The organism is Lachnoanaerobaculum gingivalis, assembly GCF_003862475.1.
GTDB classification, from domain to species: Bacteria; Bacillota; Clostridia; order Lachnospirales; family Lachnospiraceae; genus Lachnoanaerobaculum; species Lachnoanaerobaculum gingivalis.
In genome coordinates, this window is the sequence record NZ_RRCO01000003.1 from 115,343 (window position 1) to 346,028 (window position 230,686).

At 36.0% G+C, this 230,686-nt stretch carries 190 protein-coding genes, 4 tRNA genes, 3 rRNA genes and 5 pseudogenes (2 of these 202 cut by a window edge); 19 read left to right on the forward strand and 183 right to left on the reverse strand.

Annotated features, from left to right (window positions below; genetic code table 11):
• A pseudogene (locus tag EHV10_RS07430) lies at window positions 1-737 on the forward strand (IS66 family transposase); it begins 626 nt to the left of the window's first position.
• Between the two features lie 91 nt (window positions 738-828).
• Here the strand turns inward: EHV10_RS07430 and EHV10_RS07440 are convergent.
• The 5 genes from EHV10_RS07440 to EHV10_RS07460 form a co-directional block, all read right to left on the reverse strand.
• Window positions 829-1,461 (reverse strand): radical SAM protein, encoded by a 633-nt coding sequence (locus tag EHV10_RS07440; RefSeq protein ID WP_128674101.1) that lies wholly within the window; start codon window positions 1,459-1,461, stop codon window positions 829-831.
• Window positions 1,461-2,435, reverse strand: coding sequence for a membrane receptor RagA (locus EHV10_RS07445; RefSeq protein ID WP_128674102.1), 975 nt, complete (start codon window positions 2,433-2,435; stop codon window positions 1,461-1,463). The genes EHV10_RS07440 and EHV10_RS07445 overlap by 1 nt, the downstream gene beginning before the upstream one ends.
• A 1-nt stretch (window position 2,436) precedes the next feature.
• Complete coding sequence (locus EHV10_RS07450) at window positions 2,437-3,339, reverse strand: ATP-grasp domain-containing protein (RefSeq protein WP_128674103.1); 903 nt, start codon at window positions 3,337-3,339, stop codon at window positions 2,437-2,439.
• Between the two features lie 94 nt (window positions 3,340-3,433).
• Complete coding sequence (locus EHV10_RS07455; RefSeq protein ID WP_128674104.1) at window positions 3,434-4,375, reverse strand: ADP-ribosylglycohydrolase family protein; 942 nt, start codon at window positions 4,373-4,375, stop codon at window positions 3,434-3,436.
• A gap of 51 nt (window positions 4,376-4,426) precedes the next feature.
• Entirely contained in the window at window positions 4,427-5,212 is a 786-nt protein-coding gene (locus EHV10_RS07460) for an ATP-grasp domain-containing protein (RefSeq protein WP_128674105.1), read from the reverse strand.
• Between the two features lie 163 nt (window positions 5,213-5,375).
• On the opposite strand from EHV10_RS07460, the pseudogene EHV10_RS07465 reads away from it, so the two are divergent.
• The 3 genes and pseudogenes from EHV10_RS07465 to EHV10_RS07475 form a co-directional block, all read left to right on the forward strand.
• Window positions 5,376-6,314: pseudogene (locus EHV10_RS07465) on the forward strand (transposase); the annotation flags it as partial.
• A 124-nt stretch (window positions 6,315-6,438) separates the two neighbouring features.
• Window positions 6,439-7,827, forward strand: coding sequence for an ISNCY family transposase (locus EHV10_RS07470; RefSeq protein ID WP_128674106.1), 1,389 nt, complete (start codon window positions 6,439-6,441; stop codon window positions 7,825-7,827).
• A gap of 65 nt (window positions 7,828-7,892) precedes the next feature.
• A pseudogene (locus tag EHV10_RS07475) lies at window positions 7,893-8,346 on the forward strand (ISNCY family transposase); the annotation flags it as partial.
• Between the two features lie 339 nt (window positions 8,347-8,685).
• Here EHV10_RS07475 and EHV10_RS07480 read toward each other — a convergent pair.
• The 14 genes from EHV10_RS07480 to EHV10_RS07550 all read right to left on the reverse strand — a co-directional run bounded on the left by EHV10_RS07480 (window position 8,686) and on the right by EHV10_RS07550 (window position 18,578).
• Window positions 8,686-9,324 (reverse strand): metal-dependent hydrolase, encoded by a 639-nt coding sequence (locus EHV10_RS07480; RefSeq protein WP_128674107.1) that lies wholly within the window; start codon window positions 9,322-9,324, stop codon window positions 8,686-8,688.
• Between the two features lie 15 nt (window positions 9,325-9,339).
• The gene (locus EHV10_RS07485; protein ID WP_128674108.1) at window positions 9,340-10,335 is read right to left on the reverse strand and encodes a hypothetical protein; all 996 of its coding nucleotides are present in this window, start codon (window positions 10,333-10,335) and stop codon (window positions 9,340-9,342) included.
• An 11-nt stretch (window positions 10,336-10,346) separates the two neighbouring features.
• The gene (locus tag EHV10_RS07490) at window positions 10,347-10,616 is read right to left on the reverse strand and encodes a TIGR04076 family protein (protein ID WP_128674109.1); all 270 of its coding nucleotides are present in this window, start codon (window positions 10,614-10,616) and stop codon (window positions 10,347-10,349) included.
• 18 nt (window positions 10,617-10,634) lie between these two features.
• Window positions 10,635-11,480, reverse strand: a complete 846-nt coding sequence (locus EHV10_RS07495; protein ID WP_128674110.1) for a Cof-type HAD-IIB family hydrolase — start codon at window positions 11,478-11,480, stop codon at window positions 10,635-10,637.
• A 10-nt stretch (window positions 11,481-11,490) separates the two neighbouring features.
• Window positions 11,491-12,348 carry a YitT family protein gene (locus EHV10_RS07500; RefSeq protein ID WP_128674111.1) on the reverse strand — a complete coding sequence of 286 codons (858 nt, stop codon included), beginning with the start codon at window positions 12,346-12,348 and terminating at the stop codon, window positions 11,491-11,493.
• A 19-nt stretch (window positions 12,349-12,367) separates the two neighbouring features.
• Window positions 12,368-12,982 (reverse strand): sugar O-acetyltransferase, encoded by a 615-nt coding sequence (locus EHV10_RS07505; RefSeq protein WP_128674112.1) that lies wholly within the window; start codon window positions 12,980-12,982, stop codon window positions 12,368-12,370.
• Between the two features lie 103 nt (window positions 12,983-13,085).
• A complete protein-coding gene (locus tag EHV10_RS07510) occupies window positions 13,086-14,963 on the reverse strand; it encodes a heavy metal translocating P-type ATPase (protein WP_128674113.1) in 1,878 nt (625 codons plus the stop codon).
• A 183-nt stretch (window positions 14,964-15,146) separates the two neighbouring features.
• Complete coding sequence (locus EHV10_RS07515; RefSeq protein ID WP_128674114.1) at window positions 15,147-15,422, reverse strand: metal-sensing transcriptional repressor; 276 nt, start codon at window positions 15,420-15,422, stop codon at window positions 15,147-15,149.
• Between the two features lie 345 nt (window positions 15,423-15,767).
• Window positions 15,768-15,914: a hypothetical protein gene (locus tag EHV10_RS07525; protein WP_243116103.1), complete on the reverse strand. Its 147-nt coding sequence runs from the start codon at window positions 15,912-15,914 to the stop codon at window positions 15,768-15,770.
• A gap of 190 nt (window positions 15,915-16,104) precedes the next feature.
• Window positions 16,105-16,188: transfer RNA gene (locus tag EHV10_RS07530), tRNA-Tyr, on the reverse strand.
• 60 nt (window positions 16,189-16,248) lie between these two features.
• Window positions 16,249-16,320: transfer RNA gene (locus tag EHV10_RS07535), tRNA-Arg, on the reverse strand.
• A gap of 77 nt (window positions 16,321-16,397) precedes the next feature.
• Window positions 16,398-16,670: a TIGR04076 family protein gene (locus tag EHV10_RS07540; RefSeq protein ID WP_007593883.1), complete on the reverse strand. Its 273-nt coding sequence runs from the start codon at window positions 16,668-16,670 to the stop codon at window positions 16,398-16,400.
• 6 nt (window positions 16,671-16,676) lie between these two features.
• Window positions 16,677-17,102: a hypothetical protein gene (locus tag EHV10_RS07545; RefSeq protein ID WP_128674115.1), complete on the reverse strand. Its 426-nt coding sequence runs from the start codon at window positions 17,100-17,102 to the stop codon at window positions 16,677-16,679.
• A gap of 306 nt (window positions 17,103-17,408) precedes the next feature.
• On the reverse strand, window positions 17,409-18,578 hold the full coding sequence (locus tag EHV10_RS07550) for an MFS transporter (protein WP_128674116.1): 1,170 nt from the start codon (window positions 18,576-18,578) through the stop codon (window positions 17,409-17,411).
• Between the two features lie 129 nt (window positions 18,579-18,707).
• Here EHV10_RS07550 and EHV10_RS07555 point away from each other — a divergent pair, with 129 nt between their 5' ends.
• Window positions 18,708-19,610, forward strand: coding sequence for a helix-turn-helix domain-containing protein (locus EHV10_RS07555; RefSeq protein WP_128674117.1), 903 nt, complete (start codon window positions 18,708-18,710; stop codon window positions 19,608-19,610).
• 36 nt (window positions 19,611-19,646) lie between these two features.
• Here the strand turns inward: EHV10_RS07555 and EHV10_RS07560 are convergent, their stop codons facing one another.
• Complete coding sequence (locus tag EHV10_RS07560; RefSeq protein WP_128674118.1) at window positions 19,647-20,867, reverse strand: sensor histidine kinase; 1,221 nt, start codon at window positions 20,865-20,867, stop codon at window positions 19,647-19,649.
• Window positions 20,864-21,568, reverse strand: coding sequence for a response regulator transcription factor (locus EHV10_RS07565; protein ID WP_128674119.1), 705 nt, complete (start codon window positions 21,566-21,568; stop codon window positions 20,864-20,866). Before EHV10_RS07565 ends, EHV10_RS07560 begins: the two co-directional genes overlap by 4 nt.
• 256 nt (window positions 21,569-21,824) lie before the next feature.
• Between EHV10_RS07565 and EHV10_RS07570 the strand changes: the two genes are divergently transcribed.
• Both EHV10_RS07570 and EHV10_RS07575 read left to right on the forward strand, forming a co-directional pair.
• Entirely contained in the window at window positions 21,825-22,553 is a 729-nt protein-coding gene (locus tag EHV10_RS07570) for an ABC transporter ATP-binding protein (RefSeq protein ID WP_128674120.1), read from the forward strand.
• The gene (locus EHV10_RS07575) at window positions 22,550-24,061 is read left to right on the forward strand and encodes an ABC transporter permease (protein ID WP_128674121.1); all 1,512 of its coding nucleotides are present in this window, start codon (window positions 22,550-22,552) and stop codon (window positions 24,059-24,061) included. The genes EHV10_RS07570 and EHV10_RS07575 overlap by 4 nt, the downstream gene beginning before the upstream one ends.
• Window positions 24,062-24,137: 76 nt before the next feature.
• Here EHV10_RS07575 and EHV10_RS07580 read toward each other — a convergent pair whose 3' ends face one another.
• From EHV10_RS07580 to EHV10_RS07650, 16 genes are all read right to left on the reverse strand, one after another.
• A complete protein-coding gene (locus EHV10_RS07580) occupies window positions 24,138-24,560 on the reverse strand; it encodes a hypothetical protein (protein WP_207667139.1) in 423 nt (140 codons plus the stop codon).
• Window positions 24,523-25,944, reverse strand: coding sequence for an AAA family ATPase (locus EHV10_RS07585; protein ID WP_128674122.1), 1,422 nt, complete (start codon window positions 25,942-25,944; stop codon window positions 24,523-24,525). The genes EHV10_RS07580 and EHV10_RS07585 overlap by 38 nt, the downstream gene beginning before the upstream one ends.
• Before the next feature lie 234 nt (window positions 25,945-26,178).
• Entirely contained in the window at window positions 26,179-29,376 is a 3,198-nt protein-coding gene (locus tag EHV10_RS07590; RefSeq protein ID WP_128674123.1) for a DEAD/DEAH box helicase family protein, read from the reverse strand.
• A 1-nt stretch (window position 29,377) separates the two neighbouring features.
• Window positions 29,378-31,201: a phospholipase D family protein gene (locus EHV10_RS07595; protein WP_128674124.1), complete on the reverse strand. Its 1,824-nt coding sequence runs from the start codon at window positions 31,199-31,201 to the stop codon at window positions 29,378-29,380.
• Window positions 31,195-32,397 carry a DUF6361 family protein gene (locus tag EHV10_RS07600; protein WP_128674125.1) on the reverse strand — a complete coding sequence of 401 codons (1,203 nt, stop codon included), beginning with the start codon at window positions 32,395-32,397 and terminating at the stop codon, window positions 31,195-31,197. Before EHV10_RS07600 ends, EHV10_RS07595 begins: the two co-directional genes overlap by 7 nt.
• Before the next feature lie 12 nt (window positions 32,398-32,409).
• Window positions 32,410-32,622, reverse strand: a complete 213-nt coding sequence (locus EHV10_RS07605; RefSeq protein WP_128674126.1) for a YdbC family protein — start codon at window positions 32,620-32,622, stop codon at window positions 32,410-32,412.
• Window positions 32,606-33,490 carry a hypothetical protein gene (locus tag EHV10_RS07610; RefSeq protein WP_128674127.1) on the reverse strand — a complete coding sequence of 295 codons (885 nt, stop codon included), beginning with the start codon at window positions 33,488-33,490 and terminating at the stop codon, window positions 32,606-32,608. Before EHV10_RS07610 ends, EHV10_RS07605 begins: the two co-directional genes overlap by 17 nt.
• A 147-nt stretch (window positions 33,491-33,637) precedes the next feature.
• Window positions 33,638-33,739, reverse strand: a complete 102-nt coding sequence (locus tag EHV10_RS15615; RefSeq protein WP_456298609.1) for a WCX domain-containing protein — start codon at window positions 33,737-33,739, stop codon at window positions 33,638-33,640.
• Window positions 33,740-33,818: 79 nt separating this feature from the next.
• Window positions 33,819-35,669, reverse strand: coding sequence for a DNA helicase RecQ (gene recQ / locus EHV10_RS07615; protein WP_128674128.1), 1,851 nt, complete (start codon window positions 35,667-35,669; stop codon window positions 33,819-33,821).
• A gap of 7 nt (window positions 35,670-35,676) precedes the next feature.
• Entirely contained in the window at window positions 35,677-39,051 is a 3,375-nt protein-coding gene (locus tag EHV10_RS07620) for a DUF7824 domain-containing protein (RefSeq protein ID WP_128674129.1), read from the reverse strand.
• 54 nt (window positions 39,052-39,105) lie between these two features.
• A complete protein-coding gene (locus EHV10_RS07625) occupies window positions 39,106-40,449 on the reverse strand; it encodes an SWIM zinc finger family protein (RefSeq protein WP_128674130.1) in 1,344 nt (447 codons plus the stop codon).
• 221 nt (window positions 40,450-40,670) lie between these two features.
• On the reverse strand, window positions 40,671-43,967 hold the full coding sequence (locus EHV10_RS07630) for an ATP-dependent DNA helicase (RefSeq protein WP_128674131.1): 3,297 nt from the start codon (window positions 43,965-43,967) through the stop codon (window positions 40,671-40,673).
• A 42-nt stretch (window positions 43,968-44,009) separates the two neighbouring features.
• Window positions 44,010-44,378 (reverse strand): hypothetical protein, encoded by a 369-nt coding sequence (locus EHV10_RS07635; protein ID WP_128674132.1) that lies wholly within the window; start codon window positions 44,376-44,378, stop codon window positions 44,010-44,012.
• Between the two features lie 12 nt (window positions 44,379-44,390).
• Complete coding sequence (locus tag EHV10_RS07640) at window positions 44,391-48,251, reverse strand: sacsin N-terminal ATP-binding-like domain-containing protein (RefSeq protein ID WP_128674133.1); 3,861 nt, start codon at window positions 48,249-48,251, stop codon at window positions 44,391-44,393.
• Between the two features lie 20 nt (window positions 48,252-48,271).
• Entirely contained in the window at window positions 48,272-51,847 is a 3,576-nt protein-coding gene (locus tag EHV10_RS07645; protein ID WP_128674134.1) for an SNF2-related protein, read from the reverse strand.
• A gap of 494 nt (window positions 51,848-52,341) precedes the next feature.
• Window positions 52,342-54,618, reverse strand: a complete 2,277-nt coding sequence (locus tag EHV10_RS07650) for a TOTE conflict system archaeo-eukaryotic primase domain-containing protein (RefSeq protein WP_408610086.1) — start codon at window positions 54,616-54,618, stop codon at window positions 52,342-52,344.
• Window positions 54,619-54,942: 324 nt separating this feature from the next.
• On the opposite strand from EHV10_RS07650, the gene EHV10_RS07655 reads away from it, so the two are divergent.
• Complete coding sequence (locus EHV10_RS07655; RefSeq protein ID WP_128674135.1) at window positions 54,943-56,520, forward strand: hypothetical protein; 1,578 nt, start codon at window positions 54,943-54,945, stop codon at window positions 56,518-56,520.
• Between the two features lie 60 nt (window positions 56,521-56,580).
• Here the strand turns inward: EHV10_RS07655 and EHV10_RS07660 are convergent, their stop codons facing one another.
• The 27 genes from EHV10_RS07660 to EHV10_RS07790 all read right to left on the reverse strand — a co-directional run bounded on the left by EHV10_RS07660 (window position 56,581) and on the right by EHV10_RS07790 (window position 85,546).
• Entirely contained in the window at window positions 56,581-58,761 is a 2,181-nt protein-coding gene (locus tag EHV10_RS07660) for an alpha-galactosidase (RefSeq protein ID WP_128674136.1), read from the reverse strand.
• Between the two features lie 46 nt (window positions 58,762-58,807).
• Window positions 58,808-60,070: a Gfo/Idh/MocA family protein gene (locus EHV10_RS07665; RefSeq protein WP_128674137.1), complete on the reverse strand. Its 1,263-nt coding sequence runs from the start codon at window positions 60,068-60,070 to the stop codon at window positions 58,808-58,810.
• A gap of 94 nt (window positions 60,071-60,164) precedes the next feature.
• Entirely contained in the window at window positions 60,165-61,472 is a 1,308-nt protein-coding gene (locus tag EHV10_RS07670) for an alpha-L-fucosidase (RefSeq protein WP_128674138.1), read from the reverse strand.
• A 13-nt stretch (window positions 61,473-61,485) separates the two neighbouring features.
• Entirely contained in the window at window positions 61,486-62,346 is an 861-nt protein-coding gene (locus tag EHV10_RS07675; RefSeq protein WP_207667141.1) for a carbohydrate ABC transporter permease, read from the reverse strand.
• A 9-nt stretch (window positions 62,347-62,355) separates the two neighbouring features.
• Window positions 62,356-63,285, reverse strand: coding sequence for a carbohydrate ABC transporter permease (locus EHV10_RS07680; protein ID WP_128674308.1), 930 nt, complete (start codon window positions 63,283-63,285; stop codon window positions 62,356-62,358).
• A 112-nt stretch (window positions 63,286-63,397) separates the two neighbouring features.
• A complete protein-coding gene (locus EHV10_RS07685) occupies window positions 63,398-64,708 on the reverse strand; it encodes an ABC transporter substrate-binding protein (RefSeq protein WP_128674139.1) in 1,311 nt (436 codons plus the stop codon).
• A 176-nt stretch (window positions 64,709-64,884) separates the two neighbouring features.
• Window positions 64,885-66,138: an extracellular solute-binding protein gene (locus EHV10_RS07690; RefSeq protein WP_128674140.1), complete on the reverse strand. Its 1,254-nt coding sequence runs from the start codon at window positions 66,136-66,138 to the stop codon at window positions 64,885-64,887.
• The gene (locus tag EHV10_RS07695; protein WP_128674141.1) at window positions 66,128-66,874 is read right to left on the reverse strand and encodes a response regulator transcription factor; all 747 of its coding nucleotides are present in this window, start codon (window positions 66,872-66,874) and stop codon (window positions 66,128-66,130) included. Before EHV10_RS07695 ends, EHV10_RS07690 begins: the two co-directional genes overlap by 11 nt.
• Window positions 66,849-68,639, reverse strand: a complete 1,791-nt coding sequence (locus tag EHV10_RS07700) for a sensor histidine kinase (protein ID WP_243116104.1) — start codon at window positions 68,637-68,639, stop codon at window positions 66,849-66,851. The genes EHV10_RS07695 and EHV10_RS07700 overlap by 26 nt, the downstream gene beginning before the upstream one ends.
• Before the next feature lie 260 nt (window positions 68,640-68,899).
• Window positions 68,900-70,843: a lysine--tRNA ligase gene (gene lysS, locus EHV10_RS07705; protein WP_128674143.1), complete on the reverse strand. Its 1,944-nt coding sequence runs from the start codon at window positions 70,841-70,843 to the stop codon at window positions 68,900-68,902.
• 9 nt (window positions 70,844-70,852) lie between these two features.
• A complete protein-coding gene (gene greA / locus EHV10_RS07710) occupies window positions 70,853-71,335 on the reverse strand; it encodes a transcription elongation factor GreA (RefSeq protein WP_007594083.1) in 483 nt (160 codons plus the stop codon).
• A 490-nt stretch (window positions 71,336-71,825) separates the two neighbouring features.
• Window positions 71,826-72,254: a flavodoxin gene (locus EHV10_RS07715; RefSeq protein WP_009662157.1), complete on the reverse strand. Its 429-nt coding sequence runs from the start codon at window positions 72,252-72,254 to the stop codon at window positions 71,826-71,828.
• Window positions 72,255-72,299: 45 nt separating this feature from the next.
• The gene (locus EHV10_RS07720; RefSeq protein ID WP_128674144.1) at window positions 72,300-72,881 is read right to left on the reverse strand and encodes a DUF3793 family protein; all 582 of its coding nucleotides are present in this window, start codon (window positions 72,879-72,881) and stop codon (window positions 72,300-72,302) included.
• A 98-nt stretch (window positions 72,882-72,979) separates the two neighbouring features.
• The gene (locus tag EHV10_RS07725) at window positions 72,980-73,630 is read right to left on the reverse strand and encodes an RluA family pseudouridine synthase (protein ID WP_128674145.1); all 651 of its coding nucleotides are present in this window, start codon (window positions 73,628-73,630) and stop codon (window positions 72,980-72,982) included.
• The gene (locus EHV10_RS07730) at window positions 73,620-73,943 is read right to left on the reverse strand and encodes a GIY-YIG nuclease family protein (protein WP_128674146.1); all 324 of its coding nucleotides are present in this window, start codon (window positions 73,941-73,943) and stop codon (window positions 73,620-73,622) included. Before EHV10_RS07730 ends, EHV10_RS07725 begins: the two co-directional genes overlap by 11 nt.
• Window positions 73,943-74,647 (reverse strand): serine O-acetyltransferase, encoded by a 705-nt coding sequence (gene cysE / locus EHV10_RS07735; protein ID WP_128674147.1) that lies wholly within the window; start codon window positions 74,645-74,647, stop codon window positions 73,943-73,945. The genes EHV10_RS07730 and cysE overlap by 1 nt, the downstream gene beginning before the upstream one ends.
• Window positions 74,648-74,680: 33 nt before the next feature.
• The gene (locus tag EHV10_RS07740) at window positions 74,681-75,478 is read right to left on the reverse strand and encodes an HAD hydrolase family protein (protein WP_128674148.1); all 798 of its coding nucleotides are present in this window, start codon (window positions 75,476-75,478) and stop codon (window positions 74,681-74,683) included.
• On the reverse strand, window positions 75,478-76,692 hold the full coding sequence (tig, locus tag EHV10_RS07745; RefSeq protein WP_128674149.1) for a trigger factor: 1,215 nt from the start codon (window positions 76,690-76,692) through the stop codon (window positions 75,478-75,480). The genes EHV10_RS07740 and tig overlap by 1 nt, the downstream gene beginning before the upstream one ends.
• 30 nt (window positions 76,693-76,722) lie before the next feature.
• Window positions 76,723-78,117 carry an aminopeptidase gene (locus EHV10_RS07750; RefSeq protein WP_128674150.1) on the reverse strand — a complete coding sequence of 465 codons (1,395 nt, stop codon included), beginning with the start codon at window positions 78,115-78,117 and terminating at the stop codon, window positions 76,723-76,725.
• 12 nt (window positions 78,118-78,129) lie between these two features.
• A complete protein-coding gene (locus EHV10_RS07755) occupies window positions 78,130-78,828 on the reverse strand; it encodes a S1 RNA-binding domain-containing protein (protein WP_009662151.1) in 699 nt (232 codons plus the stop codon).
• 213 nt (window positions 78,829-79,041) lie between these two features.
• Window positions 79,042-79,578 (reverse strand): rubrerythrin, encoded by a 537-nt coding sequence (rbr, locus tag EHV10_RS07760; protein WP_009219421.1) that lies wholly within the window; start codon window positions 79,576-79,578, stop codon window positions 79,042-79,044.
• Window positions 79,579-79,648: 70 nt separating this feature from the next.
• A complete protein-coding gene (locus tag EHV10_RS07765; protein WP_128674151.1) occupies window positions 79,649-80,065 on the reverse strand; it encodes a Fur family transcriptional regulator in 417 nt (138 codons plus the stop codon).
• Window positions 80,066-80,266: 201 nt separating this feature from the next.
• Window positions 80,267-80,339 (reverse strand) — tRNA-Gly (locus tag EHV10_RS07770).
• A gap of 59 nt (window positions 80,340-80,398) precedes the next feature.
• Window positions 80,399-83,286 (reverse strand): 23S ribosomal RNA (locus EHV10_RS07775).
• A 364-nt stretch (window positions 83,287-83,650) separates the two neighbouring features.
• Window positions 83,651-83,724, reverse strand: a tRNA-Ile gene (locus tag EHV10_RS07780).
• Window positions 83,725-83,830: 106 nt separating this feature from the next.
• Window positions 83,831-83,948 (reverse strand): 5S ribosomal RNA (rrf, locus tag EHV10_RS07785).
• Between the two features lie 66 nt (window positions 83,949-84,014).
• Window positions 84,015-85,546 (reverse strand): 16S ribosomal RNA (locus EHV10_RS07790).
• The 16S, 23S and 5S rRNA genes sit together here with 2 tRNA genes alongside, the layout of an rRNA operon.
• A 652-nt stretch (window positions 85,547-86,198) precedes the next feature.
• Here EHV10_RS07790 and EHV10_RS07795 point away from each other — a divergent pair.
• Window positions 86,199-87,482 carry a helix-turn-helix domain-containing protein gene (locus EHV10_RS07795; protein ID WP_128674152.1) on the forward strand — a complete coding sequence of 428 codons (1,284 nt, stop codon included), beginning with the start codon at window positions 86,199-86,201 and terminating at the stop codon, window positions 87,480-87,482.
• Between the two features lie 298 nt (window positions 87,483-87,780).
• On the opposite strand, the gene EHV10_RS07800 is transcribed toward EHV10_RS07795, so the two are convergent.
• The 30 genes and pseudogenes from EHV10_RS07800 to EHV10_RS07945 all read right to left on the reverse strand — a co-directional run bounded on the left by EHV10_RS07800 (window position 87,781) and on the right by EHV10_RS07945 (window position 121,770).
• Complete coding sequence (locus EHV10_RS07800; RefSeq protein ID WP_128674153.1) at window positions 87,781-89,334, reverse strand: ABC-F family ATP-binding cassette domain-containing protein; 1,554 nt, start codon at window positions 89,332-89,334, stop codon at window positions 87,781-87,783.
• A complete protein-coding gene (locus tag EHV10_RS07805; RefSeq protein ID WP_128674154.1) occupies window positions 89,334-89,519 on the reverse strand; it encodes a DUF951 domain-containing protein in 186 nt (61 codons plus the stop codon). The genes EHV10_RS07800 and EHV10_RS07805 overlap by 1 nt, the downstream gene beginning before the upstream one ends.
• The gene (locus EHV10_RS07810; RefSeq protein WP_128674155.1) at window positions 89,516-90,355 is read right to left on the reverse strand and encodes a pyridoxamine kinase; all 840 of its coding nucleotides are present in this window, start codon (window positions 90,353-90,355) and stop codon (window positions 89,516-89,518) included. Before EHV10_RS07810 ends, EHV10_RS07805 begins: the two co-directional genes overlap by 4 nt.
• Window positions 90,356-90,379: 24 nt before the next feature.
• A complete protein-coding gene (locus tag EHV10_RS07815; RefSeq protein WP_128674156.1) occupies window positions 90,380-90,742 on the reverse strand; it encodes a hypothetical protein in 363 nt (120 codons plus the stop codon).
• A gap of 4 nt (window positions 90,743-90,746) precedes the next feature.
• Window positions 90,747-91,196, reverse strand: coding sequence for a ribose 5-phosphate isomerase B (gene rpiB / locus EHV10_RS07820; RefSeq protein WP_009662137.1), 450 nt, complete (start codon window positions 91,194-91,196; stop codon window positions 90,747-90,749).
• Between the two features lie 13 nt (window positions 91,197-91,209).
• Window positions 91,210-92,052: a 16S rRNA (cytidine(1402)-2'-O)-methyltransferase gene (gene rsmI, locus EHV10_RS07825; RefSeq protein ID WP_128674157.1), complete on the reverse strand. Its 843-nt coding sequence runs from the start codon at window positions 92,050-92,052 to the stop codon at window positions 91,210-91,212.
• Window positions 92,042-92,788: a tRNA1(Val) (adenine(37)-N6)-methyltransferase gene (locus tag EHV10_RS07830; protein ID WP_128674158.1), complete on the reverse strand. Its 747-nt coding sequence runs from the start codon at window positions 92,786-92,788 to the stop codon at window positions 92,042-92,044. The genes rsmI and EHV10_RS07830 overlap by 11 nt, the downstream gene beginning before the upstream one ends.
• 4 nt (window positions 92,789-92,792) lie before the next feature.
• Entirely contained in the window at window positions 92,793-93,602 is an 810-nt protein-coding gene (locus EHV10_RS07835) for a PSP1 domain-containing protein (protein ID WP_128674159.1), read from the reverse strand.
• Between the two features lie 9 nt (window positions 93,603-93,611).
• Complete coding sequence (gene holB, locus EHV10_RS07840) at window positions 93,612-94,583, reverse strand: DNA polymerase III subunit delta' (protein ID WP_128674160.1); 972 nt, start codon at window positions 94,581-94,583, stop codon at window positions 93,612-93,614.
• Complete coding sequence (locus tag EHV10_RS07845; RefSeq protein ID WP_128674161.1) at window positions 94,576-95,169, reverse strand: nucleoside/nucleotide kinase family protein; 594 nt, start codon at window positions 95,167-95,169, stop codon at window positions 94,576-94,578. The genes holB and EHV10_RS07845 overlap by 8 nt, the downstream gene beginning before the upstream one ends.
• A 5-nt stretch (window positions 95,170-95,174) precedes the next feature.
• Window positions 95,175-96,551, reverse strand: a complete 1,377-nt coding sequence (locus tag EHV10_RS07850) for an aminotransferase class I/II-fold pyridoxal phosphate-dependent enzyme (RefSeq protein WP_128674162.1) — start codon at window positions 96,549-96,551, stop codon at window positions 95,175-95,177.
• The gene (locus tag EHV10_RS07855; RefSeq protein ID WP_128674163.1) at window positions 96,544-99,444 is read right to left on the reverse strand and encodes a glycoside hydrolase family 3 N-terminal domain-containing protein; all 2,901 of its coding nucleotides are present in this window, start codon (window positions 99,442-99,444) and stop codon (window positions 96,544-96,546) included. The genes EHV10_RS07850 and EHV10_RS07855 overlap by 8 nt, the downstream gene beginning before the upstream one ends.
• A 14-nt stretch (window positions 99,445-99,458) precedes the next feature.
• A complete protein-coding gene (locus EHV10_RS07860) occupies window positions 99,459-99,968 on the reverse strand; it encodes a GtrA domain-containing protein (RefSeq protein WP_128674164.1) in 510 nt (169 codons plus the stop codon).
• 2 nt (window positions 99,969-99,970) lie between these two features.
• A complete protein-coding gene (locus EHV10_RS07865; protein WP_128674165.1) occupies window positions 99,971-102,406 on the reverse strand; it encodes a beta-glucosidase in 2,436 nt (811 codons plus the stop codon).
• Window positions 102,407-102,595: 189 nt separating this feature from the next.
• Window positions 102,596-103,132 carry a ribosome hibernation-promoting factor, HPF/YfiA family gene (hpf, locus tag EHV10_RS07870; RefSeq protein ID WP_128674166.1) on the reverse strand — a complete coding sequence of 179 codons (537 nt, stop codon included), beginning with the start codon at window positions 103,130-103,132 and terminating at the stop codon, window positions 102,596-102,598.
• Window positions 103,133-103,571: 439 nt separating this feature from the next.
• Window positions 103,572-104,783, reverse strand: a complete 1,212-nt coding sequence (locus tag EHV10_RS07875) for a Wadjet anti-phage system protein JetD domain-containing protein (RefSeq protein WP_128674167.1) — start codon at window positions 104,781-104,783, stop codon at window positions 103,572-103,574.
• Window positions 104,784-105,156: 373 nt separating this feature from the next.
• Window positions 105,157-108,483 (reverse strand): ATP-binding protein, encoded by a 3,327-nt coding sequence (locus EHV10_RS07880; protein WP_128674168.1) that lies wholly within the window; start codon window positions 108,481-108,483, stop codon window positions 105,157-105,159.
• Window positions 108,480-109,055 carry a DUF4194 domain-containing protein gene (locus EHV10_RS07885; protein WP_128674169.1) on the reverse strand — a complete coding sequence of 192 codons (576 nt, stop codon included), beginning with the start codon at window positions 109,053-109,055 and terminating at the stop codon, window positions 108,480-108,482. Before EHV10_RS07885 ends, EHV10_RS07880 begins: the two co-directional genes overlap by 4 nt.
• A complete protein-coding gene (locus EHV10_RS07890) occupies window positions 109,055-110,461 on the reverse strand; it encodes a Wadjet anti-phage system protein JetA family protein (protein ID WP_128674170.1) in 1,407 nt (468 codons plus the stop codon). The genes EHV10_RS07885 and EHV10_RS07890 overlap by 1 nt, the downstream gene beginning before the upstream one ends.
• A 165-nt stretch (window positions 110,462-110,626) precedes the next feature.
• Entirely contained in the window at window positions 110,627-111,757 is a 1,131-nt protein-coding gene (locus EHV10_RS07895; RefSeq protein WP_128674171.1) for a CAP domain-containing protein, read from the reverse strand.
• Window positions 111,758-111,842: 85 nt separating this feature from the next.
• Window positions 111,843-113,276 carry a glycoside hydrolase family 32 protein gene (locus tag EHV10_RS07900; protein ID WP_128674172.1) on the reverse strand — a complete coding sequence of 478 codons (1,434 nt, stop codon included), beginning with the start codon at window positions 113,274-113,276 and terminating at the stop codon, window positions 111,843-111,845.
• Window positions 113,277-113,295: 19 nt separating this feature from the next.
• Entirely contained in the window at window positions 113,296-114,279 is a 984-nt protein-coding gene (locus EHV10_RS07905) for a LacI family DNA-binding transcriptional regulator (RefSeq protein WP_128674173.1), read from the reverse strand.
• Window positions 114,280-114,310: 31 nt separating this feature from the next.
• On the reverse strand, window positions 114,311-115,156 hold the full coding sequence (locus tag EHV10_RS07910) for a carbohydrate ABC transporter permease (protein WP_128674174.1): 846 nt from the start codon (window positions 115,154-115,156) through the stop codon (window positions 114,311-114,313).
• Window positions 115,157-115,164: 8 nt separating this feature from the next.
• Window positions 115,165-116,070, reverse strand: a complete 906-nt coding sequence (locus EHV10_RS07915; RefSeq protein WP_128674175.1) for a carbohydrate ABC transporter permease — start codon at window positions 116,068-116,070, stop codon at window positions 115,165-115,167.
• Between the two features lie 68 nt (window positions 116,071-116,138).
• Entirely contained in the window at window positions 116,139-117,464 is a 1,326-nt protein-coding gene (locus EHV10_RS07920) for an ABC transporter substrate-binding protein (RefSeq protein WP_128674176.1), read from the reverse strand.
• A gap of 324 nt (window positions 117,465-117,788) precedes the next feature.
• On the reverse strand, window positions 117,789-118,415 hold the full coding sequence (locus tag EHV10_RS07925) for a lactate utilization protein (protein ID WP_128674177.1): 627 nt from the start codon (window positions 118,413-118,415) through the stop codon (window positions 117,789-117,791).
• Window positions 118,416-118,466: 51 nt separating this feature from the next.
• Window positions 118,467-120,113, reverse strand: coding sequence for a SulP family inorganic anion transporter (locus tag EHV10_RS07930; protein WP_128674178.1), 1,647 nt, complete (start codon window positions 120,111-120,113; stop codon window positions 118,467-118,469).
• A gap of 122 nt (window positions 120,114-120,235) precedes the next feature.
• Window positions 120,236-120,515: pseudogene (locus EHV10_RS15395) on the reverse strand (hypothetical protein).
• A 19-nt stretch (window positions 120,516-120,534) separates the two neighbouring features.
• Complete coding sequence (locus EHV10_RS07940) at window positions 120,535-120,789, reverse strand: DUF4143 domain-containing protein (RefSeq protein WP_279221818.1); 255 nt, start codon at window positions 120,787-120,789, stop codon at window positions 120,535-120,537.
• Between the two features lie 147 nt (window positions 120,790-120,936).
• Window positions 120,937-121,770 carry a DUF364 domain-containing protein gene (locus EHV10_RS07945; protein ID WP_128674179.1) on the reverse strand — a complete coding sequence of 278 codons (834 nt, stop codon included), beginning with the start codon at window positions 121,768-121,770 and terminating at the stop codon, window positions 120,937-120,939.
• 198 nt (window positions 121,771-121,968) lie between these two features.
• Between EHV10_RS07945 and EHV10_RS07950 the strand changes: the two genes are divergently transcribed.
• On the forward strand, window positions 121,969-122,991 hold the full coding sequence (locus tag EHV10_RS07950) for a hypothetical protein (RefSeq protein ID WP_128674180.1): 1,023 nt from the start codon (window positions 121,969-121,971) through the stop codon (window positions 122,989-122,991).
• A 214-nt stretch (window positions 122,992-123,205) separates the two neighbouring features.
• On the opposite strand, the gene EHV10_RS07955 is transcribed toward EHV10_RS07950, so the two are convergent.
• Window positions 123,206-124,531, reverse strand: coding sequence for an IS1380 family transposase (locus EHV10_RS07955; RefSeq protein ID WP_128674181.1), 1,326 nt, complete (start codon window positions 124,529-124,531; stop codon window positions 123,206-123,208).
• A 601-nt stretch (window positions 124,532-125,132) separates the two neighbouring features.
• Between EHV10_RS07955 and EHV10_RS07960 the strand changes: the two genes are divergently transcribed.
• The 4 genes and pseudogenes from EHV10_RS07960 (at window position 125,133) to EHV10_RS07980 (ending at window position 128,376) form a co-directional block, all read left to right on the forward strand.
• On the forward strand, window positions 125,133-125,777 hold the full coding sequence (locus EHV10_RS07960) for a hypothetical protein (RefSeq protein WP_128674182.1): 645 nt from the start codon (window positions 125,133-125,135) through the stop codon (window positions 125,775-125,777).
• A 35-nt stretch (window positions 125,778-125,812) separates the two neighbouring features.
• Window positions 125,813-126,346: a 5-methylcytosine-specific restriction endonuclease subunit McrB gene (locus EHV10_RS07965; RefSeq protein ID WP_128674183.1), complete on the forward strand. Its 534-nt coding sequence runs from the start codon at window positions 125,813-125,815 to the stop codon at window positions 126,344-126,346.
• A gap of 221 nt (window positions 126,347-126,567) precedes the next feature.
• Window positions 126,568-127,794: pseudogene (locus EHV10_RS14970) on the forward strand (5-methylcytosine restriction system specificity protein McrC).
• 96 nt (window positions 127,795-127,890) lie between these two features.
• Window positions 127,891-128,376 (forward strand): hypothetical protein, encoded by a 486-nt coding sequence (locus tag EHV10_RS07980; protein WP_207667142.1) that lies wholly within the window; start codon window positions 127,891-127,893, stop codon window positions 128,374-128,376.
• Window positions 128,377-128,511: 135 nt separating this feature from the next.
• On the opposite strand, the gene EHV10_RS07985 is transcribed toward EHV10_RS07980, so the two are convergent.
• Entirely contained in the window at window positions 128,512-130,122 is a 1,611-nt protein-coding gene (locus EHV10_RS07985) for a hypothetical protein (RefSeq protein WP_128674186.1), read from the reverse strand.
• Between the two features lie 193 nt (window positions 130,123-130,315).
• On the opposite strand from EHV10_RS07985, the gene EHV10_RS07990 reads away from it, so the two are divergent.
• Both EHV10_RS07990 and EHV10_RS08000 read left to right on the forward strand, forming a co-directional pair.
• Window positions 130,316-131,641: an IS1380 family transposase gene (locus EHV10_RS07990; RefSeq protein WP_128674187.1), complete on the forward strand. Its 1,326-nt coding sequence runs from the start codon at window positions 130,316-130,318 to the stop codon at window positions 131,639-131,641.
• 411 nt (window positions 131,642-132,052) lie between these two features.
• Entirely contained in the window at window positions 132,053-133,300 is a 1,248-nt protein-coding gene (locus EHV10_RS08000) for an IS110 family RNA-guided transposase (RefSeq protein ID WP_128674189.1), read from the forward strand.
• A gap of 180 nt (window positions 133,301-133,480) precedes the next feature.
• Here the strand turns inward: EHV10_RS08000 and EHV10_RS08005 are convergent, their stop codons facing one another.
• The 8 genes from EHV10_RS08005 to EHV10_RS08035 form a co-directional block, all read right to left on the reverse strand.
• The gene (locus EHV10_RS08005; RefSeq protein WP_128674190.1) at window positions 133,481-133,966 is read right to left on the reverse strand and encodes a GNAT family N-acetyltransferase; all 486 of its coding nucleotides are present in this window, start codon (window positions 133,964-133,966) and stop codon (window positions 133,481-133,483) included.
• 24 nt (window positions 133,967-133,990) lie between these two features.
• Window positions 133,991-134,425: a hypothetical protein gene (locus EHV10_RS08010; protein WP_128674191.1), complete on the reverse strand. Its 435-nt coding sequence runs from the start codon at window positions 134,423-134,425 to the stop codon at window positions 133,991-133,993.
• A 108-nt stretch (window positions 134,426-134,533) separates the two neighbouring features.
• Window positions 134,534-135,919: an aldehyde dehydrogenase gene (locus EHV10_RS08015; protein ID WP_128674192.1), complete on the reverse strand. Its 1,386-nt coding sequence runs from the start codon at window positions 135,917-135,919 to the stop codon at window positions 134,534-134,536.
• A gap of 106 nt (window positions 135,920-136,025) precedes the next feature.
• Entirely contained in the window at window positions 136,026-136,775 is a 750-nt protein-coding gene (locus EHV10_RS08020) for a formylglycine-generating enzyme family protein (RefSeq protein ID WP_128674193.1), read from the reverse strand.
• A 189-nt stretch (window positions 136,776-136,964) separates the two neighbouring features.
• Window positions 136,965-137,498 carry a hypothetical protein gene (locus EHV10_RS08025; protein ID WP_128674194.1) on the reverse strand — a complete coding sequence of 178 codons (534 nt, stop codon included), beginning with the start codon at window positions 137,496-137,498 and terminating at the stop codon, window positions 136,965-136,967.
• Window positions 137,498-137,986 (reverse strand): HNH endonuclease, encoded by a 489-nt coding sequence (locus tag EHV10_RS14975; protein ID WP_243116106.1) that lies wholly within the window; start codon window positions 137,984-137,986, stop codon window positions 137,498-137,500. The genes EHV10_RS08025 and EHV10_RS14975 overlap by 1 nt, the downstream gene beginning before the upstream one ends.
• Before the next feature lie 59 nt (window positions 137,987-138,045).
• The gene (locus EHV10_RS14980; RefSeq protein ID WP_243116107.1) at window positions 138,046-139,056 is read right to left on the reverse strand and encodes a DEAD/DEAH box helicase; all 1,011 of its coding nucleotides are present in this window, start codon (window positions 139,054-139,056) and stop codon (window positions 138,046-138,048) included.
• Window positions 139,057-139,185: 129 nt separating this feature from the next.
• On the reverse strand, window positions 139,186-139,569 hold the full coding sequence (locus EHV10_RS08035; RefSeq protein ID WP_128674195.1) for a hypothetical protein: 384 nt from the start codon (window positions 139,567-139,569) through the stop codon (window positions 139,186-139,188).
• 290 nt (window positions 139,570-139,859) lie between these two features.
• Between EHV10_RS08035 and EHV10_RS08040 the strand changes: the two genes are divergently transcribed.
• The gene (locus tag EHV10_RS08040) at window positions 139,860-140,885 is read left to right on the forward strand and encodes a hypothetical protein (RefSeq protein ID WP_128674196.1); all 1,026 of its coding nucleotides are present in this window, start codon (window positions 139,860-139,862) and stop codon (window positions 140,883-140,885) included.
• A gap of 53 nt (window positions 140,886-140,938) precedes the next feature.
• Here EHV10_RS08040 and EHV10_RS08045 read toward each other — a convergent pair whose 3' ends face one another.
• The 22 genes from EHV10_RS08045 to EHV10_RS15620 all read right to left on the reverse strand — a co-directional run bounded on the left by EHV10_RS08045 (window position 140,939) and on the right by EHV10_RS15620 (window position 165,433).
• Window positions 140,939-141,118: a DUF6440 family protein gene (locus EHV10_RS08045; RefSeq protein ID WP_128674197.1), complete on the reverse strand. Its 180-nt coding sequence runs from the start codon at window positions 141,116-141,118 to the stop codon at window positions 140,939-140,941.
• A 109-nt stretch (window positions 141,119-141,227) separates the two neighbouring features.
• Window positions 141,228-142,604, reverse strand: coding sequence for an ABC transporter ATP-binding protein (locus EHV10_RS08050; protein WP_128674198.1), 1,377 nt, complete (start codon window positions 142,602-142,604; stop codon window positions 141,228-141,230).
• Window positions 142,592-143,284, reverse strand: a complete 693-nt coding sequence (locus EHV10_RS08055; RefSeq protein ID WP_128674199.1) for an energy-coupling factor transporter transmembrane component T — start codon at window positions 143,282-143,284, stop codon at window positions 142,592-142,594. Before EHV10_RS08055 ends, EHV10_RS08050 begins: the two co-directional genes overlap by 13 nt.
• On the reverse strand, window positions 143,284-143,865 hold the full coding sequence (locus tag EHV10_RS08060) for an MptD family putative ECF transporter S component (protein ID WP_128674200.1): 582 nt from the start codon (window positions 143,863-143,865) through the stop codon (window positions 143,284-143,286). The genes EHV10_RS08055 and EHV10_RS08060 overlap by 1 nt, the downstream gene beginning before the upstream one ends.
• Window positions 143,866-143,874: 9 nt before the next feature.
• A complete protein-coding gene (locus EHV10_RS08065; RefSeq protein ID WP_128674201.1) occupies window positions 143,875-145,596 on the reverse strand; it encodes an ABC transporter ATP-binding protein in 1,722 nt (573 codons plus the stop codon).
• Complete coding sequence (locus tag EHV10_RS08070; protein ID WP_128674202.1) at window positions 145,580-147,334, reverse strand: ABC transporter ATP-binding protein; 1,755 nt, start codon at window positions 147,332-147,334, stop codon at window positions 145,580-145,582. Before EHV10_RS08070 ends, EHV10_RS08065 begins: the two co-directional genes overlap by 17 nt.
• Window positions 147,321-147,929, reverse strand: a complete 609-nt coding sequence (locus tag EHV10_RS08075; RefSeq protein ID WP_128674203.1) for a TetR/AcrR family transcriptional regulator — start codon at window positions 147,927-147,929, stop codon at window positions 147,321-147,323. The genes EHV10_RS08070 and EHV10_RS08075 overlap by 14 nt, the downstream gene beginning before the upstream one ends.
• 161 nt (window positions 147,930-148,090) lie before the next feature.
• The gene (locus EHV10_RS08080) at window positions 148,091-149,533 is read right to left on the reverse strand and encodes an ATP-binding protein (RefSeq protein ID WP_128674204.1); all 1,443 of its coding nucleotides are present in this window, start codon (window positions 149,531-149,533) and stop codon (window positions 148,091-148,093) included.
• A gap of 253 nt (window positions 149,534-149,786) precedes the next feature.
• Window positions 149,787-151,541 carry an IS1182 family transposase gene (locus EHV10_RS08085; RefSeq protein WP_128674205.1) on the reverse strand — a complete coding sequence of 585 codons (1,755 nt, stop codon included), beginning with the start codon at window positions 151,539-151,541 and terminating at the stop codon, window positions 149,787-149,789.
• Between the two features lie 250 nt (window positions 151,542-151,791).
• Entirely contained in the window at window positions 151,792-152,406 is a 615-nt protein-coding gene (locus tag EHV10_RS08090; RefSeq protein ID WP_128674206.1) for a PepSY domain-containing protein, read from the reverse strand.
• Between the two features lie 465 nt (window positions 152,407-152,871).
• Complete coding sequence (locus EHV10_RS08100; protein WP_128674207.1) at window positions 152,872-153,390, reverse strand: hypothetical protein; 519 nt, start codon at window positions 153,388-153,390, stop codon at window positions 152,872-152,874.
• 145 nt (window positions 153,391-153,535) lie between these two features.
• On the reverse strand, window positions 153,536-154,756 hold the full coding sequence (locus tag EHV10_RS08105; protein WP_128674208.1) for a hypothetical protein: 1,221 nt from the start codon (window positions 154,754-154,756) through the stop codon (window positions 153,536-153,538).
• 237 nt (window positions 154,757-154,993) lie between these two features.
• Window positions 154,994-156,082 carry a Fic family protein gene (locus EHV10_RS08110; RefSeq protein ID WP_128674209.1) on the reverse strand — a complete coding sequence of 363 codons (1,089 nt, stop codon included), beginning with the start codon at window positions 156,080-156,082 and terminating at the stop codon, window positions 154,994-154,996.
• A 22-nt stretch (window positions 156,083-156,104) separates the two neighbouring features.
• Window positions 156,105-156,251, reverse strand: a complete 147-nt coding sequence (locus EHV10_RS14535) for a hypothetical protein (RefSeq protein ID WP_158609910.1) — start codon at window positions 156,249-156,251, stop codon at window positions 156,105-156,107.
• A gap of 46 nt (window positions 156,252-156,297) precedes the next feature.
• Window positions 156,298-156,579 (reverse strand): type IV toxin-antitoxin system AbiEi family antitoxin domain-containing protein, encoded by a 282-nt coding sequence (locus EHV10_RS14985; protein ID WP_243116108.1) that lies wholly within the window; start codon window positions 156,577-156,579, stop codon window positions 156,298-156,300.
• A gap of 72 nt (window positions 156,580-156,651) precedes the next feature.
• The gene (locus tag EHV10_RS14990) at window positions 156,652-156,897 is read right to left on the reverse strand and encodes a type IV toxin-antitoxin system AbiEi family antitoxin domain-containing protein (RefSeq protein ID WP_243116109.1); all 246 of its coding nucleotides are present in this window, start codon (window positions 156,895-156,897) and stop codon (window positions 156,652-156,654) included.
• A 67-nt stretch (window positions 156,898-156,964) separates the two neighbouring features.
• On the reverse strand, window positions 156,965-157,309 hold the full coding sequence (locus tag EHV10_RS08120; protein ID WP_128674210.1) for a hypothetical protein: 345 nt from the start codon (window positions 157,307-157,309) through the stop codon (window positions 156,965-156,967).
• Between the two features lie 440 nt (window positions 157,310-157,749).
• Window positions 157,750-160,773 carry a type I restriction endonuclease subunit R gene (locus EHV10_RS08125; RefSeq protein WP_128674211.1) on the reverse strand — a complete coding sequence of 1,008 codons (3,024 nt, stop codon included), beginning with the start codon at window positions 160,771-160,773 and terminating at the stop codon, window positions 157,750-157,752.
• 3 nt (window positions 160,774-160,776) lie between these two features.
• A complete protein-coding gene (locus EHV10_RS08130) occupies window positions 160,777-162,129 on the reverse strand; it encodes a restriction endonuclease subunit S (RefSeq protein WP_128674212.1) in 1,353 nt (450 codons plus the stop codon).
• Window positions 162,129-164,144, reverse strand: a complete 2,016-nt coding sequence (locus EHV10_RS08135; RefSeq protein ID WP_330508510.1) for a type I restriction-modification system subunit M — start codon at window positions 164,142-164,144, stop codon at window positions 162,129-162,131. The genes EHV10_RS08130 and EHV10_RS08135 overlap by 1 nt, the downstream gene beginning before the upstream one ends.
• Before the next feature lie 57 nt (window positions 164,145-164,201).
• A complete protein-coding gene (locus EHV10_RS08140; RefSeq protein ID WP_279221816.1) occupies window positions 164,202-164,411 on the reverse strand; it encodes a helix-turn-helix domain-containing protein in 210 nt (69 codons plus the stop codon).
• Window positions 164,412-165,280: 869 nt separating this feature from the next.
• Window positions 165,281-165,433 carry a hypothetical protein gene (locus tag EHV10_RS15620; RefSeq protein ID WP_330508511.1) on the reverse strand — a complete coding sequence of 51 codons (153 nt, stop codon included), beginning with the start codon at window positions 165,431-165,433 and terminating at the stop codon, window positions 165,281-165,283.
• Here EHV10_RS15620 and EHV10_RS15400 point away from each other — a divergent pair.
• Window positions 165,366-165,548 (forward strand): ssDNA-binding protein, encoded by a 183-nt coding sequence (locus EHV10_RS15400; RefSeq protein WP_334295163.1) that lies wholly within the window; start codon window positions 165,366-165,368, stop codon window positions 165,546-165,548. The genes EHV10_RS15620 and EHV10_RS15400 overlap by 68 nt on opposite strands.
• A gap of 49 nt (window positions 165,549-165,597) precedes the next feature.
• On the opposite strand, the gene EHV10_RS14545 is transcribed toward EHV10_RS15400, so the two are convergent.
• The 32 genes from EHV10_RS14545 to EHV10_RS08290 all read right to left on the reverse strand — a co-directional run bounded on the left by EHV10_RS14545 (window position 165,598) and on the right by EHV10_RS08290 (window position 198,510).
• Window positions 165,598-165,753 carry a hypothetical protein gene (locus EHV10_RS14545; RefSeq protein ID WP_158609911.1) on the reverse strand — a complete coding sequence of 52 codons (156 nt, stop codon included), beginning with the start codon at window positions 165,751-165,753 and terminating at the stop codon, window positions 165,598-165,600.
• Window positions 165,754-165,890: 137 nt separating this feature from the next.
• The gene (locus tag EHV10_RS15120) at window positions 165,891-166,022 is read right to left on the reverse strand and encodes a hypothetical protein (RefSeq protein ID WP_007594199.1); all 132 of its coding nucleotides are present in this window, start codon (window positions 166,020-166,022) and stop codon (window positions 165,891-165,893) included.
• Between the two features lie 217 nt (window positions 166,023-166,239).
• Window positions 166,240-166,602, reverse strand: a complete 363-nt coding sequence (locus tag EHV10_RS08150; RefSeq protein WP_128674214.1) for a hypothetical protein — start codon at window positions 166,600-166,602, stop codon at window positions 166,240-166,242.
• A gap of 190 nt (window positions 166,603-166,792) precedes the next feature.
• Complete coding sequence (locus EHV10_RS08155) at window positions 166,793-167,032, reverse strand: hypothetical protein (protein ID WP_128674215.1); 240 nt, start codon at window positions 167,030-167,032, stop codon at window positions 166,793-166,795.
• Window positions 167,033-167,203: 171 nt separating this feature from the next.
• Entirely contained in the window at window positions 167,204-167,947 is a 744-nt protein-coding gene (locus EHV10_RS08160) for a TatD family hydrolase (RefSeq protein ID WP_128674216.1), read from the reverse strand.
• Window positions 167,944-169,233, reverse strand: coding sequence for a Qat anti-phage system QueC-like protein QatC (qatC, locus tag EHV10_RS08165; protein WP_128674217.1), 1,290 nt, complete (start codon window positions 169,231-169,233; stop codon window positions 167,944-167,946). The genes EHV10_RS08160 and qatC overlap by 4 nt, the downstream gene beginning before the upstream one ends.
• Window positions 169,230-170,012 (reverse strand): hypothetical protein, encoded by a 783-nt coding sequence (locus tag EHV10_RS08170; RefSeq protein ID WP_128674218.1) that lies wholly within the window; start codon window positions 170,010-170,012, stop codon window positions 169,230-169,232. Before EHV10_RS08170 ends, qatC begins: the two co-directional genes overlap by 4 nt.
• Complete coding sequence (locus tag EHV10_RS08175) at window positions 170,013-171,818, reverse strand: KAP family P-loop NTPase fold protein (RefSeq protein ID WP_128674219.1); 1,806 nt, start codon at window positions 171,816-171,818, stop codon at window positions 170,013-170,015.
• Window positions 171,819-172,146: 328 nt separating this feature from the next.
• Entirely contained in the window at window positions 172,147-172,278 is a 132-nt protein-coding gene (locus EHV10_RS15125) for a hypothetical protein (protein WP_279221817.1), read from the reverse strand.
• A gap of 39 nt (window positions 172,279-172,317) precedes the next feature.
• A complete protein-coding gene (rlmD, locus tag EHV10_RS08180) occupies window positions 172,318-173,709 on the reverse strand; it encodes a 23S rRNA (uracil(1939)-C(5))-methyltransferase RlmD (RefSeq protein WP_128674220.1) in 1,392 nt (463 codons plus the stop codon).
• A 62-nt stretch (window positions 173,710-173,771) separates the two neighbouring features.
• Window positions 173,772-174,719, reverse strand: a complete 948-nt coding sequence (locus EHV10_RS08185) for a 3'-5' exoribonuclease YhaM family protein (RefSeq protein ID WP_128674221.1) — start codon at window positions 174,717-174,719, stop codon at window positions 173,772-173,774.
• 11 nt (window positions 174,720-174,730) lie between these two features.
• Complete coding sequence (locus EHV10_RS08190; RefSeq protein WP_128674222.1) at window positions 174,731-175,990, reverse strand: S1C family serine protease; 1,260 nt, start codon at window positions 175,988-175,990, stop codon at window positions 174,731-174,733.
• Window positions 175,991-176,131: 141 nt separating this feature from the next.
• Entirely contained in the window at window positions 176,132-177,235 is a 1,104-nt protein-coding gene (locus EHV10_RS08195) for an AI-2E family transporter (protein WP_128674223.1), read from the reverse strand.
• A gap of 4 nt (window positions 177,236-177,239) precedes the next feature.
• Window positions 177,240-178,235 carry a hypothetical protein gene (locus EHV10_RS08200; RefSeq protein ID WP_128674224.1) on the reverse strand — a complete coding sequence of 332 codons (996 nt, stop codon included), beginning with the start codon at window positions 178,233-178,235 and terminating at the stop codon, window positions 177,240-177,242.
• Between the two features lie 2 nt (window positions 178,236-178,237).
• Window positions 178,238-178,783 (reverse strand): ATP-binding cassette domain-containing protein, encoded by a 546-nt coding sequence (locus EHV10_RS08205; protein ID WP_128674225.1) that lies wholly within the window; start codon window positions 178,781-178,783, stop codon window positions 178,238-178,240.
• Window positions 178,783-179,535 carry an ABC transporter permease gene (locus EHV10_RS08210; protein WP_128674226.1) on the reverse strand — a complete coding sequence of 251 codons (753 nt, stop codon included), beginning with the start codon at window positions 179,533-179,535 and terminating at the stop codon, window positions 178,783-178,785. The genes EHV10_RS08205 and EHV10_RS08210 overlap by 1 nt, the downstream gene beginning before the upstream one ends.
• 3 nt (window positions 179,536-179,538) lie before the next feature.
• Window positions 179,539-180,585, reverse strand: coding sequence for an ABC transporter substrate-binding protein (locus EHV10_RS08215; protein ID WP_243116110.1), 1,047 nt, complete (start codon window positions 180,583-180,585; stop codon window positions 179,539-179,541).
• Window positions 180,586-180,707: 122 nt separating this feature from the next.
• Window positions 180,708-181,229 (reverse strand): YtxH domain-containing protein, encoded by a 522-nt coding sequence (locus tag EHV10_RS08220; RefSeq protein WP_128674228.1) that lies wholly within the window; start codon window positions 181,227-181,229, stop codon window positions 180,708-180,710.
• A 144-nt stretch (window positions 181,230-181,373) separates the two neighbouring features.
• Complete coding sequence (locus EHV10_RS08225) at window positions 181,374-182,564, reverse strand: TolC family protein (protein WP_128674229.1); 1,191 nt, start codon at window positions 182,562-182,564, stop codon at window positions 181,374-181,376.
• A gap of 12 nt (window positions 182,565-182,576) precedes the next feature.
• Window positions 182,577-183,737 carry a TolC family protein gene (locus EHV10_RS08230; RefSeq protein ID WP_207667143.1) on the reverse strand — a complete coding sequence of 387 codons (1,161 nt, stop codon included), beginning with the start codon at window positions 183,735-183,737 and terminating at the stop codon, window positions 182,577-182,579.
• A gap of 198 nt (window positions 183,738-183,935) precedes the next feature.
• Complete coding sequence (locus EHV10_RS08235; RefSeq protein ID WP_128674231.1) at window positions 183,936-186,977, reverse strand: efflux RND transporter permease subunit; 3,042 nt, start codon at window positions 186,975-186,977, stop codon at window positions 183,936-183,938.
• 8 nt (window positions 186,978-186,985) lie between these two features.
• Window positions 186,986-188,101, reverse strand: coding sequence for an efflux RND transporter periplasmic adaptor subunit (locus tag EHV10_RS08240; protein WP_128674232.1), 1,116 nt, complete (start codon window positions 188,099-188,101; stop codon window positions 186,986-186,988).
• 409 nt (window positions 188,102-188,510) lie between these two features.
• Entirely contained in the window at window positions 188,511-188,795 is a 285-nt protein-coding gene (locus EHV10_RS08245) for a PF20097 family protein (protein WP_009663831.1), read from the reverse strand.
• Window positions 188,796-188,891: 96 nt separating this feature from the next.
• Window positions 188,892-189,164 carry a PF20097 family protein gene (locus EHV10_RS08250; protein ID WP_009663837.1) on the reverse strand — a complete coding sequence of 91 codons (273 nt, stop codon included), beginning with the start codon at window positions 189,162-189,164 and terminating at the stop codon, window positions 188,892-188,894.
• 178 nt (window positions 189,165-189,342) lie between these two features.
• Window positions 189,343-190,491: a lactaldehyde reductase gene (gene fucO, locus EHV10_RS08255; RefSeq protein WP_128674233.1), complete on the reverse strand. Its 1,149-nt coding sequence runs from the start codon at window positions 190,489-190,491 to the stop codon at window positions 189,343-189,345.
• A gap of 39 nt (window positions 190,492-190,530) precedes the next feature.
• The gene (locus EHV10_RS08260; RefSeq protein WP_009755536.1) at window positions 190,531-190,962 is read right to left on the reverse strand and encodes an RbsD/FucU family protein; all 432 of its coding nucleotides are present in this window, start codon (window positions 190,960-190,962) and stop codon (window positions 190,531-190,533) included.
• A gap of 9 nt (window positions 190,963-190,971) precedes the next feature.
• Window positions 190,972-192,090 (reverse strand): ABC transporter substrate-binding protein, encoded by a 1,119-nt coding sequence (locus EHV10_RS08265; RefSeq protein WP_128674234.1) that lies wholly within the window; start codon window positions 192,088-192,090, stop codon window positions 190,972-190,974.
• 13 nt (window positions 192,091-192,103) lie between these two features.
• Window positions 192,104-193,078 carry an ABC transporter permease gene (locus EHV10_RS08270; protein ID WP_128674235.1) on the reverse strand — a complete coding sequence of 325 codons (975 nt, stop codon included), beginning with the start codon at window positions 193,076-193,078 and terminating at the stop codon, window positions 192,104-192,106.
• Window positions 193,078-194,577 carry a sugar ABC transporter ATP-binding protein gene (locus tag EHV10_RS08275; RefSeq protein ID WP_128674236.1) on the reverse strand — a complete coding sequence of 500 codons (1,500 nt, stop codon included), beginning with the start codon at window positions 194,575-194,577 and terminating at the stop codon, window positions 193,078-193,080. The genes EHV10_RS08270 and EHV10_RS08275 overlap by 1 nt, the downstream gene beginning before the upstream one ends.
• A gap of 12 nt (window positions 194,578-194,589) precedes the next feature.
• Window positions 194,590-195,249: an L-fuculose-phosphate aldolase gene (locus EHV10_RS08280; RefSeq protein ID WP_128674237.1), complete on the reverse strand. Its 660-nt coding sequence runs from the start codon at window positions 195,247-195,249 to the stop codon at window positions 194,590-194,592.
• Between the two features lie 54 nt (window positions 195,250-195,303).
• Window positions 195,304-197,085 carry an L-fucose isomerase gene (locus tag EHV10_RS08285; protein ID WP_128674238.1) on the reverse strand — a complete coding sequence of 594 codons (1,782 nt, stop codon included), beginning with the start codon at window positions 197,083-197,085 and terminating at the stop codon, window positions 195,304-195,306.
• Between the two features lie 12 nt (window positions 197,086-197,097).
• Window positions 197,098-198,510: a rhamnulokinase gene (locus tag EHV10_RS08290; protein ID WP_128674239.1), complete on the reverse strand. Its 1,413-nt coding sequence runs from the start codon at window positions 198,508-198,510 to the stop codon at window positions 197,098-197,100.
• A gap of 302 nt (window positions 198,511-198,812) precedes the next feature.
• On the opposite strand from EHV10_RS08290, the gene EHV10_RS08295 reads away from it, so the two are divergent.
• Window positions 198,813-199,568 carry a DeoR/GlpR family DNA-binding transcription regulator gene (locus tag EHV10_RS08295; protein ID WP_128674240.1) on the forward strand — a complete coding sequence of 252 codons (756 nt, stop codon included), beginning with the start codon at window positions 198,813-198,815 and terminating at the stop codon, window positions 199,566-199,568.
• A 55-nt stretch (window positions 199,569-199,623) separates the two neighbouring features.
• On the opposite strand, the gene EHV10_RS08300 is transcribed toward EHV10_RS08295, so the two are convergent.
• The 25 genes from EHV10_RS08300 to EHV10_RS08420 all read right to left on the reverse strand — a co-directional run.
• Window positions 199,624-201,540: an IdeS/Mac family cysteine endopeptidase gene (locus EHV10_RS08300; RefSeq protein WP_128674241.1), complete on the reverse strand. Its 1,917-nt coding sequence runs from the start codon at window positions 201,538-201,540 to the stop codon at window positions 199,624-199,626.
• Window positions 201,541-201,593: 53 nt separating this feature from the next.
• Complete coding sequence (locus EHV10_RS08305; protein WP_128674242.1) at window positions 201,594-203,246, reverse strand: glycosyl hydrolase family 18 protein; 1,653 nt, start codon at window positions 203,244-203,246, stop codon at window positions 201,594-201,596.
• Between the two features lie 164 nt (window positions 203,247-203,410).
• Window positions 203,411-203,815, reverse strand: a complete 405-nt coding sequence (locus EHV10_RS08310; RefSeq protein ID WP_128674243.1) for a YbgA family protein — start codon at window positions 203,813-203,815, stop codon at window positions 203,411-203,413.
• 744 nt (window positions 203,816-204,559) lie between these two features.
• Window positions 204,560-208,990 (reverse strand): S8 family serine peptidase, encoded by a 4,431-nt coding sequence (locus EHV10_RS08315; protein WP_128674244.1) that lies wholly within the window; start codon window positions 208,988-208,990, stop codon window positions 204,560-204,562.
• Window positions 208,991-208,997: 7 nt separating this feature from the next.
• Entirely contained in the window at window positions 208,998-210,422 is a 1,425-nt protein-coding gene (locus tag EHV10_RS08320; protein WP_128674245.1) for an S-layer homology domain-containing protein, read from the reverse strand.
• 276 nt (window positions 210,423-210,698) lie between these two features.
• Complete coding sequence (locus EHV10_RS08325) at window positions 210,699-211,208, reverse strand: QueT transporter family protein (protein WP_128674246.1); 510 nt, start codon at window positions 211,206-211,208, stop codon at window positions 210,699-210,701.
• A 119-nt stretch (window positions 211,209-211,327) separates the two neighbouring features.
• Window positions 211,328-212,497 (reverse strand): iron-containing alcohol dehydrogenase, encoded by a 1,170-nt coding sequence (locus tag EHV10_RS08330; RefSeq protein ID WP_128674247.1) that lies wholly within the window; start codon window positions 212,495-212,497, stop codon window positions 211,328-211,330.
• 67 nt (window positions 212,498-212,564) lie between these two features.
• Entirely contained in the window at window positions 212,565-214,823 is a 2,259-nt protein-coding gene (lon, locus tag EHV10_RS08335) for an endopeptidase La (RefSeq protein WP_128674248.1), read from the reverse strand.
• 161 nt (window positions 214,824-214,984) lie between these two features.
• Window positions 214,985-216,157, reverse strand: coding sequence for a MalY/PatB family protein (locus EHV10_RS08340; protein WP_128674249.1), 1,173 nt, complete (start codon window positions 216,155-216,157; stop codon window positions 214,985-214,987).
• Between the two features lie 12 nt (window positions 216,158-216,169).
• A complete protein-coding gene (locus EHV10_RS08345; protein WP_128674250.1) occupies window positions 216,170-217,309 on the reverse strand; it encodes a trans-sulfuration enzyme family protein in 1,140 nt (379 codons plus the stop codon).
• A gap of 114 nt (window positions 217,310-217,423) precedes the next feature.
• Window positions 217,424-217,966: an NUDIX domain-containing protein gene (locus tag EHV10_RS08350; protein WP_128674251.1), complete on the reverse strand. Its 543-nt coding sequence runs from the start codon at window positions 217,964-217,966 to the stop codon at window positions 217,424-217,426.
• Window positions 217,954-218,274, reverse strand: coding sequence for a hypothetical protein (locus EHV10_RS08355; protein ID WP_128674252.1), 321 nt, complete (start codon window positions 218,272-218,274; stop codon window positions 217,954-217,956). The genes EHV10_RS08350 and EHV10_RS08355 overlap by 13 nt, the downstream gene beginning before the upstream one ends.
• A complete protein-coding gene (locus EHV10_RS08360) occupies window positions 218,268-218,912 on the reverse strand; it encodes an HAD-IA family hydrolase (RefSeq protein WP_128674253.1) in 645 nt (214 codons plus the stop codon). Before EHV10_RS08360 ends, EHV10_RS08355 begins: the two co-directional genes overlap by 7 nt.
• Complete coding sequence (locus EHV10_RS08365; protein WP_128674254.1) at window positions 218,912-220,177, reverse strand: HlyC/CorC family transporter; 1,266 nt, start codon at window positions 220,175-220,177, stop codon at window positions 218,912-218,914. Before EHV10_RS08365 ends, EHV10_RS08360 begins: the two co-directional genes overlap by 1 nt.
• Window positions 220,178-220,196: 19 nt before the next feature.
• Complete coding sequence (gene lspA, locus EHV10_RS08370) at window positions 220,197-220,676, reverse strand: signal peptidase II (RefSeq protein WP_128674255.1); 480 nt, start codon at window positions 220,674-220,676, stop codon at window positions 220,197-220,199.
• An 8-nt stretch (window positions 220,677-220,684) separates the two neighbouring features.
• The gene (gene clpX / locus EHV10_RS08375; protein ID WP_128674256.1) at window positions 220,685-222,082 is read right to left on the reverse strand and encodes an ATP-dependent Clp protease ATP-binding subunit ClpX; all 1,398 of its coding nucleotides are present in this window, start codon (window positions 222,080-222,082) and stop codon (window positions 220,685-220,687) included.
• Window positions 222,083-222,237: 155 nt separating this feature from the next.
• Window positions 222,238-222,975 carry an amino acid ABC transporter ATP-binding protein gene (locus tag EHV10_RS08380; RefSeq protein WP_128674257.1) on the reverse strand — a complete coding sequence of 246 codons (738 nt, stop codon included), beginning with the start codon at window positions 222,973-222,975 and terminating at the stop codon, window positions 222,238-222,240.
• Window positions 222,965-223,657, reverse strand: a complete 693-nt coding sequence (locus tag EHV10_RS08385) for an amino acid ABC transporter permease (RefSeq protein WP_128674258.1) — start codon at window positions 223,655-223,657, stop codon at window positions 222,965-222,967. Before EHV10_RS08385 ends, EHV10_RS08380 begins: the two co-directional genes overlap by 11 nt.
• 1 nt (window position 223,658) lies before the next feature.
• Window positions 223,659-224,462 (reverse strand): basic amino acid ABC transporter substrate-binding protein, encoded by an 804-nt coding sequence (locus EHV10_RS08390; protein WP_128674259.1) that lies wholly within the window; start codon window positions 224,460-224,462, stop codon window positions 223,659-223,661.
• Between the two features lie 210 nt (window positions 224,463-224,672).
• Window positions 224,673-224,933 carry an HPr family phosphocarrier protein gene (locus EHV10_RS08395; protein WP_007594339.1) on the reverse strand — a complete coding sequence of 87 codons (261 nt, stop codon included), beginning with the start codon at window positions 224,931-224,933 and terminating at the stop codon, window positions 224,673-224,675.
• The gene (gene whiA, locus EHV10_RS08400; protein WP_128674260.1) at window positions 224,926-225,888 is read right to left on the reverse strand and encodes a DNA-binding protein WhiA; all 963 of its coding nucleotides are present in this window, start codon (window positions 225,886-225,888) and stop codon (window positions 224,926-224,928) included. Before whiA ends, EHV10_RS08395 begins: the two co-directional genes overlap by 8 nt.
• An 8-nt stretch (window positions 225,889-225,896) precedes the next feature.
• Window positions 225,897-226,772, reverse strand: a complete 876-nt coding sequence (rapZ, locus tag EHV10_RS08405; RefSeq protein ID WP_128674261.1) for an RNase adapter RapZ — start codon at window positions 226,770-226,772, stop codon at window positions 225,897-225,899.
• A gap of 1 nt (window position 226,773) precedes the next feature.
• Entirely contained in the window at window positions 226,774-227,655 is an 882-nt protein-coding gene (murB, locus tag EHV10_RS08410; RefSeq protein ID WP_128674262.1) for a UDP-N-acetylmuramate dehydrogenase, read from the reverse strand.
• A gap of 31 nt (window positions 227,656-227,686) precedes the next feature.
• The gene (gene hprK / locus EHV10_RS08415; RefSeq protein ID WP_128674263.1) at window positions 227,687-228,616 is read right to left on the reverse strand and encodes an HPr(Ser) kinase/phosphatase; all 930 of its coding nucleotides are present in this window, start codon (window positions 228,614-228,616) and stop codon (window positions 227,687-227,689) included.
• A gap of 35 nt (window positions 228,617-228,651) precedes the next feature.
• Window positions 228,652-230,686, reverse strand: partial view of an SNF2-related protein gene (locus EHV10_RS08420; RefSeq protein ID WP_128674264.1) — the 3' portion only. 1,391 nt of this gene lie beyond the right edge of the window; only the last 2,035 of its 3,426 coding nucleotides appear in the window; the start codon falls outside the window, past its right edge; the stop codon is at window positions 228,652-228,654.

Sequence of the window (230,686 nt, forward strand, 5' to 3'; positions counted from 1 at the left end):
AAAAGATCTTTGCAGACCTGCTGTCTTCTGCGGTTATGCATACAGACTGTACAAATGCTAGAGTAAACGGAGAAAGTGCATATGTATATGTATGTGCAACACCGGATGAACAGAATGTCCTTTACTTCGCCCGTGAGAAAAAGGGGTATGAAGGTGTAAAGGGAACTGTAACAGAGGATTTCCAAGGTATTTTGGTACACGACCACGAAATCACCTTTTATAAGTATGGCAATGCCCATCAGGAATGCCTCGCACATGTACAACGGTATCTGAAAGACAGCATGGAAAATGAGCCGTCTTTGACTTGGCACCGTAAGATGAGAGAACTAATCCGGGAAATGGTACATTACAGAAATGAGCATGCAGATGATGCACATTTAGATCCCAAAATTGTATCTGACTTTGAAGGAAAGTACCAAGAAATCCTTGAAAAAGCCAAGGAAGAGTACATACTTCATGAGCCAAGTCCTTATTATCGAGATGGATACAACCTGTATCTCCGGATGCAGAAATATAAAACGCAACATCTACTCTTCCTGCATGATATGAGGGTGCCAACTACAAACAATACAGCAGAACGCTGTTTAAGAGATTATAAGAGGAAGCAGACTTTTGCAATGACATTTAAAAGCTTTGAAAGCATCGAAGAATTATGTCAGAGCAAGGGTGTGCTGCTTGGAGTACGAAAAAATAATCCAAACCTTTACAACGCTGTCAAGGAAATCTTTAATAGATAATATGGAGCCTAACCGGTGTGTTAGACTCAATAAGTTTAATAGCTTAAGATGTAGAAGACAAGTTTACCCGTGTACAGTAACTACAATTTAATTACCGGTTTATAGCCTTTATGTATGAAAATACTTCAGGTTCTACTCCGATATTATCTCTTACCCACTGTATGGACTTTTCTATATCGTACTCGCTATTATATCCGACTATTCTTGGAATCCTTATGTGGATTTTATCACTTGATATTTTGTTTCGTAATTTAAGCAGATTTTTAATCATATTTTTATTGTCTTTCCCAGTATAATTTTTATAAATATCATTATTTATATCCTTTATATCAATGATCCATTCATCCATATCATACAATACCGGCTTTATATTATCCCAAGGAACATTAAGTGAAGTTTCTATTCTTTTTGCCCATCTTTTATCTGCCAAAGTACATACCTTATGAATATACTTTGACTGTAGCAGAGGCTCCCCACCACCAAAGGCAATGCCTCCTCCACTCATCAAATAATAAATATCATCCTTCCTTAAAATTTCTATCAGCTCCTGAGGGGTAAATGCTGCATGTTGAACTCCTACAAACGGTTTTTGGGGCTTATGACAGAAATCATTTATGCAATATTTACAGTGGAGAGGACAATCAAAAAATACTACCAAAGTAGATATTCCGTTTCCGTCTGTGCCCATCCTAAGTCTTGAAATAGATAAAATATCTCCAAACATTACTCTACCTCCTCAATACCAAGCCTTGGAATCCTTTGCTTTTCCTTTGGAATCTCTGATAACTTCATACTTAAATACTTTGCTTCTTCATCACATTTTTCACAGGTTCCGGCACAGGCACCCACATAGCTACACTCCTCAGAATTAAATTCTATATTGTTCATCTGTGCCAGTTTAAATCTGTATTCACGAAGTGTATTGCAAATTTTCTTTCCATCTATTCTGGCTACCTGTCTATATGTCATATCCTTTCTATAAATACCGTCACTAAATTGATTGGGGATATTTACCCTCCCCTCGATAAAATACATACTTGCTATATTTACATCTCCCGGCAAGTATCTGTTTTCTAACCTATCATTTTTATTTGGCTCTTTTCCCAATGGAATATATGACTTTGAAGTCAAATCAAAGTAAGATTCATTTCCCATCTCACTTATACCATCTATTACAATCGGGAAAATCTCCTCAAAGTAATTTTGGACATCTTCTAAAAGACCACCGAAATTCTTATATTCATTCTTTACATAATCCTGAATATCTATATAACAAACTGATTTTATGCCTGATAAATCTGAAAGCATCTCCTCATGAGCTTTCATTCTCCATTTTCCTTCAACGCTTAAGGGTGGACTTGCCCAAAGATGAATATTCATATGATGCTCTCTATTTTTAATAATATAATAAGGGTATAAACTTGCAGGATCACCGTCAGTCAAAAATAAGATATCATCTTCCGACCTTAACTTGTAATAAAGTTCATCTGCCACATCTTCTAAATCATTATATACTCTACTGCCAATCCCCATACTCATACCAAGACCAAATGACTTATGTGGACATATAAAGCATTCATATTCATCTGTAGCCTTTACACCTTCAAGGTAAACTACTAATACCAGATCCCTATACTTTTTTAGTATAGGATTCCTTGGATTCCATAATATACCGCTATCTGTTATTACTATTTTCATATTATTTCCCCTGATTTTGAAAAGTTCTGTAAAACTCATATGCATCTATTTGTTGCAGTCCTGATACCTGACCATCTCCCATTTCCATTATTATAAGGCTGCCATCAGTTTTCCTTGCCAAATCTATAGTCACAAAATTACTTTCTATCTTACTTGCTATTGATTCAATCCATATATATTCATCTTCCGATATATTTACTTCTTCATTCTCACTCCAGTAATTATCTGAAATCAATATTTCTCCCTTAAAAACAAACACCCTGTATTCTTTACAAATTGGCATACCACTGTCTTTATGATTCCCTATAGATTTAAGGCTTTCAAGCTTTCTAAGTACAACACCACCTTCAAAATTCTCTCCTTGACGATTAAGAAAATTATTGATTACCCTAAAAGTCTCTTCTCTATCACTAATATCTTTTATAAAGCAGGCATCATACCACTCATGTTTTCTACTTTTTACATAGTCTTTGACTATAAATGCCCCTTCAAGTCCTTCTGTAAGTTCCAAAGCATCTCCTATATCCCTTGACTCATTCCATACACTAAATGGTGTAAGTCCTTCAAAATCTCTATACCATCCCGGTAAAAGATGGTACTTTGCATACTCTTTCGGTGAGTTTATCAGCTGTATTCCCTTTTTCTGAAGCAAATTATAAAAAAGCTCATACATATGTGGTGACATCATCCAACCTCTGTATATAGTTAAGCCTTCAATATCTTCACCATATAGCGACAATTTCCCATTTTCTAAATCTTCATAACTAAATAATGCACAAGTATGGTCTAGACCTGCTGCCTGATATTCTTCAAGATACTCCTCATCTACACTCTTTTTGTTCAGTGGATGACTGCAAAAAATAAAGTTTAAATTTTTAGCTATTTCCAAATTTTCTTTCCTCATATATACTCCCTAAGCAATTCCTGTTTTTATTATCTTTAATATAAACAAAAAGCTGTACATTAAAAATGCCAGCTTTTTGTAAAAATATTAAATTTTAGCAATTTAGTAAACTGTCTATCCAATCTCTTTTCTGTAGCTTGACTTTCCATTTGTCAGGTATATTATCATAGCCGTAATAAAGTCCCGCAAGTCCACCTGTTATGGCTGCTACCGTATCTGTATCATCACCTAAGTTCACCGCCTTTAGAATAACTTCCTCATAAGAAGATGTATTTACAAGGCACCATATCGCAGCCTCCAGTGTGTACACAACATAGCCTGTACTTCTTATCTGATTTTCAGATATATCTTTAAATTTTGAAAGCGAAATAATTCTGTTATAATTGTCAAGCTCACTCTTAGTACTTTCTCTATAATACTTAAATGCATTATCTACTCCCTGCTGTAGTCGTTCTATTAATTCTCCGTCTTTATCTAAAATAGCTTTTACTAAAAAATAATATATACCACAGGCCGTCTTACTTCTTAAATGTGCATGTGTTAAAGCGGAACAATTATGTATAATATCTATCGCTTCATCATCCGACAATTTCATATCTTTTTGCTGTTCAAATATGTACAGACATACAGGTAGAATTCTCATAAGTGAGCCGTTACCGTTATCCCATTCCGTTTCACCTCCGGATTGTAACGGATCGGCTCCGGTACTATATTTCATAATAGCTCTTGAAGTGGCTATTCCTATATCAAAGACTTCATCAAATGGCGTATAATCTCCATTCATACACCAATCGTGGAATCTCTCCATGATATCCTTATAATCAATTTTACCCTTATCTCTGATACTTGCAAGGGTTGCAATTGCCATGCTGCTATCATCCGACCATGTACCCTCAGGCTGATTGTATGTTCCATACCCTCTCATATCTGTTACAGGATCATTCTTTCTATCTTCTCTTGAAGTAAACTCCACAGGTACTCCCATTGCATCTGCAACAATCAAACCATACATCCCTGATTTCCAAATATTATCCATTAATTTACCCTTACTCTCATTAACAAATATTTAATATATTACATATCCATCTTAAAATTGGTATTCATCCTTTACTCCTAAAAGCTGACTCCATCTTACAGAAATAAGCTTGGCATAGAAAATACTTGCCAAACCATAGCATCCCAGTGCATAGGCATCATTTATCTCTACCAACAATGTTCGCCCATCTTTTGTAACACATATGTCCAAACTGCAGGCCGCAGGTCTTTCCTCCCAACTGATAAATGCCTCCAGCATGGAATCCAAAACTTTAAAGTCATAATGATATCTATAGCTTTTTCTGCTTCTATCAAGTAATAGTCCATATGGTCTGACATCAACTATCTCGTCATAAATTATAAAACATCTACATTCTGCACATATATCCAAAGGCTCACTTACAAGTACCTCATAATCTTCTGAATGATTTCCGCAGCCTACAAGATCTGATATGCTGCTTATTATCTTTCCGGTAAAAACCTTACTCTTTATAGGCTTAACAAAATAACCTGCTGACCATTTTTCTTCACTTCTTGAAATACTGTTTATTGTATCCTTCCAAATTTTTCTTCCAAGAAATTTATTCATTACTTTAGGATAATCAGGTATACTTGGTTCAACACCGAATTTTGAGAATATACTGTTACATTGTTCTATATAATCCAGCACAATATCTTCTCTGTTTACTCTATCATAAATTTCATCAATTTTATGATATGGAATAATCTCAGCTCCCATCTCTCTAAAACCATACATTGCATTTGCAATATTTACACTGTGGGGAATTTCCATTTTCATTTCATTGTCAAATTTTGTCTTTAAATAAACTTTTCCCATAATCCCACCTTTTTATATTGTTTTCTATTTAGGCGTTTGCGAAACGCCAAAAGCCGTATAAATACGACACTTTTTTGTTACTGAATATAAAAATCTCCTCTAGATCTGTGATATAATGGAGTTGCACAAAACCATAAACCACATCCCTAAAGGAGACATTACTATGATATCACAAAAACAACTCTCTTTGGCAGATATTTTTGAAGATTGTAAAGATATTTTTGAATCTGACAAACCTCAGTTTCTTACTCTGCTCGAAAATCACATTGACCTTGATGAAATTATTCCGTTTTCTTTTTACAATCATTATTATGCAGCCACAGGTAGAAATCGAAAATATCCTTTGACTGCTATGCTTTGGGCTTTGATCATTCAACGCCTGTTTTCTATTCCTACAGATTCTCTTTTACTGGTCTTCCTTCATTATTCCAGACATCTTAGAGAATTCTGCGGCTTTACCAAAGTTCCTGATGCCTCTAAAATCACTCGTTTTAAGCAAGATTTTTTATTGGACTTACAATCTGTTTTTGATAAGCTTGTTGATATAACTGAACCGATATGTAGGGATATTGATAACAACCTTGCTTCTATGCTTTTGTTTGATACTTCAGGTATTGAAGCTTATGTAACCGAAAATAATCCTAAATATGCCAACCGCATTATCAGGCAGCTCAAATCCTATGCAAGATCTATGAATTTTGATAGTTCTTATGACCCTTATAAGGTGGCATACGCTTCTATGCCTACATCAGCTTCATCAAACCATGAGGTTAAACAGCAGTACATTAACGGGCATTTCTGCTACGCTTACAAGTTCGGTATTATTACCAATGGACTTGGAATTGTTCGTTCCATTGATTTCTACAACAAGGATTATCTTTCTTCCCATCCTGACATTGTAGTTGAAAAGAAAGCAAAGTCTCCAGATGAAGACAAATCACTTGCTGATTCCAAGGCTTTACTGCCTACCTTAAAGGACTTTAAAACAAGGCATCCAGACATTAAACCATCTATATTCCTTGGTGATGCAGCCTTTGATACCATTGAGATTTACAAATTACTTTTTGAAGATTTCAATTTCCAAAAAGCATTTATTCCTTTAATATAAGCCATAAATGATAAAGTCCTAGTATACCACAAATAAAAATGTCCCACTTATGGTAGAATAGTATTTTGTATATTCTAACACTAGGAGGGACTGACTTATCAGAAAGGTTATTTTATCAATGAATGAACAAAGAAAATATGAGGTTATTAAAGGGCTGGTAGATCACCCGGATACAGCTAATAAGGATAGAGCTGCTCTTATCCTAGGATGCACCAAGAGGCATATAAACCGTATGATACAAGGTTATATTAAAGATGGTAAGGCATTCTTTATCCATGGTAACAGAGGTAAGAAGCCTGCTACCACTATCCGTCCTGATGTCAGAAGTCAGGTTATTGATCTATACAGAACTAAATACTACGAGGCTAACTTTGAACACTATACGGAGCTTCTTAAAAAGCATGAGGGTATAAGCATCTCTTCTTCCTCTGTAATGAGTATTTTGGAGTCAGAGTACATTCTATCTCCAAAGGCTACAAAAGCTAAGCGTAGACGCATTAAGCAGGCTCTCAGAGCCAAGAAGCAAGCTGCAACATCAAAAAAGGAATTATCACAGATACAAGCTAACTTAGTAGCAGTTGAAGATGCTCACAGTCGTCGTCCAAGATGTGCTTATTTCGGCGAATTGCTTCAAATGGATGCTACACCTTATGAATGGGTGCCCGGACAGATATGGCATCTACATTTGGCCATTGATGATGCCTCAGGTGTTGTTACGGGTGCATGGTTTGATACTCAAGAGACTCTTAACGGCTACTACCATGTGTTTGAACAGATTCTTACTGATTATGGTATTCCCTATAAGTTTCTTACTGATAAACGAACTGTATTTACATACAAGAAAAAAGGTGCCTTATCTGACGACAAAGACACCTATACACAGTTCGCTTACGCCTGCAAGCAACTTGGTATACAACTTGAATCAAGCAGCGTACCACAGGCTAAAGGACGCATAGAACGATTGAATCAAACCTTACAGTCACGCCTGCCTATTGAGTTTAGACTCGCAGGCGTAACCGACATCAATAATGCCAATGAATTCCTTTACCACTACATAAAAGAATTCAATGAGAAGTTCTCACTTCCATGTAATGGTATCAAATCTGTCTTTGAAAAGCAACCGTCTAAAGAAAAAATAAATCTTACTTTGGCGGTTTTAACCGAGAGAACTGTTGATGCCGGACATGCGATTCAATTCGAGAAGAAATTTTATAAGATGGTAGATAATAAAGGAATGCAGACCCATTACCGAAAAGGTACCAAGGTTATGCTTATCAAAGCATTTGATAGGTCTTTGTTTGCGTGCGTAAATGACAAAGATATTTACGCTCTGGAAGAAATACCGCCCCATGAGTATAAATCTAAGGACTTGGATTCTGATTACAAACAACCCGAGCCTAGAAAACCTTATATTCCACCAATGAACCATCCTTGGAGATTAGGTGCCTTTTATAAATTCGTACACTCACAGCCACACAGAATTGAAGAAGACATAAAAAGTGCATGATAAAAGCCCCTTTTATGGGGCTTATAAATTAATTTTTTTGGGACATAATCATTTATGCTTGACATTTCCAAAAAGCATTTATTCCTTTAAAAGTTAATCTCTCAATGGATAATGTTAAATATACATTCAATGAAAATGGGATTCCCTGTTGCCCTCATGATTCTTCGCTTCCGATGAAACGTGAAGGAAGTAAATCCCATTTAAGGAGCAAACTGTCTACAATGAAGTTCGTTTGTCCAAAAATGAAATGGAAATACAACCGACAAGACAAGTCCAAACGGCGTGTCTGTCACTGTGACAATCCTTGTACAACTTCTTCCTGCGGTAGAATGATTTATGTTTATCCTGAAAAGAATCTCAGAGCTTATCCCGGAGTAGAACGAGGTTCTAAAGAGTGGGATGAAACATATAAGATCAGGGTAAATGTTGAAAAATCAATCAATCACTTTAAGGACAGTTTCTGCATTGCCAAACGGAAAACAACAAATGAAAAAACACTGCATTCCGATTTACTGCTAGCCGGTATCTCACAGTTATTAACTGTAGTTGTTGCTGATAAAATCAACCAACGACAACATATCAGAAGTTTAAAATCTTTAATTGCTTAGGACTTATCAACTTTATATAATCACTATGCTTATTAAAGTGCGCCCAAATCTTGCAGTTATCAACTTTTTAGCTTGAAATTTGTGATTTGCACAAATTTATCCTTGTATACAATAATGATTGCGAACGAGCTCAGCGAGTTTCGCAATTACCTATTGTTTTCTATTATATAAATACATAAGATAACCATCAATATACTTGTAGTATAAAAAATTCCCTGTAGTTTAAAACAGGGAATTAAAGAACTATATTTTATCTTTGTAATAAACCGCTTATATTGATCAGAATAAAAAGTACAGGCCTTGAAGTAAGTATTAATATCAATACCAGTAAATTAGATATGTGAAAAAGCAAATTATTTACTAACCCGTCTGATGAGCACATTCGTAATGCAAATCCCTTGCCTATAGGCCAAAAAAGCTTCTCACGCTTTCCATTGAGTGCATCAATAACCATATGTGAAATAAAACCTATACTAAAATACGGAGCCGCATCCGGGAAAATCATATATACAAAAAAGCTTAGCCCAAGTAATGCCACTATTGAATGCATAAATGATCTATGTGGCTGTTTCATTCCAAAAATACATATACACAAAAACGCTGATATTCCGGTAATAATACGTGCGATATTGCTGTCCGCCATCAGTCTGTCATATATACCGACGTGAAAAACAGTATCTGCAATTACTATTCCTGTAATAGTTCCGATGGCCAAACCTATAATGCGATCCACCTTATTGTAGGCACCGGATGTACCTACATCTATATCACTGATAATTCCTCCAAATCCTGCTAAAGCTGTTCCTGCCACAAGCATTGTTATGCTCTGTGGCCTGCAGAGTGCAAGCCCTGCTGCCATTCCTACAGAAAAATGTGTCTTTCCCAGCATCCTTTACCTTTCTTACTATCTCCTACCTGCTTCAAAAATTTGGTTTGCAAGTAACTCTATCTCACAGTTTTCATCTACAAGATTTTCTTTTTGCCAATCCAAAATATTACTTATAACTTTACAATTCTCAGAACTTAGCGGTAAATGCTTTATAGAATGATTTAAAACTGCTGACAAAATTTCTTTCGGGTTTTCTATATTTGAAATACCAAGTACAGGTCCCTCATCAAGTATTGCATCCACAATCGATAAAACTCCTTCAAGCTCCTCATAGGTAAGCCTATCTTTTTTAAGTATTGCTTCCACATCCGCCTTTTTATAGCAATCCCATCCCGAATAAGCCGGCATGACTCCATTTGATACCGCACCTGTCAAAAGCCAATACTTTATCTCTTCCGTATCCGGTTCAATATAGTGAACTGCATGCACTTTACCCCATCCGTTTACAGACTTTGCAATATTCATGATTTCAGTATTACCATTCTCCCAGTTTCTCATTATAAAAACCGAATATAATGTAAACTCATCTGAAAGGCCAAGAGTCCTTACCATACCCTTTACTTCATCACTTTGTTTAAACAATTCCTGAATAATCATTCCGACTTTAACACATTCAATATTTGCAGACTGAGTCATCAAATGTAGAGAGTATATATAAAATTTATCCTCTATTTCATCTTTGCGGGCAAGTATACAATCTTGAAGCTCATCTATAAAATTTATTACCCTAATGCGTTCACAAAGCTTTTCAAGCACAGAATCAGCCTGATCATAATCACCTTTATTAGCAAATGTAATAACTGTATTTATTTCTTCTATATCTTTCTTTGTGATCTCTGCCACACCCATATGATAGGCACATATACCATCCTTCGCACCGTCTATATACTTAAGACCTTCTTCATCATTTGGTAGTGAAAAATCTTTTCCCAAAGTTATTATATCATCATCTTTAAATTCAGTTTTCCTCAAGCGATCTGCTATAATTTCAAATATAGGCTTTTTGTTCATACTTACTCCCTTTATTTTTCCATCTCAGCCTTAAAAACCAAAATAACATCCGCATCCGAACAGCAAAACTCTGCACATCCTTCAGCCTGTCCGGGCAATTTGCCGCCATACCTTAGAATATCTATATATGGAAAGGCACAGTGCATCGCCATAGGACAAATCTTACCCCTGTCCTCATCATAATCAAATACTTCTCCAACATGGTGACCTCTATGACAACCCATCTTCCCCCTACGATCTGTAATAGTTATTTTTATTTTTGGACGCTTTCCTCTGTTCATTCAAATCCTCCACAAAATCTATCTATCCCAATAAAACAGCTTCTCAATAACATCCTCTATACCGTCCTCATCATTTGACTTTGTAATATAGTCGGCCGCCTGTCTTACCTTCTCCTGAGCATTTGCCATTGCCACACCTATACCTGCAGCCTGTATCATTGATAGATCATTGAATCCGTCTCCACAGCAAACAAGATTCTTTGTGTCCTTGCCGATCTTCTTTGTCATATTTAAAAGAGTATTTGCTTTATCTATGCCTACCTCTGTAAGCTCTAAAAAATACGGCTCTGAACGAACAATATTTAACTTTCCTTCCCAAAGCTTTTTCATCTCCTGCTCCACCTTGGCAAGATGATCACCCGGTGCAGTCATCAAGCATTTAATAATAGGAAATGTAATCTGTGGTGCAAGAGGATCAACCTTCACTCTTATAAAGTGATTTATCGTGACCTCCAACATATAATATTGCTCATCTATATCAAGTGCATATGCCTTATCATGATTGTAAGTCATCAGATTTACACCAAAATGTTTAGCCTGCTCTTCCAATATAGGCAGATATTCATGTGTAAGCTCCTTCATAAACAGTTCTTTATCATTTTTACAATCATAAAAATATCCACCATTATATGAAAGGATATAGCCGCCTTTCTTTTCAAGTTCAAGTATATTTGCTATCGGACTTACTCCAAATGTAGGTCTGCCTGAAGCAAGTACAACTGTTCCTCCGGCCTTTATAAATTTATCTATAGCGGCTTTTGTATTCTCGGTAATCTCTTTTTTTGAATTTGTCAATGTTCCGTCCAAATCCAATGCAAGAACCGCTTCGCTTATCTTTATTTTCTTTTCTTCAAATATATTCATTCTTCCATCCTTATAAATGTCTAAATCCTTCTCCTGCCACTTCATTTGAATCCAAAATAATAACGAATGAATTAGGATCCAGCTTTTTTGCCGCCTGTCTTACTATATGCACTTCCTTTGTTCTACATGCACACATCACTACATTTCTTTCTTCATCAGTATAGCTTCCTACTGCTTTAAGATATGTTGAGCCGCGGTCGATAAGATCTGATATTTCCTTTGCCATTTCCTTCGGCTTGTCACAAATAATCATAATAAGCTTACCCGCTGTAAGTCCGTCCATCGCCTTATCAAGCACTACAGAAACCAAATAAGCTATAATAAGTCCGTAAATCAAACTGTTTACATTTCTTGAAACCAATGCAACACCCAATACAATAATCAATGAGTCTATAACTAATGCTATCTTTCCAAGTGATAAATGTGGGAAGAAATGATGTATCAAAACCATTATAAAATCCGCACCACCTGTGGAAGAATCTCTCATAAATATAAGAGCATATCCTGTTGCGGATATTATTCCGGTACATATAGCAGCCAACATATAATCCCCTTGATAAACAGGCATTGCTTTTGCAACTATATCAATCATTATAGAAGTTATTATAATTGATTTAACAGACTTCAATAAAAATTTTCTTCCTATTTCTCTGTATGAGAGTATTGCAAAAGGTATATTTAATATTATAGTTCCTATTCCAACAGGAAGCCCTATCAATTGGTAAATAATTAGTGCCAAACCTGTAAATCCTACCATAGGGAATTTGAATGCCGCCGCAAAGCAGTATGTACCTATTCCCATAAAAATACCTGCTATAATATCCACGATAATATCAATTGTTAATTCTTTTATAAATTCCTTATTCATCTTTTTATAAACCTTTATTCTAAAATAATACGCTCTTATATTTTACAGAATCTTCTTCAGTTATCTCTCTAAGCACTCTGCAGGGATTTCCGGCAGCAAGCGAATTTGCCGGTATATCCTTTGTAACTACACTTCCTGCAGCTATTACACTGCCCTCTCCTATAGTCACCCCTCCTGTTATTACCACATTAGCCGCAATCCAGCAGTTTGACCCGATATTAATAGGCTTTGCATACTCATCATCATATGCACTGGAGTCTGCTTTATATTTTATGTTTCTCTCCTGCCACCTAAGCGGATGAACAGGTGTCATAAGACTGCAGTTCAGTCCAAACATTACATTATCACCAATATTTACAGGGCATACATCCAATACAGTAAAATTAAAATTGGCATAGCAGTTTTCCCCAAATGTTGTGAAAGCTCCATAGTCAAAATAAATCGGACCTTGCAAATAAACTCCCTTACCTTTATTTTGTATGAGCTCGTCAATAATAGTATCTCTCAGACAATCATCCTCAAATAAAGCATTGTACTGTTGTGAAAGTCTATGTGCTTTTGTTCTCAGCCTTACCAATTCTTCATCAGTCGGATCATATATCTTTCCTGCGAGCATCTTTTCTTTTTCGCTCATCTTGTCTCCTATATAATTATTTATTATAAATTAATGTCAAAATTATATTATATACTATATTAATAAAAAAAGGCAGTCCCAAAAAGGATTGCCTTTTTAAATCTTATATATATCCCTTCCACTTAAGCAAAAGTGATGAATTAATTATTACAAGAACAGAGCCTGCATTATGCACCAATGCTCCTACAATAGGATTTAATACACCTGTTATTGCCAAAAATATTGCAATGAAATTCAGTCCCATAGAAAATGACATATTCAATTTGATAGTATTCATCATTTTTTTAGATAGTGACAATAAATGTGGAAGCTCTTTAACATCATCATCTACAAGTGCAATATCCGCAGCTTCTATGGCAATATCACTTCCCACACCTCCCATAGCAATACCTACAGTGGACCTTTTAAGTGCAGGTGCATCATTAATACCGTCGCCTATCATACATACCGGCTTTTTTAGATTTTCTCTATTCTCAATAAACTTCAATTTATCCTCAGGCATACACTCTGCACGGTGCTCTGATATATTTAATAAACTTGCTATACTATCTGCCGCATTAGAATTGTCTCCTGTGAGTAACACAGGAAAAACTCCAAGTTTATTCAGCTGTGAAACCATTATACCGCTTTCAGCTCTTAATGTATCGGAAAGAACTATGTACCCTACAAATCTGTTGTCTATACTTATATAAATTACAGTACTTCCCTGATTCGAATATTTAGTGATTTCATCTGTATTTTCTACACTGATGTTATTTGTATCTAAAAGCTTTATATTACCTGCCAGTATCTTTTTATTGTTTACTGTTGCAGATACGCCTCTTCCTACCATCATAATAAAATCTTCACACTGTGGAAGTTCATTTTTTATTTTCTCTTTATATGAAGCTAAAACAGCCTTACCTATAGGATGCTCTGAAAGAGTCTCTGATGCCGCCGCAAACATAAAAATATCTTCATCAGAAAAATCATTCACTATACTTTTGTATTTTGTAACCTCAAGCTTACCGTAAGTAAGAGTTCCTGTTTTATCAAAGGCAATTGTATCCACCCTTGAAAGTCTCTCTAAAGCATCCCCCTCCCTCACGAGGAAACCATGCTTAGTTGCGTTTCCAATGGCTGCCATTATAGCCGTAGGTGTTGCTAGTACCAATGCACATGGGCAAAATACAACTAAGATTGTAACTGCCCTTGTTATTTCACCTGTAAACATCCAGGTAAGCAATGCTGCACTTAACGCAATTATTACTATCCATGTTGCCCATCTGTCCGCTATGCCTACTATCTTTGATTTGCCCGCATCTGCAGATTGTACAAGCTTTATCATTCTTTGTATGGAGCTGTCCTCCCCTACCTTTGTAGCTCTCATTTCAAATGCTCCAAATTGATTTATAGTTCCGCTTGCAACCTCATCTCCTACTGTTTTATCAACAGGTAAGGACTCTCCTGTCATAACCGCCTGGTCAATAGAAGTAACGCCTGAAATTATAATACCGTCTACAGGTATGCTTTCTCCGGGCAAAACTCTTATAACATCTCCCTCTTTTACCATTTCAGATTCAACGATACTTTCCTCACCATTTTTTATAATTCTCGACGTTTTGGGAGTAAGCTTTACAAGTTTTTCAATCCCTTCCCTTGCCTTTGCCACTGTCAAATCTTCAAGTAGAGCTCCAAGTTGCATAATAAAAGCAATTTCGCCTGCTGCAAAAACTTCACCGATACATATAGCTGCAATAAGTGCCAATGATACCAAAACATCCGCTTTTATATCAAATTCTGTGGTCAGACCTATTATAGCTTCCATTATTATAGGAAATCCGCAAAGTACAATTGCTATCCAGGCAATGTTAAAAGGCAATCTTATCAAACCCGTTACACTTAAAAACAGCACTGTTCCTGATATTACAAGAAATACAATATTCTTTTTTACACCGCCGATCTCCATTAAATCTTCAATTCTTCGCATAAAATCTTTCATATGAGCCTTCTCCCAAATTTATATCACTTTATACCCATAGGGGTATATGTTTATGCAAGAATTGTACCCATAGGGGTATATGTTGTCAAGTTTTAAATTAAAAAAAGCCAATACTTTGAACCACCCATTTATACCTGAGTTAAATCAAAATATTGACTCTTTTAATCTATATGCTAAAATTTATTATCCCATATTTGCAAATCGTTCTACTGCTTTTGTGAAATTATCTATTGTCTTATCCACATCTCCATGATCTATGCCATCTCTTACGCAATGCTTTATATGACCTTCAAGTATTACCTTACCACATCCATGCAATGCTGATTTTGCTGCATTTATCTGTGAAAGTATATCCTCACAAGGAACATCTTCCTCTATCATTTTATCTATTGCCTGTACCTGCCCTATTATCTTTTTTAATCTTCGATGTAAACTATTCAAATCCATACATTGTTTCATGTCGGCCTCCATATATTCTGCAAAAATAATTACATTCCAATATAATACGGGTATACAAAGATATGAATTACTCCAAGATACTTTATATACCTCTATATGTCATTAAGCATTATAATTCTGCCAAAAATTTATGTCAATATAACTACCTTCTCATAGTGTATCCAGGGCTTGCACTAATTTATTCTGTTATACAAATCACTGTAATCGGATCTTTCCTTTATAAATGTCTGAATCCCTCTCCGGCAACTTCGTTTGAATCCAATATAATAACAAATGATGTCGGATCTAATTTTTTTGCCGCCTATCTTACTGAATTCACTTCCTTAGTTCTACAGGCACACATAACTACATTTTTTCTTCCTCGGTATAATTGGATGTATGTAACTCTTTTTTTGAAAGCTTTATACCTTTTTTCTCTCCCCCCTTTATATAAAACCCTTCTTCAAAGATCTTTAAAGCGTCATTTAACATCTCTATTTCGCGTGTTCTCATAATCCCTCCAATAATATGCTTTTCTAATAACCGACTTAAATTTAATACTATAATATCGGCTTATCTCTTTACCATACAATATCATTTCAGGTGTACAATAAAAATGCCTGACACATACTAAATAAAAAATTAGCTTTTTATTCCCATAGAGGATTTATCTATATATTATTGTACTACATTTTCAAACTAATGGGCAGAGCCGGAATCGAACCGGCGTTGTTTCTTTTGTAACGGATTTACAGTCCGCCCCCTTCGCCACTCGGGACACCTGCCCTTATATAATTTTTTATTTTATGACGCAAGCTTATATTGAAAACTATAGTTCATAAAATAATCCCCCTATCCGGATTCGAACCGGAATCAATCGGTTCGTAGCCGATTATTCTATCCATTGAACTATAGGAGAGTCATGTAAAAGAATAACATTGGGAGATTCTTCTGTCATTCTACCGGTAGTATAAATGCCTGTTTATGATTTTCCACCTATTCTTCTACCATCTCCGCTTTAAATACCAATATAACATCCGCATCCGAACAGCAAAACTCAGCCTGACCTTCCGGCTGCCCCGGGAGACTTCCGCCATATCTTAAAATATCAATATATGGAAAGGCACAGTGCATTGCCATGGGGCATATCTTCCCTCTATCCTCATCATAGTCAAAAACCTCTCCCACATGATGCCCCCTATGACAGCCCATCTTCCCTCTTCTGTCTGTAATTGTTATTTTAATTTTGGGTCTCTTTCCTCTATTCATAACTTTCTAATGTCTCTTTCTTTTAAATTCCGCTCTTATAAAATTATACCCGAACTTAAGACCAGCCAAAAGCAGAGAAGCCCCCAAACCTGCATAAAAAAACGCAATAAATCGCTTCGGCGCAAGTCCCCCTGAACGCAAAACAATGCCCAATATCATCATAAATGCCATTATAACAAAGGATTTTTTATCAAAAAACTTTATAAAAAGATGTTTTTCTTCTGTGTAATTACTAATTCTTTCCGTATGCTTTTTTACCAGTTTACCAAAAACGAAAATCTGAAATACAACAAACACAAGTACAGACAATAAATAATTTATTGCACTATGATAGGGTTTATACTCCATAAACCCTATTCTTAGGATATTAAAACCGGCAATACTCCATACAAGGCAGGCAAGAAGCAATAAAGTATTTCTTTTTACATTCATAATATACCTCCATTCGGACAATTTTTAACATCATTATAAGTAAAAAAATGTACACTGTCAAAAGATGTACATTTTTTAAATACAGATATTTATTTTATAAATCGCTTTTATTTAAGCGTAAATCTCCACTTATTTACCGCTGTGACTAATTCATAAGTACACATAAAATTCCCTTAGGCATTACATATAAAATTCTTTCATATTTCCTCCAAGTTTTAATCTTCTTTTTGATATTTTTATCCTAACATATAATGTGTCCGATAAAATGACATCATATTATATGGGCTTATAAGAAGGAAATATATTTTATATGGTTTGGATTTTCCCACATCTTAAATATGCAAGTTCAAGCATTCCTATATTAAGTATTGCAAAAAATATCAAATACACAGGCATTATCCCGATACCTATATGCTGCTGCAGCACTCCAAATACCATCGGCATAAATGTACTTCCTGTATAGGCAAATGCCATTTGAAGTCCGATAACAGCCGCACTGTATCTTTTTCCAAAATTTGTCGGTGCCATATGCTGAATTGCGGGATATACAGGTCCCATACCGGTTCCTATTATCACAAAGCCTATAGCCGCAATCAGATAGTTTTGTGTAGGGATAAATAACATAAAAATCCCGATAAATTCCAAAATAATACCTAATCTGATAAGCTTTTTGTCTCCAAATATATTTGATATAAAACCTGAAATCAATCTTCCAAGCATCAAACCGCTAAATATAAGCGCTCCGAATGCTGCAATTCTTTCATCCGACAGTCCTGACTTGGTACCTGCAAAATAGCTGGGAGTCCACAAAAAACAGGTTGCCTCACCTGAACAGTAGGCAAAAAAAGCAATCAATGTCAACAATACTCCCGGCACCTTAATACTCTCTCTGATTCCTGCACTCTCCTGCCTATCTTCCTCTGCTTCCGATTCATTGCCCTTCCATAGCGGCAATGAAATTATTACAATTGCCAAAATAGCAGTTTGAACAAAAGCCGTCCATAAATATCCTTCATTCCACTTGGCATATTTAAGTGCAAGCGACATAATATACGGGCTAATCATTGCTCCTACTCCGTAAAAGCAATGTAAAAAATTCATAGCAGAGCCTGAGTAATTGCTTGCCACATAATGATTGACAGATGCGTCAATCGCTCCTGCTCCAAGTCCGTAAGGAATTGCAAAAATAAAAAGCATTTCATATCTGTGTGAAATGGAAAAACCGGCTAAACCCAAAATAGTAAGTACTATTGATGATATTACAATCCACTTTGTATGAACTCTATTAATCATTCTGGGGCTTAGAAGTGCTGATATAATAGTCATAAAGCATATAGTCATTGATATATAACCTGCATATGAAGACGGTACTCCAAATACCACCTGCATTTTCGGCCAGCCTGAGCCTAAAAGCGAATCCGGCAGTCCAAGACTGATAAAAACCAGATATATAACAGCCAGTAGTAAAGAAATCATATTTACCTCATTTCAAATATTCATTTTATATGTTAGTATTATATCGTAAAATAAATCAAAACATGTAGTACTATATCGTTTATTATCGTTATTTTAATAGTACTATATGGTCATTATATAGGAGGTAAAATGTCACTTTCATACTCTGTCGATAAGGTTGATAAAGACGGTAGGGAAATGCTCACCTATGGAACAAAGGATTTTCCGATAGCTTTCTTTGACGATGATTTGGTGAAGGTTTCCGTTCCATGGCATTGGCATGATGAATTTGAAGTTGTAATTATTACTGAGGGCATTGTAAATGTCAAAATATCAAACAGCGAACTTATATTAAAAGCCGGAGAGGGTTATTTTGCCAATGGAGGCATATTGCACTCTGCAAACCTTAAGTCTGTGACCGGACATCAGCACTGCCTTATATTTTCGCCGAATCTTTTATGTTCAAAAGATGATATCATTAGACAAACTTATATAGATCCTGTTATAAATAATTGTTCTTTTCCATTTGTAAAATTATCTCCTGAAATCAGCTGGCAGAATAAAATACTGAAACTTTGTGAAGATGCCTGGCAACAGGGTGCTTATGAGCACAAAGATTATCCTTTGAGTGTTAAAGCCGATCTTGGTCAGGTATTTGCTTTAATAATTGATCATATGGATTTTATATTGGAAGAAAACATTTATACCAATAATTCAAAAAAAGACGAATCCCGCATCAAAAAAGCTATTGTTTTTATTGAAAATAATTATGATTCATTTATCGGTATTAAAGATATAGCAAAAAGTGCAGATATAAGTGTAAGCACCTGCCTGCGCCTGTTTAAAGATATTTTATGTACAACACCTATACAATACCTCATTAATTACAGAGTTCAAAAAGCTGTTGAAAAAATGAAACTTAATATAAAAAAGCCTATATACGAAACAGCCTATGAATGCGGCTTTTCAGATGCAGCATATTTTAATCGCCGTTTTAAAAAGATACACGGATGTACACCCACAGAGTATTTATCCAAAATAAATACTCTGTAATAGTGCTGCTCGACTCCATTATATTGCTTTGATGCATTACCACTGCATACTGCAACTAAATCCGCCTTCCTCATTTTTCAAAAATTCAATCTTCCATCTATGATATCCTGCCACCTTTTTTACTATCTTCAGTCCAAGTCCGTGATTACCCATACTTTTTTCAAAGGCATAGGACTTTTTATTTATTTTTTGCAAAAACTCCCTGTTTGCTCCCTGCCCGTTATCTTTTATTTCTAAAACAGTGTTTTTATTATTTTCATTCAGGTTTATGCTGATGGTGCATCCTTCTTCATTGTATTTCATAGAGTTATTTACAAGATTTATTATTGCTCTTTCCACAAGCTCCTCATTTATTAAAAAAGTTTTTCCCTGTAAACTCTCTTCTATATTCAGATCAAATTCAAACTTTGATACTGTATCCTCATCCAATGTATTTATAATATTGGTTAAGATTTTACGAATAAAGACACTCATTTGAACCTGCTTTTTTATAAATCTTCCTGTGCCAAAATCAAGCTTACTTGAAAGATTTAGATTTTCAACCAATGCTCTTATACGCACTCCCTGTTTATCAATAATTTCAGCTTTATTTTTTATTCTATCATCCCGGCTTTCATTTAATATCATTTGTGCATTGCCAAGTATAATAGCAAGCGGTGTTCGTATATCATGTGAAACTCCTGCAATCCACTCCACCCTTTCTTCTTCTCTCCTTCTTTGCTTTGCCTTATAAAGCTTCAAAGAGATAAAAATTAATAAAATAATATTAACAGAAAGTACTAAAGGTGTTATTTTAATAAATAATAAAAGATTATTTACATCATATTCCAATGTATATTTCCATATTCTGCTATTTAACTTACCTATTATTAACAGCCCCCCATCATCTACTACATAGGTACGTACCGGATAATCCTCCAGATAATATCTTGAAAACTTTGCCACATCCTGCAAAGTATACTGTCGATTTTTTAGAACACTTGGTAAATTCTCACTCCATACAGTTTTTCCCTCTTTATCAATTATAAAAGCAAATTCATTATTACTATGAAGTTTTACACTTTCTTCCACACTTAATGAGAAATTCCCTTTATCACCGGTCATATTATTCATTATTTCCCCGGCAGATGTTTTATACACATCCGAGCTTTCATGTTCTATTATGCCGTAAATTATCAAATCAATAAATAATATGCCTATTGCACAGAACAATATAATAATTATAAATTGCAGCCTTCTTTCTCCTCGTATTCTCATGCTCTCTCCAATTTATAGCCCAGCCCTCTGACTGTTTTTAAAAATACCGGCTTTGACGGATTTTTCTCTATTTTTTCACGCAAATGTCGCATATGAACTATTAAGGAATTTTCCAGTCCATAGCTCCCGTCCGGCCAAAGTTCCTCGCAAAGTATATCTGTGGTTACTATCCTTCCTCTGTTTCGATATAAAACAGAAAACAGCGTAAGTTCTTTTGCTGTAAGTGTTATATCCTCTCCGTTTTTTCTAACTGTACCTCCATCTAAAGATACCAGGCTTTCTCCCAATATTACCTCCGATATATTTTCATCTATTGTATAACATCTTCTGATTACCGCCCCTATACGAAGCAATAATTCTTTTGGAAGAAAGGGCTTTGTAATATAATCATCCGCTCCAAGTCCCAGACCGTGAAGCCTGCTCTCATCCTCATCCCTTGCCGAGAGAAAAATCACAGGCAGTTTTGTAAATATTCCTTCATTTTTCAATCTCTCATAAAAATCAAATCCGTTTCCGTCACCAAGCATCACATCCAGTAAAATCAAATGTACTTGACCTTTTTTTATTTTTTCATTTGCCTCTTTTAAACTGAATGCCGATTCTACATTGCTGTAACCTTCATTTTTTAAAATATCGGCTACTACCCCTGCAAGCTCTCTTTCATCATCTATTATAAGGATTTTACAATCTTTCTTTTCCATATTGACTCCTATATTATTTTCTTCACTTATTATAACTTATATAAGCTCCTACAATATATAAAAATGAATTTCTTAATGTAATCATAATGTAGAGATAATCTTAATATAAGCTTTGACCATTATTCTATATACATGCAAAAACTGCATATGCCGATTTTAGGAATATTAATACTAAAAGACCGACTGTAACGGCAAAGGCTTTTTAAATCAGACTGCAACAAAGGCAAACTTTTAAAGTAATTAGAAGGGAATATATATGAACAATGCAATACTTGAAATCAAAAATTTATCTAAAAAGAGCGGTACCGGCTATCGTGTCAAAAACCTGTCCATGAGTATACCGAAATCCTGTGTCTATGGATTCCTTGGACCTAATGGAGCCGGTAAAACAACAACCCTGAAAATGATTCTGGGACTTATAAAAAAGGATGCCGGTGAAATAAAGATGTTCGGTGAAGATGTATCGGATAAAAATCTTTTGTCTTTACTGCATAAAACAGGCAGCCTTATAGAGAACCCCGGAGGCTACCCGCATCTAAGCGGTCTTGAAAATATGCAAATCATCGCAAAATTAAAGGGTGTAAATGAGTCGGAAATAGAAAAAGCATTAAAAACAGTTCGCTTATATGAACAAAAGGATAAAAAGCTTGGTGCATATTCACTCGGTATGAAGCAAAGACTTGGTATTGCTATGGCTTTACTTGGGGATCCCAAGTTCCTTATTTTGGATGAGCCAAGCAATGGACTTGATCCTGCAGGCATAATGGAAATCAGAAATCTGATTACCTCTTTGCCAAAGGAAAGAGATATAACTGTTCTTATATCAAGCCATCTTCTTAATGAGATAGAACAAATGGCTGACTATGTAGGTATCATTCACAAAGGACAGATGCTATATCAGGGAAAATTATCCGAACTTGAATCAACCGGCGAAAATCTTGAAAAAATTTTCCTTGAACTTACCGGAGAAAGGGAATCACTATGAAGCAAATAGGTTTACATCAGTATCTTTTAATAGAATTTAAGAAAAATAAGTTTATAATTTCAGCCTTACTTTTATTTATCGGAATTATTTTAAACTGTCTTTATGTTTTACAAGGCAGACTGCCACAGGGGCAGGAATGGCAAATGATTTTTGCCTCAATTCCTTTTATCAATACATTATTGATTTCCATTATGATGTCTGTACTTGCCAGCAAATGTATTGATATGGAAAATAAAGGCAATATGTGGAATACTCTGCCCACACTTTATAGCAGAACAAAACTTTATATTTCAAAGCTTATGTTCGGCTTTGTGCATATACTTTTATTTTGTATATTACAGACGATCATGCTTTTTTATTTTAGTATAAAGCTACTCCCTGAAAGTGATTTTCCATTTTTTTATCTTATTTTTACAGTGTTTTCAGAAGTCATATTCGGTATGATTATTTTCCAATTACAATGTCTGCTTTCACTAAGATTTCAGAGTCAGTTTGCAGCACTTTCTATCGCATTTGGCGGAACACTGGCAGGTGTTTTCCTTGCTTTTATAAGCAAGTTTTCACTTACACCATGGTCTGTACTTTTTTCTCTAAGTACCGTATCTATGGATTTTGATTCTGCAACAAGACAAATATTGCTTTCATGGAATAAAATAAATATTCCGGCTGTTCTTGTAGGTTTAATATATTTTTTTGTTACCATGATAATAGGCTTTAAAGTATTTAATACTCCTGAAACAAAGAACTTTACCTTTATTCATTCAACAGCTAAAAGCAGGAGTATACATACTATACTGCCTGCTGAACTTATAAAGCTTAAATACAATCCTGTATGGATACCCTTTATTTTGATTCCTGTTATTTCAGCAAGCATCGGTGTTATAAATTTCCTTGGAAACCGGTATGTACTGTCCTTTAACTGGGATGATCTTTGGACTCAAGAATCGTTGTTTTTAGGAATGTTTTTCCTGTCTCCTTTGATTGCTGTTCTGGCAAGCCTTCTGTTTCGTATGGAGCATCAGGGAAATAACTGGAATATAGTACTTACAGCAAACTCAAGATTTAAAATCTTAAAGGATAAATGGCTTACAACTGCAGTTCTTTCCATGATTTGTATACTATGGGTAGCTATAATATATATTATTTCCGGAAAGCTGCTCGGTATCCCCGGTAATATACATCCGGTATTCTTTTTAAGGATTTTTACAAGTTTAATCTGTATTATTGCTATTGCAGGCTTCCAATGTATGTTGTCATTAATAATACGCTCCTTTGCAATACCTGTAGGACTTGCATTCCTTGGAAATATATTTGGACTTTTGCTTAATTTAAAAGGGCTTTTTTATGCCACACCGTTTTCAATGCTGATTTATTCCATGGGAAGCACAAATATAAAAGGAGAGCTTAATATACCTCTTACTATATTATCATGTTTATTTTATATCTGTATTGCTTTCGGTATAGGTATGCTGTATCTGAATAAGTCAGATATAAAAACCGGAAGGTAAATGGGCTGCCATATTAAAATCCCCTTAGACAGATTGTTTTTTCATATCTGTTTAAGGGGATTTATATAAATAATATCTATATAAATTTTGCTCTTCCGGTTGAGTATAACTTAGAAAGGATTTCTGACTTATGTTTATTCCTCTTCTCTACCTTAGAGACATCATCAGTCTCAATATGATCCTCATAATACTGTATATTTTTTACATCACTCTGCCTTATACAATCTTTTGTAAATACACCGTCTGTATCTGTTATATGAATTATACTGACAAAGTCATCCGAACGATATCCATACTTGTTTCTAATTTCTTCTACTTTATCTCCTATTTTAATCAGTACATTATCTTTTGTAGTAGTAAAATCGGATGTAATATCTCCATGAACCACCGCAAATTGAACTTCTTTAGACGAAAAATGTTCTTTTAAAATACCTCCAATTGCATTTTCATCGCTAGGTCCTTCAACTATTACCATCACAACTTTTTTTTCTCTCTTCATGCAAAAGTTTCCCCGCTTTTCTGAATGCTCTGGATATCTTTAGACTGTCGGTTTCTTCATAAATAGGCTCTTCCTGTCCTCCAAGCGTTATGCTCCGAATGTACATACTTCTAAGATTATTTGAATCTTTAACATTCTTCATATGAATATATCTGTTATTAGGATTAACCGTTGAAAACATAATACTTTCTTTATCAAGCATCTCAAGAGCACGAAGATTATGAGATGTAAAAATCAACTGTCCCTTGGCACTCTTTGAAAAAATATCTAATAACTCACCTAAGAGGTATTCAAAGATTCCGGCATCCAGCTCATCAATAATCAAACATATTGAGGCATTGCTAAATGCCTGTATAAGGGCATTTAAAATGGAAATGATCTTAATAATACCATCCGATTCCATTCTGATAGGAATAGGTTTCTTATTTCCTCTTACAGACATAAGTTCAACTTTCCATCCATCTTCACCTGAATCTAAAGCTTGTTTACCATATTCTTTGATATCTATTCGCATTCCGGGAATTATTGTATAAAGTACTGTGTTGATTTGGTCCACAATCTCTTTAAGCAGTTCTTTACGTTCACTATCCAATACAAAAGGCTCCATCAAAGGTACTGCAAAATCTCCCTTCATTCCGATTTTCTCTTTATCAACACGAAAAGACATCGGTAAAAGAACATTTGTTGAAATCATACCTGAGTGTGAATTGTCTATTACATATAAATCTCCAAGTGCAAATCTAAACAATGCACTCAGTACATCCACATAAATTTTAAATTTGTCTGATACATTATTAAAGAAAATATCCCTGCTGTTTTCGCCGAAGATATATGAGCAATTACTTTTTTCAGCCATTTTTTTTGCTACAATAAGATCTGTTTTAATGTCCTTATTCTTTCCAATCAATTCCTCAAGTCGTTTCTGTGGCTTAAAAATAGTTTCAGTCTCATTTCTCCTATAGTCCATGAAAACATTTTTATTTGTTCTGCTTCCATCCTGATTTATTGCACAATTTATGTATTCTCTATCAATACATATTCCATTATCACCCTTAGAAAAATTTATATAATATCCAACTTCATATAAAATATTTTCCTTAAATATTTTAAACTCGGCATTTACTTCCGCACTTTCTGAATCTGTATCAATATAATCAGCTATTCTTTGGTCTAATTCCTCACCAATCATGATTTGTTGAAGAAATGAAAATGTATCAACAATTGCAGTCTTTCCTGAACCGTTTTGTCCATAAACTCCCAGTATTTCCGCACCGCCACAATCAAAACCTCTATTGTATTCATGTGGCATGATTATTGTACCGTTTTTTACATTCTTAATATTTTTTATTGTTAAAGATGATAATCTAACAATACTCTTCCACATAAAACTACCTCCATATAAATTATATAATAACATATTAGGCTAAAATCCTCAATATAATTCTATTTAAGGTATTTTTTATGCTCTTTTGACTGTTTTGTTTTATCTTTTCTTGCTAATAAAATAGCTGGATGATATCACAACTTAACTAAACGGCCATTTCATATTTAATTGTATACAAAGCATGGTGATATTTTATCAGGATACACTCTTATATTTTGTATATGATCTTAAAATTTACACCTTTCTAAAATACGGACTCAGATTCATAAATAACTCCTCTAAATTCTCCTTGCCACCTTCATTTTGTACTAGATATTCCAATAGCTCTTCCTGCCTTGCCTGTCCGAGAGTTAGACGGTATAGAGATAAGATTTTAATCAGCCTTTCATAAGCCTCCTGGTCTTTACTTAATGGATACATAGGAACAATTCTCTCTATACGAATCATGTCTTTAGTTTCTTTTAGTCCCCAGTAAGGAATCAAATCAGAACTTTTCTCGGAACTTTCCATAAGCTTTGCTTCCTGAAACAGTTCCTCCCATATATTTGATTTAAAAATAATATTTCCATATCTTTTTGCCACATTCTGCCTGATGGCAAGACATTTAAATCTATTTATTCTACCCTCTCTTTGTTCCAAATCAATCGGATTTGACGGGAGATTCCAATGTACAATTTTTCTGCAATAGTTATGAAAATCAAGTCCCTCTTGCCCAATGGACGTGGACGTCAATACAAATGGTCTAAATGGCGAATTGAATGCCGCTCTTACAGACTTCTTTCTGTTTATATCATTCTCGCCACCCTCCCCCTTTGTAAAAGCAACTGCAAAATGTGTTCTGATTCTTGGATTGGTTATTCCTTGTTTATTTATAGTTTTATGGAAGTTCTGCCATGTATCAATTTCATAATGTGTTGTTTTTATATTTATTATAATATCATTATGAAGTTTATCTACGATATTTTCCCCCTTATAACCGTTTGACAAAAGATGTGCATATTCATCAAACATTGACTGAATATTACCCTGCTTACAATAAGTCAATACATTTTTCCAATGTGCATCCTCATTATTTTTTCCGCAAACAAGTTCAACGATTGCCGTAGAATCGGGCTTGTTCATCATATCAATAAAACACTTTGACACCTGAGTGGGCAAAAAACTTTCATAATTCTTCCCGGCGGAATAAAAACGATATAATCTGTTAATACAGACAGCAGGCGATGCAATAGCCATATTTGCCAACACAAAATACAGATCCTTAGGTTTTCTTCCAAGTTCAAAATTCTTTATATTATTATAAAAAAGCTGCTTCAGCTGCTTTAAATGTCTAGAAAAAGAGGTACCTGTATTATCCTCACCTGAAAGCTTTTTTTCCTCCCAATTTAACCACTCAGTCACATATCCGGGAGGATCAAGTAAAAGCGAAGCCATATAATACCATCTCTGATCTATGGCACCTGATAAGGGAGTCTTATACTTTTCCAGCTTTTTTGATATTTTTTCTGCTATTTCCTTTTCTATTTCTTTTAATGACATAGACCTGTTCATACAGTCTATCGGATTATAGCATTCAGTCAAAAATCTTGAAGGATATAAAAGGCAGAATAAACTCATGCTGTTTAGCCTGCTACCTGATATGGAAAATTTCATCCTTGCTCCGGGATAAGTCTTTTTCTCAGAACTGAAATAATGCAATGTTATATCTTCATTATTCTTTGCAAGAGCCCCTACAGTACGACGCTCTTCCTCATAAGAAAGCATGCAGGATACCATTCTCGGCACCATTTCCCATGAGGAAAATATCAAAGTCTTACTGAAATTTTCTGCATCTTTAAATACACCTGCCGGTGCATAGTATGGTTTTGAAGGCGGCACCCACAAAAGAAGCTCCGATTTTTGTGAAAAAACATGTTTCTTAACAGCTTCCAATCTTGCATTATTACATCTTATAGCTTTAAAATTATTTATATCCTCTCTCTTTAACCATAGAATATCCTTAGTATCTTTGTCTATTTCCTTTATCTTTTCCGGATTATCACTAAAATACTCCACAACATCCTTTTTCAGCTTATAGTCCTTCATAAATGACATAATATATGGACAGGATTTTATATAATCAATGGGAAGATTATATGACTTTTCCATCAACTCAACCAATCTTCTTGCCTTTATATAGGATTTTATATCATACTCATCCACATCCAACACTTTATGGGTATTTGTAATATCCATTATATCTGCACTTTCCTTTGTAGAAATTCTCTCGGTTCTGCATACAGAGCCATACATTGCCTCCTGGGCTTTATTTTTTGCCTGAATAATTGATATATCTCCCAGTGCAAACTCCTTTAAATGCTTTGAATAATCCTCCCATATACTTTTGAACTCTCTTTGTTTATCATCCGAATCATTTAAAAAATCCATTACATTAAAAAATTCCAAAAAATGCTCATCCAAAAGAGACTCATCAATTTCTTCCAAAGTGGAGTACATCTTATAAGGTGTGGCTGAAAGCAGAAGCATGTATAGAGATTTACTGCTAAAAAACTTGCCTGCAAGCATTCCCATTTCAGAGTCATTTTCTGATTTTATCAGATACTTAAATCTCTGAAATTCATCTAAAATCACCAGATCCGGATTTAGCCTTTCCAAGCTGATTCCTGCAAATAAATATCTCAATCTTCCGATAATTTCATCTATATCTTCAACCTTTCGACTTTTTTTAACTTCCCTGCATTTTTTTATTAAATCATCCAGCAAAGTATTTCCGTCCTGATTTTTGGCTTTTAATCCTTTTGAAACCTTTTTAACCATATATTTCAAGTATTTGCCCTTAGTAAGTCTGTTACATTCAGAAACCTCTAAAATTCCAAACTGCTTTGCCCATTCATTCCAACCTGCACTTGCTCTTGCCTGCATAATCCGCTCTAATGGCTTAATATATTTTGTAAGTTCCGGTATATGTAACAATATTGCAAACAATACCGCTCTTTCCCATGATTGACCGCATCCTGTAGCCATATAAAATGATGTATCCGGTGTCAATGGAATAAGCCTGACTGAATTTTCTTCAGCGGATTCGGCCTCATTATAAAATATATTCAGATGTTGTATAGAAAGTCTTGAACCTTCTACACTTTCTCTTTGTACATCCTCTGTAATGCAAAGTTTCTCCAGATTCTGATCAGCAATTGCTGCATTTGAACAGATATAGACTACACTTATTCTCTTCTTCCCCTGCTTCCTTGCAAAATCGGCAAATTTCGCAATAGTTCCTCCGGCAATCAGAGTTTTTCCAAGCCCCACCTCATCAGATATAAGAACTCTTTTCTGTCCGCTTTCATACAGTTGTATAATTCGATTTACAGTCTCTTTTTGGAAGTCTTTCAAGCCTTCCATTATATTCTGTGCGGTATTTTGCCTTTCCATACTATTTCACCACTTTTCTAAATGTACTGTATAACTTTTTAAAAGCCTCAGGAACTACACCATCTTCTGGCAGTAGTCTGATAATCTTCTCAATTTCAGTAAAACTTTCCGGCTCAGTCGCTGCTTTTTTTAACATTTTTTCATACAGTACCGGCATGTTTTCTATAGTGGAATAAGATTTTCCTGCTATGCCCTGAGTTTTTTCACTGTTTGCTTTTAAAGTACTGATAATATGATCATCTCCAAACAAAAACTCGATATATCTATAAAAGTTTTCTCCTATAATTGATGAGATGACCTTCCCTTCTCTCTCATTCGGCATCCCCTCGGTTTCTATCTTAATCACTCTTTTTACATTATTACCCACAATATCACAAATGGATAAAACATAAAACTTAGATAAGGCGTTTATAGTGAGCTTTTCAAACAGTATGTTTTTTGCAAATTTTGCTTCCTTAGACTGTGCAAATATAGGGCTTATTGTGATATCAGCATCCTGCTTTTCATAATTCTCCACACTTATATTAACATCATAGTAAGAAGCGTTTTCAGTTACTACAGCATAAAATTTATAACGGTTCACCTGTTTTATCAAAAAATCAAGTTCTTCCGACTCCTCAATATTTTTTTCTTCCCGGCACTTAAGAAGTTCCACTTCTTTAAATGGATTGTTCGCCCCTTCTTCATCCCCATTGAATATTTCCGTCTTTAATTTTTCCAAGTTTATATATCTGTTTTTTGACCTTAATAAAATCATAAATTCTATATTTCCATAAACGGCATTATGTGAAGCATTTAAAGATCCCAGATAAACTTCCGTATCCGCATTTTTTCTAAGCATATAGATTTTTGCATGAATATCCTGCTTATAGTAATCACTCTCCCCATCAGATATTGCAGCTTCACCGTCCACGATCTCATCTTTTAATACATAAATCCTGAATTTGTCACAATCCTCAGGACTTAAGTTATCAATTGACATCTGTCTTGTAACAAGCATATACTCGGCATTTTCAATCCATCTGCTTCTTTCATTGAACTGACGAATTATATCTTTGCTTAAAAAGGGGGACATTACAAGGAGTTCATGAAAGGATTTTTCAAGTCTGTCATTTGCCCCTTTTATCAATGAAGTATCAAGCATTGAATACATACCGCCTTGTGAACATGGTACTCCGCTTGGAATAAATTCAAAATCATAGAACTCCTTCATACCTGTTTCAAAATTCACATAATCCAGTTCTTTGATTAACTGTTTGATTTTCTTTGCCTTGGAAATCTCAAGTTTTGGAAGCTGTTTTAATAGATATTTCAAAAAGTCTGCTATCGGGATATTCTTATCTGTCTCTTCACCAAACTCCCCATCCATGTAAAAGCATATATCCCAACTTCTGTCAAATGTAAGATTTCGGCTTAATACCACAACTCTGTATAAAACTTCTTCTTTATTTATATATCTAAGCAGCCAAAACTTGGGATGAAATGACGGATATTTTATTCCACTCCTTGCCTTTGTAACCACCTGAAAAACCATTTTTTCAAGCAAAGTATATAATGCACTTACCTTTCCGGGCAGATAAATCTCTCCCGCCTCACAAAATAAAGCTACTTTATCTCCCGTCCTTCTAAGTGCTTCCAAAAGGCAGATCGGATCTTTCATTATATTGCTGTCAGCCTCTTCTAAGAGTCCAAGTGAAATACACATCCCTACCAAAGCATCCAAGTCCAAAGAATATGTAGTACCAACTGCAAAGTCCAATGTATAGGATTTTGGCGGTTTTAAAATATTGCCGTAATCAAGTCTGTCTTCGCCCGGATTTAACATTCTCCTCCTCCCGTATAAATATCATTCATGATTTTTATTGCATTATCAAATCTATAATTTAACTTATAGCCTCCAAACCATTCGGTATTGTCAAACTCTCCAGGATGTGCACATCTTGCCCTGCCGCTACCCTTTAAAAATACCTCTCTGTTTTCTACAATTTTTTTTAGTCCTGAAATATTTTCATCAAGCATTTCCGACTTGGCAGCAAGCAAAAATTTACACATCATAGGATTTTTCCATGCATCTGTACACGCAAAAACTGCCTCCAAGTCGATATTTGCAATATTTTTCATTTCACTGCGATAGTTATCAAAAGCTTCATTAGCCTCTTCATTTTTTTCATCGGAGAGAACTATATTATAAATAATACGAAGTACATAATTAAATTCCGAAAAATCTTTAGCCAGTCTATAGTCCTTTTGTATTTGCTTTGGAAAGAGTCTGATCATATCTTTGAGATTTTCAAAACTGTCACATTCCATTATCTCCCATAAATTATTTTTTAAAGCATGGGCAAATATACTTTCTCCACATGAGTTTATGATTCTCTCCTTTAAAAACTTTGCTTCTTCTTTTGTAAGTTCTATTTTAAGTTTATCAAACCATTCATCATCATAAGTTGGAATATTCCAAAAATGCATACTGCGAATATCGCCGGCATCTGCATCGTCTGTGTCATTTTCCTCTGCTTTATCATTCCTGTTTCCAAGTTCTATAAGATTACGCTTTTTAGCATTTATCTCACATACTGCTCTTACATATTCTGATAGTGATAATCTGCCGCCATGAAATATATTATACTGTCTTAAACCTGACCAGTATATATCCGCAGGTGTTCGCTTAACCCAATGACCGCTTGCAAGTGATCTGCTACCTATCACACCGGTCTCTCCCGGATTATTCTCTATAAATCTTTCTGCACACTCTCTTTCTATAGCATTTAAGATTTCAAGAAAATCATTTGCATCTGTTTCACCGCTTCTTTCCAAATCTCTTAGTGCATAGGGCACGATAAAAAAATATTTTGCTCTTGTTTGTACGGTGGAGGTACCCGGAAAAAACAAATCAGAGAACCCGTCTCTGATTGTTGCAATACCCAGTTCATCCAGAGTGGAATTTTCCGAGAGCAAATCAAGCACCGAAATCACTTTATTTCTTTCTTTTTTTGAAAAATCAATCCATCCTATCGGCATATTTTACCTTTTCTAGTCTATAAGTTTTTTAAGAGTCTCAAGCTCCTCTTTTGTTAGTGTCACACCCTTTCCCATCTTCTCATGATTCGGTGCCCATTCTCTGATATCATACTTAGGTGTGGCGCCGTTCCATGAAATCAGGTTAAGTTCCTTTCTCCACCCCTTTGCATTCTTCGATAAAACACCTATCTCCTCTACAATATCATACTTAAAATCTGCTGCCATATTTCTCCTTTCCTGATTCAAGCTCTTCAAATAGCTTCCAAACTCTTCTGATACTATTTCTTTTTTCCCTATTTTCAGCTTGACGATAATACTTTTTTTGTTGCTTTGTCACTTTCGGTAATTTTTTATAACTAATCTGCATTAACTTTTTTGCTTCATCATGTTTTACAATATATTCCAAATGATTATACGGTGATTGATTCTTTTCCACATCCCTTTGTACATGGTAATGTGCAGTCTTTGCCTCCTCCATAGTAAGAGGCTTCTCGTTAAATGGACAATGCAATAACTTATACCTGTTAAAATATTGTATATATGATATTTTCCAAGCAGCCATATCAGTAAGAATATAAAGATCAGTATCATCAAACTCTATTTGTACTCCCCTTTTATTAGCTAAGTACTCTATTCCAAGTGCATATTTTCTATACTTACAAGGATAAAAGGCTACCCTCTCTTCCTTTGCAATATATCTCATAGCTGTTTTCAGGTTCTTACTTTTTCCGATTTCATCAACTCTGATTAACAAATCTTTTTGAAGTTCTTCATTCCACTCTTCAAGGTACAGCCTTATATCCTGACTTGACTTGCTTAGACTGACTCTCCAATTATACCAATCAGTATGTACTCCTATGTAATCTTCCTTAAGCTCTGTCCAAATAGGTAAATCTCTAAATACATCCTTTAAATTTTCTCTATATCCATTGTATAAAAACTTGATGTTACAGCAACACTTACATGGCTTTAAATATTTAATTCTTCCGTCATCCAAGTCAAAACTTACCAATGACTTTTCTTCTATTCGATTTATAAATCTGCATCCCGGTCTGTGATAAATCTTTGATTTACTACTCATCTGTGCTATCATTTTCTTCCTCCAATCTACAAAGTACTTCTTTGTTATATTAGGAGTCTATCAAACCAACTGTCCATTAAAAATGACAGCAGATTTTGGGCGTTTTGTTATCTGCCTTTTATTGTTTTTTAAACGCTTTAATATGGCTTTCTAACATTATCAGCCAGAGTATCTCTTTGACATATATGAGATATCTTCTTTAATCCTATTCCTAAGACTTTCAGGTTCCAATACCTCTACATAAGGACCGTATTTAAATATTTATTTTCACCTTTAATTATTCCAAACTGCTTTCTAATTACTATGTCATATTTTTTCAATAATTATCCTCCACCTCTATTCATAACTGAAATCCCTTTATTACCTCAATAAATCTCTCGCCATACTTACCGTATTTATTTTCCCCGACACCCGAAACATTCAGCATATCGGACTTTGTAGTCGGCATCTTTGCACACATATCTATCAAGGTCTTATCATTGAAAACGATATATGGAGGTATCTTCTCAGCTCTTGCAATTTCAAGTCTAAGCTCTTTTAACTTGTCAAAGAGTTTAAATCCTGCAGAAGTTAGTGAATCCATACCATTTATATTCTTCTTAGGCTTTAACTTCCTATTTGTGACCTTATCTTCATCCGTAATCTTGACCATCACTTTAGTATCAGTGTTTTTAAGTCTACTTATATCTCCAAGTTTTAAAACCTGATATTCACCTGTCAAAATATAGCCTTCAAGTAAAAGCTCTTCAATAAGCCGTCTTAGCAGATTTTTATTTGATGATTCCAAAACTCCATAGGATTTATATTTACTTGCTCCTATTTCTGCAAGTCTTGCAGTCTTTGCTCCAAGCACTGTATCCATTATTATATTTTTTCCATATCTTTCACGAGACTCATATATGCAATTTATTATCTTTTTGGCCTCATCCGTCATATCCAGAGTTTCAAATTGCCGCAGACAATTACCGCAATCATCACATGGCTTTTTGGGATCTTCACCAAAGTATTTTAAAATATAATTGCGCAGACATTCAGTCGTATAGCAATATCCCTCCATTATCTGAAGTCTTTTAATATCCCTATCCCTGATTGTCATTGCATCTATCGGATCAATGTCGCTAAAATCCTTATGCTCCAATAAAAATCTGTTGATTATAATGTCCTGTGGCGAAAACAGTAAAATACATTCGGAATTCAGCCCGTCTCTACCGGCTCTTCCGGCTTCCTGATAATAGTTTTCCATACTTGAAGGCATATTATAGTGAATAACAAATCTGACATTTGATTTATCTATTCCCATTCCGAAAGCATTTGTCGCAATTACGATACTTGTATAGTCAAATACAAAATCATCCTGCATTTGCTTTCTTTCTTCATTACTCATTCCGGCATGATATCTGGCAACTGAAATATTTTGCTTTCTTAAAAGAGTATACAGACTGTCAACATTCTTTCTTGTAGCACAGTATATAATACCGCTTTCGCCCCTATGTCTTTCTATATAATCAAGTATAAATCGTTCCTTATTCTGTGGCTTATCTACCTGGAAAAACAAATTTTCTCTGTCAAAGCCTGTTACAAGAAAATATGGATCATTAAGTCCCAATGAGCAGATAATGTCCTCTCTGACATTCTGCGTTGCAGTTGCTGTAAAAGCACTTATAATGGGGCGTTTACCCAATATATTTATAAACTCTGCTATATCCATATAACTCGGTCTGAAATCCTGTCCCCACTGTGATATACAATGTGCCTCATCTACAGTTATCATTGAAATTTCAATACTTTTGGCGAAGCTGATAAAGCCTTCACTCATCAACCTCTCAGGTGCCACATATATAATCTTATAATGACCTTTGTATGCATTTTTGAAGGTATCATTCAACTCCTTTTCAGATAATGAGCTGTTTATAAATGCAGCATCCACACCGGCTTCATTTAAAGCATTTACCTGATCCTGCATAAGAGATATAAGCGGTGAAATAACCAATGTAATACCTGAAAGGAGCATAGCCGGAACCTGATAGCACAATGACTTTCCCGCACCCGTAGGCATTACTGCAAGAATATCTCTGCCCTCCAAAACAGCATTTATAACAGATTCCTGTCCCGGCCTAAATGAATCATAACCAAACACTGCCTTCAATGCTTCCTTTGAAGTTTTATATATTCCCCTATCAAATGTTCTCATTCTTTATTCACCCTATTCCCAACACTTTTACCAGACTCTTTGCTTTATTAATTGCAGCAGACTTGGCACTGCTTTTGGCAATTTCTAAAAGCCCCTGCCATTTGGCATCTTCTGCCGGAATATACCCTCTCTTTGCTGCTTCTCTTAAATAATCTGCATAGTAAATACAAATATCCAAAACTCTGTTTACCCATACAGGTGGCTTTTTATTCTCTGCAACCATCTCTCCGGCATATTTTATACTCTCAATAAGCATAACATAGCATATACTTAAAAGCTTATTTTCTTTCTCAACTATTCTCACCAGCTTTGCTGGGCTTATCTCTTCATGTAATAAAAGTTCTCTCATGATTTCTCTTAAATTCTCTACAGATAAATCTCCTAAGTCCACCAGTTGTCTGAAAAGACTTTTTGCACCATAAATACTCTCTCCGTCCTGTGCCAAAGTACTTACTGCAATAGTTAAAAAAATATTTGAGTAAGGTGTGGGATTTCCTTTCAAAGGATCGGTTCTTTCATCACGCCGGTTTCTATACTTGCTTACTACAATCTTTTCCTTTGACTCATCATAATGAAGCCATACGCTTTTTGCATCCTCATCTATGATTTTCCCGTTACTGTCAGCCTCAAATCCTGAAACCTGACCCTCATTACTAAGTCCGTAAAACCATCCGTAAACAGTCACTTGATATTGGCGGTCCGCTTTATCCGGTAATCGCAGATTAAAGCGGAAAGCTTTTTCACCTTTTCTTACTTCAAATACATTTATATCAAACTCTACATTATCATTGATAAGCTTTTTTGCCTTAGGTAATACCACCCATACTTTATCAAAATCATCTGGAGATTTTTGCGGCTCAGCCAACTCATCACTCTTATCTGTATCTTTTACAATATCCAAAGATTTTAATATACTTACAATTTCCTTCGCATATCCTACAGCCTTTGAAGAGCCGGATTTTGTGGCAAGACTTTTTATGGCATTCATTTCCAATACATTTTGTGTGGCAAGCTTATTTTCTACTGCAAAAATAACTTCATTAAGATAATCTCTTATAAATTTTACAATCTCAGCTGTTCCTGCAAGCATTCTTGGTGCTTTAAGCGATACTTCCACTACATCACATGCAGCCATCCATACCAAACTCAGCATACCTTCTTTTGCCATATTCTCCATTGAAGCAGCCAGACTAGCCAAGTTTGATGGTGTACCACCACTCCAGTCAAGCTCAGAAATATCGGCTATTCCGGGTGTTAAAAGTCCTCTATCCCATGCTTTTTGACTGGCCTTTATAATATCATCTGCATTCTCAACGCTTAAATTACCTTGTATTGCGATCCAATTCATCATTGCACCTTTTGTAACCGGCTTTCTCCTTCTTGCTATCTGTCTTAAAACAATTCCCTGGCCATGGTAAACTTCATAATCTCTATGTATAGCAGTAAGAGAATAATCACCCCAGTTCGGAAAAATAGTAAACATTGCGTCATGACTGTATGAAAGTCTATTCGGTAATACTTTAAGGCTTTTGGGCATATTAAGTTCTATTCTCCAGTATGGCGTTTTCCCCGGTGTAAACTCAGGCTCAATGTATGGATCTTTTAAATATCCGGCAATCAAATCACCGACTAAAATCTCTTCACCTGATTCATCCTTCAACACTTCTCCTGAAGGAAGCTCTATTTTCAGGTTCATCTTCTTTAATTCTTCCGTGTATTTTTTTATATCTGCATCTGTAAGCAATTCCATATCCAGCCTTGTAATTGCAAGCTGTAAATCAGGCTCTGAAACATATGATAAATTCTTATCTTCATATATTAATAAGCGTTCCACTAAATCACTTAAACTGATACTTAGATCCACATAGCTTGGCGTACTTAGTAAGCAAGGTAATTTGCCCATGGAATTAAACAGCAGCTCTTTTCGCATATATAAGAGAGAATGGTATCTGATTTTTAAGACTTCTTTTTCACCATTCCACACATTTTCCCTTGTGTCTTTTATCATATTCATTTCAAGGTTTTTAGCCCATCTTCCAAGTGTTCTCAAGCCTCCGGCATCACCATTTGGAATACCTGCTAAGCTCATTTTAGCTTCATCCGGATTTCTGTAAGCAATATGATTTACCATGGCAATAAATCTCTCGAAAACAAGATCTTCAATAAAGTCCTTTCTTTCAGAAATAACTGAGGCAAAATCTGTTAATCTCTCAGATGATATCTCACCAAGCTCAAACTTGGGAACATCCCAAAGCTTAGGCGTTTCTTTCCAAAGCCCTTGTACTTCTTCCTTTGTAGCTTCTTGTTCGATCTTTAATCCCCATTTATCTTCTAGGCTCCCCGCAAGCTTTACTATGCTCTTATCCTCATCCTGCTTATAAAGTAAGAGCCATTCTTCATACTCATTCACAGACTTGGGGCTTTCCCTTTTTAAAGCAGAATTTAAAATCAATTTTTTTATTTTTTTCACCTTTGCCGAACTGCAGGAAATAAGTATAGGATATAACCAATCTTCAGTGGCACTCTCTATAAGTACAGGTGCAAATCGCTCCAGTATTGCCGTTTCTCCAAGACCAAGCAGTGGAATAATTGTTTCCGTTCTTTCTATAATATCTCTGTCACTAAGTCCGATTTGCTCTAAAACATTTGCAAGCTCTTTTCTGTCTCCCGGTCTTTGTGCAATATTAAGTCCATAAAACACCTGCTCCATTGCCATATCTTTATCAAGAATATTATTTTGTACACCCCATATGAGTAAATCTGAAAAAGGTCCGGTTGCAGGCACATTTAAGGCCACTCCGGCTTCTATATGCTCCTTGAACCTTCTTAAAATCTCTTCCTTTTCAATCACAAAATCCTCATCAAAATTGTAGTCTTTTCTTTTTGACATTAAAAGAATGGCCGCTGCGGCTGCCCAGTCCTTCATATACTCTACAGATTCAGGAATTTCAAGATTCATTTCATGAACAAGTTTCAATGCCAACATACCAAGAACCGACAATGAATGCTCCCATACTCTTCTGTTTGATGCACAGGCAGCTTGTATAAAGTTCATGGCATAAGTCTCGCCTCTATCCTCAATAGCTTTTAGAGCGACTTCACTGCCCGCTCTTAAAACATTTGCCGCTCTCTTTGCATCCACTCCCACACGAATGGCGAAGATTGCAAGTTTGCCTAAGTCCACATCCACCACCGGAACAAAACCGTAACTGTTCTCCGATAATTGTTTGATCTCCGACCACTCTCCGGATTTTAGCCCCTCTCTTGCAATTTTTTGTTCTTCCTTGTTTCCTATCCCAAGGTTTAAAATATCTTTAAAATCTGTTTCCTCATATCCAAGAGAACGATAGATTTCAACTGACTTTTCAAGTTTGCTTGCCATACTGACCTCCGTTTTACCACTTAGTGTCTTCACAAATAGTAATAAAAATTATTTTCACACTTTTTCTTTTTTCAATTTCACTGCCAGGATATGTTTACACGGCCCTCTACCGTTTTTATGTTTCAGATACCATGTACAAGTGCATTTTGCATTCTCAAGGTTTTCATCTGTAGGATAAATAACTCTGTATGTTGTATCCCCTGATTTTACATGCCATATATTATCTTCAATATATTCGGTATCTTCAATAAGCTTCTTTGCCCCTATAAGTCTTGGATTATCCTTTAAAACTCTATCCGGATCATCCGGTAATTCTCTATGGAAAAATACCCTCTCTCTTACATCAAACCCAAGTTTTCCTGAGACGGCAAGCAGCTCCAATGCCGCATTCGTATCACTTTTTACCATTCCCATAGATTTTGACATCTTATCAATATCAAGCCTTGATTCAAAATTCAATATATTATCAATTCTGTCTGAATACTCTAATATTTTTAAATCCGAAAGTGAATCAAGTAATGCCCCTTCGCCTGAATACCCCTCATAGCTCTTTGCTGTCAAACTAAGTGTAATATTTACTCCGGTCATACATACCTCAATCATCATCTGCCCGGGCTCACCATCCTTCGGTGCATAAAAATATACAGCACTAACATTACTCATTATCCTCTTAAGTGCACTGAGTCTATGAAGTCCGCTAATATATACACTCATTTTTTCTTCTCTCGGTTTTAACATCACACCTGTCTTTGTAGGTGTCAGCCATCCTGACCGCTCCTTTCCTGTAGCCGCCGGTAACATTGCAATAAATGTCTTTGCCTGCATCCCCTCAATATGGAATTTATATTCCATATTTTGATGTAGTATGGCACAGTTACCAAGTGCTCTCACCCATCTGTCGGGCATTTTTACAGGGCGTTGTATATGTATATCTGTCAATAGACCACCATCAATATTCTTACTGTGAAAGGTCTTAAAGCCGTCATCTCCTATACGAAACTTTAATCTGTCCCCCTGCTTTATATTAAAAAGAGATTTCCTTAAATCAGCTCCGATATCTACATTGGTAGTACCATAAAGTATCTCGCCGTCCAAGGCACTTTGAAAAACATCAAGCCTTGCATAAACGCCATTGCAAGCGGAAAAACATTCCGCTCTCAGTCTATCCCCCTGTGCGCAAAGAATAGGATCTCTTTGTGCTACCGGTACATAATTAAAATATCTTGTACCTACTATATCTGCAAGTACCAAAAGTCCACCTGAAACTATTGTCGGATTTATAATTTCTCCATTGAAAAAAAGAGGATTATCCTCTACTCCATTAGGTGTTAATGCAGGTGCTATAGACAATGCCAGATTGCCGTCAAGAAGGGTTGATTCGGTTTTAAATTCTCTCATTATATCTCCCTGAAATAGTATTTTATATCAAAATTATTATAATTTATATTTTAAAAGGGCAACTCCAATAAGAATCGCCCCTTTATTTTAACATAATTTTAAAATTTTTACTTTATTTAGTGATAACATAATTATATAGAAATATAGCTATTTTATACTCCTCTATACATAATTAATATACTATAAATTTTCAGAATAGTATAAAAGTGAATATACCTTCATCAGCCTACATCAAAAGTATTTACTATAATCCGATCTATCTTCTCAGTATCAATTGATCCATGCTCATCATAAGTTACAATGAGGTTTTTTCCCTCTTCTATTCCATTTTTCTTATAAAACACCTTTTTTTTCTCCCATCGACGCATATATTTAGAATCCTCCATCATACCACAGTGCTCCCAATACCAAACGATTCCAGTATCGTAGTCCTCAATCTTAAAATCTGGTCGTTTTATCTTGCCTTCTAGCTCGAGCTCCGGCTCATATTCGTATTCAACACCATGAAGGTGAAGCTGATTTGCGATTATAACCTCAGATTTAGAACGTACGAGTTCTCCCCTTATAGTCTTATGAATCAACTTGTTCTCATAGAACCTTCCATTTACTTCATCTATCTGAGGTCGCATATCCGGACCATCGTCCTCTTCTTTATATACATCTCTAAACAGATCTGTAAATCTTTTGGCAATATCTGAATGTTCCACTGAAGTGTATTTCAAAAGATGATATGGCTCCTGATTATAAAGTATAATAATCTTTCCCTGTTGTCTTGTAAGTGCTGTATAGAGCATTTCTTTTGATAAAAGCTTACATGGCTCTGCAAGAACAAGGATAACTGTATTAAACTGACTTCCCTGTGCTTTGTGGACAGTTAATGCGTAAGCCAACTCCAGCTGAGCTGTTCCATTCTCTTCATTAAAATCAGATTTATCAAAAGAGTACGAAATACCTGGCTGAGATGAGAACTCAACTCTCATATCGTTTTGATGACCTCTCCAGGAACTTCTACTCTTATTATAGTCTCCACAAGCTATACCTATTTCTCCATTTGCAATATAATTTCGTGCTTCCTTTTCTGGATACCCTTTTTTTTGGCTTGTGTTAATAACATTTATGACCTTATCTCCATATACAATAGCTTCAGGTCCAAGACTATTCGCAATTCTCTTATTCATTCCCCATTTCTTAGATATTTTTAGAAATTTCTCTCTATACTTCAGGTGGATCAAGCGATTAATATTCATAACCCCTTGAGGCATATTTCTAACCGGTGCTAAAATCTGCCACTTTTCAGCAAAACTTGCAGCTCCGGTATTAAAATAAATTCCAAAATCTGTTTTTACACCACCAAGTGACAAATCAAATGCTTCTTGGTCATCTATATCTTTCATACCTATTTCTTTTGCCATTGTCTCTAGCAACAATTGTTCAAGGTCTTCTCGGGAATGCCATTGTTTAATCTCAATATTGGGATCTCTATTTTTCTCAATATCTATAATAACATCATCATCAGTTATCTGTTCACTTGTCGTAAATAATCTTGATAATAATACATCTGATCTAACTTCATCCGCTTTCTGCCTACGGTTTACAGTCAATTCGCCATAATGACTACACACCAAAGGAAACACTCCTTTATCAAGGTTTACTTTCAACATATAAACTAAATCTACAAACGGTCTTCCTGCACCTATAGGTGGTAGCTGATTCGGATCACCCACAAAAATAATTCGCTTTGCTCTCCTTAATGCCTGTATCAAAGCTCCAAACATCTCTTCTGTTAGCATAGATGATTCATCAACAATGACCGTATCCGGTACATCTTTATAATCACTATCTGAAAGAACATACCTCATATCATCCCACTCAAAGCGTTTACTTCGAACAAGAAACTGTGCAACGTTTAGTGCAGTGATTCCCCTTGCATCATCCCCCATACTATCCAACAAACGTACAGTTGCCTTTCCCGTTGGAGCTAGTAGCAAAACTCCCCCTGACTTAATATCAGGATGGCTACATAATACAGATAGTACAGTTGTCTTTCCTGTTCCTGCATCACCTACAAGAACCGAGATTCTAGATTGGGCCAATTCTCCAAGAATGGCAGCTTTCTCTGTTCTTGCACGTTCCTCTTGTTCTGAAATCTTTGATCCGTCATTAAACTTATCATCAAGCATTTTTCTCCAGTCAGCCTTTACCGAAAGCCTAGGTGCATTAATTCTACGGCTTATTCTATGCTCTATTATATCGTCAAACTCTTGAATTCTAATCAACTTATAATATTCTGTACCATCCTTCATCTCGCGCTTAATAATCTCTACCATCAAGAACTTTTTAACAGCTTCTATAATATCCGTAGTCACAGGACACGAAGGTTCAAGATTCATACTCTTAATAGCGTCTACTAAAAAAGCCTTAGGAAGTATAGTATGACCTTTATTTGCTGCTTCTTCCAATACGGCTATAGCTACAGCTCGTATTCTCCTTTGATCATTGTCGGAATCCAAAATTGTAGGAGAGTCTAAAGGATATTTTTCTCGTATGTATGGTATTGGGAATACTGCTCTATCTACTTTACAGACTGAAACATAGAGACCATCTATCTTAAGTCGTGTCTTCTCATAAAGAATATATGGATTCCTAATTATTTCATCATCTGTACAATAAATCCCTGCCTTTTCTCTCTGATTCGCATAGAATAGCATTTTTGCCTGATCTATACTAAGAGATAATCTCGAAAGAAGCTTAAATAATACCTTTCTTTCAGGAGGCAAGTGCTTCCATGTCAGCTTTAGAACCGGAGTGACTTTTACTGCAAGGTTATTTGTTACTACACTTTCAGGATCTTCAAATAGAAGTTCAACATTCTTCCAAATATCATCTCCATCCTTGAGCTTTTCCTTAATTTGCCTAGCAATCAACACACCTAATGGCAATTCTAATGCAGTGAGCATAGCACCCATTCCGGGAAATGCACCTCTATCTTCCCAAACCTCAGATAACTTTATATTTAACCATGTTAGAACGTTGGAATAATCTTCATCTAGACAATTATTGATAATCTCAAACGCTTTTATACATGAAAGAATCACTTCAATAGTTGCATCATGGCTTACATGTTCAGTAGCGTATGAAAACTCTTCAAACGCGTCATCCGGTGCAAATACTGTAATACTCGATATATCAAAATCCAGGTGTGTATTTGCATACTCCATCATTTCCTGATATGGAATAACAAATCCATCTTGGTGATCACTCCGAATAGAATGGCAGATATGTCCCTCCCATGTCATTGATCTAAGAGTATTCTCATCTGTATGTTCATGCTCAACTGCCGGAATATATCTCTTAACATGTCCCATACCGATAATAACTCGACGTGTATCTTCAACAAACGGGACTTGTTTTGTATAAGCAATGACCAAGGACTGATTAGGCACAATATCCCTATAAAAAGTATCAAAGATAGCCCTATGATTCATTGCATCCTGAATCCAATCGGTTTTAAATCCCAAAATCGGCTCACGCTCCAAGCCGAAATCAATACCGAACTCTTCCTACTTCTTATCAATATTTTTAAGCATCATCCATGCAAATGGTTTTGTAACAAAGGAATACGCAGGATATACAATATCTGTTGGAAGAAAATGACCATGTGAGCTTTTATTTGACTGCTTATAAGGATGAACTGTAGTGCGCACCAGATCACAATTAGACATAAAAGCTGAACTTTCAGCTATGCAAGGCAGCTTCTCTTCATTATATGTCATACACTGTCCACAAACACTTTTTTCAAACGTATCATCTCTATTTTCCGATATATTTTTAAGCCTAAGACATGAGTTATTATCTCCTGGATTCTGACATACTGTTCCGTCCCATCCATGATCATGCCATGCAACTCTAACGGAAATATGCTGAGCCATGTTAATCACCTCCTATTTTTTACTTCTTGTAAACCATGATTTTCTATATCCTACTGCACGACCTCCGTCACAATACGTACCTTCCACATTAAATATTAATTCTGCTTCATTTACAGTATCCTCAAGTTGTTTTCTAGTACCTACAACCCATAGAGCTCCACCTCTATCACGTTTATCAATTACTTCAAAACCCGATTCAGTAAAGTATCTAACCAAAGTTAATTGATTATTACTTTTAACTTCATTATGTTCTTCTAATGAGGTATATGAGTTAGCATCATCTGATTTAGTGATTAATTTTAAAAAACCTTTTTCAAAACAAGTGGGTACCTCAAATGTTTTCCTACCTGCATTTTCAAACTCAACATCAATATGGTTCATAATAGTATCAATATTTACAATTGTACCTTGACCATACTTTGCGTTTTTAACCATATCTCCTTCCTTAAGAATATTTACATCAACTCTATCATGTAGATTATCCGTTCCTATTGTCTTTTCATCTTTTACCTGTTTCTTTAGATGTACCTCAATATCAATATCTTTGTTTTGTGATTCAGGAACTCCATATTCATCTATAAGTTTTATTATCTCCTTGACCTCTGCAATATGTGTCTGTGTAAAATCAATTATCTCATCTTTAGAAATCTCAATTTTATAATCATCCTCTATTTTCTTTACATCAAGTTCAAGAATTGCATTTCTAATTTTTTCCCTAAAATAATCTTTTGAAACATCTCTAAGTTCCTTATATACCCTTGCACAATATGGACATAAAGACAGATTTAGCTGTGGCATTTCAATTCCGAAATTTGCAATTTCAACAGCATCAACATGTCGTGAAGGCTTCTTACACATCTGACAAATATTCACACCGCTTTCATTCAAATACATACCAATAGTGTATGCTCTAACTGCTTTTTGTGACTTACTTGTTCTAATCTGACGCATCACCTTCTCATACTTAACAGGATCTGCAAAGAAAAACTGCCTTCGTACATGGCCTGTCAAGTTCTCAAAATCATTAACTCTGTGTTGTGGAAACTCATCTGATATCCATGAAATTGGATCAAATACTTCATTATTCACATCATCATCCAAATAAGGTATATTGTTCTGCACCTGTTTTTTTTCAAAAAAATCAGGATCATAGCCAAGCTCTTTTGCCAACTGTCGAAATACAATTTTCTTATCTTTACGATCAAGAGCCTGTACTTTTTCAAAAGTCTCAGCCTTTACATCTACATCCTTTTCAACAAATCCCAATATTTCAAATCCATGCTTATTAATCGGAATATCGTCATAGATATTCTCATCCAAGTCAAAACGTGATAACTCTATTGGAGGATAAAGCTTCCCCGACTTATCAAATAGCCATTTATAAGCATTAATTGTTTCAAGCAAATCAGCTGTCTCTTCCTTCGTATATGGATTTCTTTGCCTTCTCTTTATTGAACCCTTTAGCTTTTTCGAGATAATTAGTAAAAGTTTAAGAATTTCAGACGACTTCTTTTTTGCCAGTTCTGAATCTATATGAGTTTCAATATATTCAAGATTATCTTCCAAACAATCTATATTAATAAACGGACAAAATTCTCCCAATGCATCCCAATAGTCATCACCATGGCCTCTTCCACAACGATTTCCTTCAACTATCGGTGTAGTGACTGATCCGAGTTTTTTAAGCTGGCTAATAGAAATACCATTAGTCTCATAATACTTTGTATCAATATGTTGCAGTCCGAAGTCATATAACTCATCACTATCTGTATATATAATATTACCATCCTCGTCCTCTTCGCCGTCATCATAAGCAAGAGTTATCGGATGATAATATACTGATAAATCAATACCCTCATCTGAATGTTCAATATAAACAGTTTCCGGCTTCGCAAATTCTTCTCTACTTTCATTCTCATTTTCATTTTTTACTTTTATAATGTATGCATCTTTAAGCATTTGCCTAACCTCATCAGCATCATCAACCTCATCAAAAAGGCTGAATATCTGTTTAAGATCTTCCACATCTTCAAACCCTATCCCACCATCAATGCTTTCCACGTACTTCTGAATTACTTTTTCCTTTACAAACTGATAATTGTCAAATTCTGCAATCTTTAATCCCTCTGATAACAGTTTATGGTAATCTTTTGCGATATGCCTACTTACAATCTTTGAGTTCAGAATTGTCCTGTATTTGCTTGATGAAGATAAATAAATCTGTAGCATATCATCCTTATATGCCGGAATCATTCGATTTTCTGCATTAAGAACAATAGGCGCTTCTCTCAGATACTCCCAGGCTCCTGGTAAACACCCTCTAATAGTTGCTTCATAAACTCCTGCTCTGGAATTTGTTCTTTCATTGTTGTAATAATTATCTTGATACTCACTTATGAAGCTATAAAAAGTCTTCAGCTCATCCAGCGTTCCATCTGTTGTGCTTACTGTACGTTCCGGTTGTTCACAGAGTTTTTGAGCCCAATCTTTAAAGCTAAAGACCGGTATTTCTAACTTATCACGTAACCAAGAATAATATTCTGTAAATCTTAACTCATGTTCTGCATTCAGCGCAACAAAATCCCCCACTCCATCAAATGCATCTATCCATAGTACTGAGTTTGCCTGTTCTGCAAGCGAAAATGGAACAGCAATTTTTAAATCTGATGCCATACGACTATGTCCATTTGCATCAGGAACCAGTGGTTTTGACTTAAATACTTTAGTTATCTTCTTTGACAACCCGGGAATAGTATTATTTTCTACTTCGTCCTGAAATGTGGCTAAAATAATTCGACGTATAAAGTTTTGAGTAATTAATCCTCTTCTGCCAAGATCTTCCATAGACTCTGCTATTAAAGTACCAAGTCGATTAAAAAGTACATTATTAAAATCTGACGGTGTCATCAATTTTTCTCTTGAAACTGCTGTTTCAAAACTTCCCTGTATCAGAAATGGCAGTCTTGTGTTATCTCTGGTTGGAAAGTACACCCATATAGGTGAACTATTGATCTCATTAACATTTTTAGCCAGGCTGTTAACCTTATATGCAACACTTACTTCAGCATTTTTCATCTCAGGATGATCAAAGACATCTTTATACTTCAAATATTTTGAAATATCTTCTTTTCTATCACTATTGTTTCCAGATATACGACAAGTTATAAGGTTCTCGTCTTTTGAGTCCTTGCTCAAAGTAATATGAGCATATTTACCGACTTCCTTATTAATCCAACAAAGATCCTGAATATATGTCAGAAATAGAAGAATTTCTCCTGATAATCCCTCTAATTTATCCAGTACGTCATTACCACTTACATAACTAAGTTTCCCCTTGGAATCAATCTTATTGAAAGGAATTATAATTTTTGTTAGATGCTCACAGTTAGCAAAAACATATACTTTTTTACTGCCATCCGAGTAGTTGAACTCTTCTTTTATCTTTCTAAAATCCCAATTATTATTTACTTCTTTAGGCAGAAGATAATTCTGAATAATAAATCCTTCTTCATCAGAATAAATCTCCGGTTGATATGTATACTTAAATACAGATTTAAACCCCATACCAAATTTTCCAATTGTACTTGCATCATCTCTACTCTTGGTCCCCATCAACATAGATGAAACTCCACGTACATCATCCTCGTCAAAAGGTTTTCCATTATGGTAAAAAACAAGCTTATCACAATAGTACTCAATAACAACCTTACTTGCTCTTACATCTTCTGCATTCTGCAAAAGCTCATATACAAAATGGTTACTATCTGAATAATGTCCCGCCAAAAGAGCCTCATATTTCTGAGGCTCCTCCGTCATAGCAAACCAATCATGTTTATTTTTCTCATATATTGCGTGATAATTAATCTTACCCACTTTCCATTCCCCACATTCTTTTAGACCACGTGCAATACACCTCTAATAAGTAAATTGGTGTGAATATCTGCCTTACTAATGGTCTCTTCTACCGTTCTTTTCTGTTCTTCATATTTCTTCTTGAGATTCTCAAGCTGTGATACTCTCATTCTCTTAATCTTATCCTCTGTTGCGACATCAATCTGAGCTCTAACAATGGTCTCCTGCTGATTAGCGGAATGTGCTATCTGCTCCAAGCGGTATTCGCACTCATTTCTAACATCTTTTGTATATACATCTTTTGCAATCTGCCATCTCCGGTAATGCAATCTGTCCATGTCATCCCATTGGTCATAATGAAACGTTTCTTTACCTGAGTACTCAGAAGCATAATGAATGAATGAAAGAATATTCTTCTCAACCTCTTCATTATCACTGATAGCAATTAACCTTATATCAGGTTTTAATCCAACATACTTCCATGCATAAATTGTAAATTCATAATTGCCTGACGGTATTCCCGAATCTGAAATACACACACTAAGATTACATGGGAATTTTCTACTCACATATGCTGCTGCACTCATAACCAGCGGATGCATTTGTGTAAGGAAAGTAATATCTCTATTATCCTTAGCATAATTACTGTCGAATGTTACATAAAGAACCGGTTTATCAGACTTAAGGTATGCCTTCCAAATCTTAACAGCATTATTATTAGCCGGTAGCTGCATTGAGAGCAAATCGTTAAGAAGTAGTCTGCGCTTATCTGAAGCAAGTCTAAGTGTCTTTAGTTCTGCTTTACCTCTCAAATACTCCCCTTGTCCAAGGTAATCACTAAAAAATACACCAACCATCTCATTCATGCTCTGAGGATTAATCCACTGATTTTCAGCTTCCTGAACATCCTTATCTATCATATATTTAGAAAGGTCAAATCCATACAATGATTTTTCTTCCTGCTCCAAACGGTGAAGCTCCTGAACCTTCATTACTTCGTTGTCTGCCATCTTCTCAATCTTCATCTTACGTTCTTTATCCGTAAGCTCAGAATCAAACATAATCTTGAATATCTGATCTGAAATATCGCCAAGAATTTCTGAGCAATCACCAATGCTTTCCTCAAACACTCCAATCTTTGAAAGACACCTGTCATAAATCACAGCATCAATTGTATCCTCTGTGATCATATTATAGATCTTTACTGTATCACTCTTTTGACCACGGCGATCAATACGTCCAATTCTTTGCTCAATTCTCATTGGGTTCCAAGGTAAATCATAGTTAATCATAGAATCACAGAACTGGTAATCCAGGCCTTCGCATCCAACCTCACTGAACAAAAGAACATCTATTGCATCCTTCTCATCCCTATCAAGTAAGAATCTCTTACGAAGATTAAATCTCTCCTCATCCGGTACTGATCCATCTACCTGACCTACACGGATACCATATTTTTTTAAATTCTTCTTCAGGTAACCAAGTGTGTGTCTAAATGAACTGAATACAATAATACGATTATTATCTTCTTTCTGCTTCTGATTCACTATCTCAAGAAGTCTCATAAATTTAGTGTCGTCTATAGTAAGTGACTTCGATAGTTTTGATATATCATCAGCCAGTTCAAACAAAGTGTTTTCCTCATCCGAATTCAGTTCAAAATCATTCTCATATAATTCACCATCTTCCTGAATCTGTGCTAATCTCTTATCTACTAAATCATTCATAAATGGTGCAAGACCATAAATGCAGCTGGATGCCTGACGCATAATTGTGCAAAGCATAAAACGTACACTCTGTCTACCATGCAACTGAGCCAGAGCAGTACTTTCAAACTCTATCAACGTATCGTAAAGATCTTTTTGAATGCTATTAAACGGAACTTTTACAGTCTGCGTTCTACGAATACAGAAATCCTCAATATCTTTTCTTCTGGTACGATTAATCATTGTATGGAATGAATGAAATCCTTCTATAATGGATATTGCCTTAATCTTCTCATCTCTGGATAAATCCTTTTTGTCCAAGACAGTGAAAATTTTTTCAAAGTCAGGATTATGCTGAATAACATTTCTTCCCCATGTGGTTCCAAGTATATTGGCTATTTCCTGCTTCCCTGCTTTCTGCCAGTCTTCTTCTTGATTTCTCACAATACGAAGAAGATTATTAACAAACTTATTTGGCTCTGACATAGTCTTAAATGTATCCTTATCAATAACTAAATCCGGTCTTAAAAGGTTTAGTACTGTATATAAGTCGTTATTGCTATTCTGAAGCGGTGTAGCTGTAAGGAATACAACTGCATCAGCATTACGGCAAAAAAGTTCAACTCCACGATACATCCATGTATTAGAGTTACGGATATTATGAGCTTCATCAACAATTAAAAGATCAAAATGTGGAATCGGATCAAGCTCTGCAAGGCCTAAATTCCTATGTTTTTTTGGGGACTTTGACTGCGTTCCAAGGATGGAATCCTCATTAAATAAAGAATACGGGATAACTGTTTTACTATGTCTTTCAGGCCATTCTCCGTCACGGTCTGTTTCCTGTATGCATTCTGCAAGTGCCCTACCATCTAACTGAGTAAAATTTTCATCAAAACGCTTCATTTCAAGTTGCCATTTTCTCTCAGCTACAAGAGGTCGTGGACATATAACAAGAACTGAATTTAGAGAAGACCTTGCTTCCATTTCTTTTAGAATTAAACCTGCTTCAATTGTTTTACCTACACCTACATCATCCGCTACAAGTATACGTGGGCTGTCTGACTTAATCATTTTCAGAGCCGGTCTGAACTGGTATGGTACAAAATCAATTCTGGCTGCATTTAACGAATACAAATTCCCTGAACCCGGATTATTTATTTGATAAGCTGTGAGTGCTGCACGTACTTCTTTTAATGTAAGATAATATTCCGCCTTTTTATTTTCCTGTAATCGAATTTGTTCACGATAAAATTTTTGTATATCACCATTAATCAGTACTGAGTAGCTGTTACCATCTATTGCAATAACTGCACCGATAATCTTAGAATTACTTACAAGCGTCACAACACTTCCCACTGTAATATCAGTAGTTTCAGATATGACTGTTTTCTCGGAAGCCTCCAATACTCCAGTTTTTTTAACAGTATACTCCGATACTACTCCCTGTAAATCCTTATCTTCTTCTACATCCATAATTAAAGCTTCCATATCTCTTGTTTCCTGCATAGAAGCATCAAATGTATACATAAGATCAATAATAACATTTATATCATTAATAACCTTCTCTTTATATATACGATTTTGAGCAATATGTGCCCAATCATTCCTAATCTGTTGCATATCATGAATTTTTTCGCGTTCCTTATTATTGAGATAGAACATACTTGTAATTACAAACCAGTTACGATGTACAATACGAAGTAATGCCGCCAAATCAAGTCCATCAATTTCCTTGATTCCCTCTTTGAGAACATTCTCTCTCTGATATGTGCTGAGATTGTTAATAACCAATTCCTGCCACCAATCATCTGTAATCTTCGGAAGTTTTTTTGAAAGCCATCCGCTCATCTTCTGATTCAGTCGAAACATATACTCGTTCATTTTACTGTTCAAAAAGGCTGTATCCATTTAACATCTCCCTGTCCTGTTATTATATTTATACAATGTACAACATAAATATATACTTCTAACTAACATATAACTCTTCATACCTATTTAAGTATTGATTGTCATCCCGGCTACTATTATATCCTACTTGACCATATAAATACCGGTGCATATTATTCTAAAATAACACGTTCAAATACATGTCCTTTAAATAATCCTCATCAATTCATATATTCTTTCTTAAAGCTTCATACAATAGTTCAAACTACATTTATTTGATATGGAGTATCTAAATATTTTTGTCATATTAAGCTTGATTATACGTTATTTCAAAAAACTATTCAATTATAATTTTATTTGTATATTCGACTTTTAAAGATGGTTTTTTATATACTTATACTAATTATTCGTACCATATATTATTATTGAGAACATTAAATCATCATATTTATTAAAAGTATAGTACAATCTAATCCAGAATCATTCTTTACAAAAAACTAATATCTAAATTCTGTTTAATTCCCAAAGGATAATTCCATCAGCTCCTCCGCTACAACAGCAGATTTTATCCTTATCAAATTATCCCACACATCTTCCTTGCCTAAAAGATTCATACCACCATGCCATACCAGTTCTTCATCTATGACTGCAAAATGTTCATCTACCTCATCTTTAATAACAACCTGTATTCCTGATGCTTTCATCTGATTAATCATTTCTTGATAATCATTAATGCTTCCAAAGCTCATTTTTTCAGGATCAGTTGTTATCACGATTATCTTACATCCTGCTTCCACCTGCTGTTTTGTAATATAAATTATTCTATCAATTCTCTCCTGAACAATATGTGGGCTTGAAATAATTATTCTCTTTTCTGCCTCGACAATATCCTGTTCAAATATATCAATATAGTTCCCTGAATCATAAATTGCATTTGCAACTTGTTTATCTAATGTTGTATTCGAAATTAGAGAATATCCTAAACGCTTATAAGTTCTTAGACGTTTTGAATACATTTTCTCAAAAACTTTTAAATGAGCATCTATATAATCATAAACAACCACATACTTCTTACCTTCATAATCTCTATGTAATCTCCCAACATACTGCTCCAATCTTCCATCAAATGAAACCGGTGCCGCCAACATCAATGTATCTAATCTTGGAAAGTCAAATCCCTCACCAATCTTCTGCCCGGTAGCTATTAAAATAATTGATTTTTCACATAAAACTTCCTTTAATTTTTTTCTGATTTCAGAATTCTCCCTATCACTATTATCACCATAAAGCAAGAACACATAATCTGCTGCACCTGACAGAATATCAAATAAATTCTTTGCCTGCTCCTTATATCTTGTAAGAATAAGCGGAGTTCTTCCATCGGCAATTACCTGCCTTGTATCATTTACAATCATTTCATTTCTTAATTTATTGTTACTTATTAAATTATAAGCAGCACTAATATCATTCCTAGTTTCATTTGTATCAATAACTCTTGTAAATCTTGGATATACATAATATCCAATCCCCTGTTCTTTCGCACGCTCTTTCGCAGTATAGCTATGTCTTATCGGACCTAATAACATATATACTATTTTTTCAAGATTATCCCCACGCTTTGGTGTTGCTGAAACTCCATAAACGTATCTTGAATTTACTCTCTCCATTACTTCTATCGATGTATTAGATCCACAATGGTGACATTCGTCCATAATTACCAGTCCATAAGAATTAATAAAATCATTGAATTTTCCCTTACTATACATTGACCCAATCATAGCAACATCAACAATTCCTGTAATTGTGTTCTTATTACCTGTTAATACTCCAATCACACTGTCTCTTCGTTTTTCTCTACCTGTCTTTGTTTTATAAATTGGTGGTTTCTCTTTTATAATTAAAAACTTATTTAATTCTTCTACCCATTGTTCAATCAAATCTTTGCTATGAAGGAGAATTAATGTACTGACTTTTCTTTGTGATATCAAATAACTACAGACCACTGTTTTTCCAAATGCAGTAGTTGCACTAAGCACTCCATGATCATGCTGTAACATTCTGTTCGCCGCCAAATCCTGCTCTGTACGCAAATCTCCATTAAAAAATACTCTTATAGGTCTTCCCATTTCTCTTTGATCACTAATCTCGTACTCAATACAGGCTTCTTTACAATTATTTATAAGTTGCTCTCTAAGCCCTCTTGGAATACGAATATATCCGTCAATATCTTTTCCCATATAAACAGAACTAAAATTATAATAATTTGAATATCCTAAGCGCCTATTCTTATAAAAGATAGGGTTGTCAAATGCCGCCAAGCTTCTTATTTGATTCTGTATCCTTGGCATAAGATTCAATGCATCTACATATACCCCATCGCCAAGAATAATATGCATTTTGCCTACAACATCAGATTTATTAAATACTTGTTTCTTTTTCCATGGTTTAGGTCTACATTCCATATCATCAGTTACAACACCTGTTGCTTCAGTGATTTCAGCCTTCCATTTTTTCATAAAATCCACTATCTCTTCCATAGACAACTTCATTGTATGGTTTAATAAAATATCCCACTGATCAGGATAGGCATTCCAATTACTGTCAATAAAGGCGCTATTTCCATTTTTTAATGCCCTTCCCTGCAATGGCAGAGCAATAAGATTTCCTATACTGTTTGCACTATCCTGACATGGATACATTCTGTCATAATATTGGAATGACTTCATATTAATTAAAGATTGCCCTCTATCCAACAAAAGGTAACCAAAGTTGCGTGCCAAGGAAGCAAGCAATTCGACTTTTACCTTTATATAGATTTAAAATCGCGTAAGAAAACCTTACAACATCTGTATTATATATACTTAATCAACGAGTCCTCCAATAAATATTTTGGTTTTATCTGTATACCGAAACTATCGTAAATGCTATAATAAGACATATAAAATGTGCCGTATTCCATATCATTCATTTGGAATTATTACATGGTTTAACTCAATAAAGTTAAACATATACGATATTATTGCTTTTATATTGGAACTGTTAATGATTCTAAAAAGCAACTGTCACATTTAAAAATAACCAGTCTTACAACTACGATTTGTTTATGAGGAGGAGATATGATAAAAAGAATAAGATCCGTTTTTGTAATTCTTTGTATGGGAATGATTCTTTGTTCCTGCACGCTCTCACAAAAAGCAGAATCCGATACTAAAACAGAGCAAAGCTCAGAAAGTACCGTTAAATCAGAAAAAAGTGACAGCAAAAAGCAAGGTGAAAATCAGGATAACGGTAGGATACAAAACGAAAAAGTCATAAATAACGGTGCTTATTTTGTTAAAATAGGTTCTGATATATATTTTAGAAAATATGGTGAATATGCACTGGAGAAAAATGCTCTGTTCGGTGAATTTTTAGAATATCCGACTTCCACAGGTGTCTCATGGATTTGCCGTCTAAAAGAAGACGGTAAGGTAGAGGAGCTCTTTAAAGATAGCGGCTATGGTAAATTGTACTATAGTAATCAAAGGTTTTATCTGTCGGAAATGACTGATGACGGAACATCAAAAAGTTATAGTGTAAATATGGAGGGAGAAGACAGGGAAGAACTTGGAGCAGGTGTGATACTTGGAATAAGTGAAAACGGACAATATCTGGCTAAGGGAGATTGGGGTTCTGCCGGTGTTATAGATTTAAGTTCTAAAGAAACACCATATATTTGGGCAAGTGAAGAAGGTTCTTCTGTGGTATTTCTTTGTTTTGTAAACGGCGGTTTCCTCATAGAAGGTGATAATTATTCCGAAGACGGGTATAATGTTACTTCAAGACAGATTTTTGGAAGAAGTTTTGAGCAGCCTGATGAAGATATTATTATAGGCGATCTTAATGTAAATGAAGAATCATATTCCTCTCCGGAATTTAAGGGACTTACCAAGGATGGTAAGGAGTATTATCTTACCTTCGGGTATTATGGCGGAACAGCTCATTTTTTGGAAAGTGTAGAAATTTATAAGGCCCGTTTAGAAGAAAACAGCCTTCAGCTCATACAGCAAGGTATGGATACACAGGAAGAAACAGCTCCTAATATTCCACTCATTTTTGCACATAACGGGAAAATCGATATCGTAGACGGTGGATCTGACGGTGAACTTGATATTGATGAAGGATCGGTTTATCAAATCAATCAAAAAGGCAGACAGCCTCTGATTTCAGAGCTTTTTAAAGTTGATCCGGACAGTCAGACAGGTCGGTCAATCGGCAAAGCGGAATTGGTTGACGGAGATTTATTATTGATGGTCTTCACCCAAATATATACCCCTTATCAGGATGTAGGATGGAGAATGAGTTATAGTAGATTAAACACAGAATATATAGTTGTTAGAAAGGGCAGCAATAAGCCTAAGGTTTTTGAACAGTGGTCAGACAGTGAATTTAAGCAAAATGCTGAGGTCTGGAAAACCGGAGAAAATACTTTACTTTATCGTCCACTTTCCGATAATACTGAGGAGGAGGACTTTCCAAGAGATATTGCTTATTCTATCTCTATTCCGGCAACTGTAAATCATAATTTCACTGCTCAGACTTCATCAGTACAGAAGGATGAATATGGTAACTTTAAGCTTCCTGATAATGAAGGTGAAAAACTTCAATTGATTTTTGACTACAACGGAGCTTTAAAGGATATTGTTAAGGAATAATATTAAAGAATATAGGTCAGTCGGATTTAATATGGGCTCCTTTCCCAAAGGAGCCCATATTTATTTAAAATAGTAGAGCCTGCTCTCGAAATCCCCCCAAAAATCTTTAAATAAGAATCCACATTTCATCAACATTTCTCCTGTATATTGTTCATTGGTCCCTTCCAAACAATATATCTTATCTTCATCTAAACCTTGCAGTTTTAATCTTCTACTGTGACTATTTGGAATACCACGTACCTGAACATAAGTTACAAGTGCTTCTTTTTTATCTTTTGATACTTCCATATAGCAGTCATAATAACCGTTTTCAGAAAAAGATGCAATTCTATAGTAATCCCCTTCTCTAACTAAATCATTATATTTGTGATACATTCTTGTCTGCCGTATAACCAACTCATGTTCTTTTTCTGAAAGTTTTGTAATATCCAATTCATAGCCAAATGTGCCTGCAAGTGCTACATGTCCTCTTGTTTCAAATGGTGTTATTCTTCCAACAGCATGATTTGGACACGCGCTAACATGTGATCCGATTGTTGACAAAGGGTAAATCAATGCTGTTCCTTCTTGGATTTCCAACCGTTCTATTGCATCTGTATCATCCGAACACCAAATTTGTGGACTGTAATAAAGCATCCCCGGATCAAATCTTGCACCTCCACTTGAACAATTTTCAAGTAATAAATCTGGAAATTCTGTAATTAAACGCTCCTGCATCCGATATACACCCAGTACATAACGATGGAATAATTCTTGTTGTGAATCTTTATCAAGATAATTGCTTCCCAAGTCACTCAGCAGACGGTTCATATCCCATTTCACATAATCAATTGCCGCACTCCTTAAGATTTTTGCCACTGATTCATAGGCATAATCAATTACTTTCGGGTTTGATAAATCGAGTACATATTGCTGACGGCTTTGTGTTGCTTTTCTTCCTTTAATATGAATTACCCAATCCGGATGCTCTCTGTAAAGTTCAGAATCCGGTGAAACCATTTCCGGTTCAAACCAAATACCAAATTTTAACCCTAGTTTTCTTACTTCATCTACAAGATATTTCAGTCCTCCGGTAATTTTATTCTCATTTACAACCCAATCACCGAGTGAGCAGCTGTCATTGTCACGTTTACCAAACCACCCATCGTCCATAACCAGCATCTCAATACCGTCTTGCTTTGCAACTCTTGCAATATCCAATAGCTTTTCTGTATTAAAATCAAAATATGTTGCTTCCCAATTATTGATCAAAATCGGACGCTTCATGTTTTTATAAGGGCTTCTTATAATATGTTGACGATAGAAATCATGCAATGAGCGTGTCATTTTTCCAAGTCCTTCTCCTGAGAATGTAAGTACAACTTCAGGTGCTTGGAAAGATTCTCCTGAATACAGATTCCAGCAAAACTCTTCTTGATTAATTCCCATTACCATGCGAACCGAATCAAACTGTGTTAATTCTACCTGTCCGATAAAATTGCCGGAATAGACAAAATGCATTCCATAGACTCTTCCCTGCTGTTGATTTGTCCCGGGTGTTACAAGTGCAATAAATGGATGCTCCTGATGACCTGATTCTCCCTTTGCAGAGCTTACCAATTGCTTTCCATAACATATCGGTCTACGCCGGATGTGTCTTTCTCTTGCCCATGCACCACAGAGTGTAATCAGTTCAAAGCTTTCATTGTCCATATCCACACAGGCGCTATAGACTTTTTCCAATCTTACATTCTCTTTTCCTTTATTGATTACTTTAACACTTCTGGTAATAATATCTACTCTTTCAAACACTGAATATGAAAGAGCTAATTCAATCTCCAAAACAGGATCTACGCATTTAACATTAAGTGTTGTTACATCATCTTTTTCACCAAAGGATGCCGGCAGCCCTTCTAATTTCGCTTTTCCTTTAGTAATTTCATAAGATTCATAGAAGAACTCGCTTGCCATACATCCTGCCGAATTACGGATATTAATACAACTTTCACGAAAATCTCCTATTCCACCTGAGGGGTATTCCATAGGAAAGTAGTCAAGAAATGATAACTTTTCCCTCTCGTTTTTTGATGGCGTATATGGTGCCTCTTCTGTTCGTAGCAGATAATAAGCATCATCGCATTTCAACCTTTCACCATAGTACACATGTCCTACATATCCCTCCGGCGATATACCAATTAAATATGATGTACTCTCTGTATCCAGTTTAAATATTCGATTCTTATTATTATATGATATAGCCATTCTTATCTCTCTTTTCTATGCTTTGATTATTATAAATAAACCACACTCATTCAGCATTTGGCCTTGTGTACTGTTTGAAATTAACCACTGCTTCATTTACTCTTGATTCCTCTGCCGCAAGAGCCATTAAGTGACTTTCCACCGAAATATCCGCATTTGTTTTTCCTTTTTTTCCTTCTCCTACCATTCTGACAAAGTCCTTCATCATATTCATATCGCTTCCACTATGTCCTTTTGTTGGAGTATGCAATTTTATAACTTCATTTGTACCGCTTACAAACTCTGTTACTTCGATTATCCCGGCTTCCATATCTCCTTTTATTTCACCTTTGGTTCCCATCAATCGGATTCTTCTTGCACATTGATTTGTAAATGCCGTCATCAAAAATGATGCTGTTACCTGATTTTCAAATTCGATTTCTACTGTCTGATGATCAACTACTGTATTATCCGAATAAAACACGCATCTTCCATATTGCCCTTTCTTCAATGCATCCAATATATGTTTAGAATCTGCATTGTCGGTCACAGCATATACAAGTCCATCTTCTACCGCTTTTGAATGCTCCAGATAAAATCTTGGTGCATAGAACGGACATTCGTCACGGTGGCTGCATCCGTCCATACAATATCTTGGCGCTCCCTTAGGTGCATTTTCCTCCGAAAAGTATGTTAATTTTCCAAAAGAACTTATCTTCTTACAAGAGCTCTCTGCAAGCCATAGTAAAATATCCATATCATGACAACATTTTTGTAAAATCATTGGGCTTGACTCTTTTTCGTTTCTCCAATTTCCTCTGACAAAACTATGGACATGATGCCAATACCCTACTTCCTCAATATGCTGAATTGTAATTAATTGACCTATCTTTTTTTCTTCTAATAATAATTTTATTTTAGAAAAAAATGGAGAATAACGTAAAACATGACATACTGATAAAATCCTGTCGTATCGTTTTGCCATCTCTCCCATTTTTATTATTTCCTCTTTATCCGGTGACATTGGTTTCTCACATAGTACATGGTATCCTTTTTCCAACGCCGTTACCACCGGTTCATAATGCATCCGGTCCTGCGTACATATCATTGCACAGTCTGCTATTTTTTCTCTTTTTAATAGTTCTTTATATGATTTAAACTGCATTTCCTGCGGAATATTATGTTTTTTTGAAAAGGCCTCTCTCCTCTCCGGATCCGGTTCCGCAACAGCCACTATCTTAAATTCATTTGGATGATCCAATGCATATTGAGAATATACATATCCACCTCTTAATCCTGCACCTATTAAGATACTCGTTACCTGCTTCATCTCACTTCTCCCTTGTTATGGGATAGTATCTTGTTTTAATTTAAGATACTATCCCAATTAAATATTTTTAATTGAAAATAACTATAGCTGTATACTATTCTTTTAATTCAATTTTCAGTACTGTATCTTTTTCATCTGGTAACGGATATGTAAATACGGGGTCTTCTCCAAATGAAATAAATGCAATATCCGGATAAAGTGCGGTGTTCCATGCTTCTCCGCGTCTTACTTCACTTCCATCTGCCAAATAAGTGATTTTGTCCAATTTGTCCGGTGCAATTCCATATAAAGGCAAAGCTCCCAATGGAGTTTCATAGACATGTGCATATATTGTATTTCCCTTCTGTGTATATCTTCCCCAATCCGGTTTTTCCAACTTGGATATACCACATCCATATATACTTTCTTTATTTTTACTCATCCATTTTCCCAAATCTGTCAGAATATTTATACTTTCCTGCGGAATATTTCCCTTTGCATCAGGTCCCACATTCAAAATCATATTTCCATCTTTGCTTACGCATTCTACAAGCTTTCTTACAAGCATCTGTGGAGTTTTGTACTGATGATCGAATTTACAATACCCCCAATGATTATTCATTGTTGTACAAAGTTCCCATGGTATCGGTTCACCTTTTTCATCGCATACTCCCTTTGGAGGTATGATCTGTTCCGGACTTGCAAAATCACCACTGTAAAATAGCGGATGTTCTGTTGCAATACTTCCATGGCTCTCTCCTGAACCCTCTAATCGATTGTCAATAATCACATCCGGCTGATATGAACGTACCATTTTTATCAATTCTGTTGCTTTCCATTTTTCTCCTGTCATGTCATCATAAGAGAAATCAAACCAAAGAAGATCCAGCTTTCCATATCCTGTCACGAGTTCTTTCACCTGTCCATGCATGTACTCCAAATAGCGTTCAAAATCTATTTCTTCATTTTCATAAGCTTTATTGTTTCTCATTGGATGCTGACGATCCCCAAATTTAGGGAAGTCCGGATGATGCCAATCAATAATTGAAAAATATAAACCAACTCTCAAATCTTCTTCTCTGCAGGCGTCTACAAACTCTCTTACAAGATCTCTGCCTGCTTTCGTATTTGTTGCCTTATAGTCTGTAAGTTTGGAATCAAACAGACAAAAACCGTCATGATGCTTGGCCGTCAAAACTGCATACTTCATTCCGGCTTCTTTTGCAAGTTTAACCCATTTTTTAGGATCATAATCTACCGGATCAAACTGTTCAAAATATGTCCTATATTCTTCAACCGTCATTTCCTTTTGTGACATTATCCACTCTCCACATGCCGGAATAGAATATAATCCCCAATGTATAAACATTCCGAATCTGGCATCCATAAACCATTTTGTTCTTTCTCTAATCTCTTGATTCATTTATCTTCTTCTCCTATCCTTTTACTGCTCCACCTGATAATGCTTCCACAAAGAATTTACTAAAAATACAGTACAATACCACCGGTGGAAGAATAATTACTACCATTGCTGAAAATAAGCCGTTGTAATTTGTATTAAATGATGTCGTAAAAGTTGAAAGCAATGCCGGAACAGTCAATTTTTCTCTTGTAATCAATACAAGTGACGCCCAGTAGTATTCGTTCCAATTATTCAAAAATGCCAGTACTGCCGCTGTCATAATTCCCGGTCTTGCAATTGGAAAAATAACCATCAGCCATGTTTGAAAATACCCGCATCCGTCAATTCTGGCTGCTTCTTCCAACTCTCTCGGAATATTATTGTAATAATTTTTAATAACAAAAAAACTTACCGCTATTCCACTGCATGAATAAATCAGAATCAATGCCGCCCTTGTATCATACAAGTGAAGATTATTGATCAAATTGTATACAGGATATGTCAAGGCTGTTGCCGGAATAAACATTGTTGAATACAGCAAAATATTTACTAATGCTTTGCCTCTGAATTCCATTCTTGCTACCACATATGCAGACATGGATATCATAACTACACTGATTAATACAGACATTCCCGCTACAAATAAACTGTTGCCAAAATATCTAAGAACATGAAGATCTCTAAATGTGGAAATATATCCATCTATACAAATAGAATCAGGAAGTTGAAATCCCGGTCTTGCCATAGGATCTTTTTTTAGGCTGGAAAGTACAAGCCAAATCAATGGAACTAATGATACAGTTAATGCCCATATGAGGCATAAATATGTAAAAATCTTTGTTCCAATCGGCATATCTTTAACTGTTTTTTCTTTTTTAAATTTTTTCAATGTCATAACTCCCCTCTAATGTTTTTCTTTTTTATATGACAAACTGTATACAAAACTAACTACAAGAATGATAACCATTCCTGCCAGTATTTGTATCATTGCAACTGCATTTGCTCTTCCAAACTGAGTTCTCGGACTCGTAATAGCAAGTTCACGTATCACATAACTGATACTATAAGTTCCCGCCGCTCCCTTCGTTAAAAAATATACTTCGTTATAGAGAAGGAATCCTGATGTTGCCGCAAGGACTGATACTGTTTTTAAGGTTCCTTTAATCATTGGAATTGTAATATGCAGGTCCTGTTTTAAACCACTTGCTCCATCCAGCATGGCAGCTTCTCTTATCTCCTCCGGTACAGCCATAATATTGCCAAGAATCATTAAAGTCGTAGTTCCTGTAAAGAATATATAGGCACATGTCATAGCAACAAATGCAGGTCCTTTTAATAAGAGTATGCTGTCAGAAAAGTCTTTATTAAACAAACGAATTATAGGATTGATAATTCCATAGGACGGATTGTATAATTGCAAAAAAATCACACCCATAGCAGCCGTTGATATCATATTCGGAATTATATAAACAATTCGTACAAATTTAATTCCTTTTACTTTTCTGGATAGTGCCAGAGCAATTAATGTCGCAATCGGAATTTGTACAACTGCTCCCACTATCGCCCATTTTGTTGAGTTTTTAAGTGCCTCCCAGAAAAATGGATACTTGTTAAAAATATAATTATAGTTGTTCCACAAATCATTCCATCCAAAAAATTCAGGACTTGTAATGTTGGTATAATCCCATTTACAGAATGATGTTACAAATACAGTAATAATCGGATATAAATAGAACACACAAAAAACAAAAAGTGTTGGTGCCAAAAACGCAATAATAAACCCTGTTCTCCTCATACCTAATTTACTTTTTTTCTTTTTAGGTCTGTTTACCATCTCCAATTTTCTACCTCCTATTATAAAAGCCCTACAATAAGGTTTTCTCATTAATTAAAAACGGGAAGGGACTTATCCCCCTCCCTTTTTATGTAGTCTTTTTTCAGATAACTTAACCTATCAATGCAAGCAATTCTTTCTTAAGAGATTCAAATCTCGCATCCACATCAGTTCCTGATACTGCACATTCCATTAAAGCATTTATAATCGCCTTATCAACATCAGACCCCCATGTATAATTCATATCAATTACAACAGTATCTGCTGAATTAACCTGTGAGCATGCTTTTGCAAGCTTAATTGTTGCCGCATCACCACTCTTCTGGGCTAATGCATTAAGATCTACAGTTGTATTACAAGGGTTAGCCTGTACTTCTGTAAATATCTTTTCCTGTACCTCTTTGCTTGTCATATACTTGATAAATTCAAGAGCCAATTTTGTTTTTTCATCGCTCATCTTATTGGAAACAGCAAGTCCACCACCTGCTGATGCAATAGCTACATTACCCGGGAACAATGAAGGTTCAATAGAATCAACAAGTGATGCATCTATTCCGCTTGCATTCCATACACCATTAAACAAAACACCTACTTTTCCGTTTGTGTTGAATTCAGCCATTAAATTTCCATTATCATCTGTTGTATGATCCGATCCGTTTGCCTGATCCAATTTTGCCGCTGTCTTAAATGCATTTGCAAACTCATCTGAGTTAATTATTTCTTCTGTAAGTTCAGATTCCAACATCTTCTTTCCGTTTTCTGTTGAAGCCATTATACTATTTACTATATAGCTTGATCCTTGACCACCGATATAACCATAGGTTCCGTCATTCAGAGCTGATATCTTCGTCATTGCTTCTCCAAAAGAATTCCAATCTTTCAATGCATCTGCAGATACCCCTGCCTTTTCAAAAACAGAGGAATTATACCAAAGTCCACGGCTCTCAATCTGATCATGTACGGCATATATATGTCCATCCATATCATGCTGTGTATAATTAAGTCCTACAGCATCCTGAAGTTTATTTTCATCAATATATGGCTTCAAATCATATACGAGATTCTGTGAAATTGCTGACTGAGGTACTCCGGCTCCACCAACATCAACCATATCCGGAAAAGATCCTCCTGCAACCTTTGCACTTACAATATCATCTCTGTTCTCTACAGGAATTGGCTTAAATGTCACTGCTCCATCTGCATGTGCCTTGGCAAATTCATCATAAATATCACGCATTACCTGTGCTGCAGCCCATTCGCTTTTATCCTGATAATATCCATGATAAAACTCAAGTACATTTTCATCACTTGATGCCGCCTTTTTATCTACCTCTGTTTTTTGGGAATCACTGCTTGCGCATCCGGCAAGAACAGATACTCCCATTGCAGCAATCAATAATACACTCAATAATTTTCTTTTCATACCATCCTCCTCGTTTAGTATTTAATATTTTCATATACTTTATGTTTTTATTTTATTATTTTCTTTATGTATTTTGAATGAAGCAAATTTACTTAATCATGTATTATCTTTACATATAAACAAAAAGAGCATGTAAAATATTTACTTTAACTGCAATATTTTACATGTTCTTTTAATCATCTGATTCTTTTATCTATATTATCCACCAACTCCTGCTTATCCATCTCATTTGTCAACACTTTAAAAATATTATCTGTAAAGTATTCTTTTTGTGATGCCGACCAAACATTATCAGGTATCTCAATTTTTCTTTCTGCATCCAACACCAATGTTGCTGCCTGATACATTCGATTTTTTTCATTCTTATACTTTTCCAAAGAAATATTTGGATTCGCCGGAAATTGCTCTGTTCGTTCCAATATCTGTATCTGTACTTTTTCACTGAGAATATACTTCAAAAATCTTACAGAAGCATCCTCTCGCTCTTTACTGCCGCTCTTTCCAAGCACATACCCCAAACTTGCCGATTCACAGGACATGGATATCCCGTCTTTAGTGGGCAATAATGCATATTTTGCATGTATTTTTTCTGAAATCATAGGTGCTCCCCATACACCATTCACATAAATAGCAAGTCTACCTTCATTAAAAAGTCTTGTCTCATCTCTATAGCTATATGATGTATTTTCAAATGTTGAAAAATGATAAATACTTTCCATCTTTTTTAAGGTATCTACAAAATCCTCATCACTAATTTCACTTATAGAGTCCTTCTCACTAAATAACATGTGGTCCATAAAGTATAGATAGCCTTCTGCAGACGGTCTTAACGGCTTCACTTCAGCACTCTCTTTTTTTGCCCATTCATTGATCCGATCACACATAGCAATAAATTCATTCCATGTACCGGGAAGTTGCCTCACTCCCGCTTTTTCTAAAATTTCTTCATTGTACCAATATCCACCGCTCAAAGAAAGTACATCAACGACCGTATAAAGATTACCCGCTTTTGTTGTCCAATATTTTTTATTTGTTTTAGAAATATCTCTGTCAAATTCCGAATCTTCTTCTAAATATGGTTGAATATCCAATGCCATATTATTCTCGACCATAAAATTATATATGCTGTTTTCACCCATTCCGCTAAAGGCAATTATATCCGGTGTATCGCCTACCATAATCATATCCTCAACTTTACGCAATGTTTCATTTCTTGTCGGCATAGAAATCAATCTAAGGTTAATGTCCGGATTCTCATTTTGAAACTGTTCATATATTTGTCTCATTGCAACATGATCAGCTTCTGTTCCACCCCATGAATGTATTACAGTGATTGTTACTTTTTTCTTTTCTTTTTCACATCCGCTTAACATGAAACAGATTAGCAGTATCCACATCAATAACAGAAGCTTTTTCACCTTATTCTTCATTTTCTTCCTGCTTTCTGTATTCTTTTGGTGACAGTCCTGTGATTTTTTTAAACATCTTTGAAAAATAACTGGCATCCTCCACACCTACCAATTCTGAGATTTCATAGGTTCTCATATCAGTGTTTATCAAATAGTCTTTTGCCGCTTCTATTCTTAGATTAAGAATTGTATCAAATAAATTTTTTCCCTTCTTTATCTTATATACCCTGCTCAAATAACTGCTGTTAATATGTAATGCCTCTGCAATATCATCCAGTGATAATTTCTTTTTATAATTCTGTTCTATATAATGATCTATCTGTTGTATTAATGATAGCTGCGCCAATAGGTCTTTTTCATTTTTTTCTATCTCTCTTTTCAACTGATTTAGATTTCCTGTAGCTTTTTCAATTGCATCCGGAAGTTCATCCATGATGGAAACCTTTAAAACATAATCACAGATGCTATATTTAATTGCAGTTTTTGCATATGAAAAATCAGCATATGCAGTCAGAATAATAACTTGGGTTTCCGGATATGTTTCATATAAATATTTACATACATCCATACCATTTACTTCCGGCATTTGAATATCGGTAATTACAATATCCGGTTCTTCCTCTTCTATCTTATTTATTAACTCTTGCCCGTCATCCACAACATCTATCAGATTACAATTCATTTTTTCCCAATTTATTAATTTTTTTAATGCTTCTCTAATGTATGCTTCATCATCTGCCGCTACTACTTTCCACATAATTTATGCCTCTTTCTACCGGAATTATAATTTCAATCCTAGTTCCATTACCTTTTTCACTCCATATCTTGAATTCATAGTTATCTCCATACAATATCTGAAGCATTCTTTTTGTATTCTCAAATCCTGTATGTGTATGTTCTACCTTATATTGCTCATCCTGAATATTTACTTCGATTTCCTTTTCTCCCATTCCCACACCATTATCTTCTACACAAATATGAAGCATTGAGCTTCTATTTTCCTTTTCTGTAAATTCTTCATGCAGTCTAACAACAATCCTGCCCTTTTCTTTTTGTGGCTCTAACCCATGAGAAACTGCATTTTCAACCAGTGGTTCTATCAACAATCTTGGAATCATATCTTCATATATTCTGTCATCTTCCACATAAATATCATAAGAAAGCTTTTCCTGATATCTTTCTTTCTGTAAAATAAGATAAAATTTCACAATATCCAATTCCTCTTTTACTTTGATCTTTATTTCTTTTTCACGAAAGATCTTCCCTTGCATCAGCTTTGAAAAGGCATTTAAACTTTGATACAGATCCTCATTTCCGGCCATCTTTGCCTTAAGGCTAAGCATTGCCAATATATTAAATTGAAAATGAGGATTAATCTGTGATTGAAGATATTTCACTTTGGATTGTGTTGCTATTAATTGCTTTTCATATACTTCTGTAATCAGATATTCTATTCTGTCTGCCATCTCATTAAACACAGTTCCTATATCATGAAATTCCTGAATAGATGAATCCTCTATTCTTGCATTAAGTTCCTGCTTACCAAATGCCTGTATACTTGAAATCATTTTCGTAACAGGCTTCGTAAATCTATAGCTGACTCCATATGCCACAATAAATGTAAGAGCCAGAACTATTCCCAATCCAATCAAAAAAATAACCAATATAGGACGAAGTATTGAAAAAATATTGCTTTGATCTACCGTTGTAATTAATCTAATATCAAAACCGCAGACATCCGCATATCCTATAACTTTCTCTCCTCCAACATTTCGCATTCCCGACCAAACTGCTTCCGTTTTACTTAGTTTATCTATTATTTCTGCTTTTTCCTCCGGAAAAAGCAGAAAATCATTGCCTGATAAAAGCATCCATGAACCGTCTTTATAATTACTTACATTTTCAAATACAGCATCTATTGCTTTCAAACTAATTTGAGCTATACCGATCCCTTTTTCTTCCATTTTATCATCATAAATTCTAAAAAGTATATTCAGATTCTCTTTGTCTGTTAACGAAGCATATCTATTACCATCTGCTTTAAACCATCTTTGCATACTTCGGTATTTATTTTCTTCTTCCATTTCAAAAGCCAGTGTTGTGGCATAATAATGCTCATTAATACATTGATCATTATTATTAAACAAATATAGACTTGTAACAAAAGGAAGTTGCTGATTTACTCTATTTCTGTCTGCAAATAATTCCATACTGTACGAAAGTTGTTCTTCTACTACTTCTCTATCAAATCCGTTATTTTCAAAGAAATCATCCAGTAATATGTTATGTCGAATAGATATTGCTCCATCTGCTATAAACTGCATGTGAGATTGATACTGCTGAGATGTACTTTTCAAAACGTACTCTATATCTTCTTTTGTTTTTTGAAAAAAGAATGAGAAGAACACATAAAGAATAGCAAGTACAGCTGATAACAGAGTACATGCGGATGTTCGTAACATTAGACTTGTCATTTCTTTTCTAAGAGTATATTTCTTTTTTTCTTTTACTTTTTGCCACATAAACTTCACCATACTATCCCAAAAAGTTATTTTTCTACTTTTAGTATTTTTAGTTTAACACACGCATACTGCTCAGTCGAGATTTTTTATCAAATGACGTTATCTCTTAATTTGAGAATGACAGAAGCCATATCCCGTTTCTACCGACTAATATATAAGACTTAACTAAACATATAATTATAAAATCACACTAAAAAAGGACGGAAGTATCCTCCCATCCTCTTCATTTATACATTTTTATTTAATCATGTTTTCTTTAATTAGTACAACTTAGCTCCTGCCGGTATATGATTATCTACCATGATAAGGTGAAGCTCTTCGCCCTCGCCCTCTTTAAGCTCATTTACAGCACTTAAGAGCATACCGCATGACTCAATGCCCATCATTGCTCTAGCCGGAAGATTTGTGATCGCAATAAGTGTCTTTCCGACAAGCTCCTCCGGCTCATAGAAATCATGAATACCTGAAAGGATTGTTCTGTCCTTACCTGTTCCGTCATCCAAAGTGAACTGTAAAAGCTTCTTGCTCTTTGGCACTGCCACACAATCCTTTACCTTTACAGCTCTGAAATCTGATTTTGAGAATGTATCAAAATCTACACACTCTTCAAAAAGTGGCTCTATCTTTACATTTGAAAAATCTATCTTCTCATTCGGTGTAAAGAAACCGCTCTTTGAGTCGGCTGAGTCTGTATCATTTCTGGCTATATTTGGCTTATCAAGACTCTTCATTGTAGGGAAGAGTAATACATCTCTGATTGCAGGTGAGTTTGTAAGCAACATTACAAGTCTGTCGATACCGTAGCCGATACCTCCTGTAGGCGGCATACCTATCTCAAGAGCATTTAAGAAGTCTTCATCAGTATGATTTGCTTCCTCATCTCCTGCTGCAAATGCTTCTTCCTGTGCCTGGAATCTCTCTCTTTGATCTATCGGATCGTTAAGCTCAGAGTAAGCATTTGCCATCTCTCTACCATAGATAAAGAGCTCAAATCTTTCTACATATCTTGGATCGCTTGGCTTTTTCTTTGTAAGTGGTGACACCTCTATAGGATGATCCATTACAAATGTAGGCTGTATAAGTTTCTCCTCTACAAACTCCTCAAAGAAAAGATTAATGATATCACCTCTTGAGTGACGCTCTTCAAACTCAATGCCTTTTTCCTTTGCAAGTGCCTTTGCTTCTTCGGTTGTCTCTATCTTGTCAAAATCAATGCCTGAGTATTTCTTTATAGCCTCAACCATTGTAATTCTCTCAAAAGGCTTTCCAAGATCTATCCTTGCCTCGGCATAAGGTATTGTAGTAGTACCACAAACTTTCTCTGCAAGGTATCTGAACATATTTTCAGTAAGATCCATCATACCGTGATAATCTGTATATGCCTGGTAAAGTTCCATAAGTGTAAACTCAGGGTTATGTCTTGTATCAACACCCTCATTTCTAAACACTCTTCCTATCTCATATACTCTCTCAAGTCCACCTACAATAAGTCTCTTAAGGTAAAGCTCAAGTGAAATACGAAGCTTTACATCTTCATTTAAAGCATTGAAATGTGTATTGAAAGGTCTTGCGGCCGCACCGCCTGCATTGCTTACAAGCATAGGGGTCTCAACTTCCATGAATCCCTGACCGTCAAGGAACTTTCTGATTTCTGTTATTATTTTTGATCTCTTTATAAATGTATCTTTTACATCCTCATTCATTATAAGATCCACATATCTTTGACGATATCTTGTATCTGTATCTGTAAGTCCGTGAAATTTCTCAGGAAGCGGCTTTAAACTCTTTGAAAGCAACTCTACCTTTGTAGCGTGTAAGCTTACCTCACCTGTCTGTGTCTTGAAAACTTCACCTGTAACACCTACGATATCACCGATATCAAGCTTCTTGAATGCTTTGTATTCGTCCTCTCCTACAGAATCTCTTGCTACATATGCCTGTATTCTTCCCTTTAAATCCTGTACATGACAAAATGACGCCTTACCCATGACACGCTTTGACATAAGTCTACCTGCAATCTTGACACTTTTTCCGTCTAATTCCTCGAAGTTGTCCTTTATATCTGCACTATGCTTTTCTACATCATACTTTGTGATAAAGAAAGGGTCGTTGTTTGCCGCCTGTAACTCTGCAAGTTTGTCTCTTCTTGCCTTTAAAATATGATTCAGGTCCTCTGTTGTCATTGGTTCATTGCTATTTGCCATATTTCCTCCTTAAGATACTCTTTGTATTCCTAATACCATATATTCCGAAACACCTGCCTGTGTTTCTACAACTGCTGTTTCTCCGATTTTTTTACCGAGTAATGCTTTACCGAGCGGTGACTCATTGCTTATCTTACCGGCAAGTGAATCGGCCTCTGTAGAACCTACAATTTTAAAATCAAGTTCATCATCAAATTCTTTATCAAGAATCTTTACCATACATCCGATACCGATTGTATCCAGATCGACCTCATCCTCTACAACAACTTCAGCATTCTTTAAAAGGTTCTCAAGTTGCTCTATTCTGGCCTCTATATCTCTTTGCTCATCTTTTGCGGCATCGTATTCTGCATTCTCTGAGAGATCACCCTGTTCTCTTGCCTCTTTTATCTTTTCAGCAATTTCTTTTCTCTTATTTACCTTTAAATCCTGTAACTCATCCTCTAAGTTCTTAAGTCCCTCATAAGTTAATATATGCTTTTTTTCTGCCATATTTCCTCCATTTTGACTTCTATTTCACTCTTACTAAGTAAAACCGTCCTTAATTTTTCATTTTTGAAGCCAAAACTTCAACTTCAATCAAACTTTAAGATTAGAAAAAAACCACTATACCGGCGTATGTGGCGAATTCAATACTTAATCTAACTAGTTCCGTGAGATTATACTATGACATACCGTTTATGTCAAGCGAAAACACTTTAATTGAAGGCAATAAATTTATAATAAATTTACACTATTATATATATTTTTTACCAAAGAAAAAGACAGGCTTGCTCAAGGCCTGTCTTTTAAGTAAGAGGAAATTTCAATATGTGTAACACTGTATATTATCAAATAAGGTTGCTCAAGTCTTACTTGATAGTATATGATAGTTTTCACCACCATATTGTTTGTGTAACGGTTTTCACCACTACACTATATATTATGACAGCTTTCACTGTCATATCTTAAATTAGGTTGTCCTAATGTAAGACCAAAAAAATTAAAATGCAGCTAACTGCTTTCCTGCCGCTTCCAATGCAGCTTTTGCATCATCATCAGGCTCAAGGTTTGCTATAATACCTTCTCCACCGATAATATTTGCTCCGGCATTTTGCATACGCTCAACCCATAATCTCATCCACTCTCCATCGCCCCAGTCATATGAACCGAATAAAAGAATGTTTTTACCTGATACCTTGCCTTCTATCTCTGATACAAAGCTATCAACGGACTCGTCAAGCTCCTCTGCACCCATTGCAGGACATCCGATAGCAAATGCAGGCTGTGCAAGTAATTCATCTACATTAACACTGTCTACAAATACAAGTTCAGGTGTTCCGCCTGCCGCCTTTACTCCTTCAGCTATCACATTTGCCATAGCTTCTGTGTTTCCTGTTGAACTCCAATAAACAATAATTGCTTTTTCCATATTTTTACTCCTTAAAAGAATATTTTATAGGCATATAAACCATTATCAACAAGCTATATTCTCAAGCCTGTTTCCGGCTAAGAACTCGTCAATAGCAATCTCTCTAGCCTCATCATAGCTTAAAAACTTTTCTCTGGTCTCTTCCAGATTGCCATATATTTTCCAATATCCGCTATGTAGATATCTCTCTCCTTTGTTTTCAAGGAAGCCCTTTATATCACATATAGGATATCCCAAAAATACTCCTACCTCATGAGGAAACTCTTTAATTTTATTATAAAAACCGTTCATCCTCTGATGCAGTCTGATAAGATTTGATATGAAATCATCTCTCCTATATCCAAACTCTCTTAAATAGTCACTAACCTCTGATCTTTTAAGATACTCTTCAAGTTCTTTTGCTCTGTATATCAAAACCAAATGTCTCTTCTTACAAGTGCAAAGAATCATCAAGCTGATACTTGTTTTTCTTAGTTTCTCACTTATTATGGCCAACTCTTTGTCATTTAAAAAGAGCATTCCGGAAATTCTTTTCCCCTTCAATACCGCTGCATTTTGAATAATGAGTCTCAGCTCCACACTGTCATCTTCATTCGATGCAAGCCTTTTTACTATATCAACGGGCATACCTACCTCCGTTTTCTTTATTCTTAAAGAAAATTTATTTCCCTTGGTTAGTACTCCCTAACTTTATCATTTTATATGTTCTTTGTCAATACTTTTTTTCAAAAATCTGCATTAATTTTATAATTTAATTCCATACCTGTTTTAGGGTGCTTAAAGCTTAAGTTTACAGCCGCCAAAGAGAGTACTTTGTCCTCATCCGTCTTAACATTTGCAAGTCTTTTATTATACTTGTGGTCCCCATACAGCGGGAAACCGTGGCTTGCACACTGGAGTCTTATCTGATGATGTCTTCCTGTTATAAGATTTATTCTAAGTCTTGTGATATATCTGTCGTCCTTCTTATATGACTCCAGTACTTTATACTTTAATACAGCTTCTTTAGCTCCTGTAGTACTCTTTTCAACAACCTTACTTACATTGTTATCAAGTTTCTTTATAAAGTCTGTAAGCTCTCCTTCATCACTTTCAGGAAGTCCGTCTACCAAAGCTTCGTAGGTCTTTTCTATATTCTTTTTTCTAAGCTCATTGCTGAGGATTTCTGTAGCTTTTTTATTCTTACCGTATACCATTATTCCGTATACCGGCTTATCCAACCGGTGTATCACTCCTACATAGGCGTCTTTTCCCATATGCTTTTTTAACAGGCTGACCATATCCTCTTCAAAACTGTTACTTGATTGACTTGATATTCCCCTTGGCTTGACTGTCACTATTACGTCTTTATCTTCATATAATATCTTAAGATTCATCTATCAACATTTCCTTTTCAAGCTTCGTTAACTGTTTTATTTCATATTCTCTTTGCATTGCCGCTACTTTATCTGCATATACCTCAAAATAAACCAATTCAACCGGCAATTTTGCTCTGGTATATTTAGCACCTTTTCCGGCATTGTGAGCCTTGACTCTTTTTTGTATATCAGAAGTCCATCCGCAATATAAACTGTTATCATTGCAGCGCAAAAGATATACAAATGCTTTTTCTTCTAAAAAAGCAGACAAATCGAAAGTCGAATAACCGACTCCCAATCGTCTGCTTACTGTATTTAATTCTGCTTTCATCAGATTACCCAATCGGCAAACTCTGTGGTATCTCTACCGTCTTCCAGACAGCTTGTATCAATACCGTTTTTATTCAGCAGTTCTTCCATTTTTCTTATTCTCGCATTCATTATATCTATGGTCTCTGCGAGCTTAGAAATGTCCGCGTTCACCTGCGCAAGTTTGTGTTTTCTCTCTACAACCTGGCCGTTTAATCTAACAGGCTTTGCAGGAATACCCACTGCTGTGGAATCACTTTCCAGAGGTTTTAATAAAACTGAATTTGCTCCTATAGATGCATTGTCTCCAACCTCAAATGAACCCAGTATTTTGGCACCTGCACCGACCATTACATTCTTTCCAAGTGTAGGATGTCTTTTCCCCTTGGCTGTTCCTACACCTCCAAGAGTCACTCCTTGATACAGTGTACAGTTGTCACCAACCACCGCTGTTTCTCCGATCACAATACCTGCTCCATGATCTATAAGTACTCCGCTGCCTATTTCAGCCCCCGGATGTATCTCTATCATTGTAAAAAATCTTGAAATCTGTGATATCCATCTTGCTATAAAAAACATATGCTTTTTATAGAACCAATGTGCAATTCTATGCATAATCAAAGCATGTACGCCTTGATATAAAAATAAAACCTCAAACGCACTTCTGGCCGCCGGATCCCTGTCCTTTACAGCCTGTACATCTTTCCAAACATCTTTGAAAAACATAATCTCTCCAAATACTAATGTCAATGAAAGTTACTATATAAGTCCAAGCTCTTTCATTGATAAATATATCCCATCTTCTGATACTTTTTTTGCAAAGTATGTAGCATATTCTTCCAATGCGGTGTCATGCTCTCCAAGAAGTATTCTGTTCCCGGCTCCGCATGTAAACATCGGCAAATCATTCATACTATCCCCAAATACATAAGCATCTTCCAATGCTATATTGTAATAATCCAGCACTTGAAGTACAGCTTTTCCCTTTGAACAAGGATATGGCACACATTCATAAAATCCTGCGCCTCGATCTATTATATCAAAATCATTGCATTCAGCAAAAAATGATTTCAGATCACTCCTTGAAAATCTCGGATCGTCTATAATGCAGAATTTATCAAAGTCATAATCATCTTTTTCAAATTCTCCCACAGACGGTTCTACAATGGAACATATCGCATCAAATATATTCTCTGTAATCTCAGGATATACAAAAGGTTTGGCAGGAAAATAAATTCCCTGCCTCGCCTCAAGCATACCTTCAACATTAAATTTCTTTAACAGTTTTTTTATTTCAATGCCTCTGTTATGATCTATCCTCTTCTCAAAGATGGTCTTGTCTCCGACAACTATCTGCGTTCCACATCCACAAATATAACCGTCCATATTAAATCTGTTTTTAATATTTCCTATTATACATTCTACTCTTCCGGTATTTATAAATGTCAAATGTCCGGCCGCTCTCGCTTCTTCTATAGCCTTTAATGCGGATTTAGGCACCTGTTTTGTATCATTGTCAATCAAGGTACCATCTATATCAAAGAATAGTGCTTTCATTATTGTGCCGCCTCACTGCCTTCGGCAGGTGCACTCTCAGAAGCTTTGCTTTCTCCCTCAACTTTAGTCTCTTCACTTGCACCTTCTTCACTACCCATAGTCTCACCGTTGATGTTTACTGTAACATCTGTTCTCTTGGCATTGTCAAGAATAAAGTTTACAACTTTATATGTCTTGGCTGTTTCTTCAACCTCATCTTTACCATACTGCTTTATAAGTTCGTCTTTTGTCAAAGAACCGCCGTTTAAATCTACAACTACCTGGTAATCCTCATCTGTAAGAGACATTTTCTCTTTCTTATAGATTTCTCTTGTGACAATAACCTGCTTAACATAGCTCTCAGCCTGATTTCTGATCTGTGTTTTGAGCTCATCCGCACTCATGCCGTAAGCTGAGGCATACTGATCAAGATCCATGCCATACTGTGTAATCATATTATCGATAGGCTTGTAGATATTATTATATTCAAAATCAATAGCCTCATCCTTCATTTCAAATTTTGAGTCTGCAATTACGGCTGCAATCGCATTGTACTGATCCTGTGATTTTGCGCTCTTACTTCTTTGTTCCTCAAGATTTGCCTTCACGGCAGCTCTAAATTCATCTACTGTTTTCTGCTCACCGTTTGTATGCTTAGTTACCCACTCATCTGTAAGAGTTGCAGGAGATGAAACTGATATTGAATTTATCTTTACGTCAAATACCACTGCGGCTCCGGCTAAATCGGCATTATTATAATCCTTAGGGAATGTAAGATCAAGTTTTACATCTTCTCCGATGCTGTGACCTATAAGTCCCGCCTCAAATCCTTCGATAAAGCTGTTGCTTCCGATTACTAAATTATAACCTGTTTCAGATCCTCCGTCAAAGGCAACTCCGTCCTTTGTTCCGAAGTAGTCTATATTTACAGTATCGCCTTCCTGTACAGCTCTGTCTGTTACTTCAACCACGTCAGGATCTTGCGTTAATTCAGTATTTATCTGTGCTTCCACATCCTGATCACTTACACTTGTATCGATATTAGGTATTTCCACACCGATATACTTTCCAAGCTCGGCTGTACCGTAATCACTTGGTCTTTTAACATCTGCATTTGCCTTTGATTCTCCCTCTGCTGTTGTCTGAGTCTCAGTAGCATCTTTTTTTTGTATACCGCATGCGCTCATTGTAGCTACAACAACCATTCCTATCAAAGCTAACTTTTTTAATTTCATAAATAAAAACCTCTCACCCTGCACCTGACATTATAAATAAAACGCCTTAAATGCAAGATATGTATTATATAAATCTAATTTTGATATCACCTCATATGGTGAATGCATAGAGATTACGGGAACTCCCAAATCTACTACATCTATATTCATCATTGCGACATACTGAGCAATAGTACCGCCGCCACCAATGTCAAGGGCGCCCAATTCTCCTATCTGCCAATGTACATTGTTTTCTTCCATTATTGATATAACTTTATTCATAAACTCTGCACTTGCATCTGATGAAGAATACTTTCCTCTGGAACCTGTATACTTTGTAAGTACACAACCTCTATTCAGATATGATGAGTTGTTAGGCTCAAACACATCAGGGAAAGTAGGATCAAATGCGGCATTTACATCTGATGAAAGACATGATGATTTTTCACATAATTCTTTTACATCAGCACCGAAGCTCTGTGCCAAATACTCTATATAGTCATACACAAAGTGAGAATGAAGTCCTGTATTTCCTGTTGAACCTATCTCCTCTTTGTCTGCAAGTATCGTAACTGTTGTATACTTAGGATTCTTTGCTTCAATCTCCGCTATAAGTGCAGGATAAGCACAAACCCTGTCATCATGACCGTATCCTCCTACAAGTGAGCGATCAAGACCTATATCTCTTGCCTTTGTTGCAGGGACAAATTCTATCTCCGCCCTGGCAAAGTCTCTCTCTGTAACACCGTACATATTATTTAATATTTCAAGTGTCTTAAGCTTTACAGCCTCTTTTACATCATCGGTATCATCAAACGGCAACGTTCCGAGAAAAATATTTAATTCCTCACCTTTGATACCTTCCGACAGTTTTCTTTGATCTTGTTTGCTTGAAAGATGAGGAAGCAAATCACTTATATAAAATACCGGATCCTCCTCTTTTTCACCAAGATTTATCTCAACAAAACTGCCGTCTTTTCTAAATATAACACCATGCATTGAAAGCGGTATGGTTGCCCACTGATACTTTCTTATTCCACCATAGTAATGAGTCTTGAAATATGATATCTCACTCTTTTCATAGAGTGGATTAGGTCTGAGATCAAGTCTTGGAGAATCTATATGTGCTCCGTTAATTCTCAAACCTTCAGTGATAGGCTCACTACCTATTGTAGATGCAAGTATTGCTTTTTTTCTGTTTACTTTATATACCTTATCCCCGGCTTTATAGCTCTTTTTAGGGTCAAAGACTGTATATCCGTTTGCCTCAAGTAAGCTGACAGCTTCTTTTACCACTTCTCTCTCAGTCTTTGACTTGTCTAAAAATTTCTTATAGCCTTCAGCAAACTCCTGAGCTTTTGAAATTTGCTCAGGAGATTCTTTTGCTATATGAGGATATTCAAATGAAAGTTCTTTTTGCAGAGCTTTTGCTTTACTTTCTGCCATACGAACACTCCTTTAGTCTAATTTAATATCCTTTAATAATCCTGCTAAAGATGTAGATGCAACTCCCTTTTCTACATATTTAAAGCCCTTTGAAGGATCCTTAGGTTCTACATTTTCCTCAAGTGCTTTCTTTGAAAGTGAAATCTTTCCATCTTTAATACCTGTTACTTTAACCTTTACAGTCTCGCCCTCTTTAAGTACTGCAGCAGGGTTCTTTACTCTTTGATTTGAAATCTGTGATACGTGAAGCAATCCTGAAATTCCGTCTCCAAGATCGATGAAAGCTCCGTAATCCTTGATTGAATCAACCTTACCCTCAAGAACATCGCCAACCTTAACGCTGTCAAGTTTAGCCTGTCTCTCCTTCTTAGCCTCTTCTTTCTCAATTGCTCTGTGGCTGAGAACAAGTTTCTTCTTAGCAGGCTCTGATGTAATTACAACAACCTCAAGGCTCTTACCGAGGAACTCGTCAAGATTCTCTACATACTGTGTAGATAACTGACTTGCAGGAATAAATGCTCTTACTTCCTCTAAGAATGCGATACATCCACCCTTAACAACCTCTGTAATCTTAACCTTTGCAACAGTCTTCTCAGCTAACATCTTTTCGAAGACATCCCACTTTCCTGCATCCGGATCTTCTTTTGTATCCATAGTTTTATATGATTCTTCAAGCTCCTTCTCAAAATCCTTCATTGTCTCTTCTGCCATGTTGACCTCCAAAATATTTTATTTCGTTTTAATAACAGCAATTTACCTTGCTTGCTTTCTTTCATAAAACAATAGATATTATTATATCACATCTTCACTGCATTTGACTATAGCTGCGACAAATATTAAAAAGCTCCCCGATTGAGCTGTCGGGGAGTATATACCTAATTTAAGATTTTACACTATTGTGAAGATGTTTAGTAAATCTAAATATTAATAATTTACAGTCATTCTCTCAAAGTATGCCTGTGGATGAGCACAACATGGACATACTGTAGGAGCATCAGCACCCTCATGGATATATCCACAGTTACGGCACTTCCATCCAAGAGGAGCATCTCCCTTGAAAGTTCCGTCATTCTTTAAATGCTCAAGAAGCTGAAGATATCTCTTCTCGTGGCTTGCCTCAACCTTTGCTACAAGCTCAAACTTCTTTGCAAGAGCCTCAAATCCTTCTTCTCTTGCTTCTCTTGCCATACGAGCATACATATCTGTCCACTCAAAGTTCTCACCTGCTGCCGCATCTACAAGGTTCTCCTCAGGTGTTCCGATTCCGTGGAACTCCTTAAACCACATCTTTGCATGCTCCTTCTCCTGCTCTGCTGTCTCAAGGTAAAGGGCTGCCATCTGCTCATATCCTGCCTTCTTAGCTACTGAAGCGTAATATGTATACTTATTTCTAGCCTGTGACTCACCTGCAAATGCATCCATTAAGTTCTTCTCTGTTTTTGTTCCTGCGTACTTTGACATAAAAATTTCCTCCTTATAAATATCAAAATTACTATATTGATATGAAATGCCGACTTAAAAGATTCAAAGGCTAAACAGCCTTTTTTGAATCCATATAAATCATTTTTTGATAACATTCCTTACAATAACCATAAAAAATAAGCGAATGATTTTCTACCACTCCAATATCACTATGCACCGCCTTATCGTTTAAATCTTTTGCAATATCGGCCGGCAAGTCAATGAGCTTTGAACATGCCTTACATGAAAAATGATAATGTTCGTTGGTATTATAATCATACCTTTCAATTCCGTTTTGAGCGGAAATCTTGTTTATGCGACCAAGCTCGGCGAGCAAGCCGAGATTTCGATAAACAGTACCTAAGCTAATCTTAGGATCATCTTTTCGTAGTGACTGAAAGAGCATATCAGCTGTAGGATGATCGACTCTAGACTTCAAGTTGTCTAAGATAGCCTCCCTTTGTCTACTGTATTTTAGATCCTTCATGTATATCCCTTTCTAAAAATAAGAATCATTACTGTTTAAGTATAGCACCTAATATTATATTGTCAAGAAAAATATCCTATTATATATAATGTATGCTTTTTTATACATATTCATGTATTCCATTTTTAAAAAGGTCAGCAAATCTTTGAGTAACAAATGTATACAAAATAAAAAGAAGCCTTATAATAAGACTTCTTTCAGAGCGCGAGACGGGACTCGAACCCGCGACCCCGACCTTGGCAAGGTCGTACTCCACCAACTGAGCCACTCGCGCATAAAGGTATGTACCTTCAAAACTGCCTACCAAACTAAAAAAATAAATTCCTTATCCTTTTGGTTAAACCCTCGACCTATTAGTAACCATCAACTTAATACATTACTGTACTTATATCTTGGCCCTATCTACCTCGTAGTCTTCAAGGGGTCTTACTGTTTTCACATGAGATATCCCATCTTGAGGGGGGCTTCACGCTTAGATGCCTTCAGCGTTTATCCCGTCCCGACATAGCTACCCTGCCATGGAGTTACTCTCCAACAGGTACACCAGCGGTCAGTCCGTCCCGGTCCTCTCGTACTAAGGACGGCTCCTCTCAAATATCTTACGCCCACGCCGGATAGGGACCGAACTGTCTCACGACGTTCTGAACCCAGCTCGCGTACCGCTTTAATGGGCGAACAGCCCAACCCTTGGGACCTGCTACAGCCCCAGGATGCGATGAGCCGACATCGAGGTGCCAAACCACTCCGTCGATGTGAACTCTTGGGAGTGATAAGCCTGTTATCCCCAGGGTAGCTTTTATCCGTTGAGCGATGGCAATCCCACTTTATGCCACCGGATCACTAAGTCCTACTTTCGTACCTGCTCCACCCGTCGGTGTCGCAGTCAAGCTCCCTTCTGCCTTTGCACTCTTTGAATGGTTTCCGACCATTCTGAGGGAACCTTCGAGCGCCTCCGATACTCTTTCGGAGGCGACCGCCCCAGTCAAACTCCCCGTCTGGCATTGTCCCCCGGCCGGATTACGGCCGCAGGTTAGAAATCCAGCAATACAGGGGTGGTATCCCAACAGCGACTCTGCATAAACTGGCGTCCATGCTTCTATGTCTCCCACCTATCCTGTACGAGTATTACCGAATCCCAGTACCAAACTGGAGTAAAGCTCCATGGGGTCTTTCCGTCCTGGCGCGGGTAACCAGCATCTTCACTGGTACTTCAATTTCACCGGGTGCATTGTTGAGACAGCGCTCAAATCATTACGCCTTTCGTGCGGGTCGGAACTTACCCGACAAGGAATTTCGCTACCTTAGGACCGTTATAGTTACGGCCGCCGTTTACCGGGGCTTCAATTCAAAGCTTCGTTTCCTGACTTCTCCTCTTAACCTTCCGGCACCGGGCAGGCGTCAGCCCATATACTTCACCTTGCGGTTTCGCATAGACCTGTGTTTTTGCTAAACAGTTGCTTGAGCCTTTTTTCTGCGACCACTATTCCTAGTGGCACCCCTTCTCCCGAAGTTACGGGGTCATTTTGCCGAGTTCCTTAACAATGCTTCTCCCGCCGGCCTTAGGATTCTCTCCTCATCTACCTGTGTCGGTTTGCGGTACGGGTACATATAACACAATAGCGGCTTTTCTTGACGGCTCCCTAACCGACTTCCCTACTAATTTTCGGTACGCATCACGTTTTCCCCTTGCATGGTGGTTTTTCCTCCCATACAGGTACTTCGCTTGCCCCGGTTTTTGTCCTCCCGGGTTCGGTTTTCAGTCTCCGTGTCCCCACAGTTCTGATTATATGTAGTACAGGAATCTGTACCTGTTATCCATCGACTACGTCTTTCGACCTTGCCTTAGGCCCCGACTTACCCTGAGTAGATCAGCTTTACTCAGGAAACCTTAGATATTCGGCCAAGAGGATTCTCACCTCTTTCTCGCTACTCATTCCGGCATTCTCTCTTCTTATTACTCCACCATTCCTTCCGGTATGGCTTCTACGCATCTAAGAATGCTCCTCTACCAATGTATAATATACATTCCTAGGCTTCGGTGTTGTGTTTAGCCCCGGACATTTTCGGCGCAGGACCTCTCGACTAGTGAGCTGTTACGCACTCTTTTAATGTATGGCTGCTTCTAAGCCAACATCCTAGCTGTCTTCGAAATCCCACATCCTTTTCCACTTAACACACACTTTGGGACCTTAGCCGTAGGTCTGGGCTCTTTCCCTTTTGACTACCCAACTTATCTCGTGTAGTCTGACTCCCGTCAATCATCTAGCCGGCATTCGGAGTTTGATATCTCTTGGTAGGCTTTGACGCCCCCGCAAAAATTCAGTGCTCTACCTCCGGTAGACTAATAACGAGGCTAGTCCTAAAACTATTTCGAGGAGAACCAGCTATCTCCGGGTTCGATTGGAATTTCTCCCCTATCCACACCTCATCGCCACCCTTTTCAACGGATGTGCGTTCGGTCCTCCATTCACTTTTACGCGAACTTCAACCTGGACATGGATAGATCACCCGGTTTCGGGTCTACACATACTGACTTAATCGCCCTATTAAGACTTGGTTTCCCTTCGGCTCCGTATCTTTAATACTTAACCTCGCCTGTACATGTAACTCGCCGGACCGTTCTACAAAAAGTACGCGGTTCACCTTTCGGTGTTCCACAGTTTGTAAACATAGGGTTTCAGGTTCTTTTTCACTCCCCTCCCGGGGTTCTTTTCACCTTTCCTTCACAGTACTATACGCTATCGGTCACTGACTAGTATTTAGCCTTGGGGGGTGGTCCCCCCTGCTTCCCACAAGGTTTCTCGTGTCTCGTGGTACTCCGGATACTGCTGGATTCAATATATTTTCCCTTACACGGCTCTCACGCTCTTTGGCCCGCTTTTCCAAAACGGTTCAGGTAATATATCTTACTCGTGTTGCAGTCCTCTACCCCGCAGTGCACGCACCACGGTTTGGGCTCTTACGATTTCGCTCGCCGCTACTTTCGCAATCACTTTTGTTTTCTTTTCCTCCGGCTACTTAGATGTTTCAGTTCACCGGGTTCCCCTCTGTACGTTATGTATTGGCGTACAGATACTTGGAGTTCTTCCAAGTGGGTTTCCCCATTCAGACATCTGCGGATCACTGAATATGTGCTTCTCCCCGCAGCTTTTCGCAGCTTGTCACGTCTTTCTTCGGCTGTCAGTGCCTAGGCATCCACCCTACGCTCTTTATGTTTAACCTCTTAAATCTTTTAGATTTAGTGTTTATGTATGACACTAGCGTGTATCATACACTATGTTTAAAAATTTATTTTTGTTATTTAAAATACTAACTACATTTGTAATTAGTACCTCGGATGTCTAATTATAAAATATTTATATAATTTCTCGTTTGGTATGCAGTTTTCAAGGTACATCATGCAGAGAATATCTCTGCAAATGAGACTTAAAGATTCGAACTTCAACATCTTTCATCCTTTCCAAAGGAATATCTGATGTAGTCCCCACTTGTGGTAACACCATTGCTCCGCTTCGCTGCGCAAGGTGTGCTTTTTCACTAAGATTCAAGCTTCGCTTCGCTTGCTTTCATCAAGTGAAAAATGTATGGGCTTAAGTGGACTCGAACCACCGACCTCACGCTTATCAGGCGTGCGCTCTAACCGGCTGAGCTATAAGCCCTTATTATTAAGTTTTGGTAACACCATCATCTCACTTCGCTCGATGGGGTGTACTTTTTCACTAAGATTCAAGCTTCGCTTCGCTCGCTTTCATCAAGTGAAAAATGCAGCGGCATCCACCTACTCTCCCATACCGTCTCCAGTATAGTACCATCGGCCGACCGGGTCTTAACCATCGTGTTCGGAATGAGAACGGGTGTGTCCCCCGGGCGCATCGACACCGCTAAGTTTTAACAGTACCAATCTAATTTAGTACTAAACAGTACTCACAACCCCTACTTTTATCCTTAGAAAGGAGGTGATCCAGCCGCACCTTCCGATACGGCTACCTTGTTACGACTTCACCCCAGTTATCCTCCCTGCCTTCGGCAGCTCCTTCCTTACGGTTAGGTCACTGACTTCGGGCATTGATGACTCCCATGGTGTGACGGGCGGTGTGTACAAGACCCGGGAACGTATTCACCGCAGCATTCTGATCTGCGATTACTAGCGATTCCAGCTTCATATAGTCGAGTTGCAGACTACAATCCGAACTGAGACGTTATTTTTGTGATTTGCTTGGCCTCGCGGCTTTGCTTCACTTTGTTTACGCCATTGTAGCACGTGTGTAGCCCAAATCATAAGGGGCATGATGATTTGACGTCATCCCCACCTTCCTCCGGATTATCTCCGGCTGTCTCGTCAGAGTGCCCATCTTACTGCTGGCTACTGACGACAAGGGTTGCGCTCGTTGCGGGACTTAACCCAACATCTCACGACACGAGCTGACGACAACCATGCACCACCTGTATCCCTTGTCCCGAAGGTCTAGCTTCATTACAAAACTATTCAAGAGTATGTCAAGATTTGGTAAGGTTCTTCGCGTTGCTTCGAATTAAACCACATGCTCCACCGCTTGTGCGGGTCCCCGTCAATTCCTTTGAGTTTCATTCTTGCGAACGTACTCCCCAGGTGGAATACTTAATGCGTTAGCTTGCGGCACCGATGAGTTTACCTCACCGACACCAAGTATTCATCGTTTACTGCGTGGACTACCAGGGTATCTAATCCTGTTTGCTCCCCACGCCTTCGAGCCTCAACGTCAGTTGTCGTCCAGTAAGCCGCCTTCGCCTCCGGTGTTCCTCCTAATATCTACGCATTTCACCGCTACACTAGGAATTCCGCTTACCCCTCCGACACTCAAGCTATACAGTTTCCAAAGCAGTTCATGGGTTGAGCCCACGCCTTTCACTTCAGACTTGCATCGCCGTCTGCGCTCCCTTTACACCCAGTAAATCCGGATAACGCTTGCCCCCTACGTATTACCGCGGCTGCTGGCACGTAGTTAGCCGGGGCTTCTTAGTCAGGTACCGTCATTTTCTTCCCTGCTGATAGAGCTTTACATACCGAAATACTTCTTCACTCACGCGGCGTCGCTGGATCAGGGTTTCCCCCATTGTCCAATATTCCCCACTGCTGCCTCCCGTAGGAGTTTGGGCCGTGTCTCAGTCCCAATGTGGCCGTTCACCCTCTCAGGCCGGCTACCGATCGTCGCCTTGGTGGGCCTTTACCTCACCAACTAGCTAATCGGACGCGGATCCATCTTATACCTATAAATATTTTACCCCTGCACCATGCGGTGCTGTGGTCTTATGCGGTCTTAGCGGAAATTTCTCTCCGTTATCCCCCTGTATAAGGCAGGTTATCCACGCGTTACTCACCCGTCCGCCACTAAGTCTACCTAAATTCCATCCGAAAACTTCCTCCAGGCAGCTTCGTTCGACTTGCATGTGTTAAGCACGCCGCCAGCGTTCATCCTGAGCCAGGATCAAACTCTCATATAAAAGTTTAATCTAGCCTTCTCGCTAGCTTGCATCTGTTTTCACAGATCTACTGTTTTTTTAAGGTTGTTCTATCGCACTCGTTTTACTCGTACGAAGAACTACTTTTTCACTAAGATATGAAACAAGCTTTCGCTCGTTTTCATCAAGTGAAAAATGCATCTGAAATCTCATCAATTATTATTAAAATAATCAAGTTATTTTCAGGGTTGTGTGTACTGTTTAATCTTAAATTATCAAGGTTCATTCGCTTCGCTGTTTGAAACAGCCTAGCTATTATATCAAGTCCATTTCACTTTGTCAACAACTTTTTAAGTTATTTTGAAAAGTTTTTCTGAACTTTCTTCGCTCTTTTTGAGCAACTTTGATATAATATCATTTTTTTCAAATAATGTCAATAGTATTTTTCTATTATTTTTAGAAAAATTTGATTTTAATTCTCCGTCTTTTTAGGACAGTGGTATTATTCTACACCTTATACACTGTCCTGTCAACCTCTGTTTTTTATTTTTTTCTTAATCCTAGGGTGAAAAGTTTATTTCCACAACCCCTATGCTAAAGTTGCGTTTAGTCTTACACATATTTCAACTTTTACAATAGTTGCGTTTAGTAGTACAATTCAGATAAGACAGCTACCGGAAAGGTAGGTAACACTATTACATCTTTAAACTCATTTTCACATTTAACCCTTGAAGATAGACGAATTATTCTAACGGGTATTACTAACGGCTCCACTAAGACTGCTATTGCTGAAACTATTGGTAAAGATAAATCAACTGTTTGTAAAGAAATCAAGTCACATCGTAAGCTGACATACAGGTGCAGCATGCCGCTTGAATTTAGTAACTACAAGAAGTGCCCTTTTGGACGTGAATGCAAAACTGATTGTATACTTTACTCTCCATTCCACTGCAAAAGACGTGACCGCTCTCCCGGTGCCTGTAACGGCTGCACAAACTGGCGTCATTGTCGTTTTAACAAATATAAATATTCTCCGGAAGATGCATGGAATGATTATCATTATACACTGGTAGACTCCAGACAAGGAGTAAATCTTACAGTTAAACAAGCTAAGGACATTGCTGATGTGATAGCACCACTCCTTAAACAAGGTTTATCTCCATATCAAATACTTGCTTCTCACTCTGAACTTGGTATTTCTGAAAAGACTTTATACAACTACATAGAAGGCGATATATTTCATGAAATAGCCGGTATAAGCGTTCTTGACCTTAGAAGGCAAGTCTCTCGTAAAATTCCAAGAAAGAAGTCTAATGGTTTTAAGAAAAGGGCTGACAACAAACATCTGATTGGACGTAACTACAATGACTATAAGCAATATATTGACGAAAATCCTAATGCTCTTATAACGCAGATGGATACAGTCTATAACAACGAAACCACAGGTCCATTTATCCAAACTTTTAAGTTTATTCCATCAGGCATCCTATTTGCAATCTACCAAACTGAAAAGACTTCCACTGCTATGAAGAATGGAGTCGATACTTTAGAAGACATTCTCGGCAATGATGTATTTAGAAAATATGTAAATGTCTTGCTAACTGATAGAGGTTCTGAATTTTATGCGGCAAAGGATATGGAAACAGATATAGATGGCTCCACACGCACCAGGGTATTCTACTGTGACCCGATGCAATCAGGTCAGAAAGGTTCTCTTGAAAACAATCACATACAACTACGTTACATACTTCCAAAACAAACAGACTTGACGTCTATTGGCTTAATCAATCAAAACTCCCTTAACCTTGTTATAAGTCATATAAATTCTGCACCTGTTGAAAAATTTGGTGGCAAGAGTCCTTTAGAGGTTGCTTCCTTTATGTATCATGACCTCTATGAAAAACTTATAGCATATGGTATCAAGGAAATAGAAAAAGATAGGATTGTTTTAAAACCCTATCTTCTAAAAAATAGATAACTCTTATTATAGGTAGCTGTCAAGAGCGTCTCAAACAGGTATTTTACAAGTGGAAGTTAGTCCTACACTCAAAAAAATTCGATTAAAATCCACTTATTTGTGATGCAAAAAATTACACCTATACGCCCAAATAGCTCCCTATAATATTTATATTGTAACAGTTATTGCACCTTTTTAGTAGTATAAATGTTATATTTCTTTGATTCTGTAACACTAAATGCAACTTACATAATTTTACTTTTTAAGTTGAACTAACATTTACACTTCAGCTTTTTTTCTTAATCGCCAAAATAAAATCTTATACTCTCAGTGACCACTCTCTACAGTCAATTGTTCTTGTTATAAAGTCTTCGTAAAAATCAGGCTCGTGGCAAATCAGTAGTATACTTCCCTTATATGCCTTCAATGCTCTTTTCAATTCATCCTTTGCATCCACATCCAAATGGTTTGTAGGCTCATCCAAAAAAAGTATATTTGTAGGCCTGTTAATAATCTTACACAATCTTACCTTTGCCTGCTCTCCACCCGAGAGTACTCTGAAAAGACTCTCTATATGTTTTGTAGTCAGACCGCATTTTGCCAGTGCGGATCTTACCTCATACTGACTGTATCCCGGAAATTCGCTCCACAGCTCCTCAATACAGGTGTTTTTTGATTTATTGTCGCTTTCCTGCTCAAAATACCCTATCTCAAGATAGTCTCCCAGAACAGTTTTTCCTGACAGTGCCGGTGTAAGACAAAGTATACTCTTTAAAAGAGTTGACTTTCCTATACCATTTGCACCGAACATTGCTATCTTTTCTCCTCTTTCCATTCTTACATTTATAGGTTTTGAAAGTGGTGAGTCATAACCTATTACAAGATCCGTAGTTTCAAAAATAGTCTTACCCGGTGTTCTGGCCTCTTTAAAATTAAACTCAGGCTTCGGCTTTTCCGCCACAAGTTCTATGATATCCATCTTATCAAGCTTCTTTTGTCTGCTCATTGCCATGTTTCTTGTAGCAACTCTCGCCTTATTTCTGGCAACAAAATCCGCAAGTTCTTCTCTTTCCTTCTGCTGACGATTATATGCCGCTTCCAGCTGTTTTTTCTTAACCTCATAAACCTCAAGGAATTTATTATAATCTCCTACATATCTGTTTAGTTCCTGATTCTCCATATGATATATGATATTTACAACAGAATTTAAAAAAGGTATATCATGAGAAATTAGTACAAATGCGTTCTCATAATCCTGCAAATATCTTTTCAGCCACTCAATATGCTCGACATCCAGATAGTTTGTAGGCTCATCTAAAAGCAAAATATCCGGTTTTTGTAAAAGAAGCTTTGCCAAAAGGATTTTTGTTCTTTGTCCTCCGCTAAGCTCCGTTACATCTCTTTCAAGTCCGATATCTGTAATCCCCAGTGCATTTGCCACATCTTCGATTTTGGCGTCAATAGTATAGAAATCATGTGCCATCAAAAGTTCCTGAATAGTACCGAGTTCTTCCATAAGCTCGTCCATCACGCTTTCATCAGCTGTAGTAAGCAAGTCACAGATTTCATTCATTCTTTTTTCCATATCAAAAAGATGATCATAGGCTCCCTTTAATGCATCTCTTATACTGATTCCCTCTTCCAATACAGAATGCTGATCCAAGTATCCTATCTGAACATTTTTCGCCCATTCTATCTTGCCCTCATCAGGCATCAATTTTCCTGTAACTACACTCATGAATGTAGACTTACCCTCTCCGTTGGCACCAACAAGTCCTATATGCTCACCTTTTAGCATTCTGAAGGAAACATTGTCAAAAATAGCTCTATCACCAAAACCGTGGCTCAAATTTTCCACATTCAAAATACTCATTATACGTCTTTTCCTTTTGCTTTAATATTTTTTTCTATACTCTTTCTTGCAATCATCATCTGATGTCCGCAGCCTACACATTTTAGTCTCAAATCTTGTCCGATCCTAAGCACTTCCCACTCATGAGAACCGCATGGATGCGGCTTTTTTAATGTAAGTATATCTCCTACATCTATTTTTATCATTTATTCAACTCTCTCACTAACACCGGCAAGGCTTTTTCAAATTTTACTCCATACCAATGATCATCATCGTCAATTGTCTTTGTTATAGCTTCCGAAACAAATTCGGCGGCAACCTTTGCAGCCTCTCTAAAGCTCTTTCCATGCATCAATCCGCCTGTAAACGCCGCAGCATAGCAATCGCCTGTACCATGTGCATCTTTTTCTATTCTGTCAATGTAGAAAATTTCAATATTTTCAGTATCACCTTCAAATACGGCTATTCCAAGCTTGCCTTCAATATTTCTGATACCTTTTAATATTATATTCTTTGCGCCGAGATCCCTAAGCTTATGTATAATGCTCATAATATATTCACCGCTTTGATTATCAAGTACTATCTCACTGTCTGTAAGTAAAGCGGCTTCCGTCATATTCGGAAGTACAATATCACTTGCACCTACAAGATTTCTCATTTCTTTTACAAAATCTTCATCAAAGCCTGTATACAGTTTTCCGTTGTCCGCCATAGCGGGATCAACTATTCTCATTCCGTCTTCTTTTAAAAGATTGCTGAACAAATCAATTACAATCTCAATCTGCCTCTTACTTCCGAGATAACCCGTATATATTGCATCAAAGTTTATACCTTCTTTTTTCCAATGCTCCATAATCTTTGGCAGATCCTCTGTCAGATCTCTGAAAGTAAATCCGCTAAAACCGCCTGTATGGGTGGAAAGTATAGCGGACGGCATTATAGCCGTCTCAACTCCGCAAGCTGAAAGTATCGGCAATGCCACTGTAGTGGAACACTGTCCGAAACAAGAAATATCCTGTACTGTTAACACTTTTCTATTCATAAACCCACCTCAACAAATATATTTTTATTTACTGAATTTTTCTATTTCTTCAAGCGCAATTTCAATTAACTGCTGCTTTTCTTCAGGCTTTAATCTGTAAACCGTCTCTTTATCTCTCCAATTTTTTATTACTTCCTCAACGCTTGGACGCTCCTCATCCTCATCATATACATCAGGATCTGAAAGATTTGCAATACCTTCACGCAAAATCAAAAGTTCAAAATGATGGCTTTTTGTCTTTTTATTATTGGGAAAGGTTTCATTAAGCCTGTCCTGTTCCCAACTCTTTTGCTCTTCTCCGAAAGGATAGAGTTTTTTATAATATCTGTCCATCTTCTTCTTTTTCTGCTTTGCTGTTTCAAAACTGAACCAATCTGCTATTCCCATGTTTTTACCTTGAGTACTTTTCTTCTATTTCACTGATAATATCAAGTCTGTTTTGATGTCTGCCGCCTTCAAACTCAGTCTCAAAGAAACTGTCAACTATCATCTTAGCCATTTCAGATCCGACCACTCTTGCACCGAATGCAATAATCTGAGCATTATTGTGAAGTGCAGCCATCTTTGCGGAATAAGGTTCTGAACAAACCGCCGCTCTGATTCCCGGTACCTTGTTTGCAGCCAATGATATTCCTATGCCTGTACCGCAAATAAGTACTCCCTTATCCACTTCTCCTGAAACTATAGCCTCTGCAACATCTCTTCCGGGTACCGGATAGTCACATCTCTCCCCGGCCTTTGCCCCAAAATCCACAACTTCAAAGCCTGCCGCTGTCAAATGCTCTGTAATAATGTCCTTCAGCTCAACTGCCGTATGGTCATTTCCTATTCCAATTCTCATATTTCCTCCATATTTACAAGAGTTCCTTATAAACCTCTCTCTTTTGTATTCCTCTATCCTTTGCCACTGCCTTCATTGCCTCTTTTTTGTCCATACCCTCAGCTATATATTTTTCATAATGCTCTCTGATACTGATTTCTTCAAAGGACTTCTGTCTCTCTTCCTTTTTTTCCAAAAGGCTCTTTCCCTCTATAACCAGTACATATTCTCCCCTGATTGCAACCTTTTCAGACTCATAATCAGATATTATTTCCGCAAGTCTTCCTTTTAAAACCTCTTCATGCAACTTTGTAATTTCTCTTACTATGGCAATATTTCTATCCCCCATATACTCAAAAAGTTCCTTTAAGGTCTTTAGCAATCTATGCGGTGCTTCATATAAAATCAGAGTTCTGCTCTCTTGCGAAAGTTCAGTCAAGATTTCCTTTTTCTCATTCTTATCCGCAGGCAAAAACCCTTCAAAAGCAAATCTTCTTGAACTTATACCGCTTATTGCAAGTGCAGATACTACCGCACTGGCTCCGGGAACAACGGTAACCTCTACTCCCTCTTTATATGCGATATCCACCAATTCATAACCGGGATCTGATATCGCAGGCATTCCTGCATCTGAAACAAAGGCAATATTCTTGCCTTCTTTTACTTTTTCACAAAGCTCATATGCCTTATCTATTTTATTATATTCATGGTATGAGGTCAAATGTCCTTTTATTTTAAAATGATTCAAAAGCCTTATGGTATTTCTTGTATCTTCACAGGCAATAATATCTACATTTTTCAATGTTTCTATCGCCCTCATGCTGATATCGGAAAGATTTCCTATAGGTGTAGCCACCAGATATATTTTACCTGCCATATATTTTCAACACCTCATCCGTATATATATTTTTATCCTTATAAACTGCCAAGGGCGGCTCCACATCCAGCCATACACCCGATCCCTTTACCCCCTCTATTAAAACAAGATTTGCCTTACTTTCCATATATGGGTGTACAAATCTCATTCTCTTAGGTTCTATTCTGTTTTTCTTTAATGCCGCAAATATTTCTGAAAGTCTGCTTGGTCTGTGTATCATAAAAAACTTTCCGTTTTCTTTTAACAGCTTACCTGCAATCTCCACCACTTTATCAAGGTCTGTAAGAAGTTCATGCCTTGCAATAGCAAGCGGTAAATCCGGATTTTTTATAGCCGTAGTGTCCTTCATATACGGTGGATTCACACTGACGGTATCCACACTGCTATGCTTTATGTATTTTAGCGCATTAGCAATATCATCATTTATTATATCAATTTTTTCTTCCAAGCTATTGTACTTTACACTCCTATTTGCCATTTCGGCAATATCTTCCTGTATTTCAATACCTGTTATTTTTTTTGCCTGAGTTTTCGCACTCAAAAGCACCGGTACAATGCCGCTTCCCGTACAAAGGTCCACAGCATGACCGCCTCTTTTTACTTTAACAAAATTTGCCAAAAGTACCGCATCTATACCGAAGCAAAACTTCGTCGGATTTTGTATAAGGAAGAGAGCCTCACACTGCAAATCATCCAGCCTCTCTCCCAATTCTTCCCTTATCAATTCTTCTTTCATTATCTTAAGCTTGTATCCTTATCTCTTTTAAAGAATACTCTTCAATTTCCTTCGCATCCTCCGATTTTGTCACAAGCACCTTTACAGTTTGTCTGAGTACACTGGTGGAAACTATTACTCCGGTCTCTCCTGCAGGTGTTGACACTGTAACACCTTCTCTTGGCATCTTTTTATTTAAATACTCATATGTATCGGATTCGTTTTTCAAACAACACATCAATCTTCCGCATACACCGCTGATTTTAGCAGGATTTAAAGACAGACTTTGTTCCTTTGCCATCTTTATTGACACAGGTACAAAGTCGGACAGATAACTGTGACAGCAAAGCGCTCTTCCACATGAACCCATGCCGCCTACCATCTTGGTTTCATCTCTTACTCCTACCTGTCTGAGCTCTATTCTTACTCTGAAAATAGATGCAAGTATTTTTACCAGTTCTCTAAAGTCAACTCTGCATTCTGCGGTAAAATAAAATAAAACCTTTGCATTATCAAATGTATACTCTGCAGAAATCAGTTTCATAGGCAAATCAAGTTCAATGATCTTTGACTTGCAAATATCAAAGGCCTCTTTTTCCTTCTTGAAGTTTTCCTCACAGATACAAATATCCTCAGGACTTGCCTTTCTTATTATCTTTTTTAGGGGATTATCATAAGTCTCGCTGAGTTCCCTGGCACCCAATATGACTCTGCCGCATTCAATGCCTCTATCAGTCTCCACTATTACTCTATCATTAACATCTATATCAATATCATCAGGATCATAGTAGCAGATGTTACCTACATCTCTAAACCTAACGCCTATTACTCTCATTTTTTTCTCCTATTTTCTAAGGCCAATAAAAAGCAATTCCATCACCGTATCTCCGCTTACATTGGAGTTTAGCCTAGTCTCCGTTTCATCTATTAAATCTATTATACTGTTAATCTTTTTAAGTGTATATTCTCTGGAAAGCCTTAGTATAATGCTTTCCTCCCTTATAAATACAAGGTTATCTATCTTCTTTGTAAGCTTTAAGATACATATATCTCTATACCAGAGTCTTAGAAAATTTATAAAATCCTTAAATCCTCCGGTTCTTTTTTTCAACTCCCCTATAAATAAAAGTATATCATTTATAGATGCTTCTGAAATCTTTTTCAAAAACTCTACATTTTGATTATACATACCGGCAAAATCCTCAGATTCAGCCATTGCTTTTGCAATCCCCGGTGCACCGTTTGAATACGAGGCTACCACCGTAGCCAGATCTTCACTTGCACCTTTTTCAACAAGCCATCTCTTTATTCTGTCATTACTTACCGCACTCAACAAAAGCTTTATGCATCTACTCCTTATTGTTTCAAGAAGTAAACTCATATTTCTTACCAAAAGTAAGATAACTACATACTCGGGCGGCTCTTCTATAGTCTTTAACAGTGCATTCTGCGCCCCCACAGTCATCTTATCCGCCTCATCTATTATATATATCTTTACTTTTCCATGATATGGTCTGATTGAAACATCATTAACTATATTTTCTCGAATCCTGTCAATTCCGATAGTTTCTTTGCCTTCGGCATCCATATAAAAAAAATCGGGATATGCATCCGCCAAAAACTGCCTGCATGCAGGACACTCTCCGCATCCTGTATGCTTCTCACATATAAGTTCCATAGCAAACTCTCTTGCAATTTTAGACTTTCCTATTCCCTTGTCCCCTGCAAGTATATATGCATGTGATATCGACTGTTTTATTATTGACTCCATTAGATGATGCCTTATCTTTTCATTTCCTAGAATAAAATCACTCATCCTGTATCTTTATTCCCATATCTTTTTTTATTTCCAGTATGCACTTATTTAAATCTTCATTGACATATTTTTTTGTAATTCCCGAAGCTTCAAGTCTCATAGGTGAGAAATCCTCCTCATCCGCTAAAAATCTTCTGCAAAGTTCGGCATACTGCGGCTCCGATTGCACCATCTCTCTGTTTATAGCCCTCTGCAATCTGATACCGTCACTGAGTTCTATAAATATAGGTACAACATTTTCCGCACCATAGTACTCTTTTATTTTTTTATAAGAGTCCAGAGTTCCTATTATAAGATAATTTTTACTTTCAAGATGCAATGATCCGTCATCAATAGTTGCATATATCCACGGACCTTTAACTGTATTATAGGTCCTCATCTCTATAAGTTTACCCTGTTTTCTATATTCCTCTATAACGGATTCATCTACAAAATGGTAATCAACCCCATTTTCTTCCCCATCCCTTATAGGTCTTGTGGTATATGTTATAAGTCTCTTTGTTCTCGGGCACTCCTTATACAATCTTTTAAAGATAGTATCTTTTCCGGAAGCACTCTTGCCCATTACATAATAAATTTTTCCCATTTTACTTATGGGTCCAGTCCATAGACCCTTTTCCCTTTTTTAATATATTCTTGCAGCAACTCAAAACCGGCTCGATCTATTATATCCCCCTTCTTTATAACCGGTACACCGGGCGGATATATATATATGTTTTTTTTCGCAATCTTATTTAGATACTTTTCATCAAGATTTGATGTAGACTCATGTTCTATATAAACGAAATTTTTATCAATATCACTTAAGGCCTTATACAGCCTGTCAAAATCATCTTCACTGTCACAAACCGTACTGTACGCAAGTACAAATCTCGGTCTGCTCATTTCAGTTTCAATATTGTAGGATTCCCTGAGTATATTTGCCAATGTAATCCCGTCAATATTATCGGAGTAAATTACAAGTTTTGTAAAGTCATATCCAAGTCCTGTATTTTCCTCCCATAAATGAATACTTTTACAACTTGAAACTTTTTCTCTGAAGCTTTTCAGACTCTTTAAATAGTGAGATACATATGCATAACTTTTACTCATATATCGTATACAGGCATCAATACCTGCCATAAAGACATATGAAGGCGAGCTGGTTTCAAATATATGGAGTGACTCTTCCAAGCATTTTTCATCAATCAACTTTGATTTTAAATGACAAAGTGCCGTTTGAGTAAGTGAAGGCAAAGTTTTATGCAGACTTTGTACCACAATATCCGCTCCCAAACTTACTGCCGATGAAGGAAACTCCATATCATATGTATTTGTCAAATCGACATATTTTTTTGTTGTTTTTTCTATATAAGTAAGGTGGGCACCATGTGCTTCATCCACTATAACCGGGATATCATACTCATGCAAAGTTTTTGCAATCAATTGTATATCGGATACGACTCCCTCGTATGTAGGTGAAGTAAACAGTGCTGCCACTATATTTTTTTCCTTATTTATTTCTAAAAGCGCTTTCACACTCTTTGCATCACATTCTTTTGCAATGCCTAAATTATTATACCCTATACTTACATATATTGGTATCAAATCTAACAATTCAACGGCGTTATATACACTGAAATGTGCATTATCCGCTACTATTATATATGATTTTTTATTTTTATAATCACCTGTAAATGCACAGGCTCTTATACTTGCAAGTATACCACAGCTTGAACCATTTATTAAGTAGTATGTTTTATTAGTTTTATATATATTTTTTGTAAACTCCATAGAGTCTTTTATAATGCCTGTAGCATCATGTAAATTATCAGTGCCCTCTACCTCAGTCAGGTCCATCTCATAGATATCTGTCATCATCTCTTCTATTTCTTTCGGCACTTTTCTTTTATGCCCCGGCATATGCATAGGCAATATACCGGAGCTGACATATTCTTTTAATTTATATGCTAAAAAATTTTTATTCATTATCTGTATCTTTTCTTGTAGCGTAATTTTTCCAAGCCTTCAAAGCTAAAAGTACAGCTGCTGCTATACATATAATATCTATCACTATAGCTGCAATCTGCCATCCCATCATACCTAAGTTAAGGTTTTCAGGTGCATATGCTCTACTGTTGACAGTTGTATACAGTATATTATGTGATGCTTTTCTAAGCGCAATCACTGCTGTAGCGCTCTTATCCTTTACATAATTATAACCTGTATCAATTGCTGTAAGGCAGAAATCATTACCGTTTCTTATATATCTGTCGGCATTCATATAACCATATCCACCGGCACCGAAATAATCGGTAAGTACCATACCTCTAAAGCCCCACTCATCTCTTAGAATTTTATTGAGAACTTCATTTGATGCGGCTGCAGGTGTTATTCCGTAGTGATTGAACGAGCTCATCACCGCTTTTGCTTTTCCTTCTTTTACACATATTTCAAAAGGACGAAGATATATCTCTCTTACGGTCTGCTCATCCGCCCAAGTCATAAGCTGATAGTTTCTGTTGGTCTCCTGATCGTTTAGAGCAAAATGTTTAATATATGCATATACTCCATGATCTTCAGCACCCTTTACAGCTTCTGATGCAAGCTTTCCTGCAAGTAAAGGATCTTCCGAGAAATACTCAAAGTTTCTTCCTGCAAATGCACTTCTATGTGTATTCATAGCCGGTGCATACCATCCTGAAACCTCCATCTCATTTGCCATCTTTCCGATGCTGTCTCCAAATGAATGTGCAAGGTCTGTATTGAAGGTATTAGCAAGCATTATTGTTGCGGGAAGTCCTATTGAACCCTTCTTTGTAAAGTTATTGTTTATTGAAGAAGGTCCGTCACAGTCGACTGTCTGTACTTTACCTATTTTTCCTATTGTTGTTGTCTGATATCCTCCCAGAGCTACAAGTTTTGACATATCATCAAAACTCAGATTGTCAAGAAGACTCTCCCAGGCTTCATCATCATAGTCAAGTTCTCTGAGGTCTGCAAGTTTTATTTTATTATTTGCATTTGTCTTAGGCATCTTATCGGATTCAATATCAAATTTTTTGCCGTCATAATTACTGTTATTTAAAAATTCAGCCTTTTTATCTGCCGGAAGCACAAAATTTGTAGGCGCCTTTGTTGCTTCCTCAAGATTTGCAAATTTATCCTTTCTTGAAAGTACTGTAAAATCGCCTCTCATATCATCAAGTTTGCTTGTAGCAACAGCATCATCACTGCTTCTTTTATTTGTATCACCATAAACTATATCATCTTCAAGAGGAAATGTCCTTGTATCAAGTATATTATGAGAATCTTCCTGTAAGCTGATCTCATATACTCCCTTTTCAAGTACATAAGCCTTTTTGATTTTTTCATCAAATGATGCCATATCTTCAACCGCAAAAGTAATCTTTACAGTCTCACTTTCACCCGGTTGTAAAAGCTTTGTTTTGGCAAAGCCTACAAGGTTTGTACTTGCCTTTTCGATACCTCCGTTTGTATAAGGAGGATTAAAGTATAACTGTACAACATCTTTTCCTGCAACATTTCCTGTATTTGTCACCAATACGTCGATACTTATCTTACCGTTATTTGCAACTATCTCTCCCATTTCCTTTGTGAAGTTGGTATAAGAAAGTCCGTAACCGAACGGATACTGTACATATCCGGCGTAATTTATAGCACCCTCTTTAGCTGCGGTCTCATAGAATCTGTATCCTACATAAATACCTTCAGCATAGTTTATAAAACTTGGGTTATGTGATACTCCTCTGTCCTCTACGGCAAACTCATCCATATTTGTATAACGGAAATCTCCGAAGTTATTATAGCTTGGTGTTGTTTTTAAGTCATATACAAAAATATCGCTTGTCTTACCTGAAGGATTTACCTCTCCGTCAAGAATCTTACCAAGAGCATTAAATCCTGTCTGTCCCGCTCCCGGGCACCAAATCACACTTGTTATATTCTCATATTCATTTACAAAACCAAGTTCCATAGGATTTGAAGCATTTATGATTACAACAATGTTTTTAAATTTCTTATTTACCGCATCAAGCATCGCTGTTTCTCTGTTTGAAAGTTCCAAATAGCTCTTATCTACATCCAAGTCGTCCTTTTGATCACTGTATCTGATACCCTTTGACCCGAAAGTACCTCCGTCCACAAATGTATCTTCAACACCGGGATCAAGGCTTCTCGGTAAATCAGCCCCTTCACCTCCCGATCTTGCAATAACAACTACAGCTTTATCGGAATAATTTCTTGCATTATCAAAAATATTTGCCTCATTATATTGTTCAATTGAAGGCTCAGGTATAGTCCAATCCTGTCCCCACATTCCTACTGTAGGTCTTGTCTGCCTGAAATCTGTATAAAACTTTACAAGTTCCTCATTTACCTCAAATCCGGCATTCTGTAATCCTTCAATAAGTGATACCGTAGGGAATGAATCGTTAAGTCCTCCTGAACCTGTACCGCCGTATAAAGGATTGGTTGACGACCAACCGAAGAGATTAATTTTTGAACCCTTTTGAAGCGGAAGTGTCGAGTCATTCTTTAAAAGTACAATACCCTCACTTGAAATTTCCTCACCTAATGACTTTGCTTCGTTTAAAGACTGTTCAGTTATAACTCCCCTTCCTGTTGCAAGTGTTATCATAGTCTTTAAAGGTCCGTTTATCATAAGATTGATACTTAAAAGTGTTCCAAGTCCAAAAACAAGCCATGAAGCCGTTATTGTAAGGTTCTTACGTGCCGACTTCTCCTTTCTTGTGATAAACATGACCACAAGGGCCGCCACAAAAAGTGTCACTATAGCCACAAGGTGTGGCGCTATAGATTTGATAACACTTATTACATCCGCCATATTAACAGCTAACATAATACTCCTCCTATTTATTTTTTCTCCGGCATTACAATGTATTTCATTGTCGGATAGCTGATAACCACCTGAACAATAATATTTACTGCATTAGCCAGCGTAGGTACAATACTTGCACTGATTCCTATATCCCTGAAAAATTTCTGTGAATATGCAGGCAGTGCAGCAGAAATAATGATCAATACAAAGGCAAGCATAATATACTTCGGTATAGCATCCTTAAATACCGCATTTGATTTAAATACAAACTGCTTTTGAACAAAGAAATTTACAGTCTGAGCAAGTGCGGTAGCCACAAGGAAACTTAAAAAGCCTGCCGTCCCAAGGTTTTTTTCAATATTTTCCGCATAATTAAAAATCAAAAATTTAAACGGTATCTGATGCCATCCAAACCCTGTAAATGTAGCCGTGCCGATCCACATAACTATAAAATTTACAATTGTCGCCACATTTGAGAGAATATTAAATTTAATAAACTCCCACAGATTCGGATGCGCTTCTATCCATTCTTTTACTACATTCATAACTACTCTCTATCTTCTCTTTGAAGGAACTTTTCTTTATATATCTTATTGGCCTTTCTGTTTTTAAAATATCCCTTTATAATACCTGTAATCCCCTTAAAGAAATGTCCGTTTACCAACAGTAATATAGCATCTACCATCTCCATACTTACCTGTCCGTTACTCATTTTTCCGATAGCTCTAAACGGCATATTAAACTGGAAAAGAGTATTAAGATCCGGTACTCCTTCTTCAAGCGACTTTTTCAGCCTCTTATCAAGTACCTTATATACATGTCTTGCAATAAAGCTTTTTGCATAATACATCTGACATAATGCATCATTGATTCCAAGTTCCCCGCTCCAGCGTCCATCAGGTATTTCCCTTCCAAGCAAAATCCTGTACTCTTCATCACTTACATTTGCTACATTTCCGTCAAAGTATGAAGGCAAATCACTCCTATTATATGGGAAAACTGTTGTATTACCTTCAACACTTACTTTAGACTGCAATCTGATATCTACACAACTGCTTCCTATATATATATCATATTCTCCGGTCTCAATCTCAAAGGCATTTGTCGCTACATTATAAAACCTGAACGATTTATCATCAAATAAAATAGTGACTTTTTTCTTTTCACCCGGATTTAAATATACCTTTTCAAATCCCTTTAATTCAAACTTTGATCTGAATATATTCGATTCCTTCAATCCTATATAAAGCTGCGTAATCTCCTCACCTGCAAACTTACCCGTATTTTCAATATAAAAGCTTACCTTATTTCTATCTGCCTCTATATCACTATACTTAAACTCCGTATAGGAAAGTCCATATCCGAAAGGATACATTACAGGTATATTTGCTGTAGTAAAATATCTGTAGCCTACAAATATACTCTCTCTATATTCCGAAGTCCTCTCTTTTGAAGGATAATACTTTATGTTCGGAACATCCTCATACTTTTTTACAATACTTTCAGAGAGCTTGCCGCTTGGACTGTACTTACCGCTAAGCAGTTCAAATATCGCACCCATGCCTGCCTGACCGAAGAGATATCCGTGTAGTATTCCCTTTAAATTCTTTTCCCAAGGCATTTCAATACACGAGCCGGCACTGATTATACCGACTATATTTTCATTAACCTTTGAAAGCTTTTCCAATAATGTTATCTGATTGTTTGGAATTCTAAGATGAGTTCTGTCAAGACCTTCCGATTCACTCGCCTCATTAAGTCCGAAGAAATAAAGTACAATATCCACCTGCTTTGCAAGCTCTATTGCTTCATTTACAAGGGATTCATCCTCTTTATCCGCTCTTGAATATCCATGTGCCATACCGATTATATTTAGGTCAAGCTTCTTTATAAGCCTTTGTGCATTCTCCACTATTGTCGCATTCACCATAGAAGATCCCGCTCCCTGATATCTTGGGCTAAATGCAAAGTCACCGATAATCGCTACCTTTTTACTCTTATCAAGCGGCAAAATGTTTTCCTCATTTTTTAAAAGCACAATACTTTTTCTTGCAGCCTCTCTTGCAAGCGCATTATTGTCTTCAAACATCTTCGCCTTATCTTGCGGCTTTTTCTTATTCTTTGTAGCCAATGTGATATCTATCAATTCATCCACTCTGGCATCAATATTACTTTCACTTATCTTACCGGTCTTTAATGCCTCCAAAAGCTCTCTTGCGCTGTCAAGTCCCGGAGCCGGCATTTCCAAACTTGAACCGTTTTTTACCCCTAAAGCATGATCGTTTGAAGCTCCCCAGTCGGTAACCACCATACCGTCAAAGCCGATATCTTTTCTTAAAATATCCGTCAGAAGGTGCTCATTCTCATTTGCATACACACCGTTGACCATATTGTAACTCGTCATTAGAGATTTCGGTTTACCTTCTTTTATAGCTATTTCAAAGGCGGTGATATAGATTTCTCTAAGCGTTCTCTCATCCAGTACCGAATCCATAGCCATTCTGCGAAGCTCCTGTGAATTTACGGCAAAATGCTTCACACAGGCGGCTATTCCGTTACTTTGTATCCCCTTTATCATAGCCGCCGCAAGTTTTCCGCTAAGATACGGGTCTTCCGAATAGTACTCAAAATTTCTTCCGCATAGCGGATTTCTCTTTATATTTATTCCGGGTCCCAAAAGTACATTTACATCCTCTGCCGCCGCTTCAATTCCCAGTCCTTCTCCCACTTTTTCAAGAAGGCTTACATCCCAGCTGTTTGCCAAAGTAGCCGCAGTCGGAAAACATGTTGCAGGTACGGAAGCATTCAACCCAAGGTGGTCACCTTTTCCTGCCTGCTTTCTTACACCTGTAGGTCCGTCAGCATGGTGAAGAACATCAACCCCTATAGAAGAAAACGACCTCGTATCCCAAGCATTTTTACCTGAAAGATATGCGCATTTTTCTTCCATTGTCATTTTTTCAATAATATCCCTATGCTTCATTCTCCTCCTTATAGAAAACTTATTCCCGCTCTTTCTACATCATGGTAAATTCAGCAAATAAATTTACCTCTACACCCGTCTATATTATAGTATATATTAAAAAAAGTTGTGTATGTTTTCAAAATATTTTTTATACAAAAACAGGGAGTCTTAAGACTCCCTGTAACCATTAATAGCTTAACAACCAATTTAAACTTCCGGCTCTATAATACCGTATTTTCCGTCTTTTCTCTTATAAACTACGCATACCTCATCGCTGATTGCATTTCTGAAAACATAGAAATCATGTCCCAAAAGTTCCATCTGCAAGCATGCCTCCTCAGGATCCATAGGCTTGATACTGAATCTCTTTGTCTTTACGATCTTTATCTCGTCTTCATCGTCTCCATAGGTAGCTTCATCGTTTATAAAGAAATCCGAGAATGACATTGCAGCCTGTTTTTTATCTATAAGCTTATTTTTAAACTTTTTAATCTGCTTTTCTATTATGTCTTGAACTTTATCTATGCTGACATACATATCTTGGCTAACTTCCTCAGCTCTTATAAGCCCCTGCTTTGTAGGAATAGTAACCTCAATCTTATGTGCTTCCTTTTGCACACTTAATGTAATTCTTGCCTCTGTCTCAGCTGTAAAATACTTTTCTAATTTCTGAAGCTTCTCCTCTACCGCCTTCTTCAAACCATCAGTAATTTCAATATTTCTTCCAGTAATTGTATAACGCATATGTATAAGCTCCTTTTCTTTTTTATTTGTCTATAGTATACCACTTTGTAAACAAAAATTCAATTTGAATTTGTAATTGTACTGTCAATTTGATTAATTTTTTCAACTAATATGATTTTTATTAAATTTTCATCCAATTGTATTTTCCGAGTAAAATTGCACTTTTATATATTTTAGCTCATAAAATCTACAAATTTATCTCAAATGCAATCTTTACTCTATGGGGATAAAGCACTCAAATTGTGGATAAGTCGGTTTATAACTTGGAAACAGCCTATTTATTAGCTTTCTAAGACCTGTAAAACCCACTATTTTTGTGGATAAAAATGTGGATAATGTTGACAAGTCTTTTAAAACATAAAATTTATGCACTTTGCTGTTTCGTATCAAACCTAAGAATTCAGACTTGACAATAAAATTATATACTACTTTTAATATTCTAACTGTCTTCCGGTAATCGTACAGCCCTTAAAGACTCCTGCTCCACCTTACAATTATTTAAAAGCATAAAATCCAATACTTCTGAATACTCTTTAAGGTTTTCTCTGTTTTTCTCAATCATTCTGATATCTGATATATTAAGTTCCTTGTATATTCCTGCTTCATAAAATCTTTTCAATGTATTTATATCCATAAGGAGAGGCTTAAACGGTATACCTGTTTTCTCTTTTAAGTTTTCAAGTATTAAAAATCCGTAGATATCTATATCCCCCTCATGTAGATATTCACAGGATTTATTATTTTTATATATTTTTTCAAGTAATTCTTCCTTTGATTTATTGTGATATCCTCCAAGATAGATATATACCGCTTCTTTCTTATTTTCATCATGATATGTAGTCAGATTTTCCACTGTAATAACAGCTTTTGTAAGTACCTTTATATTTCTTATTCTTTTAAGTGAAGCATTGGAGAGAGCTATTCCGTCCGGTAACTCCACAGCATATATTGTAGAATTTTCAAAACTTATTATCACATCTCCCTTTATATATACATATGTAGGATTCTCATACAAATTATAATATTCAAGTATCTTATCCTTTTCTATAGGATCATCCGTATAATCAAATAATATATTCTCTATACAGGACTTAAATTCTTTTTGAAATCTCTTTGAATCTTTGAATACCGCCGTTGAGAAATTTCTGATGTAGCTTTCCTTTTCTATCTTAAATACAGCTTCCAATATTGTAAGTACATCTTTTAACCTTTTACCGTCATATCTTAAATCATATGGCAGCTTCCCATAGTTAATAGCCAAATTCATCCAGTCGGATATTATATTATTTAGCAGCCTATACTTACTGTTTGCAAATGAGGACAGAATTTGTTTTATATATTCACATTGTTCCGGAATACTTTTTCTGTTTAATTTCTTATAGCAATCCGCTATTCTGTCAATATTTAATCTAACCTTACTGTAGATACCTGTTGATTCAAGCTTTGATATTATCAATCCTTCATTTATCAACTTTTCTATGGCTGCATTTATATCCTTATACGCATTGTGATCGTATCTGTCCACATATTCCGGGTAGGTCTTTTTTATATCTATTTGTATTGCACGTAAAGAAGAAGGCTCTTTTATATAATACTCTCTTCTTTCATACATATCCACTAAAGTATTTAAAATATCCTTACTATAATCCATCTTCCAACCTCTCACATTTCTTAATCAATTATACGTCATATTATTGTATTATATTTTAAACAAAGTATAATAATATTGTTGTCGCACCCAATCTGACAGCAGAAAGGGGGTGTCTACGTGATAGAAATCATATCTTTTCTTATCTCTGTAGCGGCAAATGTAGCCAGCTACTACATTTGTAAATGGTTAGACAGAGATCATAGCGACAACTAGCCTGAACGGATACTCAAACCGTATAAAGTGAGAAGAACCCCTAATAGCGGCAACTACTAGGGGTTCGTTTTGTATCTACGTGAGATACCATATCTTTTCTTAGCTGTATTAGATTATAATCTATTTATAAATATAAAGTCAATATCAACTTATATCCTTACTATAATCCATCATCCAACCTCTCGAAAGCTCGTATTGCATTTCTGTTTCCGGATTTAACTATTGAGTAGGTAATATCACAATATGGTAAAATCGATGTGGCCTTCTCTGCTGTTGCTATAAGCACCAGTTGCAAATTCAACTTCTTAAACATGTTCATCATAGGCTCGATTCTGTCGCTGGTCATATTGTTAAATGCCTCATCCAACAATATCAACCTCATAGATTCTTCCTTACTTTGCTCATAAATTTGCAAAAGTGACGAACATATTGCTACATAAAACGGTGCTTGATTTTCTCCACCGCTTCCCTCACCGCTTACCTTTGATAATGCAACTTCCTTCTCTGTCACTGAATTTTTTATAATAATATCATAGTCCAAATAAGTCCTATAATCCACATACATTCCCATACTCTTTGCCTTTGACTTTTGACCTGTTAGATTTTGTTTTGCATGCTCTTCCACATCTATCATTATTCTGCTCATAAAGTCATCAATCTGACTTTCAAATACCTCGGACTTATTTACCTCAGCCATATATGCAAGCATATCATTTTCTCTGTCAATTTGCTGATTGTCCTTATCCATAATAATATCGTAGAAAAGCCCCAGTTCCTTATCTTTGCTCTTGTCAATGCCGAATCTATAGCTTTCCTCACCGTATTCCAGATTTTCCATAACACGATTTATTTGCTTAAACTGCTGCCTTGCCCTTAAGATATCGTCCTTCATCCTAAACAGCACTTCCTTGCGAAATCTGTCCTTACAGCGAATTTGGGCCTGTGCAAGTTCATTCTTATGTCTTTCCAGCTCAATATTTTGCAGGGTAAGGTATTCTTGCATGTACCGATTCGCCCCTTCCAAGCCTATTGCATAGTCACAAGTGTATGTAGCGGTATACTTTTGTTGCAAAGGTATCAATTCCTGATTTAAATAGCTGTTTAATGCTATATTATCCTGTGCCATACGATTTGAAAAATTATATGCAATAGCGGAAGCTTTTTTAGACTTTCTTTCATTCAAATATTTCTTTTCCACATCAAGTGCAAACTCCGAATATCCTTTTATACTGTTTTCATATACAGTTTTAAGCTCTTCCAGATTATTTTTAAGCTCTTCTATAATCAGATTTGATTTTCTTATATTATCGCTGATATTTTGCTTTTTTGCCTTGGTATCTGTTATCTCATCTCTTATATCATTTACATTCTTTTTGCATTCCTTGACTCTGTCATACATTGCAAGCAATATAGGATTTTGCATAAATTCTTCTATCTTCTTAGCTATATCCGCTATCTTTATTCCAAGCTCCTTAGCTTTTTTCCCTGATTCACAATACATTTCAAGCTTACTAAAGCCCTCTCCGGCTCTAAACCTTGTATATCCGTTATATACGAAGTCAAAGCTTTTCTTTGCATCTTCAAGCTTTTTCAACCCACTTTGTATATCCACAAGTTCTTTTTTTGCGGCTTTTAACTGCTTTTCAATGGCATCCACACCGATGAAATGTTCTCTTTTTGCCATTCTCTGTAAGCAAAAGCTTTGAAATCTAAGTCTGTCCTTAGTAACACTCTTTGAAAATTTCTCCAAATCATCTGACGATTCGCAGCAGATAACATCTTTCATCACAAACCTTGCATATGCCTTGGCATATATATTTTCAGATTCAATCTTATCCCCCAGATAAGACTCTTTCTCAATCTTATATTCTACATTCTTTATTTTTCTTGTATCTATAAGTCCTATACCGTTGACCTTATCACCCAAAGAGATAAAAACTTTCTTTGCCAAAATATAATTATCAGGTTCTACAATAATATTAAATCTCTGTGTATTTAAGTAACACTCCACTGCATCCTGCCAGCTCTTGTCCGTCATATATAAGAGCTCACACAAAAGTCTGGCATCCGACTTCTTGCTTTGTTCACTCAAGGCCTCATTTATCTTGTCTCTGACAAATATTGCTTCTTTTGGATAACACATCACACCTGATTCAAGTGATTTTATTTTATTTGAAAGTCCATTACCTTCCTCATTTAACTTAGCTATATCAGTCCTTATTTTTGCATCATAGTTTTTTATTTGTTCTTCCATATCTGCAAAAATCTTAGCAATTCTTTTTATCTCTGCAATCTTTGTTTCTTCAAAACAATTTTCATCCCTTATGCAATTATCTATATCAAAAACAAATCCAAGCCTATTTAATTTATCCCTTAATACAAATAAGTCTTTAGCCACATTATCAAACTTTGCCGCTTCTTCTGTAAGTCTTTTCTCTTCAACTTTATTATTTTTATTTTCACTCTCAAGAGAGAGCATCTCCTTATTTTCAGCATTATTTTCGGCTGCTCTTTGTGCTTCATATAAGAGTTCTGAGGCTTTTGATTCTCTAACGGAAAGTTCTGTAATTTTTTCCTCCAACAAAGATAAACTTACTTCCCACTCATCAATAAGATATTTTCTTTCATTTGTTTCTTCTATATTTCCTTGAAGATTTGCATATGCAACCAATATCTCATTTATTTTCACCTTAACCAAAAGTTCTCTTGCATTCTTTATTTTTTCATTTATCTCCCTTAGTAAAGCCTCTCTGTCAGATGCCTCCTGAAGTATTTCCTGCAACCTTTCAAGCTCAATCATGTCCTTTTGCAAAAAATCAATGTTTACCTCCGGCTCCGGCAGAATATAAGTATAAATGAACTCTCTTATATCCTTTATATCCTCCAGACTTGTACCCATATGGAATACTTCATTAAATTTCTTTCCGATAGGAGAATCCGCCTCCCCTATACCAAGCATACGACAGATTTTTCTTCTGGCATCAGCCTGATTTGAAGCCCTGTCCATCCCCTTATTATCAAGCTTAAAAGCTTCTCTTGAAGCAGGGCTTTTTCCTTCTTTGCTCTTTACAAAAAACGGAATATCCAAAAGACTGTATCCCGGCTTTGTAATATACCAGTCCTGATATACTCCTCTAAGGTCCTGCTTTGGAGTTTCCGATTCCACACGTGCAATTATTACAAATGTCTTTTTAATAGCTTCGTCCAAAAATTCAATGCCTATATAGGAAACTGTATGCCCCGGACGAAGATAACTCTCCTCCGCTCTCTGTTTTTGGTGAACCGAGCCTAAAAGAGTTCTGCCGCTTTTTTTATTTCCGGCAGTATTAAAGTCCTTATTGGTGGTGAGGCAATACCTGATTGCATCCATTATAGTTGTCTTTCCTACTGCATTTACGCCCAAAAGATATGTGATATTTTTGAAATCTATAATGTCATCTTGAAAATTATGCCAATTTATCAGATTAAGTCTTGTCATTCTTATCATTCTTCATCCTCCTCTTCGGAATTTTCGTATTGAGAAAGTAACTTAACAGTTTCATCATATACTTTTGAAATATCGGTATCAGGCATTGCAAGCATAACGGAAGGATAGATCTGTATTTTTGCATCCATATCAACTAATTTGTCTGCTACTTGTACCAAATTATATCTTTTTATATTTCTTATGGAATCCTCTAAAAAAGCTCTGTCAAATTTTCTTGGCAAATTCAGCTTCTCATATTCATTTTTAATTTCCTCAACTGTAGTATAAATTCTGTCTTCATTGGTGGATAAACTTTCTCTCTTTTCTACGTATAAGAGCCTGAAAATAAGCAGGATAATGCTCTCATATTTCCTTAGTGCAATCCTTCCGCTGCCATGATTATTTATAAGCTGAACAACTCTCAAATTTCTATGAATGACCAAAGTATATCCGATAGGCAAAAAAATCTGTCTGAAACTTTCTTCATGATTTATAACATAGTAATACTTCTCTCTTGTAGTATCCACCGTTCCCATCAGAAAACAATTATTCAATAAATAATTAGCTATCTCTTCTTTTATATCTGTTGCCATTACCTTCTTTCCTCAACAATAAAATCTTTGAACCTCACACCATTTGACTCTACCACATTATCTCTAAGCCTTATATCATACTCTCTTTCTGAAGTCTTGGAATAGGTATACAGACCTATGATTTTTATTAAAGTATCCGGATCATTTTCAAATACCGAACTTATTTGCACTGCATGATTTCCGCTTAATATATCTCTTGCGAATCTGTTAACATTTTCAGATGTCAATGCATTTTTTATATATTCCATCATCTTGCGATTTTTCTCGTCTATAAGCTCTTGGTCCAGTTCCTCAATAATATCCATAAATTCAATAGCCGTAGGCTTTCTCTTTTTAACAGGCGTGGAAAGAGAGTTACAGTCAAAGAAGTTTTGTCCGAATATCTGAAAAATATCATATGCAACGCTGTCATCTTCATCATATACATCCTCTTTACTGTTTATCTGACATGCGTAAAATCTTAGAATATTATTGATTTTGCTCTTACTGCTTCCGTCAGACAGAAGCAAAAATTGTGCTCTTTGCACTGCCCTGGTTCTATATAAAATATGCCTGTCATCAATAGTTCGCATTATCGCTTCCATTTCCTCTATATCCATACGAAGCTTTTGTATAAGCTCTTTTATTTTTATACCGGCCTCATCTCTTTCAACACGCTCGGTATCCATATAATCCAGAACCAAAGCATCAAAAAGATTATCTTCACATCTATCAAGACTCTCATACAGACTGCTTCTATAATAAAACAGATTATCATTTGTCTTAAATCTATGATATGATCCCACAACTATCTTTTCTTCATATTTCTCAAAAAAATCCAATATTTCTTCAGGACTTTTTCCCAATGTCAGATCATTTATATGGTCTTCAATAGATGCCGCCAATGTCCTGAGTGCTTGATTCAGATTGTCAAAGTCCTCAGAAGCTTCTTTTAAAACTCCTTCATAAGGGCTGCCTTGTTCCGATATATGTTCAAACATCGAATATATTTTAAAAAGCTTTCCCTTATAGGTGATGATAGTAGGACTGATAATCTCCTGAAAAGATTTCAATATAGGCACCACCTTATAATGAATTGCCAGATTATCCTCATCCTCATATTCACCCGGCTTTTCCAAAAGCCACCCTGTATCTCTAAGTCTTCTTATAAAGCTTCCGGCAATAATCCGTATATCTGCTATATTTCCACTTGCCTCTTCCTGCTCTTCCATATCCAGTTCAACATTCTCATTAAGTCCCAGGAGATATTCCTCCGCCATATCAAAAATTGTACTTTTTTCTATAGCATACATCGGCATCCGCTTGCACTTTTCCCAAATAAGAGCCAGAATATCTACATATTTTCTTTTATTTGTCCCTGTCAAAGGTCTGAACAGATTTTCATCTACTTCATCAAAAATATTCATACTATATTAATTCCAAATACTGTTCCAACGGTATACCACGGTACTTATCTGTCTCTCCTTTTTAACAACTATGTACTGATTATATCATACTTTTTTCTACTTAAAAACAGACCTTACGCATCAGCGAAAGGCCTGTCAGCAATCATAAAGGTATTCAAATTTTAATTATGGGTGAATTACATCATAATTTGCCACATCATAATATCCGTCAGGATCTGCATCACTTCCAAACCATACATGTGCATAATGTCCATCAATGGAAACTCCCATGGTCTTTAAATCAGACCACATTCCACCGGTAATCATTACCTCGTTATGTGCGGATGAGTTCTTCCATAATCCAAGTGCCGTTTCAGGGCTTATCATTCCACCGTATTTTGAAGAAATTTCATATCCGTTTCCTGTATAATTTGTAATCTCCCTTGGCTTGCTCCACATGCCGTTTGCATAGCTATGATCTCCTGTATAAACTAAACGTGTCCAACTTCCGTTTCCTGACCAGCTATGAAGATTACCCTGCACACCTCTGGAATCTACCTGATTTTCAGGTGTGTATGCATTTGAATCACTTACATGTGCTCTTGCAACTTCTGTAAGAGATTTTGAGAATGACAACTTCGGTAATCCAAGGCTTTCTCTATATGCATTGATCATATAGTAAAGCTTTGCCTCCTTCTCACTAAGTCCCATTGCCTTTAATGCTTCAATCACCTGAGTCTCCTGAGTGGAAACTGCAGGAGTAGTTGTATTTGGAGTCGTTAACGTATTATTTCCAGTATTTCCTGCTGTGCCTACACTGCTACCTGATGAAGAGCCCAAACTGCTACCATTTCCACCGGAGCCGCCTGAACCGCCACCACCTCTTCTGCTTCCACCGGAACCGCCTGATCCTCCACTACTTCTTCCGCCACCTGAAGAACTTCTCTTTGTTCCGGATCCGCTTGTTTTACTTATATTTACAGCAGCCTTACTTACTCCTTCCACCCATTTACCTGTGGCATCCACATAATACCCGTCCGGTGTGGAAGTACTTACAAGCATAGCTCCGTCAGCACCAAGATAATAATTTCCTATCCAACGATTTTCAACCATATAGCCGATACCGTCAAAATAGTACCACTTATCCTTAATTAGTTTCCATGCATTTGTAGGGTACGTTCCGTCCGCCTCTTCATACCACCATCCCTTATCATTCCTCTTCCACTGTGCTTCATTTGCAGCCATAACAGGTATCACTAAAAGAGCTGAAACCGTTACTGCCGATACGGAACACATTAACTTTTTGAATAAATTCATAAACACCTCCAACATTATAAAGTGGTTTTAATACTGTTATGTTATATATTAACATTTTTGTATCTACATATTCAAGTATAATAAATTATTCCACTATATCTCTTTTGCAAGCATCTACCCTTACCTCACCGTCAGCAATAAAACTGATTTCATTTGCCTCGACAGGAGTATAGATTCTCGAGCTTAATGCTTTTTTTCCACCGTTAACAAATATCTCTACACTGAATCTGTCAAGTAATATACTTAGACTTAACTTTCCTGACTTGACATCTATATCTATCTTTCTCTCATCAATAGCATCTTTGGTCAAACCTGAAAATCTTCTTGAAAACTTCAATGTTTTCTTTTTAAAATTTATCTTTATAAAAGAATTGTATCTATGATTTGCCGCCAAATATATAATACATTCCTTTGCATCAATCTTTTCGATATCCAAATCAAGTCTTGCAACCCTTGAATTTAACTCTGTATCTTGAAATTTATTATCATTACTTAAACAAAAGCTTGTTTTATACTCGTTTTCATAATGTTTTTCTAGCTCTGTTGCGGGCATTTGATAAATAATATTTTTCTTTAATTCAAGCTCCCTTGGATATGTCATCTGGCCACACCATTTTGCACCATCAGGAGTTAAGTCATTACCCCAGTCATGTAGCCATGCGACCGAAAGAGTTCTCTCATTAACGTTTAGACTTTGAGGTGCATAATAATCAAAGCCGAAATCCAAAGTTCTTGCTTTATCTATAGGGGTAAATCTGTAGAGTTTTTTATCATATTCACCTACAAAATATAATACCTGATGTCCGTTAAAGTATTCTCTGCCCTTTGCCTGCATCTCCATAACAGAGACTACCAATATATACTTATCATGAAGTTTAAAAAAATCAGGACATTCCCACATCTTGCCATAATCACCGTTGTTTTCAAAAAGAATATTTTTATATTCCCAGTCAATCAGATTGGTTGAAGCAAAAAGCAGTATACTACCAAGACCACTTTCATTCTTTGCGCTTACTATACAATAATAAATGCCGTCTTCTTTCCAAATTTTAGGATCTCTAAAATCTATACCGCTAAATCCCCTAGGTAGATGTTCCACTCTTATTACAGACGCTTTAGATATACTTCTATAGTTAACTCCGTCACCGGCTTCTACAGTCTGCTCTTCTTTTCCGTCATTATGTACGGTGTAAATAAGTATATGTTTATCTCCATCACAAATTGCCGTTCCGGAGAAGCACTGTCCCTTTATTTCATCATCCGGTGCCAATGCAACCGGTAGTCTGTCCCAGTTTACAAAGTCTTTACTCTTTGCATGTCCCCAGTGCATAGGACCCCATTTTATATCATATGGGTTATATTGATAAAACAAATGATATTCATCGTCAAAGAACGAAAAACCGTTCGGATCATTCATCCATCCTATATCCGGAGTAAAATGATAAACCGGCCTTTCAATATCTTTTATTTTTAATTTGTTCTCTCTAAAATATTCATTCGCTTTTTCTTTGTTGTTCATATCATTACCACTTGTCTTTCTAATTTGTAGTCATGCCCTGTCTGAATTCTATATCAAGTACTTTGGTATTTCTGTCAACCTTCTCACCGTTTATAATGGCATGCAGACTGTCAACAGCGACCTTTGCCAATTTATCAATAGGTTGCACTATAGCACTTGGGCTCGGATATGCCGTATTTAAAATAAAGGTTCCGTCGTATGCAACCACTTTTAAATCATGCGGCACTCTCTTTCCCATACTCAAAGCCTTTTTCATATATAGTAAGGCATGAGTATCCGTTGCAAAAACGCCGTCCACATTCGGATACATACTGAAAGCTTCATCTATATTCTCCTGAATAAATTTTTCTTCAAAATTATCCATATTAGGCTTATACTCACGACATATAAGTCCTGCTTTTTTTATTTCTTTGGCAAACGCCTTATGCCTCTTTATAAAAGGATAATTTTTTGTAGTTGCATCGGTAAATTGCAAAACTTCCTTACATCCACTTTCTATCAAAGCTTTAGCCGCAAGCTTTCCACCTTTTTCATGATCTACAGTTACAATCAAAATATCATCATTCAGTTTTGGCGTATCAAATCCGACTATCGGTCCTTTTATCTTCTTATAACTGCTATAATCCAAAGTATGTGTACCGGTTATTATTCCGTCCACCATATTTCTCTCAAGCATCTCAAGATAAGCCTCTTCATTTGTTGCTTCACCTATAGTATTACAAAGCATTGTCTTATAGCCATACTTTCTAAGACGATTTTCCACTTCACTGTAAAGTGTCGCATAATATGGGTTACCTATAGCCGGTGTAATTACAGCAACTATGTTTGTCCTGTTTCTGAACAAATTTCTCGCAAGCTCATTCGGCTTATAATTTAACTCTTCTATTACTTCTTCAACTTTTTTTCTTGTTTTCTCTGAAACATATCCGCTGTCATTAATTACTCTGGAAACAGTACCTACTCCTACACCTGCTTTTTTTGCAACCTCCTGTATACTTGACATATACCCCTCCACCTAAATTTCTACAGTTAATCTAACCTTTTATTCCTGTAGATGCAATACCTTCTACATAGAATTTTTGCATAAATATATACATAAGTATCATAGGTATGGATGCCAATGTAAGAACTGCCATAATAACACCGTAATGTATAGGGCTTACTCCTACAAATATCTGTACTGCAAGTTGTACCGTTCTCTTTTCTTCTCCTGTAGTTATAAGGAAAGGCCACATAAAGTCATTCCATCTGGATACGAAATCAAGTATAAGTACCGTTGCAAAAACAGTCTTTGAAATCGGCATAATTATTTTAAAATATGTTTTTATAGGTCCACAGCCATCCACTTTAGCGGCTTCTATAAGCTCATCAGGAATTCCTATAAAATATGAATAAAACATGTAAATTGAAAAACAGTTCATCATAAACGGAATTGTAAGTCCGAGCATTGTATTTACCCAGTTTAACTGAGCCATTTCTATATACAAGGGTAAAATTATCGCCTCAACAGGCATTGACATAAGTGCTATTACAATAGTAAGGCTTATTCCTCTGAATCTGTATTTCATCTTAGCAAGTGCATAACCGAACATAGATCCTAAAAGTAAATCACCTATCAGTACAATACCTATATATACCAATGTGTTTTTTAATATTGTAAATACTTTTATTCTTTCAAAAACTTCTACATAATTTGCCAAAGTAAAGTTCTTTGGAATAAATGTAGACAATGAGTTCAAATTTGAAAATATCTCAAGTTCCGGCTTAAATGATGAAGCAAGCATCCACAATAACGGTGATACAAATATAAGACCTACTATAGCATTTCCAAGATAAAAAATAATATTACCAAGCACTTTATTTATCTTCTTATTATTCATATTACCTCCTAATTTGTCTTACTTATCTTTTTAACTATAATTGACAATGCAACAACTATAATAAAAAATACTGTTGCTATACTGCAGGCATAACCGAAGTTTCCTTTCTGAAAGCCCTGTTCATAAATATAGAAAACCAATGTTTTTGTTGCATTTCTCGGTCCGCCCTTTGTCATAATATACGGCTGGGTAAAAAGCTTCATAGCCTGTATAAGTGTTATCATAAGTACATACTTTATTGTATTTATAAGTCCCGGAAGAGTTACATATATAAGTTTTGCAAACCAGTCCGCTCCGTCTACACTTGCAGCTTCGTACTGCTCTGTAGGTATTGCATTTAATCCGGCAATAAAAATCATCATCTGATAGCCTGCACCCTGCCATGCCGACATGAATATTATGGAATTCATGGCAGTCTTCGGATTGTTTAAAAAATCTATAGGCTGCATACCTATACTCTTTAAAAAGGCATTTATAAGTCCTGTATTTGCATTGGAATTATAAAGAATTGTCCAAAGTACAGCAATAATTACCATTGATGTTATCTGAGGACTGTAATAAAGTGTTCTGAATATAGCTACACCTTTTTTCTTACCTGACACCATAAGTGCAAGTACCAATGCCAGTGTACACTGTACCGGAACAACTATCACTGTAAAATATACTGTGTTTTTCAATGCCACATAGAAATTCTCATCATGAAACAGCTTTACATAATTACCTATTGCATTGAATTTTATATTGTCCGGACGCACTACCTGATATGTAAAAAATGAGTAGTATATAGTATATATTATAGGGATTATCAAAAAGGCAACTAAAAGAATAATAGCCGGTGATGACATTATAAATCCCGCAAGATTGTCACTGTATTCTTTTTTGCCTTTCTTATTTACTCTTTGTAATGTAGCCATATTACATCCTTTCTACAAAAGGCCTGGCAATTTGCCAAGCCTTTCAAACCATACCGCTATTTAAAATTTTACTTATAATACATCTCATAATTTTCATCAAAGTTCTTAGCTACATTATCAAGCTCTTCCTTTGCATCTGCTCCGGCAAAGATATTTAACATAGCTGTTGAGAAGTCTGTTGAAAGTACTGAGTATGAAGGTGTTCTAGGTCTTGAAACTCCTGTGTTTTGTAACTGCCACTTCATAAGAGCTCTTGCACCGCTGTCCCAGCCTTCCATCTTATCATAAGCTGATGTTCTTGATGCAGGCTTAGCAACCGCACTTGCATAAGATGCAATATTGTCACTGTTCATTGCCCACTGTAAGAACTTTCCTGCAGCATCAGGATTCTTTGAATCTCTTGTAATAGCTGCAGCCCAGTCACCTGTCGGTGAAGCTGCCTTTCCGTCATCTGCTACAGGGAAATATGATACGCCCCAGTTAAGGTTTGACTTCTCAAGATCTGCAATATTCCATGAACCGCCAAGTAATGTAGCAGCTTTACCGTTAAGGAACTCGTCCTTTACAGGGTCAAGATTTGCATAACCGTTCTTAATAAACTCATTTAAATACTCTGCTGTCTTTATACTTGCATCAGAGTTTACATATCCGTCAGCTTTTGAACCGTCTTCATTTACAAACTCGGCTCCACCCTCTGTAAAGAACTGTCCTAAAGCATAGATGATTCCCTCACCCTTATCCATGATTATATTTGTTCCTACATAATCATCTGTTGTAAGCTTCTTTGCATTGTCAAGGAACTGACTCCATGTCCATGCCCCTTTTATATCCGTATCTGAAGGATACGCTATTCCCGCCTTATCAAGGTAATCCTTATTATAGAATAATGCTACTGATGACTCTGTAGGAGCTATTGCATAAAGCTTTCCGTCATAAGTATCAGCCTGAACCGTACTTGGCATAAAGTCCTTTAAATCATCTGCAGTAAAATAACTGTCAAGCGGAACTGTAATACCGTTTGCCGCATAGTATGAAACCATAGGCCCGTCTACATATAAAATATCCGGAAGATTTCCTGAGGTTGTAGCTGTTGTAATCTTATTCTCATATGCATATGCATCAGCTCTGTCGATAGCTTCTCTCTTAACTTGAATATCAGGATTTTCTTTATTCCACTGATCGATCTTCTCTACCCACCATGCCTCAATAGCTGCCGTATCTGTCGGACTCCAAATAGTTACATTGGTAACACCGTCTGCACTCTTACTTTCTGTTACCTGTGACTCACCTGCACTGCTTGAATCTGCCTGTTTTGTTGTGCCTGAGCTGTTTCCGCAAGCCGCCAACATACCTCCAAGTGCCAAAACACCTAAAGTTCTTAAAACTTTTTTCATGAATATACCTCCTAAAATATTTACATAAGATACTACTTACAAGTAGTTTGGTTTATAAGTTTTTCCACGAAGTCTCATAAAACATACTGTTCTTACATTTTAACCTGTATTATTTTTTTGAAACTCATTTGTGGAACGCGTTCCATATCTTTAAATGTATTTTATCATATACAATAAAAATGTCAATATAATATTTCACATTTATCTTTGTCTATTTTGCACTAAGCTAAAAAAGACTGATAACCTGTCACTGCAAGTCATCAGTCTTTTATGTATAATATTATGCTTCCTGTATTAATTTACTAAAATGCCTATAAACTTCCTTTAAAATCCAAGATTATCATTAACAAGAATAACATGTATTCTACCCTCATGACGAGAGTATCTGGTAATCAAAAACTGGCAGCAGATAGTGTCAGGTGATTTACAGTCTGAGCATTTTCCTGTAATCTTGCAAGGAGTCTTTATATCAAATCTTTGTGTATTTGCTGTAGCGGCAACATTTCTGGCACGCTTCATAGCACTGTCTATATCGGAACATATCTTATTGATTCCAACAATAAACACAACTTTTTTCGGTCCCTGTGCTATACATGATACACGATTGGCATTCCCGTCAATATTTACAAGAACTCCGTCATCTGTCATAGCATTTGCACTTGAAAGAAATATATCGGCATCATATGCCGCCAAAAGAGCTTCTCTTGGTTTCATCTTAGCCCTGTCCATATAATTATAATTGCCCTGCTCAAGTGTGGAAATCAAACCGATTTCATTTGCACTCATACAGCCTCCCATAGCAATGTTGCTATTTTCCGGTATAAGTTCAAGCGCAATCTTAAGTGCCTCTTCTTTATCCTTTGCATAGTACCCTGTCATATTTCTGGTTTTTAAACCTTTGATTACGGTATCTGCCAGCATTTCATTTCTCTTTTTTAAATTCTCGTTCATATATTCTCCTCTTACTTAATTAATATCAATATATTTGAGCATTGAATTTTTCTATTTATCCAAGACCCTTGCTCTTTCAAGTGCCTTATCTATATTCTCACAGAAGTTTTCTCTTCCCGCCTTTTCTAAAAACCCTGCCTTTTCCATTACTTTCATCGGTTGCTCATTTACATGAGATAATATCAAAATCATATTTCTTTTTTTGCAAATTTCAAGCAACTCTTCCAAAGCTTCCAGTCCTGAAATATCCATTGCCGGTACATTTCTCATACGAAGAACCAGTATATTTTTTTCGTCTTCATTTGCTATATTAAGTAAATCTTTTGTAGCACCAAAAAATAATGCACCAAAAATCTCATAAACTATTGTATTTTTAGGTACAGCCTTCAAGTCGGAATTTAGTGCATACTCATCCGAGTTTGATTTATCCACCCATTGGCGTACATTTGCAATATCGGACATACGCTTTAGGAAAAGAAATGCCGCAAGAATCATACCGAATTTTATGGCCATTACCAGGTCAAAGAGCACCGTTAAAAATAAAGTAATCAATAAAACAGCAATATCACTTTTAGGTGCTGTTTTTATTATGTGTACCACATTTCTCCATCCGCTCATATTGTAGCCGACTATAATAAGAATGGCCGCCAGACAACTCATCGGAATAAGTGATGCATATGGCATCAAGAATAACAATATAAGCATAAGTGTAATTGCATGAATCATACCTGCAATAGGTGTTCTTCCACCGTTTTTAACATTGGCGGCAGTTCTTGCAATAGCTCCGGTAGCAGGTATTCCTCCAAAGAGTGCCGACATTATATTGCCGACTCCCTGTCCGATAAGCTCTGCATTCGGACTGTGATGACTCCCTGTCATTGTATCCGAAACCACACAGGATAAAAGAGATTCTATAGCCGCCAATATTGCTATAGTAAATGCAGGTGAAATCATCAAAGATATAAGCTCAGGTGTTATCTTCGGAATACTAAATTCCGGAAGTCCGGCTTTTATGGTATATAAGTCACCTATAGTTTTAACCGGAAGATTTCCGAACTTTACAATTAAGGTAGTAGCAATGATGGCAATCAAAGATCCCGGAATCTTCTTAGATACCTTTGGCCAGAATATTTGAATCAATAGCGCCAAAAGTCCTATCAAAAATGTAGCAATACTTAATGTATAAAAGTTCTTAAAAAGTGCAATCATCTTCTCTACAAATTCTGCCGGTACAGCTCCCATCTGTAGTCCGAAGAAATCTTTTATCTGTCCGACCACAATGCTTACGGCTATACCGAAGGTGAATCCTAGTGTAATAGTCTTCGGTATGAACTTTATTAAGTCTCCAAGTCTGAAGATACCCATAAGTATCAGCATAAATCCTGCTATTATGGTGGCAACTGTAAGTCCTGCCATTCCATACTGAGCCACTATTCCATAGATTATTATAACAAATGCCGCTGTAGGGCCTCCTATCTGCACTATGCTTCCACCCAGAAATGAAATAAAAAATCCGGCAACCACAGCTGTATACAGCCCCTGCTCAGGATTTACACCTGATGCGATAGCCAGCGCTATTGACAGCGGCATTGCAATAATTGCAACTATGATACCTGAAATCAAATCCTTTACAAACTGCTCTCCGGTGTAACCTTTTAATGCTTCAAAAATCTTAGGTCTTATATAACTTAAGTCCACATCTCCTCCCATATGTTCTAAAAAATTGAGCCATTACTCTTAGAACACTATGACTTTATGATAGCATAGACAAAATATAATCTACAACACCTATGTATACAAAAGTTCTAAAATCCTATCTTCTATTTCATACTATTCTTAAGTATCGTACTGATATGGTTTCCCTTTTGTCTGTAGATACTCGCAGTCGCATATATCATAGGTGATTTGCATGTGATTCCCTTGTACTCCGGACTTGTTAAAATAGGCATACTATAGAATACATTTTTCCGGTTCATCCAAAGACTCTATGCTGTAGTCCGGTTTTAAATTATTTTCCCCGGCAAATATATCTGTAAAATATTCCATTTTAAAAGGTATAAGCATAATCCATTCTTCAAAGTTTTCTTTTGTATAGCTCATATTTTTACTCTCCTTATTTCTATTTATCTACGTATTCTCTGATTTTATAAATATTATACAAAGGAATATTTGTCATCCATTCCTGCTCACGATAATCTGACATAGATGTACGAACAGCATACTTTGGATGATACTTTTCACAAAAGGCTTTAAGACTCTTTGCTCTCAAGTTCTCTTCCGCTTTAACCTCCAGAGGAATTATCGATGTTTTGCCTTGAATCATAAAATCTATCTCTCCACTTGAATTAGATGTGGAATAATAATAAGGCTCTATACCTTCCGATGCATTCTAGCAAAAGTATTTCGTCAACACTTTTAAGGCCGTAAAAATGTAATCTTCTACGCTTTTAAGGCCGTAAAAATGTAGTCTGTCGCACTTTTAAGGCTGTAAAATAGTTTTCTACTTATAAATCTAAATATCTTACATTCTTGGCTTATTGTAAATTACAATTCTTTCGGCGCTCTTCCCGAAGAAATGATAACCTGATCCTCCCTCGCTTATAACATCAAGAAGCTCATCAGGCTTCGTCACCAAGATACCGCCCATTACCGTTACGCCTCTTTTAAAGAATGCATCAGGTATCATACCTGCTGTAGGACCTGTAACCAAAATATCTGCACCTGGCTTACACATAGCCAGTAAATCGGGTAATGTATCATTAAGAATAGTAACGCCTGTAATAACATCAAGATCTGACTCCGGCAGATACACATTAGCATCCTTTGCAGGTGCAAAATGCTCCAGCTCTTTACCCTTTAGAGTACGTGAGTCCATCTCCAGTACTTTAAAATCTGCATCTGCTGCAAGAAGCTTCTTAAGCATCGGTACCAAAGCACCTATTACAACACTTTTTTTGCTCTCGGGAACCTCCATCACATCAAAAGAGTCTAAGTCTATCTCTATTTTATACTCCAAGTTCTTATTTTCCTCCCAGTAACAAGCCGAAAGTGCATTAAGTGTTGCAATAGCCAGTGTCTTTCTTAGAATATTTGCATGTGAAAGATCATCCAAATAGCTCTTTACACTCCTACCGCTTAGTTTACCTGATAAAGGCATAGCCTTTGCGGAACTTGGACAGCATACAGCCTCCGGAATCTCCTTAACAGGAGTAAAACAAAGACCTCCATGACCTGTACTTAATTTTACTCCTGAAAAGAACAGTCCGAACACCGCCCTTTCAACCACCATTTTATCCAGTCTCTCTCCAAAATACTTTTTTAAAATATCGGCACTTTCCTGTAATAATATATTCATTCTTTATTTCCTTTCCATTTAAATTCAGTTGGCAAATAACCATGTGATTAGCCATAGATTACGCTGCTTTCCACACTTACTATCTATTCCCGCCCCATTCCATATACTATTCCTTTATATCTACAATATCAATACATAAAGTGCTATAATAACACATGATTTTTTAATACTTTTACATAATCAAAGGAGATAAATGTAATGGGATTTTTTTTATCTACATTGGGCTTTGGTATATTTTCACTGCTGTGCTTTATTTTAGCTGTTTTTATATACTTTAGACTACTGATAGCTGTTTATACTTTTAAGAAGCTCCCTAAATGGATATATACTTTAGGTCATATCCAGATTACAAAAAGGCCTGTTCACCTTGACGATATTACAGATAAGCCCGCACTTATAGAGGCGAGCGTTTTTATGCTGTGTATTATTTTAGTTGATATAATAGCAACCGTTATAAATTACTTTAAATTACACAATATAGGGAAAGCAATTTTTTCCTGTTTACAAATGCAGTTTCCTATAATTATAGCTGCGATAATACTTTCCGGAATTACCAAACCTCTTATACGTTTTTTGATACCCTCATACCGTACGAAATATTCTTACTCAACTACCAATGCGTTGGATGTACTTATGTTTTTCGCCTCATTTGCATTCACTTTTTTTATATCTATAGCCGGTATTCCGGCTAAGCCTGTAAATGTACAGCTGGCAGGAACCAATGTGATTATCGGTTCAACAAAAGCTTCCGTGCTTCTTGATAACGGCTTTACCTTTAAAGAAAAAAATGCAGACAGTGAGATTATAAATACTAGAAGTGACCACTTTTACTATGGAGAATATTTGGAATTATATCTTGGTGATAAATCTTTCGGTCATGTTTGTGTAACACCGACATGGAAGGACTTTGATGAACTGAAAAACTGTACTGTAACATTATTTAAGGCTACAACTGATGATACAGATTTATCTGCTGTGAAGATTAACAATGTATCACTAACTGATTTAGAGCTTAACGACTTTGAAAATAAAGATTTGACAGATATTTTTTCACTGCATCTGATAGATTATGATGAGATGAAAGGACCTTATTACTTTGTACTTACATTGCAAACTCATGACTATTCTCTTTGGAAGCGCTATCGTATAGAGGCTGATTTTAACTCCGATAACAGTCTTTCAAACTACACTGTAATGGCACAACATACTATATGGGAATAAAAAATGGAAAGCTTAAAGGGCTTTCCGCTTTTTTATATCAGATTATCTAACCTGAATTATTCACGGCATAATATTTAAGTTAATTACCGTGCTATAAATCTTTAAACTTAACCCATGACGCTATAACTGACTTAATACACCTAAAAAATGTGCAGACTTCCCCTAGGTAGAGTTTACAAGTAGTTATCAAGCTGTCAAGGTTCATTATTAGTTGTTATTCAAACTGTATACATAGATTACTGATATTGGATAGGGTCTTATAGAACTCATCCTTATATGGGCAACTGCTACACAGCTTGAATGTTATATACCTTGCTGAACGGATTACTTTTGCTGCAATCTTTAGCAGTTTTAGACGTACAGTATCAATGCGTTGTTTTCTCATATTTGCAGATAACACCAATCGTCTAAACCAATTAAATATGTTATAAGCAAGTGCATGTATTTGAAGCCTGTTGGCATTTACAACTCTTGTATGACTGCTTACAGAAGCAAAGTCAAAACCTGTTTTGCTTTCCTTTATGAAGTTTTCCATCAAGCCTCTTTTGCAATAGAACTTGATAAGATATTCAGGGGATGACTCCATGTTTGTAACAATGAATGTATACATGTAAGTCATTTGGTTTTCAGGTTTTTCAACTTTACAGACAACACGTCTTTCATAAGGCCAAGGACCTGCCTGATACATGAATTCACCATAAACTACAGCATAATCTACTTTGTTGTTTTTTGTGATTTCATCAAGTTCATCTATAAGATATGATGCCCTATCACGAAGAACAGCATTTTCTTTCAAACGAATTACATAGCCGGTACCATTTTCTTCACACTGTTTATATAAACTGGGTGTTGCAAAGCCACTATCTCCACGAAGGAGAAGTTTAATTTCCGGAAAATCTTCAAGATATTCATCAAGGATAGGCTGAAGAAATTCTACAACTCCTGTGCTTGAATACTTAGTCCCGTCTCGAAGCTGAATTTTAATCAAATCTCCTGTGAGTCCATCATAGCAAACAAGTGGATGGTAACCGTTACTTTGATAGTGGAAGTTAAATGCTCTGCCTTCCTGTTTGCCATAGGCATTAAGAAGTGTTGAGTCCAAATCTAAAATGATAGCTTCAGGCATCTGAATGCTATAAACTTTCTTTCGAAGAATTTGATTTATTGAAAGGAACTGATTCAGTGAATCCTCATCCATTCGATTATGAAATCTTGAAATGGTTGGTTGTGATGCTAAAGTGTCTTTATTCAGCACTGCTTTAAACACAGGCTCATTTGTAAGTTCATCTGAAGCATCATCTTCAAAATACCCTGCAATGATCATATATATCATCTGAAGAAGGTTTTCTTTATCAGTGTGATAACGGAATAATGCAGAATCATTGGTCTTAAATGATTGTCTGAAAAGTTTATCAATTCCAAGTTTACTTACGAATTCTTTTATAAGAAGTAAGCCTGCATCAGAGGATAAATCTCCTCCATCGAAATTAATTTTAATTTTTCTATTGCTTTCAAGTGATAAGGTGTTTACAATACTCATAAAGGGCTCCTTTGTGTAATTTTTTTGAGTTTAAGCACCTTAATTTTACCACAAATGGACGCTCTTTTTTTCTTCACTTAATAAGTGAAAGCAATATTTTGTTAAAATATAGTAATTATGTGGCTTTCAGCCACTTTCATGGAGTTGCCAATGAATAATCTAGGATAAAAAATAAGCTCAAGGAAACATTTTCATAATGTTTTGTGCCTTGAGCAAAGCGAAAGGAATTGGAATAATTATGAAACCACTTACATGGGATACGACTTTTCAAGAGATAGAATATTTGTTAAAAAGTAAGGATTCGGATTTTATAGCTATTTGTAAAAGGCTACATTCTGGGGGAAATAGAGACGAAGTATATAAAGGTTATAGGGTTCGACATTTTGACTTTCTAATGGGTATTGTATTGGGGGGGGTACAATAATGAAGATTTTATAGATGCTTGTTATGAATCCAATCAAAATGCAACATGGAGTGCTAACTTTAATAAGTATATGTCAAATAAAATCAAAAGTACACAAAAAATAATGGACTTTTTGAAAAAATAGATAAAGAAAAGACCAAGTTGCGTGTGTTTCAAAATAAAACATGGTTGACAAATTTGAATGGTGAAGCGATTTTTGGAAGTATTTTTACGAAGCGAAATGAGGTTGTTGCAGAGGAAATGGAAAAAATGGTTAATTATTTAATTAAAGAAAGCGCAAAAAACATGACAGAAGAAGTTCAACTTCAACGTAACCTATTAATAGCCAATAAACAACTTATTATGAATGGTGCACCGGGTACTGGAAAGACTTATTCAGCAAGAAATGAAATTGCAGATGGATTAATAGATATTTCAGATGAATCCGAAAAAGAAAAAATAAAAAGAATACAATTGGATATGGTGCAGTTCCACCCATCCTATGATTATACAGATTTTATAGATGGGATAAGACCAGATTTATCAGCCGGTAATTTAAGTTATACACTTAAAAATGGTTCATTTAAGTCATTTTGCCGTAGAGCAGGAGTCGTAGAAAGAATATATGCAGCCGGAAAGATAGTTAATGCAAACAATATAGGTGATTTCCTTTCTGGTGAAGATAAAGAAATTAAGGACTTTTGGAAAAATAAAATTGAAGAAGATAAGTTGAAAGAGGCAATTGAAAATACAAATTTAAAAATAGGTGAAGGACATGGTAAAAATGATGATAAAGCAATGGTTGATTGTCTCCCTAAATTTCTATTCATTATTGATGAATAAATCGTGCTGAGATATCAAAAGTTCTTGGGGAAATTATGTATTGTTTGGATCCTGACTACAGAGGTCAAAAAGGTGCTATTTCAACCCAATATTCATCATTAGCTACTGACGACACATTTTTTATAGATAAAGAGAATGATAAATTTTTTATCCCTTCAAATGTGTATATTATTGGTACTATGAATGATATAGATAGAAGCATTGAAGTATTTGACTTTGCCTTAAGAAGACGATTTGCTTGGTACGAAATAGAGGCTAATAAAGTTATGGACACGGTACTGATTTCTATGGGAATAGATGAAGCACTTGGGTCGAATTATAAGGATTATAAAGACAAGATAAAGCAACTTAATCAGTCGATTATAGATGATTTAGGTCTAAGTAAGCACTATCATTTGGGTCCATCATACTTTGCTAAAATCAAATTATATATACATAATAATTATGAGTACAAAGATGCCAGAGAAAAGGTGTGGAACAACCATATTTCACAGATTTTAAAGGAATATGTTAAGAGTAAGAGTAAGTCGAAGGAGGTTGAAACTATTAAAGAGAACTTTATATTATAAATGGAGTATAAACTATGAAATATACCAATACTATTACTCTTAAAGATAATCAACAGCCTGATAAAGGCTATAACTTTGTTAGTGATGAAGAATGGTCTGATAAAGTTCATGAATTGCCAGAAAAAAGTAGAAAATCTATAGAAGCTGTTAGTTCAGTTAGTGAATTGCTGAAAGAACATAAAATAATTACCATACCACTAAATGTCAACTTAAATAATGATATGGCTATAGAAATAAGAAATAGCAAACTATATACATTTAACTGGGTTGGAGTTATATCTAAACCAATTGTTGATCAAAATAATGATGGATATAGGATAGAAATAAAATCTCGTTTTGATGAGGGAGATAAGCAATACTTTCTTCTCTACTTACTAAATTGTGTGTATGGATTTAATATGTTTAACTTAGATGTTAGTAGCAAGGAGGAAAGTGATTATATAATTATATTGATAGTTCTCTACCTGAATAAATTGATAGAAGCGTATAGCGACGGATTATATAAGGAATATATAAGGAAAGAATATAATGATTATAATTTTAAAGGAACGATGGATATAAATAGGCATTTAAAGCTCAACACTCCGTTCATGGGCAAAACAGCTTATACAATCAGAGAATATACATATGATAATGAAATATTATGTTTGATGCGACAGGTTATAGATTATATTGCTGAAAATCACTCTAAGATATGAAATGAATCTCTAAATAGTAAATCAATATTAAGCGAAATAGTTGAAGTGATAGAAAATGCAACACCCTCATATAGGATGAATTATAACTATGTAGAGGCTTTAAAGTGTAGAAGAGAGATTACACACCCTATGTATCAGAATTATGAGGGAGCAAGAAAGCTTGCGATTATGATATTAAATGAAGCAGGTCAAAATGTATTTGATGATGCGAAAGATTTATCATTAAGCTTGTTAATTGACATAGCTTGGCTGTGGGAAGAATTTGTTGCGGAGAAACTTTTGAAGGAATATAAGTATAAACATTCATTGTTCAGTAGAAAAGAAGGAAGTTTAGAGTGGGCTGCCGGGGAGCATTGGTATCCTGATTTTATAGAAGAAAAAGGCAACAAAGATGAAAACAAAGGACTAAGTATATTTGATGCCAAATACAAGCCTTGGAATTGGGAAAAAACTGGGGATATTCATCAATTGATTTCATATCTATTTATATCAGGCGGAGATAAATGCGGTGTTATATATCCTTTTGGTGAAGATGAAGATAAAAATAAAGATAAAGAACTGAAACAGAAGATTTTGTATCCTTTTAATAGTTTTTATAAAAAAGAAAAGCCGATATTCTACAGGCTACCATTGCATATCCCATCAAGTAAGACGAATGTAGATTATTCTGAGTACTGTAAAGATATGAATGAAAAAATATGTAAATGGAAGCAACACTTTTCTGAAGTTATTTTAAAAGTAGTACATTAAAAACCAGAAAGCCGTTTAATCTTTAAGGTTTTGTTATGTCAAGAATATATAAGATAATTATTTTTAGTATATGAATAAATAGAAAGGAATATATTTATGTGTGATTATATTAGACATATTATGTGGATTGAACTTTGGAAAGCTCCAATATGGAATGTATTGGTAGCCATAGGTACAGTTTCTTCAGTAATTGTGTCATTATATCTTGCGAATAGAAAGCCCAAGGTCGTTCGAAAGCTTAATATTGTAAAACAATTTAAAGAGTCTTACTCTAAAGGAGAGATATACATGTTTATAACAATTGAAAATATTGGAAATGTACCTATAATTTTAGATGAGTATGGACGAGAGTTTGATGAAAAGAATACTATAATGATAGACATTCAAGAGTTTATTGTTGATAAAGATGAATTTATTATAATTAACCCAAACGAAGCTAAATTAGTGACTTATAAATATAATTTTGGGCGTCAGTTTGAAGAAAATGATTCTAAAATTTGCAATTCACGTGAGTATAAATTATTTACTACAGCAAAGTTTAAAGCTAAAGATACTCTGGGGAATTATTATATAGAGGAATAAAACTTTTTGTAATTGTATCATAAACTTATAGTTTAGATATGGGAAAGTAGGGTATAATACTTTAGAAGATATATTACTACCGGAGCCTTACGTGATCCACATGGGTCGCGTGCGACTCCGGCAGTATTTATATCTTTAATGGTATTTATATAATATAGAGCCACGTGAACTTGTATTATTTCTTACAAAGCCCTTTACATCATTGTCTATATCTTTAAGTTTTCCGTTTAAATATTGTTTTAAAATACCTGTTCCTTTATTTTCATCATAATCCGTTAAAAAATAGGTTTTTTCGAATTTTTCATATGTTGGAAGGAATCCGTTATAATCCTTTACATTTTCAGCAACTATAGTATCTTTACCATTTTCCCAAATATGATAGGTATCAGTATGACCGGTGGAAGTTCCCGGAAGAGAGGTATTATATATGATATAGGAGTTGGTATCGTCAATTACTAAATTCGCATGTGAAGAATATTCACCTAAGTTTTGAATAACAATATTTCCATCTATGAACAAGGAATAATAGTCATTTTCTAATTTTTTTGCTGTGTACAACAAGCTATCATTTTCTTTTTTGCCTTTTTTATCAGTATACATATCATCAAAATTAGAAATATTATCATTCATAAGTTCGATTTCACCTTTGGAATCTCCTTTTAAAGTGACTCTCCAAAGCTTATTATTTTCTTTAGAGAAAAAATACCAATACTTTGAATTATAAGGAAGTACCTCCTCTATTTTATCATCTTTTGATCCTTGTATGTCTTTATATTCACCTAATATTTCACCATTTTGCTGTATCTTTAGTACGGTCTCACCTTCGGAATTTTTTTCAATATATGCCAGTAAATCTTCTTTTCTATTAAAATCTACAAATTCTACAAGTGAATCACTTACTAATTCCTCATTGCCGTCATAGTCAAATTTATAAAGGAATCCGGGTTCATCAATCTTTGATGTATAAATGACCTTATCAGAAGCAACAGAATAGTAATTATAAGGTTGTTTAATACCTGCTACTATTTTTTTTGAGCTTCCATCTTTCAACTGATATAATGTATTGTCATTGAAGTAGCATACTGTATCAAGGTCGAAGGAATATGATAGGATATTAGGATTGATATCTGAATATATAGTTTTTTTGCCCGAGTAGATATCAATAAAATATGCATCTACTATAAATTCTTTTTCGGAATTGTGGTTAAAGGGAACGATAAAAAGTTTGTCCTGGTTTTCGGAAATAGTATATCTCATTTCGCTCTCTTTATTTTCTTTAAAGAGGCTAACCGCTTTACCGCCTTTATATAAAAACAACTCTTTATTTGAAAGATAAAGTATATCACCATTTTTTAAAATTGAATGTACTGTGACTTTGTCAGCTACTTTGGTTCGCTTTGTAGGTGCTTTAGATGTTGATGTATAAAGTGTATAGGTTTCTCCATCATAATCTGAAAATGAACAGAATAAATCGGTATCTTTACTGTATGGTGTTATAGAAAATTCCTTCATAACACTTCCGTTAGTTGTACAAGGTCCCAAGTCTATAATTTCAGAGTTATTATAGCGAGCCATATACAAATTATTACCCTTTAAATAAAGAGAAAACTTATTGGAACTTGTACTTTTTTGAGATTCCGCCTTGGATTTTTCACCTGATGAGCAGGCTGATGCTAATACAACAAAAAGACATGTTACTAAAAAACAGAAAATAACGGGAAGTTTCGATGTGAATTTTTTGAACATAAATTGCACCTCCATAAATTATAATTTAACCTAGATTATTCATTGTTAACTCCATGAAAGTGGCTGAAAGCCACATAATTACTATATTTTAACAAAATATTGCTTTCACTTATTAAGTGAAGAAAAAAAGAGCGTCCATTTGTGGTAAAATTAAGGTGCTTAAACTCAAAAAAAATACACAAAGGAGCCCTTTATGAGTATTGTAAACACCTTATCACTTGAAAGCAATAGAAAAATTAAAATTAATTTCGATGGAGGAGATTTATCCTCTGATGCAGGCTTACTTCTTATAAAAGAATTCGTAAGTAAACTTGGCATTGATAAACTTTTCAGTCAATCATTTAAGACCAATGATTCTGCATTATTCCGTTATCACACTGATAAAGAAAATCTTCTTCAGATGATATATATGATCATTGCAGGTTATTTTGAAGATGACGCTTCAGATGAACTTACAAATGATCCTGTGTTTAAAGCAGTGCTAAATAAAGACACTTTAGCATCACAACCAACCATTTCAAGATTTCATAATCGAATGGATGAGGATTCACTGAATCAGTTCCTTTCAATAAATCAAATTCTTCGAAAGAAAGTTTATAGCATTCAGATGCCGGAAGCTATCATTTTAGATTTGGACTCAACACTCCTTAATGCCTATGGCAAACAGGAAGGTAGAGCATTTAACTTCCACTATCAAAGTAACGGTTACCATCCACTTGTTTGCTATGATGGAATCACAGGAGATTTGATTAAAATTCAGCTTCGCGATGGGACTAAGTATTCAAGCACAGGAGTTGTGGAATTTCTTCAGCCTATACTTGATGAATATCTTGAAGATTTTCCGGAAATTAAACTTCTCCTTCGTGGAGATAGTGGCTTTGCAACACCCGGTTTATATAAACAGTGTGAAGAAAACGGCACCGGCTATGTAATTCGTTTGAAAGAGAATGCTATACTTCGTGATAAAGCATCATATCTTGTAGATGAACTTGATGAAATCACAAAAAACAACAAAGTAGATTATGCTGTAGTTTATGGTGAATTCATGTATCAGGCAGGTCCTTGGCCTTATGAAAGACGTGTTGTCTGTAAAGTTGAAAAACCTGAAAACCAAATGACTTACATGTATACATTCATTGTTACAAACATGGAATCATCCCCTGAATATCTTATCAAGTTCTATTGCAAAAGAGGCTTGATGGAAAACTTCATAAAGGAAAGTAAAACAGGTTTTGACTTTGCTTCTGTCAGCAGTCATACAAGAATTGTAAATGCCAACAGGCTTCAAATACATGCACTTGCTTATAACATATTTAATTGGTTTAGACGATTGGCGTTATCTGCAAATATGAGAAAACAACGCATTGATACTGTCCGTCTAAAACTGCTAAAGATTGCTGCAAAAGTAATTCGTTCAGCAAGGTATATAACATTCAAGCTGTGTAGCAGTTGCCCATATAAGGATGAGTTCTATGATACTCTATCAAATATCAGCAAGCTATGTATACAGCTTGAATAACAACTAATAATGAACCTTGACAGCTTGATAACTACTTGTAAACTCTACCTAGGGGAAGTCTGCCCATTTTTAGGTGTATCAAGTCAGTTATAGCGTCATGGATTAGGTTTAAAGATTTATAGCACGGTAATTAACTTAAATATCGTACCGTGAATAATGCAGGTTTATTTATAATTCTTTTTGTAGGGAACTCGGTATACTACAAATCACGGGGAGGTGAGTGGGCTGTCCGGCTTGCCGGATGACCGCATAATTATATGTGTGGTTCGCCTTTTCAAGCACAAATAAGTGTGTCTTGGAACACGTAATCTTATCTTTGTATAAACAATCTCGTCTATGGCTTAGGCGTTCAGTCAATGCCGTCTCTCCCTATAATCTCTAATGAATCTTCTGATTCTGAAAGGAGTCCCTATGTCTTTAAAAATCGTATACAAAATCTGTTGTGGTATTGATGTCCACAAGACTTTTGTAGTTGCCTGTATCGCTTCTACGAACGATAAAGGTATTACTTCTTATGAGAGCCACCGGTTTTCTACCTACACGAGCGGTCTGAAAACTTTGTTACAATGGCTACTCAAACACAATTGCAAGGATGTCTGTATGGAATCCACCGGTAAATACTGGATCCCTATTTATAACATCTTAGAAAATGACTGTTCGATTGTCCTTGCTCATCCCAAATATGTTAAGGCTATCCGTGGAAAGAAAACTGACAAGAAAGATGCCAAATGGATTGCTGACCTGTTTAAGCATGATCTTGTTGCCGGTAGCTTTATGCCGCCCGCTGACATCCGCCAGCTCCGTGACCTTATGCGTTACCGTTTCAAACTGACCTGCTTTAAATCAAGCGAAAAGAATCGTTTGCAGAACTGTCTCACGGTTTCCAATATCCAGTTGGGAAACGTTGTTTCGGACACCTTCGGCAAATCTGCTCAGGCGATACCGGATAAACTTTTGGAAAATCCCGCAGATACATCTTTTTACCTTAAACCCCTTGTTTACAAAAGTTTGAAAAAGAAACTTCCTGAACTCCGTGACGCTATTGACGGTTATATCACACCGGAACAGGTCGGCAAACTTAAGGTGATCAAAGCTCATTATGAAAGCCTGGAATCCCGGAAAGCAGAGCTTGAAGAACTCATTCTTGCGCTCGCCTCTCCCTATCAGCAGGAACTTGCCATTCTCAAAACCGCTCCAGGTATCCGTAGCCTCTTTACTGCCATCGGAATTATTTCCGAAATCGGTACCAACATAGAGGCTTTTCCTTCGGCGAAACACTTATGCTCATGGGCCGGTCTTACTCCGACCAACAATGAAAGTACAGGGGAGAAAAAATCTGTTCGGGTTTCCAAGGCCGGATGCTATATCAAACCTTTACCGGTCCAGTGTGCAAATGCCATTGTTACCAGTAAAAAGCATCCGGAAATTCGCAACCGCTATCTCCGTCTCAAAAAGCGCCGCGGTCACAAGAAAGCAATAATTGCCATTGCAAGAATGCTTCTGACTGCATTATATCATATGCTTAAGAACGGTGAAAACTATAATGCGGAACTTTATCGAAAATATGATTTGCCTCCTACTAACTGGGAAATCACGGTAGAACAGGCAATTATTATTGCAAAAAATCAAGGTTATAAAATCAAGTCAGCAACTGCATAGCCTTAACTTTTAATATTCAATTTTTAAAGTAGCCACCAGAAGATGGCTTGTTTATGCTACGATTAAGAGAATGGATACCCTCTACTTTTCATTTTCAATCTTCCCCTCCAAAGGTAATATGAGATCATATATGTAACCTGGTTTTTCGGTTTTTAATTCCAGTAACAGAAATATACCAGTCTAGTACACCTTTGCCATCATATATTCATCTAAAAATACACCGTCCACCAGCATAGTATCCTTTTTAGTCCCCTCGATTACAAATCCCTGCCTTTTATACAAGTTTATTGCAATGGTATTTGATACCTCGACAGTTAATTCCAATCTTTTTAAATTGTTTTCCTTTGCCCATTCCTCAAGTTTATCAAAGAATTTTGATCCGATTCCCTGCTTTTGAAACTCCTGCCTTATTCCGATAACAATATATGCCGAATGTCTTGTTCTTTTATATTTCCCTCTTTGAGCCGAAAGAAAGCCTATAATTTCCCCATCATTAATAGCTGCTATAAAATAATCATCCTTATCTCCCAAGATCTCTTTCATTTTCTTTTCATCAAAATGCCTTTCATCCGGCTCAAGCATCATAAACTTTGTTTCCCTGTCTATATTTTTTAAACAATTAAAAAACAGCTTTGCTTCATTTGTATTTATTCTTCTTATATCCATACGCTTATCTCATAAACAGTATTTTTACCGTATTTTCATATTTTCCATACAGTTTTTCAGTATAGTACTAATATAATTGCCCTTTTTTCTATTAATACATGCCGTTGCAAATGTCATTGGAGCTTTGTATAGTTCTCCTATGTAATCAGGACTTGTCAACACAGGCATAGAATAGTATGCATTCTTTTTATTCTTTAAATCTATATACCACTTTCCACCTATATGTTTTCTGAATGTCTCTCCAATATATACTGTCAAATAGTCCAAAGTCTTAGAATCATTTATCAAATCCTTTATCTCACTGTAATTACTAATAATCCAATTTTCCAGTTCATCCAAGGACCCTTTGCTATAGTCAAGTTTTAAATTATTTTCATTAGCAAATGTATCTGTAAAATATTCCATTTTTAAAGGTATAAGAATGATCCATTCTTCAAAGTTTTCCTGGGTATAAGCCATTTCCTCACCTCCGATATATTTATTATAAGTAAAATCCGGTTTTTATTATACATCCTAAACTTGACCGTCATATGGTAACTACTTACTCTTTGGTATTTCCATATCCTTTTACCTGAATTTTGTCAGAATATATTTTAACATTCTAAACTTTAACAAATTAAAAGGTGCATATCGTATAGGTAAATCAAGCATTGTTTCATTCCATACGACACTCTTTTTATGACTTAATGTATCAAAACCGTACTTTCCATGATATGAGCCTATTCCGCTATTTCCCACACCACCAAAAGGCATATAATGATTTGATACATGAAGAACAACATCATTCACACATCCGCCACCATAGGAAATACTCTTAATAATACGCCTTGCTATTTTCTCATTATTTGTAAATACATAGCATGCCAAAGGCTTCTCTCGCTCTTTTATTGTTCTTATAAGCTTTTTTATATCATTATATTCTATTATCGGAAGGAGCGGTCCGAATATCTCTTCTTTCATAATCTCATCTTCAAAATCCGCTTTCGGTAAAACGGTCGGCTCAATCTTTTTACTAAACTCGTCAGCCCTGCCGCCGATTATATTCTCCTCCGCTCTTATCAGATTTAGCAGTCTTTTATAATGATGTTCATTGATTATTCTTGGGTATGTATTATTATTTAATGCATCCTTGTATCTTGACTTTATCTCTTTTAGTATACACTTAATAAGCTTTTCTTTTACACTGCTATGCACCGCCACATAATCCACAGATACACAGGTCTGTCCTGCATTAAGAAGTTTCCCCCATACTATACGCTTTGCCGCAATTTTGATATTTGCCGATTCATCTACAATACAGGGGCATTTACCCCCAAGTTCCAAAGAAACCGGAGTCAAATTCTTGCTTGCGGCATTCATTATAACCTTGCCAACTCGTGAACTTCCTGTAAAAAAGATATAATCATATCTTTGAGAAAGCATATCATTATAATCAATATCCGAATCCACACAATATATATAGTTCTTATCAAATGTATTATTAATAATTTCTTTAATCAGATTGGAGGTATATTTACTTTCTTTGGAGCATTTTATCACTGCACAATTTCCGGCTGAGATTGCTGCTATAAGAGGGGCTATTGCCAAATTAAAGGGGTAATTCCAAGGCGACATAATAAGTACTATGCCATAAGGCTCTGAAAACACATAATTCTTAGCCGGAAATGTACCTATAGTACCCCTTGCTCTTTGCGGCCTGCTCCAGCTTCTCACATTTTTTAAAGCTTCATCTAATTCGGTATATACCATTGCAATCTCAGTCATATATACCTCTGATTTTGACTTTGAAAGATCATTATACAATGCGGATAAGATTTTTTCTTCATTAGCAACAATGATTTTTTTAAGTCTTTGCAACATTCTAAGCCTGTATTCCACTGATTTGGTTGCATTTGTGTTAAAGAAATTTCTTTGATTTTTTATAATACTTTTTAACTCTTTACCATTGTCCATACATCTCCTCCATAATTTAGAAATTATATAGTAATTCATTGTCTATAATATTATATAATAGTTATCTTTAAAAAAAGCATAAATTTTATATTCTGAAGCTGCTGCCTTACCTCAATCCGCTAAAACTGCTCTTTGCTATTCTAAAGCCTAAATCATCAATTTGAAACTCCGGAAAACTCTTCCGCCTTGAGGTCGCACCACAGGCTCTTTCCTCACTTGCAAAACTACCTCCCCTGAATATACGATAGTTTCCATACCGTTTTTCATCATATAAATCAAAGCACCATTCCCAAACATTTCCAATCATATCAAAAAGTCCGAAGTCATTTGCCCTCTTCATTTTAACTTCCTGCAATCTTTTATCTGAATTTTTATCATACCAAGCTGTCTCTTCAATATCTCCATATCTATAGCCCTTTTTATTCCCCCTGCATGCATATTGCCATTCCACATCTGTGGGCAATCTGAATCCGTCTTTTGAATAATCCACTATGGTTTTTTCTGAAACAGAATTTAAAATATAACATTTTTCTAATCCAAGCTTTCCTGAAAGTCTGTTGCAAAACTCTATTGCTTCCACCCAGCTTACATTAACCACCGGAAAATCCTTTATTTTATCATCACATTCAATACCTGTCACATAACTGTACAGTTCATTTGTTACAGTTGTTTTCAGCAATAAAAAGGATAAAACATCCACTAATTCTTCCCTTGTATCTTTCCCCTTCCTTGTACCAGGGGCAGACATTTTATAATCTGAACTTAACCATTTGACAGGATCGATAAAGTCTCTTATTAACTCCTGCCCTTTGGGGATTAAAACCATATTCTCTTTTATATATTCAGCTAAGTTCATTTAATCTTTCCTCTCAGTTTATAATATTTAATAGCATATATTCTATGGCTTTATTATATAGCTTTTTAAAATTTTTGCCAGTTTAACTCTGTATATTTGCTTATATAAATAATCCCCCTACTACTACCATATAATAAAAAACAGCCACAAGTTAATAAAACCTGTGACTGCTTTGATTAATTGAATAAATTATCTACTTGCTCTAAATATTAGCATTTCATCCAATCTCACATTGTCTATAGAACAAGGTATACCACCACGCCTATTTACTTTCAATTTGTAGAAATCCATACAACTTCTTATATATTGAATTATCAGTGGAGATCTACGCTTATATCCATATTTATTTAATAAAGTTCTAAACTTTATTCTCACATAATTGCTTTCACCATATAATATTTTAATACGGGTACTTTTGAAAAACAAATCAAAATCTGAGAGTTCGCTACTTAATTGATTTATCTCTAATGTTTTATTTGTATGCTCAAAATCCATTTGTATAGCAGTTAATTCAGTATCAATTGCTTCTTTATCAAAAATATAATGCATCCAGTGATATGTATCTAGAATAAATTTCCTTTTATTTTCTCTATATGATTCGGAAAGAAGTTTTGCATCATTCTCCCATATTAGATCAAGTATTTTGCTCTCTTCCCGACATCCAAGATTCATATCACTTAAAATCAATGCAATATCAATTGCCGTATAAAATAATCCATACATTATTTGTCGCCCTTCTCCCCATTACATCTATGGCAAAGAATCTGTAAATTCTCCAAAACAGATTTACCTCCATTATTCATGGCAATAATATGATCTACATGAAAAGGAGCTCTGGTTTTGTCTGTAAATCCACAGCAGGCACAGTGGTAATTGCCTTCGCTATCTGTATACTTCTCAAAAGTACTATCTCTCAACATCTTCTCAAGATCCGGTCTAATTTTTCCAATTTCATGAAGTGGTAAGCTTTCTAAATATTTTTTCCCATATTCAACAGTTTCTATCTCATATACATCAGGATGTGCTATTTTCATCATCTCAATATCAAACTGTTTTAAGAAATAAAGCTTTCTTCCAAAGAACAAACGAAGCATATTGTCATCACTAGAGTCCCAAAGATTGTCAATATATTTAGCTTTCTCACATTCATCCATTTTATTATCCCAAATATACTGTGCAATCTTTGATATATCCAGCTTATTTCTATTCACCTCTTCAAATGTATAGAATCTTGGTGCCTCCTCATATTGTGCATAGTATTTTATGATATTTATGACATCTCTGCTCTCTTAAAAAGTGCACTAAGCTGAATAGCATGTATTACATTGACCGCAAATACAATTGTCTGTCCATATTCATCCTGTTTTTCTTTATATGTTTCCACAATCAGTTTATTACGTGCGGCACTCTCCGCCATCTGACTCGCAATATCATCCGGCAAATTATCAAGATATTGAATCCTTTCCCATGACTCAAGCCCCAGAGAATCTCCATAGTTTTCTTCAGTAAAGTAGCTTTCAAAAATAGGTTTTGAAAGAATCTGCCTGTTTATAAGTTCTTTTAATCCTATTTGATATGTTATTCCTATGTCTCCTCGTAAAACCTGACCATCACTGACACCGTCAGAGTAGATTTTTCCTAAAAGACCCTGCTCTTCTTCTGCTGTACGGAATGGTGTAGCAGTTAGACCTATTAGCTTTAAATTTGGCACCTTATCTTTTACATAGTTGATAACTTTTCTATAGGTTTTTGCAGTTGAATGATGTGCTTCATCTACAACCAAGTACAGCTCTTTTTCTCCTTCCAACCACTTATCAAGTCTTTCAATATTTCTGCCTATGCTGTCCTTACTTATAATCAATAAATTATCATCCGCCTTGATATCTATTGTTCTGTCATGGCTTGATGCACCTGACACAATTCTGAATCTGAAAGAAGAAATATGTGGTACAACCTCTGCATAAGCAAACTTTTGAAATGACTCTGCAGCCTGGTCAAGCAGCATCTGACGATGTGCTATCCAAAGAATTTTCTTTTTCTTATCAATAGCATTTTTTAATAACCACATAGAAGCTGTATAAGTCTTTCCGCCTCCTGTCGGTAAAACCACGAGAGTACTATAAGAATCCTCTTTATTTATCTTATCAAGTGCCTCCATAGCCTTTTTTTGATGCTCATAAGGGCTTCTGATGTTTGTTCCCTTTTTTGGTAAAATATCACCACAAGATTTCACTTCCACATAAGTTTTTAAATCATTTACAGAGCCTGTCTCCATCCCCATAACCTCCATTATGAATTTATTAATTTAATCTTATTTATATATTAATCTACTCTCCTATAATACTTTATATCTCTAAATTTCTCAACTCTAAACCTATACGTAAGATGACACATTTTAACAATAATCCCCCTACTCCAGTATCTCCAAAATATCCTCTGTCTCTACTCCCTCACTTAATACGAGCGTTTTATTATATCCCTCATCACATAATAAAACTTCTCTTCCATAAGAAAAGTAGCTTCTGAGCCATATAATATATTTTGCATAATCATAGAGCCTGTTCTTTGAGTTAAAATAATCTATCACGAAAACGCTCCTGTCTCTATTTATCCAAAGTTCAAACTCGCATTCAGCCCCATAATATTCAAAGTGAACATCATATTTACAGCTTTCATCGTTTTTGACTTCTACACTGACTCCCGGAAATCTTTCTTTTATATCTCTGTTAAACTTCTCAAGATCAAAATCAGTATTTTCTTTATCATTAACATAAATAAAATATGAAACTGCCATATTACCCCCTTATAAAAGTATTAAATATCGTAAATTGTACAACTAAATGATATAATACAAGTATACAACTTTTAATTTGAAAAGGGTGAGTTGTAATGTAAGGGATATTTGTTACTGCACTTTTCTACACACTGTGGATGCTTAGAGTAAGACTTCCGATAAGCTTGCAAACTGTAGGATACTCACTGTGGGAACGTTATACTATTGAGGCGGTTTTTTTCGAAAATAATTCAGTACACCATTATGGTGTCAGGGCACAACATACAATTTGGGAATAATGGAGAAATAAAATGGGATTTACTATATTTGCATTGTTTTTTGGACTTTTGGTCTTAATATGCTTTCTATTAACTATTTATATGTTTTTAAGACTGGTCATTGCAGTATCTGCAGGTAAGGAAGTTCCAAAGTGGATGTACAATATCGGTCAGGGCTTTCAAGGTAGAATACATATAGACTATGATGATATTACCGAAAATGCTGCACTAAAAGCTGTATTATTATTTATCTTAGTATATACTTTAGCTAATATTGCCTGCATAGGTATTATATACTACAACACAAATAATTTTATGTTATCACTTTATAACTGCTTAAAATATCAGCTGGGAATTGCAGTGCTGAGTTTGATATTTTATCACCTTATACAACTTATATCTACGCTTATAAGTAATCATAAAAATAAAATTTTTCGACTCTATTCAGCTTCAAATGCGGTTATAGCCGGACTGTTTATTTCACTTTTTACTCTTACTCTCTTTATATCTATGACAGGTTTTCCTGAAAAGCCTGTTGTAGTACAAATAGATAAAAGCGATATAGTAATCGGTGAAACAAAGGTAGCCAAACTTCTATCAGACGGCTTTTACTTCTTAGAAAAAGATGCAGACAGTGAAATCGTAAATAAGCGTGTTGACCACTTTTATTATGGTGAGCTTTTAGAACTATTTCGTGATGATAAATCCTACGGTTTTGTAAGTGTTACTCCTACATTAAAAGATAGCGATAAGCTAAAAAACTGTACAATAACTTATTATAGGATTCCGGCAGACAGTGAGGTTTTATCGGAAGTCAAATTTAATAATACCGACCTGTCAAAACTGAGTATAGATGACTTTAGAGAAAGAGATTTGACGGATATTTTTTCACTACATCCGATTGAATATGAAGAAGTAAGGAATGATATTTCATTTACACTTAAAATTCAGCCGTCCGACTATGTTATATGGAAAAGATACAGTGTAGAGGCTGATTTTAATTCACTTTATAAACCTGATAAATATAGTGTAAGAGCACAACATACAATATGGGAATAGATCTTTAAAAAAATACTGTAGTAGAAGCCGTCCTTCCGCTACAGTACTTTTATTTATAATCCTTCTTTATCATTATATGTTACTACAGGCTTTCCGTCTTTATCCAGTAAAGCTGTCAGGCCTCCTGCATATCCATTTGCACTAAACAAATAGTTTACACCGGTCTCTGTATCAACCCAGACTTCAAGTATCTCAATCACTCCCTGTCTATAAACTCTCTTAAAGCGATCCATAAAGTATCCTCCAATGTTTTCTTTAATTATAGCATATGGTTAAACTACATTTTTTAAGTTTTGTTTAATAATGATTGATACCTAAGTAATAATCTTTGATTTTGGATAACTAAGCCTTAAATTCCTCCAGACAAAGTATTCCGTCTGCGGTTTCATTCAAAAATTCAATATCGTGGGAAACTATAAATATAATATTATTTTCAGTTTTCATTTCCTTTATCAGCTCTGATATTCTCATCATATTCCCATAGTCCATACCGCTTGTAGGCTCATCAAAAAATATGAATTTTGAATTTTTGCAAAGAACAGAAGCAATAGCCACTCTTTGCTTTTGACCTCCTGAAAGGCTCATCGGATGTCTGTCCTTAAATTCTATAAGTTCAAGGCCATATAGGACCTTATCTGATCTATCCTGTGACAAATCCTTAACCCCGAGTTTTATTTCTTCCTCTACAGAATCCGTAAAAAGCTGATGATTTACATCCTGCATAACCAAAGAGGAATTTTTCAGTCTTTCTCTTTTACTTAGGATATTGCCGTTAAATAATATCTCGCTATTTCCTTTATCCTCAAGTCCTGTCATCACTCTCAGCAATGTAGACTTACCGCAACCGTTTCTTCCTGTGATACCGTAAATATTTCCAAAACCAAATGAAATGTCTTCTATCTTTAGTTTTGAACCGTCTTTAAATTTGTACTCAATTTTTTTAACAGTCAAATCATTTCCGCCTGAATTCCTTTTGACTTTTAAGGCTGTTTTTGTTGCAGAGCGAAGTCCGAGTTCCCTTAATCTTTCACTGTTTAGCAGTTCAGTTTTGGTAAGCTCCTCCCCAAGTTTTCCATTTTTTACCGGAATAATTCTATCTGCAACATCCATTAAATAATAAATCCTATGCTCTGCAATAATAAGCGTTATTCCCTTATTCTTTAGTATATGCAACATTTCTTTTAATATATTGATATATTTATCATCCAGATTTGAGGAAGGCTCATCAAGTACTATTATCTTACAACCTGAAATATAGCATGCAGCCACACAAAGTATCTGCTTTTCGCCACCTGAAAGATCAAATATGCTACGCCCGAGCAAGTGCTTTATAGGAAAGAGCTTTAGCATATCTTCCATACGACTTTCCATTTCTTTTCTATCAAGACCTATGTTTTCAAGATAAAATAACAGTTCAAGTGTTGTATCCACATTGAAAAAATGTGTCTTTGGGTTTTGGAAAACGCTGGATATCATAAGAGATATTTCATAAAGCTCCATTCCCTTTAAGTCTTTCTTGTCAACCTTTATGTTGCCGCTAAATTTGGTATTTTCATATTCAAAGGCAAGTCCGTTTATTGAATTTATAATAGAGGATTTTCCACTTCCACTCTCTCCTGTAAGAAGTACACATTCACCGTCCGCTACGATTAAGTTGATATCATCAAGTACCTTTTTATCCTGTTCGTAAAACAGTGACAGATTCTCTAACGTAAGCATATCAGACCTCCCACCACTATAATTGTCATTGTGAAAGCATAAATAAAATCTATCAAATGAATTTTTACTTTTATGTACCTTGTTTTCTTTACAGGATTTGCAATACATTTTGTTTCCGCAGCTTTTGAAATATCATCAGCAATATTTGATGAAATAATAAGCAGCGGAACTGCTACATACTCAAGATATTTAACAGGATTTTTTGTTTCTATTCCTCTTATTCTCATTGCCATTTTGATACTGTTTTTCTCCTCTACAAAAGACGGAAAAAATCTGAACATAACCGCAATAGGGATGGAAACCTCCTTCGGTATTTTTAAAGCATCCATTGATGAGATAATACTTCCGACGTCAGATGTTTTTATCATAAATTCACCTGCTGCAAAAGGAAGATAAAACATACGAAATATAGCAGGTAATGAAAGCATCATCATTATAAATATGGGAAGCTTTGCCAAAGCACTAAAACTCGGTACAAAGAACAATACGCCAAATACCAGTATATTTTTTATTGCCTCTCTTCTAAACCCATTCATAAAGTACATAATAGATATCGTTAATACAACAGCTACTTCCAAATAGTGATTTATAGAATGTAATACAGTAAACCCCAGTAACACTACAACCAAAAACTTGGTTATAGGATTTGGATTTAATCTTTTGTCATTGATGTAATACATCAAATTATACCTGCTTTTATAAAATGTTTTTTTAGTAATATTCTTCCTATATTCGCTCCTATAAGCCCTCCTGCTATAGCACCCAGATAGACCAATGCCATATGTGGATATGTGACAAGCCTTTCCAAGGCTTCTACATATTCATTGCCCATCATCATTGTCATCTCAATATATTTTTCTCTTGCCCATAACATTTGCATAAGTGAACCGCAGATCCAGGTATTAAATATCGCAAATGAAAGCATATTGTATTTAAATGAATTGTAACTACCTGCTCTTCTTATCAACTCGGCTATAAGTATCACTGCAAATGCATGCAGAACTAGAATGTAAGTATGTCCTTCTACCATCATAAAAATAGGTGTAAGCATTCCAAATATCAACAATGCCCACGGTTTTTGTACCTTTGCCATAAATAACATAACAACAGTTCCGCTAACAATACCCAGTATCGTAGGATATACCAGGAATAAAATCGGAATAACTCCAATCATTCCCACGCCAAACATAATCACCAAATATATAACTGCAAATACACCGATAGTCACCAGATCCTTTATTTTCAGTTTTTGCTCTTTCATATTTTCCCCCTAATAATTAAATGCTTCCGCTAATTTTGTCTTTTCAATCAAGTTTTTATATACCTTTGAATGTTTTATAAGCTCACTATGATTTCCTGCCGTCTCAACAATTCCCTCATCTATTACCACAATCTTATTCACATTTTCTATTGATTTTAATCTGTGAGAGATAATAATAACCGTTTTGTCCTTGATAAGCTTATTTAAACTGTCCTGTATCTTCTTTTCATTGTCCACATCAAGGCTTGCTGATATCTCATCCAATATCAAAACAGGTGCATCCTTTAGAAATGCTCTTGCTATAGAAATTCTTTGTCTTTCTCCCCCTGATAATTCCGCACCGTTTTCGCCAATTAGAGTATTAAATCCATCCGGTAATTTTTCAATAAAATCCATACAGTTTGCAAGCACTGCCGCTTCCTTTACTTCCTCATCGGTTGCACTCTCTCTACCCAGACGAATATTTTCCATAATGCTTGTATTAAACAAGGTCACATCCTGAAATACTATTGAGACATTCTTAAACAATGAGTCTGTAGATATATTTTTAATATCCTTTCCGTCTATTAAGATACTTCCGGTATCATAGTCGTACAGTCTTGATATAAGCCTCAGCACGGAAGTTTTACCGGATCCCGATATACCTACCAAAGCTGTAACCTCACCCTGCTTTGCCACAAAACTCACACCTTTTAATACCTTTGCATCTTCATTATAAGCAAATGAAACGTTTTTAAATTCTATATCGTAGCTTGAAAGGTCTGTATCTTTACCCTCTTGAAGCGCTGCATTTTTTATCTCCTTTATTCTTACAATTGCAGGTTCAATATAGGACATTTCGGTCATTCCTTCCCTTGAAACATCAAAAAGTTCTTTAACCTTTATTGCACCTATCAGGTATCCTATCAGATATAAAAGGCTAATCTCATTATGAATAAGTAGCTGTATTCCGACAGCCAATACTACTGCAAGGCTTATATATGAAAGTGATGAAGAAATTCCCACAGCCAACATCGGAAGAACCTCTACTTTAAGATGAATCCTCTCACTCTCTTCCATCTTTTTATACAGGTTTTTCTTCACATTGTCGGCTTGATTAAAGCTGCTTATCTCCTGTTGTAACTCTATTGTTTCTTGAAAAAGCTCTGAATTATCTCTTAGCACATTAAAGTACCTGCTGTACTCTGAAACTTCCTTCTGTTTTGCCAAAGGATTGATCATAAAGCTCAAAAGAGTTGGAATAATTGCTGCAAGTCCAAGCTTCCAGTTTCCAATAAGCATAATAAGTCCCATCAGAGGAAAGAATAACCACATAGCCACAACCTTGGGTATAGAATGGCTCATAGAATGCTCTACCCTTTCCACATCAGACATTATCGTTTGTGAAAGGTCGGAGAGATCGTGCTTTGAAAAATAAGCCAGCGGAAGCTGTGCCAGATTCTCTGCTATTCCCTTTCTCAAATTTGCCGATTCTTTATAGGTGGAATTATAAAGGCTTACATATTCTTCTGATAATAAAATATACATAAATATCAGAATAAGTATTGCCATAACAATATACTGCAAGGTGCTTGATACATTTCCCAAGACCAACTGATTAATAAGTCCCATTAAAATAAACATCGGACCAAGGTTTATACAATATGTCAAAAAACAATATATCGTTGCTTTTGTAAGATTTTTTGCACCCTGTTCTGAGAGAGCATATCTTTTCTTATAATAGTTTTTCATTTGACACCCTCCAATCATTTGCAGTTTCGTAAAGACTAAGGAGTCTGCTGTATAACCCTCCGGTTTTTACTAATGAATCATTGTCTCCTCGCTCTATTACATTTCCTTTTTCCAAGACTATTATCTCATCCACATTTCTTATACTTGTCATTCTATGGGCAATCATTATAACAGTCTTATCCTTCATTAAGTTCTTAAATGCTTTTTGTAATTCGTATTCATTATCTGCATCAATTGCCGCACTCGCTTCATCCATAATTACAATAGGTGAATTCTTCAAAATAGCTCTTGCAATAGCGATTCTTTGCTTTTCACCTCCTGAAAGATATACCCCCTTTGAACCTATAATTGTATTTTCCCTGTCTTTAAACTTTGCGATAATCTCATCACAGCCGGAAAGAGTCAGTGCTTTCATAACCTCCTCTTTGCTTGCATTCTCATCTGCCAGTGCTACATTGTCATATATTGATTTTTTAAACAATTTACTGTCTTGAAATACAAATGAGATATTTCGTATAATCGCCTCCTTTGTATATTCCGAAAGAGGATATCCACCTATTTTTATTGCTCCTCCATCAACTTTATAAAATCCCGACAGAAGTTTTGCAATGGTGGACTTACCTGAACCCGAATGCCCTACTAAGGCATAAGTTTTCTTCTCCTCCAAGGTAAATGATAAGTTTTCCAGAACTTTTTTATCACCATACGAAAAGCTGACATTTTCAAATTCAATATTGAAATTATCAAAATGTTCTCTATTGCCGTAGCTTAGTTTGTCCTCCTGCATCTTTTCATATAATTCTTCCAAACTGTCAATGGCAAAATTTGCATTATAGATATTCATACTTGCCCACATTATTTTCATAAAAGAGACCATTATTACACCGCTTAAGAAAAAGATCATAATAAGCTCTACAGCCATAAATTTAGGATCTTTTATATCGGTCAAAAAGAAGCTTAGCGGAATGCTGATAATGGCGATCAATCCCAAAAATATCAGCTGGTATATTACATAGGGTGTTTTACAAGAAAGAGAATAATCATAAGCATATTTTGAATACTCCATAATAGACTCATGCAATGCCTTAAAGGATCTAAGTTTTGAACCGAATATCTTTACTACCTGTATGCCTCTGATATACTCCACAGTTTCCGAGCTCAGTTTGTTAAGTGAAGTCTGATAAAGTTTCATAAAATCTTTATTACCCATCATTCCCATCAATATAAGTCCGCTTACAACAGATAAAACTATAATAACGATTCCTACTCTAAGACTTATGGCAAATGCCAGAATAAATGCAAACACCGGAACCAAAAATGCCTGCGAATTATCAGGCAGCATATGTGCTACCGCCATATGAGTTTTTGCCGCATTGTCATCTATTGTTTTTCTTATATATCCTGAGGAATGCAGATCAAAAAATCTGAAGCTTGCATCGGTAAGCCCTTCAATTCCCCTTTTTCGTAAATTTGTTTCCAGTCTAAATGCCAGCTTATGTGAAACAATGCCTGATACTAAATACATTATTGCACTTATAGTTAAACATATAACTATCCTTGTAGAATAATATCCTGCATTTTCATAATTTCCCTTTACTACCGCTTCTTTTAGAAGTAAAAATATATAATAATACCCATAAACCACCAGAAATGCCGAAATACTCGATAATAAAATTGACATATATCCGATATACTTTTCATTCGGCACATATCTGAATAATTTCTTATAAACTCCCATCCGTTTTCTCCTTTACTTGTTCAAATAAGTAAGTAAATGTTGCTTCCAAATACTGTCTGTTCTTTTTGAAATTTTCTCTTGCATCCAGTACGTCCGAAGCCAGTATCAGAGCATTCATAAAGTCGGTAACAAACTGAAAAATTTGAGGATCAAACAACCATCCTGAATAATCAATACTAATTGCTTTAAATCTTTCCTTTGTCTGTTCCTGAAGCTCTTCCATAATATTATTCAACTCGGGATTTCTCTTTTTCTCAATCAAAAACTCAACATAAAGAGGCATTAAAGGATTGTTGTCTATAACTTTATCAACCAGCTGTTTTGCCATAAACTTACTCTCACCACCCTTTTCACATTCGACCAAATGCTCCTTAATAATATTGTTTCTATAATCGATCCCGCTTATCATAATGTCTTTAAATATTTCTATTACATTCCCATAGTAGTGATATACGCCTCCTTTTGATAAAGTTGTTCCCGCGATGATGTCTTCCATAGTTGCCTTTCCTAAGCCCTTTGCGGCAATTACCTTTGCGGCCGAATCCATAATCTCTTTTTTCCTTTCAGCCTCACTGAGTCTCTTCGCAGCAGCCATATTGTATACCTCCTCTTTTACCGACGATATCGTCGGTAAAATCATTGTATCATAGTTAGGTTTTACTAACAAGTGGTTATTTGTATATTTATTTTATTTAAAAAATCAGCCCGGAGCTATCCCGAACTGACTTTCAATAAATAATCTTATATTAAACTACATCATTCAATACTTACAATGCTATGATTTGTCTTATAAAACGCCGCTCTTGATAACTTACTCTTTTCTAAATACCCGTTTTTTTCAAGATTAGCCAAAACTTTCTTTCTAAAATATGTTGAATCACTGATTCCTAAGTATTCCACTATCTCAGAGACCTTATGTGCTCTATGATAACAAAATGACAGTACCTTTTTATCAAGCTCCGTCCCTTGTGGAACAGGCTGAAAGCTAATATTTGGTACATTATTATTTTCAATACCTCTATCATATGTTAGATCCGGCAATATAAATGTAAAGTGATCGGACTTTGAATAAATATATGGCTTATGTGCTTCATCTGCTGACTTATACTCCTCTACTATCTTATCAAAGCCTGTACCTGCCGCCTCCATTACATTACATAAAACTAAAACTCCTGATATTACTTCATTTCTTCTCTTTGAAATAATTTTAGATAAATCATACGTTTTTCCAAATTTCTCACCTCTGTAAAAACCTCCGGGTGATGATATTTCCAATCTGTCCTTAAACATATCGACTTGAATTTGTGTTCCGTCCAGATAATAATCTCTATGAGCAATTGCATTTATTACACCTTCAAATAGGGCTCTTGCCGGATATGAATCAATATCTACTCTACCTTCATCAAGCTTTATAATACTATGATTCATTCTTTGATTTACAAAGTCAATAATATAACTTATACTCGCTATTATATTACCTTTAAAGCGATTGATAGTAACGACTCTGTCGCTTCCCCTATTTGATCCGGAAAATACGGAGCACTGTACATCAGTTTTGTTACCCTTGTAATCATCTTGAAATAAAACTGCACCGTTAGACAAATAACCTTCTTCATTAAAAAATCCTAATAACTGTAATGCTTTATCTTTCAAAATCTTCCCATTATTATATTTCTTATAGAACTCTCTAAGCATTGAAAAATTTTCCGGATTATATTTAATATCAGATATTAAAATATCATATTGTGTATTTTTACTTCTTACACTCATATCTATGATTTCTTCATAAGTTGCTCCATTTGTAAATCCGTCACGCCTCATAAAAATAGCCGGAATATTTTTATATTTTAGAATTACCGGTTTTATAGTAGCTTCTTCTATACTCACCTTTATTATAAATCGTTCATTTCCACGCACCTCATAACTTAAAAACGAAATTTTCATTTGTGGTCTTGGTGTCAAATGCTCATTTACTTGATTATTAAAGTAATTTCTTTCATTATCAGCTGCTTTCCTGTCAAAACCTATCAGTTTATTCGTCTTATCCTCAACTCCGATATAGAAATCTCCACCTGATGCATTTGCAAATCCGGCAATACTTTTAAGCCAACCAACGACATCTTCTCTGTTTAAAGCCGCTTTACACTCAAGCTTATCACTTTCCGGCTTTATATCACCTGTTATCTCCTCCAAAAACATAATATACACTCCTTGATTGAACTACTTCAATGTTACTTCAATATCACTTCAAAGTCAACTTCAATATCACTTCAAACAAAGGGGCTGTCGGGAAATAAGTAATTTTTCTTCCAGCAGAACGAAATAGAAATATCCTGACAAATACAAGGCTTTTAGGCTTTGCGACTTTGTCAGGATATTTTGTTTTTCTATTATACTGTCTATTTTTGGGCACAAAACCCCCTTAGCAGAAATTTTGCTTTTGCATTTTTTACTATGCGATTTTCTCCTGTAGTTTTCCTTCAAATTTCTTTAGTTTTGCGTAGAGAAAACGATGATATTTATTTATATTTCTTCCTATTGCAAAAAGCATAAATTCTTTATATACCTTATCTGAAGAGCGATAGTTAAAGCGTCGGAAATCTTCATTTTCTTTAATATCTCCAAAATGACCTTCCGTTTGAATAGAGCGTGTCTGTCGTTTCAGAATACCTTTTTCACTCTGTATGTTAGTATGTGACTTCTCTCGAAGCTCTTCCCATACTTCATTGATCTTCATCACTTTGTTCTTATCAACATCTTTATCAGGATTATATTTGTATAAGCATTTAGACTTATGTTCACATCCACTACAGTCTGAACATCCATATACTTCATATGTTTGTGTATAACCATTCTGTCTTTTCTTTTCAGTGTTGATATGTCTCAGTTCACGACCGTCATGACAGATATAGACTTGTTCATCCTCAAATACCATTGTCTTCATGTTGTAGTATTTACCTATATCTTTACTGTATGCTCTTGTTTTTCTTTTCTCATGATCCTGCAGTTTTATATAACTGTCTATCTTATTTTCTTTTAGATATAAGAGATTTTTCTCACTACAATAACCGCTGTCTGCTGTCACTTCTTCAAGTACTTCTCCAAATGCTTCCTTATGCTTTTCAAGGACCGGAATTAATGTATTATAATCTGTACGATCATTACTTACATAACTATGTACAATAAAATAATTCTCTACTGCTATCTGTACATTGTATGCCGGCTTTAGCTGCCCGTTCAACATATGATCTTCCTTCATTCGCATAAAGGTTGCTTCCAAATCGGTTTTGGAATAGCTGTTTCTATCTTTCCCCATGATTTCAAAGCATTCTTTATAGCCCATTAGTCTCTGTCCACAATGTTCAAGTTCTTCATAAAGTTGTTGAAGTTTTGGCTTTCTCTTACCCTTTCCGTTAACAAATACAATGCCTTCTCCGTCAGCAATTGTCATAAGATTTTTCTGGAGCTTAAGTATTTCAAGAGGAGAGCAGTTATCAATCTCTATAATACGGTTATTAGATAGCTTTTTATGTTTTGTAATCTTTCTTTTTCTGTTCTTTTCAATAATATCTCTAACTTTATCAATCCCATCAATCACAAACATTTGTGCATTTCCAAGCTCGTACTTTTCGCCAAATCCGTTATCTTTTATAAAAGAATTATAGCTTGAATAAAGCTTATCAATAGAATCTAGAAGACCTGCAAGATGATAATTAATGCTTCCACGCCATACAAAAGTATAACGATTAGCATTAGCTTCTATTTTCGTTCCATCAATAAACAATTCTTTTAATGTTACAAATCCTTCTTTTTGTAATCGTCTCATAAACTGATAGTTTAAGTCATCCAGGATATCTGAAGTAAGTTTCTTACTTTTAAATTCATAAAAAGCATCTCTTTTAGGCTTCCTCCCTTGAGTAAGCCAGATAAAAGCGATATCTCTTTCACATAAATCCACAATACGATCAATAGAGCGTATTCCACGCATATTTGCATAAGTAATAACTGCATACATCATGATCGGATTGTACCCTGTTCTTCCCTTATCCGAACAATTGGCTAACAGTCCGGAAAAATCTAAATCCTCCATAACTTTTTTTAGGGTATATACTGGATCGTCATTGGGCAAACTCAATTCATATAAGCTAAAGTTGATTTTCTGTTGACCTATTTCAAAAAAGTCATTATAATAATTAACTGTGAGCATAGTTACATTATAACATGTAACGGAGAAAGATGGTTATCGTTAGCCATCTTTTTTTATGTAAAAACTTAGGGAGGAGTGACTCATTTTGAGTTACTCCTCCCTCTTTTATGGCTGCCATTTCCAGACAGCCCCCTTTTTATGGCTGTCATTTCCCGACAGCCCCTAATTTAAACTTAGCCAGACTTACTGTTATACATAAAAAATCAGCCCGGGGAATTCACCCCGGACTGACTATAAGTATATATCTCTATTAGTCATCTACCTCTACACTGCTTGAGATTATAGCTCCGTTTGAAACATTGATATCATATTCATATTCCAAGTTTCCGACTTTGAACTCAATCTCGTACACTTTAATACTGTTTTCATAATCAAGCTTAGCCTTTTTAAATCTTGCCGATCCCACTCCTGCATGTGAAAGTGCTATCTGCTTTGCTCTTTCTACTGAAATCTCTGAAGTTTGAGTATTAGCAGCTGATGTACTTGGCTGTGTAGGTATCACATAGTTCTCAATGTCCTTATCAGCTGACAATATTGCTCCGCTCACTGCATCTATCTCATAATCATATTCTACATTTCCGCTGTAAAAATCAATATCGTACTCATATCTGTTATTATCCTCAAGTTCAAGCTCCACTTTAACAAAAGTTACATCCTTTTCCGCAAGTTTTGCGTGTGCAAGTGCAATTCTTTTAGCCTCATCAGCTGTTATTTTCTTTGCCGCTTTATATGATTTTGATACTTTTGACTTTGCAACAAAGCTGCTTCCATAATATGGAACACCTGTCATTCCTGCCGCAAATAACATACAAGTTACAGTTGCCGCACCTATTAAACTCTTACCTAATTTATTAAACTTTTTCATTTTTTCCATCCTTTCCGTGTACAGTGAAAATACTTTTATAAATTTATCCTTTCACTATATTAATGCACGAGGATAGCATTTTATTGCATGATTTTTAAATTTTTTTATTTTTTTATATTATAGCTTTTATTAAACCATAACTGTAACGAATATTTAATCAGGTAGGCTATTCTCCTTAGAAAACGGACTCAAATCTATAAATAATTTCTATTTACATGACCATCTCTATAAGTCTGATTAACTCCTCCATAATAGATTCGAATTCTATATCTTTGGCATATGGATTCTTATTTTTATATCTTATCCATCTATCTTTATTATATTTATTATAGAAAATTTCAAAGTGACATTTTTGCACTTTGAATGGCACTTTGGACATTGAAATAACTTCTCACCAAGTATTACCATATTTACTAACTGCCCATTATACACTTCATAAAGAATCACTGCATTCGATATACTTTACTATTTCATCACATAGGGAATATCTCGTTTTTTCAAATCATCTATCAATTTTTTCAGTAAGACACTATTATCTCCACGAATAAAACCACCAATACCCAGTCTGAATTTATGTTTTAACATCTTATTTTTAATTTTGATTGAAATCACAAAGTATTCTCCTCGATATACATGTCGCACTATTTTCATATATTCTATCTTCTCTATGGGAATTGGTAAAAATCCTGAATGTATATAAAGTCTATCTCTATGAAAATAATAACAATTAGCTCCAAAGTCCTTATATTTAAAGTAAAACCTTAAACTCGCTGCTGTTACATAAACAAAATAAAGATAAGCCATTACAATCAATGGCTCTAATATATATACCATAAAGTTATATATGAATTTTTCTCCCTTATAAAAAAATGTTTCTCCGGATGTTATATTCCATTGAAATATATAAAATATGGCCGGTAAAGTTATAACCATCATAAATGTTACATATAAAGCAACTATCAATCTTCTTTTTATAAGCTTCACTCTATCCTCCAAAGTGGTAACTTCTGATTTTCGTTTACTGATGGCTGAGGTCTTACTTTATCCTAAATGTTCTTTCAAATATTTCTTGGCACCCCCGAATAAAATGAGTTCTGCCGTATGCTCATTGTAAAAATCTCATCATTACTTACATCTCCCAATATTTATGGTCATTTCCAAAAGAACCTTTATCCATTGCTTCAAAACCAAGCCTTTCACAATACTCTCTATATAAAACTTCAAGTTCTATATTAGGAAGAGGTTCACCTTTTTTTAATACATAGCTAATTACAGGATTAGTTTCTCTACCATCTCTCCAACGATTATTCATATGTTTTAATCTGGAATTATTTTTATAACCTACAAATCTACTTGGATAAAACTTATAGTCCCCATTAGTCTTTATTGCTACAAAACAAATTCCACGCTTAATCAAATCCAAAGCATATGAATATTCCGGATCTCTCCTTGATTCAATATATTCATCCAATACTTTACAATTAACAAGCAAATCATCTTTACTTGTAATAACCGGCATACCGTCTAAATTTGCGTACATAACGGTAATACTCTTCAAAAAACTATTCTTATCAAATACATCTTTAAGCAAGCAACAGGCTAACTTATTATCTAGGCTAAACAAATATCCTTTATTTTTATCTGTTTTTGTATTTAATTCAGCATATTTTTTTATAATATTATCATTATACTTAACCGGATTTTTTAAAACATGATACTCACAATCTATTTTTAGATTACTGCTATCATCACCAACTATACTCTCAACGGAATGATCTGTATGTACACTTTTAAAGCATTTATCTTTTACAATACTAATAGCTCTTACATATCCTTTGACACAATGAAAAATAATGTCTCCTGAAATCACATCAAACAACGGATCTCTATAGTGAACTGTACCATCATCTTTTTTAATTCCCTTTATACGTATAAACTGACCTTTGCACTCTTCTTCATAGTATTCATCTTGAAAAAATAAATACTTAAGTGACTTACCCCTTGTCTTTTTTATTACGTATTTACGTTTAACATTAATGGACTTACCGGCTTTTGTTTTATTTTTCTTTTCTTGCCGTATATTCTGTTGTTGCCGCTCTTCTTTGGCTTTTTGTACTTCCTCTTCAGCCTTCTTTTTTGCTTCTACATCTATTGCCATGGCTAAGTCGGCATTAACGGCATCTGCTATTTTGTTTTCTTCCGGGCTTAAATACTTTTCGAAAGCACTTGGATATGCAAATCTTGCTGTTTTAGAAGGAAACTTAATAGTTATATAGTTTTCCTCAACATAAATAACTTCTCCTATTCCTAGTGTTTTATGCCTTATTTTTTCACCTAATAAATTTACCATTTCATACTCCTCCTATATTATATTTTCTCTGAATAACACCCTCTCAATCTCATCAGTTCACTGCACCCATTTCAATACTCTCTCCTAGAAAACTGAGATAGTACCTATACCGCAATACACAAGTTCTCTATGAGCTTATCACTATGTGGCAGATTTATAACATCCGGTGTCTTTTGTCTATATTCTTTTGAAAAATCAGTCCATCCTAATTGCATACTCTTCCTTCATTAATGCATATTATGATTCTATAAGTATCTTCCACTTACCGTTTCGTTTTCCGTTCTCTCGAGCAATTAAACCTTTTTCCTGCATTTCTACAGTGCACCTCTTAATTGTTCTCTCCGACTTCCCTACAAGCTCCGATATCTGCTTTTGAGTTAATGCCGGATTAGTCTTTAAGGCATTTATAATAGCTAATTCTTCCAAAGATATTTCCAAAGTGCCATTTTGGCACTTTGAAACCGAATTATTGGCACTTTGAATGGCACTTTGGCCATTAAAATCAATATGCATATATCTATTTTTTAAATCATGTTTTGCATCCATTAAAAGATTTTCAAAGAATAATTCAAGAAATTCACTTGTAGCATGAATACCTGCTCTCAGATTGTTATAATTTGCTCGAACTAGAGCATTTCTGAAATACCATGAATTTTTAGCAAATGTATCGTTACTTATGGTAAATCCGAATGTCTTTAAATATTTAATAATAAATACTGCAGTTGATCTTGTATTTCCTTCTCCAAACGGATGAATTTGCCATATACCTGATGTAAATTTAGCAAAATGTCTAATAGCCTCATGTATATTCAGTCCCCTATAGGAAAAGTTCTTCTCCTGTGAAAAGTCATAATCAAGTGTAGCCATAATACTGTCAAACGATGCATACAGTACTGTATCTCCCTTAAGTACCCACTCATTTTTTGTAATATTGTAATCTCTTATTCTTCCGGCATAATGAAGTACACCTTCAAATAATTTACGATGAATATTTTGTAATTCTACCGGTGAAAATTGAAAGGTCTTCTCTCCAAGTAATTTTGTGATTCTTACAGACACAATATCCGCTTCTTTAGTATCTGCTTCCACACCATCTCTGTCTCTTCTCTCTTTATAGTAACTGCTGATAAGCCTATCCGCTTCAGAAATACTGATTTTACCTTCAATATGATCTTTTGCAGTTTCAATCAAATACTTTGAAGGCTTAAGTCCGTCTACATCCTGAAGACCGATAGCAGTTTTCCATGCATTACTCTTTTCAACCTTATCCGGTTCACCTTGGCGTATGTATTCGTTTAGCTCAAGATTCCAGTTCTTATCCGTCAAAAAATCACCTCCCAACATACATCTATATATAACTACTCTGTCCCACTTCCATGTAATATATACTTCCTATCCCAAGTTCATCAACCGTCCCCTGCTCACTTAGAAGATTGATAACATCAAGTGCCTTTTGTCTATCTTCTTTTAAAAAATTAATCCATCCTAATTGCATAGTCTTCCCTTTTTAAGTAAATATTATGCTTCTTAATTGAAACATTTCAAACTTCATAGACAAGTACCTCCAAAATACTCTCAATCCTTTCTGATATCCCAAATATATTTGCGTAATCTCTAAGCTTCCATATATCTTTCAATCTGTTTTTAATATAAAATTTCCAAGCTTTAGAAAATATCTCCGGATCCTGCCTTTTCCTATCTCTAACTATATCACAAATAGTCCTTTCCATATCATAGACATAGACAGAATTTCCCATATCTGTGTTTTTTTCCACAACACCGATTTTATGCAACTCCTTTTTTACTTGATGTACATTAACCATCCCCTTAAATCTCCATGGATTATACCCCTGATACACTGTAACTTCATTTACGTATGGAAGTCTTTCAGTTAATCAATGTATGTATAAAGCAGTTTGATAAGAGTATATGCACACTTTATTTTGAAGTTGAAAGAAATACATTTCATCATAGTTGTCAAAACCGCTATTAAAGTAAATTCCTCGCCCAATTCTCTCAAGCTTTCCCTTTCTAACCATGTCTGTAAGATACCATGAGTCAATACCGTATTTATCAGCTTCCGTCGCAGTAATTATACCATTGTTTTTCTCTATGATTTTTTTTATATTATCTGTATTCATAGCTATACTTCCTTTTGTGCTTTATTATATAATAAACAAAGCACAAAAGGAAATAATATAAAAAATTTCAAAGTGCCATTTTGGTACTTTGAACATTAAAATCAATATGCATGATCATTTCCAAAGGGACCTTTCTCCATTGCTTAGAAACCAAGCCCTTCACAATACTATATACTTTACATACAATAACTGGCATGCCACCTAAATTTACATGCAAAATAATTATAATTTTCATAAAACTATTTCTATTAAATATATATGTAAGTAACCTTTTAGCTAATTCATTATCTAAATCGAATAAATATTCTTCATTTTCACTTGCGTCTTTATCTACTCGTACAACTATATTTATAATACTATCATCATACTTAACAGAATTTTCTAAAATATGATACTCAGAATCTATTCTCATATTATTGCTATCACTACTGACTCTATTCTCACCTATAAAGTCTATAGACGAACTCTTAACGTATATGTCTTTTACAATACTAACAGTCGCTATAAGAGAATTTTGCCTAATTCTACATAGGTGCCTTTAACATCGACACCAGCATTTTATTAAGAACTCAAATTATCTGTGCTACAACAGTAAATGTATTTCCGATAACCTTAAATCTTTCACTCCTGTCACAGAAGAATACTTACCTACCAATATTACGCTATGGGAGAATTTTCATCTCTTCTTAATTAAACTTGTTGTTTATAATTTTTTAAATAAAACAGTCGCAGCTGTAATTCAATCATCAACTTAACCTTTTCCGGCTGTGTAACTTCTTGAAAGACTGAGTTGAAATCACCATGTGATATTTTAGATAACACCTCACTCATACTGCGCCTACTTCATCATTTTTATTTTTTGTCTCTGTATGGAACTATATCATCAGCAACAATTCTCATTGTAGATTTTTGTTCGGGATAATTTACAACCTTGCTTCCGGTATTAGGCTCATATGTCATGTTAAATACCATATCTGACAGCCACTTCTTAAAAGAAGGATTGTCTTGGAATTGTTTAAAAAGTTCCATATTATCCGCCATTACTGAGAAAATAACCTGCTGTAATGCACGTTCACTTTCCATACGTGCATTCTGCTTATCAGAATTCTTTATTGCATTCTGGTACTTTTCATCTTTTGCAACCATATCCGGAATTGCAATAATTTGTCTACGAACATTATCTGGTTCCTTCCAATCAATGTTTCCAAACATATCATTAAAATCATTAAGGATACTAGACAATAAGTCCATCTCAGGATTAACAATATGACCTGCACTTCCCGCCGGTACAGGAGCGACCTCTGCATCCATATCCTCAAGCTTTATTGACATTGATTCCTGTGCTTCAAGTCGATAGCTATCGAGGTCAATCAAGTCAAGGATTCCTTCTGAGAAATCATCATCTCTTGGTGATGGTAACTTCGGAATCATAAGATTAAGGAATATTGAAAGTTTCTCCCAATCTGCATCACCATAAGGAAGAATAGCTCCTAAGAATCCGTATGTACGACAAAAAGCCTTTGCAGAACTCTTAAACTTAATCTGCTCTTCAGTATCAAGATTTTTATAAACTGCAGTACAAGCATCAAGAATTGGGTCAAGCCTATCCCTTTCTGCTCCATTTAGATACAAGTCTACAAGCTGCTCCACATGAGCTGTTGAATATACCTGATACTCTTCCATTGTTGTAATAAGGTCATACAACTTGTTAGGGTCTGTTTCACCGGACAATAACGTAGTTCTATAATACCTTGAGAACGACTGCTCAATCATTGCCGGTTTATTTGCAAAATCCAAAACAAAAGTATCATACTTCATTGGATGACATCTGTTCAATCTGGATAATGTCTGAACTGCCTTAATGTCATAAAGCATCTTATCAACATACATCGTATGTAACAGAGGTTCGTCAAAACCTGTCTGGAACATATCTGCAACAACCAAAATACGATAAGGGTCTGTTTTTAATGTTTTAGGAATCTTCGCATCTGGGAATCCATTCATAGCCGCAGATGTTAATGGTGGTTCCTGTCCCTGATACTTGTGTTCACCAGAGAACGCGACAATCGCCTTATATGGGCTATGTCTAGCTGCAAGACACTTATTAAGTGCATAATAGTACTCTATACATCTTGGTATGCTTGAAGTAACTACCATCGCACGAGCCTGTCTACCTATTTTCCCTTTTGAAATCACCTGTTCGTGGAAGTGCTCAATCATCATCTCTGCCTTCTGAGAGATGGTATATGAGTCACTTTCAACGAATGCCCTAAGCTTTTTCTGTGCTCGTTTCTTGTCGAACATAGGGTCATCCTGTACAGTCTTCATAAGCTTATAGTAGCTGGCAATCGGTGTATAATATTTAAGCACATCAAGAATGAAACCTTCCTGAATAGCCTGCTTCATAGTGTATGAATGGTATGGACGATGCTTTACTTCATCTCCATCCTGATATGGAACGCCGAAGGTTTCCAAAGTCTTATTCTTTGGTGTTGCAGTAAATGCAAAGTAGCTGGCATTGTTGAGTAACTTACGTCCCTCCATCATTGCATTGATTTTATCTTCGTTATCCATTTCATCTTCAGAAGCAAGGCCGGAAAGAGCCAAGTTCATCTGCGCAGAGTTTCTTCCACTCTGACCAGAATGCGCCTCATCTATAATAACTGCGAACTTATTTTCCTTATGTTTAGCTCCAATATCAGGAACTACATAGGGAAATTTTTCTATAGTGGTGATAATAATTCTCTTTCCATCTTTAATGGCATCTCTTAAATCACTGGAATGTTCTGCCCATGCAACCGTATTAGCTACCTGCATGAACTGTTTTATATTATCTCTAATCTGTTTATCAAGAATTCTTCGGTCGGTAACTACCAGCACAGAATCCAACATGGGATGACCATTTTCCTCAAGGCCAATCAGCTGATGTGCAAGCCGAGAAATTGAATTAGACTTCCCTGAACCGGCACTGTGCTGAATCAAATATCTTTTTCCGATTCCATTTTCTTTCACATCAGCAAGTAAGCTTTCAACTACGTCCAACTGATGATAACGAGGGAATATCTGCTTTACACTTTTCCTTTTTGTTTCAGGATCTTCTTCAACAACTACCTGAGCATAATTCTCAATAATACGACTAAGCTTATCCTTGGTAAGAACTTCTTTCCAAAGATAATCTGTCATGAGCCCATTTGGATTAGGCGGATTTCCTGCACCATCGTTGTATCCTTTATCAAAAGGAAGGAACCAACTGCTCTTACCATCAAGCTTTGTACAGAATTTTACCCTTGCATCATCCACAGCAAAATGAACCATGCAACGCTTAAACTGGAATAGCAGCTCTCTAGGATCACGGTCAGTCTTATACTGGTTTACCGCATCATCAACATCCTGCTTTGTAAACTGATTCTTCAACTCAAAAGTAATTACAGGAAGACCATTGATAAATACACACATGTCAAGCGCAAGCCTAGTAGAATCATTTGAATATATCAGCTGACGTGTAACACTAAAGATGTTCTTTTCGTACATCTCCTTTGCCTTAACATTATTCTCAGTCGGTGTAAGATAAAACATGATAAGGCTGGCAGGATATACCTTAACTCCATTACGTAGAACGTCAATAATACCTCTCTTAACTATTTCACTCTGCAGTCGGTTAAGAAATTGATTCTTCTTTATCTCTGACTTAAAAACCCCAAGCTTATCTAAAGAATCCGGCTGTGTGTCCTGAAGAAAACGGAATAAGTGAGTTTCGTCAATTGCATAATCACGATTGTAGTCTGCGTTGACACCTTGCTCATAGCCATTTTGCTCAATGAGCCACTTTACAATTAATGACTCAAGTCCACTTTCTTTTATATTAGTAAACGACATATCCTACACCTCCTCGTCGAAAGATTTCTCATCTTCGGCATCCGCTTCATCATCATCAACTTCTTCTGTTTCTTCAATATACTCAAATTCAGGAATTTCGATATCCCTTACATCAATCTGCCCTGTCACAACATCAGAAATCAGTTTATTTCGTAATTCATGAAGGACTTCTACTTCTTCTGTTAGCTTTTTGATTGTTATGTCATATTTTGCAAATGTAGCAGGAATATATTCAACGATAGCCTGTTGCTCATCAGCTGGAGGAACAATAAATGGAATCTCCTTCATTTTATTAATTGATAGATCCCACTGTCCTACACGTATTCCATCAGAAGCCTGAGAAAAAAAATTCACATAGACTTTACTTCTGATTGCATAATGAAAATATTCCAGATTTTCAAAGTCCACATCAAAGATAAAGTATGCTGGACTTACTATACCTGTATATTCTGAAATACCATAAGAACCCTGCCACGCTTTCATCTTATTCATAGCAAACTGACCCTTTTTCACCATTTTGTAACCGCTAAGGTCATCTGGAATAAAATTATGATTGCTTTCCTTATCCTCAATATCTCTAATGATTACCCCCTGCTCTCTAACTACAGAAAGCAGCGGAAGCTCTGGATGGTTTTTCTCACTAAAAGGATGAAGAATCTGTCTCAATTTTATAGTTGTCCAATGTACCGGAATATTTCCAAGCCATTCAACGCCGCTGAATTTCATTGGTACATTAGGATTAAGACCATGTGTCACCGCCTCATTTACAACAGTTTTCTTGAGCTCGCATATTCTTCGAAGTTCTTTCTTCTTGACTTCAATCAATCTATTTATTTTTGATACTTTCCAATCAAGATAACGAACAATCTTGTCTTGCTCCTGCCCTGACGGGATAGGTAACAGAATATTTTTCATCTCGCTGAAGCGAGTTGTCCATAAATCTGAAACAATTCCCCGGCCATATCGGTAATACTCTTCCGAAAAAATATGACTTCTCATCAAATAATGAATATATCTGCCATTCCATTCTTGTCTTGGCTCAAGAACAATATTAATTAGAGAGACAGAACCATCCAAAGGTGATATACCACAGGAGCCTTTCCTATCAGACCTACTATTGATAACAAAGTCTCCAGTTTTTACAAGTTTTCTGTTATCACCTGCATCAGTTTTAACTGCACTATCTAATTGCGGTACAATTCCACCTTTTGATACCGAAAGAGGGGCATAGTCTTTATCTGACACCTTCTCTTTTCGTTGTGAAAATAGACTGCCTATCTTTTTACATTCCCATTCAGATGGTAAATTTCCCAACCATGTAGTACCTGAAGGAGAATAGCTACTATATCTCTTCATTACTTTAGTCCTCCAAGAACATCCTTAAGCATCCCGTTAGTTTCTTGTTCAAGTCGTTCCAGGTCAAAAATAATGCTTTCCATAGGACGAAGTTCTGATACCTTATAAAAATATTTTGTGAAGCTTATTTCATAGCCTATCTGAGTCTTCTTTTCATCTACATATGCATCGGGGGCATAGGGATGAACTTCATTTTCAATAAAAGCTTGAACACCTCCATCATACGTAAAAGGAACAATCTCTGTATCACGCAGCTCAACATCAGCCTCGCCTTCAATTGGCAATGCATTAGAGTCCCTATCAGTAATATACGGACGTACCTTTTTCAAGAGCGAAATTTTCAACTTTGTAGCCTTCTCAAAAGCCTTCCAATCATCTAACGTCACAGTAGGTTCCAGTTCATTAATAGCCTCAGCAAAAGCTGCCATTTCTACATCTTTCAGCACACCTGATGGTATCTTGCGCTCCGGATAGACGCGCAAACGAAGAGGACGTTCAACTGTAACAGCCCAATGTCCAAAATCATCGTTATTAAAAATCTTGCTAATCTCACTCTGCTCCATCTCAAGAAAAATCCTTATGATTTCGTTACGAATTTCAGTCGTGAATTCGCAGTTCTTTTTGCCCATATTCTTTCGTAAAGGTGATTTCATTGAAGTTGCATCAATTAACTGTATCTTGCCTTTACGTCTATCTTCCTTTTTATTTGATAACACCCAGATATAAGTTCCTATACCAGTGTTGTAGAACATATTCTCAGGTAAAGCAATAATAGCTTCTACAAGGTCGTTCTCAATCAGATATCTACGAGCATTACTCTCACCACTACCGGCATCTCCAGTAAAGATGGAAGATCCATTATGCACCTCTGCAATTCTGCTTCCAAGTGAAGTGTCATTTTTCATCTTCGCAACATTATTCAGAAGGAACAGGAGCTGTCCATCACTGGTTCTTGGAATCATCGAAAGCTGTGTTCCATCATCAAGATAAGTGTTAAATCTACTATCAAGGATATCCTTTTTACCACCCATCTTCTCAGCATCAGTTTTCCAGCTCTTACCGTATGGAGGATTTGCAAGCATGAAATCAAACTGTCTGCTAGCATTACCATCCGCAGAAAGTGTAGAACCATATGCTATATGTTCAGCTTGTTCACCATCACCCTTTAACAGCATGTCGGCTTTACAAATCGCGTATGTTTCTGGTTGAAGTTCCTGTCCAAAAAGATGAATAGATACATTTTTTCCACGTCTCTTTGCAAGAGTCAAAAGTCTATCTTGCGCAACGGTAAGCATTCCACCTGTACCACACGCACCATCATAGCAAGAATAAGTTGCATCCATAAGTTTGTCAGCAATAGGCATAACAACTAAATCTGCCATAAGATCTACAACATCACGTGGTGTCCAGTGTTCTCCGGCTTCCTCGTTATTATCTTCATTAAACTTACGAATCAATTCCTCAAATACAGTTCCCATACCATGATTATCCAGAGCTGGAAGCTTTATTGTTTTCATAGTATCATCTGTATACACAGGCTTAAGACTAAGGTTTATGGTTGGAGAAATAAACTTTTCAATAACTGCACCTAGAATATCCGCATCAATCATCGTATCAATCTGATTACGAAATTTGAACTTCTCCAAAATTTCCTGAACATTAGGTGAAAAACCATCTAAGTATGCTTCAAAGTCAACTTTAAGAGTCTGTTTCTTTGCTCTACTGGTAAGGTCTTTTAATAAAAATTGTGAAGAGTTGCAGAAAGCCTGTCCTGCTGCATTACAAAGAGCTGGCCACTGATTAGTAATACCTGCTGCATCCATCTTTTCCTTCATTTCAAGAACTGCCGGTTTTGTATCCTCTAACATAGCATCAAGACGACGAATAACTGTCATTGGGAGAATAACGTCACGATACTTACCGCGAACATATACGTCACGCAGACAGTCATCAGCAATACCCCATATAAAACTCACAATCGCATTGTGTACTTGATTGTCCATATTTTCATCCATACCTTTCTTTGGCTAATTTTGTCTTTTTAACGGTAGGTACACTACCACATTATAATTCTATAAAATCATGTGTTCTAAAAAACGAACAGCATATTCATCTGGTGCAGAATTATCATCTCCAACGCCACTGGAACGAAGCCAATCATCAACTTCTGATAGTTTGAATTTCCAGAGGCGACCAACTTTATATGCCGGCATATTTCTTTTTGAAATCCACTGCAAAATGGTGTCACATTTAACACCTAAATATTTCTGAACTTCTTTCAATGTCGTCCATTTTTCAATAACTTGTTCTTTTACACATTTATCTCCTTCTCTAATTGCGCTTAAACTTTGTGTCTATCGTTACACAAAATAATGAATCTCTTTCCAGAAACAATTCTCTCTATCAGCATCATGCATTTCCCACTTACAATATGTTACTCAATCAAAGTCATGTCCATAAAAAGACGTTGTTGTTTTTATTCTTTCATTCTGCTTTACATCTGAAGTATCAATGGCATAAGAATACGCTTCATGCCAATCTTTAGGAATATGTTTATATACTAATTTTCTTCTAGCCCAGATAACCTTTCCAATATTCGTCAATTCCCATACATGAGCCACCGAATCATAACTGGCTATTTCATGTCTTGCATTTTGATAAATAGAAATATTATAACACTTATATAATGGTTACCTTTACTCTTTATCTTCTAAATACATACCTTCGAGTTTTATCTTCTGATAATCAAGAATCACCATATCATCTACGTCTTCGGAACCACTATCAATTAGCAATTTCATTTGTCTAGTTAGTACAATGGCTAACGTTTTTTGCTCATCTTTATCAGAAACTCCTCAATTCTAATAAAACTACACCTACATTTTTTATCTGGTTTTTGAAGAACTACACCAGAGAGTCGTAGGTATCTTTTCCTATAAGCTGATACTTGTATTTCAACATAAATCTTTCAGCACCCGTAAATAAGTTATTTGGCATGACTCTTTGATACATTACCCTCTCCGCTCGCTGTGAATAAAACAATTATGAACTTATCTTGGCTTTTTATATTAGCACAGTCAGAGTAAACACATCTACATATATCTTCAAGTTTCGCTCAAGCACCTCCCTCTCTCAAGTGGGAAAGTGTAAGTCACAAAACAACAAGACTTGCAACCAACATAGAAAAGCCGCAAGTCAAATCTACTCTCGTACCCGAAAACGATAAACATCCGGATATGAACAACGAATACTTTGTAAACTCCAATTCTACATCTACTCCATGTATCTTAACCGCAAGCCTCAAACCTATCCTTACTCGCTCTAAGGTTTATTCTGGTATCCACAATTGTATCAGCATAAGCTTCTATGCATTCAACTGCTCTGGAACGAAGAAATTGCCTGTGGACTTAACAACCTAAACCAAGAACCTCACTACTAGTTTTAAGTCAAGCGGTGAAGTTTTTTCGATTATTTATTCTTGAAAAATCTTGCAATTTCATCGGAGATTTCTAGGTACCATGCATCAGAATTCAACACACCTTTATGCCACATTGAAAACTTGATGCCTACATCAGTTGTACACCAACCGCTAACATAATGAATAGGCAAACCCTTTTTCTCCATAATTTTGTCTAGGCATCTATACTCTTGATATCTAATCCCACATACTGCAATTTTTCACTACTTCGATTTTGTATAAATCTCCATTGTAATTATGTGGTATAGTTTTGCATCCTTACCTTATCTTTGAATTATCAAGTTTAGTTATTATCTCTCTGTACAGATGTGGTTAATTCCATCATCTTTCGCGCATATGTATCACCATCAATTTCTTCATTGGCATACTGTTGCATAAGCTCATCAATCTGTTCTTTAAGTTCTTCTCTAGTCATTTTTTACCACTTTCCTAATTAATCGTAATTTTATAAGTACCAGCCATGCTCACGGTGAGTCAAATCTAGTGTAAATATGCTAGAAATTGCATTAATCACATAAATATGTATACCATAAATTTCATTATATTCATACTAAACATCATCCAGTTCATATAGCAATTATTCCATTTCAATTACAGTTCATCGAAACTCATCTTCTGATACTATTCTCCTTCTAACTCTTATAATTTGATATGTTTTTCAACATCTCCTCTGACACAAAATATGGATTATTATCTTCTCCAATTTTCTCAATCAAAATGGCATCCTTATCTATTTCAAGTACTCTAATTTTTTCTCCTATCTTAAATTTTAATCCATCATTGCTAACCCCCTCTGCAGTTACAGAATATACCATTGAATCTGATGTTCTGTGTAATTCTTCCTTATTTATTTTCTTTATTATCTTTTTTACAACAATCTCACCACCTTTATATATCACTGCACCTGTGCCAGCAATTATTAAGACAAAATTTTTAGGACCTCCGACCTTCTTCGCCACAGTAGTCAACCATTGATATGCACCTAAATTACTCATTCACTTCACCTCCTTCATCTCATCTACCATATCTCAACTCCTATTCAATTAGGTTATCTTAATTTTTATATCCAACAAACACAGAAACCACATCTACTATAAATTCGCAATCTTAATGTGTAAATAAATAGCTAGACTTTATCTTTGCAATTTCTCATATCAAGAAGCTTTACAAATAGACGCGCACAAATTATTTAATTAGCATTTCATCTTTCATGTCTTGTAACAGATATATTGCATTATTATTTTCATATATTAGTCTAAGCATTAATTGAATATCAGGATTATCAGCACTCAATACATTACGCTTACAAACCTCTTTATGTAATACATGTTCTTCAATCAACAAATATATATCCATATTTTTTGTCATTCCACGCACAGAGATCATTTGTACTAAATCACTACAATTCCATTCCTTAGTTGTCATAGTTACTATCGCTTCATGAAGTTATGAATATACCGCACCTTTTAGGTCTTCTGAGGTTTTATATCTATCGATAACATTATTATATAATACCTTCAAATTTTACTTCACCCATTCTTCTAGTAAATTTATTTATTTTACCTTAAGCTACGCAAAATACTAAATCGCCTTTACTTAAATGCTATCCTTGGTTTTGACAATTTCTTCAAAATTTGCCTTTACTCGATGCTCCACCTGCTTCTTTGTCACATTATACATATTAGAAAAATACTCATAGATAATATCATTAAAGTCAATAGAATACTGACTTTTTAGTGACGGAATAAATGGAGCATCACTTTCTAGTAATATACGTTGTACCGGTATCTTGGAAATTATATTAGCTCCAGACTTACTGTTCAACATTTGTGGATTAATTGAAAAGTAGTATCCTCTATCGATAGCTTCCTCAAGATCTTGTATTCTTCCTGAGTACCAATGCATAATAACAGTTCCCGCAAATCCATCTAAATGTTTTAAAACATCTTTAGAAGCATGTCTACTATGTACGCTTAACACTTTATTTTTCCCTGTTAGGAATTCTAGTATTTCGCTAAATATTCTTTCTTGATCAAGACATATACGTTTATCATTGGTTGAACCATCCAGCCCAACTTCACCAATATACCGTGACTTTACTGATAATTTCTTAAATAATTCAATCTGATTTGGAAAGTCTTTTACTAATTCCGGATGATAACCAATTGCAATTTGAGTGTATTTATATCTACCAACTAATTTCTCGTATCTATTATAAATATCAGGTAGATTTGTCATTGCAATTGTATATGATTTCACAGCTTCAATATAGTGTAAAACTTCTATTTTATCCTTATAGAGATCAAAATGCATATGTGCATCCATTAAAAACTCATTCATTTAAACTCCTCTAAATAGCTGGAAATCTCATTAATCCCACGTTTATAAAGATTAGAAAACTCTTCTATATGTTCTTTAATGGATCCATTCATCTGAATACGCATAAAAATTTGGGTAGGCTGAAACATATCCAAACCTTGTAAATATGAATTTAAGCACATTTTTGCTTCATCGCCTAATTTAAATTGTCTGTCATAATACCTACTTGTATCTGACATATTAGCTCTTTTTAAGGCAGCTTGTCTCACAGTGCATGGCAAGCAGTAGCCACAATGCATAGCTTCTTTCTCGCCACGATGACGACCTACATCTGGATGAGAACATGACATCGTATTTGCAATATTCGCATTTAATATCTCTTGATTTTTACATTCAATTAACATCTCTCCCTTGGTCTTAAATTGATATGGATTATAAATATTCAGAGTTATTCCTACGTTGTTCAGTAATTCCTTAAGTAAAGTCATATAATATGGGTGTGTAGTTCTCGTACTACTTGTACCTATTCTAGAGAATGTAAGAGGAATATTTAGGGAAATAAATCCATTTTCTGAAATAATCATTTTACTGCAGTTGCTATATGCCGTAGCCATTACAATAGCATGTGAAAAAAACATAAATGATCTTGTTCGTGTTGTATCTTCTACACCATCAACAACCGATGCATGAAATTGTAAAAAATTATCTTCCAATAACTCATATTCGGTTTGCAATGAGTAAATTACCCTATCTTGGAATTCTTTTGTACCTTTTCCACCTCCATAATGGCTAATAAATAATATATCCTTTTTTCCTGCTTCCAATAGATCTATAGCACCTATCAAGGAATCCATTCCTCCAGATAACATTGATACCATTGAAAACATCTGCGTTTTTTCACTACGCGTTTTTTTCTTCCATCGGTTTTCAGCAAATACTTCTATATCTGATTTTTCTCTTGGACGAAAAAAAATCTTCCAATGATCTCCGCTCAGAAAACTCAAGGTGTTCTGCAAGAGTAATACATTTTCATTCCATAAAGTGTATTCTAAAACAGGAATATGTAATTCAATATTTCTACTCCAATTATCTGATGCATCTTCTCTTTTACATAACCTATCCGCTATAAAAACAGAAAATGAAATGTATAATAAATCTATTCCTGTATTGGAAAACCAAGAAGAGCAGATAAAATCATGTTGCCAAAAAGTATATCGAAATTGTTTTGCTGCATTATAACTAATTCTTAGGTTCTCACACTCTGCAATATATATATCCTTATCACTATGAACAAAATTAATAATCACTCTAATCCCTCCAATGCAATAAAACAATCCCCCATGATTTTAGGAATTACATTTTTTGAGCTAAAGTCTATTTGTTCCTTGAGCTTTTTAAACTCTACATCAACTGTACTGTAAACTATTTCCTTAAAATCATTTCTAATTGTATTGGCCTTAACAATATCAGATTCGTACTTTTCAAATCTACTTTGTAAGTCCCTCTGCATAAGCCCCCATATATATGATTGTATATACGCACACATTGATTTTACGGATAATTCCGAAGGCATATTATTTAAACAATCAAAATCCATATTATTTCGCTCCATATATTCATAAACAAAGGACATCGCATCCATCATTGCTGATCGAGCTACTATATCCTCCTTTGTTACTGCTTGAGGTGCTAGTGCATCAACCACTAATGAAATTACTTCATTCGCACTTTTATCCTCAAACTCAATTTGTAAATTGTGTAATAAGTTTTCGATTCCATAATTACTTATATTGTTAAAGAATCCACCCAATGCTCGACCCGATCTCACACCTGAATTCGCCGAATGAACCAATCTTGTAGAGCCACCAGCCGCCTTTACATACTGTCCAACTACATGCCCATAGTTTCTTTTTCGATCTCCACTATAGGTACCATTTATAATTCTTGACAAATTTGTTTTTACTGTCTTCCACTCTACATTGGGCTGTACAGAACCACCTGACTCTATCTCTTGATCATTTAAATATCCATCCGGTAGTAAAGGATTATTCTTTACCGGTCCTTGATAAATTGTCGATGTTCCCATTTACCCTTCCTTCCCCAAGCTATTTCTTATTGTTCTAACCAAGGTAATATTATCTTTCCACTGGTTAGACATTATCTTTTCTAATTCTTCTTCCATATGAGTTTGTTTAGCAAATTCAGCTATATATGGAGCAGCACCAGCTGTTAACTGTGATGCTGAGATTAATTTCAACTGGCTCATCCCCTCCTCATACAACTCTTTTTTAGTTAACGAAAGCCCAGTAAGAATCTTCACTTGTTCTATTTTCACTTTTTCAGAAGAAACTATTCTATTTACAAACGCTTCTATAACAGCCTTCCCATCATCAATAGACAGATTCCTCATTTCTTCTTCTGCCTTAGTTATAGACTCTTCTCCTTCAGAAATAACAATGTCAAAAACTCTTTGAGCTAATACCGACATTGTTGCTTTCAATATACTTACACGCTCCTCTAAAGAAGTTCTAGAAAAATAAAAATATAATCTCAAATCCTCATTTGCTATATGTGGCTCTGTTTTATACCACCTCAAAAGCCATTCATCCTCTATTCCTTCTTGCGTATCCCCTTCGTTTTCCTCTCCTTCTTTCAACATTTCTTTCAGATCACCTGTTTTTGATAATTCTGCATATTTTTTAAACTGAATAGGTCGATAGTATTCTAGCATCATTATTTTTGTCAGAATCTTTTGGTTCAGTTCTTTTCCTTTATATTTGGCCTGCTGAATTCTTAAATCAAGCATGTTTAAAAAACGTTTATATTGTCTTGGATTACCATTTAGTGCTTGGGTCATTAACTCTGCCAGTTGTATAGCTGATACAATACTTTCTGATTCGTTCAAATTCAGATTTGCTAAAATCTTATTTAAATCAACATTCGTAAAGTCATCTTTTTGTGCTGTGTGAAATGCCTCCAAGAATTTCCTAAAGTCATCTTTTCCTATTTTTTTTTGAAGAAACAAGCATGAAATGTACCTTGATACTTCTAATGTGTCCAAACGTGGAATTCTGATCGGGTACTGAATCAATTTTTCCATATATTCCTTTCCTATACTTATTTCTTGGCCAGGTATATCTTTAAACTTACTCTTTACTGCATATTCAATCTGTCTCTCATCTGCTCCTATTACAAATGCTGTTTTTCCTGTGAATAGGAAAAGCTTAATTGCCTCCAATGTATCTAATATTGTATCAGGACGACACCTGTCTAGTTCATCAACAAATACAACAAGACGTGAAATCTTTGATTCCTCTAGGATATTAGCAAAGTTCTTTTGAAAAGAACGAATATTCTCTCTAAGCTCTGTGAAATTTAGTTCATCCTTAACATTCTGCTGAATTTTATTTAGTATATCATCGTCTATATTATTTACATTATTAAAAACAGCAGACATGACATTTCTTACGGTTAAACTGGTCAATGTTGCCATTCCTCCGGTAAGCATAAAGTCCGCCCCAGCCCCAACTACCCTTTTTGCTAATTTAAGTTTATCTATAGAATCCCACAATCCTTTAACTAAACTTTTGGCTCTTTCTGACAATTTTCTTTCATCTGTTATTGCGTCTAATATCTCTCCCAGTAATGCACTCTTAGCGTCTTCATAGTTTTCAAAAAGCCAACCATTAAAAACCATGCATTTTATATCTTTGTCATTGTTTTCAAGCAAAGACTTACTCATATGTATAACGCTTGATTTTCCACTCCCCCAATCACCATACAATCCTATACATGCTGGTAGAAGATCATCATTTTCCACAATATCAGTAATACTATTTATTAAATATCCATAATCCAAAAAATCCAACTCGGTCTCGCTGTCTCTCCACATAAGATTGCCCCTTTAAAGTTATCATTATTTCAATACACGTTTTCAAAATACTAGCTTATAGCACCATCACTTTTACACTCATTTTCAGTAGATTTTATCCGCTAATCTATTAGTCATTTTCAAATAGTATCTTGGGAGAATGTGGACTGAAGCTATCACTTCGATTCTGTCCGTTCACATCCCTAATTTTCCTGGATTCCATTCGCTTAGAATGACTTACAACTCTAAGCCTCATGGCATAATAGAAATCCACATAACGCTGATTTACAGTTGTTTCATATCCCTGCTCTACCACCAATTTATTAATAAGATTCTACTTAGATATGCGCTAGATTCTTATTTTGTTTAATCTAACAGGTTCAGACCTTGCACCTACTGCGTAGAGTTCAACAGCTAAAATTACACAAATATACTTTCTCAGATGCTTTCCATTCTCTTCCCTAGCAGCTTTCTTAAACATGAAATACTCTTAAAAGTAAGTAAATTCAAGGCCTCCTACTTATTTTCTCTCCATCACCACCACACTCTCCGTATGATAGCTCCTCGCAAACTGATCCACCACTGTCAGTTTCTTAAGTTCATATTCCTTCTCACATAGCAATTTTAAATCCCTTGCCAGTGTAGAGGAATCACAGCTTACATATACTATTCTCTTTGGTAACAACTTCAGCATTGTATCTATTGCAAGCTTATCAAGCCCCTTTCTTGGCGGGTCTACCACTATGACATCTATATCTCTTATATTTCCGTTTTCGTATTCGCCTGTGATAATCTCTTCCGCCTTACCTACGAAAAACTTTACATTTTCTATATTATTAAGCTTTGCGTTCTCTCTTGCATTTTGTATGGCGGCATCCACTATCTCAACACCGTAGACAAACTTTGCGGACTTTGCAAGGAAGAGTGAAATCGTTCCTATACCGCAGTACATATCCCAAACTGTTTCTTTACCGGTCAGTGCGGCATACTCTAATGCCTTGCTATATAGTTTTTTCGTCTGTACAGGATTTACCTGATAAAATGACTGTGGCGATATTCTAAACTTCACATCCCCTATGTAATCCTCTATATAGCCGTTGCCATAAAGAGTAACTGTTTTTTCTCCCAAGATGACATTGGTATTCTTTTTATTTATATTGATAGAAACAGATTTTAAGTCATTTCCAAGTGCGCTACATAGGCTCTCTACAAGATTGTCACTATGTGGCAGATTGTTTGCGTTTATAACTATGCAAACCATCAGCTCACCCGTAGCAAAGCCTTTTCTTATAAGTACATGCCTTACTATGCCGCTTCCATCTTCCTCATTGTAGGCTTCCACACTGTACTTCTCCATAAAATCAAGAACTATCTGCAGTACAGTCTTATTTTCTTCTATACCGATAATGCAGTCATCAAACTCTACAATGCTGTGAGTTCTGCCTGCAAAATAGCCTGTGATGTTTTTACCGTTCTTTCTCCCGAAGGGAAATTGGGATTTATTTCTATACCTTATCGGCTCTTCCATACCGATAATTTCTTCTATCTCTACATTTGACAGATCAAATCCACCTATTCTTTTTAGATGATTTTCCACTTTGTTTTGCTTTAGTCTAAGCTCCGCTTTATAATCAAGGCTCTGTAATGTACATCCGCCACAGCTTCTTGCCACCGGACATTTGACCTCTATTCTGTCGGGACTCTCATTAACTATGCTCTCCAATCTTGCATATCCGTAACTTTTCTTCGTTTTCATCACCTTTGCTGTGACTTTATCCCCTATAACAGTATCTTTTATAAACCATGTGAAGGCATCGGTTTTTCCGATGCCTTCGCCATTTTCTCCAAAGTCTGTTATATCAACTGTTATCATTTCACCTTTTTTGTAACTTGCTGTATTATCAGTTTTCATATATCTCCATTACTAAACATATAAGACTGCTTTGATAATCAGTCTACGTTCTCGACTTTATATTATACACTTGTCTTTCTGTAATTGCTCTCAAGTAACTTATTATAACCGAGCCATCCGGTAGCTCCGTCCTGTCCCTGTGCCAACAGCTCAATAAAGGTCTCCATCTTTGCATCTGCATTATCTGCCAGATTGAGAGCCAAAGCCTCTATAAGTGCAGGTTTTTTAGGTGAACCGTATTCAAGCTCACCATGATGTGCAAGTATACAATGTATAAGCTCATTTGAAAGCTTCTTCGGGAATCCCGGAATTTTATCAATTTGCGCTTTTAATATCTCAACACCTATTACTATATGTCCCACCAACTGACCTTCATCGGTATAATCATTTGCCGGGAATGCCGACAACTCTCTGGTCTTTCCTATATCATGACAAAGTGCGGATGTGATGAGAAGATCATGATTTAATGACTCATAATTATCACAAAAATATTCACAAAGCCTCACCACTCCCAGAGTATGCTCAAGTAATCCTCCAAGGAATCCGTGATGCACGGTCTTGGCTGCCGATGATGCTTTAAATGTAGATTGAAATTCAAAGTCCTCTATAAAAATAGCGGTCAAAAGCTTATTTAAGAAAGGATTCTTCACCGATTTTATCTTTTCTTTTAACTCCGCAAACATTTTTTCAATATCTTTTTTAGATACCGGTACATAGTCTGATGCTGTATATTCCTTTGCATCAGCTTCCCTTATCCTTGCAACCTTCAGCTGCAATGTGTTGTTAAAAGATGTAACTTCAGCGTCAACCACTACAAAGGTCATAGCATCTACATCAGAGATACCCGGAGAATAAAGATCCCATATCTTTGCGTCAATGCTTCCTGTCTTGTCTTGCAAACTGAGGCTGGCATATTCCTTACCTGTCTTTGATACTGCAATAGTTTTGGATTTACACAGATAAACCTCTGAAATATGCATTCCTTCTTTTAAGCTTTCAATAAATTTCATTTTCTACCCTTCTAGCTCCTGGCACCAATAGTTGTCTCAAAATTCAATTCGGTAAATCCGTCTTTACCTGAACGATTCACCTTGATATTGATCACTTGGTTTGGTTTTAGCTTCTCCATTATATTTTTAAACCCTGTTATAGAGTTTACTTCCTCATTACCAATCATGGAAATAATATCCCCTGATTGTATCCCTATATTATAGGCCGGTGAATCCGTCCTGACTTCTGAGACATAGATACCGCTTGGCATGCCCTCAGGCGCTTTGTCCTTGTCTATATCAAGTGCACGAACTCCCAAGTATGCCGATCCTACACCATTTGTCATATTTTCAATAAGTACTTTCAAATCGGATATACCGTATGCCATTGATATGGATGAACTGTCATCCAAATTGGAAACCACACCTACCAGATTTCCTGATGTATCCAGTAAAAATGTTCCTATGCTGTCCAAATGTTTATCACAGTATATTACTCTTCCGTATCCGTCAAAAAAACTCGCATTCTTATCAATTGCCGTTATATTTCCGATATCGATGCTTCTTGATACTCCCACCGGACTGCCTACCGCCAATATAAAAGCACCTTTTTTCAGCTGATAGGAATTTCCAAGTACAACAGGCTCTATACTTTTTATCTTTTCTTCCATGGAAGAAATATCCACAGAGAGTATCATTAAGTTTGTCAGCTGATCGCTTCCGATTACTGTAGCTTCCTGATTGCTACCGTCGTAAAAACCGACTTTTATTCCGCCCTCTTTTTCCATATTTGGAGCCAAAACAATAAGGCTGTCACCCGACTTTGCTATTATGATTCCCGAACAACTGCTTTCATTTTGCAATGTATTGTTAAACCAGTCAGTGTCTGTAGTGACGGCACTTATTTTTACAATAGTATTATCTTTTTTTTCTGCAACCTTACTCAGACTCTCATACATCTGCACCAGATTCTTTTCGTTCAAATCAATGCTTTCTATAGCAGATGCAACTATGTCTTCCACATGTTCTGAAGATTCCGCTTCCTCACTACTCTCAACTGTAGTTTCTTCCTTCGGAATTTCGATAGTGGTCTTTGTCTTTTTGCTAAGTATGTTTTTGTTTATAATATGTGATGTCAATGCCATACTTGGTCCTGCAACCATTCCAAAAACAATAGCAAGGCAAGCCGCTGAGATAACCTTCTTATTACGTTCTTTATTATCCTCTATAATAGTCTGCTTTATAAAAGGATTTTTCTCATCAGGCTCATGTTCTTTTTTTGTATCTGGCATAAAAACCCTCTGCTTTCAGGATGTATTACATAATACCTCGCTCTCCCTAAAAAAGATTATACTGGTTTAGGGTCAATTTATCAAGCAAATGTAATATAGATTTAACACAAAATACATATCTGAATCAATATAATTATAACTTTATAATCTCTTCTCCGTTTCCCTCTTTAGGATATAATAAAGTCCTGCAGCTACAGGCACTGCAACCAGTACACCGAATATTCCTCCGATGCTTCCGCCAAGTGAAACCGCAACTATAACCCACATACCCGGAAGTCCTACCGAGCTTCCTACAACTCTCGGGTATATTATATTATTTTCAAATTGTTGTACTAATGTGTGAACTATTATAAATATTATCATGCTCTGCACAGATTTTGTAAGTATCATCAAAGCGCCTATAAAGAGTCCTGCATATGCACCGATAACCGGTATAAGTGCAGTCACACCGACTAAAATAGAAATAGATGAAGCATATGGTAATCTTGCTATAGACATAACCACATATAATAATACACCAAGTATCATCGCCTCTTTTACCTGACTGACAAAATACTTTTTAAAGCTGTTATCAAAAACACTTATAATATCAATAATAAAGTCTCTTTTTGACGGAAGAAATGCTTTTAGCAGCTTGTCTCCCTGTACTCCCAGCTTTTCCTTATCCACAAGTATATATATTGCAAAAACAATTGCCATAAATAAAGAAAATACCGTATTAAAAAATCCTGATATACCGATTAATACTCCGCTCAGTACATTTCCCACACCTGACATTACCTCTTTAATCAGCCTTGCCAGATATCCTGCTATATCTATATTATTGGTATCAATATTAAACATCTTTAAAATATTATTTATCTGCTCATTATTTCCGATATCAACTATTATCCGCTTTAAATCACTTGGATTCGTATACATTATAGAAAATGATATTTTTACAAGCTGTGGAATAATTATTCCAAGCAATAATGCTATTACCAGTACAAAGGTGAACATAGCCGATATTATTGATACCATTCTTATAATTTTTTTATTATGAAATTTTTTCAAAAGCAGATTTTCATAAGCATCCATAAGAATATTTATAATATATGCCATCATAGCTCCCACCACAAATGGCATCAAAGCTTTGGTTATATTTTTTATATAGCCTTCTACAGCATTAAAATATCTGATTATTCCATATATTAAAACAGTGCCTATTATAATATATGCTATATACTTTTTCTTTATACCGTTCACAATATTACCCTTCTGTCATTTTACAAAGCGCTATCTTATCTACTTCATCACTGATAAATGCTTGTTCATCAAAAATATCCAACACTCTAAACTTTGAGTATCCTCTTGGCAATGTAATATCCAAAAGTTCCAAATCTGAAAGACTTAGTAATTTTTGCTTGCCCTTCCATTCACCTGTTTTAAAAATAGGGGATAAGATAAGATATTTTTTATCAGTACTGAATTTACCTCTGACTCCATGTTTACCGGGTAGTTTTTCCAATCTTTCCTCACCCCAGATTTTCTTTTTATAAACTCCGTCTTTATTAATTTCTACATACCAGTAATACTTAAAATAGCTAAGTCCGCATGGATTTACAGTATCAGCCTCCAAGAATACATATATAGCGTCACCCTTTATCATCATACTTCCAATTTGAGGATAGTTATATCTATACTCCATCTTATTATAAAGCCCCTCTGCCTTAAGCAATGACTCAAAAAATCTTTTCCTTGTATTTTCTGTTGTAAATACAGGATGTAATATATCTTCAAATTTTATAGTATTTTCATTTTTATCATATTTAAAAAATGTAAAGCTGTTGGCAGCCATCGCCTCTACACTTACACGACAAATAACAGGAAATTTTCCACTCTCTCCCAAAGTTGAGATCTCTGTTATATTTTCTGCAATACAAGGTTTTTCTATATTTATAGGAGTAAATGCTTCATCATATTCTCCCAATTTCCACGCCTCATTTTCACTGATTAAAATAATACCGTCATCTGTATTAAGCAAGAGTTTACTGCTTCTTTTGTTATCTGTATTAATTGGAATAAACTTATATTCATTATTCCTTAACCACAAAACACCATTATTCTCACCACAGTAAATAACAAACTCATCCTTCGCTCTGGCAAAATGATTCTTTGCATATATCGGTGCATACTTATATGATACCTCTGAAAGTTTTATATTATCTACCTGCCACTCCGAAAGCTTTTCAAATTTTATTTCCATAGCTAAATCTCCACTATTCTGTCTGCAAACTCTCTTGCTTCATTTATATCATGTGTCACAAAGAGTACGCTTTTTCCACAAGTATACTCTTTTATAACCGTCATTGCCACAGCTTTTGTCTTTTCATCAAGGCCCTTTAGAGCCTCGTCAAATATATAAAGCTTGGCTCTTCTTGAAAGGCATCTTGCAAGTGCCACTCTTCTTTTTTGGCCACCACTCATAGTATTTACATATTTTTTAGTCTCTATACCAAGCTTATCTAAAATTTCTTTTGCAATTTCTTTATTCCCATTCATCAGGCATACATTTGAAATCGCACTGAAGTCCTCACTTAGTCTGTCTTCTTGAAATACTGTAGATATTTCCTTTGGAACGTCCATATCACCGCAATCAGGTGCTTCAAAGCCCATTATAATATTTAATATAGTGGTCTTTCCCTTTCCGGACTTTCCCATAAGTGCAACATGTTCGCCATCGGCTATTTCCAAAGTGAAATCTCTTAAAACTTCTGTGCCGTCAAAGCTCTTATATATATTTTTTAAAAACATCAATACACCCTCTTTATCAATCCGAAAAATCTTTTCATTATAAATATTATCAATCTTTCAAAAATTGCACTGCACAGTATTACTATTAGCGTAATGGCAAAGACCTTTGAAGTTTCAAGATATATCTTGGCATCAAATAAGAAGAATCCCAAAGTGTTTTTCGGTCTGCCTATAACCTCAGCCGCAATACCTGACTTAAAAGCAATTCCCATTGAAGCCACACTTGATGATATCAAAAATGACTCCAGCCCCGGTAAATATATGTATATAAATTTTGCCTTTTTCCCAAGTTCATATATTTTAGCCATCTGCAGCATCTTCACATCTATAGACTTTAATCCTTCCAGGGTATTGGCATAAAATATGGGCATTACCATAAAAAAACATACTAAAACCGAAAGTGCCTCACTTCCAAGCCATATAAGTATTATGATGACAAATGATGCTACCGGTACTGAGCGAATTACCATAATATATGGTGATATATAGATCTCAAACAGTTTAAATCTGTATGAAAGTCCTGCAAGTAATATTCCTACTCCGCCACCAGCTAAAAAGCCCAAAAGTATTTTAAATATGCTTTTCCCAAGTCCCATCCAAAATACATTCTTCCCACCAAGCTCAAACAATGCTTTGACTACTTCTACAGGGGATGAAAGTAAAAATGACCTGTTTAAAATCATTGCCACTATTTGCCAAAACAGCAGTGCAAGAAGCACTGCTGTAATTTTATGTGTTCTATTTTTATTCATAGACTATTTTCCGGTATAATAGAACTCTTCTCCCGGCAATGCACCACCTACCGACTTAGGATTTAAATTAAACAATGTCATTAAATAGTCCTCTGTAGCGCTCTTCATCTCATCTCCTGTTATAGATACCAGATTACAATATGGTATTGCCTTGGCTGCAATAGGTGCCTTTATTATATCATTTGCCTCTACCAGCTTAGATGCCTCTTCCACATTTTCATTTATCCACTTAACAGAATCTGTATAGTTTGCTATAAACTCGTCTACCAACTCCTTGTTTGACTCAAGAAAATCGTTTCTTACAAACAAACCTGCAGTGATAAGTTTTCCGCCTGTTCCAAGTGCATCCCATTCCTTTGTAAGATCAAGTACTGTATTTAAGTTCTGCACTTTTGTCTGAGCAACTGTTACAAATGGCTGTGGTAACATAACTACTGCATTGTCTGTATTTTCGATAGTTGCCAAAACTTCATCTGCTGATGATTTCCAGTCCATAGTAACATCAGTGTTTATATCCATTCCGTGTCCCGACAGTATATAGCTAAGACTGTACTCAGGTGTAGCACCCTGACCATGTGCTATTATTGTCTTGCCCTTCAAGTCTTCTACGCTCTTTATACTCTGATTTCCTTTTTCAAGTATATAGAGAATACCCAGAGTACTTATATCAAGCATAGTGACCTTGCCGTCTGAGTTGTTAAAAAGTACGGATCCCATATTTACAGGCAATGCCGCAATATCCACTTCTCCGTTTAGAAGCTTTGGTGCCATTACATCAGGTGCAGTCTCCATATCAAAATCGACACTGTAAGCAAGGCTTCCCTTGTTTGCATCATCTATAAGTTTTACAAGTCCGATGCTTGTAGGACCCTTTAATCCACCCAGCTTTATGCTTCCAAGACTTTCTTCATTTTCACCTGTAGTGCCAGGCTGTGTACTTTCTGCCACACTGCTCTCAGCACTTGTACTGCTTTCATTTACATTTGCCTTTGCGCAACCTGATAATGCCAATAATGCACATGCCATTACCGCTAATATTCTTTTTTTCACTTCTACCTCCAAAATATATTTATTCTGAGCTAAAACATACTTTTTTCCTCTTGTAAAAAAGAGTAAAACCATAAAGGTTTTACTCTCTTATTTTAATTAATTTCTATAAAAATATCAATGAATTAATTCTGAATGTTGTCGATACCGTCCTTGATGTCTTTCTTCACATCCTCAACCTTGTCCTCAACATTTTCCTTAACTTCATTAAATGTATCTACAGCCTGATCTTTTACTTCCTCAGCCTTATCAGCTACATCTTCAGCCTTATCCTGAACAGCCTCTTTTACTTCCTCAACCTTATCCTCTACTGCATCTTTAACTTCTTCAGCCTTCTTACCTGCAGTATTCTTTACTTTTTCGATTTCAGCATTAAGACTATCTATATTCTGGAAACGTGCCTTTATATTCTCACAGAATTCCTTTATTTCCTCAGGTACTTCTTCACCCTTGGCAAATTTATCAAAAAGAGCCTCACTGATTTTCTTCTTTTCCTTCTCAATCTCCAGCTTCTCTGCAGCGATCTTTGAATTGAGTTTACTTATCTCTAAAGCGTCATTGGTCTTGTCGCTAACCTGTTTAGCAAGGTCACCTGCTGCTGCTCCCAAGTTCTTTGCAACATCACCTAATTGATCAAAAAATCCCATTGTCGTATCCTCCTTAGTGTATATAATCCTTCATTGAACTATTAACGCGAAATCAAATATGATTTAGTCAATTATATCAAATACGGATAATTTTGCAATTTATTTTATCTTAATATTTATTATATTTTTGATACTTTTTAAGTATCAATCTATAGCAATATTTCCCGATAGCGCCTGCATATATGCATTGTAATCTGTCTTAAGTTGAAGCCTTGCACTCTCCAATTCCGCCTGCTTTTGTAAAACCGAAAGCTTTCCTCCAAGATACTGTGCCGTTGAGAGCATGCCAAGTCTTCTCTGTGTATCCAGTGCATTTTCGGTGGCGTTGGCTGCTTCTACTCCGACATTTGCCGCTGCAAGATTACCTTTATCTGTTATTATATTATTATAAAGTTCATTTATATTTGCTCTTAACATATCTTCATCCTGATTTGACTGATACAACTTTGCTTCCACAAATGAACTTGACTTTGAAGATGTATTATGTCTGTTTTTTATAAGTGTTGCATTGTTTCCTATGGCAGTGTTTATATCCACACTTGGGTTTAACTTATTTATATCGTCCTCACTTACATCAGGTATATCTGCAACAGTAACGACGGCATCAGGAGACCAACCGCACATAGTTATAAGAGTACGATAAAGCTTATCCTTATTAGCCTTTAGGTTCAAAAGATTTGCTCTTGCATTTGCCAGGTCACTTTGAGCCTTTATAATATCCGCATTGGTCGCCAATCCCAGACTTTCTGTCTGATTTGTGACTCTTATCGCCTCCTCGTACATCTTTATCATACTTTCCAGTATCTTTTCCTGATTTTCTATATTTTTATATCCAATCATAAGTGCTCTTACACCTGCCACAACCTGATCCTGTGCATTTCTTATAGGCGCATTTGTACTTGTCACCTGTCTTGACAGCTTATCTTTTGCAATGCTCATTGCCTGTATACTCATACCAAGGCCCTTGCCCTGTGCCTTATAGAGAATTGTATTTACAACATCACCGTCGTTCATAGCTACAGTCGCATTACTGCTCATCTCTCTTCTTGCCGCTTTGAGTGTATCAAGTGCCATACTTAAGCTGTCTACATTTTCATTAAACTTACTCCAAGCTGATGATATATTTACATTGAAGTTTTTTACCAAATCTTCTATTTCTACATACTCCAAAGTATTATCCATAAGCTTACTCCATGTCTCTTCACTGTATCCGTTAAGTTGTGCCTGTGTCTTTTCTACATCTGACGGACTCTTTGGAGACGTCACATATGCATATGATGTTATAGGTGTGGCAAGTGCCATACAAAGAGACAAAGCTATTATTTTATTTTTCATTTATAAGCCTCCTTATGATGTTGATGCAAGTCCTTTTAGTGCCCAATCATAGTTTGCTATTGCCTGATTTATGGCATATCTGCTCTGCTCCAATGCTCTTTTTGCATTCTCCGTTGTTACCTTTTGTGTATCAAGTTCAAGCTTACTTATCATTCCAAGTGAGAATCTCTGATTTGCGATAGCCATGTTAGTCTCTTGAAGATTTGCAAAGCTGTTTGCATAGTTATAGCTTTCCTTTGCAGATGCTATATTTTGTGCTGCCACTGCAAGAGCGGTTGCTATATTTTTCTTATTATCTTCTATAGTCAGTTTCAAACTTTGCTTGTCGGAGTCTGCGCTTGCATTTTCCAATTTCTTTTCATTTATTCTCAATGTATAGTTATTTACCAATGCTTTTTGTAAATCCGCACTCGGATCAAATACTCTGTTCATATCGGGGGTCGGTATATCTCCTACGTTCGGCGTGGCATTATAGCTCCAACCGGTCATTACCTGCAACTTCTTAAGTACCGTATTGTTATCTGATATTGCCTTAGTCAGAGCATTCTGTGCATTGATTACCTTTTCTTTAGCACTCAGTACATCTATATTTGTGCCTGTTCCGGCATTTAACTTTGCATTTGCCATATTCAATGCAATATTTGCAAGTTCAAGATTGCCCTTAGCCACATCTATTGCTACTTGACCCGACCTATATGAAATCATATTTGTAGTCGCGCTCTGTGCTAAAGTCTTTTCCGACTGTTCATATCCAAGTCTTATAATGTTTGCATCTTCCAATGTGGAATCCGCACTTGATAAAAGATTTTGTGCGGTTGCTCTTGCAGTCGCCACACTTGAAAGCTTTGCTATATATGTCGGATCGCTTGGATCCGGGTCATCAAGATTATTTAAAATTTCTTCTGCATTTTCTCTATACTTATCAGACACTTCAGTGTTTGTTCTTCCGTAGTCTCTTTTAAACTTTGCTAGAGCAACTTCATTTGAACGCACTGTAGCATTATACTCAGCTATCAAATCTTCTATCTCGCCGTACTCAAGATTATTGTCTTCAAGTGCGGCCCACTCCTCATTACTTCTGTTAAATCTTGGAGTTCTTGCAAATACGGTTGTAGTCATAAGCATACTGCCTGAAAGTGCAAGGGCTATTATTTTTCTGCCTTTTTTATTCATATTCACCTCTTTCACAATATAATAAATCTATAATAGCTTTGTTAAATACATCTCTATATTTAATTTTACAATAATTTTATTATTCAAATCTTACTTTTATATTCAATTTATATTTTTATTTGCTCAAGCTTTCCATACGGTTAAGGTAAGCCACCCCGGTCAGTATACTGACTTTAATTATTTAATTGCATTTATCTTTCAGTCAATATCCAATCCCGCTTCTAAATGATTTCCTGTAAGCTTTTTACCTGCCTTATCAAGCATTTTATAAAGAGTAGGCAAAAGCAGCAGTGCAAGAAGCGTTGAAGCTATCAAACCTCCTACATTTACAAGTGCAAGTCCCTGGAGCATATCCGTTCCATAACCAAGAGCCATCGGAAGCATAGATATAATTGTTGTAAGGGTGGTCAAAAGTATAGGTCTTATTCTTGTCGCTCCCGCCTCCACAAGGGCATCATCAAGAGGCATCTCCACCTTATACTGATTTACCGTATCCACATATAAAATACCGTTATTTACAACGGTACCCACCATCATCAAAAAACCTATCATTGACATCATGCTTATCGGTACATCAAATAACCACAGGAGTCCGAATGCTCCTATCAATGAAAACGGTATGGTAAACATTACCATCAGTGAAAATCTGGGTGATTCAAACTGCATTGCCATTACAATAAATATTAAAAATATAGCTGTAAGTAATGCATTAAGCAGTGCGGTCATCTCATCACTCATCATATCATTATATGCATTGGTGGCTCTTTCCACTCCGTTTGGAAGTCCGATACTGTCTACGAATGCATCAGCCTCACTATTGGCATCTCCCTTATATCCTGCCACCTTATCCGCTGTGATGGATACCTGATATTTTTTATCCGATCTTGTAATAGTAACCGCACTGTCCTCAAATGACACTGTGGCAAGATCTGAAAGCGGAGTTTTAGTTCCTGTAACACCTGTTATCAAAATATTTTCTATTTCATTGATGGTGTCATAGCTTTCATCGGGATAATTCATTTTTACGGTAATTGTAGAATCTCCTGAGGAATATTTCATTACCTCCGTATCTGTAAGATTTTGATATACTATACCTGCAACACTTCCAGGAGTCATTCCTATAGCCTCAGCCTGTACAGGATCCACATTTATCTTAACTATAGGAGCCGCATTTTCTGCACTTGAATGTACATTTAATAAATAATTTAATGAATGCATTTTATCTACTATTTCATTTGCGGTCTTTCTTACCAGATTATAATCGGTACTTTGAAGATTGATTTGCACTGCACGGTTTGATACTCCGCTTGAACTGTTTGACTGATTCTTTACGGATATAGAAGTATCAGGAATTTTTGTCAGCACAGGCTGCCACTCCTGTATTACATTTTTGGTTTTTCTGCTGCGTTTCTTTTTCAAATATGCAGTTATTGAAATACCGGTTTTTTCTGAAAACATTTCAGAATTTCCAAAGGTCATCTGATAATTTTCCACATCCGGATCCGCCGCCACAAAATCTTCTATCTGCTTTGCAATTCTGTCCACATCCTCGATATTAAGCCCCGGAGCCACTGAAACACTTATTGCTATCTGTCCGTCATCCGATTCCGGCATCAGCACCATTCCGACATTTCCGGCAAGTATAAAGGATATTACAAGAAGCATTACCGATATTCCGACTACAGTGAATTTTTTCGGTGTTATCTTTTTTACCGTATTTCTATAGCTATCCTGTACTTTTAAAAGCACTCTGTTTGCCAATGTATCCGTCTTTTCCACAGGATGAAAAAAGAGATATAGAAGCGGAACTATCATTATTGCGGAGAATAATGATGAAACCATACAAAATACTATGGTGTAACCAAGCTGTGCAAAGAGCTGTCCTGAAAGGCCTTTAAGCATTGCAAGCGGGAGGAATACTACACAGGTGGTTATTATAGAACCTGTTATTGAATTTATCACAATACCTGTACCTTCCACGGCGGAATCAAAAAAGTTTTTATCGCTTTTTGATCTGAAGCAGCTTTCAAGTACGACTATGGACGCATCCACAATCATACCTATTCCAAGTACCAATGAGCCCATGGATATAAGATTTAGTGAAAAGCCTGCCGCACGCATAAGTGTAAGAGCTACCATAACAGATATCGGTATTGAACTTCCGACTATCAGCGAAGCCTTGATATCTCCAAAAAATATAAACAGAACTATCATTGAGAGTATTACCGCCATTATAAGTGTCTTAAATACATCACTAATTGATTCCTTGATATATTTTGAACTGTCAAATATCGTAGTAATGGTCAAATCCTTGTTATTTGCCTTCAGCTCCTCTATAACCTTGTTAACCTGCTTTGATACTTCAACTGAAGTGGATGACTGCTGCTTTGTAATAGCTACTGAAACCACCTCTTCACCATTATAACGGCTCAGCGAGTTTTTCTCCTCCAAAGCATCATATACATTTGCCACATCCGATAAATGTATTACATCTCCTGTTTTTAGCGGTATTACAATATTTTTTAATCTGTTGATATCCTTATAGTCGGCACCTATACTTACACTTAGTGATTGCCTTCCATAGTCAACTTTGCCTACAGGTGTGGAAAAATCCGCACTGCTTATTATATTTCCGATATCCGACATAGCTAAATTATACTGTGCAAGCTTTTCGGGTATCAGCTCAATTCTTATATAACTTGACTGCCCTCCTGATATGGAAACACTTCCAACCGAAGACATTTTCTTAAATTCAGGAACAATGTTTGTATTCACATAATCCTGCAAATTGCCGTCCGTACCTCCGGCAACGCTCAGCTGTATATCACTTTGAGCATTCATATCTATCTCTATAATATTCGGCTCCTCGGCATCCTTTGGCAGGCTTGATTTTACCGAATCCAATACCTTTTTGAGATTAATATACGCCTTATCCATATTTGTTCCGAACTCATACTGTAAAAGCATGGTAGAGGCATTTTCCATGGAACTTACACTTACGGTTTTTATTCCCGTCAGTGTTGAAACCTCGGACTCTATTTTCTTTGATACAAGTTCATCTATATCTGCCGGAGATGCTCCCGGATATATAGTGGATACAACCATCATCGGCAAACTCATCTCGGGATTAAGCTCCATCGGTGCATTCATAACAGAGCGCAATCCGAAAAACAAAACCGTTATTACTGCAAGAATAAGAGTTACCGGTCTTTTTAATGAAAACCTTGTTAATCCAATCATAAATCCTCCTACTTATTTCCTGCACTTTCTGTTTCTGCATTGCCTACAGTCTCATCTGCACTGCTTTCTACCCCCTCATTTTGAGAGAGCAGTACCTCTGCTCCGTCATAGAGTTCATTGCTCCATGTGGATATTACTTTATCGGAAGTGTTAATTCCATCCTTTATCTCTATATAATCACTGTCATAAATTCCCACATTTATATTTTTCTTTACAGCCTTGCCTTCCCTGTATAAATATATATATGCATCATTTCCCGAATACATCACTGCCGAGATGGGGAGAGTCAACACATTATCAGCCTTATTTTTTAAAAGTGTAATCTTTACTTTCATTCCGCTCTGTAATGCTTCTCCCTCAAGGCTTGCCTTTACATCATAAAGTCCTGTGGAGCTTGAGAGTGCATTTGATATTTCGGTTATATTGCCATTGTATTCAGTACCGTTATGTAAAACTTTTATCTGATCACCTGCTTTCAGATGGTTTTGGACATCCACCGTTGCTCCAAACTTTACCTCCATTCCGCTATTGCCTGATATAGTCGCTATTGCTGTACCCTGAGCGATCATATCATGCACTTTTACACCTTTGGTCTCTACCACTCCCGAAATGGGTGCTTTAATACTTGTATATGAAGACTGTAGTTCATATTGTGACTTGGCAGCCTCGTAGTTTAATGCTGCGGATGTTGCGGCGGATCTTGCCTGTTCAAGTACCTGTGTGGCAACAGCTCCCGTATCTGCCAGTGCCTGAGTTCTTGAAAGTGCTGTAGCGGTATCATTCATAGTGACCTTTGCCGCATCCATCTGAATTTTCAGTGCTGTAAGTGCATCGGAATTTATTGTTGCCAAAACATCTCCGGCATTTACATTATCACCCACATTAAAATTAACTGAAAGTGCCTCACCACCTACCTTGGGAAATACCGATACACTTTGAGTAGGTGCTATTGTTCCTATCTGCTCAGTATATATTACTATATCTCTTCTTTCAGGTTCCACTGTCATAACCCCCGGTCTGGTATCCGTTACAACCTCCACCTTCTTTGATCCGACAAATCTATACACTGTAAAAGCCACTGCCGCAACAACTATTACAGCTATCACTATTCTCCCTATCTTCATATATTTCTCCATTCTATATATTATTTATGATGCTTATCTGACAGAACTGTTAAAATAATAAATTGTACATGTATTATACTACCTTTCAATTTGATATTTAATACTATATTATTTTTACTTTATTATATTTTTATGACTATATTTATGGAAATATAGCTAAACTCCAATTCTAAACAAAACATCAAATGATTCATGCTTTACTTTTTAATAATTTTATATATAAAAGCATACTGCATGACAATACTACATATGATTTATAAAGATGATACCACATAGTACTTTATAATGCAAGGTACTATGTAGTATTTTTTCTTTTTGCAATTACAAAATTCCGGAACGAATTTTATACTGAATCTTTCTTTAGCAAATCTATATCCAAATTTTAAAAGAAAAAGTGACATACAAAATGTCACTCAATTTGTATGTCACTGCCATAATCTCTTCTAATATTTCTATTATTTTCCGCAATATCTATTACTACCTTTTCACAACCCCTGCATAAATAAGCGATGCAATATTTATCATAAAAAGGATAGCTTAGTCTTACATTCTTTTTATCCAAATTTAAAAGCGATTTTAAAAAACCTCTTTTACTGTCTGTATCCCGCCACCAAAGTGAATACCTTGCACCTTCTATTATGCCCTCACTCATTATCTTTCCACAGTATGGGCATTTTACTTCCGCTTTTTCCATGAATCCTCCCTTACTAAAATATCCTTTTTACTCTACAGGGAAAAGTCTTTGTATAATGAACTTTATCTTGAATATATACTGCAAAGCTTCTTGATTTTAAATATCGATTATTATTATTTTGCACTCTCTGCAAAGGTAGGCTATGCACTTCTTCTCATCCCCTAATGTGGGATAATACTTACTCGTTAATTCTATTACTTTATCTTTACCTTCCTGAGAAAAGAAGTATAATAACTCCTCACACCATTTACTTTTTTTGCGTTCAGGAATCCACTTGATATCATAAGGTGAACGTCCTTCACCTCTGGGGATTTCTCCCCTTTCCATCATCTTTCCACAGTATGGACATATTTTATCAACTTTTTCCATATAATATCCCCACTGAATACTTCTATCAGTTCTAAATTCACTTCTGTTATTTATGTATATCGTACTATATGGATATCTAAATGTAAATAAGTTTGTATATATAAAGCACAAAGGGCATATACTTACCCTAAGGTTAAGTATACGCCCTTTTATTAAAATAATATAGAAGGTAACAATTTTACATCAAGCTGAGGAATAATTCCTTAATATCCTCAAACTTTGGATCTCTTGGATTGCCCGGTCTGCAGGCATCATCCATTGCTGACTGTGACAAGAAGTCTACATCCTCAGGTTTTACTATTTCTTTTAAATCCTTTGGAATGCCTACATCTTCAGAAAGCTTCTTTACTGCATCAACAGCTGCCTTTTTGTACTCTGCTTCGCTCATATTCTCTGTGCCTTCCACGCCCATAGCCTTAGCCACATCTCTGAGCTTCTCGCCAACTGCATCAGCATTATATTCCATAACTGTTGGAAGAATAATTGCGTTTGCTACACCATGAGGTGTATCATACAATGCACCAAGACCATGTGCCATTGAATGAACTATTCCAAGTCCACAGTTAGAAAATCCCATTCCGGTCAGATACTGTCCGATAGCCATTCCTTCTCTTCCCTCTGCAGTGTTTTCTACTGCACCGCGAAGTGACTTTGCAATAAGCTCGATAGCCTTTAAGTTGAACATATCTGTAATAATGTTAGCACTCTTTGTAGTATATCCTTCGATAGCATGTGTAAGTGCATCCATACCTGTTGAAGCTGTAAGTCCCTTTGGCATACTTGACATCATATCAGGATCTACGAATGCTACTACAGGAATATCATGTGGATCTACACACACGAATTTTCTCTTCTTCTCTACATCTGTGATAACATAGTTTATAGTAACTTCTGCTGCTGTACCTGCTGTTGTAGGTACTGCAAAAATAGGAACACAAGGGTTCTTTGTAGGTGAAAGTCCCTCAAGACTTCTCACATCTTCAAACTCAGGGTTTGTAATAATTATTCCGATAGCCTTAGAGGTATCCATAGACGAACCGCCACCGATAGCTATTATATAATCTGCACCTGATTTTTTAAAAGCCGCTACTCCGCTTTGAACATTTTCAATTGTCGGGTTTGCTTTTATATCAGAATAAATCTCATACTCAAGACCCTCTTTATCAAGTAAATCAGTAACTTTTTTTGTTACATTGAACTTAATCAAATCCGGATCTGAACAAACAAAAGCCTTCTTGAAACCTCTAAGCTTTGCTTCTTCTGTAATGCTTAAAATAGCACCCTGTCCATGATATGATGTTTCATTTAATATGATTCTGTTAGCCATAATGAATCCCCCTAATAATCTGTCACTTACCGACCAAAATTATACAACACCCTTTTGCAACATTATATTGCCATAGAGTGCCTTCTCTGATGTCGCAATAATCAAATAAGCTTTTCTTGCTTCATCGTAAAATTTAAATCTTTCAATGCTTCCGATAGCATCTTTTCTTGTATCATATTTTGATACGATTTCTTTAAACTCATCCCAAATAGGAGTCGCTACTGTATCTCCCGGTACTTTTTCCATAATACTAACCGGGTGTGGATCATAGGTGTCAAGTGGAAAGAGCTTTAATATAGCATCCAATATCTCACATACACCATGACCGTCCATTCTTATGATATGGGCATCCTTTCCCACACTATGTGTGGGGAAATTGCCGTCTGCAATGACCAATCTGTCGGAATGACCCATTTCACAAAGGTATTTTAAAAGTTCCGGTGATATTATCTCGGGTATACCTTTTAACATATTTACCTCTTATTCATATAAACATGGAGCAATCTTCGGATCTTCCATGTTGTCCTTGTTGTACCATAAAGCACCTGTATCAACATCTGATACGCTCTCGCCGTTTGCTGCCTTAACTGCAAGCTCAACTGCCTTATATCCGATTTGTACAGGATCCTGTGTTACACTACCTGCAAATAAACCGTCTTTGATTGCCTGAAGCTGCTTCTTACCTGCATCAAATCCGACTGCAACAACTTTGCCTTCACCGATCTTATCAAGACCTTCGTTAGCTGTGATGATTGCGTTTGCTGCAAACTCGTTTGAACCGTAGATTGCAATAAGATCTGACTTCTCAAGTATAGCTGATGCAACAGCTGCACCGTCTGCATCCTTAACTTCTGCAGGAATACCTACATCGATAATTACAGGAGCGCCGCTCTTTTCATTCTTTAAGCTGTCATGTCCTTCAACTGAAACCTTATCTTCTCCGATAAGCTTTGTCATCTCCTCAACGAAGCCCTTTGTTCTCTCAACGATTGACTGTGAGTTTGACTCCTGAGCAACAACACCGATTCTAACTGTACCTGAAGCACCATCAATTTTGTCTTTGATAAGCTCATATGTTTCTTTTGCTGCAAGTTTTCCTGCCTCAAGGTTGTTTGTAGAAGCATTAGCCTTGATAGCTCCTGCCGGTGCATCAGGAACACCTGAGTCAAATCCAATAATTGGGATGCCTGCATCCATTGCTGTCTGGATTGAACCTAAGCTTGCCTGTGTGTCAAGTGCCGCAAAGCATATAGCTGCAGGCTTTTGTGCTATAGCTGCATCTAAATACTCGATCTGCTGTGCAATTGCTGACTCATTGTCAGGACCCTGGAATGTTACTTCAACTCCTAAATCTGTTCCTGCCTGCATTGCACCCTTCTCAACTGCTTTCCAGAACTGATGCTGGAATCCCTTAGCAATAACGTTGATCTTCTTTCCGTCAGCGCTTGCCTCTGCCTTTGTCTCCTCAGCCTTTGAACTGTCTGCCTGTGCTGCTGTTGTCTTGTCAGCCTCACTTGAACTACTGCTTGATCCTCCACATGCCGCTAATGACATTGCCATCAAGCTTGCTACTGCAACTGCTAAAAATCTCTTCTTCATAATTTCCTCCTTATTAACCCTTTCTTTTTCTATTTAAGATATCCATATACACAGCGAATACTAATATGATTCCTGTGATGAAGAGCTGATAATGTGACTGTACTCCGATGTATGGGAAACCGATCTTAAGTACTGTCATGATAAACACACCTATAATTGTTCCAACGATTGAACCGACACCACCTGAAAGTGATGTACCACCTATAACTACTCCTGCGATAGCATCAAGCTCAAATCCGTTACCTGTATTCGGCTGTGCTGTTGAGAATACTGCTACATATGCAAGTCCTGCAAGTGCTGCGAACACACCTGAGAATACATAAGCAAGTGTCTCATATTTTTTTACATCAATACCGGAAAGTCTTGTAGCTTCCTTGTTTGAACCTATTGAAAGTATATATCTTCCAAGTCTTGTCTTGTTAAGTACTACTGCCATTACTACAGCACATACTGCTAAAAGTATAAAACCTGTAGGGAAATTCTTTGGAAGGATTCCGCCATCCTTTGTTACCATGAATATCTCTCTAAACCAAGCACCTGCACTGTTTCCCTGCGGGAATGATATTGTCTTTGTCTTTGATACGATTGAGCCCAAACCTCTTGATACCATCATGGTTCCCAGAGTAGCGATAAATGCCGGCAACTCAAAATGTGATACCAAAATACCGTTTATAAGTCCGAATATCGCTCCAACTAAAAGCATTATCAATATAACAACAAACATCGGTGCACCTTTTTCCATAAAGGTTCCGCCTATAAGTGCAGAGCATATAGCAACTGTACCTATTGAAAGGTCGATACCGCCTGTAGCAATAACAAAAGTAACTCCGATTGCCATAAATGCTACATAGTAAGCAGACTTTGAAATATTTGTAAATGTTGTAGCTTGTAAGAACTTATCTGTTAACAGTGAAAACACTATACATATTACTACCAGCGCGGCGATAACCACTGCCTGCTGATTTGAAAAAATCTTTTTTAGGTTCATTATTTTGCCCCCTGTCTATTTGTTGCACATGTCATGATTCCCTCTTGACTAGCCTCAGAGATGTCAAGACAACCTGTTATTCTGCCTTCACACATTACTACGACTCTGTCGCTCATTCTGAGTACCTCCGGCAATTCCGATGAAATCATTATTATGGATTTGCCTTCTTTAACTAATCTTTCCATCAAATCATATATTTCACTCTTGGCACCTACGTCAATACCTCTTGTAGGTTCGTCAAATATCAATATTTCAGAATCCTTTACCAACCACTTCGCTATAACAACCTTCTGCTGGTTTCCACCTGAAAGTTTCTTTATAATCTGTGTAACACTCGGTGTTTTGGTTCTTAATTCCTGAACATATTTTTCACTGACAGTCTTTGACTTTGAACCGTCTATAAACAGTCCTTTTGTGAATTTTTCAAGTGAAGATAGACAGGTGTTTTCTTCTACTGATTTGTCTACCAAGAGTCCATATCTCTTTCTATCTTCTGACAGATAACCGATACCTGCATTCACGGCATCCTTTGTGGATTTTATACTTACTTCCTTACCGTGAATATATATCTTACCGGAATCCATAGGGTCCGCACCGAATATAAGTCTTGCAACTTCTGTTCTTCCTGCACCCATAAGTCCTGAGAAACCGAGTATTTCACCTTTTCTCAGTTCAAAGGAAACATTCTTTACATGCTTTCCCCTGTTCAGATTTTCACATCTGAGTACTACTTCCGCATCCGCACTTACGTCAGATTTGGTCTTTGGTTCCATAAAGACTGTTCTTCCAACCATCATCTTAATAATATCGTCTTTTGTACACTCCTTTGTTACCAAAGTACCTACATATTCTCCGTCTCTCATGACAATAACCTTGTCGGAGATAACATTAATTTCGTCCATTCTGTGTGAGATATAAATTATTCCCGTGCCCTTAGCTCTCAAATCGTTTATAACTTTGAAAAGTTCTTCAATCTCAGAGTCTGTAAGAGCTGCTGTAGGCTCATCAAATACGATAACCTTTGCATTTGTTGATATAGCCTTTGCAATCTCAACCATCTGTTGCTTTCCTACAGTAAGACTTCCTATCTTTACATTCGGATTTATATCTACATTAAGCTTTTTGAACAGTTCCTTTGCATCTTGTGCCATCTTTGCATCGTCTATAAAGATTCCTTTTTTTCTCTCTTTTCCGATGAAAAGATTCTGTGCCACAGTCAGATCGTTCATCATATTTAATTCCTGATGAACAATTGCAATTCCCGCCTCTTCAGATTCGGATACCGACTTATACTCTACTTCTTTTCCTTCAAAGGTTACAGTACCCTCATCCTTAGAATATATTCCTGTCAAAATCTTCATAAGAGTGGATTTTCCTGCACCGTTTTCACCCATCAGTGCAACTACTTCACCCTTATTAAGTTCAAGTTCCGCATTCTTTAATGCTGCAACTCCGGAGAAAGATTTCTTTATATTTTTCATTGTGAGTAATGCTGACATAAAATCTCCCCCTTATTTGTTTTCTTTACTAACCCTCTGACCATATGTCTTGAACTTCTCAGCCATCAAAACCATCTCTTCATGAGGTAATATTACAGGCTCACCGATAGCCTTTGCTTTTGTATAAACCTCAGAGCAATACTCTATCTCTTCTACGATATTGAAAGCGTTGAGAAGATCATTTGCACCTGCAAGAATTCCATGGTTTGCCAATATAACGGCTTTTCTGTCCTTCATTGCCTCAAAAGCATTCTTTGCAAGCTCAGGACTTCCGTATGTAGCATACTCTGCTACTCTTACATTCTCTCCGGCCACTGCAATCATATAATGAGTTGCAGGAAGTTCCTGTCTAAGACAAGCCATAACAGTTGCATACATTGTATGAGCATGAATAACCGCATCGATATCATCTCTGTACTTATATGGCATTACATGCATTGCCCACTCTGATGAAGGTGTTCTGTTACCTTCTATCACATTTCCGTCAACATCTATGATAACGATATCCTCAGGCTGTATCTCAAAGAAATCTATTCCTGAAGGAGTGATTGCCACATGTCCGTTCTTTCTGTCAAATATACTCAGGTTACCACCTGTACCCTTGGTAAGGCCTGCTTTTACAAGTTTCTTTCCGTACTCTATTAAAAGCAGTCTTTCCTTCTCCATCAACATAATATTTTTCCCCTTTACTATCAAGAGGGCAAATCGCCCTCCTGTATTTAATTCTTACTTATAAAGCGGACCATAGTAAGCACATGCTCTGTAGTCCTGTCCCTCTAAATCAGCTGTACCAAATCCGTTAAATGAATGCGGTCTGAATATTCTCTCGCCCTCAATATTGTGGAATGCTACAGGGATTCTAAGCATTGAAGCCAATGTAAGAAGTCTGTCTCCTACATGTCCTTCTACTGTTGCACCGTGGTTTGCACCCCACTTAGCCATAACATTATATACTGAATCCGCAGCGCCTACACCGATCTTTGGTGCGAACCATGTTGTCGGCCAAGTCTTGCTTGTTCTCTCATCAAGGATTCTATGTACATCATCATCAAGTACACATGTATGTCCTTCTATTACCTGAAGTGTAGGTCCTACACCTTCAACCATATTTACTCTGATCATAGTAACAGGCATTTCTGCTGATGTCTTAAAGTGTGATGAGAAACCGCCGCCTCTAAAGTACTCATAGTCGGCTCTGCACCAGTCGGTAGCCTCACAGCATGCCTTAACATCTTCATCTGTAAGGTTCCACCACTCCTTCATTGTTCCGTTACCGTTCTCATCCTTAGCTGCCGCACTTGCGTCAAGACAGCTTGCACCTGAGTTGATAAGATGGATGATACCGTTCTTAGCATATCCGCCAAGTTCTTTTCCGCTTACTCTCTTTACTGCATCAGGTGACCAGTATGTTCTGACATCTGAGAAGATAGGAGCCTTTCCTGTAGAAAGCCATCCGAACATCATAGCTACACCGTTTAATGTATCATTCTCTGTTGCAAACGGAGTCGGCATTTTCTTACCGTTCCAGTTGAAACCTGAAGCCATAATAGCCTCTGTAAAGTCTGCGTTCGGAAGCCAGTCTGTCCACATTCTCTGTCCCTGGAATCCGCCTGCAATACCGTTTCTTCCAAGTGACTCCTCATGCCATCCCATTTCGGCAAGCTTCGGATTTCCTTCAAGGATATCTCTTACTACCATTGCATGCTTTACGCAGAATTCCCACTGCTCGTCATCCTTGATATATCTTGATTTCTTTATTATCTCAGGGAAGTCCTTACCTGCATTGATATCCATACCCTCTTTGCAGTATTCCTTTACCCATGCAAGAGCTCTTTCAAACTCTTCATGATCATAGATACCAAGTGTAATTCTTCTAAGAACCTCTGTCATATCTACCCATTCGGTTCTCATTCCGAGATACTTCTGTAAGAAGTCTACGTTTACCACACTACCTGCAATACCCATAGATACCGAACCGATATTTACATATGACTTATTCTTCATGATACCGACTGCAACAGCTCCTCTTGCAAAGTCTAAGATCTTCTTTGCAACGTCTGCTGTAATAGTTGTTTCATCCTTATCCTGAACTTCTGTTCCATAAATTGAGAATGCAGGAAGTCCTCTCTGTGCATATGCAGCCATAACTGCCGCAAGGTAAACTGCACCAGGTCTCTCTGTTCCGTTGAATCCCCAAACAGCTTTAATTGTGTTTGGATTCAAGTCCATTGTCTCTGTTCCGTAGCACCAGCATGGTGTAACTGTAAGTGTTCCCACTACATTCTGATTTGCAAAGAACTCTTCACAAACAGCAGCCTCTGCACCGCCACCGATAGTTGTAGGTGATATTACTACCTCTACCTTTTCTCCATCAGGATATCTTAAGTTGTCCTCTATAAGTTTAGCCGCTCTTTTTGCCATTCCCATTGTCTGTTCTTCAAGTGACTCTCTAACGCCACCCCATCTGCCGTCTATTGTAGGTCTTATACCTATCTTTGGATGATTCATATTCCCTCCTTATTATTTTGAATCTATTCTTTTTATCTCGCATGATCCTAAGATCAATTCAATACCGCTTTTTAAATCATTTACTTCATTAAGATGTAATAGTGAAAGAAGAATATTTCCAAGAGCTGAACTCTCGTAAGGTCCCGCCTTTACATCTACCCCCATTTTATTTGCAATCATAGATGTAAGTACGCTTGACTTAGCACCGCCCCCGATCATATGGATCTTCTTGAAATTCTTATTCAAAATCTTTTCAATGTCGGCCTTTACTTCCATATACTTTGCTACCATGCTCTCATAAATAACAGCAAAATAGTCAAAGTCATGTTCAGGAGTATTGCCTCCCTGATTTCTTATAAAATTATCAATCTCACTCTTTACATCAATACCCTCTTTTGCGAATATTTCCGCATCCATATCTATGAGTGAAAGTTTCTTATCAAGTTTGTTTACATAATCACTGATATCATCAAATGGAATCTTTTTGCCAAGCTTTGTTTCAAGCTGTGCTTTGTACTTTTCCAACAGATAAAGTCCTGTGATATTTTTGAAAAACATAGGCTTTGAGTCAAATCCCAATTCATTTGTAAGATTATTCTCATAAGCTTTTTCGTTTATGATACATTTATCCACCACGCTACCTATAAGTGACCATGTTCCACAACTTAAGAACATACTGTCCTCATCAAGGAAGCTGTCCGTCATAAGAAGTGCACTTGCAGTGTCATGAGTACATACCGGTATCACATCGATTGAAAGTTCCCTTAATGCCTCTATTCCCGAATCTTTTGTATTGCCGACTACTTCTGTAGCTTTTACAATCTCCGGAACCAGACTCTTTTTCAAATCAAGTTTTTCAAATATAGTGTCTGAAACTTTTCTCTGTCCCATATCATAAAGTCCTGTTGTAGACCAGATAGTTTCTTCTCCTATTTTCTTTCCTGTAAGCATATAGAAAATCAGATCCGGCATCATAAGCATCTTATCCGCCTTTTCATATATGTCAGGATTTAACTTCTTTAATGTAAGCAGCTGGAATATTGTATTTATGGTCATTATCTGATTTCCACTGTTTTTGAATATTTCAAGCTCACTTATCTTTGCTTTCGCTTCTTCTCTTCCTATAGCATATTTCTCATCTCTATAGGAGAATGGAGTATCTATCAGTTTTCCATCCTTATCGATTACTCCGAAGTCAACGCCCCAAGTATCAATACCGATGCATGATACATCCTTGTTCTCAATGATTGTACTGACTATTTTTTCTAAAATAGCATCAAAGTCCCAGTACAATCTTCCGTTTTTATCCTTTATACTATGGGACATTCTCATAACTTCTTCCGTTACAAGTTTTCCATCCTTAACATATCCTATAATACCTCTGATGGATGTTGCACCCATATCGAAAGCCAATACTCTTTTCATACTTCACCAACTTTCAATAATAAAATCGGCAATCTTTCGGAAATATGCTACAACCCCAAAAAAATTCCAAAGCTTTTCTCTTGTTTTTATTTTCATATCTACGAAACATTGTCGAAAATGTTTTTCAGTAAAAACAATATAACATATTTAATAATAAAAATATATATATGGATATATTCTTGAATACTTTTTTTTATTTTATGCTATAATGTTCATGTATGAATTTTTTTGTTCAAACCTGTCGGTAACTCCTATATTTGCTTAACGGAAGTTACTGTAAAATAAAAGTAAGAGGATTATTTATGGATTCGAATGGAAGAAAACAACAGATACTTGATGTTTTAAATAAGAGCAACGGTATATCAAGTATAGACGGCTTATGTCATAGAGTTTTTGCTTCACGCTCTACTATAAGAAGAGATTTAATCGCACTGGAAGAAGAAGGCATTGTAAAGAGATCTCACGGCTATGTATCTGTGATTGAGAAATCAGCTAACGAAAGCCCTATCGGTATGAGAAGGATAGAAAATCTGGATAAAAAACAGATTATTGCCGGCAAGACAGCACCGCTTTTAAAAGACGGTATGGTGATATTTTTGGACTCGTCATCAACAGTCTGTCAGTTGGCCCCTTTGCTTAAATTAAGGCATAATATCACTATCATTACCAATGGTATCAATATAGCAAATGAACTTTCAAATGCACAGGATTTAAAATGTTTTCTGTGCCCCGGTGTATTAAAACATAAAAGTTTGTCCATAGTTGGAGAATTTGCTTCAAGCTTTATTAAAAACTTTAATGCGGAGCTTGCAATTATTTCATGTAAAGCCATTAATACCAAGGGTATATTTGAGGGTGATGATTCTCAGGGACTTGTCAAAAAAAGTATGATAGAAAATGCTAACAAGACTGTACTTCTTTGCGACAACACAAAGGAAGAAGCCGGAGGTTTTTTCAAACTTACAGACTTCAGGGATATTGACGTTTTAATTTCAAACGGACAATTCTCAACTGAGCTTGATGAAATTCTTTCAAAAAACATTTCTAAGATAATATAAATATAAAAGAACTGAAGCCTTTCTTAAATGCGAAAGTCTTCAGTCCTTTATATCTTTATTTAAAATAATTTTCCCATTGTCCGGTTCCCTGATATAGGATATGAAGATATCCTAATTCAGCACCCGCAGACTTATCTGTTTCGTTGGTAGATATTTTTGCTTTTCCTCCTACATTTCGGATTTCAAAACGTTTCATGCCTACATTACTTTCATCCTGATCGTCAGAATCGCTTATATATACAGCCTTCAACTTCCCGTTCAAGTCATATTCGGCACCCCACAAAGTAACTATATGATTACTCTTTGAAAACACTTTATGAGAAAGTCCTACTATGCCGCCATTACCCAAGATTTCTTTAAGAAGATTACTTAGTGATTCATAGTTTCCACCATAAGTACGGTCTGTAAGTTTTTTCCCCTTGAAAACATCATAGAAGAATCCGCCGTTATTATTTGGGATAAGATCATCACTTTCTATATTTGTTCCACCCTTTGGGTTTGGAGTATATCCGTTAATAAATAAATCCATCAAAAGATCCGAATAAAACCCTCTCTCATTATATCCGTACAATACTTTATACAGCTCAAATATTTTACTGTTTTCCGGATTTTCAAAGGAAGTTTTTAAATCTGAAAGTTTTCTGTTGGCACGAATTATATCTCCGTTTTTTTCTATATATCTGTCAACATATTCAATATTTTGATCAAACCACCAATGAAGCATATTTGATGATACCGCTGCAAAGCAAAGATTTTTATCTATATCGATATTTCCACCGCTTCTTGTTTTATTAACATCATACCATCCGTCTCCGCTTGAATATGGTACAGTATACATTACATAAGTATTCTTACCGCCTTGTGTAATCTCTTTATGAAAGTCTCCACCTTCTCCCATAACAGGTCCGTTAATTCCCTTTACCCATATGATGGTTCGTATTTCACCGTCTTCATTTGTATACTGAACAACATTGTCATTCTCTGAAGTAATTAATGATTCTTTAAATCTCTCAGCCCTGTTTTGTGTACTCTCTTTTCTTTCTGCCTCAGGCTTTTTACTTTCCTTTGACTCTATATCCTTTTTTTCCTCTTCTTTCGGTATCTCGACATTTGAGGAAGTGGCCGGTTTTACAGGGCTCTCATTTGACTTTGTGGTATACTCTTTATTTGTATTTTTTTCTATGCTTCCGGCTTTCTCACTATTTCCTGTTTTATTATCTGCAATCAAGCTGTTATTTTTATCCGAGCTTAAGTCTTGTCTTGAACCTACCAAGTCTTCACTTCTTTTGGAACTTGAGTTTTCAGCCTTTCCTTTTGATTCTCCTAATATTCTGTTTTCTTCTCTTTTTTCTCCTTGATTTAAAAAGCTTGAGCCTCCGCTTTTACCGGAACTTCCGCCCTTGCTTGAGCCTCCGCTTTTTCCGGAGCTTCCGCCCTTGCTTGAGCCTCCGCTTTTACCGCTTTTTTCCGAACTTCCTGCAACACTTGTTTTCTTTGCTGTATTCGATGAACTTTGTGAAGCATTACCTGTACTTATACCTTTACCGGCTTCATAATATTCTGCTCCGCTTTCATTAATCCATCTTCCTAAAGCATCAACTTTATATCCGCTGACAAGAGTATTTGAATACATCTTTCCGAATGTATTATTATCTATTCCCTCAAAATAATAGCAATATCCGTCTATCCACTGCCATCCTGATAAAAGCACTCCCTCATTGGCAGTTTTAGAGCTGTCTAAAAAATACCAATTATTTGCGGCGTCCATATACCAACCGGTTTTTAAACTTCCGTCTTCATTAAAGAAATACCAATTATTATTTATCTGCTGCCAAGCCTTTAGAGCCTTATCTTCTTTATAATATTTCCAACTGTTATTTTCCTGTTTCCATCCATCAACACCTGCATAGGCATTAAAGGACATCAACATAGTAAGTCCCAACAATACAGGACCGACTTTATATTTTTTCATTTTACCAAACCTTTCACTACTCTAAATCGTACAAAAAACGGGCATATCCATTATCATTTATATGATATAACATCCCAAATCTCTTTCGGTTCAAGTCCCAGTTTCCAAACCGCTACTCCCGCCAAGTCCGCTTCTTTTACCGCATCCATTTTGAGTTTCATAGAGCGCTCATCTTCCATCCATATATACTTGGTGGCATTTCCTACCGTGGTTTGCCCTACATACTGTCCCACTTCCTCGTCCCAGGTAAGATTTACATTATTTTCCTTTACCCATGTAGCTGCTCCTACCATTCCGAGCGCCGTTGATGTAACCTTATCGTTTTCCTTGGTCCAAACTCTTGTATATACCGGAACAGCATTTATAAGTTTTTCCTTAGGTACTTCTGTAAGGCTGTCTGTAATAGAATTTTTTACAAAGTCTATAGAAGCACTGCTTCCTTCATCAGATCCGCTGTAATGCTCATCATATCCCATGTTTATTACATAATCCACAACTTCAGCCAACTCATCTCTCTCATAATACATATTGTAAGATGCCGGAATAGGTACATCCACACTCAATACAATTTTATTGTTTCTGCAGGAAACAGAAAGCTCTCTGATAAACTGGATAAAATGCGGTGCATTATCCTGAGTAAGTGACTCAAAATCTATGTTTATTCCGTCAAAACCATATTTCTTTGCATCTGCAATCAGATTTGAAATAAGATTTTTTCTGTTTTCGGAAGAAGATAGTATCTTTAATGTACTGATATCCTTACTGAAATTATCAATTAAAGGCCATACCTGTAAGTTCTTTTTATGTGCCGCATCCACATAATCCTTACTTGCTATAGAAGTATAATTGCCCTTATTATCTGAAAGTTTGAACCATGTCGGTGATATTACATTCATCCCGCTTGTATTTGCAACAACCTTCTCCATACCGCTGTTTGCGGCAGCTGTCGTTACCTGGTGCCATCCCAGAACAACCTTCTCATCCATTGATATTGAAGTATATTCCGGCTTTACAAACGCACTTTGTCTTTCAGCTTTTGTGAAATTTTTCAAGTGATTTTTCTTTACATATCCCATCAAACCGCTTTGTGTGAAAACTTTATACCACTTCTCATTTTGCTCAACTATTGTAACATTTTCATCTTTCTTAAGTTCTGCATTTTCTATACTTGCAGACCAATTATCGGCATCTACTCTCAGTCCCGACTTTGACTTTATTGTAGCAACATCATAACTACCGAAAGTATTATTGATATACATTTTTTTAATTTCACTGTCAGTATATGAATCTACCCATACGTCTGTATAAGCCTTTATGGTTTCTATAGACAAATAAACCTTTCCGTCCGATTCAAGCAAAAGCGGCTTTCCGTTATTATCCACATTCTCAAAATTTGCATATACTATTTCTGTAGGCAAAGCGTATGAAAGAAGCTTTTCATCATCACTGTAATAAAATTTATCATTGAGTATGGCTCTGGTCCAATTTAGAGGTACATATACTACTCCATCTTTATATATTGCCTTGGCCTTTTGTAAAGAATAATTATATACAAGCGCTACTTCATCACCCTCTACCTGATATAACTGCTCCTGCGTAACCTTCTCTTTTGAGCCTATAATTCCATCCATTTCTCTTGATATAAATATAATTCCAAGTATGATACATAGAACTACAACAATACCTATTAAAACCTTCTTCTTCACTTTTCCTCCATAAAAAATAAGTTATTGTAAAGCCTTCACTATTATATATCATAAATATGTATAAATATTTAAGATAATATTTTTATAGGCGAAATTTTACGTTCCGGAAAAAGTATCTATACTGTACAATCAGCCGGTTTTTAGGTAATAAATGTATGATTTTTTCATGCCATAGTCTCATTATATTCTCCTGTTAAGAAAGTGGAGTTTTCCAAATATTCATTTGGGTATTTCTTTAGTAAAGTGTTTATATAGTCAATTACAACTGTCTGACTGCTTCTCTCTTCCATATATTCATTTAATATATTAAATAATTCTTGTTTCTCTACAGCACTTGCATACTCTTTAAAATATCCCCACACATGAAGAACGGCATTGCTGAAATCTTTCCTACTCTCATTCATGTCTTTTATTTTTTGTATGTTCTCTTTCAGAAATGAAACATCCAATTCATTCCCTTTCAGGTACTCTCTTAGCCCGAGATATTCCTTATGTGATTTACTCAGTACATAGTATTTATTTTTTGCCCACAGCTCTTCGCATTCTTTCCTTATGTTTTTATAACTCATACTCTCTTTTCTTTCAAAATACTTGAATGTTTAATATTATAATAAATTACGTAAGATTAAACAAATTCAAAACTAATATCGTCATATTGTATCAAATATAATTACAATAATATAGTCAAAGCTTAAAATAAATCTCTGACGATTCAATATTTACAATACAAAAACTGCCAAAATATATCTCATATCCTGACAGTTATACTTACATGGCCTTCTTTATTTTTCAATATGTTAGGTATCAATGAGCGGCTACCTAGTAAGCCTTTACTGTGACACTTCTTTCATTGATACTTAACAGTTATAAACCATTCTTTATTTGATTTTTTACATAGAGTCAGACGGTTTTTATGCAATATATAAAAACCTATCTGTCTGCAACTTATATATTCGCTACAACCTGCGTGGGCTTTGCTTTAAGTAGTATTTTTATATATTTTTGTATGTAAAAATCGTATTTGGGATCTTCAGATTGAATAATCATTTAGAATACTATGATTTCCTGTTCTACAGATTGACAGGTTTATTTCATAGAAATTGAATTTTAGAATTTTAACTTTTATATTGGGGACTTTGATGGCTAAACTATCATTTATAAAAGTTATTTATAAATTTCTCCTTTCTCCGTCTTTACATAAATTATAACCCTCAAACGCTTTACACGCAATATGGAATAGTTGTTCGGTCGATATATGGCAAGATAGATTGTGTAAAATAAAAAGAGAGCCCTAAACAGCTCTCCTTCTTCTACTAATTATTTTTTGCTCTATAGATGTATATGGTCTTTTCAGATTTATTTCCGGCAAGATCTATGGCACTTATTTTTATACTGTTTTGCCCCTCGTTTAGCGGAACTTCTATTTGTGTAACTATCTGCGTAGTATTACCGTCTTTACCTTCAATATAAGAAATTGAGGTTTTATCATCAGTACCTATAAGTGAGTCTCCGTTATAAAGATTTAATTTAAATGAATTATCACGTGAGCGAATCTTTATTTTTACCATATCGGAATCAAGTTCTCTTTCATATACCTTATAATCAATAAAAGGATTTATCTTATCGTAGAACAATCTTCTTACCATACTTGCCGATTTTCCGTTTTTAGTACTTACCTCAACTTTTATATTAACATTAAATGCTTCAAGCTTCAGTTTACTTTCAAAAGAATAGGCCTCGCCCTTATATATTACATTTCCATTTTTTCTATAGATAATATTGCTTTTTACAAAATCCTCTTTTCCTATATTTATTGGACTTGAAAGTTCATTTCCGTCATTATCTACAAGCTTTATTTGCACACTTTCTACACTGTCATCCTCGTCCACATATCCTACAAAACCTGATACATCTATCTGCTTCTCTTCACCTTCTGTATTGCCAAGTACATCAAAAAACTCAGGTGTTTTAAGGAATACTGCAGGATAGGGTTTCTTTTCTGCATTTGACGCAGTAGCATTATTAATTGTGATATCTGTAATACCTGCTTCTTCCATGCTCTCATGAGTATTTTGCATAGGCTTTCCGTCTCTAAATACTGTTGTAATATCAAAGCTTGTTTCAATAGGATTTATTGTAAATTCATAGTAAAGCTTGTCCTCATCATATTTAAAATTGTATTTTTTTGATATTTCGGAATTTACTTTATTATCCAAAATAATATTTTCTTCGATATTATCATGTTTCAAAGTAAGTTTATGCAAATGTGACTCTTCATCCGCCAGCTTTATCCTAATCACCGCTTCCTTTTCTATCAGACTGTAAGTCATATCATCAAGCTTTATATCGTTTACATAAACGCTTGCATTTTTATTGCTTATATAGTCAAAAAAGTTAAGGAAATTAATTTGATTATAATTGCCTTCTCTGACCTCTGAAAGCGTGGTCCTGCTTTTATTATCCATATAGTCAACGGCATCTATTATAAGATCTGAAGTATCTGTGAAATACGGACAATGTACTTCAATATTTGAATTTCTGTAACCGTTGGTATAAACATATACTTCCCCCCTTGCAGTTGGGCTGTCAGGTACTGCTTCCAAAGGTATATTCAGCTTGCCGTCTTCAACTTTTACAAGCTCTTTTCCATCCTTCATAGGCTCATCTTGGAATCTTATAACAAAGGATTTTCCATACCTTATACTTGTATCGGCCTTATCATCCTGTGTATATCTTATTGACTGCAAATATACATTCTCTATACCTATGCCCTTGTCATGAACATTAAATACTATCTCCTTCATATTGCCGTCAATATCATTTACCTGCACTTCATCAGCGGTACTTAGATTAGGAGCCATGCTGTCCACACGTACAGGGAATTTATAGACCTGTTCTCCGTTGCCTCCTACATTATTAGTATTAAGCTTTGCCTTTATACAATATATATACTCGGCACCGTCCTCTGCAATTCCTTCGCCAATTTTCCCGTCCCATACCGACTCCGGCATAAACTTAAAGCTTTTATTGACTGAAAGTCTGCTAAGCTTCCTTACCTGCTTTGAAACTCCTAAAACTCTTAAAGTTTCCTCTGTCTTAGCATCAAGTATTGAATACTCTATCTGCTCCATATTTCTGAGTGGTGCTATTCTTGCCGCCACATCGGGATAGTACTTACTGTTCGGTGAAAAATATATTTCATTATTGTACAGTGGAAGTTTAAGCATCATACTTGTTCCAAGCATTGAAGAGCTTACTCCCGCATTTTTATTTACAAAAAATTGTACATTTCTTTTTTCACTTCCAAGTTCAGGAAGCTGAAATGCATCTATAGCTTTTTGTTTGCCCCAATCTCCATAAAATCCGAGGAAAGGTATACTAAGATCTGATATACCATCTTTGTCCTTAAGGCTTATAAAACCTTCTATAAAGTTGTCCTCTTCAAAGTTTACGGCATCCGAGTAATCCATAGTAAAATCTATACTTGCTGATGAATGTGCTTCCACGCTTATCTCTCTGCTTATATTAGACTCATTTGAATGTAATATTTCAGATCTTTGGAGCCTGTATTTACCGTCTGTAGGCTCATAAAGTGCAACCGAATTTATATCATAGCTTTTTGTACTGTCTCCAAAGTTTTCAAGACTAAGTCTTACATCAAAACTTTTATCCTTAAGTTCTTTAAGCTCAAGCTTTCCGTCGGCTATATTGTCATTGGTTCCTTCCGCCCTTACTACTACAGTGGTTTTTAATGCATTTTCAATATTTAGAGCACCGCTTCCCTGTTGTCTTACAAAATAGGGTATATCTTCAAAAATCCCCTCATCCTTTAAAGGAGTGGCAGTATTCATAAGTAAAAGTTTTATAAATTCAGAACTGTTATCTGTTTGTATATTCTTTGCCTTTATATATTGTTTAAGTATAGCTGTAGCTCCGGTTACCTGAGGAGCCGCCATGGAAGTACCGGACATATCCTTATACTTATCGTCTTCAACGCTTGAGTATATATGTCCTCCAGGAGCGGTTATCTCCGGCTTAATTCTAAGATCGGGAGTGGGCCCCCACGAAGAAAACTTTGAAACACTTCCTGCCGCTACATTGTCGACATCAGTCATTTCAGTAAATATTTCAGGTCTCAGATTATTATTATAACCGTATTCCTCCATTAACTTATCATAGGTACTTCTTTTTATACGGATACAGGTAAGCTTTCCCGCATTACCGGGAACTTCAAGATTTCCGCCTATCTGCTCAGCCATGCTCCTGTTATTGTAAAAAACAATGGCGGCAGGTTTTAATTCGGCTATTGCCTCAAGCTTATCCCCGAATCCTAAACTGTCCCTTGTGGTAGGAATCTCAAAGAGTACCAGTTTACCTTCTATATTTTCTTTTTTAATAAGCTCTTGCTTAGCATTTTTTAAATCAAATATATCCGCACTTATTATCTTTTTCGGATTTTCTCCTTTATGCAAATCCATCTCTTCATTTACATAAGCATCCCAGCTGTCTTTCCACCTTATGACATACATATGTCTTTTGGTATTTTCCATGGATGCAACTGCTATAGTTCCTTCATTTACAGCAGGATTTGCAATTAAAGCGGTATCATAATTCTCTTTTAAAGGTTCTACATTATTTATATTTCCGGAAGTAATATTTCCGTCATTACCGGCAGCTACCGAAATTACTATTCCGGCTTTTCTTGCCTTTTCTATAACTTCATTTTCCGGATAAGCTCTGTTCTCCATTGAAAATCCGGCTGCCGTTCCCAGGCTTAAGTTTATTACATCAGCCTTTAATGTTATAGCATCATCCAAGGCCTTCAACCAAATATCGGTAAATGTTGTAGGATACTCAAGGTCATCTGAAAACACCTTAAGTGCAAGTATTTGTGCATTAGGCGCTACTCCGAAAATACTGTTTTCGACATCATTGGCTGCAGCTATTCCAGATACATGCATACCGTGCATTACACCGAAACTGTTACGTAAGTTCTTATTAAAATCATAATAATTATAGCCATAAGGTACTTTATCCGAATAATAAGAGCCCTTTAATCCGTTTTCAGCTATTATCTTTTCTATATCTGCCTTTGTATACATAGGATGTACCGATTCATCCAGTCTAAGTGCTTTATGTCTGTAATCTATACCTGAGTCTATTACTGCAATAACGCTGCCCTCGCCCTTGTAGCCAAGCGTATTCCACGCATATCCCGAACCTATTATACTGTTTGAAGACTTAAGATAAGGTCTTTGAAACTCCTGTGATACATACACGCTTTTTACTCCGGGAAGCGCTTCTATTTTTTCTATTTCAGTCGCATCGGCACTTAATGATATACCGTTAAATACTGTATCATAGTGCCTTATCTCCTTAAAATCCGCCTTTATATCCTCATTTTTTATATCTGTTACAAGCTTGTCCTGATCTTCTTTCAACTCCTGCTTTTTTTCATCTATAAAGGAATCATCCAGTTTATCATAGTCCATATCTTTATTTATGGCTTCTTCTATCAAGGAGTCCTTATCAAGCTCTATTATAAGCCTAAGCTCTTTTGGCTTATCTTCATTTTTTTCGGCATCTATATCAGCCGAATTTAATTTTTTATCTGCCTCTTTTACATACTCTGAAACTCTATCCCCGTTATTTTGTGCCGCAAATCCCGGCTTAGCTGTAGAAACCAAGGGATTTATAAGAAGTACGGCACAAAACAAGGCAAGTTTTTTACTTATTCTATTCATAACTCACCTATTCTATAATTATTTTAACTATAAATTTTACCTTACCATAGTTCTTGTCATTGATTACAAGATCCTCTAAGCTGCTTACAGCAAGCCGATATTCTCCTTTTTGAGAGTTTTTTACCTGCTGAAGACTATCACCTTCCCACTTTACATTAAGCTTTACTCCGTTATTTTCTCCGCTTAATTTAAGCCCTATAAGTGCTTTGTCTTCAAGGTTCACTCCTTGAGCGGCTTTATATTTTAATGTTTTATCGGCATATAAATGTTCATTCAGTACTATAAAGTCTTCACTCAAATTTTGTGTTGCACTGTTTTTGTCACCTTCATTATGAGCACCTTCATTTACTTTGGGAGGGACTTCGCTTTGAGTTTTCTTATTTTCAGTAATCTTTCCGGTACCGGTCTTCTCCTCCGGCTTAACTATATCCTTGTCTTGAGGTGTTGCTTTTTCTTCAGTTTCTTTATCACTTTGAGATTTATTTTCTTTTTGACTGTTGTTTCCAAAATAACTGCCTGATGAACTGTGACTTCTACTTCCCTTTATTATCTTCTTAACCGGCTTTCTACCTTCAGGTTTATACTCCTCCGGATTTGGCAAAGGTACTACCTTCCCGTCAGATCCCAAACTTGTATAGGTAATATTTTTACCGAGGCTTTTTGCCGATTGTAACTTTGAGTTTGAAAGTTGCACCTCAAAGTTTTGACTTCCTGCGGCAATATAGATTTTACTTATATCTGAATTCATTATTCTTAATTTTCCGTTACTCGCCTTTTGGTTTATAAGTATCGGATTATGTATTTTAATATTTTCTATAACGGCATCATTGGTATTGACAACTATAAAAGCCTTTGACTTATTGTTTTCATCCACCTTGAAATTTTGAGAGGTATTGATAACCGTAAGGAAAAGCTCTTTAATTACATTCCTTAACTCACCTCTGTTTAACACTTTATCCGGCTCAAAGTTCTTATCTTTTCCTTCAATAACACCAAGGTTCTCCAATTCTTTTATATAGCCTCTTGACCATGACTGCAATTTCTCATCATCAATAAAAGCTGTTTTTCCCTCAGCCGCTCCAATGCCTATATACCTTGCAAGTAGGTAATAGACTTCTTCCTTTTTAGGACTTTCATAAAGATTGGCAAATGATACATGCTCATCTATTATATTTAGTCCTTTTAATTTCTCTGCAGAGCTTTTAATATACTCTTCATCCGCATTTGCGTAATTTCCTATGTCCGCTATGTCGGATCCCAAGTTACCTGAAAGCTTTTCAAGTAATATAATCAAGTCTTTTTTGCTGATATTTACTTCGTTATCCATATATTTTTTTTGCTCCGCTTTTGCAATTGGAGCATTAAAAAATAATTGAATACATATAGCTATACTTAACAACAAAGTAAATTTTATTGCTTTTTTCATACTCATTTGTTTCTCCTAATTTTATTCTAAAGTGTTGTATCTTCTGAATTTGTCCGGACATAAAAAGATAAATCACTTTAATTTTTTTAATCGCACTTATTGGCTAAACAATATCTATATATACATATAGTAGTAAATTATAGCAGAAAAATGTGAAATGTAAATAATATGCATATTTTTTCGAAAAAAATTAATCTCTACATAAAAAAATATCCCGACAAATACAAGGCATATTGTCCTTGTGACTTTGTCAGGATATCTCATTATAAAAAATTTTATTTTCTAAACTTTTTGGCTAACCTTGTTCTCGCTTCCGAAAACAAACGAACTTTTCGGTTCAAGAGCAAGCATCAATAAATTACCTAAAACGCCTACCGCAAGGACTTCTCCTATACCCACTGTAAGCATCATGTAAGGTATCAAATCCGGTAAACCGTAAGCATACTTTAATACAAACGGAATAATAATTGCATTTGCAAGTATCGGTGGTACACATACCAACCATTTTGAAATACTTCTGAGTCTGTAGCTTAATATTGCACCTATAAGTGTAGCCAATGTTCCGAATATAATATCAGTAAGTGCCGCTCCACCAAGTATATTTGCCAAAAGACATCCTATACTAACTCCGGGTATTGCCGCCACTGTAAAGAACGGCAGAATACAAAGTGCCTCAGAAATTCTGAACTGGATAGCACCGAAGCTGATAGGGGCAAATGCAAGTGTAAGCACTACATACACTGCCGCTATGACTGCACTCTGTGCCATCATTTTTGTTGTAATATTTTTCATTTTTTCTCCTTTAGTTTTGTTTTAGGTGAGGAAGGTCTCGAACTCACCAAGTACGCTAGATACTTTACGGTATTTTAGAAAATAAATCAAGTGTTTTTATAGTATTAATATGTTTTATACTATAAACATGCCTTATAGATTTCAACTATGTCCTCATTTGTAAGTGCTACAAATGCATCTTTTAAATATCCTCCGATATTTGCATGCTCAGCCATTGCCACAAAATGTTTGTCATCAATACCAAGCTCTGTAAGAGTCATAGGAATACCTGTCTCTTTAAAGTAATTTTCAAGTGCATCTATTCCCGCAAATGCCAACGCTCTCTCATCATCACCGCTAAGCCCCATTACATTCTTTGCAAATTTTACAAATCTCTCTGTAGCACTTGCATCTTTATTAAGAATATGGCGCATCCATCTTACCGTTAAAATAGCAAGACCTACTCCATGAGTAATATCATAATATGCAGACAGTTCATGTTCCATTGCATGACATGGCCATCCCGTTTCCTGCTTACCGTATTCCGGTATACCTGAGCAAGCTATGGAAGAGTTTGCCATAAGATTTGCTCTTGCAGAATAGTTTGTAGGATCTTTGAGTGCTATCTTACAATTTTTCATAACAGACTTTAATATAGTCTCCGATATTCCGTCCGATAAATCGCTGTCCATTGTTCTTGAAAAATATCCTTCAAATATATGGCTCATTATATCTGCACTGCCTGCAGCTGTTTGATAAGGTGATACTGTATAAGTATATGTTGGATCGCATATACTTACTGCAGGATAGGTATATACCGCACCAAGCTTTTCATTTGTGTCAAGATTTGATATTACTCCGCCGGCATCAAACTCCGAGCCTGTTGCACTGAGTGTAAGTATATCTACAAGTGGAAGTGCTTTTGCTCTTCTAAAGCTTGTTTTCACCATCTCCCAGAGGTCATCACCCTCATAGTAATATCCTACCGCTATTGCCTTTGCACAGTCAATGGTGCTTCCACCACCTACTGCCAAGATCACATCTATATTGTTCTCCTTGCAAAGTTTTACGCCTCGTTTTACTGAAGTTATCCTTGGGTTCGGCTCAATTCCGTCACATTCGGTGATATTGAAATTATTCTCCTTTAAAATCTTTATCACTTCATCATAAAGCCCCATCTTCTTGATTGAGCCGCCGCCAAGGACGAACAAAACATTTTTACCGAACGGCTCCAATGATTTTGCCAATCTTTTTATCTGTCCCTCTCCAAAATACAATTTTGTAGGAATATCGTGTTTAAAACTAAGCATGTTGTACCTCCACTTTTCACATGCGCAAACCGGGAATTTTATTTCCAAAATCACTGCAATATTAGCTTTATTTTAATACAACACTCAGTACATCTTCAACTCTTTTTACAGGAATTATTTCAAGTTCATTCAAAACTTCCTCTGCCACTTCTTTTAGATCATCCTTGTTCTCATCAGGAATAAATACCTTCTTTATTCCCGCTCTGGCAGCGGCCATAAGTTTTTCAGGAAGTCCACCTATAGGCATTACATTTCCCCTCAAAGAAACCTCACCTGTCATGGCATACTCAGGTGATACCGGAATATTATTTACAAGTGATGAGAGCGCTGTAGTCATTGTAATACCTGCACTCGGTCCGTCCTTTGGCACTGCTCCGGCAGGTACATGGATATGAATATCATTGTTTTCAAATACTTCATGACTTTCAGGGTACATATTCTTTACAAGGCTGAGTGCAATATCCACACTCTCTTTCATTACATCACCCAGCTGTCCTGTAATCTTCACTTTGCCCTTGCCCTTTGTAAGCATTGTCTCTATAAAGAGTATTTCTCCGCCTACAGCAGTCCATGCAAGACCTGTAACTACTCCTGCCTGTTTCTTCTCCAATATACTCTCATGTCTTATCGGTCTTTGGTCAAGATATTCCTGCAGATCTTCAGGCTTTACATCCAATATTTCTTTATTGTTCTTAACAAGCTCAACTGCGGCATGTCGGCAAAGAGCACTTATTTGCTTCTTTAATCCACGCACTCCTGCTTCCATAGTATAGCCGTTTATAAGTGCCTTTATAGTTTCATCTTCTATTATAAGATTGTCCTCACTGATTCCCGCCTTTTTCTTTGCCTTTGGTATCAAATGATCCTTTGCAATAGAAAACTTTTCAAGTGCGGTATAGCCTGTAAATCTGATAACTTCCATTCTGTCAAGCAGCGGTCCCGGTATGGTATCAAGAGAGTTTGCGGTACATACAAATAATACATCTGAAAGATCATACGGTACATTCATATAATGATCTGTGAAAGTATTGTTTTGCTCCGGGTCAAGTACTTCAAGAAGTGCACTTGCAGGATCTCCATTGTATGATGATGCAAGCTTATCAATCTCATCCAGTACCATCACAGGATTTGATGTACCGGCCTTTTTCATGCCGTCCATTATTCTTCCGGGCATTGCACCTATATAAGTTCTTCTATGTCCTCTGATATCGGCCTCATCTCTGACACCTCCGAGAGAGATTCTTACATACTCTCTGCCAAGTGCCTCTGCAATGCTCTTTCCTATACTGGTCTTACCCGTACCCGGTGCGCCTACAAAAAGAAGTATTGATCCGCTTTGTTTTTTATTTAAAGACATTACCGCCAGTTGCTCTATAATTCTCTTTTTAACCTTTTTAAGTCCATAATGCTCTCTGTCAAGGACTTCCATAGCATTATCAAGTTCTATATCCTTCGGCTCTTCTTTTTTCCAATGTAATGAAGTGACAAAGTCCAAATAATTGTAAAGAAGTCCATACTCATGACTGTCCTTACCCTCCTGCTTCATTCTATTTAAAACATTGTCGGCTTCTTTTCTGGCAACTTCATTCATTCCCGAATTTTCTATTTTTTCTTCAAACTTTCTTACTTCGGAAATATTTTCAGGATGCATCTCATCCAAAGCTTTTTGCAAGAAATTTATCTGCTTTTTAATAGCATCTTCCCTATATGCCTTCTCATGAAGCTCTTTTTGTGCCTGCTTTGCCTCTTCACTTACTTCATTTATAGCCATAAACTCTCTGGCATATTGAGCTATAAGCTCAGCCCTTGCTTTGGTTGAATCCTCTGAGAGCACAGCATATTTTTCTTCAGGAGTAATATTCATAAAAGGTGAAAGTCCTACCATCACCTCATTCATATTCTTCCATGCCAGTACATAGCCTCTTGCCATAAGCCCCCATTGAAACTTGGTGACATAACTTAAAAGTTCATCTCTAAGTCCTACAAGCATTGCATTTGCATCATTAGGATCCAGATCATCTATCTCAGGTCTTTGTACTCCGATGACATTTTGTGTATCAAAGTCTATATATTCAACATTAATTCTGTTAAATGCCTCAAGGTTGGCACCACCCTCATCATCTACAGATAATACCTGTCCGGCAACAGCTATAGGATAGATATCTTCCATTGCAATATCTTTATCTTTCGGCTCTCTCAGATAAAGAAATGTTACCTTTTCACCAACAGATATCTTATCTACACCGGCCTCCTGTAAATAGTCTTTTCTGAAATATATTTTTGAACCCGGTAAAACCACCGTATTGTATGTCGGTATTAAAATCATATAGCCTCCTTTACTAGCACTTATTATTAAAGAGTGCTAAGGTGAATTTATAAAAAAGAGGTTGAAACAATGGCTTGTTTACAACCTCCCCATGTATATGGCTAAATTATATCACTGGCACTCTCATCCGTCAAGTGATAATTAGATTTTGTAAAATTAATTCACAAACTCTTAATCGCCTTTGCCAAACTGTCAAGTGCCATCTTCAAGTATTCTCTCGGACATGCGATATTAAATCTCTCAAATCCCTCTCCGTCTACGCCGAACATAGCCCCTGAATCTATCCAAAGCTTTGCTTTATTTACTATGAGATCTTCTCTCTCTTCTTCGGTAAGACCAAGTTCTCTAAAGTCCACCCATACAAGATATGTGCCTTCCGGCTCTATAAGCTTTAACTGTGGGATATTCTCTTTTAAATAATCTCTGAGGAAATCAAGATTTCCCTTTATATACTCTCTTACAGCATCCAACCATTCCTGTCCGGACTCATAGGCCGCTCTTGCAGCTACAAGTCCCATAGTATTCATCTGTGAATATCCTGATTTAACTATTTCATTTTTAAAAGCATCTTTAAGCTTCTTATTTTCTATAAAAATATTTGAAACCTGAAGACCTGCTATATTAAAGCTCTTACTTGGTGCTGTAGCTATTACGGCGTTTTTAGCATATTCTTCTCCCAATGAAGCAAATACCGTATGCTTATTTCCCGGATATACAAAATCCGCATGAATCTCATCACTGAAGATAACCACATTGTGCTTTATACAGATATCTCCTATTCTCTTTAATTCATCCTTACTCCAAACTCTACCTACCGGATTATGTGGAGAGCAAAGTATAAAGAGTTTTACCTGATTGTCCACTATCTTCTTTTCAAAATCTTCAAAGTTCATCTCATATCTGCCGTCTTTGATTACAAGCGGAGAGTTGATAAGCTTTCTGTTATTACATAGTATCATCTCACTGAAAGGATAGTATACAGGTTGTTGTATAATAACACCGTCTCCCTCTTTTGAAAATGCCTTTACAGCCATTGCTATGGCATATACTACTCCCGGTGTCTTAACTAATGTACCTTTTTTAGGCTCCCATGAAAAGTTCTTTACAAACCAGTTCTTTACCACTTCAAAATAGTCTGTCTGTACTTCCGTATATCCGTAGATTCCATGGTCCACTCTTCTTTGCAAAGCATCTGTAATCGGCTGTGCCACAGGAAAGTCCATGTCTGCAACCCAGAGTGAAAGCTCGTCACCTTTTTTACCTCTAAGCTTTGCACAGTCAAACTTCAAGCTGTCTGTACCTTTTCGGTCTGTGATCTTATCAAAATCGTACATATATCCCCCTTATCATTTCAATGCCCTATCAAGATCCTTTATCAGATCGTCTACATTTTCTATTCCGACAGAAAGTCTTAAAAACGTATCTGTTATTCCAAGTCTCTCTCTTACCTCTACAGGCACATCCGCATGTGTCTGTATCATAGGGAAGGTAATCAAAGACTCTACTCCGCCAAGACTTTCCGCATATTTTATTATTTCAATTTTTTCAAATGCATCCCTTGCAGTTTTGGCAGTATCTGTTGTAAATGCAATCATTCCACCGAAACCGCTTGACTGAGATTTGTTTATCTCATATCCCGGATGTTCAGGCAAACCTACATAATATACATTTGTAACCTTTTTATTTGCTTTAAGGAAGTTTGCAATCTTTAATGCATTTTCCTGTATTCTGTCCATTCTTACAGCCAATGTTTTCAGTCCTCTAAGTACAAGGAAGCTGTCAAATGGTGAAAGGCTTGGACCTATTGTCTTATACATAAATCTGATTTTTTCAGATAATTCTTCATTTGCAGTACATACAAACCCCGCCAAAGTATCATTATGACCTGCAATATATTTTGTACCACTGTGGATGACAATATCCGCACCGAGCTTTATCGGGTTTTGAAAATACGGACTTAAAAAAGTATTGTCAACAATCAATAAAAGTTTATGTTTCTTTGCAATCTTTGCCATCTCTCTTATATCTGTAACAAGCATTGTAGGATTGCTTGGTGTTTCAATAAATATAGCCTTTGTATTCTCATTTATTGCATTTAGTACATTTTCAGGCTTTGTTGTATCCACATAGCTGAATTTTCTGCCTCTTTCAATTCCAAGTGTATTAAAGAGTCTGGTACTTCCGCCGTAAATATCCTCCTGAGATATTATGTGATCACCTGAATTAAAAAGCTCAAGTACCAAAGAACATGCCGCCATTCCGGTAGAAGTCGCCACCGTATCATAAGCACCTTCCATAGCGCTTATGCAGTCCTCAAGCTCCGTTCTTGTAGGATTTGATTGACGTGAGTAGTCATATCCCGTACTTTCGCCTACTCCCGGATGAGAGAAGGTAGCTGTCTGAAATATAGGCACCGTCATTGCACCGTATGCATGAGCATTCTTATCTTCATTTGGACTGTGTACACATAATGTTTCAATATTCATAAATTCACCTGACTTTTCTAAAAACTATTATTAACAATAGAAAACATTTTACAGTCTCATATTTTCTCGGTCAATAAGATGTTTTCTTGCTCTGGTTATAAGGAAAGCCTATATCTATAAATTATACTTATTCTTATATGCTATAATGGCAGCCACCGTCTTTGAATCCTTCAATTCACCCTTGTAAATCAAATCCACCAGATCATCAAGTGCCCACTCTTCCACATCAATGCTCTCATCTTCATCCAGATGCTGCTCACTCTTAATAAGATTTCTTGCCACAAAGATATCAATTTCCTCATCACCGAAAGCAACCATAGTATCAATTCTTATCAAGAACTCAAGTTCATCCGGTGCAGCAACCTTATAACCGGTCTCTTCTTCAAGTTCTCTGAATGCACATATTCTTCTCGGCTCATCCTTAGAATCCACCTTACCTGCCGGAAGTTCAAGAGTATATCTGTTCAGCGCATTTCTGTACTGACGTACCAAAAGTATCTTACCGTTTTCAAGTACAGGTACTACTGCAGCCGCACCGTTGTGCTGTATATAATCCCATACAGCTTTTCTGCCGTCTATCAGCATATGGTCTTTATATACCTTTACAATTGCTCCTTCATAAGCAAGCTCTCTTTTTTCTCTGATTATATCTCCCATGCTTTCTCCTTATCCGACTTTAATGTCTGTGCCATATTGTTTAAAAATTCAACCGCCTCATCCAGTCCCACACTTGTATAATCAAAATACCGGTCTTTTTTCTTATCATCTTCAGTATGGTCAAAATTAAAGGGCTCAGGCCATACTGTCAGTTTCAGCTTGGCCTCGCCCCTCTTATCCTTAGGCGTAAAATTAACCTTTTCAAGCGGATCTCTTCCCAACCTGAATCTTACACCCTCCAGACTTCCTGTGAAATATTGGCCATAATCATAATATCCTATATTTAACAAGTCACCTTTTTTTAACATAAAAACATATCTCTCAAATCTTCTACATTCCTTACAATATAATTTGCGCCTTCAAACTCCTCCAAGCCGCCATAACCGTAAAGTACTCCGATACTCTTAAGACCTGTATTACCTGCACCTACTATATCATGGCTCTTGTCTCCTACCATTATAGCAAAGTTCCTGTCCATTATTTTGTTTGTCTCAAGCACATACTCAATCACTGCAGTCTTTGTGTCTCTTTTTGTATTAAAGTCTCCGTCGGAACCGCCTACAAATGTAAAATATTTTTCCAGTCCGAAATGCTCAATTACTCTTTTTGCCTCTCTTTCAGGCTTTGAAGTCGCCACATAAAGCTTATATTCTTTTGACAAGCTATTAAGCATCTCTTCTATACCGTCATAAAGCTCACATTCAAATATACCTACAGATCTGTAATAATCGTGGAATACATCAAGCGCCTCTTTATATTGCTCCAAACTGAATCCGTAAAGATTTGTATAGCTCTCCACCATCGGAGGTCCTACAAACTTTTTCAAAGCATCAAGTTCCTCATATATACCGAAGTGCTCAAGTGATTTTTGTACGCCCTTTGTAATACCGAGGTCTGACCTTACTATAGTTCCGTCCAAATCAAATAAAATATGCTTTTGCTTCATTACTGCTCCTTAACCAAAGAAGGTTTTAACTTTAATCCTACCTTCTCAATTCTTGCATGATCCATTTTCTTTACTGTCAGTATAATATTGTCAAATGTGATAATCTCTCCCTCTACGGGCAATCTTCCAAGCTTCTCCATTATGATTCCGCCAATAGACTCATACTCCTCCGAACTAAGTTCCAGTCCGATTCTGTCATTGACATCATCCAGATTTGTTGAACCGTCTATAAGGTACTCCGTTTCGGAAATCTTTGTTATCCCTTCATCCTCTTCGGCATCAAACTCATCTCTGATTTCACCTACAATCTCTTCAAGCATATCTTCCAGAGTAATCAGTCCTACAGTGGTACCATATTCATCCAGTACTATTACTATATTGGCACCTGTCTTTCTCATATCCACCATAAGTGATGAAGTCTTTTTATATTCATAGGTATAAAGAGGTTCTCTCAAATGTTCCTTTACAGAAAAAGTCTCCTTATCCTCTATCAGCAAAAAGTCTTTTACATTAAGTATTCCGATAACATTATCAGGGCTTTCTTCGTACACCGGTATTCTTGTGTATCTCTCTTCTCTGAAGATTTTAAGTATCTCTTCATAAGAGGATTCCACAGATACCATCACCATATCGACTCTCGGGAGCATTATATCTCCGGCAACCGTATCTCCGAAGTCCACCACATTTACAATCATCTTCTTTTCTTCTTTTTCAATAACTCCGTCCTCATGGCTGACTTCCACCATTGCTCTAAGTTCGTCCTCGGTCACCATATTATTGTCATCATTATTTTTAACGAAGAGGGAAATAACGATTCCGGCAACCTTGTTTACCACATAGATTACAGGTGTCAAAATAACGACCAATACGGAAATAATTCCGATATATTTTAACGCAATATTCTCTGCATTCTTTGATGCTACATTCTTAGGTGTTATTTCGCCGAATACCAGTATAAGGAATGTCAATATACCTGTAGCAATACCTACCAGACTGCTGCCGAACACCTTTAATGTAAGTGTAGTGGACAGTGCCGAAGCGGAAAGATTTACTATATTATTTCCAATCAAAATAGCGGAAAGCATCTTATCCGTATTTGCTGTGATTTCCAAAACCTTTTCGGCTCTTTTATCACCGTTTTCCGCCAAATTTCTTATTCTTAATTTATTTGAAGTCATGAGGGCCGTTTCAGCGGATGAAAAAAATGCTGAAGCAGACAATAATAATACCAAAATGACTAACTGTAATATGTCACTCGTTTCCAAAATTTCTCCTATAATCGAATTACTCTTCTTCTGATACAATATCCGGCAATATTTCTTTTGTTTTTTTCTTTACTCCAAAAGGCATTATCAGACTGCCAAGCAATATAAATATATCTCCCAGATTAAAAATCACCTTATCGGCACCCTTAGTCTTTATACGTATATAATCCACCACATAGCCTCTTGTAAATCTGTCAAAGATATTGCTAAGTGAACCTGCAATAATAAGGCTTAAAGATAACTTTCTGATTGTATTTCCCTTTTTGGGAAGTAAAACAGAAAGAAGTCCCACCAGTATTGAAGTAATAAATACCGGAACATACTTTACTATTTTCTTCTTTTTCTTAAGCTTTCCAAACACAAAGCCGTCATTGTAAAATTTATCTATTTCTATCTTTTTTGCAAAAACTCTCGGCAGTTCTTTTTTATCCATTGAATTTACTGCATATTTCAAGACTATATCAAGACCTGCAAGTATCGGTATCAAAACAGCAAACATATATCCTCCTATATATTTCTGAACACTATATTCGGACTGCCCTTATGCTCCAAATAATCTCTTGTAATAATAACTTTACCGATGTTTTTATCTTTCGGTGTCTCATACATTATATCAAGCATAAACTCCTCTATAATGGAACGAAGTGCTCTTGCACCCGTATCCTTTTTCATGGCCTGCTCGGCAATCCAATCCATTGCATCATCATCAAATGAAAGCTCCACTTCATCCAACTCCAAAAGTCGCTTATACTGTTTCAAAATAGCATTCTTAGGCTCTATGAGGATTTTCTTGAAAGCTTCCTTATCAAGTTTTGAAAGTGTGCATATAACAGGTAATCTTCCTATAAACTCAGGTATCATACCGAATTTTCTGATATCCTCATTGGTTACCTTTGCATAGAGATTGTCATCATTATCATATTTGTCTTTAAGATCCGAGTTAAATCCCATGCTTGTATTCTTTTGAAGTCTTTCCTTTATAATATCATCAAGTGCAGGGAAAGCTCCTCCACAGATAAAGAGTATATTATCCGTGTTTACAGTTTCCATGGGTGCCATGACATTCTTTTGATTTGTACCTACAGGCACCTCAACCTTACTGCCTTCCAAGAGCTTTAAAAGTTCCTGTTGTACGCTCTCACCGCTTACATCTCTTGAATTGGTATTTTTCTTTTTTGCAATCTTGTCTATCTCATCTATAAAAACAATACCGCATTCGGCCCTTTCCACATCATTACCTGCTGAAAGCAAAAGCTTTGATATAACACTTTCTATATCATCACCTATATATCCGGCCTCGGTAAGAGAGGTGGCATCTGCTATAGCCAAAGGTACATTAAGAAGCTTTGCAAGAGTCTTTACCAGATAAGTCTTTCCGCTTCCTGTCGGTCCTATCATAAGGATGTTTGACTTATCAACTCTTGTTCCTTCCTTATCTTTGTCTAAAAATATTCTCTTGTAATGATTGTATACGGCAACCGAAATTATCCTCTTAGCCTGATCCTGACCTATTACATATTCATCCAACATTTCTTTTATCTTATGCGGCGCAGGTATATCCTTCATTGTAAAGAGCGGCTCTGTTCTCTTCTCATCCCTTTTCTTTACTCTGGCTCTTTCAGGTATGGGGTTCAAATTCATATTCGGTATTGTAAAGCTGCCAAGATCCACATTTTTTAAATCATCCATATTGATTTTTGACATATTGGTAAGCTTACTCATATCCATACTCTGCATAGAGTTGAAGGTTTTTTGTATACAGTCAGGGCAGATATCTATACCGCCCGGCATTGATATCATAGTACCGGTCTTTGATTCCGGTCTCCTGCACATATAACAAATTTTTTCATAATTATTATTTTTATCATCTTTATCGTTTTTATTATAATCTATCTTGTCTTCCATTTTTCCATTCCTAATGTTTCAAACAGTTTTATGTTATTCTAACACAAAAAGAAAAAATGTGCCATATTAGGGAAATACGGCACATTTTATGTTTATATTAAATTTTAGTCTTCCTTTGTGTTCCAAGTGATGCATTTGATCCGAGTGAAACTTTTTTATAAAACCTTACTTAGGAAGGTCTTCAATCTTTCATTTTTAGGATTTGTGAAGAATTCCTCCGGTGCATTCTCTTCCACAAACTCACCTTCATCAAGGAAAACCACTCTGTTTGCCACCTCTCTGGCAAAGCCCATCTCATGTGTTACCACTACCATGGTCATCTTCTGCTGCGCAAGATCCTTCATAACTGTAAGTACTTCTCCTACCATCTCTGGATCAAGAGCTGAAGTAGGCTCATCAAAGAGCATTACATCAGGCTTCATGCAAAGTGCTCTGACTATAGCAACTCTTTGCTGCTGTCCGCCTGAAAGCTTTGAAGGATATTCATTCGCTCTGTCTGCAAGTCCTACCTTTTCCAAAAGACTCATCGCATACTCCGTTGCAGACTCTTCATCAACCCCCTGAAGCTTCATCGGGGCTATGATTAAATTCTTAAGCACTGTCATATGTGGGAAAAGATTAAACTGCTGAAAAACCATTCCCATTTTCTGACGGTGTAAATCTATATTTACATCTTTTTTGCATATGTCCGTGCCTTCAAACAATATCTCACCGCTGTTTGCTTCCTCAAGTCTGTTCAAGCATCTGAGAAATGTTGACTTACCCGAACCGGAAGGACCGATAAGACATACTACATCTCCTTTATTTATATCCAGAGATATATCTTTAAGTACCTGCTTTTTATGAAAATGCTTGCTTAAGTTTCTTACTTCAATAAGTTTTTTACCTTCCACTTCTAGCCAACCTCCTCTCAAGTAATTTTACCAAATAGCTGAACAGCATTACCATGATAAGATAGAGTAGAGCAACTGCAAGGAAAGGCATCATTGCCGAATATGTTTTGCTTCTTATAACATCTCCCGCCTTTGTAAGATCATCCAAAGCAATATAACTTGCTACCGAGGTCTCCTTCATCAAAACTATAAACTCGTTTGCAAGAGTAGGCAATGTATTCTTTATAACCTGTGGCATTATTATATTTATCATTGTTTGAGGATAACTAAATCCCAAACTTCTTCCGGCTTCCATTTGTCCTTTCGGTACTGAGTTTATACCTGAACGGAATATTTCCGCCTGATACGCTCCCGAGTTTATACCGAATGCAAGTATTGCGGCAAAGCTTTTATCTATTCTTACAGAACTGAATATAACAAAGTATATTATAAGGAGCTGAACAACTACAGGTGTTCCTCTGATTACTGTAAGATAAATATTGCAAAGGAAGTTTAAAAACTTCAACTTCTTTGTATTATCGTATATATTTCTTACAACAGCCACTCCAAACCCCAGTATAAAACCAAGGATTACGGCAAAAAATGTAATCTTTAATGTGACGGCAAGTCCGTTTATGAGTAAAAGCCATCTGTTATCCGTTATAAAATTTAAAATAAATTGTGATTTTAACTCTTCAAACATATTAATTAGCCTTGATATATTTTGCAATAATACTGTCCACTGTTCCGTCAGCCTTTAACTCTGAAAGCGCCTTGTTAACCGCATCTGAAAGTGCTGTATTACCTTTTTTGATTGCAATGGCATATTCTTCTTCTGCATATGCCTCATCTAAAGTCTTAAGTCCGCTTGTCTCTTCAACAAACTTCTTTGCCACCTCGCTGTCGATAACTACCGCATCTATCTTTCCCTGGCTGAGTGCCTGAACTGCATCCATACCCTTTGCATATCTCTCAACAGTTGCATCCTTTATGTCACTTACTAAAATATCACCTGTAGTACCTGTCTGTACACCGAGTGTCTTGCCTTCAAGATCCGCACCTGAAGCTATAGTAGAGTCATCTTTTACAATAATAAGCTGCTTTGATGTTGTATATGTATCTGAAAAATCAACGCTCTGCTTTCTCTCATCTGTAGCAGAGATACCTGCAATACCTACATCCGCCTTACCTGATGTTACCTCAAGGATAACGGAATCAAACGCTATATCCTCCACTTCAACTTCAAGTCCGAGCTTACTTGCTATAGCATCAGCAATCTCCATATCAATACCTACAATCTTATCACCGTCGTGGTACTCATATGGTGGGAACTCCGCATTTGTTGCCACTATAAGTTTTCCTGACTGTATAGTTTTTACTTCTCCTGAAGCTGTATCTCCCGCACTCTCATTTGCAGCTTTTGTTTCGGCAGTCTTTGCACCGCCACATGCCACCAAACTTGTTGCCATAAATCCTGATATAACCAATGCTAATATTTTCTTCTTCATAATATCCTCCATTTGTATATTTACCAATCACTATTGCATAATAATACACTCTTTTTTATAAGAATGCAATAGTATTTTTTAAATCAACACAGGAAAAGACTCTAACTCTGTATTTTTATAAGGTTATAATCCTAACCATAATAGTCCATACAAAATTAGAGTCCTAAATCCCAGCGTTTCATACCCCATAAATGCAATATATTTCTCAGCTTATACTGCTGCTGAAGTCAAATATTTTTCCATCTCGTTCACGGCATGTTCTTCATCATTACCGTCTGCTGATATGTATACCTCTTTGCCATCACCAAACTTCAATGTCATCATGCCCATGATACTTTTTGCATTTACTTTTTTAGTACCACTTTCAACATAAATCCTGCTTTCAAACTGGCTGGCCACCTGTACTAGCATAGCTACCGGTCTGGCTTCAGTTTTTGCATCAATTGCAACCTTAACTGACTTCCTAACCATTTTCTCTCCTTACTTGTTCTCTTAACTGGCTTGCGATGTTTGAGAGTTTACGCAACCTATGATTAACCCCACTTTTCCCGAGCTGTGGACTAATCATTTTTCCAAGTTCCACCAATGAAGCATCAGGATTTTCCAGTCTGGCATTGGCTACCGCCTCCAGATTTGATGTCAATTTATCAAGTCCCATCATCTCTTTAATAAGTTGTATATCCTCAAGTTGAGAAAGTGATGCAGAAACCGTTTTATTGATATTTGCAGTCTCGCAATTCACTTTTCGATTTACATCGTTTCGCATTCCTTTTAAGATTCGAATATTTTCGAAACTCATAAGCGATGTAGGCGCTTCCATCAGACCAAGTGCCAATGATATTTGCTCACTGTCCTTTATGTATACTACATAAGCTTTTTTTCTTACAGTAATTTTAGGTAATAATGACAAGTCTTCCATCAATTCCTTTAAAAAAAGTGCATCATCCATAGTTGAACATACAATCTCCAGATGATATCCTTTTTCGGGATCCGTTATTGAGCCCGAGGACAGAAACGCTCCTCTAAAGAAGGCCTTTTTACAACACGAATTCAGTAAGACCGTATTACTGCCAAGCGGCAAATCGTCTACCAACTCTTGATTTTTAAGAAGCTTTATAGCTTTAAGCACCTCTTTGGCCTCTGCAGCGTCTACAATACTTACAGAATATAGGCGCTTACGTTTCACCAAAGTACTATTGCTTATCACTACATCTGTATTTATATTAAATGTTTTTTTTATTAATGTAAAGTACTTTCTGGCAAGTCCTGAAAATTCAGTGTTTATTTTTAAAGACAATTCACCATTTTGTGATAAAGAAACAGTACCAATGAAGTAAACAATTGCCAAAATTTCTGCAAGTATGCAATGCCTAACCGTAGGAATTATCCTTGCAATTTCATTTTTCACTTCTGAAGAAAATGTCATCCGCTCTCCTATCTTTGTGAAATTCTTGAAATATTTTTGCCCATATCTCTGTGTTCCAGTCTGACACCGATACCCTCAATATTATCAAGTCTTTCTTTAATAGCCGCCGCAATAGCTACCGAACGATGTTGTCCGCCTGTACAACCTATACCTATTACCAAAGCGCTCTTACCCTCATCAATATATCTGGGTATCAAAAATTTAATCATATCATCAAGCTTATCAAGAAAAATATCCGCATCATTATTTGAGAATACATAATCGGAAACTTCCTTGTCTTCACCGGTTTTCAGCCTGAGCTTTTGATCGTAAAAAGGATTAGGTAAAAATCTTACATCAAATAAAAGATCGGGATCATCAGGTATACCGTACATATATCCGAATGAAAGCACTGTAACAAAAAGATTATTAAAAGACTTTCCGTCAACATAGATTTTTTTAAGTTCCTGTTTCAACTCTTTAGTCAAAAATCTGCCTGTATCAAGTATTCTGTCCGCCCTCTCTCTTAAAAATGCCAATCTTTCTCTCTCAAGATTTATTCCGTCTATAAGTCTGCCCTCTACAGCTAAAGGATGATTTCTTCTGGTCTCTTTATATCTCTTTATCAATGTTTCATCATCCGCATCAAGAAAGAGAATTTCCATATTGATTTTTTTATGGCTAAGTTCATCAAATACTTCCTGTAAGCCGTTAAGTCCGCTTCTGATATCAATACCCAGAGCTATACCCTTCATACCTCTTTCGGATTCGATTGTAAGATCTACAAAGTTTAACAAAAGTTCCAACGGCAAATTGTCGACACAGTAATATCCGAAATCCTCAAACATCTTTAATGCAACAGTCTTACCTGAACCGGACATTCCTGTTACAATTATCATCTTCATATCAAATCATCCTTACTTCACATTCAAGTTTTACACCGAACTTTTCATCCACTTCTCTCTTTATATGTTCTATCAGCTTCTTTATATCATCAGATGAGGCATTGTCATAATTTATTACAAAACCGCAGTGTTTTTGAGATACTGCGGCACCTCCGAGTCTGAAGCCTCTAAGTCCGGCATCATCTATAAGTTTACCTGCAAAATACCCTTCCGGTCTCTTAAATGTAGAACCTGCACTGGGATACTCCAGCGGCTGTTTTTCACTTCTCCTGTTGTTTAAATCCTCTATTTGTGCTCTTATTTCATCCCTATTGCCATACACAAGTTTAAGCTTTGCAGCCAGTACTATTTCATTATTTGCTAAAATGTTACTCTTTCTGTAACCTAGGTCAAGTTCTGAAACAACTTTCCATTTAATGCTTCCGTCAGGGCAAAGCACCTTTACTTCCATCAGCACATTTGACATTTCTCCGCCATAGGCACCTGCATTCATTACTATCGCGCCGCCAAGGCTTCCCGGTATACCGCAGGCAAATTCAAAGCCTGTAAGTGAATTTTCCATAGCATAATCACTTATCTTATCAAGTCCCACTCCGGCACCTGCTTCTATAATATTGCCCTCATGTGTAATACTGTTATTCAAGCCGACCGTGGAGATAATCACTCCGTCATAGCCTTTGTCATCCGCCAGTATATTGCTGCCTTTTCCAAAAATATAATATTTTAAGTTTCCTCTCTTTATTATATCCATACACAGGCTCAGTTCTTCCTCAGTGACAGGAGTGAGAAAATAATCACACTCTCCTCCTACTTTAAAAGTAGTATGCTTTTTTAACAATTCACCGGTTTTGCAATTTTCACCAAGGATACTTTTAAAATCCATCTGCATTTTGTCTCCGCTACTATTTTTAATATCAATCTTTTCCGGCCATATTTGCCTGTACTCTGTTGTAGAGTTCCTTTGCCGCATTGTATCCCATCTGCTTCTGTCTGTGATTTACAGCCGCGGTTTCTACAATGATTGCCAGGTTTCTACCGGGTCTTACAGGTAAAACATGACATACCACCTTGTTTCCCAAGTACTCTATATAATTATCCTCAAGTCCGAGTCTGTCATAGTCCTTATTTTTTACCCAATCTTCAAGCTGTATCACAAGATCAATTGACTGGGTATCCTTAACACTGAGTACACCGAATAACGCCTTTACATCTATAATTCCTATTCCTCTAAGCTCAATAAAGTGCTTTGTTATATCAGGTGCCGTTCCTACCAAAGTCTGCTGTGAAACCTTTCTGATTTCCACAACGTCATCAGATACAAGTCTGTGACCTCTCTTTACAAGCTCAAGAGCCGCCTCACTCTTTCCGATACCGCTGTCTCCGGTTATAAGTACTCCTTCACCGTATACATCAACCAAAACACCATGTATTGAAATCACCGGAGCCAATTGTACATTAAGCCATCTTACAAGCTCTGAGGTAATATAAGTTGTAGACTGTTCAATACCGAGACATGGCACACCATAATGTACACAGTAAGAGATCATATCCTCATCCGGCTTTATTCCTCTTGCATATAGTACACATGGAACCTTATATGAAAGCAACTTATCATAAGTTTCCTTTCTCTTTTCGTCATTTAATGTCTGAATAAATGCGTTCTCCACATTACCTATTATCTGTACTCTTTCACTGTCAAAATGATCAAAGAAACCTGCCAGCTGTAATGCCGGTCTGTTTATATCAGGATGCTTCAATATTATAGATTCCGTATCTATATCCGGTGTAAAGTTTTCCAGATTCAAATCCTTTATAAGTTCCTTGATTGTTACGTTTTCTCCCATAGTACCTCCTATCATGATTCCCCCTATCTTAAGACTTATCCCAAAAGTTCAAGCAATTCCTCTTTTGAAATATTTGCCAAGGATATGCCCTCTTCAAAGTTTAATACTCTGTCCGCCAGATCCTTCTTTGACTCTTGAAGCTTAACTATTTTTTCTTCAATAGTTCCCTTTGCAACAAGTCTGTAAACCGTTACTTTATTTTTTTGCCCTATTCTGTGGGCTCTGTCGGTAGCCTGATTTTGTGCCGCAAAGTTCCACCATGGATCATAGTGAATAACAATATCTGCGCCCACAAGATTAAGGCCTGTACCTCCCGCTTTCAAAGAAATCAGGAATACATTTGTACCGTCACTGTTAAAATCATTTACAAACTTGATTCTTTTTTCTTTACTTGTGGAACCCGTAATAACATAACTGCTTATATTTTCTTCTTCAAATCTCTTTTTTATTATATCAAGCATTGAAGTAAATTGTGAAAATAAAAGAATTTTATGTCCGGCTTCTATACCGCTTTTTACAAGATCGATACAGGTTTCAAGCTTGGCTGAATCTCCCTCATAATCCTCAAAAATAAGCCTCGGATCACAACAGATTTGTCTCAGCTTTGTAATCTCCGACAATATTATCATCTTTGAACTGTTATATTCTTCATTGCCGTTTAATACATTTTTCAGTTTGTTAAGCTCGGTATCATATGCCAACTGCTGCTTTTTATCAAACCTTGATACTCTGACCTCTTCTATCTTATCCGGCAAATCCGTTGCCACCTCGGACTTAAGCCTTCTAAGTACAAAAGGACCGATCATCTTTGAAAGAAGTTTTGCGCTTTCCTCATTACCGTCTTTTACTATCGTATTTTCATACTTTGATTTGAATGCATTATAACTGTACAAAAATCCCGGCATTATATAATCAAAAATACTCCAAAGTTCACTTAATCTGTTCTCTATCGGTGTTCCGGTCAAAGCATACTTTATATCAGCTTTCACAGTTTTTACCGCTTTTGCAACTCCGGTATTTTGATTTTTTATAAACTGAGCCTCATCAATTATCTGATGAGAAAATCTCATATCATGATACAGTGAAATATCCCTTCTTAAGGTATCATAAGAACTTATATAAATATCCACAGCTTCGTGCTCTTCAATAATTCTTTGTCTTTCTTCTTTGGCGGCTGCAAGTACCGATACTCTAAGTTCACCTTTTGTATCAAATTTTGATATTTCCTCACTCCAATTATATACTAAAGATGCCGGACATACTATAAGAGCTTTTTTAAGCCTTCCGTTCTTTTTTGCATCCATCAAAAGAGAGATAATCTGCAGGGTCTTTCCAAGTCCCATATCATCTGCCAAAATTCCGCCAAATCCAAGTTCTTCCACAGAGCGCAACCATTTAAAGCCTTCTTTTTGATAGTTTCTTAAAACATTTGACACTTCATCCGGCGGCACAAAATCCATGCTTTTTATATTGTCAAATTTCTCAATCAGTTTTACAAAGCTCTCATCTCTTCTTTCTACCAGTTCATTATGCGCTTCCATCATTTCATCAACATAGAGTGAACGATACAAAGGCACTGTAAGTGCACCGGCTCTCAAATCTTTCGGAGAAATTTCCAGTACATTCAGCATCTCATTAAAATTCTTCATGTACTCGGAATCCATATTTATAAAAACTCCGCTCTTTAAACGATAATATTTTTTCTTTTTTCTGTAACTTGTAACAATATTTGCAAGTTCCTCCGTACTCATATCCTTTGATAAGAATTCAAGTTGTAAAAGATTTGAATTTACAGATACTCCCACTCCTGCAGAAGGTTTTTTGTATACTCTGATATTATTGAAAGCTTCACTTCCAAGTACCTTGCCGTATTTATTTAATCTGTCGATACCCGAAACCTTCAGCTCATAAAGTTCATCTTCAGTCTCCGCGCTCAGGAAATTCGGCTTATCCTCATAAGGAAGATATATCTTTAAAGCCTCTATTGCCTTTTCTTCCTGCTTTTGATTTCTTAAAAGCTCATTATCATTTCTCTCAAGTATTTTCCCGGATATAATATCCACTCTGCCG

Excerpts from the sequence above, each read along its gene's own strand:
- EHV10_RS07440 (WP_128674101.1), bottom strand. The coding sequence starts at position 1,461 with ATGTTTGGAGATATTTTATCTATTTCAAGACTTAGGATGGGCACAGAC.
- EHV10_RS07445 (WP_128674102.1), bottom strand. The coding sequence starts at position 2,435 with ATGAAAATAGTAATAACAGATAGCGGTATATTATGGAATCCAAGGAAT.
- EHV10_RS07450 (WP_128674103.1), bottom strand. The coding sequence starts at position 3,339 with ATGAGGAAAGAAAATTTGGAAATAGCTAAAAATTTAAACTTTATTTTT.
- EHV10_RS07455 (WP_128674104.1), bottom strand. The coding sequence starts at position 4,375 with ATGGATAATATTTGGAAATCAGGGATGTATGGTTTGATTGTTGCAGAT.
- EHV10_RS07460 (WP_128674105.1), bottom strand. The coding sequence starts at position 5,212 with ATGGGAAAAGTTTATTTAAAGACAAAATTTGACAATGAAATGAAAATG.
- EHV10_RS07470 (WP_128674106.1), top strand. The coding sequence starts at position 6,439 with ATGAATGAACAAAGAAAATATGAGGTTATTAAAGGGCTGGTAGATCAC.
- EHV10_RS07480 (WP_128674107.1), bottom strand. The coding sequence starts at position 9,324 with ATGCTGGGAAAGACACATTTTTCTGTAGGAATGGCAGCAGGGCTTGCA.
- EHV10_RS07485 (WP_128674108.1), bottom strand. The coding sequence starts at position 10,335 with ATGAACAAAAAGCCTATATTTGAAATTATAGCAGATCGCTTGAGGAAA.
- EHV10_RS07490 (WP_128674109.1), bottom strand. The coding sequence starts at position 10,616 with ATGAACAGAGGAAAGCGTCCAAAAATAAAAATAACTATTACAGATCGT.
- EHV10_RS07495 (WP_128674110.1), bottom strand. The coding sequence starts at position 11,480 with ATGAATATATTTGAAGAAAAGAAAATAAAGATAAGCGAAGCGGTTCTT.
- EHV10_RS07500 (WP_128674111.1), bottom strand. The coding sequence starts at position 12,348 with ATGAATAAGGAATTTATAAAAGAATTAACAATTGATATTATCGTGGAT.
- EHV10_RS07505 (WP_128674112.1), bottom strand. The coding sequence starts at position 12,982 with ATGAGCGAAAAAGAAAAGATGCTCGCAGGAAAGATATATGATCCGACT.
- EHV10_RS07510 (WP_128674113.1), bottom strand. The coding sequence starts at position 14,963 with ATGAAAGATTTTATGCGAAGAATTGAAGATTTAATGGAGATCGGCGGT.
- EHV10_RS07515 (WP_128674114.1), bottom strand. The coding sequence starts at position 15,422 with ATGAAACAATGTATGGATTTGAATAGTTTACATCGAAGATTAAAAAAG.
- EHV10_RS07525 (WP_243116103.1), bottom strand. The coding sequence starts at position 15,914 with ATGAGAACACGCGAAATAGAGATGTTAAATGACGCTTTAAAGATCTTT.
- EHV10_RS07540 (WP_007593883.1), bottom strand. The coding sequence starts at position 16,670 with ATGAATAGAGGAAAGAGACCCAAAATTAAAATAACAATTACAGACAGA.
- EHV10_RS07545 (WP_128674115.1), bottom strand. The coding sequence starts at position 17,102 with ATGAATGTAAAAAGAAATACTTTATTGCTTCTTGCCTGCCTTGTATGG.
- EHV10_RS07550 (WP_128674116.1), bottom strand. The coding sequence starts at position 18,578 with ATGATTTCTTTACTACTGGCTGTTATATATCTGGTTTTTATCAGTCTT.
- EHV10_RS07555 (WP_128674117.1), top strand. The coding sequence starts at position 18,708 with ATGTCACTTTCATACTCTGTCGATAAGGTTGATAAAGACGGTAGGGAA.
- EHV10_RS07560 (WP_128674118.1), bottom strand. The coding sequence starts at position 20,867 with ATGAGAATACGAGGAGAAAGAAGGCTGCAATTTATAATTATTATATTG.
- EHV10_RS07565 (WP_128674119.1), bottom strand. The coding sequence starts at position 21,568 with ATGGAAAAGAAAGATTGTAAAATCCTTATAATAGATGATGAAAGAGAG.
- EHV10_RS07570 (WP_128674120.1), top strand. The coding sequence starts at position 21,825 with ATGAACAATGCAATACTTGAAATCAAAAATTTATCTAAAAAGAGCGGT.
- EHV10_RS07575 (WP_128674121.1), top strand. The coding sequence starts at position 22,550 with ATGAAGCAAATAGGTTTACATCAGTATCTTTTAATAGAATTTAAGAAA.
- EHV10_RS07580 (WP_207667139.1), bottom strand. The coding sequence starts at position 24,560 with ATGAAGAGAGAAAAAAAAGTTGTGATGGTAATAGTTGAAGGACCTAGC.
- EHV10_RS07585 (WP_128674122.1), bottom strand. The coding sequence starts at position 25,944 with ATGTGGAAGAGTATTGTTAGATTATCATCTTTAACAATAAAAAATATT.
- EHV10_RS07590 (WP_128674123.1), bottom strand. The coding sequence starts at position 29,376 with ATGGAAAGGCAAAATACCGCACAGAATATAATGGAAGGCTTGAAAGAC.
- EHV10_RS07595 (WP_128674124.1), bottom strand. The coding sequence starts at position 31,201 with ATGTTAAATCCGGGCGAAGACAGACTTGATTACGGCAATATTTTAAAA.
- EHV10_RS07600 (WP_128674125.1), bottom strand. The coding sequence starts at position 32,397 with ATGCCGATAGGATGGATTGATTTTTCAAAAAAAGAAAGAAATAAAGTG.
- EHV10_RS07605 (WP_128674126.1), bottom strand. The coding sequence starts at position 32,622 with ATGGCAGCAGATTTTAAGTATGATATTGTAGAGGAGATAGGTGTTTTA.
- EHV10_RS07610 (WP_128674127.1), bottom strand. The coding sequence starts at position 33,490 with ATGATAGCACAGATGAGTAGTAAATCAAAGATTTATCACAGACCGGGA.
- recQ (WP_128674128.1), bottom strand. The coding sequence starts at position 35,669 with ATGAGAACATTTGATAGGGGAATATATAAAACTTCAAAGGAAGCATTG.
- EHV10_RS07620 (WP_128674129.1), bottom strand. The coding sequence starts at position 39,051 with ATGGCAAGCAAACTTGAAAAGTCAGTTGAAATCTATCGTTCTCTTGGA.
- EHV10_RS07625 (WP_128674130.1), bottom strand. The coding sequence starts at position 40,449 with ATGAGAGAATTTAAAACCGAATCAACCCTTCTTGACGGCAATCTGGCA.
- EHV10_RS07635 (WP_128674132.1), bottom strand. The coding sequence starts at position 44,378 with ATGGCTCAGCATATTTCCGTTAGAGTTGCATGGCATGATCATGGATGG.
- EHV10_RS07645 (WP_128674134.1), bottom strand. The coding sequence starts at position 51,847 with ATGGATACAGCCTTTTTGAACAGTAAAATGAACGAGTATATGTTTCGA.
- EHV10_RS07655 (WP_128674135.1), top strand. The coding sequence starts at position 54,943 with ATGATAAAAAGAATAAGATCCGTTTTTGTAATTCTTTGTATGGGAATG.
- EHV10_RS07660 (WP_128674136.1), bottom strand. The coding sequence starts at position 58,761 with ATGGCTATATCATATAATAATAAGAATCGAATATTTAAACTGGATACA.
- EHV10_RS07665 (WP_128674137.1), bottom strand. The coding sequence starts at position 60,070 with ATGAAGCAGGTAACGAGTATCTTAATAGGTGCAGGATTAAGAGGTGGA.
- EHV10_RS07670 (WP_128674138.1), bottom strand. The coding sequence starts at position 61,472 with ATGAATCAAGAGATTAGAGAAAGAACAAAATGGTTTATGGATGCCAGA.
- EHV10_RS07675 (WP_207667141.1), bottom strand. The coding sequence starts at position 62,346 with ATGACATTGAAAAAATTTAAAAAAGAAAAAACAGTTAAAGATATGCCG.
- EHV10_RS07680 (WP_128674308.1), bottom strand. The coding sequence starts at position 63,285 with ATGGTAAACAGACCTAAAAAGAAAAAAAGTAAATTAGGTATGAGGAGA.
- EHV10_RS07685 (WP_128674139.1), bottom strand. The coding sequence starts at position 64,708 with ATGAAAAGAAAATTATTGAGTGTATTATTGATTGCTGCAATGGGAGTA.
- EHV10_RS07690 (WP_128674140.1), bottom strand. The coding sequence starts at position 66,138 with ATGAAGAATAAGGTGAAAAAGCTTCTGTTATTGATGTGGATACTGCTA.
- EHV10_RS07695 (WP_128674141.1), bottom strand. The coding sequence starts at position 66,874 with ATGTGGAAAGTAGTAGCGGCAGATGATGAAGCATACATTAGAGAAGCA.
- EHV10_RS07700 (WP_243116104.1), bottom strand. The coding sequence starts at position 68,639 with ATGTGGCAAAAAGTAAAAGAAAAAAAGAAATATACTCTTAGAAAAGAA.
- lysS (WP_128674143.1), bottom strand. The coding sequence starts at position 70,843 with ATGGCAAATAGCAATGAACCAATGACAACAGAGGACCTGAATCATATT.
- greA (WP_007594083.1), bottom strand. The coding sequence starts at position 71,335 with ATGGCAGAAAAAAAGCATATATTAACTTATGAGGGACTTAAGAACTTA.
- EHV10_RS07715 (WP_009662157.1), bottom strand. The coding sequence starts at position 72,254 with ATGGAAAAAGCAATTATTGTTTATTGGAGTTCAACAGGAAACACAGAA.
- EHV10_RS07720 (WP_128674144.1), bottom strand. The coding sequence starts at position 72,881 with ATGCCCGTTGATATAGTAAAAAGGCTTGCATCGAATGAAGATGACAGT.
- EHV10_RS07725 (WP_128674145.1), bottom strand. The coding sequence starts at position 73,630 with ATGAATCTTAAGATATTATATGAAGATAAAGACGTAATAGTGACAGTC.
- EHV10_RS07730 (WP_128674146.1), bottom strand. The coding sequence starts at position 73,943 with ATGAAAGCAGAATTAAATACAGTAAGCAGACGATTGGGAGTCGGTTAT.
- cysE (WP_128674147.1), bottom strand. The coding sequence starts at position 74,647 with ATGTTTTTCAAAGATGTTTGGAAAGATGTACAGGCTGTAAAGGACAGG.
- EHV10_RS07740 (WP_128674148.1), bottom strand. The coding sequence starts at position 75,478 with ATGAAAGCACTATTCTTTGATATAGATGGTACCTTGATTGACAATGAT.
- tig (WP_128674149.1), bottom strand. The coding sequence starts at position 76,692 with ATGAAATTAAAAAAGTTAGCTTTGATAGGAATGGTTGTTGTAGCTACA.
- EHV10_RS07750 (WP_128674150.1), bottom strand. The coding sequence starts at position 78,117 with ATGGCAGAAAGTAAAGCAAAAGCTCTGCAAAAAGAACTTTCATTTGAA.
- EHV10_RS07755 (WP_009662151.1), bottom strand. The coding sequence starts at position 78,828 with ATGGCAGAAGAGACAATGAAGGATTTTGAGAAGGAGCTTGAAGAATCA.
- rbr (WP_009219421.1), bottom strand. The coding sequence starts at position 79,578 with ATGTCAAAGTACGCAGGAACAAAAACAGAGAAGAACTTAATGGATGCA.
- EHV10_RS07765 (WP_128674151.1), bottom strand. The coding sequence starts at position 80,065 with ATGAAGGATCTAAAATACAGTAGACAAAGGGAGGCTATCTTAGACAAC.
- EHV10_RS07800 (WP_128674153.1), bottom strand. The coding sequence starts at position 89,334 with ATGAGTATTTTGAATGTGGAAAATTTGAGCCACGGTTTTGGTGATAGA.
- EHV10_RS07805 (WP_128674154.1), bottom strand. The coding sequence starts at position 89,519 with ATGATAAAAATAGATGTAGGAGATATACTTACATTAAAAAAGCCGCAT.
- EHV10_RS07810 (WP_128674155.1), bottom strand. The coding sequence starts at position 90,355 with ATGAATAGAAAAGTGTTAACAGTACAGGATATTTCTTGTTTCGGACAG.
- EHV10_RS07815 (WP_128674156.1), bottom strand. The coding sequence starts at position 90,742 with ATGGGAATAGCAGATTGGTTCAGTTTTGAAACAGCAAAGCAGAAAAAG.
- rpiB (WP_009662137.1), bottom strand. The coding sequence starts at position 91,196 with ATGAGAATTGGAATAGGAAATGACCATACGGCAGTTGAGCTGAAGGAC.
- rsmI (WP_128674157.1), bottom strand. The coding sequence starts at position 92,052 with ATGGCAGGTAAAATATATCTGGTGGCTACACCTATAGGAAATCTTTCC.
- EHV10_RS07830 (WP_128674158.1), bottom strand. The coding sequence starts at position 92,788 with ATGAAAGAAGAATTGATAAGGGAAGAATTGGGAGAGAGGCTGGATGAT.
- EHV10_RS07835 (WP_128674159.1), bottom strand. The coding sequence starts at position 93,602 with ATGAGAGTAATAGGCGTTAGGTTTAGAGATGTAGGTAACATCTGCTAC.
- holB (WP_128674160.1), bottom strand. The coding sequence starts at position 94,583 with ATGAGTGATTTTATTCTAGGAAATGAAAAGATAAGGCATCATCTAATG.
- EHV10_RS07845 (WP_128674161.1), bottom strand. The coding sequence starts at position 95,169 with ATGGGAAAAATTTATTATGTAATGGGCAAGAGTGCTTCCGGAAAAGAT.
- EHV10_RS07850 (WP_128674162.1), bottom strand. The coding sequence starts at position 96,551 with ATGAATAAAAATTTTTTAGCATATAAATTAAAAGAATATGTCAGCTCC.
- EHV10_RS07855 (WP_128674163.1), bottom strand. The coding sequence starts at position 99,444 with ATGTTAGCTGTTAATATGGCGGATGTAATAAGTGTTATCAAATCTATA.
- EHV10_RS07860 (WP_128674164.1), bottom strand. The coding sequence starts at position 99,968 with ATGAATGTAGTAAAAGAATGGATAGAAGCGCATCCGAATCTGTGGGAG.
- EHV10_RS07865 (WP_128674165.1), bottom strand. The coding sequence starts at position 102,406 with ATGAAGCATAGGGATATTATTGAAAAAATGACAATGGAAGAAAAATGC.
- hpf (WP_128674166.1), bottom strand. The coding sequence starts at position 103,132 with ATGCGTTATACAATTACTGGAAGAAATATTGAAATTACTGATGGTTTG.
- EHV10_RS07875 (WP_128674167.1), bottom strand. The coding sequence starts at position 104,783 with ATGGATTATAGTAAGGATATTTTAAATACTTTAGTGGATATGTATGAA.
- EHV10_RS07880 (WP_128674168.1), bottom strand. The coding sequence starts at position 108,483 with ATGATAAGAATGACAAGACTTAATCTGATAAATTGGCATAATTTTCAA.
- EHV10_RS07885 (WP_128674169.1), bottom strand. The coding sequence starts at position 109,055 with ATGGCAACAGATATAAAAGAAGAGATAGCTAATTATTTATTGAATAAT.
- EHV10_RS07890 (WP_128674170.1), bottom strand. The coding sequence starts at position 110,461 with ATGAATATTTTTGATGAAGTAGATGAAAATCTGTTCAGACCTTTGACA.
- EHV10_RS07895 (WP_128674171.1), bottom strand. The coding sequence starts at position 111,757 with ATGAATTTATTCAAAAAGTTAATGTGTTCCGTATCGGCAGTAACGGTT.
- EHV10_RS07900 (WP_128674172.1), bottom strand. The coding sequence starts at position 113,276 with ATGAACAACAAAGAAAAAGCGAATGAATATTTTAGAGAGAACAAATTA.
- EHV10_RS07905 (WP_128674173.1), bottom strand. The coding sequence starts at position 114,279 with ATGTCAAGTATACAGGAGGTTGCAAAAAAAGCAGGTGTAGGAGTAGGT.
- EHV10_RS07910 (WP_128674174.1), bottom strand. The coding sequence starts at position 115,156 with ATGAATAATAAGAAGATAAATAAAGTGCTTGGTAATATTATTTTTTAT.
- EHV10_RS07915 (WP_128674175.1), bottom strand. The coding sequence starts at position 116,070 with ATGGCTACATTACAAAGAGTAAATAAGAAAGGCAAAAAAGAATACAGT.
- EHV10_RS07920 (WP_128674176.1), bottom strand. The coding sequence starts at position 117,464 with ATGAAAAAAGTTTTAAGAACTTTAGGTGTTTTGGCACTTGGAGGTATG.
- EHV10_RS07925 (WP_128674177.1), bottom strand. The coding sequence starts at position 118,415 with ATGAACGAGAATTTAAAAAAGAGAAATGAAATGCTGGCAGATACCGTA.
- EHV10_RS07945 (WP_128674179.1), bottom strand. The coding sequence starts at position 121,770 with ATGAATATATTATTACAGGAAAGTGCCGATATTTTAAAAAAGTATTTT.
- EHV10_RS07950 (WP_128674180.1), top strand. The coding sequence starts at position 121,969 with ATGGGATTTTTTTTATCTACATTGGGCTTTGGTATATTTTCACTGCTG.
- EHV10_RS07955 (WP_128674181.1), bottom strand. The coding sequence starts at position 124,531 with ATGAGTATTGTAAACACCTTATCACTTGAAAGCAATAGAAAAATTAAA.
- EHV10_RS07965 (WP_128674183.1), top strand. The coding sequence starts at position 125,813 with ATGTATTGTTTGGATCCTGACTACAGAGGTCAAAAAGGTGCTATTTCA.
- EHV10_RS07980 (WP_207667142.1), top strand. The coding sequence starts at position 127,891 with ATGTGTGATTATATTAGACATATTATGTGGATTGAACTTTGGAAAGCT.
- EHV10_RS07985 (WP_128674186.1), bottom strand. The coding sequence starts at position 130,122 with ATGTTCAAAAAATTCACATCGAAACTTCCCGTTATTTTCTGTTTTTTA.
- EHV10_RS07990 (WP_128674187.1), top strand. The coding sequence starts at position 130,316 with ATGAGTATTGTAAACACCTTATCACTTGAAAGCAATAGAAAAATTAAA.
- EHV10_RS08000 (WP_128674189.1), top strand. The coding sequence starts at position 132,053 with ATGTCTTTAAAAATCGTATACAAAATCTGTTGTGGTATTGATGTCCAC.
- EHV10_RS08005 (WP_128674190.1), bottom strand. The coding sequence starts at position 133,966 with ATGGATATAAGAAGAATAAATACAAATGAAGCAAAGCTGTTTTTTAAT.
- EHV10_RS08010 (WP_128674191.1), bottom strand. The coding sequence starts at position 134,425 with ATGGCTTATACCCAGGAAAACTTTGAAGAATGGATCATTCTTATACCT.
- EHV10_RS08015 (WP_128674192.1), bottom strand. The coding sequence starts at position 135,919 with ATGGACAATGGTAAAGAGTTAAAAAGTATTATAAAAAATCAAAGAAAT.
- EHV10_RS08020 (WP_128674193.1), bottom strand. The coding sequence starts at position 136,775 with ATGAACTTAGCTGAATATATAAAAGAGAATATGGTTTTAATCCCCAAA.
- EHV10_RS08025 (WP_128674194.1), bottom strand. The coding sequence starts at position 137,498 with ATGTATGGATTATTTTATACGGCAATTGATATTGCATTGATTTTAAGT.
- EHV10_RS14980 (WP_243116107.1), bottom strand. The coding sequence starts at position 139,056 with ATGGGGATGGAGACAGGCTCTGTAAATGATTTAAAAACTTATGTGGAA.
- EHV10_RS08035 (WP_128674195.1), bottom strand. The coding sequence starts at position 139,569 with ATGGCAGTTTCATATTTTATTTATGTTAATGATAAAGAAAATACTGAT.
- EHV10_RS08040 (WP_128674196.1), top strand. The coding sequence starts at position 139,860 with ATGGGATTTACTATATTTGCATTGTTTTTTGGACTTTTGGTCTTAATA.
- EHV10_RS08045 (WP_128674197.1), bottom strand. The coding sequence starts at position 141,118 with ATGGATCGCTTTAAGAGAGTTTATAGACAGGGAGTGATTGAGATACTT.
- EHV10_RS08050 (WP_128674198.1), bottom strand. The coding sequence starts at position 142,604 with ATGCTTACGTTAGAGAATCTGTCACTGTTTTACGAACAGGATAAAAAG.
- EHV10_RS08055 (WP_128674199.1), bottom strand. The coding sequence starts at position 143,284 with ATGTATTACATCAATGACAAAAGATTAAATCCAAATCCTATAACCAAG.
- EHV10_RS08060 (WP_128674200.1), bottom strand. The coding sequence starts at position 143,865 with ATGAAAGAGCAAAAACTGAAAATAAAGGATCTGGTGACTATCGGTGTA.
- EHV10_RS08065 (WP_128674201.1), bottom strand. The coding sequence starts at position 145,596 with ATGAAAAACTATTATAAGAAAAGATATGCTCTCTCAGAACAGGGTGCA.
- EHV10_RS08070 (WP_128674202.1), bottom strand. The coding sequence starts at position 147,334 with ATGGGAGTTTATAAGAAATTATTCAGATATGTGCCGAATGAAAAGTAT.
- EHV10_RS08075 (WP_128674203.1), bottom strand. The coding sequence starts at position 147,929 with ATGGCTGCTGCGAAGAGACTCAGTGAGGCTGAAAGGAAAAAAGAGATT.
- EHV10_RS08080 (WP_128674204.1), bottom strand. The coding sequence starts at position 149,533 with ATGTTTTTGGAGGAGATAACAGGTGATATAAAGCCGGAAAGTGATAAG.
- EHV10_RS08085 (WP_128674205.1), bottom strand. The coding sequence starts at position 151,541 with ATGCTCACAGTTAATTATTATAATGACTTTTTTGAAATAGGTCAACAG.
- EHV10_RS08090 (WP_128674206.1), bottom strand. The coding sequence starts at position 152,406 with ATGAAAAAGTTTAATAAATTAGGTAAGAGTTTAATAGGTGCGGCAACT.
- EHV10_RS08105 (WP_128674208.1), bottom strand. The coding sequence starts at position 154,756 with ATGGTAAATTTATTAGGTGAAAAAATAAGGCATAAAACACTAGGAATA.
- EHV10_RS14535 (WP_158609910.1), bottom strand. The coding sequence starts at position 156,251 with ATGCAATTAGGATGGATTAATTTTTTAAAAGAAGATAGACAAAAGGCA.
- EHV10_RS14985 (WP_243116108.1), bottom strand. The coding sequence starts at position 156,579 with ATGGTTAATGTACATCAAGTAAAAAAGGAGTTGCATAAAATCGGTGTT.
- EHV10_RS14990 (WP_243116109.1), bottom strand. The coding sequence starts at position 156,897 with ATGAATACAGATAATATAAAAAAAATCATAGAGAAAAACAATGGTATA.
- EHV10_RS08120 (WP_128674210.1), bottom strand. The coding sequence starts at position 157,309 with ATGAGAATAGATTCTGAGTATCATATTTTAGAAAATTCTGTTAAGTAT.
- EHV10_RS08125 (WP_128674211.1), bottom strand. The coding sequence starts at position 160,773 with ATGTCGTTTACTAATATAAAAGAAAGTGGACTTGAGTCATTAATTGTA.
- EHV10_RS08130 (WP_128674212.1), bottom strand. The coding sequence starts at position 162,129 with ATGAAGAGATATAGTAGCTATTCTCCTTCAGGTACTACATGGTTGGGA.
- EHV10_RS08135 (WP_330508510.1), bottom strand. The coding sequence starts at position 164,144 with ATGGATGAAAATATGGACAATCAAGTACACAATGCGATTGTGAGTTTT.
- EHV10_RS15400 (WP_334295163.1), top strand. The coding sequence starts at position 165,366 with ATGAACAACGAATACTTTGTAAACTCCAATTCTACATCTACTCCATGT.
- EHV10_RS14545 (WP_158609911.1), bottom strand. The coding sequence starts at position 165,753 with ATGGAGAAAAAGGGTTTGCCTATTCATTATGTTAGCGGTTGGTGTACA.
- EHV10_RS15120 (WP_007594199.1), bottom strand. The coding sequence starts at position 166,022 with ATGACTAGAGAAGAACTTAAAGAACAGATTGATGAGCTTATGCAACAG.
- EHV10_RS08150 (WP_128674214.1), bottom strand. The coding sequence starts at position 166,602 with ATGAGTAATTTAGGTGCATATCAATGGTTGACTACTGTGGCGAAGAAG.
- EHV10_RS08155 (WP_128674215.1), bottom strand. The coding sequence starts at position 167,032 with ATGACAACTAAGGAATGGAATTGTAGTGATTTAGTACAAATGATCTCT.
- EHV10_RS08160 (WP_128674216.1), bottom strand. The coding sequence starts at position 167,947 with ATGAATGAGTTTTTAATGGATGCACATATGCATTTTGATCTCTATAAG.
- EHV10_RS08170 (WP_128674218.1), bottom strand. The coding sequence starts at position 170,012 with ATGGGAACATCGACAATTTATCAAGGACCGGTAAAGAATAATCCTTTA.
- EHV10_RS08175 (WP_128674219.1), bottom strand. The coding sequence starts at position 171,818 with ATGTGGAGAGACAGCGAGACCGAGTTGGATTTTTTGGATTATGGATAT.
- EHV10_RS15125 (WP_279221817.1), bottom strand. The coding sequence starts at position 172,278 with ATGTTTAAGAAAGCTGCTAGGGAAGAGAATGGAAAGCATCTGAGAAAG.
- rlmD (WP_128674220.1), bottom strand. The coding sequence starts at position 173,709 with ATGAAAACTGATAATACAGCAAGTTACAAAAAAGGTGAAATGATAACA.
- EHV10_RS08185 (WP_128674221.1), bottom strand. The coding sequence starts at position 174,719 with ATGAAATTTATTGAAAGCTTAAAAGAAGGAATGCATATTTCAGAGGTT.
- EHV10_RS08190 (WP_128674222.1), bottom strand. The coding sequence starts at position 175,990 with ATGCCAGATACAAAAAAAGAACATGAGCCTGATGAGAAAAATCCTTTT.
- EHV10_RS08200 (WP_128674224.1), bottom strand. The coding sequence starts at position 178,235 with ATGGAAATAAAATTTGAAAAGCTTTCGGAGTGGCAGGTAGATAATATA.
- EHV10_RS08205 (WP_128674225.1), bottom strand. The coding sequence starts at position 178,783 with ATGTTTTTAAAAAATATATATAAGAGCTTTGACGGCACAGAAGTTTTA.
- EHV10_RS08210 (WP_128674226.1), bottom strand. The coding sequence starts at position 179,535 with ATGAATAAAAATAGAACACATAAAATTACAGCAGTGCTTCTTGCACTG.
- EHV10_RS08220 (WP_128674228.1), bottom strand. The coding sequence starts at position 181,229 with ATGGGATTTTTTGATCAATTAGGTGATGTTGCAAAGAACTTGGGAGCA.
- EHV10_RS08225 (WP_128674229.1), bottom strand. The coding sequence starts at position 182,564 with ATGAAAAATAAAATAATAGCTTTGTCTCTTTGTATGGCACTTGCCACA.
- EHV10_RS08230 (WP_207667143.1), bottom strand. The coding sequence starts at position 183,737 with ATGAATAAAAAAGGCAGAAAAATAATAGCCCTTGCACTTTCAGGCAGT.
- EHV10_RS08235 (WP_128674231.1), bottom strand. The coding sequence starts at position 186,977 with ATGATTGGATTAACAAGGTTTTCATTAAAAAGACCGGTAACTCTTATT.
- EHV10_RS08240 (WP_128674232.1), bottom strand. The coding sequence starts at position 188,101 with ATGAAGATAGGGAGAATAGTGATAGCTGTAATAGTTGTTGCGGCAGTG.
- EHV10_RS08245 (WP_009663831.1), bottom strand. The coding sequence starts at position 188,795 with ATGGAAAAAGCGGAAGTAAAATGCCCATACTGTGGAAAGATAATGAGT.
- EHV10_RS08250 (WP_009663837.1), bottom strand. The coding sequence starts at position 189,164 with ATGGAAAAAGTTGATAAAATATGTCCATACTGTGGAAAGATGATGGAA.
- fucO (WP_128674233.1), bottom strand. The coding sequence starts at position 190,491 with ATGGCTAACAGAATCATATTAAATGAAACATCATATCATGGACAGGGT.
- EHV10_RS08260 (WP_009755536.1), bottom strand. The coding sequence starts at position 190,962 with ATGTTAAAAGGTATACCCGAGATAATATCACCGGAACTTTTAAAATAC.
- EHV10_RS08265 (WP_128674234.1), bottom strand. The coding sequence starts at position 192,090 with ATGAAGAAGAGATTTTTAGCAGTTGCAGTAGCAAGCTTGATGGCAATG.
- EHV10_RS08270 (WP_128674235.1), bottom strand. The coding sequence starts at position 193,078 with ATGAACCTAAAAAAGATTTTTTCAAATCAGCAGGCAGTGGTTATCGCC.
- EHV10_RS08275 (WP_128674236.1), bottom strand. The coding sequence starts at position 194,577 with ATGTCAGCATTACTCACAATGAAAAATATAAAGAAATCTTTCTCCGGA.
- EHV10_RS08280 (WP_128674237.1), bottom strand. The coding sequence starts at position 195,249 with ATGTTGATGGAGAAGGAAAGACTGCTTTTAATAGAGTACGGAAAGAAA.
- EHV10_RS08285 (WP_128674238.1), bottom strand. The coding sequence starts at position 197,085 with ATGAATCATCCAAAGATAGGTATAAGACCTACAATAGACGGCAGATGG.
- EHV10_RS08290 (WP_128674239.1), bottom strand. The coding sequence starts at position 198,510 with ATGAAAAGAGTATTGGCTTTCGATATGGGTGCAACATCCATCAGAGGT.
- EHV10_RS08295 (WP_128674240.1), top strand. The coding sequence starts at position 198,813 with ATGGATTCGAATGGAAGAAAACAACAGATACTTGATGTTTTAAATAAG.
- EHV10_RS08300 (WP_128674241.1), bottom strand. The coding sequence starts at position 201,540 with ATGAAAAAATATAAAGTCGGTCCTGTATTGTTGGGACTTACTATGTTG.
- EHV10_RS08310 (WP_128674243.1), bottom strand. The coding sequence starts at position 203,815 with ATGAGTTATAAAAACATAAGGAAAGAATGCGAAGAGCTGTGGGCAAAA.
- EHV10_RS08315 (WP_128674244.1), bottom strand. The coding sequence starts at position 208,990 with ATGAATAGAATAAGTAAAAAACTTGCCTTGTTTTGTGCCGTACTTCTT.
- EHV10_RS08320 (WP_128674245.1), bottom strand. The coding sequence starts at position 210,422 with ATGAGTATGAAAAAAGCAATAAAATTTACTTTGTTGTTAAGTATAGCT.
- EHV10_RS08325 (WP_128674246.1), bottom strand. The coding sequence starts at position 211,208 with ATGAAAAATATTACAACAAAAATGATGGCACAGAGTGCAGTCATAGCG.
- EHV10_RS08330 (WP_128674247.1), bottom strand. The coding sequence starts at position 212,497 with ATGCTTAGTTTTAAACACGATATTCCTACAAAATTGTATTTTGGAGAG.
- lon (WP_128674248.1), bottom strand. The coding sequence starts at position 214,823 with ATGATTTTAATACCGACATACAATACGGTGGTTTTACCGGGTTCAAAA.
- EHV10_RS08340 (WP_128674249.1), bottom strand. The coding sequence starts at position 216,157 with ATGTACGATTTTGATAAGATCACAGACCGAAAAGGTACAGACAGCTTG.
- EHV10_RS08345 (WP_128674250.1), bottom strand. The coding sequence starts at position 217,309 with ATGAATATTGAAACATTATGTGTACACAGTCCAAATGAAGATAAGAAT.
- EHV10_RS08350 (WP_128674251.1), bottom strand. The coding sequence starts at position 217,966 with ATGGGAGATATAATCAGAGAAAAAAGAGAGCTTGCTTATGAAGGAGCA.
- EHV10_RS08355 (WP_128674252.1), bottom strand. The coding sequence starts at position 218,274 with ATGTTAAAAAAAGGTGACTTGTTAAATATAGGATATTATGATTATGGC.
- EHV10_RS08360 (WP_128674253.1), bottom strand. The coding sequence starts at position 218,912 with ATGAAGCAAAAGCATATTTTATTTGATTTGGACGGAACTATAGTAAGG.
- lspA (WP_128674255.1), bottom strand. The coding sequence starts at position 220,676 with ATGTTTGCTGTTTTGATACCGATACTTGCAGGTCTTGATATAGTCTTG.
- clpX (WP_128674256.1), bottom strand. The coding sequence starts at position 222,082 with ATGGAAGACAAGATAGATTATAATAAAAACGATAAAGATGATAAAAAT.
- EHV10_RS08385 (WP_128674258.1), bottom strand. The coding sequence starts at position 223,657 with ATGTTTGAAGAGTTAAAATCACAATTTATTTTAAATTTTATAACGGAT.
- EHV10_RS08390 (WP_128674259.1), bottom strand. The coding sequence starts at position 224,462 with ATGAAGAAGAAAATATTAGCATTGGTTATATCAGGATTTATGGCAACA.
- EHV10_RS08395 (WP_007594339.1), bottom strand. The coding sequence starts at position 224,933 with ATGGTTAGGAAGTCAGTTAAGGTTGCAATTGATGCAAAAACTGAAGCC.
- whiA (WP_128674260.1), bottom strand. The coding sequence starts at position 225,888 with ATGACATTTTCTTCAGAAGTGAAAAATGAAATTGCAAGGATAATTCCT.
- rapZ (WP_128674261.1), bottom strand. The coding sequence starts at position 226,772 with ATGAAGATGATAATTGTAACAGGAATGTCCGGTTCAGGTAAGACTGTT.
- murB (WP_128674262.1), bottom strand. The coding sequence starts at position 227,655 with ATGGATTTTAAAAGTATCCTTGGTGAAAATTGCAAAACCGGTGAATTG.
- hprK (WP_128674263.1), bottom strand. The coding sequence starts at position 228,616 with ATGGGAGAAAACGTAACAATCAAGGAACTTATAAAGGATTTGAATCTG.